The sequence below is a fragment of the Arsukibacterium sp. genome (assembly GCF_033721375.1).
In the GTDB taxonomy this organism is placed as follows: Bacteria; Pseudomonadota; Gammaproteobacteria; order Enterobacterales; family Alteromonadaceae; genus Alishewanella.
This window is the reverse complement of the sequence record NZ_JAWWAP010000001.1, coordinates 230687-461372: the sequence shown is the minus strand read 5'-3', so window position 1 is coordinate 461372 and position 230686 is coordinate 230687. Positions and strand designations below refer to the sequence as shown.

Here is a 230686-nt window from a genome sequence, read left to right as displayed (position 1 = left end):
CAGCTTGAGCAGGCGCTGGCACGAATTTTTGTTTTAAATAGCGTAATTTTAAGTATTGGTGGCCTACCGCTGCTCTACATGGGTGATGAGTTAGGCTTGTTGAATGATTACAGCTACCAGCAAGACCCGGCTAAAAGGGATGATAGTCGTTGGGTGAATCGGGTTAAAATGTCTGAGCAACAGCTGTTAGCAGCAAAAGACGCTGCGAGTTTGTCCGGGCGTATTTATCAGCAGTTACAGCATCTAGTTAAGGTAAGAGCCAGCCTGAAAGTGTTAGGGCAGGGCAGCACAGAAATTTTAGCAAGTGGTAACCCCCATTTGTTTTCCTACCAGCGACAAGCAGACTCGCAACACTTACTTTGTGTAGTGAATTTTAGTGAGAATGAGCAGCTGTATGCTGGCTTAGCAGCCGGAAAATGGCGTGACGAGTTAACGGGGCAGCAGTTTGAAGGCCAAACCATTAATTTAAAGCCTTATCAGGTAGTGTGGCTAAGCTCCATGAATTGAATTTAAACAAGCAGCGAAAGCCGGCATCTGTGAAAACGCGTTGCCGGCTTTTTTTGTTAATAAAATTGCTTTAGCACAAGCAAAAAAAAGCCCCGCGGGGCGGGGCTAAAAAGGAGAAATACAGGTTTATAAAAAACTTTTATACAATAAAATTTTATAAAACAACCTAATGTGACATTATCTGCAGTTGTTGCTCTGCAGGGTTTACCAAGTGATTCCACCACAAACCAACTGTCATAATAAGAGCAAAGCCCGTTGCCAGGTAAAACCCATAGCGCACATCACCAAATATATCACCAACAATTCCCATCATTAGCGGGCCAAGGGCCGCGGCTAGTGCGGTGAACGCTAAAATTAAACCAGCCGCTGCTCCGTGTTGATGTCGGGGGAAACAACTGATGCCTTTAGAATTAAGTGTTGGGTACATCATTGACATAAACAAACCGGAAAGTGGCATCAGCCACAACGCCCAGGCTACACCTTGCCACATACTCAGGACAAAACATAAAGCGATGGCGGTACTAAACCAAGCCAATAAAATAGTCCAGCTAAAAAGGGTTAACAACCACTCTGCTAAAAAACGACCAACGGTGCGTAAGATAAAAAATACTGTGATAGCATGTGCTGCCAGCAATGTGTATTGGCCGTCGTATTGTTGCAGCAAAGTTGGCAGCCACACAAACACCGCGACTTCGGTTGCTACATAGCAGGCTATGGCCAGTGAAAAACCAAGTGCATAAGGATTTTTTGCCAGTTTAAGGCAGTGCCAGATAGACGTTTTTGGCTGGGTAACGTAAGCAGGGTAGTCCATGCGCCAGGCGATAATCAGTAAAATTGCGCAAATTAAGCCTGCAACCAGATACAACTGCTCCCATGCCATATCCAGCATCAGCAGTACTGCAACCAGGGCTGGGCCGACAATAGCGCCCAAGCCAAAAAAACCTTCTACCCGGTTCATCAGGCGGGTATGGCTAAGGGTATTGGGGCTAATGTCGCCAATCAGGGCCAACGCACCTGTTTTAAATAAACCTATGCTTAAACCACATAGGCCGAGCAGCAGCATATAAAAGTAAAAGCTCTGGTTAAGTGCGAAAGCGAAGCAGGCCAGGGTGTAAATAAACAGGCCAAATAAAATGATCTTTTTACGCCCAAGTTGATCCGCCAGCTGCCCCAGAAATAAGCCAGACAATCCAATAAAAATCATTGGCACATAGTGAAAGGCTGCGGCCTGGGTAAGGCTAAGATCAAACTGCTTGACCACTTCCGGTATAATCACACCAACTGCATCGGTGGTCATAGCGAAAACAAAGAACATCAGGCAAGTCATCCACTTTACCTGGGTGTAGGTGTGCTCGGTTACCACAGCCGTGGTAATTACTGGTTTGTGCTGCATGTTGTTACCCTGTCTTGTGCAGGCATGATGCCTGTCAGTTTTATTTTGCCAGTACAGTCATAATTTTCTGGCTACCACTTTATGGTGGTTTTGATGTTATTGGTTATCGCTGGTTTGGCAAAAAACCATGCTTAAAATTACACCTTAAACGTTTAAGTATCAAGCGAGAGTTCGAAAAATGAACACAAAAGTTGCTGGTTAATCAGTTTATGTCGTTAGCAGCTGGTGCGTAGCCTTAATTCACACTCGAGCAATATGTCCTGCTGAACATCTCCAGCCAGTAACATGCGGGCTGCTGTGCGGCCTTTTTCATCGCTATGCTGAGCAATAGTCGTCAGGGCAGGATAAGCTCGCTCAGCTTCTTCAATGCCATCGAAACCAACCAGTTTTAAATCTTCCGGGATCTTTAAACCGAGTTGCCTGGCTACACTCATTGCACCAAGAGCAATCCGGTCGCTCATACACAACAACAATGTTGGCCTCGGGTGTTGCGTCAGTGCTTCTCTTGCAGCAATTTCTGCATAGTGATGGTTGTTAACCGGTATATGCCAGATTTGCTCGGCACTGAGTTCACGGTTTAAATCAGCAGCGGCCGCCAGATAGCCATCGAGTCGACGGCGGGAGATGGCTTCATTTTGATCATACAGCTCGTGGCTTTGCAGCCGGCAAACCCGGTTTGAATCGAGTAAGCGCAGGCCCAGGACAGCAACCTTGCCAGCTTGCTGTTGCAGAGCATACCGGGCAATATCATAGGCATAGCGATAGTTATCGATATTAACTGAGCCAATGCTTGTTAAGTTACAATCGACACTAATAATCGGTTTGCCGCTTTGGATAACGCGTTCCAGTTGCTCGTGATTTTTAGGGCTGCCATAAATAATAAAACCGTCAGGCAGCGCTTCAGCAGTGCTGTGAACCGCTTTGACACCCGACAGCAGTAGCATGTCTTTGCCATGTTGCTGCAGCACTTCAGCAATGCCTTTGATGAGTTGGTTTGCTACCGGATCACTGACTGAATACTCCAGTGAATCAGACAATAAAATAGCGACGATATCTGAGCGACCGGTACGCAGACTTCTTGCTTGGGCATTCGGACCACTGAAGCCCAATTTTTCGCTTTCTTTTAAAATATGGCGTCTCAGATCAGCAGAGAGTTGATCAGGACGATTAAAAGCATTGGAAACGGTGGCTATTGACACGCCAAGGTGTTTTGCCAATGACTTAAGCGTAATGTTCGCCATGTATTAGCTATTCCTTATGCGAAAAGTTCTCATCAATAATTCCATAAGCACTTTAATACAGTTGAACTTAAACGTTAAGGATTATTGTTGTGAGAAGTGAGGTAAGTATTTGTTTAAGAAAAAAGCGGCTGCGTATGCAACCGCTTTCAGATAATGGGTTAACGTAGTTTAGAACTGATAACGCAAACCAACTGAGGCGGTACGACCATTAATAGTGCGCGCCGTGATAATGCCATTTTCAGGAATACTGCCCTGCTCTGCTTCAGTAATACCAATGGTATCAAACAAGTTATTGATGTTCAGAGAAAGTGTCAGGTTTTCTGCCAGTTCATAATTTGCAAAAGCGTTAAGCTGAGTGTAACCACTGAATTTCAGGTCATTATTATCCTGAGCATAAGAATCAGTGGTACCAACCAGGCTGATGCCGACCTGAGCGTTATCCATTGTGTAACGTGCCAGTAAGCTATAAATCATATCTGCCTGGCGCCTTGGGGTATTACCAACGACATCTGGGTTTAACGCATCACTGCTGATTTCAGCGTCAGTAAACGTCACTGAACCACGGAAATCAAAGTCGCCGATACGGTAGCTACTTTCTAACTCGATACCTTTAGCTTTATAAACCCGGTCGAAAAAGAGCTGAGTTGTGGCTTCAAAGTTTTGCTCATCGGTTTCTGCGAAAAACAAGGTCGCAAACAAGTTAAGGTTGCCATGGCGGCTTTTACTACCAATTTCATATTGTTTTACTTCGTCAATGGCATCTTCACGTGCTACTGAACCATCAGCATTAACTTTGCCGAACAACAGGCGGTCAGCATTAGCGCGGGCACCTTTGCTAATCCGGCCAAACATTGCCCAGTCGCGATTGAACTGGTAATTAGCACCGACAGAATATGAATTGTAACCCCAGCTGTAATTGACCAATTGTGGGTTGGCTAAATCAATACCGGATACACTTTGCTCAATTTGACTGATAACGCCATCGCTGTTCATATCGCGACTGCTTTGCGAGGCGCCGGCATAAGTGCCGGTGGCTTTACCATTGTCCCGCCTTACACTGGCATCAAGTGACCAGTCACCAAAGGCCCAGCCAACGTTAATATAGGGTGCTTTTGTACTGTATTGGGTGTCATAGTTACGTTGGCAGCAGTTTCCCCAGAAAGGAACTCCATACGCCAGCTGACCTTGCTCTGAGAATGCTGTTCCATCTGCTGCGTTAACATTTAATAGTTCGGCATTATTTCCTTTCAGGGCCATCAGGTACGAGTTCCATAGCCATGACATGCTGATAGTTTGATCAGCCATGTAATAACCAAAGGTGACATCGACGTCGCCAAAACTTCTTGCTAATTTAAGATCATTTACCATGGAGCCAAAGTCATTGATTTCAACATCAAAGGTATGGATCCGCATGGCATCTGCTGCAGTATAGTTTTGGCCAGCCTGGGGCCCTACAGCATAAGTAAGCGTCGAGTTATTCCCTGCAATACTGTCTGCAATGCCCTGTGCGTTGCCCACTTCAGCAGGGAACAGGGTAATGAAATTGCCACTGACATCACTAATTCTGAAACGATTGTCTAAGGTCCAGTTTTCATCTAAATCAAATTGCGCTTCAATACCAAAACTGTCGACTTTCGGGTTCATACCGTTGCGTACATCACCGCGAGAGATTTGATTGTCACCATTCAGGCGCACGGTTTGGGTTAAATAAACCGATTGCAAGGTGTCTTTTTGTGCATCGTAGCCCGGCACTGAACTGCCATTGGCATACATTGGCATTGGCATATAACTGGCTGCGCGGTCGTTAAGATGTTTTGCATACACTCTGACATAGCCAGCACTGAATTCTTTTGTCACATTCGCTTTGATTTGATACCCACGCTCACCCTGATAGCCCGGATCGCGAACGCCTTCACCCTGACGGACAAAGCCACCAAAATGAAAACGCATGTCGTTGTTAATATCTCCACCGAACTCAAAGTCAGTTCTGAACTGGTCGAAGTTTAAGCCTGAACTGACGGCAATGCTGCCACCCTGGTTTTCACCGGTTTTGCTGATAAAGTTAATGATGCCACCCGGTGAATTACTGGCTGCAGTACTGGCTGAACCGCCACGGATTACATCTAATCTGGCCATGGTGGAATCTGCCCTGACAAAAATGTCTGCATTACCAAAGGCAATATCGCCAAACTGTAACACCGGTAAGCCATCTTCCTGTAAGGTTAAAAACTTGGCACCGCCTGCGGCAACGGGCAGGCCGCGTACCGCAATATTTGCATTACCTTCACCACCTGTAGATTCACTTCGTACACCAGGCAACATCCGGAAAATTTCAGCTGTTGAGCGCGGGCTTGATACATCAATATCTTCAAATGTCAGGGTGCTGACGGAGACACTTGATTGCATAACTGACTGATTTCGTGATACAGCCCCGGTTACTAAAATACGTTCAAAACCAAGGCCTGTACTGGCTGAGGATTCCGTTGTTGCTGTTTCGTTCTCATTTTCAGTTTGTTGTGCAATGGCTGTGGTGCTGCCTATTGCCAGGCTTATGGCTAGTGCCAGGCAGGAACGATTTAAGTTCTGTGTTTTCATCTGTTGTTACCCTCGTCAATCTGAATTAATGTCATTGCAAGTCGCTTAATCGTTTAAGCTTGTAGGTCTGATTAAAGGTCGAATGAACATCGTTAAATTTAATTTTTTTCAGCTAGTCAAAAGCAATTGCGTTGATTGCTCGTTATTTTTGGTTTCGTTTGAACGTATGATCCGAAAGCGCTTAACTTCTGTTGCCCGCTACTGTTGTTAATTTCATCATTCGAATCATCTTAAACGTTTTACCTCTAAAAATAATGAACGTCAAGCCTGGTTAATAACTAAACAGGTTTATTTCTTTCCAAATGCTTAATTCTTGTTGTTTCACTGTGCTGTTTGCTTCTTTGCCGCGTACAATAACTGCCTTTATCAACCAAAGGATGCTGTTTTGACTGTCCGTTTACCTGCAGATTTGCTGCCTGGCCCCAATGATTTATGGTTTCTGCCACTGGGTGGCTGTGGCGAAATTGGTATGAATCTGAACCTGTACGGCCATGACAGCCGCTGGTTGATGGTGGATTGTGGTGTAACCTTTTATAATCCGCTGCAGCCAATCGCCAGCCCGATCACCGCCGAAGTGCAGGCAGCGGATCCGGCGTTTATCGCGCAGCGCAAAGAACTGCTGGCAGGTATTATTATCACCCATGCCCATGAAGATCATATTGGCGCCTTACCATTCTTATGGCCACGTTTGGGCTGCAAGGTGTATTGCACACCTTTTACCGCAGAGGTTTTACGCCGCAAAATTGCCCGCAGTGGTTTATCGCAGAACATGCCAATTATTGAGATCCCACTTGGTGGCACCTGCCAAATTGGCCCGTTTTTAATTAACTGGCTGAATATTACCCATTCTATTCCCGAGCCACAGGCACTGCTTATCAGCACTGTCGCCGGTAAAGTATTCCATACCGCCGACTGGAAAATTGATAAAGCGCCAATGACTGGCCGGCCTTTTAAACCGCAGGTGTTTAAGCGATTGGCCAATCAGAATATTACCGCGATGGTTTGTGATTCTACCAATGCGCTGAAGCCGGGTTTCTCTGAGTCTGAAACCGCCTGTTACCAGGGGCTGTATCAGCTAATTCGCCATGAAAAACAGCGGGTAGTAGTAAGTGGTTTCAGCAGTAATATTGGCCGGTTGATTAGCCTGGGCCATGTGGCACGGCGCACCGGCCGCTATTTAGCCCTGTTTGGCCGGGCGATGGAGAATATGGTGGGGGCTGCCCGGGCCTGTGGTTACTGGCCCGATGATATTCCACTGATAGAGCCCGCCCATGTGGGCTATTTACCGGCGAATGAAGTACTGGTGGTTGCGACCGGCAGTCAGGGTGAGCCCAGAGCGGCCCTCAGCCGGCTGGCCCAGCAGCGCCATCCGCATTTAATCCTGGAAGAAAATGATCTGGTATTGTTTAGCGCTATTCTGATCCCGGGCAATGAAATGCTGGTCAGCCGGCTGATTGAACAACTAAAGGCGCTTAAAGTACGGACCCTGCAAAGTGCTGACAGCCCTGAGCTTATTCACGTATCAGGCCACCCGAACCAGGGCGAGCTCGATGTGATGTATCGCTATGTGCAACCGGCGATAGCGGTGCCGGTGCATGGCGAAGCGGCGCATATTCAGGCCAATGCAAAGGTAGCCCGGGCAGCGGGTATTCCTCAGCAACTAACCGGCCAGAACGGCGATATATTTGTGCTGTCGCCTCAGCCCCGGGTGTGGCCACAAGCGGTGGCAACGGCCAGGATTGCAGTAGAGCATTAGGCTTACCGCTAGCGTCGGCCCGGCCGTCAGGTAACCTTATTCAGTTACTTTCCTACCATGTAACTAATTGTGGTTACATATTTGACATGTAACCAAATTGGGTTACTATTAAAGGCCTGAAGCGCTAACCGGGATTGTTATGCCTGCCAACTATGCCGTATTAACCGGCGACTTTGTTAAATCACGCAGTATTGCTGGTGGCCAGTACGATACGGTGTTGTATCAGTTAGAGCAGCTATTGGTTTCACAGGCAGAATCGCTGGGTTGCAGCTATAACTTTTATCGTGGCGATGCGTTTCAGATTTTGCTGGCGCAGCCTGCTGCAGCGGTAAAACTGGCTATTTATATCCGGCTAACCCTGTTAAGCCTGGGCCGGGATTGCAAAATCAGCATTGGTCTGGGGGAAGTAACTAATTTGCGGGATGATGTCAAAAGCGCCAGCGGCCCGGCTTTTACGTTATCGGGCAATGGCCTGGACAAACTGCCAGCCAGCCAGCGTTTCGCCATTCATAGCCAGCAACCCCTGCTGCAGCAGATACTAGCGGTACCGTTGCAGATGGCAGACAACATGCTGGCAAAACTTACTGCCCGCCAGGCTGAGGCACTGTTACTGTATTTTCTGACCCCAGGCAGTTCCCACGAAAGTATCGCCAGCAAACTGGGAACTTCCCGTGAGAATGTCACCAAATTGCTCAATAATAATCACGCTGACTATCAACTGCTGCAGGCGTTTATTCAGTACTGCGACAGCCATATTACAAGGAGTTTGCAATGACAGACAGCAGCTTACTGCTGGGGTTAGTGCTGGTACATATTCTGGCCGATTTCTTTTTGCAGCCCACCGCCTGGGTACAGGCCCGGGCAGCCCGGCACTGGCGCTGCGCCCAGTTGTATTATCATGGCTTAATTCACTTTGGCCTGAACCTGCTGCTGTTAGCGCTGTGGTATCAGTTCAGCTGGTCGGCCGTCAGCGTTAGCGGCGTGATTGGTTTAGCGCTGCTGATTGCCGCCAGTCATCTGCTGATTGATATTGGCAAGTCGTACTTTAACGGCCTGCGTTATTTTGTGCTGGATCAGCTGTTACATCTGCTGGTTATTGTGCTGGTATGGTTGTGGCTGGCAGAAAGCGGATCCAGCATGCTGGCAAAGCTAGGGCTGGCGTTACTTAATAAAGAGTATCTGCTGGTGTTGCTGGGGTATCTGCTGCTGATGAAACCGGCATCGGTATTGATAGGTCTGGTGCTGACAAAAATATCGGCGCCTGTCAGCAGTGCCAAACAGGGCTCACCGGCGGCAGGCCATTTAATCGGTATTGCTGAGCGCTTGCTGATCCTGACGTTAATTCTGGCCGGCCAGTATTCGGGTGTCGGCCTGGTCGTCGCGGCAAAATCAGTGCTGCGCTATAACGATTTACGCGACTCGCACGACAGGGCATTAACAGAATATATTCTGCTGGGATCACTATTAAGCTTTGGCATTACCTTGCTGGTGGCCATTGCAATGTTGAGTCTGATGACGCAAAGCATCCCGCCGGTAACGGGTTAGGCCTTACTGACAATAAACTAAAAATAATACAGTTAATAATACAGGTAACGCACTGTGCTGCAGATTCCGGCCACTGAACGGTTAAGTTTTAAATTGCTCCATGAGCAGGATGCTGAGCTGTTATTTGAGATAGATCAGGACGAAGAGGTTATGCGCTACCTGAATGGCGGTAAACGTACTTCCATGCAGCAAATTACCGAAATTTTTCTGCCACGAATGGCGCAGTATCGCAACCCTGAGCGCGGCTATGGCATCTGGCAGGTGCGTAGGATTGACGGTAATGCTTATCTGGGTTGGGTATTGATCCGGCCTATGGGCTTTAACACGGCAACACCCAGCAGCGATGATGTTGAATTAGGTTGGCGTTTTAAACGGCAATTCTGGGGCCAGGGTTATGCCAGCGAGGCCGCGGCTGCTATTGCTGCTGCGGTACTGGCGCATAACCCTGCAGTTCACTTTTTATCAGCCATTGCCATGCCGGATAATGCCGGTTCAATCGGGGTAATGCGCAAACTGGGCATGACATTTATTAAGCGCTATCTTCATCAGGATGCATTGGGTGAGGTGGACGCAGTGCTATACAGGAAGCAAATCAATGAAAATAGCTAAATTTTTACCCTGGTGTGGGGCAATAAGTTGTGTGCTGGCACTACAGGTCAGCGCTAATACCATTTATCTGGTGCGCCACGCTGAAAAACAGGATGACGGCAAAGATCCGGTACTATCTGAATGCGGCCAGGCCAGAGCTGCAGCACTGGCCCGATATTTTAGCGATATTGAACTTGAGGCCGTGTATGCCACACCTTTTCAGCGTACCCGGCAAACGGCCGCCGCGGTAGCCAGCAGCAAACAGCTGGCGGTGACCAGTTATGATCCGCGGCAGCCAGAGCAATTGCAACAGCAACTACAGGCCTTTACCCAGCCCGTTTTGGTAGTAGGGCACAGCAATACCGTGCCACAACTGGTTAAACTTCTCAGCGGTATCGAGGTTGCACCGCTGTCTGAACAGCAGTACAACCTGCTGTATAAAGTGCAGCTGGGTCAACAAATCAGTGTCACGCTGCAACTGCAACCTTTTGGCTGTGGCCAGACCGTTAAATCGAAAACCTGACGCAAGCCAGTAAATTTACTGCCGGTTGCTAAGATACCGCGGAATTATCGCTACAGACTCTGGTGCCGTAAACGCAAAACTGGCATCTGCAGCTATATTGCCGCCGGCGCTGTTAAGAATATTGTCAAACCGTAGTACCAGATTGTTCGATTTTTCCGCCACGTACAGATGCTGACCGCTATACATAATATCTACCGGATTACCCAACGCTGAATTATTACCGCTGATATTTATCGCAATATTGGTTAAGCCATTAGCGGTGCTGGCATTATTCAATACATAAATTTTGCCATCAGTAGCATCTGCTGCACTGCCCACATCGGAAACGATTAATGCATCACTGGCAAAGTCGTAGTCAATACCATGCAGGTTAGTCGGTGCAGCGAGAGCAACCCCGCCGGTTGCCGGGGTAATAATACGGTCAGCATTTATCGTACCAGTGCCCGCCAGCCATTTACTTCTAACTTCATTAAATACTGCAACGGTGCCATTGGTCAGGGCAACAAAGGCTTTGTCGCTGGCTGGATCATAATCGACATCCCACGGCTGGGCCGGTGCAGTGTTTAAAGTTATAACAGGGGCGGCATTGCCACTGCTACAGCTGGAAAAAACTAAGATCCCGGGCGTAGCAGGATTATTTTCTGCGACAAATATCAAACCACTGGCCGAGTCGATGTCCAGCCCTTTTGGCGATATTAAGCCGGTGTTACTACCACTTATAATACGATCCTGCGCAGTTGAATATTGCTCAGCACTGCGCTGACTGGCAACCCGGTTAGAAATGACAATGCCACCCCCGTCGGCGTTATCAAAGGTAGTGTAACTATCACCTGCCAGATCAAAGGTAACACTTTCAATCGTTTGTAATGCATTGTACTGACTGAGCTCACTGGTAAGGGCGGCTGTTACCCGACTGATCTGGCCGGTCGTTGGGCCTGCCGCTGCGGGGTTACTGGAAACGACTACTCCCAGCAACACCGACGGAGCACTGGTATCTGAAATATCCGGGTGCTGACGTGGTGATGTAAGCTGCACCAGCGATTCCGGTTTGATAGCTGTGGTGGCTAAATCCGGGGCAATGTCACCACTCTGGCCGGCGAATATGTTGGCATACACTAAAATGGCATCATTGGCTTTTTCTGCTACCCGCAACTCACTGCCAGATAGCACGATATCAACCGGGTTACCCAGCAGGGTTGCCGGACCGCTGATAACCCTGGCCGGAACGACCTCACCATCTGCAACCGAGATATTATTTAATACAAACAGGCTGCCATCAGTGGCATCGCTGGCACTACCAACATCTGATAACACCATTTTGTCAGATACCCGGTCATAGGCTATGCCGTGCAGGTTAACCGATAACGGCATGCCGCTGTCATCGACTGGGGTTATGCTGCGGCTTGGCATCGCAGCATAGTTACCGCTAACGTAGTTATCGTACACCGACAGCACACCATTGGTCAGCGCGACATATAACCGGTCATTGATTTCATCGTAAAACAGATCCCAGGGCATTGCTTCCGTGGTGGTGGTGGCCAGCGGTGCAGCATCGCCAGCAGCGGCTGCCCCGTAAACGGTAACCTGCATGGCTGTTTGATCGGCAATAAATACCAGGCCACGTTGCTGGGAAAATGCGATGCCTTTTGGGTTTACCAGGCCGGTAGTGGCGCCGGTTAACTCCCGGTCAAGCATTGGGTCAAAGGCCGCGCCGTCAGGCCGCATCGCAATCTGGCAAAATGTTTTCAGACTGCCATTGCTGCTATCGCCTGCCTGAACCAGATTACCGAGCGGATCGAGTACGACACCCTGATTATTCAGGCCGGTAAAACGTTTTAGTGCTGCGGCATTCTGGTTAATCAGATCAACGGTACCGCTATTTTCACTGCCGTTATTCGCTACCAGAAAATCAGCCGCAGCAAAACCCGGCGTCCCATCTGCACCAGGCTGGCCGGGAGCACCGTCAGCACCGGGCTGGCCAGCTGCGCCATCGTCACCGTCGCAACCGGTAAGGGCGAGCATCATCGCCAGGGCTACTGCACTTAATGACATCGGCCCGCGAGCCGCTCGAACAAATTTTGAATGTATCATAGTATTTTCCTTGCTTTATCAACTGTGTTTGGCGAACAGCAGGTCGACAGCCTGAACCTGATACAGCATAAAATGCTCACCTCCAATGCAAGCAACGACTGACTAGCGCAACTGGATGCAGCAAAACAGAAACATTTTCGCGGTTTTTTGCAGGGCTATTTAACGTTTTGTGTCAGAACTGGAAAAAAGATTAACTAAATGACAATTCTGCTGGCACTGGCGGCTTACTTTAGCCCAGGATTAGTTATTCCCCGTTTATTCTGGTACTGACCATGTTAAAACTTAATAACTTGCGCGCTGGGTTAATCATTGCTTCCAGCCTGATAGCTGGTCCGGCGCTGGCCGCAAACCCTTTGGATTTTGGTTTACTGATTGACGGTAAACCGATCCGGACAGCTGATCCCTCAGCCCATGTCTGGCAGGATGGCCGGCTGTATTTGTACACCTCGCATGACGAAGAATGTCAGACTGATTTTCATATGCGAGACTGGCACGTATTTTCAACCGATAACCTGACCGACTGGACCGCCCACGGCGCAGCATTGTCGGTAGACGATGTAGCCTGGGCCGACGATTACGCCTGGGCACCGGACGCCGCATTTAAAAATGGTAAATACTATTTAGTGTTTCCGGCGGGTACCGGTGTTAAAGACAGACAAAAGCCACAGAACAGTACCAAATGGATGGGTATCGGCATAGCCGAGAGTGACTCACCGGCCGGACCGTTTAAAGATATGATTGGCGCACCGCTCTGGCGCAGCCCTTATGCCAATGATCCGGCGTTGTTTATTGACGACGACGGCCAGGTTTATCTGTATTTTCATGGCACTGATTTTGATTATCGCGTAGTAAAAATGCGTGATGATATGCGCGGTATAGCCGGCGATTTTATCAAGATGGACATGGGCGGTTACGAGCCGAAAATGGAAGGACCCTGGGTGTTTAAACGCGATGGTCTGTACTACTTTACCATGCCGGAAAATAACCGGGTGCTGAGCTACTACACGGCAACATCACCCATTGGCCCCTGGACTTACCGCGGCGTTTTTATGGAGCAGGAACACCAGAGCAATAACCATCATTCTGTTGTGCAATATAACGGTCAATGGCTGCTGTTCTATCATCGCTGGCTGGACAGCAATAACTCGGGCTGTCAGAAAAGGCAGCGCCATGTCGCCGCTGAATATTTACATTTTACGGCTGACGGTCGCATTGTGCCGGCAGAGCGCAGCACTGCCGGCTTAAGCGCTAAATAGCCAGCTTTAGTCAGCCGCCAGCCCGGTTAGCCGGTAGGCGGCGACAGAGTTGCCGGCAAAAGTGGGCACGTACAGGATCTGGTGTTGTGGATCCCAGCCAATATCAGCGGTGTTACGTTTTTGCTGGCGGGTGTCTAACAATGTTGTCATGCTGCCATCAGCTGTAACATAGTAAATAATGCCGGCCCAGCAGCTGACAATAAAATCACCATTGCCCACCGGTTCCAGGCCATCTGCCCGCTGGGCGAAACCTTTGGCAATTTGCGTTATTTCGCCACTTTTGTTTACTTTTAGCAGCAGATCGGCGGCAGCGATATACAGTTCGTTACCGATTGCTTTTAAGCCGTTAGCGGCTACGATATTTTCCAGCCAGATGCTGATAGCACCATCTTTATACTGATAAACAACGTTTTTGCGGGTATCAGAAATATACACCACGCCGTTATTATCTACCGTGACATCATTCAGAAACACGGCATCGGCTGCCGGAATTTTTGCCGTTACCGTTGCGCTTTCGATATCAATAATAACCAGTTCGGTCAGATCAGCGACATACAGTTTACCGTTATACTCTGCCATGCCTTTTGGCGCGTTTAAGCCGCGTAGCCAGTTCTGCACGCGCATGCTGCCATCGGTGTTCAGCAGCGCTATGCCGCCTTCGCCGTCGGCGGCACTGCCGGCACCGTCAATTTCAGATACAAACAGAAACTTGTCTTGCTGTTGCTGATGAACCAGCACCGACTCCGGCACCCGGAAACCGTCGGTTTGCCAGAGCAACTCTAATTGCGGTGCGGCACTAAGGGGCAGGGCTATCCAAAATAAAAAGGTCAGATACTTGTTCATTGCGATGCGCTCCGTTGCTGCTTATCTTGTTAATCTATGAAAGCATAGAGCATAACGCGCAGGTAATCAGATTGCGAATGATACCAGGCAGCAGCTAAGGCAACAAAAAGAGAATTCCATATTCGAACATGATGTCGCTGCTTTTTCCCGTGAAACAGCGTTTACTCAGCGTTTGATACAGGCAAACAGCGCATTGCCTGCTGTGGTATCCCACGGGGTTATTTTGTCATAATCGTGCGCCAGTATATGCACTTCAAAGTAGGGGCACAGCAGCGCCTGCAGCCCGGCAAAGCTAACGGCTACCATAGGATGCTGGTCCTGCCATAGCTGAGTGCCTGCACTGTCAGTTCTGGCAATACTTAATTTCAATGCCTGTTGCTCACCGCTGCCGCTGTAATGCCAGCCCGACTCAAACACAAACTGGCTGTTATCGTGGCAGGTGCTATGGCGCACGGCCGACTGGTTACAGATTTTTTCTTTATCCACGGCATTAAACACCAATAGCCCGCCTGGGCTCAATGCGGCATAAATGCTGGCAAAGCATTGTTTCAACGCACTGATACTGGCTGTGTAGTGAATGGAATATAAAAAACAGGTAATTAAATCAACCTGCCTGTCCAGGTTAAACTGACACATATTTTGCAACATAAAGCTGGCTTGCGGACAGCGTGCCCTGGCTAATTCAAGCATCGGCTGGTTTAAATCCAGGCCAATGCACTGGTAACCTGAGTCGATAAAATGCCGGATATGCGGGCCGGTACCGCAGGCTAAATCAAGGTGCTGATGACCGCCGTTACCAAGCATCTTATTCAGCCGGTGCACTGCACTGCTTTGCGCCAGATAGTTGATATCACGACACATCAAATCATAGTAGCCCGATAGATCAGTATATAAAGCGTTGGTTGATATCATAGCGGTATGCTGGCGGCACCGGAATTGGGTGGCGCATCATATAGCACTTCAGCGGTTTTGCGTAGCTACTTCTGGCGCGGTTAATCAAGTATGATAAGTCTGCGTCAGATAAAGCTGAAACAGGAAAACCATTTTGCACAATACCCCACAAAGCGACAGTCACTCTCCAGGCAGGACTTCGGCGGTACTGCCCTGGCTGGCCGGCTTCTTAATGCCATATCGCTGGCGGGTGGTGGCGGCTATGCTGTTTTTACTGCTGGGCGCGCTGGCCTGGCTGGTGCTGGGTCAGGGGGTACGCTTACTGGTTGATGAGGGTTTTGCCGGTGGCGACAGCCAGCGGCTTAATAGCATTATGTTGCTGATTTTACTGATCACCGCTGTCAGTGCCAGTGCAGTATTCTGCCGCTTTTATCTGATGACCTGGCTCGGAGAGCGGGTTAGTGCCGATATTCGTAACCATGTGTACCGGCATATGTTGCTGTTGTCCCCGGCGTTTTATGGTGAAACCCGCACCGGCGAAGTTATTTCCCGCTTTACCGCAGATACCACAGTGCTGCAAACCGTGGTCGGTTCCAGTTTGTCGATGGCGCTACGATCAGGTGTGACTGCAGTCGGCGGGTTACTGATGATGGCTTTTACCAGCTTAAAAATGACCGCGCTGGTGTCAATTGCCGTGCCGCTGGTGCTGATACCTATTTTTGTACTTGGCCGCAAAGTACGGCATATGGCGCGGGCCAGTCAGGATCGGCTGGCTGATATTGGTGCCCATGTTGATCAAAGCCTGCATGAAATTCACACCGTGCAGGCGTATGGCCATGAAATACTGGATCAGCAAGTGTTTGCCGGCAAAATTGAGCAGGTGATGGTAGCGGCAAAGCAGCGGATTTTCTACCGTGCTTTATTAATTGGTCTGGTAATGCTGCTTAGTATCAGTGCGGTCACCCTGGTTGGCTGGGCAGGCGCGCTGGATGTGCTGGCAGGACGGATCACGGCGGGTGAGCTTACCGCTTTTTTATTTTATGCCGTGGTGGTGGCCGGTGCGGTTGCTACGATCAGTGAAGTGATAGGTGAGATTCAGCGCGCTGCCGGGGCCACCGAACGGTTAATAGAGTTAGCGGCTACCCCGCTTGAAATAACTGCGCCTGCGATGCCGGCAACATTAACTGAACCGGTAACGGGCAGTCTGGTATTTGACGATGTCAGTTTTTACTATCCGCAGCTGCCTGATCGCCCTGTGTTAAGTCAGCTCAGGCTGCATATTAATCCGGGGGAGCGGGTGGCATTGGTCGGGCCGAGCGGAGCAGGCAAAACCACGATATTTCAGCTGCTGCAGCGTTTTTATAACTTACCGATGGGCAAAATTTTACTAGATGGTATTGATATCAGCACCCTCGATCCTGCCAGGCTGAGGGCACAATTTGCGCTGGTACCGCAGGATGCTGTGATTTTTGCTGACACCGTGCTGGAAAACGTCCGTTATGGCCGGCCAGACGCCAGCGAGCAGGAGGTGATAGCAGCTTGTAAGGCAGCTGAAGCCGATGGCTTTATTCAGCAGTTAGCTGGTGGTTATCATAGTCAGTTGGGTGAGCGCGGGGTGCGCTTATCGGGAGGGCAGAAGCAGCGGATTGCTATTGCCCGGGCTATTCTGGCCGATCGGCCGTTGCTGCTGCTGGATGAAGCCACCAGTGCGCTGGATGCTGCCAGCGAGCATGAGGTTAAGCAAGCGCTGGCGCAGCTGATGCACGGTAAAACTACTTTAATTATTGCCCATCGGCTAAGCACAGTACTGCATGTCGACCGTATTCTGGTACTGGACCAGGGGCAGCTGATTGCTGCGGGTAAGCACAGTGAGCTGATGCAGACATGTCCACTGTATCAGCAGCTGGCAGCGCTGCAGTTTTTAAACGCCGCCAGTGCGGATTAAGCGCTATTGCAGGATGGCTTCATAGATCAGGCTCATAATGGTGCCGTAGCGGCCGGTTTCATAATTATCCCCGGTAAATTCGTAACTGTTGCCGTTGGCGATAACAGGGCTGTGTTTTTTGTTGGTCAGCAATACCACCATTAAATTATGAGCCGGGTCTATTACAGTGGCGGTGCCGGTCCAACCGGTATGACCATAGGCGTAATCACTGGCATAGGCGCCAAAATGCCAGGTTAAGTCGCCGCCGGCGGCAGTGCGCCAGCCCAGACCAAAGCGGTGATCATAGGATGAGGGCCGGGTAAATTGTTGCACGACTGCCGGGCTGAAAAATCGCTGCCAGCCATAGCCACCTTGTTGGGCTACCACACTCATTACCACGGCCAGATCGCGGGCAGTGGCAAATAACCCGGCATGGCCGGCCACGCCCTGCAGGGCATGAAAGGCCTTTTCATCATGAACCTGACCGCGCAACACACCCTGGCGGTTAGCAGGAAAATTAACGCGGCCACCCCGGCTGTTACCATCCAGTTCGGTGGCGGCAATCCTGGCCGCTGCCACGCCTTTTTGCAATGGGCTAAACAGCAGGTTATTTAAACCCAGCGGCTGGTAAAACTGCTGCTCTAAGTATTGATCCAGCGGCATCGCGGTTAATCTTTCAATCAATAAGCCCAGCAGCATAAAGTTAATATCACTGTAGCGTGCGGTTCTCGCCCGTTCACTGACAAACGGCACCTGCGCCAGCAGCAACTGGTCGGTATAGGCTTTATTCAATGAATAAAACAGCGCGCCATTGCTGTTATCCGGCCGGTGAAAATGCACCTCCGGCGCATAGCCACTGGTGTGGTAGAGCAAATCGCTGACCAGACGCTGCTCCCGGCCATCCCCCAGATACTCTGGCAGGTAATCGGTCAGTGGCCGGTTGATATCCAGCATACCGCTGCTGACCAGCTGCATTACGGCATAAGTCGTGGCATACATTTTGGTATTGGAGGCAATATCAAACAAGGTGTTGGTCTGCATCGGCTGTGGAGCGGGCTCTACTGAGCCATCTGCCTGATAACGCAGGGCATAGCCATAGGCGGTTTCTTTAATGATCCGACCGTCTTTCACCACCAGCAACACCGCACCGGGAAAACCGGCGGCCACTTCTTCGTTAATTAACTGGTCAACTTTACTGAAACGCTGCGAATTGGCAATGGGATCGTGCTGCTGCGGAATAAGCTCAGGATAGGGCACGGCAATGGTCAGTTGAGCCGTGGCAGGTTGCAGTGAGAGCAGCTGCAACTGATTGCCACCGTTTCGGGTAAAGGCGGCAATATCTATTTTAAACGGCTGACCATGGTCGGGACGCTGCAACCGCAGGAGCTTGCCATTAACAGCAATAGTTGCCACCTCTGTCTGCTGCATATTTACCAATAGCTCGCCCTGGCCCTGCCAGCTGTTAAAAACACGCCGGTTATTGACACCCTGCCGGCTGCTGCGCTGCTCTGGCCAATGCACAACATGCTGGCCGGCTTGTTCTGCCAGTGCCAGCTGTTCGGCGCCGGACAGAGATTGTATTGGCGGGACAATTACAGCACCCGGCGCCAAAGCGCAGCCTGTCAGCGCCAGTAACATCAGCATAATAATTAACCGCATCTGCTTACCTTCAATACTTATTGCCTGTCAGATAGTGCTTGCTGAGAATGAATTCACTATACCAAGTTAGTACTGAACCTGAAATCTTGTTGCTTAACTTATTCCTGCAATGGTTAATAACGTGTAATATTCGTTACTGGAAGGGAAGAGAGCCTTTGCCAGCAGTATGAGGGATTATGAAAGTTGGAATAGGATACAGTAATTGCGAAAATGCATTTAACGCCGGCAAGCAAGCTGCACTAAATGCTATAACCCAAGCCGCCTTCGGCAATGCTGATCTGGTGCTGGCCTTTTGCAGTGGTGCGCTGGACCATCAGGCTTTCTACCGGGGGTTACGTGCGGTGTTAGGGCAGGATGTAAATATTTTTGGTGGCTCGGCGATAGGGGTAATCACGAACCAGAATTTGTCATACCAGGGGTATCCTGCAGCAGTGGCGGTACTGAAATTTGAAGATAATTATTGCCAGATGGCGGTAGCAACCGGCTTATTTAACAGTCCGTTTAATGCCGGTGAGCAGTTAGCTCAGGCGTTGCCCAACATGCCGGATGCCAGTTTATTGTTACTGCTTTATGATTCCGTTAAGTTTTCCGGTTCAGAAAATGTTGCGCCGGTAATGAACCCTTCAGCACCACTGCTCCGGGGTTTAGAGTTAAACCTGGCTGCGCCTCTGCCAGTGGCAGGTGCCGGCTTACTGGGCGATCATGGTTTTAGTCATACCCTGCAATTCTGTGGCAAAAGTATTGCTCAGCAAAGCGCCAGCGCGCTGGTGTTTGGTGGCAACATGAGTTCCTATATTGGCGTAATGCATGGGTGTCAGCCTCTAAGCAGTCAGCGTTATACCATTACCGGTATTTTTGGTCAGTTTTTATATTCGCTTGATGGTAAACCGGCAGTTGAGGTTATCGACCAGGCCTTTGGCGGCCGTAACTGGCGCAGCCGGTCTCCGGTCAGCCACTTGTGCCTTGGTATTCCGGCTAATTCAGCGCCCGATTTAAATAAAGAAAACGACTATAGCAACCGGCTTATAAGCGGGGTATTACCCAATGATGAAGGCATCATTTTATTCGAGCCAGATATGCATGAAGGTATGGAAATTCAGTTGATGCGCCGCAGCCCGGCACTTAGCCGGGCGTCCGCCCGAACCAGCACCGAGGCTTTGTTGCAGCAAATGAAGCAGGATGGCAGGCAGCCATTAATCGCAATTTATATGGATTGTGCGGGCCGTATTGCCCAGCTTGACCCGGCGGCCGCAACCGGCGCAGAGTGGCCGGCTGCAGGTCAGGAAGATGCCAGAGAAGTACAAAGTCTGCTGAATGAAGCAAGAATCCCGTTACTGGGGTTTTACTGTGGGGTGGAAATCGCACCCCAGGCTGGTAAAAGCCGGGGCCTGGACTGGAGTGGGGTGCTGATTATTTTAGCAAGATAAAATTTATTCTATGGCCGATGCAGCAGCAAATTGCTGGCGCAGGTAGTGAATAATGTCGTCTGACTCATATAGCCACTGCCCATCGTTAATTCGTAAGCAGGGTACTTTTATTTTTCCTCCGGCTGTTGCCAGCTGCTGACGGTGAACCGCATGATGCTGCGCATCGCGTTTCTCAATATTCAGACCCAGCCGGGCAATTTCTTTACGTACTTTGATACAAAACGGACAGGCAGAAAACTGATAAAGTGCCAGTTGTTCGCAAGCTTTATCTACCTTGACTTGTTGTTCCTGGCTGCGACTTATTGCTTTTGGCGTGGTTAACCATTCCGTCAGCAGCATAAATGGCGTAAGAATAAGTCGGACAAAACGGAAAAATAATCGAACAAACAAACGCATTATGCACTCTACAGGTAATTGATTGCGACGGGCATTGTATCATTATCCCGGTACGGTAGCCTAGCTGTGACAGACTGTAATTAACAGCAGGAGGGTTAGTTGAATTATCTGGCGCATGCCGCTTTAGCCAGGCCTGATCAGTATTCACTGGTGGGTAACCTGCTGGGTGATTTTTGTAAAGGTGTTAATATAGACAGCCTACACCCAAAGGTTCTGGCGGGGTTACAAAATCACCGGGCGACAGATCGTTTTACTGATCATCATCCAATAGTAAAGGCTGCCAAAGCTGATTTTTCACCGATGCGCCGGCGGTTTGCTGCGGTAGCGCTGGATGTATTGTTCGATCATTTTCTGATCCGGCACTGGCAACAGTTTTACCCTGAACCCTTTGCACAATACAAAGCCCGTTTATACTTTAAACTAAATGACGCAATGCCGCTGATGCCGGCGACAATGCGCGACACCATGCAGCGGGTGTGTCGGAATGACTGGTTTGCCAGTTATCAGCAGTTACCACGGCTTGGTCAGGCACTGGACCATATTGCCGGCCGGATCCGGTTTGCCAACAAATTCGGTGGTATTATTAACGAAATTACCCCGCGCTACGCCCGGTTAGAGCAGGACTTTTTACAGTTTTATCCGCAACTGCAACAGCATATCCGGCAGTTGGCGCTGGAATAACGATAACAGGGAGTCATTATGCCACAGCAGATTTTAGATTTTTGGTTTAAAGAAATCAGCCCCAGCCAATGGTGGGCGAAAGACAGCCGGTTTGATCAGCTGATCGCCAGCCGCTTTGGTCATGTGCTGCAACAAGCTGCCCGCGGTGAACTGGAACACTGGCGCAAAACTGCCAAAGGCCGGCTGGCCGAAATTATTGTGCTTGATCAGTTTTCCCGCAATATATACCGCAATACCCCAGCGGCATTTTCTCAGGATGCGATGGCCCTGGTGCTGGCGCAGGAAGCTGTAGCTGGCGGGGCGCTGACGGAACTGACAGCCGATGAGCGCAGCTTTTTACTGCTGCCTTATATGCACAGTGAATCAACAGTAATCCATACGCTGGCTGAAGCGCTTTATAAAAAGCACGCGCCGGATACCAATTACCAGTTTGAGCTAAAACATAAAGCCATTATCGACCGCTTTGGTCGCTATCCACATCGCAATGCGATTCTGGGCCGGACTTCAACACCCGAGGAGCTGGAGTTTTTAATACAACCAGGCTCAGGCTTTTAGCGGGCGCCAACTCCTGTTGCTAGCACTAAAGTGTTATGGTTGAAATTTAACCAGCTGTCTATGTTGTCACAGACCCAACCAAGGAGTTTCTGATGATAACAATAAAAAAAACCTTACTATTAGTTACCGCCAGTCTGGCGCTGCTGTTAACCGGCAAGGTGCAAGCCTGTGTTGATGCAGTCGTGCTGGTTCATGGTAATACTGCCAGCCCGGCCAGCTGGGACAATACTTACAATTATTTGCGTAGCAAAGGCTATAAGACCACTGATATTTACCGACCCAACTGGGGCTCCAAAAGCTGTGCAGCCTGCAATGATCATAGCGGCAGTGAGGAAACGCCGGTTCGCAATGCGATAAACTCTGCTTTGAATAACTCCTGCACAGGTAAAATTGATGTTATTGGTCATTCTATGGGTGCGACTCTGGCGGCACAGCAAATAGATAAACTGGGCGTGGCATCACAGGTTGATGCTTTTGTCGGTGTTGCCGGGGCATTTCGGGGCTTGTTAAGCTGCGGTGTTTATCCATTTAATGTCTGGAGCTCTACCTGTGGTAGTGCCGGCCTGTCTGTATCCAGCCCCTTTTTAGACAGTATTTATGGGGTGCGGTTTGGCCAGCGGGTTTATTCGATTAAAAGCAATATTGATCAGGTAGTCTGTGCCACCGGCAGCTGTCTGGTTTACGGTGTGCACAGCAGCCGTATCTGGGGTGAAAATGCCAGTTATACCTATAGCCTGGGACACTTTGGCTTACAAACCGATACTGCCGTTCGCCAATACAATCTGATCAGATAATCTGTTATCTGTTTCAGCTAAGAATGAGCGACATAACTCAGTTTGTTGGCGCGGCAATTTTTGTTTTGCTTGTAGCTTGTGGTGTTTTGTCGCCATTATATTTTTTGATCGCCTGATTTAATTTCTGCATAAAATCCGGGTGGTTGGCAAGAAAGGCTTTGCTGATATAAATGCCATATGGCAGTTTAATGTGCTTATGGATTTTGTATTGTGTTTTGTCACGTTGATGATTATTAATTAATGTGGTTGCAGTTATCTCCGGCAACATTATAGCGTCGACCCGGCCGTGGTCTAACAGGTTAAACAATCCTCTGATATCGCTGGTGCCGGGGGTAATTTGATAGTCCTGCAGCGCTAACCAGCGATAAATGTTGCTGTTCTTCTGCGCTGAAACAATAGCAACCTCTCTAAATTGGTCGCTGTCAGGTTGGATATCGTTGCGTTTTGCCAGCCACACCCAGGCCCAGTCGGCAAAGAACAGTGGTTCAGAGTATTGTGCCAGGGAACTGCGTTCAGGGCTTTCGGTTGCCAGTAACAACGCATCGAGTTGATTATTTTCCATGTCGATTAACGAACGACCAAAGTGTGGTACCGCCTCAGCCCGGTATTTAACGCCCAGTTCAGTCATAATGCTGTCAAACGCCTGAAAACCTTCACCATCAATTTGTTGATCCTGCACATAAGTGTAGGGTGGGTAGTCGGCAACAGCGACCCGCAGGGTCTGGGCCGGCAAGCTGTTGCCGCAGCTAAACAGCAACATGCTGCCAGCCAGCAAATACATTTTCAGGTTACCGGAGCAAATATAACATATGGTGGTTCGCATAAAGCTCCACACTCATCAGTGATCACGCCAAAAAGTATTATTGTCTAAAGTATAGCCACTTCTCTGACACTTATTGATATATTTATCTTCGTCCGGCAAATTTATTAACCATCCCGACCATGCGCTGCCAGATAATCGATGTCCGGGCCAACCGGCACAATCTGGCTTGGGTTAATCATGGTATGGCTGTAATAGTAATGGCGTTTAATATGATAAAAATTAACGGTATCAGCCACTCCCGGCCACTGATAAAGCTCACGGCTAAAGCCAGACAGGTTAGGGTAGTCGGCCAGCCGTTGTTTATTGCACTTAAAGTGGCCATGGTAAACGGCATCAAAGCGGATAAGGGTGGTAAATAAGCGCCAGTCCGCTTCAGTAATCAGCGCTCCGGTTAAATAACGCTGCCGGCTTAGCAGTGCTTCTATTTTATCAAGAGCAGTAAACAACTGCTGGTAGGCTTTTTCATAAGCTTGCTGACTGGTGGCAAAACCACAGCGATACACGCCATTATTGATATTGTTGTAAACCAGTTCATTAATCTCATTAATCTGCGGCTGTAAATCTGCCGGATAAAAGTCGTTGTTATTGCCGGTAAGCGCGTTAAAAGCAGTATTAAGCATCCGGATAATATCAGCTGACTCGTTACTGACAATACGGTTTTGCTGTTTGTCCCAAAGCACTGGCACGGTAACCCGGCCGGTGTAATCAGACTGGTGTCTGGTATAAACCTGATGCAGATAGTCATGATCAAACAGCGTGTCGCCGGTGCTATGATTACTTTTATCAAACTCCCAGCCATGCTCCAGCATATCCGGACTGACAACCGATACGCTGATGTAGTCTGTCAGATCTTTTAATTGCAGAAAAATCAGGGTGCGATGCGCCCACGGACAGGCCAGTGACACATACAGATGGTAACGGTCTTTTTCTGCTTTAAAACCCGCTTCACCAGTCGGCCCGGCGCTGCCGTCACTGGTTACCCAGTTGCGCAGCTGGGCGCTTTCCCGCTTAAATTCGCCATCGTTGCTGTCAGTGTCATACCATTTGTCCTGCCAGTTTCCGTTAACCAGTAACCCCATCTCAGACTCCTGCTTCATAATTGCATCAGGGTTAACTTTAGCCAACTGGGGCGCTGGCGGCTATCTGATAATAGTGGCAGGTTTATTCGACAAATTAGAACATAACAAGTTTTAGCAGGTTGTAAGCACAACGAACTGATAACTGAGCTCAGCGAACAGCTAAACGCGAAGGCTTGGGTACGTACCGACAGTCAATTGCCTGTCGTGGCAAAACACGTTAGCGTAACGGCACAGGTGAACAGGAGAGAACAGCATGACGAATAGCCAGGAATACGATATCGGGGTAGCAGGACAGCCATGGGGGCCGGCAGAAAACGCTCAGTGGCTGGCCCGTCAGCAAATTCAGCGCAGCTATCAGCAACAGGTGCTTGGCCGCCTGGAACAGGTTGCTCCGGGCTTTAGCGCTCAGCAATATGGCGAACTGGATTATCGTCAGTATGGCGCAGACTGTTACCCGCTGTTTGCATTCAGTAATGGCTTAAACGCTGACAAAGTGACGGTACTCGTTACCGGTGGCGTGCACGGCTATGAAACCAGCGGGGTGCAGGGCGCCATTCGTTTTTTACAAACTGAAGCGGCGAATTACAGTGATCATTTTAATATAGTGGTATTGCCCTGCATCAGCCCCTGGGGCTATGAAACAATAAACCGCTGGAACCCGCTGGCGCTTGACCCTAACCGCAATTTTACTGCTGACAGCCCGGTAGCGGAATCGGCCGCAGTGGTTAACTTTTTGCAGCAGTTAAGTTTGCCGGTGCTGGCCCATATTGATTTACACGAAACTACCGATTCCGACAACAGCGAGTTCCGGCCTGCCAAAGCGGCACGGGATGGTGAGGTCAATACTAACTGGGATATCCCTGATGGCTTTTATTTAGTCGGCGACAGCGAAAAGCCGGCTGCTGATTTCCAGCAAGCCATTAACCTGGCGGTAAGCAAGGTGACTCAAATTGCGCCAGCTGATGCTAATAACTGCTTAATCGGTGAGCCGATAAGCCAGCCCGGGGTGGTTAACTACCCGAAAAAATCGCTGGGTTTATGCGGCGGGATAACTGACGCACCTTATGTCACTACCACCGAGGTTTACCCCGACAGCCCCAATGCCAGCCCGGAGCAATGTATTAGTGCCCAGGTTGCTGCGATAGTTGCTGCGCTGAATTTTCTGCAAAGTAAAGGCTATTAGCAAAGCCTGCTATACTAATCTGGTTTTTAAAATGTAGCCAAGATCTGCTGCTAAGCGGGTGATGTCTGGTTTTCCGGTGAGCAACAAGGAAGACGTCATGGACAACCCGGTTATTATTCTGCATGGCTGGAGCGACAACAGTCGCTCTTTTGCCGCGATCAGTAAATTTATCAAACAACTCCCCAATAAAAAAACCGTGCATTTACATCTGGGCGACTGGCTGTCAATGCACGACGATGTTACCTATACCGATTTAGCCACCGCCATGCAACGGGCCTGGCATGAAATGGGCCTGCCGACCGGCGATCGCACTGTTGATCTGGTCGTGCATAGCACCGGCTCCTTAGTCGCAAGGCAATGGCTTACCCAGTTTTACACCGCCAGCCATAATCCGGTCAAACGCTTTGTAATGATGGCGCCGGCTAATTTCGGCTCGCATTTAGCCCATAAAGGTCGTAGCTTTTTTGGCCGGGCGGTAAAAGGCTGGGGTCAGCCGGGCTTTCAAACCGGCACCCAAATTCTTAAAGGCTTGGAGCTGGCTTCGCCCTATACCCAGCAGCTGGCGCTTAACGACCTGTTCGCTAATGAAAACTGGTACGGCGCTGGCAAAATTCTGGCCACGGTAATGATTGGCAATACCGGTTACTCCGGTATCAGCGCCATTGCCAATGAAGCCGGCTCCGATGGCACGGTGCGGATCAGCGGCGCTAATCTCAATTGCAGCCGGATCACCGTGGCACTGGATGAGCAGCAATGTGTCTTGCCCGGCAGCTTGCATTTCAGCCGCAGCAAAGGTGATATCGCACTGGCTATTCTGGATAACGAAAACCACGGTACTCTGGTATTTAAAGATAAAGGTCCTAACAACCCGCTTACCCGAACTGTTCTGGAGAAGGCGCTGCAGGTAGAGGATACCGATTATCAGCCGCTGGCCGACAGTTTTAACTGGCAGCAACAGATCAATGCACTTGACCCGACCGTGATCGGCAAAAGCCCACAGCGCAGTCAGGTGGTGTGTCAGCTGACTGATCATCTTGCCAATAATGTGCAGGACTATTTTGTTGAATTTTACCGTACCGGTAAAAAAGATGAGAAGTTTGAGCAGCAGTTATATCAGCAGTTTTTATGTGGCGTGCATGCATATAGTGATAATGGCGCTAACCGCGCATTGTATTTTAATCTGGCCAGCCTGAACGAGTTGCGCCAGCGCTATCAGCTTAACCAGTTGTATCTTAGTTTTAACGCCGAGCCGCATTATAAGCCACCCCGCCAGCCAGTAGGCTATGCCAGTGTCGCGGCCAGCGCCACTGCCGGCATCAAGTTGCAACCCGATGATATTGACTGGCTGTTTACCGCCCATCAAACCGTGCTGTTGCAGGTGGTTATGCAACGCAGCGTCGATGCTGCCGTGTTTAAACTGCGCCGGTAGTTGCTTAATGCAGGGCGTCTGGGTGCTTACTTTTTCTGCCATCCCAGTGCTTTGATGTCCTGCAGTAGTTGTGGCTCAATATCGCTGAGTAAAGCGTTGTTTTCGATTTGATTCAGTATCGGCGTATCCGTAGAAGCAAAAGTGCTATTTAGCCTGGCCAAACCAAGATATCCCGCTGCTGAGCCTGGAAAATCGGTAATCAGCTGCTGGTATTGCTCTTTAGCGGCGGCAAGCTCGCCGCGTTCAGCCAGTTTCAACGCCAGATTATATTGATGGGTAATCGCTATCGGGTCGAGTTTGTATGCTTGCTGCAATGCCTGCCAGGCATCCTGGCTCCGGCCCAGCTGCTCCAGCGCCGCAAAACGCCATAAATGGGCCTGGGCTAAATTAGGGTTCAGGCTAAGGGCTTTATCCAGCGCCGGCAGTGCAGCATCGTAATTACTTAGCAGATAAAACAGCAACAAGCCTCGTATCGCGTGGGCTTCGGCTAGCTCAGGGGCTCTTACCAATGCTTTTGCCAGATGTTGCTCGGCTAACGTTGCAGCAATATCAGCTTTTAATACGCCAAAACTGGCGCTGCCTTCGGCCAGTAAAATAATGGTGTCTGCCAAAGCAACATAAGCCATAGCATATTCCGGGTCGAGTGCAATGGCCTGTTCAAATAACCGTCGGGCTTCTTTTATAGATTCAGTGGTTTGCAAGCGATACTGCTCGCGGCCGCGCAGGTACATCATATAGGCATCGCTGCTGGCGGTGCTGTTAAGGCTGGTCAGGCTGCCGGCTTCCAGGTAGCGCTGTTGCAGCAAGTTGGCAATGGCCCGGGCAATTTCGGTTTCTACCGCAAAAATATCAGTAAGCTCCCGGGAAAAGCTCTGGCTCCATAAGGTCATGCCGTCTTCGGCATTAATCAGCTCTACCCGCAGCCGGATTTGATTACCAATTTTATGAATGCTGCCACTCAGTAAGGTATCAACCTTCAGCCGTCTGGCAATATCCACCGGCAGCAGGTTCTGCCGGGCCAGGCTGAAGCCAGCGCTGGCCGATGCCACCTGTAAACCCGCGACCTGGCCAAGTAAACTGGCCAGCTCTTCGGTAACGCCGGCCGCCAGATACTGCTGGTCACTTTCAGGGCTTTGATCGCGAAATGGCAAAACAGCTATAGAGCTGGCTTTTACATTGTTTACCAGGCCTTCAGTGCGTTTTACATAGTCGGTGCGGGCGTTGTCGAAATAATGCAGACCCAGCATTAACGAGCCAACTATTACCACGCTTAAACCCAGCCACCATTTAAGCCCCAGTGGCTTGGGGTGTTCGCTGTAATCAACGGCAGTAACTTTAATGCCCTGCGGGGTAATATCAAAATACCAGGCAAGGTAAAACACCACCGGAAAACAGGCAAACAGAAAAATAGTCAGGCTGGTGGCAACAAAGGGGCTTAAATTTAAAAGTGGGGTAACAACGGCGATAATCTGTAGCAGCAGCCAAATCAGGCCCAGAAAAGGTATAAGGGTTTGGATAACTTTACGCCGGCGTAGCTCCGATAAAAACCGCATTACTACTTTCACGCTTGTCTCCCTGACCTTTAATTAATAGTACTGGCTGGCACTTACCCGAACTGAGTTGGATCTATATAAACTAAATATAATTTAGCAGCTTAGCATTGTCTGGCTAAGCGTAGCAGGCAGGTTGGTTTTTAACCAAGTAAAGCGGAATAAAATTTACATTCAGGTGCTGGTACAGGTTCAGTGCGCAGTTTGCCATTGCTGATACAGTTGCAGAGTCTGCTCAGGGGTGGCGGTATACCAGGCGTAGCCCTGACGGCGTTCCAGCGAGACCTGATGCACGTCGTAAAGTATTCTACCGTCGCGATCGGCAAACAGCGCCTTATTACTGCCAATTTCGGCAAACCGTGGCCAGATGCGGTGACTGCCAGGTTTAGCCACTAACACCCGGTCAACCGGGTGCCAGTAAAGATTGGCCAACTGGTTTTGCAGGAACCAGTTAGCCGCCTGGGTTACGGCATTAGCAATCGCTGGTTCGGGTTTGGCTATCCGCATTAGCAGTTCGGTAATAGCGGCACTTTCGGCACTGGCCAGAGCGACCATTTCATAGGCTCGGGCAGCAGCCGGAGCAAGCGTGCGATGATGGTACTGGCCGGCCCATATCGTTAAGCGGTCGCCGGTGTTAACCTGCAGTTGCAGCAGTAACGCCACGCCAGCGGCAAAATGCTGACGAGCCTGTTGCCGGATATTTTCGCTGACAAAAGCAAAATCAGTCGTCTGCTGGCTGATATCCAGCAGCAGGTTCAAAATGTCGGCCATAACGCCATCATTCAGCGTGATATGATCATGATAACCCCCGCGTAGCGGATAGGTTTGCGGCCAGCCCCCATTCGGATACTGTGCCTGGAAAACAAGCTGTAACCCGCGATAAAAAGCCGCGGCATAGTCCGGGTTGCCGGTAGCGGTATACGCCCGGGCCAGCACTTGCAACTGGGTGGTAGTAGCGCTGTTATCAAAGGTTGGAACGTATGCCGGCTCTACGCCGAAATGTTGGCCTGGCTGGCGCGGCTGGCTCATATCGGTGCGCTTTGACCAGCCGCCTGACGGTGTTTGCAGACTAAGCATGCTGCTAAGCAGCGCTTTGCCAGCGGCAGTCTGATACCAGCTTGGCGGCGCATCGGTATCAAAACCAAAACGGCGGCTGGCTGCAGGTTTTGCTGCTGTTTGTTGTTCGAGCTGCACTAGCTCCGCTGCAAGAACGGTATCATCGTGTTGCCGGGTATGTTCTGATTGCCGGTAATAGTGTTGCCAGGCTGCCTCAGCAGTATTTGCAATAGCAGACGCTGGTAACACTATACAGACTATCAGCAGTAACACAGGTAAAGCTGCCATAAGTAAGCTCCGTTCAGAATGTCTCACGCTAAGCGCTGACCGCAGCTGATTCAAGCGCTTTTATAAATAACAGCTGAAACGCTTCGTATATGGAATTAACCGTTGATGGCACCTGTCATCAACCGCTTTGCTGCGCTACTGTAACGCCATACTGCTGTCTGCTATCTGGCTAAGGTTACGCTATGAAATATTTGCTGCTTTTGGTTTTATCGGTGAGTTGGTCAGCTGCAATTGTTGCTGCTGAGAAAACGGCCAGTGTCAGTACACTGCTGCCCGGCACAGCACTGCCTGATTTTTATCTGCAGTTACAGCAGCAACAACCTTATCCGGCGAGTTGGGGCGCAGGCAATTTTGCTGATCCGGCAAAGTGGCGGGCAAACGGCCGCGCTCTATTACGCCAGAGTTTAATGTGGCCGCAGCAAGACGTCGATTTTGCGCCGGTACTTCTTAAAACTGAGCTGCGGGATGGTTATCAGGCTGAACTGTGGTCACTTCAATTAACCACTTACAGCAGAGTCAGTCTGTTGTTGTTACGGCCGGAGCTACCGGCCAAGCCTATCGGGGCGCTGCCCGCCATATTGTTGCTGCATGATCACGGTGCCCGCTTTGATATCGGCAAAGAAAAAATGATCCGGCCCTTTGCCGATGACCCAAAACTTACCAGCGCCAGCCAGTGGAGTGAGCGTTATTTTTCCGGCAACTTTGTGGGCGATGAACTGGCAAAGCAGGGCTATCTGGTGGTGGCGGCCGATACCCTGGGCTGGAGTGATCGTGGGCCAGTAGAGTTTAGTCAGCAACAGGCACTGGCCAGTAACTTCTTGTTGATGGGGCGCTCACTGGCAGGTATGGCGGCATACGAAGATCTGCAATTGGTGCGTTTTATCAGGCAATTGCCAGTCGTCGACAATACGCGGGTTGCGGCACTGGGGTTTTCGATGGGGGCGTTCCGGGCCTGGCAGCTGGCGGCATTAACTGACGATATTAAAGCTGCGGTGGCGGTGGCCTGGCTCAATCGTTATCAGCATTTACTGGTGCCGGGGGGGAATTTAGTAAGCGGTAATTCAGCTTTTTATATGTTGCATCCCGGTCTGGCGGCACAACTGGATATTCCGGATGTCGCCAGCCTGGCTGCACCTAAAGCCATGTTGTTTATTAATGGCGGCAAAGACAAACTGATGCCTGCTGCCGGGGTAACAGAGGCGTACCAGCAGATGGCGCAGGTCTGGCAGGCCTACGCTGCCCCAGAGGCGCTGAGCACAAAACTGTGGCCCCAGCTTGGCCATGAATTTAATGCCGAGCAGCAACAACAGGCCTTTGCCTGGCTGGCACAGCAACTTCAAACCGCAAAATAATGCCATTGGCCGCAAATAGTCGCTAAAGTGTTTCAAAATATTACCAGGCTGATGACTCCGGGGGTTTTAACACTTACCATGCGCTTGTAAATAAAATGACAACAAGAAATCATCTGGAGAATCTGCTTTGAAACTATCTAAAATTGTACTGGCGATGAGCCTGGTCGCCGGTATCAGCGCCTGCAGTCAGCAACCCTCTGCACCTCAGCTGCCACAAGGCGTTAAGCTGATAACTGAACATACCCAGCAAAAAAATGGCGTGTCGGTACCATACAAAAAATACCAGCTGGAAAATGGTTTGACTGTTATCGTGCATGAAGATCATTCCGATCCGCTGGTCCATGTTGACGTGACTTACCATGTCGGTTCTGCCCGCGAAGAGCTGGGTAAATCGGGTTTTGCGCACTTTTTCGAACATATGATGTTTCAGGGATCTGAGAACGTTGGTGATGAAGAGCATTTTCGGATTGTTACCGAAGCCGGTGGTACCTTAAACGGCACCACGAACTCAGACCGTACCAATTATTTCCAGACGGTGCCGTCAAACCAGCTGGAAAAAATGTTGTGGTTAGAAGCAGACCGGATGGGCTTTTTACTGGATGCGGTAACTGAACAAAAATTTGAAGTACAACGCGAGACCGTTAAAAACGAACGTGGTCAGCGGGTAGATAACCGCCCTTATGGCCGGTTAGGCGAGCGGGTTTCTCAGGCATTGTATCCGGTTGGTCATCCTTATTCGTGGCCGGTGATTGGCTACATGGACGATTTAAACCGGGCCAATGTTAATGACGTAAAAGCTTTTTTCCTGCGCTGGTACGGCCCTAATAATGCGACTGTGACCATAGGTGGTGCGGTTACGGCTAATGAAGTACTGCCTTTAGTGCAGCAGTATTTTGGTTCTATTCCGCGCGGCCCGGAAGTTACCGCAGCGCCGAAGCAGCCAGTGTCGCTGGACAGTGACCGTTATATCTCGATGGAAGACAACGTTCATTTACCACTGATTTATATGTCGTACCCCACGGTATACCTGCGTCATGAAGACGAAGCTGCGCTGGATGTACTGGCAGAGATCCTCGGTGGTGGCAAAAACTCAATTTTCTATAAAAACCTGGTAAAAACTCAGATAGCAGTGCAGGCGAATGTTAATCATCCTTGTGCTGAACTGGCTTGTACTTTTAATTTACTGGCGCTGCCGCACCCGGCATCAGGTAAAAACCTGGCTGATATTGAAGCGCTGATCCGGGAAAGTCTGGCTGAGTTTGAACAACGTGGTGTCAATGACGACGACTTATTAAAAGTTAAAGCACAAATGGAAGCTAACACCATTTATGGCCTGCAAAGTGTGTCGGGCAAAGTCAGCCAGTTAGCGATCAATGAAACCCTGACCGGCAACCCGGATAATCTGCAAAATGATTTAAACCGGGTTAACAAGGTAACCAAAGAAGATGTAATGCGGGTTTACAATACTTACCTTAAAGGTAAAGGTTCGGTTGTGATGTCAGTAGTGCCACGTGGCAAACTGGATTTAATTGCCGCCGCTGATAACTTCAGCCCTGAAGTTCTGGATTTTGGTGGTCCATCGCAAACCAGCGCTGATGATTTGCAGGTTCGTCGCGCTACCGATGATTTTGATCGCAGTGTCGAGCCGCAGGCCGGAGTAAACCCTGCTGTTACCGTGCCAGCATACTGGCAAAGCAGCCTGGACAATGGCATTAAAGTATTAGGCGCAGCCAGCGATGAAACGCCAACTACTGCGATGTTGTTAAAGCTGAACAGCGGCCTGTATTACGAAAGCCCGGATAAAACCGGTTTAAGCAGCATGTTAACCGCCATGCTGAATGAAGACACAACTAACTTCAGCGGTGAAGAAATTGCGCTGGAGTTGGAAAAGCTTGGCAGCTATATCAGTATCAGTGCCAGTGATGAACATATTCAGCTGTATGTGTTAAGCCTGAGCAAAAATCTGGATAAAACTATCGACCTGCTGATGGAAAAGATGCTGCGACCGGCGTTTAATGAAGATGACTTTAACCGCCTGAAACAGCAACGGTTGCAGGGCATTCAGCAGTCAGAGAAAAATGCAGGTTACCTGGCGAGTAATGCCTTTCGTAAGCTGATGTATGGCGACAGTATTTTAGGTCAGCCAGGTGGTGGCACTCTGGCCAGCGTTACTAACCTGAGCCTGGAAGATGTCAAAGCCTATTATCAGAGCCACTTTAAGCCTGATGGCGGCCAGTTAATTGTGGTGTCAGACCTTGCCAAAGACACACTACAACAGGCGATTAAACCACTGACCACGTTTACCGGTAAAGCCCCGGCGGTCAATGTCCAGGTGCCCGCTGATACCAGCCGTGGCTCGGTAATTTACCTGGTGCATAAAGATGACTCACCACAGTCTGAAATCCGGATTGGCAAACGCAGTTTATCGGAAGACATTACCGGCGAGTATTTTAAAACCGGTCTGGCTAACTTTACTGTCGGCGGCAACTTTAACAGCCGGATCAACCTGAATCTGCGGGAAGACAAGGGCTACACTTATGGCGCCCGCACCGGTTTTAACGCTGATAGCTATACCGGAGTTTTTGTTGCCTCTGCTGCGGTTCGGGCTGACGCTACTGCCGCGTCGGTAAAAGAATTTATCGATGAGCTGAACCGCTTCAGTGCTGATGGTGTGACAGATCCAGAGCTGGCATTTATGCGCCGGGCACTGAATCAGCGTGATGCGTTAAAATATGAAACGCCCAATGCCAAGCTGGGCTTTTTAGCGCAAATTCTGCAGCATGATTTAGCGCCAACCTTTGTTGATGAGCGTAATGCTATTATTGCCAACATCAGCAAACAGGATATAAATCAGCTGGCAAAACAACACTTTGATCCAAAAAATATGGTGATAGTGGTGGTGGGAGACTCAGCAGTGCTGCGGCCAGAGCTGGAAGCGCTGGGTTATCCGGTAGAAGATTTAACCCTGTAACATAATTGAGTAAGCAAAACGCCACCTGCGGGTGGCGTTTTTATTCGGGCAATTTATTGTGAGCTGTACCGGGGGAACGCTGGCATTTTAGCGGCTAAGCCCCTAAAGTGGCAGAGTATGGTTTTTAACAGGATTTGGTAATGGTATCAGGATTGTGGCTGGCCAGCCTGCTGATTGCAGTATTGACGCTGCTGCCGTTATGGCGGACTGAAATATGGTGGGTGCGTGGGCTGGATTTCCCGCGGCTGCAACTGGCTGCACTGGCATCGGTTATTGCGGTGGCACAGTTGCTGCTGCTGGATTTAAGCCAGTTTAGTCAGTGGTCAATGCTGCTGTTAAGTGGTGGCTGCTTGTTGTTTCAATTGTGGTGGATAGTGCCTTTTACCCCGTTATTTCGCAAAGAAGTCATGACGGCAGCGGCTGACAATACCAACCCCTGCATTGCCATACTTAACGCCAATGTGCTGGCCACTAATCGCAATGCACAGGCATTAATTGATTTAGTCCACCAGCATCAGCCGGATATCCTGGTAACGCTTGAATCGGATGACTGGTGGCAGCAACAGCTGGATCAGCTCAGTAGCGACTATCCCCACAGTGTTAAGTGCCCGCTGGACAATTTATATGGTATGCATGTTTATTCGCGCTTGCCACTGCACAATCCGTCGTTACAGTTTCTGGTGGAGCAGGGGGTGCCTTCGGTGCATGCTGAGGCCGAATTAAGTGATGGCAGTCGGATTGCCGTGCATTTTCTGCATCCGGCACCGCCAAGCCCCACTGAAAATGCCAGTTCAGCAGAGCGGGATGCCGAATTGCTGGTGGTTGCTGCCAGTGTTAAACAGGTTAAAACACCGGTTATTGTCGCTGGCGACTTAAATGATGTCGCCTGGTCTGAAACAACCCGCCTGTTTCGTAAAATCAGTGGCCTGCTTGACCCCAGGGTTGGCCGGGGCATGTATAACAGCTTTCATGCTGATTACCCGTTTATGCGCTGGCCGCTGGATCATTTGTTTCACAGCAGTCATTTTACCCTGCAACAGATAAAGCGCTTGCCATCCATCGGCTCAGACCACTTTCCAATGTTAATCCGTTTATGCTACACCGGTCAGCAACAACCGCAGGATGGGGTCAGCCCCGATCAGGACGATAAAGAACTGGCGCAGGAAAAAATGACGGCGCAGGCGGTTGTGCCCGAACAAGTTCACCGGCCTGAAACCCCGGCAGTAAACGGACAAACAGCATTGTAACCCTGGTCAGCGCGCGGCAAAAGTCGCTTATTTATCGTCTTTATAAAGCTGAACTAAAGAATTAACAACGGATTATTTATGCAATATTCAGTACTTGGCAGCAGTAACATAGAGGTATCCCGGGTGTGTCTGGGCACCATGACCTGGGGCACCCAGAATAGCCAGCAAGATGCCGATGAGCAGCTGGCGTATGCCCTGGCGCAGGGTGTTAATTTTATTGATACTGCTGAGATGTATTCGGTGCCGCCAACAGCTGAGTCGTACGGTGCCACCGAGCAAATAATTGGCAACTGGCTCAGTCGCAATCGCGATAAGCGTCAGAAAATTATTCTGGCCAGCAAAATGGCCGGTAGTGGCTTGTCGTACATTCGCGGCGGCGGTGAAATGACGCCAGCTACTTTACAACAGGCCGTCGATGACTCGTTAAAACGATTGCAAACGGACTATCTGGATTTGTATCAGTTGCACTGGCCTAACCGGGTATCACCGCACTTTGGCAGGCACGCCGTTGGCCATATTGGCTTTTCTGAGGTCAGCGGCGCGCAGCAGACTGAACAAATACTGGGGTTGCTGCAGGCGCTGCAAAACTGCGTTAATGCCGGCAAAATCCGCTTTTGCGGTTTATCAAATGAAACCCCATGGGGGATTAGCCAGTATCTTAAACTCAGTGCTGAGCACAATTTGCCGAAGATGGTGTCAATTCAAAATGAATTCAGCTTGCTCCATACCAAAGACTGGCCGTATTTAATCGAACAATGCCAGCATGAAAATATTGCTTATTTGCCCTGGTCGCCGCTGGCGGGTGGGGCTTTAACGGGCAAATACCTGAATGGCGCGCGGCCAGAAGGTAGCCGCTGGAGCATGTTACAGCGCCACGGCCTGTTTCGTGATACGCCAGAGTCTGAAAGAGCAGTAGCGGCGTTTACCGAGCTGGCAGCCAGCCATCAGCTGGACCCGGCGGCACTGGCTTTAGCCTGGGTCAATCAGGTTGAGGGTGTTACCGCTACTATTATCGGGGCTACCAGCATGGCCCAGCTGCAGCAAAATATTGCGGCCTTTAGTGTAACGCTCAATCAGGCGGTAATTGAAGATATCAGTCGGTATCTCAGGCAATACCCTATGCCGTTTTAACTTCTGGCAATTACCGGCGTCAGATAAAATTAGCGCAATGGCAGCTTGTGAAGTCAGTTTACAGCCATTAAGCTCAGTACAACCGCGCATTTTCTGTTAAGTAGTGGAATTTATATCACCATGAAGCAAATGATAGAGCAGGCAACTAACTTACCCAGTATTCCTGAAGTGCTGCAAAAGCTAATCGCCACTATACACGATGAGGAAACATCGACTGATAAGCTAGCCACTATTATCAGCAATGATCAGGCCATTACCGCTAAGGTACTGCGTTTAGCCAATTCGGTGCACTTTGGTCGTCAGCGCAAGGTTGGCTCGGTTAAAGATGCGTTGGTTGTGCTTGGCCGCGATACTTTACGCACTCTGGTGTTATCTATCGGCTTAGTGTCCAGCTTTAAAGCGCCGGCTACCTTCGATTTAAAAGCGTACTGGCACCGCTCTTTTATGTTGGCGAACCGGGCAAAATGGCTGGCTAAATTAAATAAAGCCGATCCGGAAATTGCCTATACCTGCGGTCTACTGCACGGCATTGGTGAGTATCTTATTCATATAATGGAACCGGAGCTGGCAAAAACCATTGATGAGCAGGTAGAGGGTGGGGCGCCACGGCGTAAAACGCAGCTTGAGCTGTTTGGCTTTGACTACACCATGGCTGGCAGTGAACTGGCAAAATACTGGAAATTTCCCAATGAAATTGCAGATGCCATATTATGGCAACAACAACCGGCCGGTAGCGGCACCCTGCTGCCTTATCCTACGCTGTTATATCTTGCCCGCTATATGATTGTGTACCGGGAGCAGGTGAGTGCTGGCAACTTTGATGAGTTGCCGGTGAAATTAGTTCATGCGGCCCATATGGATCTGGACGATACCTATGCCAGAATGCGCAGCTTTACCGAAGATGAAAGCGATATTTACAGCATGCTTCAGTAACTGAATAACAACGATCTAAGAGTGGATTAGTTCAGTTATTTTTCGACCATCTCAACTCTTCGGTTACTATCCCTGCCACTGTCACTCTTATTTGAAAAAGCCGGTGCCAGCGGCCCTACGCCGTGGGGCTCAAGCCTTTTCGATGCAATGCCGTACCTGTTTATCAGAGCGTCTGCTACGGCCAATGCGCGATCAGCTGATAGCTTAATATTATAACTGTAAGTACCCTTGGAATCGGTATGTCCGACTATGTAAAAAAGTTTATCCGGGTTGGCTTTAAGGTAGGTAACAATTGCCTCAAGAGCAGGTGTTGATTCAGACATCAGCGTTGCCTTATCAAATTCAAAGACAATTCCATCCAACACCACACGGCCATATTCGTCGATGTCAGAACCTATAGCTTCAGCGTCAATTGCCACCAGCCCTGTTTTTGCAGCTTCCACTTCAACGATATCTATCAGCGTGCCTATATAGTTCTTTGAGTGCTGTTCAACATAGACAACAACATAGGCCGTGCCTGCTGCCCGCTCCTTTTTGGCCACAATTACCCCAGCGCCTCCTGATGAAGATGTACCTGATAATAGCGTCGACACCTCGCCAGGTTTGGCGATTGGGTTGGCACGTAAAGTTACCTCCAGCCACTGCCCGGAGCCGATAGCGACACCTTTTCTATCGGCCGACATACCTTCGCCGATGATGTCGAAATTCTCAGACTGCAGTGCATCCAGATAGTTTTTGTAGATCTCAGAATAGGATTTATCTTCGCCCAGGTATTTGTAAAATGTCCTGGTGACCCGGCCCTCTGTTTCAATCCAGTCGCCAATTGCCCGGTAGCCAGTTACAGGGCCTGTTGCTACCTTATAGGGTTGGTAGTTCTCGACATGTTGCCAGGCAATCACCTGCCCGGGATAACGCTCAATCATTGGATGTTCAACTACGCCGTCAATGTCCTGCGCTACAGCAATATCGGAAACAATAACGAGGGTTAAGCCAACTGCCAGAGTGCCAATCCAATTGAACATGTCGGTTTTTCCTTAGAAACGTTGCTTATATTATGGACGACAAAACCAAGTTATGCTTCGTAGATCTGTTCTGTCGAATATCGTTTTTCTGGGGTGGCGGACGAATCAACATCCGCATTAAGCAGTGGCCGATGCACTATAATCATTCGAAGCTTGAATCATTCAAAGCTTGTGAGTCACAAAAGGCTGTAAACCGCTAATGGAGAGCATAAAAATGGTAATGCTAAAGCACATTTTAACCGTAATCGCTGTAGGGCTGGTGTTGATTGGCTATCACCCGCAAAGCCTGGCAGATTCAGCCATCCCGGATAATTTTAATCAGCCTGCTGCCAATCTGATAACTGGTGGCCAGCCGTCGCAGGCCGATCTGAAGAGGCTTAAAGCAGCTGGCGTTAGCAAAGTTATTAATCTGCGCGGCCCTGACGAAGCGGTTGCTTTTGATGAGCAAGCGGCGGCAGAAGCTCTTGGTATGACTTATATTTCGCTGCCTGTTGCCGGGGCCGGCGATGTGACAGTTGATAAAGCCAGAGCGCTGTACCAGCATTTGCAAGGTGATGACAAGATACTGATTCACTGTGCGTCAGGCAACAGAGTAGGTGCCCTGCTGGCAATCGGTGCCCACGACGTTAACGGTAAAGCCGTTACGGAATCGCTGGCATTTGGCCGCGCTGCCGGTTTAAGCTCGCTGGAGCCAAAAGTACAAGCAGTGCTAAGCGGCCAAAGCCAGAACAAATAAGCCAATACAAGGTAATTGTCGCTGACTTTTTACCCTGCATGCAGCTGCAGCAGCGTAAACATCACCAAATGGCTTACGGTAACCACCAGCGTCAGGGCATTACGCAGGCTTTGGTAGCCATTGCTGTAGCGCCGGTTTATTGCGGTGGTGCATTCTGCCAGGCGCAGCAGCACAAACAGCAAAGCCTGCAACAATAAGAAGTAGCCAGGCAGTAATGCCAAACCGATAATACTGACTACCGGGAAACTCACCGCAAGCAGTGCATAGCTGTTGTAGCTATCTGGTGTTCCGCTCTGTTCCTGCTGATGCAGCACCGGCCCCTGCTGATACAGCACTGGCCAGAGCACACCTGCCATAAAGCCCAAAATCAGCGCGCTGTATAGCTGATAAAGCAGCACTAACTGCGCGGAGTCATACCACTGCAGATGATACGCCAGTGGCAGCAGGGCAAACGGCAGCAGGCCGGCATAGCCAAGATATTTGATTAGTTTCATATCTCACTTCATTATTGCTTGTGCAGCTCGCTCAACGACTGCTGTTCAGGATACAGCAGAGCGATACGTTCCTGCTCAGTTAAAATGCCGCTAAGGATGGTGCGCCGGCGCAATTTACGCATTCGTTCACCGTCGTCCAGCAGTTCACGGCGGAACAGTTCCGGCTGATCGATGCAATCAAGGATACTGTGCCAGTGAATATAAGCACTGTGTCTGAGCTGGCCGGCCTGATAGCGTTGCTCCAGCCGCTGATAAATAGCGGGCAGGCCACAGCGGTCGGCCAGCAATTTGTCGACCATCGCCTGATGCAGCCGTAAAATCTGCTGGTCGGCAGCATCAAGTTGTTTACTGACAGGGCGGTTTCGCCCGGTGCGGCGCGGTTTCACAGGTTACAATCACCTTTGGCACAGTTAGTCCGGCTTCGGGCCCAGTAGCTATACGCTTTACTGGCCAGCCAGTAGCAGGGCGCCAGACGCAGTAACGCTACCAGTTTGCGATAGCCTGCCAGCTGCCAGTAGTGCAGACTGGCATCAATACCAACAATAAAATGATCCTGATCCCATAGATGAATTTGCTGCATCATCGAGCCTTTACTGACGCCGGCAAAGCCACTAAAGCCGTTCTGACTGATGTCGACCAGTTGCAGGTGAGGAGTTAGTTTTGGCGCCAGGGCGCTGATTTCGCGCTGGCACAGCTTACAGCTGCCATCATAAAACAATTTTTTCATCATAAGTTACAGTCAGCCACCATGGCTCCGTTTACGGTGGCTGCGTATTTCAGATCATTTTTAATCCTGCTGCTGTAGCAGCTCATCTACGCTACCCTGGGCCAGCGGGTGATAACCCGGCCTTGCCTGCTGATACACTTTTCTGGCAAAAGCCAGCCCGGCCGGCGTCAACGTCAGCTGTTTATATAACGGGATAATCAGTTTGCGCCGGCCAATATTGATCAGATACTGTTCCAGCTGCGGCATAATTTGCTGATAACCGGTCTTCAGCGCCAGTAAATACCAGGCATGGGCAATTTCGCTGTTGGCGGATTCTGTCAGGTTAAACGCGGCGTCCAGGCTGGCCAGTTGAGCCTGGCTGATGCTAAGGGGCAAATTATTAATAAAATACAGCCATTCATGCACCGTCCAGCTGGCGGTGGGCATCGCAGCAAGCTCAATGTTGCCGGCCAGCCAGTTGCTGGCATGCTGGCGTACCTGATTAAACGCATCCGACAGCGGCGCCGGGGTGCCAGTTGGTAAACCACTGTGATAAACCCAGGTTTTTATCTGCTCAAGCGACACAACATCCGGGTATTTCTTTAATAAGTTGTTGTCCAGGTACTGCACAAAGCTGGCAGTATCAATACTTTGAAAGGCATGGTCGGCAAAGTAGCGCCGGACAAAGGGGTCGAATTTATCGCGGCCAAATTGCTGCTCCAGAAACATTAAAAATAACTGACCTTTGGTGTAGGGGACGCCACTGAAGGCATCGTCCGGATCGCGTCCCTGTAAGTCGATATGCAAAATACTGTCGTTGGCGCTAAGTACCGCAAGTTCGTCCTGCAGTGCCTGCACCGATAAAGCTTGTTCCATTACCGCGCGATCAGTACCAAACACCTGCTCCATAATCCGGTTTTCAACATAGGAGGTAAAACCCTCGTTTAACCACAGGTCGCGCCAGGTGGCATTGGTTACCAGATTACCTGACCAGGAATGCGCCAGCTCATGCGCAATCAGGTTAACCAGGCTGCCATCACCAGCCACTACTGTTGGGGTAATAAAGCTCAGCACCGGGTTCTCCATACCGCCAAACGGGAAGCTGGGCGGCAATATCAGTAAGTCGTAACGGCCCCAGCGATAGTCGCCATACAGTTTTTCGGTGGCGTCAATCATTGCCTGGGTACTGGCAAATTCTTTTGCTGCGGCATCCAGAATATAGGGCTCGGCATAAATACCGGTTTGTTCGCTCATCGCTTTAAAATGCAAGTCGCCGGCGGCAATGGCAATTAAATACGCCGGAATAGGCTGGGGCATATAAAACTGGTAATCACCATCCCGGGCGGTGGCCGGGTCATTTGGCGCGCTCATTACTACCAGTACTTTGTCAGTGGTCTGAATACGGGCGCTGTAGCTCATCCGCACGGCTGGCGTGTCCTGAATTGGGATCCAGCTGCGGGCATGGATTGCCTGGTTCTGACTGAACATAAAGGGCGTGGTTTTGCTGGCAGTCTGTTCAGGGCTTAGCCACTGCAAACCTGATGCCTGTGGTGTCGAGCTATAATGAATACGTATTTTTTGTGGCTGAAATTCCGGGCTGATGGTCAGCTTGCTGCCCAGGACTTCATCGCGGGCGGCCAGAATAAACGGTACCTGTTGCCAGTTGCCATTCTGCTGTTTGCCATATACCCGCGAAATGGTTAAATCACGGGTATCCAGATACAGCTCGGTGGCATCGCTGACCAGCCAGTTCAGTTGCAAATCGGCAAAACCGCTTAAGGTTTTCTGTTCAAAATTCATGGCCAGATCAAGATGCAGATGACTGACCGTTACCTGCTGGTAGTTTGCATAGGTGTAACTGTCGTCGCTGGCGACAACAGCGAAGCTGATCAAGCCGGCCCAGAGCAGGCCACAAAGTAATAGCAGACGGTTTAGCATAATTTTCCTCAGCTTGGATAACAGAGCATAGTGATATTCAGTGTAATGCGAATTAGTTATCAGGCATAGTTTCTGATGATTTCAATTGTAACAAACGCAAACCTTGTAAGGCGGCTATGCTTTGGTTATGTTAAAAAGCCACCAAAGCAAAAGGCTGAATTATGTTAACAAAATGGAGTTGGAAGTTACTGCAGTTAAGCCGCAAGCTTTGGGTGCGCACGTCACTGTTTACGGTGCTGGCTTTTTTTACCCCGGTGCTGGGTGTCCTGCTAAGCGATGTCATACCTGACTCGGTTGGCGTGGCCATTGGCAATGATGCTGCCGAAAAAATTCTGACCATTCTGGCGACCAGTATGCTGACCGTCACCACTTTTTCACTGAGTGTGATGGTGGTGGCTTTTAACGCGGCCTCCGCTGGTGTTTCACCGCGGGCAACCCGTCTGCTGATGGCAGACAGCACCACCCAGAATGCTCTGGCTACCTTTATCGGTTCTTTTTTGTTCAGCATCGTCGGCCTCGTGTTACTCAGTGCCGATGTATATGGTCCTAGTGGTCGGGTGGTATTGTTTATTCTTACCATTGCGGTGATTCTGCTGATCGTAGTCACCATTTTAATCTGGATTGAGCATTTATCGAGCCTGGGCCGGGTGGGCGAAACAGCAAACCGGGTGGAAGATCAGGCTTATAAAGCAGTAAAACATAGTGAAAATCATCCCTGGTTTGATGCTAATCAGCTTAGCAGTCTGGATGATATCCCAGAGAATGCCAGTGCAGTCTGTACCAGGGAAATTGGCTACATTGAGCATATTGATGTTAATGCGCTGCAAAGCTGGGCCACTGAGCATAACGCGAATATATATATTGCCAGTCTGCCCGGTGCCTTTATCCACAAAGACCGGCCGCTGATGTGGCTGACAGGCAGCAATGTTCAGCCTGATCAGCTGTTGCTTAAGGCTTTCTCGCTGAGCGATTACCGCAGTTTTGATCAGGACCCCCGGTTTGGGTTGATGGTGCTGGCAGAAATTGCCTCAAAAGCATTGTCGCCGGCAGTAAACGATCCGGGAACCGCTATCGAGATTATTGGCCGCGGTGTCAGAGTGATCAGCAACTGGCCGCCTGAAAATTTTCAGAAGGACGTCATTTACGACCGGGTGTGGGCACCTGATGTCCGGCTGGATGAACTGTTCGGTGACTTTTTTACCGCAATAGCCCGCGACGGTGCCGGGCACATTGAAATTCATATCCGTTTGCAAAAAGCCTTTCTGGCGCTGGCGGGTTATGGTACTGAATTTAAACGCTGTGCCAGAGAACATGCTGCGGCAGCGCTTGCCCGGGCAGAGCTGGCAATCAATCATCAGCCGGATATTGCCTTGCTAAGAAGGCTGAATAAACAGTTGGATGACTAAACCACTAGCGGCATAGTCCGAGCTTTTTCAGATTGTCGAGGGCCGCTTTCAGCCTGTTCAGAGTCGCAGTTTGCGCTGGTGAGCTATCAGCTAGCCAGCCGATAAACACACTGCTGAATAAGCCACTTAGCGCCAGCTCCTGGGCAATCCGGGCGCCACCCGTCGCCTGCAGTCCGGCCAGCTCCCGCAGCCATTGCACGGTGCGGCTTATTCTCAGTAGCGCTGCCGCCTGCAAATGAACATGCCCCGGCTCCAGTTTGTAATACAGCATTTGCCGGGTTAGTTGCTGATAGGGCGCTAACGCATTTAACCAGCTGCGAATAGCCAGCTCCAGCTTTTCGGCTTTATCACTGGCGGTGGCTAGTTCAGTCCTCAGCATGGCGTCATCGGCCCGGTCAAACCAGGCATCTGCCAATTGATCTTTTTGCTTCACTACGGTTGCCAGCTCTGCCACGTCGATATTTAAACTGTTGGCCAGGGCAGTGAGCTGTAAATTCTCCCAGCCGCTGTGCTCTGCCAGTTGCAGCGCCTGATCGAGCACAGTTTGTTTATCCACAGGCATGATTTTTTGCCTCATTGTTTTGCTTAATTGCTGTTTAAGTATAGTGGCTGGCGGCGTTGTACCGCCAAAAGACGGCTTGTTATTGCCTATAGCTTTGGGTATGTTGGCGTTATTACGTTGCTTACAAGTGTTGTTATGACTGATCTGGCCGCTATTAAACTCACTGAATTCAGCCACGGTGCCGGTTGTGGTTGTAAAATTTCTCCGCAAATCCTGGATACCATTCTTAAAACCCATTCTACTTTTACTGACGGTAAATTGCTGGTCGGTAACAGTACGAAGGACGATGCCGCTGCCTATGATCTGGGTGATGGTACGGCCATGTTAAGCACGACCGATTTCTTTATGCCAATTTGTGACGATGCATTTGATTTTGGCCGCATTGCGGCCACCAATGCTATTAGTGATATTTATGCCATGGGTGGCCGGCCGTTAATGGCTATCGCCATTTTAGGCTGGCCGGTCAATAAATTGCCGGCCGAACTGGCACAACAGGTATTGGAAGGTGCCCGGCACAGCTGTAAAGAGGCGGGTATTATGCTGGCCGGCGGCCACAGTATTGATGCGCCGGAGCCAATATTTGGCCTGGCGGTAAGTGGCCGGGTTCAGATCAGCCAGTTAAAACGAAATGATAGCGCGAAGGCGGGTGATCAGCTTTATTTAACCAAGCCGCTTGGGGTAGGTATTTTAACTACTGCCCAGAAGCAGAAAAAACTTAATGCTGAACATGCGATGCTGGCACGGGATAGTATGGTGCAGCTAAACCGGATTGGCACTGAGATAGCCGCGCTATCCGGGGTACATGCCATGACCGACGTGACCGGTTTTGGCCTGCTGGGACATTTACTGGAAATGTGTGAGGGCAGTGGCCTGGATGCACGACTGGATAGTGCGGCGATACCGGTACTACCCTATGTTGCCGAGTATATTGCTAAGGGCTGTATACCGGGCGGTAGTGACCGTAATTTTGCCAGCTATGGTGCTAATGTCTCGCCACTGAGCGCCCGGCAGCGGGCATTGCTTTGTGACCCGCAAACCAGCGGCGGGCTATTGCTGGCGGTCAGTCCGCAAGCCGCACCTGCTTTTCACGATATCGCCTTGGCGTACGATTTAGTATTGCAACCGATAGGCAAGCTGACCCCTCGGGGCAACGGCCACCGTATTCAAGTTAACTAGTAGTTATAGTAATGGCTACTGACTTACCGCTGACAGAAAACTACCGGCAAATACTGTATCAGCAGCTGCCACTGCTGGATTTGCGGGCACCAGCAGAATTCAACCGCGGTGCTTTTAGCTGCAGTGTTAATTTGCCGCTGATGACTGATGACGAACGTGCTGCCGTCGGCACCTGTTATAAGCAACAGGGGCAGCAGGCGGCTATTACACTTGGGCATCAGCTGGTGCAAGCTGAAACGAAAACTGTCAGAGTGCAGGCTTGGCACGATTTTGCCAGGGCTAATCCACAAGGCATGTTGTATTGCGCCCGCGGCGGCCTGCGCTCGCAAATTGCCCAGCAGTGGCTGGCCGAAGCCAGAGTAGATTATCCAAGGGTAAAAGGCGGCTTTAAAGCATTGCGCCAGGCTGCCATTAGTGTCATTACCGAGGCGGCCAACCAACCCATATTGCTACTGGCCGGGCCGACGGGTAGTGGCAAAACCCGCTTACTACAGCAGTTACCGGCGGTAGATTTGGAAGCACTGGCTAATCATCGCGGCTCAGCCTTTGGCCGCAAGCTGGCAGCTCAACCACCGCAAATCCGCTTTGAAAATGATCTGGCCAGTGCGCTGTTACAAGTTCAGGCTGGTCATCCCCCTTATCTATTACTGGAAGATGAAAGCCTGTTAATCGGCCAGCGCAGTATTCCGCACGATTTCTATCAGGCTATGCAGCACAGCCCGATAGTCCTGCTGGACGAACCGCTATCCTCGCGTATTGAGGTGATCCTGCAGGACTATATCGTCGATTTGCTGGATGAAGCCATTACCTTGCACGCTGAGCAGGGTTTTAACCAGTTCAGCAGCATGTTACAGCAGGCGATGGCGCGGATCCGAAAACGGCTGGGGGGGCTGTTATACAGCAGGCTTGACGACATGTTGTTACAGGCTCTGGCTGAACAACGCCGCTCTGGCGACATCAGCCTGCATCGGAGCTGGATAGCGCTGCTGCTGACGGATTACTACGATCCGATGTATCACTATCAGTTACAAAAGCGCGACGCCAGAGTATTAATGCGGGGCAGTGCCTCTGAACTGGCGCAGTGGTGGCAGCAGCTGGCCCGCTAACTGCGGGCAAACCTGCCCAGTTGCTGCTGGGTACGGGCGGTGCCGCTCAGTAAGTCTTTCGCTGCTTTATCAATCGACGTCATTTGCTGGTGAGCATCGCTGGTTACTTTTTCAATTGCACTTAAATGCTGATGCGTCTGCTGGTAGCGCTGCTCCAGTTGCACAACGGTCTGGTTGATATTCTGAATACCATTTTTTGCCTGCTGCAGTTCCTGTTGCAGGTTACTGAATTCGCTGCTGGTGTCAGCAATTTGCTGCTGGGCCTGTTGTGCCTGCTGGTTCAGGCTTTGTGATTCAGTGCGGGTTTCACCGACCAGCTGTTCCATTTCATTTAAAAAACCGGAAATTTGTTTGGTGGCATCGTTTACCTTCGCTGCCAGGGTCCGGACTTCATCGGCAACTACGGCAAAACCACGGCCGGCATCACCGGCCCGGGCCGCTTCAATGGCGGCGTTGAGTGCCAGCAGGTTGGTCTGATCAGAAAAGGTTTCTACCATCACCAGAATTTGCCGCACGTTCTCAGAGTTTTTATGTAAACCATTAATGGTGGTGCCAAAGGTGTCGAGCAACTTAACAATGCCGGACAACTGGCCACTTAACTGCTGCATCTGACCGCTGGCCACTTTGGCTTTATCGACCGCATGACCGGACACCTGGCTGACTTCATCACCGTGCTGAACAATTTCGGCCAGATTATCCAGTACCTGATCGCTGTCGCGGCGAATTTGGCCGCTGCGTTTTTCGGTGTCCTGTAAATGCTGACGGGTACTTTTCACTGCCGTCGAAACCTGCTCGTTAACCTGATGGGTTTCCTGCGCCTGCTGGTGAATATCACCGAGCAGCACGCCAAGCTGACTGACAAACTGGTTATATTCCTCAGACAGGGTTCTGAACTCATCAAAGGTAAAGGCCGGCAGGCGCAGGTTAAGATCGGTACCCTTGCGATTGGTGTCATGCAGCGCACCGACCAGGGTTTTAACCGGCCGGACAAATAAATGATGCATATAACCAATGGTAAACAGAAACGCTCCCAGGCCGACTATCAGTAACGCCCACCAGCGACCAGTTGCACCACCCTCGGGGTAGGCCATATACAATGCCAGTAAGAAAAAAATAGCTAAAAAGCTGATATTGCCTATAATTTTCCGGCTTAAGGTGCCAAAGAATGTCCGCTCAACAAACAGATAAAGTGAGGTAAAGCCGCTCATAAGGTGGTAAACCCTGTCAGGTTAAACTGCGTTAAATCAGCATATCACAGCCTTTCGCCGCCCGCGAGTGTGTGGTTAACAGGCTGTTTGATCTGAAATAAAGGCGTGGCTGAAAGCCGCAAGTCGCTATGGCAGCAAACCTGAAATAACGGAGTTAAGCACAGTATTTGCCGTGTGGTTTAGCATGCACTAAACTGATTAAAATTTAACCGCTGGTGGTTGCTATGCAACGTCGCGAATTTCTGACCAAATCCTCATTAGTGCTCGGTAGCAGCCTGCTGCCATTACCTGCGTTACTGCAAGCCAGTTCAGGGCAAAGTGCTACCGATATGCCGTTAAAACCCGGCGACTGGTCTGGTCTGCGCAAGCAGTTTGCGCTGAGCTATGATTTCATCCACCTGGCCACTTTTTTACTGGCCTCCCATCCCAAACCGGTTGCCGATGCCATTGCCAGGCACCGGCAAGCGTTTGATGTCAATCCGTCGGACTACTGGCATGAACATTTTATGACCATAGATGCTGATATTGCCGCAGCCGCTGCGCGTTACATGGGCGGTAAGGCTGAAAATATTGCCCTGACTGACAGCACCACCATGGGCCTGGCACTGGTATACAGTGGCTTGCAGTTAAGCCCGGGACATGAAATTCTGCAAACGGTACACGACCATTATTCAACCGACTTGTCGCTGCAATTACGTGCTGAGCGCACCGGTACCAGCGTGCGGCAGGTAGCGCTTTATGACAACCCGGCACAGGTCTCGGTGGATCAGGTGGTTAGCAGATTAAAAGCGGCCATCCGTGCTGCAACCAGAGTAGTAGCGGTCACCTGGGTGCACTCATCTACCGGGGTGAAGCTGCCGCTGCATGCCATTGCTGCTATGCTGGCCGACGTTAACCAGCAACGAGATGAAGCTGAGCAAATCCTGTTTTGTGTTGATGGCGTGCATGGCTTTGGTATTGAAGATATTGATGTATCGACCATCGGTTGTGACTTTTTTATTGCCGGCACCCACAAGTGGATATTCGGGCCGCGTGGCACCGGTTTGGTTTGGGGCAGTGATCGCGGCTGGTCGCGCTGCAAGGCCGTGATCCCCAGTTTCAGCCGCTCGTATGATGTCTGGCTGGGTGGCAGTACTCAGGATCAGGTTGCAATAGGCGAGCATATGACGCCAGGCGGCTTTCACTCATTTGAACACCGCTGGGCATTACCCGAAGCGTTTAAACTGCACCTGCAACTGGGTAAAGCGGATGTACAGCAGCGGATTCACCAGCTGAACACCGTTACTAAGCAGGGTTTACAGCAGATAAAAGGCGTAACCTTATATACACCAATGGCAACAGAGCTATCTTCAGGCCTGGTATGTTTTGATTACAAAACTATGGCCCCGGATGACGTGGTAAAAGCGATGCATAGCAAGGGCATTATAATGAGCAGCACGCCGTACCGTCAGTCATACGCCCGCTTTGCCCCCAGCCTGATTAATAATGAGCAGGAAATTGAGCAGACGCTGGCGGCATTGCGCACTGTTTAACATTGGCTTCGGTTCAAACAAGAGCAGTGGCTTTTACAGAAAAAAGCGCTATAGTTCTGCTGTGTCTAACCTAATAAGAACAATACGTTATGCAAAAACATCTGACTGAAATACGCTGGGGCATTATTTTTACCCTGGTGATGTTGTTATGGCTGTGGCTGGAGCATCTGGTCGGGCTGCACGGGCCATATATTGAGCACCATGCCACTTACACTAACCTGTTTGCGATTCCGGCTATTTTGATTTATGTGCTGGCGCTGCGCCAGAAAAAACGGCGTGATTATAACGGGGTGATGAGCTTTAAGCAGGGCATTGTTGCCGGTTTACTGATAACCCTGGTTGTCGTAGTACTAAGCCCGGTATCTCAATGGTTTTTCCATACGGTAATCAGCCCCGATTACTTTGCCAATGTCCAGGCTTATGCCGTGGCAGCGCAGATGATGACACAGGAAGAAGCCGCGGCGTACTTTAATTTACCAAGCTATATCGTCCAAAGCCTGATAGGCGCTGCAATTATGGGCAGTGTTACTTCGGTAATAGTGGCATTTTTCCTGCGCAGTAAAACCTCCTGACGTCAACTGCCCGCCGCACGGGTATCAATCCCCAGACAGTAAACGACAAAAAGCTGATTAAAAAATCAGCTTTTTTCTTGCCTTTTGAAAAATAACTATTAAAGTGATATCAAAATAATATCATATTAATGGGGTTTGATTATGTTGAAGGAACGAATGATTAACAGCAAAGGTGGCTTTGGTATGATTGGCGTGTTGCTGATCTTACAAGTGCTGATGGTGGCTGGCGTTGTAGTAATGCCAGGCGTGTTAAAGGCAGTGTTCGTATTGGGCGCTATAGTGGTACTGGTATGTTGGTTTGGTTTTTATATGGTGCACCCGAATCAGTCGGCGGTGTTGCAACTTTTTGGCCGCTACGTTGGCACTGATTTAAATAATGGCCTGCGCTGGTCTAACCCTCTGTATAGCAAGCAAAAAGTGTCGCTGAGGGTGCGTAACTTTGAAAGCAGCAAAATGAAGGTCAATGACAGCGCCGGTAATCCGGTAGAAATTGCTGCGGTGGTGGTCTGGAAAGTGGTCGACAGCGCCGAAGCGGTGTTTGAAGTCGATAACTATGAGAATTTTGTCAGCATTCAAAGCGAGTCGGCTATCCGGCATTTAGCCTCAAGCTATGCCTATGATGCCGGCAATGATGACGATATCAGTCTGCGCAGCAGCACCGATGATATTACAGAACTTCTAAAAAATGAGATCCAGGCGCGGCTGAACAAAGCCGGGGTGCAGGTGCTGGAGTCACGTATCAGCCACCTGGCTTACGCCCAGGAAATTGCCAGTGCTATGCTGCAGCGCCAGCAGGCAGCCGCTATTGTCGCGGCGCGTCGGCAGATTGTCGAAGGCGCGGTAGGCATGGTGGAGTCGGCGCTGGAACAGTTGTCAGCCCGTAATGTGGTAGAGCTTGATGATGAGCGCAAAGCGGCGATGGTAGGCAACTTACTGGTGGTATTGTGTGGCGATCATCATGTGCAGCCGGTACTGAATACCGGTAGTCTGTACTAGTAACACAAAGGGTGACCAAAGCAGTGGCAAAAAAAGCCTTCGCCTTACGGCTGGATGACAAAATGCTCAGCGCCCTGCAGCGCTGGGCTGATGATGAATTCAGAAGTGTTAACGGCCAGATAGAATATTTGCTGCATGACGCCCTGCGCAAAGCCGGGCGTCTGCCAGCAAAAACGGCAGATGATTCTGCTAGTGATGCTGACGACAACGCAACGTAAGCGACCAGCAAGATACCCAACGATCAACTATGCTTTATGTATTAACAGAGGTTATTGGCAAAGACACCATGTTTTTGGTGTCTGGAAGTTTGGCTGATAGCGTTCTGCTCAGTTAATCATCAGGAGTTGACTATGAGTATCGGACTTAAAATCCCAGTAAGAATGTTCATGCTTGCCGTTGTAATACTTGCCACTGCCGGCATTCTGAGCGGTTGTGACCGGGCAGGTCAGAGATTAGCCCCAGGCCCGGAAGATGCTGCTGCCGGTGATATTACCGGGCCAGATAAGCCGTTAGGGGAGGTCATGGAGTTTGATGGCTACACTATGCGGGCCAGTATCACCCGCGCCAGTGTATTAAACCAGAATATGGCGCAAAAGTATGGCATTGAGCAAAATCCTGATCTTGCGCTGTTGAACCTGGTTATTCAGGATAATAATGAGCCGCGCCAGGATGCCACGGTCAGCGCCAACCTGCTTGTCGAACATGCCAACCTGCTGGGACAGACTCAGGTAGTTGAAATGCGTGCAGCCGAGACAGATGGTTATATTTCCTATTACGGCACGCTGGATGCCAGCTCACAGCGGGTTTTCCAACTGGCGGTAAAGGCACAGCCGGCCGGAACAGAGCAGATGCTGGAAATGAATTTTGAAGTGCGGCTTAACTGGTAATATCTGCTAACTACCGAAGCTTAAGCCGCGCGGTTTACCTGGTTCTCATGATATTTTTACTGCTTTTGCGCCACCTGGCAACGAGTAGCGCATAATGCGCCAGAAAACGCTGCTGTACTGGCTCAGAAAACTACCGGTGTTGTAGCTGATGCCATATTTTTCAGCGATAGCCTGTACCTGCTGTGCCATCGCCGGGTAATGCCTGGCCGGAATATCCGGAAATAAATGATGTTCAATCTGGCAGCTCAGATGGCCGGTCAGGATATGCAGCCAGGTGGGGCCGGTAAAGTTAGAAGAGCCTAACATCTGGCGGTAATACCACTGACCACGGCTTTCGTTCTCGCACTGGGCAACAGTAAAGGTATGCACCTCTTTGGTAAAATGGCCGCAGAAAATAACCGTTGAAGTCCATAAATTACGCAGCAAATTGGCCAGTAAGTTACCACTTAACACCCACAGCCACATTGGTCCGGCAATCAGCGGAAAGAACAGATAGTCTTTTAGCAACTGGCGGGCGCCTTTGCTGAAAAAGGCACGCTTCAGTTCACTGTCAGAGATCTGAGAGTGACGATCTGCTTTTTTGTTACCGGCAAACACCCGTTGTGCTGCCAGCTCGTGATATGACACCCCCCATTGAAATAACATACTCAGCAGCAGGTAAGTACCACCCTGCCACAGATTACGCAGCCGCCAGCGGAAATCGTTACTTAAGCGTAGCAGGCCATAACCAAAATCACGGTCTTTGCCAATAATATTGGTATACGTATGGTGCTCATAATTATGAGTGCGCTGCCACGAGCCGGCATCACAGGCAATATCCCATTCAAAGCGTCTGGAATGCAGTACCGGATCATTCAGCCAGTCATACTGACCGTGCAGCACATTATGGCCAATTTCCATATTGTCGAGAATTTTGGCCAGTGCCAGTAACAGCACACCAATAAGCCATAACCAGGGCGTAATAAAGCCCAGCACCATTAACACCCGGCCGCTAAGGGCGCTCATGCGTTGCACCAGCAGCACCCGGCGGATATAACGCGCATCGGCATCGCCCAGTTGCTGTTGTACCTGTTGTTTTAAACTGTCGAGCTCATGTTCAAGCGCGCTAAATTGTTCTGTAGAAAGTTTCATCACAGCTCCTGTTACAGCTTCTGTTACAGCTTATTTTATAGCTTAACCACGAGTTCAGTTACCGGCTGGCTGACACACAGCTGAATTTGCTCAAAGCCATGGCCACTTAAGGCGCCGCTTCTAATATCGCGCACCTGGCCGGACACCTTGTCGCAGACGCACTGAAAACACACACCCATCCTGCAACCAAAGCGGGCGTTAAGGCCATGCTCTTCAGCGTTTTGCAGCAGGCTTTGCTGAGCGTTTAATAACACCGTTTTACTGATGCCGGCACTGATAAAGTGGCCGCTAAGTGGCTGGTTTCCAGCGGCAGCAGTAACGGCTGCTGGTATGGTTAAGCCAAATTGTTCCTGCTGAATATGGCCGGCAGTAACGCCACTTTTTAAAAGTATGGCGCGAGTCTGCTGCATAAACCCGGCAGGTCCGCACAGGTACAATTGCTTGCTGGCCACATCGCCAGCCAGTTGCTGCTGCCAGCTTCCGGCAGGTTCTGTGCTGCTATCAGACAGATATAAAGTAAACATCGGCTGGCTGGCCGCCAGCTGGTTAAGTTCAGTTAACAGCGCCGCATTTTCGGGGCCGCGGCAGCGGTAATACAGAATTACCGGCGCCAGCCAGTGGCGCTGGCTTAGCAGCATCGCCGCAATCGGGGTAATGCCCGAGCCCGCGGCAATAAACACCGCAGGCAGGGCAGGCTGCTGCCAGTGAAAATCACCCTGGGCCCGGCTGATATTAATGTCGCTGTGTTGGTGTAATGCGGCTAACAGCGGAGTGACTTCACCAGCCGGATTAACTTTGCAGCACAGCTGTATTTGCTGCCGGCTTTGCCACAGTTTCAGCGAAGAGCAGATACTAAAAGGGCGGCTAAGGTAACGGCCATCATGCTTAATGGCTAACATAATATGCTGGCCTGGCACAAAGCCCGGCCAGCGGCCTGAGACATCTAAGGTAAGCTGCAGCATATCCGGCGTTTGCCACTGCCGGCTTAAAAGCCTTGCCCGATACAGCCCGGGTAAAAAACCGGGCCAAAGTCGTTGTAATAACGGTAGCAAGTACAGGGTTAAAGACGGCTGGTTTGCCAGCATTAAACAAAAGGCGCGCCAAAGGCGGGGTAAATTCAGTTTCACTATCGTTATCTACTATACGCTGATATTAAGGGGTATTTTCAGCGCACAGTTGTACACTAAAATATCTGATTTGGCCAGTTTGAATTATTATTTATTTTCATAATTAGTTTTAATTAATTGAATTTAAAGAACTTAAGCTATATTATTAAAATGGCATTTAAAATAAATTCAGTGAACAGTTGTCCATTTTTTTTGAAGGCTAACGGTGTTCACCTGGGGCGGGGTCGTTAAAGTTCAGTCAAACACGGCCCATCACGGCTGGGGTTGTTGTGGAAATCCGGGTTGTTGACTAGGCTTTATATATTCGATGCCTCTAAAGTCTATCCTATTTTGAAAACCTTTCTTAGCGAGCTAAAACGGCGTGCCGTGTTTAAATCAACCCTGGTTTATCTGGCGCTTAGCTGGTTACTACTGCAGGTTATTGCGGTGTTAACCAGTACGCTGGCACTTAACCCTTTGCTGGGTTCGGCTGTTTTTGTGCTGCTGATGTGCTGCCTGCCGCTGGTTATCTATCTGGCCTGGTATTGTGATATTAGTTTTGGCGGCATTAAACGCACGGCCAGTGCTAATCAGCAGGATAAGCCCGCTGCAGCGCCCGGGGCCAGCCAGTGGGCCGGTTTGCTGTTGGTTATGCTGGTCTGTGGCTATGTTGGCATTGAGTACTATGGCGTACTTGAGCAGCAACAGCTGGCAAAGCAACAGGCATTAACTGAAGCGCGCCAGGCCAGTACCAGCACCATTGCGGTATTGCCATTTAGTGATGATAGCGAGGCACAGGATCAGGGCTATTTAGCGCTGGGCTTAGCAGAGGAAATGACCAGCTTACTGGGTAGTGCCGCTAATTTTAAAGTATCGGCCTCGCGCTCCAGCCAGTTTTTAAGCGAACAGGGCTTAACCGCGCAGCAGATTGGTCAGCGCCTGCAGGTTGATACCGTGCTGACCGGCAGCGTTAAGGCAAGCGGCCAGCGACTAAAAGTGCGGGTGCAGTTGCTGGATGTTAAAAGCGGCGGCACCCTGTGGAGCAACAGCTACGCCCGTGAGTTAGCTGACGTGGCGAAGTTGGAGCAGGATATTGGCCGCTCGGTGGTAAACCAGTTACAGGATAAATATGCAGAGGCCGGCAGTTTTAATGCCCTTGCCAGTACCCGTAATGCCGATGCCTATGTGCTGTATTTAAAAGGCCGTGAGCAGTACCGCAAACAAACCACTGAATCTATGCAGCAAGCCCGCCAGTTATTCGAGCAGGCAGTTGCACTCGACCCGGAATATGCCAATGGGTATGTGGGGCTGGCGGATACGTTATTGTTACTGTCAGAAATTCGAGAAGGCTTCGGTATTATTAAAACTGATATTGCAGCAAACCTCGCTCAGCAAAATATTGATAAAGCATTAGCTCGTCAGCCAGAAATGGCTGAGGCGCATCTGGTAAATGGATTTGTTTCATATGTACAAAATGAATTTGATCACGCTATTACTGACTATGATCGAGCGATTGAGCTCAATCCCAGTCTGGCGATTGCCTATATGTGGAAGTTTCTGGCGTTAAATTCTCTGCAGCGCTTTGATGAATCGTTGCAAGCTTTAGAGCAGGCCGAGCAACTTGATCCATTATTTCAGACTAACACTTATAATCTGGGGCGCGCACTAACCCGGGCTGGCCGCTTTGACGAAGCGGCAGCTATTTTTAAACAAATGCAACTGGACTTCCCGCAGTCACCTTTTCCACACCAGGGCTTAGCCGATATCTATTTTAGTCAGGGTAATTTAGTCGGTGCTATTGCTGAAGCACAAAAAGCAATAAAACTCTCGCCTGACAATCATGCTTTGGGCCATAAATTAATCAGCCCAATGGTAAATCTGGGACTCACTAATATTGTTAAAAAAATGGCTAAAGAGCCGGAGTGGGCCAGTACTACTGATTTTTATCAGGAAACACTATTAATTTTTGAACAAGATTTTACCGCATTATTTGCACGAATGGATTTTAAGTTGGCAAGCAATCCAGATGATTATTGGCTGCAGTTTGAGGCAGGCTGGTATCAGGCGATGTTTGGTGATAAACAGCAGGCGCTAAAATTGTTTACCGATAAATTTGACTTGGTTGACGAGGCAGAGCGGTTTGGTATGCCGCATTGCTCACCAGCCATTGAAGTGGCCTGGGCTGAGCTTGAACGGGGTAATAGCGCAGTAGCACAAAGTTTAATTGAGCAGTGCCAAAGCTTATTAGCGCAGCAGCTGCAATCTTCGATAACCTATTTTGAACTGCATTATTTGGCAGCCCGGATTTATGCGTTAGAAGGTAAGCCAACTGAAGCTGTTCAGTCGCTGACCAAGGCGATTGATATTGGCTGGCGGGAATACTGGACCAAATATGACCCATTGCTGGCAAGCCTGGCCAATGAACCTGAATTTCAGCAGTTAATTCACTTTCTAGATCAGGATTTAGCGCGGCAAAAAGCCGAGGCGCTAAAGTTATTTACTGAGTAATATCATTTTAAAAACAAAACAGGCTTGAGCCTGTTTTGTTTTAATAAAAGTTTCAGGGAGAGAATATCAGCTTTGAGTTTTAAACTGCCTTCTTAAGCCCATAGCGAATAAGCCCATCACCAATAGCGCAATAGAGCCTGGCGCATTTACCGGGGTAACCGGGCCGTCAATGGCCGGCAGAATACGCAGCATTTCACCATCAGAGAAAAACGAAAGTGGCGGGTTATTCACTTCTGAATCGTTTCTGTCGACATTGGTATAGCCACAGACCTCAATAAAGGGGTCAATGCCAGCATCCGGATTGTCCGGGTCGAAGTCAGGATTCGGCTTTTCAATACATTTTTGCTCGAATACTATTTCGTCCCCTGGCTGGTTACTGGTCCAGAAAAATCGGCCGGCGCTGGACGATAAGCTGACAGAAACATAAGCCATATAGTCACCCGGGGCAAAAGCCATAGTAGGTGGTGTATTTAAGGTTACCCAACCATTATTAATGGTACCATCCGGCGTCACCAGATCGCCTGCGGTATTAATATCGCCGGGCAGGGAAACGTCATCGATTAACCAGCGTACGTTGTAGCTAACATCTGGCGTATTAAAATACAGACTAAAAAAACCAAACATCGATAGCGCATCACCCTGGTTAAATTCCCAGACGCAGGGCTCGCCGTAAATTGCGAACTCTAATGCGGCGATGCCGACGTTTAATTCGTCTTCAGTGATTAAACCGTTATCAAAGTCTTGGTACAGAAAGTTTATTTCCTGGTCTAAGTTATCTAAATCATCCTGGGTATAACCTTTAATACAGTCATTAGGCACGGCACCCAAACCTCTGCCACCGCCGCCAACGGCCCGCACTATGCTATTGGCTGCTTTCGGGCTATCAAAATCAAAAGCCGACTCAATAATGCCGACCTCGTTTAAATACTGGTTATCAACATAGTAAAAAGCCTGGGAGAAATTGGCGCTGAAATCGCCTCTGCCGCCGGTTCTGACCAGGCCCGCCTCAGCAAACTGGCTAAATAAAAACAGCACCAATAAAGGCAAGGTAAGTAGTTTTAGTTTAGTAGACATAGATATTCCTTAACAGTAACGATACAACGTATGCGTTATTCTCACCACTTACGACATGGCAGGAATGGGTAAGCTACAGGTACTGCATTAGGAGGGTGTTAAGGTAGCTGGTTAACAACTAAGCAAGATTTACACCGGAAAAATAATAGGTTTAGTATACAAGTACCTACTACTTTAGATTGTTTAAATTGGGCTGGATTTGTAAAAGAGCCTGACGGATCTGGCTTAGGTTAACATACTACGCCTGGTGCCGGCTTTATGCCTGATCCAGTAGCACCGGGCCGCTGCCCCTAGCACTTAATACATCTTGCGGATTATACAGCGGGCAGCTGTTCATGCTCAGGCAACCACAGCCAATACAGCCGGTTAGCTGGTCGCGCAGCTTTTGCATATAGCTAATTCGGGCATCGAGCATTTGCTGCCAGTTGGTTGATAGCAATTGCCAGTCTTCGGTGGTGGGGGTGCGGTTATCCGGCAGCGACAAAAAGGCCTGCTTTACTTCTTCCAGGCCGATGCCCAGTTTTTGAGCGGCTTTAATGATTGAAATACGCCGCAGCACTTCAGGTTTATAACGGCGCTGATTGCCGTTATTGCGCCAGCTTTTAATCAGGCCTTTTTGTTCGTAAAAGTGCAGCGTACTGACCTTAACGCCACAACGTTTCGCCACACGGCCGACACTCCAGGTTGCTTCTGCCATATTCTGCTCCGCAATTTTTTTACGCCAACCTTAAAAAAACACTTTACCTCAACTTAGCTTGAGGTTTTAACCTGCCGGTCGAATTAATGCAAGGAGAAATGCAATGACGTACCCGCCAGACCACGAACTGCCGCGCTGCCGCAGTTTTTTATGCCATTTATTCCGGTTGTTTAACCGGGCTATGCAAAATAAATAACGCAAAACAAGTAGCGCAAAACAAATAGTCCGAAACAAGTAATTCAAAACACATAACGAGTAGGAGATAACAATGTATCTGGAACATGTGAATTTAGTGGTAGCGGATATGGACGCCATGCTGCATTTTTACCGCGCGGCTTTCCCGCACTGGCGCATTCGGGATGAAGGCGAGGGCGAGTGGTATGGCAAGCCGCGCAAATGGCTGCATTTTGGCGACGATTATCACTATCTGGCACTGAGCGATCACGGTGAGGGCAGCAATCGCGAGTTGGCGGGGCATAGTGTTGGGTTTGCTCATTTTGCTTATGTGACGACTAACCTGGATGCGGTGATTGCCCGGCTGAAGAATACCGGTTATGCCATTGCCAAAACGGGTGCTGACGAGCCGTATCGGAAAAACATTTACTTTGTCGACCCGGCCGGCTTTGAAGTGGAGTTTATTGAATATTTAAGTGATATTCCGGCCGAGCGGAATTTAAACCAGGAAAAGCTCATTTTAAGGTGATATGAAAAGTCTGGCTTTTCAGGCTAAAAAAAAACCGCTGCATTGCAGCGGTTTTTTTTTAGCCTGAAGGTTACAAACCCAGTTTGGTCGGCATAGCCGGCGCCTTACTGTGATCTTTCGGCGGATTGGCTTTCAGCTCTTTTAACGTATGCTCGATAGCCCGGTTTAACTGGACATCGATGCCTTTATTGACCGCGATAGGGTCGAGCTCGACCACGATATCCGGGGCGACACCTTCGTTTTCTACCCGCCATTCACCATCCGGCGTGTAGAAGCGGAAGAACGGCACCACATGGAAGCCACCGTCAATCATTGGCGGGTTGGCGGAAATACCAATTAAGCCACCCCAGGTGCGGGTGCCGATAGTAGTCCCCAGGTCGAGGCGTTTAAAGGCCCACGGCAGGAAGTCGCCACCTGAGCCGGCATCCTGATCAATCAGCATGGTTTTCGGGCCATAAATACCGGCGCCCGGTGTGGTAAAGATCAGCCCATCGCGGTCTTTCCAGCCGGATAAAAACGGCCGGGCCAGAATTTCGGTAATGTAATTGGCTGCCTGGCCACCCCCGTTTTTGCGCTCATCCAGAATGACCGCCGGTTTATCGGTTTGAGCAAAGAACATCCGGTTAAAGAAGTAAAAGCCACCATCAGCGGTATTGGGCAAATAAACATAGGCTACCTTGCCATCTGTTTTGTCACTAACCAGCTTGCGGTTTTGCTCTACCCAGTGCCACAAACGCAGCTGACTTTCACTGGCTACCGGCTCTACCGTAATATTGCGCTGGTTTTTACCACGGGCATCGTCGGCAATGCGCAGTACCACTTGTTTGCCCTGAGTATTATCTAACAGCGAGTACACATTATCGCTGGCGTTCAATTCCTGGCCATTGATGGCCAGTAAATAATCGCCGGCTTCGGCACTGGCACCCGGCACGCTTAGCGGTGCTTTTAAAAACGGGCTCCAGCGATCGCCGGTATAAACTGTTTTAAACTGATATTTGCCGTTGTTAATTGCAAAATCAGCACCGAGTAAACCGACTTTGCTGCTGCCTTCCTGATGAACATCGCCACCGCCAATCCGGTTATGGCCAACCTGCAGCTCGGCAATCATTTGCACCAGCACGTCGTTTAAGTCTTCCCGGCGCTGGACATGAGCGAGCATGGGCTGGTATTTATCGTAAATGGCCTGCCAGTTAATGCCATGCATATCGGCATCGTAAAAGTATTCCTGCTGCATGCGCCAGGCATCATCAAAAATCTGCTGCCATTCTTCAGCCGGGTCAACGAAGCTACGTACTTCAGCTAACGACACCGCTTTCGCCTCTGGTTTGGCTTTAGCATCACCCACTTCCAGCTTATTAGGCATGCTAACCATTAAGATTTTTTTACCATCGGCACTTAAGGTGTAACTGGCGATATCCTGCTTAACGCTCTCGGCCTTTTTCTCTTCAAAATCAAACCGGTGTAACGTGGCAGTGTTGCGACCATCGCTGCCTGGCAGCTCGTTGCTGCTGCCTGGCTGAGTCCGCTCCAGATAAAACAGCGCACCGTCGCTGGCCACTGATAAGTTATCGTAGTTGCGCTCGGCGACCGGAATGGCAACAATCCGATCCTGCAGGCCATTTAAGTCAAGTTTTACCGGTTTTATTGTCGGTTTATCATCATCTTTACCTTTTTTATCGTCTTTTTTATCGTCTTTGGCGGCAGCGGATTTTGCCGGCTCATCGCCACTTTCCGGCAGCAACGGCGATTTACCGTCACTGGCCAGCACATAAGCATAAATGGCTTTGCGCACCGGCCGCTCGCGGGTCGATAAATCCAGGCCAACCTGTGATGGGCCAGTATTTACCGACGCGGTAAAGTACAGGTAGTCCTGGGTAAATACCGGATCGTCTGCTTCGCTCATACCATCGGTGATCTGGCTGGTTTTATTATTCTGAAAATCAAACAATTTGATCTGACTAAAATAATTGGTACCGGCGACGGTATAGGCCAGGTAGCGGCTGTCTGGTGAGAATGACACGTTAAAATCGGTGCGCCGCAGAGACGTATCGAGTTTCTGGCTGCGCTTGGTTTTCAGGTTGAAGGCATACAGATTTAAATGATTATCATGATAAGCAATCAGGTTGCCATCAGGTGAGAAACTCAGCAGGTTAAAATAGCCGCTGTCGGCCAGAGGATAGACCTCTGGCTCGCTTAAACCATCCTGGTTTTCCAATACCAGCTGATGCTTATTGCCCTTATCGGAAATATAGGCCACCTGCTTGCCATCCGGGCTCCATAAGCCGTCGAATTCCCGCACGCCGCTGGTTTGTGTCAGGTTACGGGTGCTGCCGTCTTTTACCGGTACGGTAAAAACATCGCCGCGGGCACTGACTACCACCCGCTGGCCGGTAGTTGACAGCCGGACGCTGGTTAAGGTTTTACTGGCATCCTTCCACTGCGGCCGTTTCTGAGCTGACTGAGTGCTGATATTGATAGCAATGGGCTTACTCTGGCCGCTGCTGACATCAAACTGATGCAAATAGCCACCGGCTTCATAGACAATGCTGTTGCCATGGCCAGCCGCGCTGCGCAGATCCCAGTCGGTATTATTGGTCAGCTGCTTAACCTGTTTGTCGCGATACTGAAACAAGTTAACTGCCACGTTGTCCCGATCAGATAAAAAATAGACCGTATCACCCAGCCAGAACGGATTAAATTCGTTGGCATTAGGGTGCGGGATTTTCTCCAGCTGCTGTTTTTCTAAATCAATAATCCAGACCGGTGGCGTGCTGCCACCACGATGCAAACGCCAGCCACTGGCGCCGCTGTAGGCCATATTATTAGGGCGATAAGCCAGTTTATTACCGTTATCAGATAGCTGCCCTTCATAAGCGACCGCTTCCATTAACTTAGCCGGGTAACCACCGTCAACACTTATCTGATACAGCTGATTACTGCGGCTGTTAGCAATTTCCCGGTTTGAAGCAAATAGTACTTTTTTGCCATCCGGGCTCCAGCCGTTAACAGTATCGGCAGACGGATGAAAAGTCAGCCGGGTAGCCGGGCCACCAGTTGCCGGCATAACATAGACATCGGTGTTGTTGTTATAGCTGGCAGAGAAGGCAATCCAGTTACCGTCAGGTGAGAACGACGGCGCAAATTCACTGGCCGGATCGCTGGTAAGCTGACGTGGGTTCTGGCCATTGCGGTCGGTTAACCAGATATCGCCGCCATAAACGAAGGCCAGATGATTTGCAGAGATATCAGGTTGTTGCAGCAGACGGCTGCCATCATTTGCGGCGGCTGTGGCTGCAGTCAGACCAAGAGCAATGCAGCAGAGCATCGCCAGTTTTTTGGGTTTAAACATGAGTGTCCCCTGAGTTTTTATTGTGATATTGGCATTTTAATTCCAACAAGTAATAGCACAGGGTAGGGATAGCTGTTGGCAAAAAACTGTAAGCAGAGTTTTCTGTGCGACTAATGTAAGCCACAAGTCGCACAGAAATAGAGGGAGGTATCAGAACGCAGTGCTGATCAAATAACCGGTATAGCCAAAAAATACCGCCAGCAATAAAGCGCCTTCCAGCCGGTTAATCCGGCCCGCTTTTTTGATGCCGATACCCAGCACCAGCAACGCCACTGTTAAGCCGAACATCAGGGTCCAGTCGCGGCTGAGCACCAGTGAATCGACCGCCATCGGCTGTATTAAAGCAGCAATACCCACCACGGCTAAAGTATTGAACAGGTTAGAGCCAATAATATTGCCAAGGGCGATATCATGCTCGCCTTTTTTAATCGCCATTAACGACGAGGCCAGTTCTGGTAACGACGTACCCACGGCCACCACAGTCAGGCCGATGACCAGATCACTGACCCCCAGACCCTGAGCAATATAGACGGCGCCATACACCAGAAAACGTGAGGCCACAATCAGCAGTACCAGGCCGAGCACCAGCCAGAGCAGGGCCTGTTTTAAGGTCATGCTGTTGCTGCTAAGCTCAGTGTTAACGTCGGCTGCCAGCGCATCCTGCGGGTTGCGCATACCCTGCCAGACTGACCAGGCCATGACGAAAGCAAACACTGCCAGTAGACACCAGGCGTCTAACCGGCTTAACTGATGGTCAAACATTTGCCAGCCGGCAAACAGGGTAATGGCCAGCAGCAAAGGCAGTTCTTTTTTCAGTACCTGGGAGTGCACATTGATGGGGCTTATCAGCGCAACTAAACCAATAATCAGCGCAATATTGGTAATATTCGAGCCATAGGCATTACCGAGAGCCAAAGCAGGGTTGCCATCAGCCGCAGCCATGGCGGAAACCACCATTTCCGGTGCCGAGGTACCAAAGCCGACCACCAGCATGCCAATTAATAACGGTGGCATGCCACCAAAACGGGCCGCCGCGGCGGCACCGTCAACAAAACGATCTGCACTCCAGACTAATAACGCCAAGCCGGAAATTAACGCTAACACTGCCAGTAACATAATTTTTCCTGTTTTTCTCCCATACCAATAATGTTGATTAGCATATCAGTTGCCATGCTGTTTACCAGTGGGCAGGCAGCTAGCTGCGAACTATTTTTTTACCGTTATACTAAACTTCAGTTACGTGCCCAGCGTACCGGAATTTGCATGCGTTATTGCTATCGTAAATCAGACAACTGGAAACCAGGAACAAAACTATGAATAACAATAAAAAAGTACAACCTGCCGCAATACCGGAAAAAGCTTATGAATTATATGATAAATACGCTCATGGCATGATAAATCGCCGGGATTTTCTAACCGCTGTTGGCGGCCTGGCAATCGGTACTGCCACAGCGGCCAGTATTCTGGGTGCGCTACTGCCTAATTACGCGCTGGCCGAGCAGGTGTCGTTTAATGATCCTGATATTACCGCAACCTATCAGACATTCCCTTCGCCGGAGGGGCATGGTGAAGGCCGGGGTTATTTAGTCAAGCCGGCAAAGCCAGGCGCAAAGTTGCCTGCGGTGCTGGTAATTCACGAAAACCGCGGTTTAAACCCGTATATTGAAGATGTGGCCCGGCGGTTGGCCAAGGCTGGCTTTATTGCGTTTGCGCCCGATGCGCTTTGGCCACTTGGCGGTTATCCTGGCAATGATGATGATGGCCGGCAAATGCAGCGCAGTATGGATGGCCAGAAAATCATTGCTGATTTAAAAGCCGCAGCGCTGTGGTTGAATAAGCTCGATGGCACCACTGGCAAACTGGGCGTGGTCGGCTTTTGTTTTGGCGGGGCCATGACCAACTTACTGGCAGCCGAATTACCGGATGTGGTGGACGCCGGCGTGCCTTTTTACGGCTCACCGCCACCGGCAGATAAAATCGCGGATATTAAAGCGCCACTGCTGGTGCAGCTGGGCGAGCTGGATGAGCGGGTGAATGCAAGGTGGCCGGAGGCCGAAGCGTTGCTGCAGCAGCATAATGTGCAATTTACTGTGCACCGTTATGCCGATTCGCACCATGGTTTTCATAACGACTCTACTGCCCGCTACAATAAAGAAATGGCCGAACTGGCGTGGCAGCGCACGCTGGCGTTTTTCCGGCAGCATCTTGGCTGAAGGTTGCCGGAGGCTATCCGGTTATACCGGTGTATTGGCGCAGCTGATACACAAGGTGGTGAAGGGCACGGCATTTAACCGCTCCAGGCCAATGTCCTCACCACAGCGACTGCAATACAGATACTCACCATGTTCCATCCGTTGCAGCGCAATATTAATTTGCTTCAGCTCTTCTGCCGCGTTGTATTCCAGCGAGTTCAGCACCTGTTCGTTTTCCCGCTCAGCAGCCTGCTCGGCGGCATCAGCGCTGCGGCCCTGCTGAAAATCGTGATGAATGGCGTTTAGCTGGCGCTCTAACTGCATCTTCTGCACGATTAATTTATGCTTTAATTCCTGTAGTGGCATAGCGCCTCCATTTTCTATTGTTTTGTAAAGCATAGACGCCTTTTGCTGATCAGGGGTTGATCTGGCGCAATCTCAGAGTAGCCGGTAATGAGCGGTTTTCCGGGCGTAAGATTTTGATAAGCAATTCATCCGTTAAACATCAGCTTGCACAGCTGTTGTTATGACTGCCTTTTTCATATCCTGACTTATCACTTCACTAAGTTTGTTGAGCGACTTATGGTACGGTTATCATTTACAAATAGTTTCTTACTGCTGTTATTCTGCTGTGCTGTTGCAGGATGTAAATCAGCCTCGGAGCAAACTGTCGAGCAGCCTGAGGCTGTGGTTTTACCGCCAAAGCCTGCGGTAGAGGGCGCGGGCCAAAGTGTCCCGGATAACCGCACAGTAAATGAGTTTCGGATTGCCTTGTTGGGTAATAGTCATGTCCGGGGTAATAATCTGGCGGAGGTGCTGCAGCAATTACTGCAGGTAGGCAGGCCGCAGGCGTCAGTACAAACTGTGGTCGCAGGTGGTGCTGGCTTTCTGGACGAGCGACTAATGGATTCCGAAACCGAATCGTTACTTGTTACTCAGTACTGGAGTCATGTTATCGTCCAGGGACAGAAATATTCCACCTCAGGTTTAGTGAACTATCCAACAGATGCTGCTAAGTTCTGGCTGGCGTTAATTAAATCCCGTCAAGCGACACCAATACTATTTCCTGAGCATGCCAGATATCAAAATAGTGAGGAAGGAAACCGGGTTTATGCGCTGCACCGGACTATTGCTGAGGAAGAGGCCGCCTGCGTTGCTCCGGTACCATTAGCCTGGTACGCCAGTATCCGGCAGCAGCCAGAACTGCGGTTGCATATGGCTGATGGCAATCATGCAAATGCGGCAGGAACGCTGCTAACCGCCATGTTATTTTACGAAGTAATTACCGGCGATCCGGTCGATCAATTACCCTATATGCCGGCAATATCGGTAAGCCGTAGCAATCAGCAACAACTGAGACAACTGGCCTCGGCAACGTTACAGCAATATCCGGCCTGTCCGTTCTGACTGCTGCTGCAAAGACGCTTTACAGCATCTGTTGTTCAGCGATGCTGTTGTTGCTGTAACTGCCACATGCGGGCGTATTCACCCTGACGGGCTAGCAGCTGCTGATGGTTGCCTTGTTCCGCCAGGATGCCATCTTTTAACACCAGAATAGTATCGGCATCGGTAATGGTAGACAGCCTGTGGGCAATCACCAGGCTGGTATGGTTGCGGGCCACCTCGCGCATTGCCTGTAAAATCGCCTGCTCAGAGCTGGAATCAAGCGCCGAGGTGGCTTCATCGAACACCAGAATGGGTGATTTTTTTAAAATCGCCCGGGCAATGGCAATTCGCTGTTTTTCGCCGCCCGATACTTTCAGGCCGCGCTCACCGACCACGGTAGCATCCCCCTGCGGCAGGCTGTCGATAAAGCTGCGCAAATGAGCCAACGCTATGGCCTGATCAACGTCAGCGGCACTGGCATCGGGGTTGCCGTACTGAATGTTATCGCGAATGCTGCTGTTAAACAGCACGGTATCCTGTGGCACTATCGCAATGGCCCGGCGCAAACTGTCCAGGGTAACGCTGTTGATATCCTGGTCATCAATGGTGATCTGGCCGCCAGTTAGTGAGTAAAAACGGTACAGCAAGCGGGCGAGGGTGCTTTTACCAGCACCACTGGCGCCGACAATAGCCACTTTGCTGCCGGCTGAGACGGTAAAACTCAGGCCTTTAACAATAGGCCGGCTGGCCTGGTAACCAAAACGGACATCAGCAAACTGAATGCGCCCGGCCGTCACGTTAAGTGTTGCTGCATCCGGCGCGTCGCTGATCGCTGGCTGACGTTTTAGCAGGCCAAGCATATTTTCTAAATCGGTCAGCGCCCGGCGAATTTCACGGTAAACAAAGCCTAAAAAATTCAGCGGTAAAAACAGCTGGATCATATAGGCATTTACCATCACCAGTTCACCCAGGCTGATATTACCCTGGGTAACTTCTGCTGCTGCCAGCCACATCAGGCTGGTAATGGCAGCAGCAATAATAAATGCCTGGCCGGAGTTCAGTGCCAGCAAGCTTAAGCGATTTTTCAGGCGGGCCTGTTCCCAGTTGGCCAGAAAGCCATCATAAATTTTTGCTTCATAGGCTTCATTATTAAAGTATTTGACCGTTTCGTAATTCAGCAGGCTGTCGATGGCGCGGCTGTTAGTGGTGTTATCCGCCTGATTGGCTTCACGAATAAACTTATTACGCCACTCGGTGACAAAGACAGTAAAAAAGATATACAAACCAACGGCAATCACGGTAATCACCGCATAAAGCGGAGAAAACAACAGGCTGAAAATAACTGCTACTGCCAGAATCTCAAACAGGGTTGGCACAATGTTAAACATTAAAAAGCGCATTAAAAAGCTTAAACCGTTACTGCCACGCTCGATATCCCGGCTGATCCCGCCGGTTTGCCGGTCCAGATGAAATGCCAGTTCCAGACTATGTAAATGATTAAAGACTTTTAAGCCAATCTGACGCATGGCATGTTCGGTAACCCGGCCGAACAATGCATCCCGCAGCTCGCCGAAAAATACCGATGCAAACCGCAACCCACCATATAGCAGCAACAATGCAGCGGGTAATACCAGTAAGGTACTGACATTGGTGTCGAGCTTATCAATAATTTCTTTTAACGCCCAGGGCATCAGCAAGGTAGCCGCTTTGGCCGCGATAAGCGCTACGACCGCCAGCAATACCCGGCCCTTAAAGGCCATTAAATAAGGCCAGAGCGTCGCCACGGTCTGGCCTAATCGTAGTGCTTCAGGGCGTTTCTGCGGTTCAGGTTGTTTGGCTGTACTTCGCATTCCGCGCATAGGCTACTCGGTAAAAGGTGTTAATGGTTATTATGCATAGGTACAAAGGTAAGCGGTATCCTGGTTTACTTTTACCTGAAATTTAACATTAGCGGCAACTTCAAATTGCTGGCCACTGCTAAAGGTTTGCCAGGCGTTGCTGCCCGGTAACATTACCGTCAGGGCACCACTTATTACGCTCATTACTTCATACTGACTGGTGCCAAACTCATATTCGCCTGGTGCCATCACACCGACGGTGGCCGGCAGCTGCTCACCGGCAAAAGCGATTGACGCAACCTTACCTTCAAAATACTGATTAACGTTAAACATGAACACTCCTTTAAATATGGCCTTCCAGTTAACCTGAAAACGCCGATATTTACTAGTAAAAAAATCTGACAAGTTTATGTAAAATAATAAGTCAAGCATTTGTTAAAAGGTTAATGAAAGTGACATAAATTAGCGTTATGGTAGGGTGCTTTATTTTTTTATAACAATAATCTCAGGGATCCGCGATGAAAAAAACCATCTTAGCTGCCAGTATTGCTCTGCTACTGGCCCCAACTGCTGATGCTGAACTCTTTATTTCAGAATATGTTGAAGGTTCAGGTAATAATAAGGCAGTAGAATTTTATAATCCGACCAGTAACAGCCTTAATCTGGCAGATTACCGGCTTAACGTATTTTTTAATGGCGCTACCAGTGCGGGTGTCAGTGTCGCATTAAATGGTGACCTGGCCCCGGGTGCAACCTATGTCTTTGCCTCTGCCAGTGCGGCGGAAGAGCTACTGCTGCTGGCAGATCAGACAATCGGTGGTGGACTGTGGAATGGTGACGATGCCATTACCCTGACCAAAAATGGTGACGTTGTCGACAGCATTGGCCAGATAGGTTTTGACCCGGGTTCGGCCTGGGGTTCGGGCAGTATTACCACTGCCAATGACACCTTACGCCGCTCTGCAGTAAGTTATGACACTAATCCGTTTGATACCTTTGAGCCTGCAGATCAATGGCTTGGTTTTGCCCAGGACGATTTCAGTGATATTGGTCTGTTTAACGGTGAAGGCGGTGGTCCGGTAGACCCCGAGCCGGATCCGGAGTTGGATTTAAGCTGTGGCGCGCCATTTACAGCCATTCATCAGATTCAGGGCAGTGGTGATGCCAGTCCGTTAGTCGGGCAAACCCTGGTGGTTGAAGCCGTTGTTACCCAAACCCTGCCAGGATTACAGGGCTTTACTATTCAGTCTGTGCCGGGTACAGAAGATAGTGACCCAATGACCTCAGAAGGGGTTTTCGTCTATACAGGTAGTGCAAACCTGACAGTCGCCACCGGCCAGCGGGTAAGGTTACAGGCTAATGTGGCTGAATTCTTTACCATGACTCAGCTTACCGGCATTGCCGCGACCGTTGATTGTGGTAGCGCACCATTGCCTCAGGCTACTGAAATAGCATTACCGGTACCTGATATGGCCTACTTTGAGGCGCATGAAGGCATGCTGGTCAGTTTTTCCGAACCATTGACGGTAAATGATACCTTTACCCTGGGCCGGTTTGGCGAGCTTACCTTAGCAAACGGCCGCCGCTTTACGCCTACTCAGGTGGTCACGCCGGGCGCGGAGGCTATTGCGCTGGCGGCTGCACAGCAGCTAAACCGGATTATTCTGGATGACAACAGTTCGGTGCAAAATCCGGCGCTGGTGCCTTATCCTGCCCCGGCACTAAGTGCCGCTAATCCGGTACGGGGTGGCGATACTGTGGTCGGATTAACCGGTACTTTGTATTACTCCTTTAATGAATACCGGATTATGCCCAACGCGCCGGTCACCATTCTGGCCGATAATCCCAGAAGTTCAAGCCCGGCCCTGCAAGCTGATGGTAACGTAAAAGTCGCCAGCTTTAATGTGCTGAATTACTTTAATGGTGATGGTTTAGGCGGTGGTTTCCCAACTGCGCGGGGTGCGGATTCGACGCTTGAGTTTGAACGGCAGCGGGCGAAAATTCTGGCCGCGATGGCCGGGTTGGATGCCAGTGTTATCGGCTTAATGGAACTGGAAAATGATGGTTTTGCCAGCACCTCGGCAATAGCAGACTTGGTAGCAGGCTTACGTCAGGTAACCGGACAGGCTGACTGGCAGTTTGTCCAACCCGGAACAGGCGTAATTGGTACCGATGAAATCACCGTCGGCTTGCTGTACCGGGCAGATTTACTGGCCCCGGCAGAACCTGCCCGTTTGCTGAACTCTGCAAATTCAGCGCTGGATGGCAGCGGCCAGCCATTGTTTGACGACAGCCGTAACCGGCCGATGTTAGCCCAGCGCTTCCGCTTGCTGGACAATAACGCTGAATTTGCGGTAATGGTTAACCATCTTAAATCGAAAGGCTCGGGTTGTGGAGCAGCAGATGGCGACACCGGCGATGGCCAGGGTAACTGTAACCTGAGCCGGACCCGCGCGGCAGAAGCTATCGGCATCTTTGCCGATAGCCATTTTGCTGATATTCCGGCGCTGGTTATCGGTGATTTAAATGCCTATGCCAAAGAAGATCCGATAACGACTCTGGCGACAGCAGGTTATTACAACGTGTTTGACGTGCTTGGTAAAACAGACAGCTATGGTTATGTATTCCAGGGCCTGGCCGGCTCACTGGATCATGCCCTGCTGAATCAGCATGCTCTGGACGTGGTGGCAGATGCGGCCAAATGGAACATTAATGCTGATGAGCCCATTGCGCTTGATTACAACACTGAGTTTAAATCCGAGCAGCAACTGTTTGATTATTATGCGCCGGATGCTTACCGCTCGTCAGATCACGATCCGGTAATTGTGGCTCTGCAGCTGGCACCGGTATATCCGCCACTGGATATTAATCTGGAGCTAATCCGGGTTAATCGCAGCCGCTCAGGCGCCACTTTGGTGCAATTGCGCTGGAGCAGTGATGCTCAGCAGGCATTAACGCTGTATCGGGATGATGCACCGGTAGCAACGTTAAGCCGGCCTGGTCGTTATAACGATCAGTTTAAAAACCCGGCAATAAACAGCGCGACTTACCGTTTATGTCTTGATAGTACTGCCCAGTGCTCTGCGCCGTTAGTTGTTAACTTCTGACAGCTGGCAAAAAGCTGTGATAGCTTAGCAGTGATAACTCAGTAATAATTTGCTGAATTATCAGACAAAAAAAACCTGCCAGCTGGCAGGTTTTTTTATTAAAGAGGCGACATTAATCAGGCCGCTTTGGTCTTTTTACTTTGCTGCTCATTCAGGGCATCGGCGCCATTTGGCTGCTGGGTCAGGCTGTTATCCGCTGCCAGATACTCCGGCTCGAAGTCATCAACATTAATGACGAATAAGCGACCTTCTTCTGCTAAGCGTAATTTATTAGCTTCATCTTTACTGATCACGCCAAGCTCCAGACCTAAATCAGCAACTTCGTGCAAACGGTAGAATGGCAGGCGCTTATTCGCCGCTTTACTGACTTTATCAAACAGCGGTTCTGCAGCCAGAATATCCAGCAGCACCTGTTCAACCCGGCCTAACTGATTGCCTGGCTCGTTAGTCAGATATAAATGCGAGCCTAAACGTGAACGCGCTTCGCAAGGTGTTTGCATAATACGCGCAACCTGATGCTCTATTTTATCTGACGCTTTACGCAAGGTACGGCCCCATGGGAACACGATGCGTTTTAATACCACACCTACTGCGCGGTTAGGGAAGTTATCGAATAACTCATCCAGCGCCAGTTGTGCTTTAGCCAGATTATCTTCACAGGCCCACTGTACCAGCGGTAAATCCTGCACCTGCCGGCCTTCATCATTAAAGCGTTTTAATACCGCTGAGGTTAAGTACAACATACTTAAAATATCGCCCAGCCGGGCAGAAATCCGCTCACGGCGTTTTAAATCACCGCCCAGGGTCGCCATTGCCACATCTGACATCAGCGCCATCGCCGCACTAAAGCGGTTCATCTGCCGGTAGTATCTGGCCGTAGCGTCATTGTAAGGGGCGTGACTGAACATACCACCGGTTAATGACAACCAGAAGGTGCGGAAGAAGTTACTGATAGCAAAACCGATATGACCAAATACAGCTTTATCAAAAGCAGTCACCGCGGCCAGTTCATCGTCCAGCTGGGCAGCTTGCAGCTCTGCCAGCACATAAGGGTGACAACGGATTGCCCCCTGACCGTAAATAATCATATTACGGGTTAAGATATTGGCGCCTTCCACGGTGATCGCCACCGGGGCACCCTGATAGCCGCGGGCCAGATAGTTGTTCGGGCCCATACAAATACCTTTACCACCGTGCACGTCCATCGCATCGTTAATAGCGGTGCGCATACGTTCGGTCATATGGTATTTGGTAATGGCTGAAATTACTGACGGCTTTTCGCCTAAGTCAATCGCGCCGACCGACATGGTTGTTGACGCATCAGCCATATAGGCATAACCGCCAATCCGTGCCATGGCCTCTTCGACGCCTTCCATTTTACCGATAGGTAACTTGAACTGGCGACGAATCCTGGCGTAAGCGCCGGTAGCCATTGCCGCGGCCTTAATGCCACCGGTACTGTTAGAGGGCAGGGTAATGGCCCGGCCGACCGACAAACACTCGACCAGCATTTTCCAGCCCTGGCCTACCATTGGCGCGCCACCGATGATGTAATCCAGCGGTACAAAAATATCATCGCCCTGGGTAGGACCATTCTGGAACGGTACGTTCAACGGGAAGTGACGGCGACCAATTTTCACCCCCGGCGTATTGGCCGGAATTAACGCACAGGTAATGCCCAGCTCTTCTTTGTCGCCCAGCAGTTTTTCCGGGTCGTACAATTTAAACGCCAGACCTAATACGGTAGCAATAGGGGCCAGGGTAATATAGCGCTTGTTCCAGGTCAGGCGCATGCCCAACACTTCTTTACCCTGCCATTCGCCTTTGCAGACAATACCAAAGTCAGGAATAGCACCGGCATCCGAACCGGCTTCCGGGCTGGTCAGGGCAAAGCAAGGCACGTCCAGGCCTTTGGCCAGCCGTGGTAAATAATAATTTTTCTGCTCATCAGTACCGTAATGCTGTAACAGTTCACCCGGGCCTAATGAGTTTGGTACACCAACAATGCTCGAGAGCATCATGCTCTTGCTGGTCAGTTTTTGCAGCACGCAAGACTGGGCAAAAGCCGAAAATTCCAGACCGCCATATTTTTTGGCAATGATCATGGCAAAGAAGCCTTTGCTCTTCAGATAGTCATAGACCTCAGGCGCCAAATCAGCACGTTCATGGGTACTGTGCCAGTCATCAACCATAGCCAGCAGCTCTTCTACCGGGCCATCGAGAAAAGCCTGCTCTTCGGCACTTAACCGTGGTTTGGGGAAGTTATGCATTTTGTGCCAGTCGGGATTGCCACGGAACAAATCGGCTTCCCACCAGGTGGTACCGGCATCGATCGCTTCTTTTTCAGTAGTCGACATTTCCGGCATGATTTTGCGGTATAACCCCAACACCGGCTTCGTAATGTATTGCTGGCGGACACTGGCAATATTTAATGGCAAGGCCACCACTAAGAATACCAGCCAGGCAAGAATTCCTGAGGTATCTGTCAGGCTGCCGACTACTAACAGCGCTGCTATTGCAGCGGTAAACATCGTTAAGCTGGCGCGGTAATAGGCCAACACGCCAATTGCTACGACGATGGCAACGACTAAAAATAACACATTCATTGTTAACTCCCGATAAGAGGTCTGACCACTAGTGGATAAGCTTAGATTGCTTTGGAAAAAGTTGCAAGCGATATCCGGTTTTTCTCGGTGCTGTTGTTGTAAACAAGTTATAACAACAGTATGTACGCAACGGAGCAGCATACTGGCTCAATCTGCGGTTGAAGCAGCAACAGAAGCAGGGGGCTTAACGGGATAATGTGGCCAGCGTCCGGCATTGTTGCAAGCAACACAATGCCGGCGTAGCCTTGGGAAAGACAGCTGATTAGTTACGGGGTGATAAACTCAAGTTTATGTAATTGCACATCAAATTGTTCAACATTATCTTCGCCGCGCCATAAGCGAACTAACATATAATCCAGTTCCGGCGCTACCCAGGCGTAAACTTGTTTTTCCGGATCGTCCATTCTGGCGATCCGTAACGTGCGCACTGTGCCATAGGGCAGGGCCAGCGGCTCTTCCATTACTACTTTGTAATGATAAGTTTTACTGTTGCCGTTGCGGTTTAACACTTCATAAAAAAACTCGGTTTTACCGGCACGCAGATCTAGTACCAGCTGCTGGTGATAACTTAGCGGGTCCAGCCAGTCATCCTGCCAGCTACCAGCTTTAAGTTCTCTGGATTTACCGACAGTGAGCTTTTGTTTTTCATGGTCTAAATGTAATTCATAATGACGGCTGGGACCGGTTCCCTGACGTTTCATGACGTAATTAAGTGGCTGTATTTTGTTATTGTTGACCACAAACTCACTGGTTTCCTGCCGCTTATCACTGAAAATAAGCCAGCTGATATCACTGCTGTAGCCCATGTTATAGTGGCCATCAGCGTACTTAAGATAGCGATTCGCTTCACCGTGCTTTTTACCTGCCCGGTATACCAGATAATCGGCAGAAAATTGCAGAAACTCGGTTGCTGGTTCAGCTGGCGCGGGATCTGGGGCAGTTTGGGGGTGAGTTATTCCGGAATGAGTAAGCAGGCTGGTCAAAAGTAATGACGCCAGCAGGCGCCATTTAAGAGTCGTCCTCATCGTTCGCATATCCTTGTTCCGACAGTACATTATTATCTAACCATGCCTTATCGCCGCGTTGTTGTAAACGGTTTTGACAGAACCAGCGAATAACCAGTGGGTAAAGCTGATGTTCCTGCTCGTGCACTCTGGCCGCGATGGTCGTGGCATCGTCTCCGGGGAATACCGGCACTTTAGCCTGTAAAATTACCGGCCCACCATCAAGCTGTTCAGTCACAAAATGCACGCTGCAGCCATGTTCGCTGTCGCCGGCATCAATTGCTCGCTGGTGAGTGTTTAATCCCTGGTACTTCGGCAGCAAAGATGGATGAATGTTCAATAATCTTCCACTGTAGTGGCTGACAAAGCCGGACGTCAGGATCCGCATAAAGCCGGCAAGCACCACCAGATCAGGCTGATAGCTATCAATAAGTGTCATTAACTCTTTATCGTAAGCATCACGGCTGGCAAAGTTTTTATGGCTTAACGCATGGTTAGCAATGCCGGCTTCGGCTGCCCGTTGCAAACCATACACTGCCGTTTTATTGGAGATAACTGCGGTTACCCGGCCAGCGATAAAACCGCTGGCACAGGCATCAATTACTGCTTGCAGATTAGAACCGTTTCCTGAAATCAGTACTACTATAGATTTCATCGACAGTCCTATTCGTTAATAATCACGAGTTCTTCGCCGGCAGCCGCACTTTGGATTTCGCCCAGATGCCAGGCTGTCTCACCTGCGGCCTGCAGGTTATCAAGTGCTGCTTGCAGGTGGTCTGCCGGCACTACCAAAAGCATACCCACTCCACAGTTAAAGGTGCGGTACATTTCATGGCGGCTGATGTTACCCTGTTGCTGCAACCAGTTAAAAATAGCTGGCCACTGCCAGCTGTTGCCATTGATCACGGCTTTAGCATCGGCAGGCAACACCCGTGGGATATTTTCCCAGAAGCCACCACCGGTAATATGACAAAGTGCATGTACCGGCATCTGCTTAATTAATGCCAGCAGGTTTTTCACATAAATGCGGGTGGGTTCCAGCAAATGGTCTGCCAGACTTTTGCCTTCCAGCAGAGTATCGGCTGACTGGCCACTGACTTCCAGCACTTTACGGATCAGCGAGAAGCCATTGGAATGAGGGCCAGATGATGCCAGTGCGATAAGCTGATCGCCGGCTTTTACTTTACTGCCATCAATAATGTCAGCTTTTTCCACTACGCCTACACAGAAACCGGCAATATCGTAGTCGTCGCCATGATACATGCCCGGCATTTCAGCGGTTTCACCACCAACCAGCGCACAACCTGACTGCACGCAGCCCTCAGCGATGCCGCCAACGACAGCCGAGGCAGTATCGACATCCAGCTTGCCGGTGGCATAGTAATCAAGAAAAAACAGTGGCTCTGCGCCCTGGACAACTAAATCATTGACACACATGGCAACTAAATCGATACCGACACCATCGTGCCGTTTTAAATCCATCGCCAGCCGTAACTTGGTGCCTACACCGTCGGTGCCTGAAACCAGCACCGGCTCTTTGTAGCCCGCCGGAATCTGACATAAGGCGCCAAACCCCCCTAAGCCTCCCATGACTTCCGGACGGGTAGTGCGTTTTACCGCGCCTTTAATCCGTTCTACCAGGGCATTGCCGGCATCTATATCAACTCCGGCGTCTTTGTAGCTTAAAGATGTGTTGTGCTCGCTCACGGCTTTCCTCGATTGGCTTTGTTAGTTGGCAGAATCGGCGCGTATTTTACCTGTATAATGGCGCCGACAAAAGCATTACTGCATTACTATTGCAGCAGCTTGTTCGACATAGTCGGCAACGCTGATGCTATTGTCCTGCACAATCTTATGATAACAGACTGATGCAAAAGGAAATTCCTTGTCAGATAAATGCACTGAGATATAGGGCGCTGCATTATCTGCGGTATTGCTGTGCCAGTTGCCGCCATAATTATTGATAAAAACTTCTCCGACGTAGGCACCCATGATATTGCTCAGGGTGAAAAGTAACTCGGCGGAATGACTTTGTTGCTGTTGTTGCTGATGCAACGTCGTCAGCACAGTGTCAATGTCCTGCAGGCTGGCGAGGCTGAAGTCGAGCTGCAGTTTATGCTGCTCTGCAACGTAGCCAACGGCATCCCGGGCAGATTCCTGCATCAGTTTGCTTATTTCATTTGTTTGCATAACGATCCTTATTTAAGGTGTTCGGCCAGGATCAACTGGCGTAATTGTTTACTGCCCGGCCCCAGTGTTTCTTCCTGTGGGGTTAACAGCGACATCGGTACCAGTCGTTCTGAACTGTGGTTTAGCTGAATTTGAACCAGCTCGCCGTTTGCCAGCGCCTGGGCTGCAGCAAAATCGGGCAACCAGCAGAATCCCAGCCCCAGCTGTAAAATTTCAATGGCTTCGTTAAAATTATCTACCGTCCAGCGCTGTTCGGCTTTTAACCAGCCCATATTTTCCAGCGGTTTTTGCGCGGTGTCCCGGATAACAATTTGTAAATACTGGCTGAGCTGGTTCTGTTCCAGTGTTGTCAGGCTGGCCAGCTCATGGCTTGCCCCTACCACCGCAATAAAACGGCTGACATATAAGGGTTCACCCAGATAGCCTTTTGGCACCACACCGGCAATGACCAAATCTGCTTTTTTCTGAATAATCACTTCACTGGTACCGGTCAATACGGTATCAATAATCTGCACCCGGCTGCCACGGCTTAGCGGATAAAATTTTTGTAAGGCCCGATATAAATATTGTTTAGGGTAGGCCAGCTCTACCGCAATCCGGATTTCCGGCTCCCAGCCCTGTTCTATATTGTCGGCTAACAGCTCAAGATCTTCAATTTGCTGAGTCAGTACCCGGGAGCGGCGCAACATTACCTCTCCGGCATCGGTAAGCTGCGCTTTGCGGCCAATCACTTCCAGTAGTTCCACCCCTAACTGCGATTGCAATTTGGCAACTGCATGGTTCAGGGATGACTGGCTTTTATTCAGCAACTCAGCTGCCTGAGCATAGCCGCCGGCATCGACCACAGCCTGTAAAATACGCCATTGTTCCAGGGTTGAGCGGGGACGATAGGGCATAACGGGCCGGGTCCTTTATAACTATACGGTGGCAATAATCACAGCACGCAGCGGCGCCGGATACCCTTCAATCGTTTTACTATGGTCAGTCGGGTCAAGAAAATCAATTAAACTTTCATTTTCCATCCACGGCGTTGCCCGTTGCTCTGTCAGACTTGTCGTATTTAAATCAACCACTTTCGGGTTTTTAAAACCAAGCCTGCTAAGCCAGTGGCACAGCGCCAGGGTGCTTGGAATAAACCAGACATTGCGCATTTTGGCATAACGCTCACCCGGCACTAATACCGTGTGTTCGTCTCCTGTCACCACCAGCGTTTCCAGAATAAGTTCACCGCCCGGACGCAGCTGTTGCTTTAGTTGCTGCAGAAAATCAAGCGGCGACCGGCGATGGTACAGCACGCCCATTGAGAACACCGTATCGAACTGCGCCAGCGGCGGCATGTCGTCAATACCTACCGGGATCAGGTGAACATCGGGGTCCGGGTTAAAATGTTTAATGGCCTGGAACTGGCTGTAAAACAGCTGCGACGGGTCAATACCAACGACAAAGTGTGCGCCTGCGCCCCGCATTCGCCACAAATGATAGCCACTGCCACAGCCGACATCGAGCACTGTACGGCCCGTTAACGGGCTGATATGTGGCAACACCCGGTCCCATTTGAAATCTGAGCGCCATTCAGTATCAATCTCGATGCCATGAATGGTAAAAGGGCCTTTACGCCAGGGTTTAAGCTGTTGCAGTAAATAACGGATCCGCTCTGCCTGGCCCTCGCTGATATCTGTTGCTGCACCTAATTGCACGCCATGGGTCAGTTCAACAGTGCTGACATCAGTTGCAGGCAGGTGGCCAATGACTTTTTGCCACTGTTTAAAATCACCATGCAAAGCATGTTGCTGCCAGTCAGCCAATTGCGCCGGCAGGGTTTGCAACCAGCAATGCAGCTTATTTGTGGCCAGCTTGGCGTAAAAAGGGGTGAAGTCGAGCATGGGTTTTCCCTGTAGTTAGCTGGCAGGCTTATTTGATTGCGAGCATTGAGCAGAAGTTAAAACACTGAAACCACAAGCTTTGCTCAGAAAAGCCGGCCTGTTGCAACCGCTGTTGATGCTGCGCCAGCGTATCGGGTTTCATGACATTTTCCAGAGCAGATCGTTTCTGGCTGATTTCCAGCTCGCTGTAGCCGTTGGCCCGTTTAAAATCCAGGTGTAAATCAACCAGTAATTGATTGGTCGTCGTGCTGTGGGCGATAAATTTTTCCGACAAGATCAGCACACCGCCCGGCTTTAAGCCCTGAAATATTTTGTTGATCAGGTCATCCCGGTGTTCTGGTGCCAGAAATTGCAGGGTAAAGTTAATGACCACCACAGCGGCATTGGCAATATTCACATCGCGAATATCTGCCAGCTCCAGACTCACGGGTACCTCAGAGCGAAACGCCAGCAAATGTCGTTCACAGCGTTCCAGCATGGCTTTACTGTTATCCACTGCGATAAGTTGGGCGCCACCGACGTTGATATTGCGGCGCATCGCCAGGCTGGCGGTGCCCAGTGAGCAACCTAAATCATAGTAGTTACTGTCGGCTTGCTGATAACGAGCCGTCAGCTTGCCAATCGTCTGTATGATGGTTTGATAGCCCGGAACAGAGCGTTGAATCATATCCGGAAAAACTTCAGCTACCTGATCATCAAAGCGGAAATCCTGGATCTGAGCTAACGGCTCGGCATAAATGTGATCTTTTTGCATAAATTTAAGCACCGGTGCTGCGCGGTAATGAGTTAAGTGCGCGGTAACAGTCAGGCAGCTAGTTTACCTGATTTGTCGCAACCCGCCAAAAGCAAACTAAATCATCTGATAATACCGTACTGTTCAAACAGAACTGTGCTTAACTTGACCAGGACGAGCAGTGAGGGTACAACAATATGACTTTAACTATCAGTGTAAACACATGATCAGACGTTTATTATGTAATGCTGCATTGTTGTTGTGTTTTGTTTTCTCTGAGCGAATAAATGCCAGCCCGGAGACATTAAAAGTCGCGCTTAGCAACGACACCTATCCATATATGTTTGTCGACGAGCGAGGCCTGCCCAGTGGGCTGCTTGTCGATTACTGGCGCGAGATTGCCCGCCAGCAACAATTTGAAATTGAATTTGTTATGGCGAAGTGGCCGGAAACGGTGGCGCTGTTAAATGCCGGCAAAGTGGACCTGCATGGTGGCATGGCTTATACCGAGCAACGGGCAAGAGACTATACGCTGCAAAGCACTAATATTACCATTTACAGCAATGTATTTGTGCACCGTGATTTATTACGGGTGCAAACCCTGCAGGATTTAACCCCCTATGCCATTGGTGTCGTTGAAAACTCCAGTCATGTTGCAACGCTGAACCGGCATTTGCCTGCAGCGCTGTTGCGACAATATCCCGGGGCGACTCAGATGTATGATGCTGCGCTGGCTGGCGAGCTGAAAGCTTTTGCCGGGCTGGATCGATTGCCGCCGCGCTATTCTGCTTATCAGGTTTTAAATAATCAGTTTCCGTTGTATAAAAAGCTGCCGCTACAGGCAATCGACCTGGTCTTCGGCGTGCCTTTAGCGTCACCGTTAAATGACAGGTTAGCGCATTATGCGGCGGCAGTATCTGTACAAACCTTAAATGAACTGGAGCGAAAATGGCTTGGTATCAGCGTTGATAACGATGATACCCTGTTACTTGGATTATCCGCACTGAATCCGCCATTTATGGATGTAACATCGCAGGGTGAACCCATTGGCCTGCTGGTTGACTTTTGGCGCTTATGGTCAGAGAAAACAGGTAACAGTATTGCTTTTGTGCCGGATAACTCCGGTAACAGTCTGGCAAGCCTGGTTAATCAGCGGATTGATGCGCATGTTGGTTTTCCCGCCGCTGAAAGCCTGAGCCCGCAGCTGAGCAAAGCCTATCATTTATACAGCTTCAGTACGGCATTTTACCGTCTGAAAAACAGTCAGCTACCACCGTTAGACCGCCATTTCAGCGGCAACATTGGTATCTATAACAATGCAAGCTATCTGGCAGAATTACAGCAGTTATATCCTGCAGTTACGTTTAAACGCTATCCGTCACTGGAATCATTAACTCAGGCCACGTTGAATGGTGAAATCGACGGCTTTTTCGGGGCAGAGGTGATAGCGGAAACCCGTCTCGGCCAGCTTAATCTGGCAAACGATTTTGTTGTCACTCCTGCCAGTCGCCTGTTTACCCCGATGTATGCGTTAACTCATGTTGATAATCCAGAACTGGCAGAGAAGATAAGGGAAGGCTTTAATCAGATTACCCTGGCAGAGCTGATTGCTATTGAAAAGAAATGGGTTGGTTTGCCAGAGCAAAGCTACTTCGCTGACTTCAGTAACAAAATACCGCTTACGCCTGAGCAGAGAGACTGGCTGACAGCGAACAGCCCGTTGCGGGTTGGTATTATGAGCAACTGGCCGCCAATGGAGTTTGTCGATGAAAATGGCAACATTGCCGGCTTAACCAACGAAATTCTGCAAATTTTATCGAAGCGGTTGAATATCCGCTTTGAATTTAAGGTATATGATGATTTCGACACTATTCTGACTGACCTGGCGCAACGACAGGTAGATGTCGTCGCCAATGTGTCAGCGAAAGAAGAGCGTAAAGCATATGCTTTATTTACTGAGCCGTTCTATTCGGTGCAATGGGCTGTTATCAGCCCTATCAGCAGTGATAATATTTCAGCCGCGAATCAGCTCAAAGGCAGTCGGGTTGCCATTTTTAAAGACTACGAGTTAGCACAGGATTTAGCGGGTTTAGTGCCCGACGTTGAAGTGATCACCGTTGCTGATTTAAATGATGGTATCCGCCTGCTGCAAAATAACCGGGTAGACTATGTGCTCGATTCGGCAGAGGCCGGTAGTCGCGCCTTAAAACAATCTGCCGCCATTAACTTAAAAATACAACTGATTGATGATCTGCCTGATTACCCGTCGCTGTTTGCCGTGCGCAGTGATTATCAGCCGTTGACGGCTATTATAAATAAAGGCTTGCGTAGCATAGGCGAGGCTGACCGGCAGCAGATCTATGAAAACTGGTTCGATGTTGAAATAACCCAGGGTATTGATCGCAAACAACTGCAGCAAATTATCTGGCAGGTCGCTGCAGTAACCCTGCTGTTTATCATGATATTTATGATCTGGAATCTATTTTTACGCCGTGAGGTCAACCTGCGTCGCAAGGCCGAATATAAGATGCGCTACATGGCTACTCACGACGACTTAACCGGTTTACCAAACCGCAGCTTGTTGAATGAACGTATTGAACAGGCACTGGAGCAACACAGCCGCCACAATGAAATACTGGCGGTACTGTTTCTCGATCTTGATGGTTTTAAAGAAGTTAATGACATTAATGGTCATGATGCCGGCGATGAGCTATTGCTGAAGTTAGCCGGGGTACTGCAAAGTTGTGTCCGTAAAAGCGATACGGTAGCCCGGTTTGGCGGCGATGAATTTGTGGTTTTGCTGACGGCGTTATTGCACCGCGACGATGCGGCTATTGTGGCTGAAAAAATTCTTTATCAGTTAAGTCAGCCTTTGCAACTGTCATTTGGTGAAGTGCGGGCGGAAGCCAGTATTGGTATTGCTGTTTATCCGCATGACGCTACCAGCAGCAGTGGCTTGCTGAAACAAGCTGACAAACAAATGTATCTGGCTAAGCAGCAGGGTAAGAATGGCTATAGTTTTACCGAACAAGAGTTTTCGTGAGCGGGCAGTGACATTAAGCGCTATTTCTATATAATTGGCGGTCATTTTACAGCGGGTGACCAAAGAGATAGAAGGAAGGGTTAATGCGTAGCCATTACTGTGGTTTTTTAACTGCCCAACATGCCGGGCAAAAAGTGTCATTATGTGGCTGGGTTAACCGGCGCCGGGATCTTGGTGGCGTTATTTTTATCGATTTGCGTGACCGTGAAGGCATGGTCCAGGTCATTTGTGACCCGGATTTAACTGAACTGTTTGATCTGGCCTACACCTTAAGAAACGAGTTTTGTATTCAGATAACCGGTGAAGTAAGGTTACGGCCAGCGTCGCAAATCAACGCTGATATGGCAACCGGTGAAGTGGAAGTCTATGCCAGCGGTTTAACCATTTTAAATAAAGCGGCACCGCTGCCACTGGATTTTAATCACGACAACAGCGAAGAGCAGCGCCTGAAATACCGCTATCTGGATTTACGCCGGCCTGTAATGAGCGAGCGTCTTAAATTCCGGGCCCGCGTCACCAGTTTTGTCCGTAATTTTATGGACAGTAACGGTTTCTTAGATGTTGAAACCCCCATTTTAACCAAGGCAACACCGGAAGGCGCCCGGGATTATCTGGTGCCAAGCCGGACCCATAAGGGCCAGTTTTTTGCGCTGCCGCAGTCGCCGCAGTTGTTTAAACAGTTGCTGATGATGTCTGGTTTAGATCGTTATTATCAGATAGTAAAATGCTTCCGGGATGAAGACTTACGTGCTGACCGCCAGCCGGAATTTACTCAGATTGATATCGAAACCTCCTTTATGAGCGCTGAGCAGGTCATGGCGGTGACAGAGCAAATGGTTCGTCAGCTTTTTCTGCAGCAACTTGAAGTTGACCTCGGTGAGTTTCCGCAGATGACCTTCCATGAAGCCATGCGGTTATATGGCTCAGATAAGCCCGATTTACGTAACCCGATGCAATTCGTGGATATTGCAGACCTGGTTAAAGACGTTGAATTTAAAGTGTTTTCCGGCCCGGCTAATGATGGCAAAGGCCGGGTTGTGGCGCTTAAAGTGCCGGCAGCTGCCGATAAGGTATCACGCAAGGACATTGATAATTACACCAGTTTTGTCGGCATTTACGGTGCTAAAGGCCTGGCCTGGATGAAAGTTAATGATGTTACTGCCGGTATCGATGGCGTGCAATCGCCGGTGGCAAAATTTTTAACGGCTGAGATTGTCCAGAGCGTTCTGCAGCGTACCGAAGCCGCTAACGGCGATATGATTTTCTTCGGTGCTGACAGCTATAAAGTGGTTTGCGAAGCAATGGGCGCGCTACGGCTGAAACTGGGTGAAGATCTGGGATTAACGGTACCAGGCTGGAAACCACTGTGGGTGGTTGATTTCCCAATGTTTGAAGAGAACGACGATGGCAGCCATACCGCTGTGCATCATCCGTTTACTTCGCCATTGGATACTGCTGCGTTTTTAGATACGCCGGTTGAGCAACTGGACCATACTAATTTGTTGTCTAATGCCTATGATATGGTACTGAATGGCACTGAATTGGGTGGTGGCTCTGTCCGTATTCACAGTGCTGAGGTGCAGGCCAAGGTATTTAAATTACTGGGTATCAGTGATGAAGAAGCGAGCGAAAAGTTCGGATTCCTGCTTGAAGCATTAAAGTTCGGTGCGCCGCCGCATGCCGGTTTGGCTTTTGGTCTGGACCGGTTGGTGATGCTGATGACCGGCGCTACTTCTATTCGTGATGTGATGGCGTTTCCAAAAACAGCAACGGCTGCCTGCCCACTGACTGATGCACCGGGCGAAGCTAATCCGGCGCAGCTGGCTGAGTTAAGTATTCAGGTTGTTCGTAAAGAGTCATAACCTGGAGTTGTAAACCTGCGGCAGCAGCGCGCTGCCGCATGATGATTAGTGCAAGCGAGGAGTGACAGATGGCCGGCCATAGTAAATGGGCGAACATGAAGCATCGCAAAGCCCGCCAGGATGCCAAAAAAAGTAAAATATTTACTAAAATTATTCGTGAGTTAACCGTTTCAGCCCGCAGTAATCCTGATATCAGTGCCAACCCGCGGCTACGACTGGCAGTGGATAAAGCCCTGTCAGAAAACATGACCCGCGATACCATAGACCGGGCGATTAAACGCGGCGCCGGGGCGACAGAAGGCGAAAATTACGAAGAGCTGGTATATGAAGGTTACGGCCCGAATGGGGTGGCCATTATTGTCGAAACCATGACTGACAATAATAAAAGAACGGTAGCTGATGTGCGCAATGCTTTTACTAAAAATGGCGGCAATTTAGGCACCTCCGGTTCAGTGGCGTACTTATTCGCGCGCCGGGGCGTGCTATTTTTTGCACCGGGCCTGGATGAAGATGCATTGCTGGAAGCGGCGCTGGAGGCTGGCGCTGAAGATGTGCAGAATCATGATGATGGCAGTATTGAAGTCTTTACCAGTGCGGAGCAATACAATGACGTTAAAGACAAATTAGCCGCAGCCGGTTTTATCGCTGATAATGCCGGGATTGATATGATCCCGTCTATCCGGGCGCAGGTGGATGCGGAGAACGTCGGTCGTTTTTTTAAGCTGATTGATATGCTGGAAGATTCTGACGATGTGCAAAATGTCTATCATAACGCCGAAATCAGTGATGAGCTGCTTGGCGAGCATAGCTGACGGTGAGTATTATTCTGGGTATCGACCCTGGTAGCCGTCTTACCGGCTATGGTGTGGTGCGTCAGCAAGGCAACAAATTTGTTTATCTGGCCAGTGGCTGCATTCGTTTGGGCACTGATGAATTGCCCGAGCGCCTGCTGCGTATTTTTAACGGTATTTCAGAAATCATTGCCCAGACCCAGCCAACGGTATTTGCCATTGAACAGGTTTTTATGGCCCGCAATCCCGATTCAGCATTAAAGCTTGGTCAGGCCCGTGGTGCGGCCATCGTTGCGGCAAAGCATGCAGGCCTTGAGGTATTTGAATACTCAGCACGGCAGGTGAAACAGGCTGTAGTGGGTACCGGTGCCGCTGATAAGGCGCAGGTGCAGCATATGGTGCGCTCGTTGTTACAGCTTAGCGCCAGCCCGCAGGCTGATGCCGCCGATGCGCTTGCAGTGGCGTTATGTCACGGGCATACTCAGCAAAGCCTGCTGGCGTTAGCCGGTCAGGCCAGTAAAACGGTGCGTCGCCGCTTGCGCTGAGCCATCCGGGCCAGTTACTACATAACAAACTATTAAAAGAAGAGCCGGCCGATGATAGGACGTTTACAAGGTGTGCTACTGGAAAAACAGGCACCGGATATTTTACTGGACGTGGCCGGTGTAGGCTACGAAGTACAGTTACCGCTTACCAGCTTTTACCAGCTACCAGAGCCGGGCAGCGAGACAACGATTTATACCCACTTTGTCGTGCGGGAAGACGCCCAGTTATTGTACGGTTTTATCAGCCGCACCGAGCGCAGCTTATTCCGCCAGCTGATTAAAGCTAACGGCGTGGGGCCGAAACTGGCCCTGACTATTTTATCCGGCATGACCGCCCAGCAATTTGTGCATTGTGTATTGCATGATGACATCACCACCCTGGTTAAATTGCCGGGGGTTGGTAAAAAAACGGCTGAGCGGTTAGTGATAGAAATGCGTGATCGCTTAAAAGATTGGGGCACAGGTGCTACGCCGGTGACAGACAAACTGACACTGGTTGGTGAAGAAGCGATTTTTGCGCCACCGGCCAGTGCTGAACAAGATGCATTAAGTGCCCTAATGGCGCTGGGTTACAGTCAGGCGCAGGCCGGTAAAGCTGTAAAATTAGTGAAACGTGCCGACATGAGCAGCGAACAGCTGATCATGGCTGCCCTTAAAAGTATGATATAGCCAAGATGATTGAAGCTGATCGAATGATCCAGGGCAGCGCGACCCGGGAAGATGAAGTTATAGACCGGGCTATCCGGCCGAAAACCCTGGCTGATTATACCGGCCAGCAGCATGTGCGCGAGCAAATGGCTATTTTTATTGAGGCAGCCCGGGGCCGGGGCGATCCACTGGACCATCTGCTGATTTTCGGCCCGCCTGGCCTCGGTAAAACCACCCTGGCAATGATAGTTGCCAATGAAATGGGCGTTAATATTAAAAGCACCTCCGGGCCCGTGCTGGAAAAGGCGGGAGACTTAGCCGCTCTGCTGACCAATCTTGAGCAGAACGATGTGCTGTTTATTGATGAAATTCACCGCCTAAGCCCGGTTGTTGAAGAAATCTTGTATCCGGCGATGGAAGATTATCAGCTGGATATCATGATAGGAGAAGGCCCTGCAGCGCGCTCAATAAAACTGGAGCTGCCACCCTTTACCCTGATTGGCGCCACCACCCGCGCCGGAGCCTTAACCTCGCCGCTGCGTGACCGCTTTGGTATAGTGCAGCGGCTGGAGTTTTATAAAGTCGACGAGTTAAGCGATATTATCCAGCGATCAGCGTTATACCTTAATTTGCAGTTAGACAAACTGGCTGCCACTGAAATTGCCAGGCGCTCCCGTGGTACGCCGCGCATTGCCAACCGCTTGCTGCGCCGGGTACGGGATTATGCTCAGGTTAAATCCGATGGTACCGTCTCAGTTGAGATTGCCGGCCAGGCGTTGCAGATGGTCGATGTTGATGCAGAAGGCTTTGATTACATGGACCGTAAGTTGATCCTGGCCATTATTGATAAATTTATGGGCGGTCCGGTCGGCTTAGATAATTTAGCGGCAGCGATAGGCGAAGAAAAAGAAACCATTGAAGATGTGATAGAGCCATTTTTAATTCAGCAGGGCTTTATTCAGCGTACGCCAAGAGGCCGGATAGCCTCACCCCGCGCATACAAACATTTCGGCTTCGACCTGCCAAAATCAGACTAAGTTGAATAAAAGTATCCACTAACTGGCTGGTGCTACAGTTTCAAATAGGACGCATTCTATTCGCTAACTAGTTGGTGCTTAAGCTAGGCGACAAGTAAACGAATTCCCATGAGCATAGTTACCTATGCGATTGGTGATGAGAGAACGCAGCCAACACCGCTGCAGTTTCAAGTAGGACGCATCGGATTCGCTAACTAGTTGGTGCTTCAGCTAGGCGGCAAATGAGTGAGGCCCCATGAGCATAGCTACCTATGCGATTGGTGGCGAGGGAGTGAAGCCAACAACGCTGTAGTGCCAACTAGGACGCGAATAAAAAAAAGCCCGCTCAAAGGAGCGGGCAAAGCAACAAGTTGAAGGAGTGCTTCAATAAATCCAGGGAACATGCTTAAAACAGCAGCAAAACTAATCTTAGCTATCAGTCTCACTGCGCAGTGAACTTTACTAAACAAGATAACCCTCTTACCTTGCCTTTGCGCTAGTTCAGAACACGCAGGCATAATAATAAGTTTGAGTAATTACTTCAAACGAGAAAAATTAGCGCTCAGTCATTAGGAAAACTAATGCGGTGTTGCTGCTGCCCTGCTGATTAATTAGTCAGTTTCTCAGCCTTGGCTGAAAGAATCCCTTTATTCATCTGTGATTAAGTTTCAGTGTGGATGATAGCTCGGATTACTTTTTGTGGTTGGTGCAGGCGTAAAATCAAAAGAGCAGCGTTTTCAGCGGATTGAACTTCAGTGAAGCAGATGAGTCTGTTTCCTGAATACAATGCAATAGCGCAGTGAAAATAAATATAGTTACGTTCTGCTGTGGTTAGCCATTGAGTTTGCTAATCCGGCTATTTATCATACGCACTAAATTAAGATGTGATTATAAATGTCTGAAAAAAACTTCGAATTCCCAATACGGGTTTACTATGAAGACACTGATGCCGGAGGCATCGTTTATTACGCCAATTACCTGAAATTTTTCGAAAGAGCCCGCACCGAATGGTTACGGGCCCTGGGTATTGAGCAGGATGTTTTATTGTCAAATAATGTCGCTTTTGTTGTTACTCAGGTTTTAATGAACAACAAAAAAAGTGCAGGGTTTAATGAATTATTGACGGTGTCGAGTCAAATCAGTACCTTAAAGTCAGCAAGTATCATTTTTACCCAGCAAATTTACAATAGTTCGGCCCAGTTAATTTGCCAGGCTGAAATTAAAGTTGGCTGTGTTGATAAGCAGGCCATGAAAGCCCGGCCAATGCCGGCCGAAATTGCAGAGGTGTTAACACGTGTCAGGTGAAATCTCCATTCTTCATTTATTACTCGATGCAAGTATCGTAGTACAGGCCGTAATGCTTATTTTAGTGGGGATGTCGGTTGCCTCCTGGAGTATGATTTTTAAACGGAAAAAAGTATTGAAAGAAGCGTTGGCCGATGCAAAGAAATTTGAAGACAAATTCTGGTCCGGCGTCGATTTATCAAAGTTATATGCGGAAGTCAGCGCCCGCCAGAGCAATATTGGCTTAGAGTCACTGTTTAAAGCCGGTTTTAAAGAGTTTGCCCGGCTGCATAAAAGTAGCCGGCAACAACCTGCAGCAGTAATGGAAGGCGCACAGCGGGCGATGCGGGTTGGTTTATCACGCGAAGTTGAGCGCTTGGAAACCAACTTACCGTTTCTGGCCACTGTTGGCTCTATCAGTCCGTACATTGGCTTGTTTGGTACCGTCTGGGGCATTATGAATTCTTTCATTGCGTTAGGGGCGGTTCAACAAGCCACACTGGCAATGGTAGCGCCCGGTATTGCCGAAGCATTGATTGCAACAGCAATTGGCCTGTTTGCCGCTATTCCTGCGGTAATTGCCTACAACAAGTTTTCACATCAGGTAGAACTGCTGGAAAGCAGCTACGTTAATTTTGTCGAAGAGTTTTCCAATATATTACACCGCCAGGCGGTTAACAGCGTAGAGGCTGCCTGATGTACGTCCGGAAGAAACGGCGGATGATGGCCGAAATAAACGTAGTACCGTACATAGATGTTATGTTGGTGCTGCTGGTTATTTTTATGGTTACCACACCGCTGATTACCCAGGGAGTTAAAGTAGAGCTGCCAAAGTCAGCTGCCGAGCCGATTGCTCAGATGACTGAAGGTAAGACACCGCTGGTCGCTACGGTAGACAGTGACGGCTTATATTACTTTGAGAAAGACGGTAACCAGCAGGGGCCCTTTACCGCAGCTGAACTGCAGGTGGAAGTAGCCAGCTGGCTGACCATTGAACCCGGAACGCAGGTGATCGTAAAAGGTGATAAAGCGGTAAGCTATGAAGCGGTTATCCGCCTGATTAATGTTTTAAAAAATGCCGGTGCGCCGGCCGTGGGTTTAATGACTGATAATGAAGTTTAATAAGCTTAAACCAGCACTGACAACGCCGTTAGCGAAATCGCTGGCCTTACACGTCACTATTTTGCTGCTGTTAATTTTTGGCGCCAATATCAGTTTTAAACGCAAAACGGTTGAGCTGGCGATCAGCACTGAACAGGCAGTAGAAAGTAACCCTGCGCCGGTTGAAGCAGTGGCTATTGATCGCAAACAGCTGGAGCAGCGGATTGCTGAAATTCAGAAAAACCGCGATGACGCAAAAAAAGCAGAAGAAGAACGAATAGCGGCGTTAGAACGCCGGGCGCAGCAAGCCGAGCGTAACCGGACAGCAGAAGAGCAGCGCTTACAGCGGGTAGCCGAAGAGAAACGCAAGGCCGATGAAGCAGCCCGTAAATCGAAAGCTGCAGCGGCAGAGGCGCAGAAGAAACAACAGGCTGAAGCTGAAAAAGCCAGACAGGCAGAAGAAGCCCGCAAAGCGCGTGAAGCAGAGCAGAAAAAAGCTGAGGCCGCTGCTAAAGCCGCAGAAGAAAAGCGCCGGCAGGCAGAAGAAGCCGCGGCAAAAGCTCAGGCAGAGCAGGAACGAAAAGCACGTGAGGCCAGAGAGCAGGCTGAGCGCGAGCGACAAATTCAGGAGCAACTGGCCAGGGAAGCGGAAGCGCGACGCCAGGCCAGGGCGCAGCAGGCTGTTACTGAGGTACAGCGGTACACGGCGATGATCCGTGACACCATACAACGTAATTTATTGGTGGATGAAAACATGCGCGGTAAAACAGCCCGGATCAATATCAGGCTGGCAACCAGCGGTTTTGTAACTGACGTGCGTTATGTCAGTGGCGACCGGCAGGTAGCAGATGCGGCCATCAGAGCAGTGAACAGAGCAGGAACCCTGCCGGTATCGACTGATCCTGATGTTTATAATCAACTGAAAGATATAACTTTAACGGTGGCACCAGAATTTTGATGATGACTAATTTACTGAAAAAGACCCTAATCCTGACGATATTACTGTTTCCTGTGCTGGCCCGTGCGTCACTGGAAATTGTTATTACTGAAGGGATCGACTCGGCGCGGCCAGTGGCAATTCTGCCTTTCAGTTTTAATGGTACTACCCGGCCAACTGAAAACCTGGCAGAAATTGTGGCTGCTGATTTGATGCGAAGCGGTAAGTTCAGTCCATTAGCCCGGATTAAAATGCCGCAACAGCCGGCCAGCGCCAAAGAAATTAATTTTGAGGCCTGGGCCAGAGAGGGTGTTGAAGCCATCGTCATGGGACAGATTAACGAGATTGGCATTGACCGTTACACGGTAAGTTTTGAACTTATTGATGTGCTGAAAGGAAACACCGGTCCCAGCTCGCAAATGCTTAATGCCGGTAAGCTGGTCACCAGTAACGAACACCTGCTTGATAGCCGCGAAACCACGATTAACGGCAGCCAGTTCCGCCAGTATGCCCATCGGATCAGTGACATTGTCTATGAGAAGCTGACCGGAGAACGTGGCGCCTTTTTAACTAAAATTGCTTATGTGCTGGTACGACCGGCGAATGAATTTCCGTATCAGCTGGTTGTTGCCGATTACGATGGTGTTAATGAGCAGATTTTGCTGCGCTCAAAAGAACCGTTAATGTCACCCAGCTGGTCACCGGATGGCACCAAGCTGGCGTATGTTACCTTTGAACGGCGGCAGGCGCAGGTGTTTATCCAGGATATATATACTGGCCGGCGCACTGTGGTCAGCACCTTCCCTGGTATTAACGGCGCCCCGGTCTGGTCACCCAATGGTGAAAGTCTGGCATTGGTGCTTTCCAAAGATGGCAACCCTGAAATTTATACGTTAAATATTGCCAGCAAGGCATTACGGCGGGTAACTAATAATCGCGCGATTGATACTGAGCCCAACTGGTCGCCGGATGGCAGCGAGCTGGTGTTCAGTTCGGACAGAGGTGGCAATCCCCAGCTATATAGCGTAAATTTAACAACAGGCACTACCAGACGCTTGACTTTTGAAGGTGAGATGAATCTGGCAGGCGCTTACACCCCTGATGGCAGCACTATTGTGATGGTGAACCGGACTCAGGGCCAGTACCATATTGCAAAAATGGATCGGCAAAGCCGTTACCTGCAGGTACTGACGAAAACGAATTTAGATGAGTCACCGAGCATAGCGCCAAATGGGTCGATGATTATTTACAGCACCATGCATGGTTCATCGCAGGTGCTGGCACTGGTTTCAATGGATGGACGCTTTAAAGCCCGACTGCCGGCGATAGATGGACAGGTAAAATCGCCGGCCTGGTCACCTTTTTTATAAAACAAAAACGTGGTTAACTTACTAAGGACAACAAAATGAACTTAAACAAAGTGTTAAAGGCTTTATTAGTCGCAGTACCTGTGATGACATTAGCCGCCTGTAGCTCAACGTCATCAACATCTGCTGACGACGCTAGCACCTCGCAAGCAGAGCAGCAGGTCACCGAAACGGTACAGGTTGAAACTGCAGAACCTGTAGTAAGCCCAGCTGAGCAAATGCGTCAGAAACTGGAAGCATTACGCCAGGAAAACACCATTTATTTCGATTTCGATCGGGCAACGGTTCGTCCTGAGTTCGTTGAAGTGCTGGAAGCGCATGCTGCATTTTTACGTGCTAATCCAAGCGTCCGCGTGACTGTTGAAGGTCATTCAGACGAGCGTGGTACCCCAGAGTACAATATCGCTTTAGGTGAGCGTCGTGCTCAGGCCGTAGTATCTTATTTACAAAACCTGGGTGTGTCTGCCGGCCAGTTATCTACCGTAAGCTACGGTGAAGAAAAGCCAGTTGACAGATCACGTACTGAAACCGGTTTCGCTAAAAACCGTCGTGCGGTGTTAGTATACTAATAAATAACAACGATAAAGAGTGATCATGACAGTAAATAAAACACTGTGGGTTGCTCTGTCCTTAGTGAGTACTGGTGCCTGGGCTAACCCGGCACCAGTTACTGAGCTGGGCAGAATTAACACGCCAAACCAGCAACTGGCCACTCCCGGCGCAGGTACGCTGGAGCAACGTCTGGCAACTTTGGAGCGGGTGGTTGAAGCCCGGGCCCAGGGTCAAATCCGGATGCAGCAGCAATTGAATTTATTGCTGGATGAAGTCAGTCAGTTACGGGGGGTTACTGAAACCCATACCTATCAGCTGGACGAAATGCTGCAACGTCAACGTGATTTATATCAGGAAATTGATCGCAGGGTAGGGGCATTGCAAAGCAGTACTGCTGCTCAGCCGCCGGTTTCCGCTAACCAGAATAACGTGCCAACCGTTTCATATTCTTCCAATATGTCAGAAAACGATGCTTACGATAAAGCCGTGAATATGGTACTGAAGGATCGACGCTACGACGCCGCTATCCCTGAATTTGAAGCCTTTTTGCAAAATTACCCAAATTCTGGCTATGCGCCAAATGCCCATTACTGGCTGGGCCAGCTTTTGTTTAATAACAATGATCTGGCAAAAGCAAAAACCCATTTTGAACGGGTGGTTACCAATTTCCCGGATTCCAGCAAGGTTCCGGATGCTTTATTAAAGCTGGGCCAGGTTGCTGAGCGGGAAAATAATAAAGATGCCGCCTTGCGGTTTTACCGACAGCTCACTGGTGAACATGGGGCTGCAACCTCTGCGCGGTTAGCGCAGGAGCGAATAGACGCCCTTAAATAAGCCAGACAAGCCAACCGACAGGTTGGCTTTGTTGTTTCATATCGCTGGCTTTTTGTGCAGTCAGGCCGGGAAGGGGGCCTTTTTAGCATTTTTCGGTTGCACTAGCGCCGTAAATCAGTAAGATATGCGTCCGCGGTTAGGGTCATTAGCTCAGCTGGTAGAGCAGCGGACTTTTAATCCGTTGGTCGATGGTTCGAATCCATCATGACCCACCAAACCGCGCAAACAAGTATACCGAAGTGGGTCATTAGCTCAGCTGGTAGAGCAGCGGACTTTTAATCCGTTGGTCGATGGTTCGAATCCATCATGACCCACCACTTCGCGTTTATCCTGTTTGGGTCATTAGCTCAGCTGGTAGAGCAGCGGACTTTTAATCCGTTGGTCGATGGTTCGAATCCATCATGACCCACCACTTTACGTTTCTCCTGTTTGGGTCATTAGCTCAGCTGGTAGAGCAGCGGACTTTTAATCCGTTGGTCGATGGTTCGAATCCATCATGACCCACCAAACACCGCACCGTTAAATACTGTTAATGCCAATCTGACCGATGTATAATATGCGCCATTTTATGCAATCTGGCAGGTATTATGACGCAGTCGCTGTATTTTAGTGAGCAGGATTTCAGGTTTCCAAGAAAGCCTGTACCGTTGTCTGCAGATGAAAAGCTGGCATATAAAAGCCGGATTAAAACGTTACTGCAGCAAAAAAATGCGGTATTGGTCGCGCATTACTATACCGATCCGGAAATTCAGGCGCTGGCCGAAGAAACCGGTGGTTGTGTGTCAGACTCCCTGGAAATGGCCCGTTTTGGTAATGAACATCCGGCAGAAACGTTAATTGTTGCCGGTGTGAAGTTTATGGGCGAAACCGCGAAAATCCTGACGCCGAATAAAACGGTATTAATGCCGACACTGGAAGCGACCTGTTCGCTCGATTTAGGCTGCCCGGCAGAACCCTTCTCGGCTTTTTGTGATGCTCACCCTGATCGGGTTGTCGTGGTCTATGCCAATACTTCTGCCGCGGTTAAAGCCCGCGCCGACTGGGTGGTAACCTCATCTATCGCGCTGGACGTGGTCGATTACCTCGATAGCCAGGGTAAAAAAATTCTGTGGGGCCCCGATAAGCACCTGGGCGCTTATGTTCAGAAGCAAACCGGCGCCGATATGCTGCTATGGGACGCTGCCTGTATTGTCCACGACGAGTTTAAAGCCAATGCGTTAGTTGAACTGAAAAAACAGTACCCGGAAGCCGCAGTACTGGTGCACCCCGAGTCACCGGACAGCGTAGTACAGCTGGCCGACGCGGTAGGCTCCACCAGTCAGCTGATTAAAGCCAGCCAGACCCTGCCGAACAGCACCTTTATTGTCGCGACCGACAAAGGCATTTTTTATAAAATGCAGCAACAGATGCCGGATCGCACCTTTATTGAAGCGCCAACCGGCGGTAACGGCGCTACCTGTCGCAGCTGCGCTCACTGCCCCTGGATGGCAATGAACGGCTTAAAAGCGATTGAGGCGGCGTTAACCGATACCACCGGCCATGAGATCTTTGTAGATAGCATACTGCGCGAAAAAGCCTTGGTGCCATTAAACCGGATGCTGAACTTCGCCCGCGATTTAAAAATGCAGGTAAAAGGCAACGCTTAAACATAAACCGAAGGCAAACGAACTACCGGCTGCTTAAAAAGCAGCCATAAAAATCCAGTTACAGATATAACAGTTGCAGCGCGCAGGGAATTTCCCTAGTATAGCCGCGCTTGCAACGCAAGTTCCGGAGAGATGGCTGAGTGGCTGAAGGCGCACGCCTGGAAAGTGTGTTTAGGTTAACCCCTAACGAGGGTTCGAATCCCTCTCTCTCCGCCAATTAAATGAAAAAGGCCCATGCAACTGCATGGGCCTTTTTCATTGTAGCCGCGCGATTAGTTTGAGAATTTGCGCAGGGTAGTTTGAGAATTGAGCCGGGCGTTAAATCGCAGGGTAGTTTGAGAAACAAAGGGCAGGCATTACCTGCCCTTTGCTGTTACGGCTGATAATGAATGGGTTGGCTGCGCTGCTGGGTGGTGCAGGGCAACATGGGCAGCTGCATCGAGCAGAAGGTTAGCCCCACTAAGGTGGTCGATTCCTGTTTCATCTTGGCGATACAGCAGCTCTTTAGCGGATGCAAGAAATGACAGAGCCTGTGGCCGTTCGCTTTCTGGCATGGCGTCTATCATGTCCTGGATCACATCGATACGGTTGTATGCAGCGTTTAAACCGCCAATAAACCAGAAGAAATTAAAACCGTTAAACAGGCTTTTAAACACTCTTTTAATGTTAGCTGATTGCTTCATTACACCACTTTCCATTCCTACCGGTAAAAACAGTACTGCCAGTATTATTGCGTTGTTAACATTGCTTTGGGCTGAGTACCAATACCACAACCACCAACGGTCCTTACTCCAAAGCACATTAGGATCACCCCAGTCGTTTAACCCCATTATATTTTGGTCAATGTGCATAAGTGCATTGCCTAATATGTCTACGGCAAGCACAGCAAATACAACATACGTGACCCAGTAAAGCCGGGTGTTTGTAAGGTAGCGATACGCTATAGCTGCTATGACAATCAGGGTGCATGCACTGCCCCAAAGTACATACTGGAACGTCATGTGCTCCCTGAAAGACTTACCATCAAACAAGTAAGCAGTTACAGAATGATTCAGCGCGTACACTGCTGCCAGTATCGCGGCCAACCATATAAGAGGCTTTAGATCTGCACGCCTGGCGATGTTGTAAATCATCGCCAGGCAGAATGATACGATCCAAATTGTATCCAGCAAAAAAGCTGCAATGTTATCCATTAAAATACCTTTCAACTACTTTGGCTTTTAAACTACTCGGTTAACTTTTTGGGTTCCGGCGGTGGCTCATCGTTACCACCAGTACCACCTGATCCTGGGCCCATAGGTTGCGGCTGAGGCGAGGGAGCCGGAGCAAGCACCAAGCACGAAAGCTTTGCTACCGGGTCGGTAATTTGCTCGCAAACCTCGCTTGCATTTACGTTAAAGTTGACCATAAAACAGGCCAGCAAAGCTAATGTTAGAAAACTGCGTTTAACCATGTTTAACTCCAATTAAGTTGTGTATTAATTACCAGATAATCTATTAGTAAACTACTGACTAGTACCGATTAATCCCTTACAAAAAACTGATATCTAAGCATTTAGTCTATTTCTTATACAATTAAGTTGTTTTAAACCTCAATTTCACTATACGGCAGGTCTGCAGCCTGGCCGACAATTAAACCTCCTTCTATATATGCTTTGCTGGCCACTTCAACGTCTTGGCCAAGTACTGTGATAAATGCCCCGCCCATTAACTGAACTGTGCTGGTGCCATCCGGGTTGTGACTGGTTACGGTGGCCACTGTGCGGGGTTGGTTTTGCGTTAGCGAACGCAAGCGGCGGTAGCTGTTACTCATAGCTGCGTAGTACTCCTACATTCTGCCTAACAGTCAACGTACCGTTTGGGCCGGTCTGCGCTGTTATGGCAATGCTGTCGACCAGCGCTTTATAGGTTTCAGTTTGCCATGTAATGCCAAGCACTTGTCCTGGTATCAGAGGCGGTAGCAAGTCCATTATCACCAGGTTTAACTGCAATGCATCTTTGCGGCCTGAGTTGGCTAGTTCTGCAGTTCCTCGTTGGCGCAGTGCCAGGCTATCGACCATCAAAGGATCAACTACATCGGCAGCTACTTTGTCACCTGCAGTGCCGGTACGCCGTACTTTTGCAGACTGGCCCTGCTGTTCACCACGGACAAACACTGCGTTATACAGTGGAGTGCTGGCAGGGCTGCTACTTAGTGCCTGGATCACATCGTCATGCACGGCAACATCGGGTGTTGCTGTCGGCATGGCCCAAGGTGTGACTGGCCACTGGGGCCGAATATGCAGGGTCTTGGTTTCACCGTCTGGATAGACCATGCCGCCAATGGCTGCGGCAATTTGGGCGATGGCTTCAATTGGGGTCTTATTGACGTATGAGAATATGCCTGCAGGCACGTTGAACTGGGACATTTCAAACTCGTAGTCCCACCCGGTACCAATTAGCTCGTCACTAACTAATGCAGCAACACCCTTTGCGATAGGGTTGGAGTAAGAGCGTGCGGGTGCGTGCGGGCTGGCCAGTATGGCCGAGCTGCTGCGGGCCACCACGGTGTAGCTGTTAGAGCCAAATGCGCCTGAGTAATTAAAAGATTCAGCCAGGCCGTAGAATTCAAAGCCGTTTATAACCAGTTTAAATTCCTGCTCGATACCGTCAGCGAACAGCAGATCCTTGTCACCTTTGCTACCGCACTGCAAGCTGATGGTGGCACCCCATTGGCTGCGCGATATGCTCCAGTTGGCGCTCACAATATTGATTTCAGTGTTATCGCTAACGCGATAGCAGCGTAATTCTGGCTGCATAATGTAGCTCCTGCGCCTTGGTGGCGTAATAGGCTTGGTAGTGTCGATAGTTGGTAAATCTGGCAGTGGCGGTATGAGTCCGCCACCTATGTCGAGTTCGCAAACAATAGGGTTAAGGTGATTGCTGAATTTGAGTGTTATTGCTCCAACCGTCGGGGCGGCTGGCTCTGAAAATTTAAGCTTAAGCGGGCTTCGCTGAGGCCTCCATTTCTGACTGCAAATGTATGATGGTGGGCGAGGCCCGAATGGTAAATGCACGCTTGTAATTATGTCGCCACCGCTGTTGTAAAGCAGGTCCATTGCCAGCGATGTTATAGCAGCATGTTGCCATATAACTTGACTATGTTGCTGCTGCAGCGGTGCAGTTGTCCATAACAGCAAAGTCTGACGATCATGAATAGCCGGGGTCGTCCAATTGGCTTTTGAAATTTTCTGCTGCAGCGCGGTAGCTGACCACGCTACACAATTAAACTGCGAAACGACAGGCAGCGTAGCCCATGAGTTTGCAATCAGTGCCTCGGTAGCTGCTGGCGCTGCCCATACAGTTGAAAATGACTTTGTTGTTGCACGTTCTGCCAACCACTTTGCCTGCCGGGCACCTGTTAGATCACCACCTGAATTCCATTTAGATTTTACTGCATTGATTTGGCTGCCACGCGCCGTATGCCGAGCACAAACTGACATTATCAAGTTGGGTTCCCGTAACGGGACGGGTGGCACAATAACTTCATCGCCAAACTTTAGGGCCAGGGGTAATGATGGGTTAAATGTGCCTGTGAACTTTAGCTGTATCATACAAGCTCAGCGGTAACGTCATTGCCGATTACAGCTCTGTTTAAGCCTGTTTTGTCGTAGCAAATAACAGAATATTTTTTCACACCAAAATCAGGCGCGAAAAAATGAAACTGACCGAGCGCATCTGTCATTGTTGAGCTTTTGTAGGTGAGTCTATCCTCAGCGAGTAAATGCACTCTGCACGCAGCAGCTGGCGTGTCATCAACGTTATCTAAATTGCCGTAAATCGTATAACAAGCTAACTCAACAGACCGGCCAAAAGTTTGGGCTATAGAAATTTCATAAGGTGGCCGCTGATTAGGAAACGGCTCAGTAGCGGGGGTAAATGCGGTTTTATAACGCTCAATGCCTTTAGTTAGTCGGAATTCGTCTACCAAGCCATCAAAGTACCATTGTGTCCCGGCAGAACGTGTCAGTCCCAAATAAAAATTATTATCTGCTGACACTATTACTGAATATAAACCTGAACCTGACGGTTGGCCATTTATCCAAAGTGTGTACTGCTGACCGTTCCGACAAACAGCCACATGGTTCCACTGTCCGATTTGTAGCGCCCCTGGGGGCGATAATGCTACAACCGAGCCCGTACCACCACCTTGCTGGATGTATAAACCGACAGAGCCATCGCTATTCGCTTCGAGCTGGTACCGGCTGTTGTTGCTACCAGGGTCACCATTGAAAAACAGGCCATTTTTACTAAACGAAAGGCTATTGGGTCTAACGAATAGTTCCACTGTCCAAATACTGTCCGGCGCTAAGGCTAAATAAACACTATTACCCAGCAGAGATTTATTTGTGCCCAAACTCATTGATGAGCCAAATAAAGCATTAATTGTCGTCAGATTTACAGGCCCTTGCTTAGCCCATCCTAAACTGCGTTGATCAACGATAGGGTCAGTGTCAAAATGGAGCAAAGATACTACATATGGATAGTGCACATCGTTCATAACAACCACCCAGCCTTCGCTACGGCAAAAGGATATGCCAGCAAATACCCGCCCGTTGCAACATCTTCTGAGAACAGCTCAGGTGCGGCAGATTGTTTGTAAAGGCAAGTCAATAAACCAGGCAACATACATTCAGGACGACCATTTGAACGGCAAATAGGGAACTGTGCATAGTAGCCATCGTTGAAGACGCCGGGGCCCAGAGCAAACACAGATTTTTTGACAGCATCAACACCATTTAGATAAGCGATTCCACCTGCTGCGGATTCGCTGATTGGCATCCGAGTGCCCACTAAGCAAAATCCGTCTGCATCGAGGTAACCCAGCTGGCATGCAGCGCCAGTAATATGATAGGGATTTGCACCCATTAATACCTGTCTAGCCACAGCGCCTAAGTTACTTACTGAGCCAATAACATGCGCTGCAACGTTATAATTTAGATCTGAGTTATTTAATCTGTCGGTAAAAATATATGCTGTTTTGTCGTTCGCAATTATGCACCACTTGCCGGATTCAGGTTTTATCAAACCTTGATTGCTCCCGGCATTTTCGGGTATACGGCTTATCCAGCTGCTGTACGTAAGCGGGCTCGCGTATGTCTCGACATCGGTGTAACTGTCTATGGCAGCCATCAATGCCATTTTATCAGTCACATGAGTATTGCGGTGGTCGTCATAAACCAAATATAGCCATCCACCCAGTACATTGGGCTTGAAAATCGCATTTTGTTGGTTAGCGCTGATAGTTGACATCGACCAGCCCGCAGCAGACTTACTACCGTAACCATCAACCAGCACTTTACGCAAAACATTTACCCAGCTACCGGCAGTTCTGTCGAGCGTTGGGGCACCTACATCTGTTGATTTATAAACTACTGGATCAGACATGATTAACCCCCTAATTACTCTGCATTGCCACGGAAGTGCAAACGGATACTGTCTTGTTCGATAGCGCTATGGCCAGCGGACACTGAGCGCAGTAGCACCGTTGGTGGTGAAGCCGCAATTGTCTTATCGCGAAATACATTGCCTGGCTGCCAGCCACCCCCCCATCCTTGCCAGCGAATAATAAAGTAGGGCATGCCGGTTGCGGGATTAATCGGCGCGAAGTCTGTTTCAACATCTCCAGTACCAACTTGTCCGACTCGTTCACCGATGCAGCGAAACGCAGTTGCTGAGGTAAATATAAAGGCCCAGCGTTCGTTAATCGCTGACTCGTTTGTGACCTCAATCGGAAATGCCACAGCGTTGTAATTAGCCGGTGCCGGGTCACCCTGGATAGTGTCTGACCAAACACCATTCCATGTTGTTTGGTCAAAAATATTGGTTACCCGCGCCTGCAAATCACCCAGCTGGTAAACGCTACTGACGATACTGCCGGCAGGAAAAGCACCTTGCAGTGCTGTGGCTATTTTTAACTTGTTTGACTCTACACCTGTTACCAACGCCAATTCGCTTAAGATGTCGCTAATTTCAAACGGGGGCGTGAAAGCACTGGTATCAATAATGGTGATTTCGCCGGTATCTTTATCATATTCATAGTGTGTGTTTAAGGGGTGCCACAAGCTAGCACCTGTGCTGTCTACTATGTCGATAAAGCTGTTTGGCCTGGCATTGATTACCTGGGCCGCTGGCAGGCTGGCAGCGTCCTGATAAATGTTACTGGCCACGCAGATAACGCCAAATGGCCGATAGAGTTGGACTTTTCCGCCGTTGGGTAGGCGCAAGGGGTTTATGCCATACAGTTCTGCCGGTGGCACTAACTCTACCAGTTCACTGATGTTGTATTGCAGTGTGCTGAGTTTTACCGGCTCGGCAAATGTCAGTGAGACAACACTGCCACTTATGGTACCAGTAACATTTACCCCGCTTATGTCGCCATTGACATCAGCACTTGCAGATAGCAGTCCTCCATCCACTAACTCTACTGACATATAAAATGTGTCTAGCAAAACTTCGTTAAAAGGCATTACGAATTCTGCTGACGTTGACGACTCACCTGATGCAGTGTCGCTTTCGAGCACTGCGACGTACTCCAGCGTACTATGACCGTTATAGTAGGTTGGCGTGCCGTCAATTGGATCAATGATAACAGCAAGTTCAAATAAGTTAGTTGTTGTAGTGTTTATCCAAATACTGAAACGGGTTAGATCTGTATTATCCTGGATAAGTGAATGGCGATTACCTGAGCTGCGTAATACGCTGCCCCTAATGCTTCGTTGCAGCAATGTATAACCAGCAGGCATGTCGCCCGGATAGTTGTAAACTACGTAACGCTCGGAGCTGTAGTACTTTAGCTGTACTTTAGTGCCTTCGTCGGGTATCCGTGGCAATGCAAACTCTACATTGTCGCCATTAATGACTGCATTGGTATAAGTAAGGCTCCAACTGGCACCTCCCCAAACATAACTTACAATAAACGCTGCAGAGTTAGGCAGCTGTATAAAGTCAGGAATGGGTATGCTATAGGCCGCCCCTATGGCCGGTACTTCTATTAAATTGCGGATGGTACCAGTTTCTGAGCGAGCAAACGGGATGTTTTCGGCAACTTCAACAGCCTCTGTTATGCGGGGAGTAACCCTACCGACTGTGTTTTCTACTTGCAACGTGGTGCCAGCTGCAGCATCGGTCAACTGGGTAACACCATGATAAGTCACCCCCGCGCCAGTGGTAATGTCGCGCAATACCGTGCAGCGGTTCTGGCCATTAACCAAACGGCTACGTCCTGGTGCAGGAAATGGCAATGGTGGCTCAAAACGGATTGAAACCGAGTCAATAGATATGATTTTTACAAAGTGCTGAAAGCGAGGCCAATCGCCTGATTCGTCGCCAGTGTATTCAACGCTGATCACGTAAATACCACCTACGCGCAAGGTAATAGTTGGCTGCTCGCCGCCGTCTGCGGCGGCTTGGGTCAAATCCAATGCATTGAGCTGGTCCTGGCCGGCTATCATTTCAGAAAGGCCACGGCGTAGGGTCAGACTAGGCACGACGCTGCTTTCAATCGCGTTGATTATTTCTGCCCGCGTACTGCCGTCATTGATCGTCTCAGACTCAACAATCATCACATCCACCAACCCATCCAGCGGAGGCTCATTAATCAGAATGTGGCCATCTTGCAGCAGGGCTGTGTCGGGAGTGGATACTGCCGGGTAAACTACTACAATATCTACTGCTGATTGGGCGTGGCCGATATCACTAATATTGCCAAACACGTTGTTTAGCTTGCCATTGATAACCTCATTGGCTGTGCGCTGGCCACCGGCATCCGGCTGCTGGGTCATCCGCTCACTTTCAAAAATTTTCAGGTCGGTGCGTAGCATTTAAATACCTTTTAAACAGTTATAAAACGTAAGGTAACGGCCATTAAAAGGCTGTTATTGTCCGGGTCCACTTCATCCAGGAGCGGTGTTGCAGTAACGGGCGCCGCGCTGTAATCCCACATCACGGTAAAGGTGCGAGTATCACCCAGAGTGATATCAAAGCTTCCAGGCGTGGCTTCGCTGTGGGCCAGTAGCTGGTTTACTACTTCGCGGGTAAGTAAGTCTTCTTGCAGCACAATGGGCCGGCCAGCTTGTTTCTGCGCCGGTTCTACCAGCAGCGCGCCACTGCCGGCATACTGTGTGGTGGCTACCCAACTGGACCAGGTGTATTCGTTTGTCCAGGGCATATCTGGCACATTTATAGTGTCAATCATCATAGTGATGTACTCGCTTCACGCTCTAAATGCCGCATCAGGCTTGCGGCTTCGTTACCTTCCATCGTTGCCTGGTAAGTTTTGCCTGGTAGCGCCACTTCCAAACGCACTGTTCTAACACCGCTTGTAGCACTTGTGCCGGTTGTAGCAGGTACCGGGGCGGGCACTTGCTGGCGAGCTGCTGTGCGCCCGGTTGGAGAGCTTGATTGTTGCTGGCCATTGCCTGTCGCTGCCTGAGTGGCTTGCTCTTCTTTAAACTGGGCGGTCTTGATGGCGTAAATCTCTTTGGCCAGGCGCAGCGCTTCCTGGGCAGTGGCAACGGCTTGCTTGTCGCCAGTGGCCTGAGCTTCTTTTAATTTTGCCTGCAGCTCAGCCAGCTGCTGTTGATATTGGCGCTGCTCAATGGCTGCCTGGTCATTGTTCAGGCGGTCCAGCTCGTCACGCAGGCTGTTAACAGTACCCTCTAAGCTATCGCGCATTGACAGGATGCGGCGCTCTGCATCAGTAATGGCGTTACGTAACGGGGCCAGTTCATTGTCGCCAAGCTGCTGGAATTGCGAACTTAACAGCATGCTGATGCGGTTCACGTCCTGCATAGTTGCAGCACTGCTTTCCAGTTGGGCGGTGTACTCTCTTACTTTCAGGGTTTCGCTAATGAACTGCTGCTCGCGGGTAAAGGCAGCGTTGCTGGAGCGGGCAAGTTCGCGCCACCATTCGTTATGGGCCCGGCGGTTCTGATTGATAAAGCCGGTTAGTTCGTCGTAACGCTTGGCTAAGTCCTGGCTGCTGGAGGATGAAAAATCGAATTGCTTACGCAGCCATTCCTGAGCACCTGCATACAGGCTGGTGTATTTGGTAGCTGTGTCGGTATCTTCAGACAGACTTTGCAGCGCAGACGACTGCTCTTTAATCGACTGGTTAGTTCTGTCTACCTGTTGACCAGTATTTTGCTGGGTATCGCCGTGTTGCTCGGTATCGTCTTTAACATCTGGCACCAAACCCTGCAGGATTTGGATCAGCATTATTTGGCGTTGCAGCTGCTGATTATATTGCTCGGTGCTGAGTGTGCCAGCCATGTACGCCTGGGTAATTTGCTCAGCTTTGAGCTTAGCGTCTTCAAGTGCCAGTTGTGCTTCAAAGAAAGTTTTGGTTTTCAGTTGCTCAACTTGCAGCAAAGCCTCAGCCTGGCCTTGCAGCAGCTGCTCGGCTTCCAGTAGACGCAATGTCGCCAGGCGCTTTTCTTCAATGCTGGCGGTGGAGCTTTCAATAGTCTGTTTGTAGAACTCTATTGATAACCGGGTTTTATCGAACGCTTGCTTTAAGGCGTTAAAGCTTTGAGACTGTTTATCAGATAGCTCAAAGGATATGCCTTGCTTGCTGGCTAAATCGTCCAGTGCAGACGTTAAACCCAATGCTGCAGCTTGTGCCCGGATTTGCTGAGGAACGGTATCGCCGGTTGCTTTCGCTGCAGCCAGGGCAGCATCGGCCCATTTTAAAAACGCCTGGCGTTGAATTTCCAGTGGTTCGTTAGCTTCGGTAATAATTTCAAAGGCGGCTTGTGCTTTAGCGGCAGTTTCTTCCAGGGCTTTTGCTGAGGTAATGCCAAGGGCCTTGTAGGCTTCTGCGGTGTTTTTCAGCAGTACTTGCTTCTGCTCGTAAACATCACCTACCTGCTTATTTTTATCTGCTAACAGTTGCAGCTGGTTAATTTGATTGCTGTACTCGCCGTCTGATACGCGTAGCACCTCCAAAACTGCAGTTATCTGCCGGTTCAGGCCTGAAGCAGTGTCGCCAGCCCATTCATGCGCGCCGGCCATTGATAGGATACGCTCAGCCGCAGCTGCTGCCTCAGTGCCGGTTAATCGCAGCTGGCCAATTTGCTCGCGCTCAGCCTCTGCCAGCGCTTGGGCTGCATCTTTCACCGCTCGGTAGGCTTTTAGCTTTTCATCGTAAACAACCAAACCGGCGCGCTCAGCTTCCAGCAGTTGATCAATGCTGGTAATTTGCATACCAACTGCCCGGCTAACTGACGTGTATTCATCCGCTAGCTGGCGTTGGGTAGTCGCTAAATTCCGCTGGGATTCGTCCAGGGCATTTTGTGCAGCCTGCAAATCAAAGATGGCGTTCTTTAGGTCGACTAGTTTACCAACGGCCCATATTACACCCTCGACCAGCAGGCCTATGCCGATGGCTCGGAATACGTTTTTGGCAGTTAAGGCCAGCTTTGACATTTCGCCGCTGGTGGCAGCGGTAACGCCAGTTAACGTGCGTAACTGGATAATAGCGAGCTTTGCACCGTCGACAACATTGCCCAGGAACGAACCCACTTTTAACGCTAGCCAGGCTTTTGCTACAAAGCCGATTTCCTCGCGGAACTCGTAAAGCGCTCCGGCAGTGTCTCGGACAAAAGTACCGGCACTAACAATGGCATCACTGACATTTTGTGCCCACTCCTGCAGACGGCCATCAGCGGCCATTTCTTCGAATTGTGCATTTAACTCTGTTAGTTGGTCTTTTAGCCAGTCCATTGAACCTGAGCTGCTTACCAAGTTGTAGAATTGAGCCAGGTTATCTTTGGCGTTAGAGATAAGGCCCGACAGCAATGTCATATTGGCGGCTGCCGATCCTTTTGCCTGGCGGCCGATTTCTTCCATTAAATCGCGTATTACGTCCCGACCTAATTTACCTTGCTCAGATAACTTTTGTAATTGTTGGGTATTTTTACCGGTAACCTGGGCCAACAAATCCCACACTGGTACGCCACGTTCTATCAGCTGCAGGATCTCTTCGCCCTGCAATTTTTGTTTAGCCCAGGCTTGGCCAAGCGCCAGGCTGATGCCTTCGGCCTCTTGAAAGCCGCCGCCAAGTTTAAATGCCTGGTCGGTAATAGCTTGCAAAGTGCCATTCATCGGATCTAAGCCAAAGGCCTTAAGGCGCACAAATAGCCGGCTTACTTCTTCCAATTGCAGTGGAGTGTTTTTGGTAAACTGTCTTACCCATTCAGTGGCTTTTTCGCCACCAGCAATGCTGCCCATTAAGGCAGTGAATTGCACACCTAGTTTTTCAATGTTGCTACCGGTACTAAATAAACTGGTAAGGGTTTGCCAAAGTCGGTTAATACCAAAATAGGTTCCGGCCACTGCGACCAGGCGGGTGGTAAGATCCTTTGCTCCCTGGGTGAAGTTGCGTTGCTGGCCATTGGCACGCAGATAGTCATTACCGAGCTTTTTAACATCGGTTGAAGCGCGTTTAAATTCGTTTTGAACCCGGCGTTTTTCATCTGAAAGTTTGCGGGTGTCAAGGCCAGTTTCTTTTAGTTCACGCTGCAGCCGGTCATGGTTCGCTGCCTGGCTGGCCAGCTCCTGGCGCATTTCTTCCAGCTGCTGCTCGGCGACATCAATATTTTTCGCTAGCTCAACAAAGGGCTTACCACTGTCTTGGGCTTCAGAACGCAGCTTATCTAACTGAGTAGCAGCGGCATACGCTGCCATCGAATTGGCATCTAGCGCATTACTGCTTTGTTCAAATTGCCGGATCAGGCTTTGCTGGTTACTTAATTTTTTTAGTGACTTAGCCAGCTCGTCAGTTTTTGGATCAGCCTCGGCAGCGCCTTTACCTACGTCCCGCACAGAGTCAGCCATCCGTGCCAGGTCTTTATCGCCTGTTACGGTTGCCGCTATTTTAAGTGCTAGTTCGAGGTTCTTGCTCATGCTGGCTCCGGGGCTTTGAAAAAGTGAGGCCGGACGGCCTCACTTGTGTGGTCGCTCTTTACTTACAGATCGTGGTATTCAAACGGGGCGTCTTTGCCATCCACCAGTTTGATTTTGCCAGCCAGTGTGGTGGTAACGAATTCTGATGCCATAAAGTCAACAGCATTCGTGGGTGCCAATGATGCTTCCGGAATATCCAACTTAGCGTTTTTCCCTGTAGCCAGGTTTTTCATGTCGCCAATAATGCGGGCACGGATTTGCGGCCGCAGACCACCTTTAACGGCCATGCCGCTAATCGCATTGTATTGGTAGGTCAGAGTAACCGCGCCGCCTTCTTCAACAGCACCGCCTTTACGGGCACGAACTAAACCAGCTGCATAGTTAATTTCAATGTCAGTAGCAATGTTCAGCGCACCAGCTGGGGCAACAATCGCACCGGAAATACCTTCAGCTGCCAGATTGCTATGGGCCAACGGTACCCACCGCTGGTTAGCGGGCAGGGTTAAGGCTTCATCGGTGGCAGTGCCGCTGGCCTGGTTAATCACTGACGTGTCGCCTAGTAATGCCATAGCCAATAACTCAGCGGGCTGGTCATCAAAAGCGATGGTCACTTCGGTAGGTTGCGCCGATTTAACAATGTCCAGTGCCTGGCCATGGCTAGCCTTTTTTTTGCTGAGGCGCACGGCCTCATTGCTGGGCGTATTAATAGCCAGCTGCGTGACGTTGATCGGACCAATTAAACCAGTGCTGACACCGGTGTCGGTTAAACGATCAATAAAGATGTTGCCTGATAACATTAAACCGCTCATGGGCGATCTCCTTTTATTTGACTCGGAACCTGACTTCAAAAGCCAGGGGGTAATAACCAAAGCCGCTTTTTAACAGGGGCCTGGCGGGAGCGTTTACTCTGTTCAGCGGGCCAATGCCTTGAACAAAACTGTTTTGTTGAATGCCGCGCAGCGTGCGGGCCAGTAACTTGCCAGCTTCCTTGCTGCTGTCGGGGCTAAGCCTTACGGCCAGCACGACTAACCATGTTTGTGTTACGTGGATCAGGCTGCCGGCCTGAACGCTTTCCGGTACCTTGTCGCCCATGTAGATTACGTGGGCGCATGGGGTTACCTGGGTTTTGTCGGTTACTTCGGCCATATCGGCGCTGCAGTAAACCTTTCGTAACCCTTCAACATTTTCCAGCACTGTCTCCAGGTGCTGCTCGGTGGCCAGATAGTCTTCTGCAATGTCCAACATCAGATAAACCCTTTGCTGTTATTGCGGTTAAATATCTGGCCATCAGACTGGATAATGGCAATGGTGTCGCTGGGCTCAGCGGGGGTGCCTTGCGACAGCCCCAAACTCAACTCGCCTTTGCCAACTTTAACTAGGTAGCTAATGACGCTGTCGTAACGCTTTTGCACCGATTCCGGCACCCGGTCACCACCGAGCAAGTAACGAGCGATGTCACAGCAGTGGCGTACCAAAACATCAGGTACGTGTGCCAGTGGCAGCTCGTAACGTCCGGCGATATAGCCGTTAATTTCGGCAGTGGCGTCGTCTATGGCTTGCTCAACAACAGGCTGGTTAAGCTCGTTATCTGCAACACCTTCGCGCCAGCTCAGCAGGATTAAGTCCTGCTGGCCATAACGGCTTACCATGTCGGTAACAGTGCAGTAGGGCATTACTCAGCGCCTTGCTGGTTGGTAGCGCTTTGCTTGGCAACAAACTCAGCCCAAGCCGGATCACGCTCTGCAGCTTTAACTGGCCGCGCCAACAAGCGCGACAACGCATCCAGTTGCGGCAAACCGTTACCGGTGAAGTGGTCTCTGTTGCTTGGATCTAACAGGGCGAATGCCTGGTCCAGCGTTTCAACTGTTGGCGCATTGCCTTCACCTTTTTGCGCCTGGCCTTTTTCATTCGCTTTACGTGCAGCTGCAGCTTCCAGCAGTCGGGTATCAACTGTTTCTGGAACAGCGCTGGCTTCAACTTCACGCACAGACAAGCGTTTTTCTGCATTGATGGCGTTAAGCTGCTCGGGGCTGAAATGGCCTTCCGGGAAAGCGACGCCCTCAGTGGTAAAGGTAGTGCCGGCCCGGCGAAACGTACCGGCCAGAGCTGCCACCGCATAAATAACTAATACTTTTGACATGGGGTTCTCCTGCTCGCCCTGGCTAATTACTCCAGAGCGGCAAAGTTAGGGTTAAACTGGCTTACAGGAAGTCAGCTACCAGGACGTCGAACTTATTGCGCAGTTCGTTGCTAACGGTGGTGGTGCCGTCGCTGATCTGCTCACGTTCTTTAAGCTGCAGCGCAAGCTGTTCCATGCTAGATGGCACGACCAACAGCAGCTTGCCTTTACCCAGGCCTAACGGGCGGCCACCATCGGCTTTAAAGCCTTTCATCAAACTGATGGCATCCCACAGGCTTTGGTACGCCAGGGTTTTCTTGACGCCAACAGCCATTTGCCAGAAGCCAAAGCCAGCATTACCGCGAACATCAACGCCATAACGGAACATCTTGCGCATAAACACCGCTTCGTCGTTCGGGTTGTCCATAGCCGTAAACACCGGCTTGGTGCGTTCCTGGTAAATAATTGGTTTAAGCGAGCGGCTCACATCCAGCAGGAACCAAGGCTCACCAACATAGGCACCGTCAATGATCACATTCGATACTGAAGTGTCTGCGCCGCTACCATCTACTTCGGCATTTACCGGGTGGTCGGTGTCAAAGTAGTACTGGCCGTCATAACACTCAGTGGTAAAGCCAGCTTTTAACAATGGGAAACATAGTTCGTCCGGGAACACGGCAGAGGCATAACCCATTTCATCCATCATCGGCGCATACACACCTATGTTGTCGTCCTGGATGTCATCGCGATCAACTTCAACTGTTGTTTCATAGCTTTTGTTGGTAATGGTGTAGCCATGTTCTTTCATTGAATTCAGAACACGGTCACCAATCCATTCCCGGAACTTAGGGAATTGGCCTAACCAGCCATAGGTATTGCTCTTTGACGAGCTCTGAACCACCGTAGCAATTTGGCTAACTTGCGGCTCGGCGCGGGAAACGCCTTCCTGAAACTTTTTGCTGAACGACACCCGCAGGGCGTTCAGTACAGCGCTGTTAATTAATGCCATGTGATTAGGCTCCTAAGTCTTTTGCCATTTCGTCGTAGCTGATACCCAGCTGGTCGGCGACAGTTTTCTGGTCAGCTGTTAATGCTGCCACGGTGGGTTTAGTTACATCTTCGGGGGCCTTTCCCTTTGTCTGATTCCCCATTAATGCAGCTACAACCGGGCGCGAATCCAGCGACGCTTTCAGCGCAGCCAGGCTTTGCTTGCCCAGGCTTTTCAGGTAGCTCAGCTCTGCCGGCACAATTAACTTGCCGTCGTTCTGAGCCTGCTCAATTACCTGGTCAACGGTGAGTACATCGTTGTTGGCTTTGAGCGATGCCAGCTCGGCATGCAGCGCGTGGTAAACATCAACCGGCACGTATTTGCTGTGGTCGATGTTGCCGGTGTCAGCTTTTAAGGCTGCAATTTCTGCGGTTAACGCAGCAACCTTATCTTTGCCGGTGTCCATTGCGGTTAAGGCCGCTATGGCGTCGTTGATGTTCTGCTCGGTTGGTTCGGTACCGTCGTCAATGACAATGCCCAGCCGACTAAGCAGCTTTTTAAGCAGCTCATTCATGGCTTTCTCTCTTGGGTTGGTGGTGGTGGGTGAGTCGTTACCAGCGGTACCAAACTGAGCAGCCAGGCTGGCAAGCGCTTGCATGCCGTCCAGTCCTGGATAGTTGGTTAGTGCGGCCATGTTAATGGCCAGGGGTTCGCCGGTGTTTCTGTCGTATGGAAATACAGCAGATAAGTATCGGTATTCTCGGTTGATAATGCGCTGCTTGGCGTCGGCCACCCAGGTGGGTTTAACAAACAGGCCTTTGCCAGCGCGGTACTGCATTTCTTTAAACCAGCCCGCAGCAGGGGCCGGCTTACCGTTATCAGCCGCTTTAAGGGTTTGATGCTCGTAATCAATTGGCAACTCGTTTGCACGCAGCTGCACCTGGCTGATTAAACGCTCGGCAATTTCGGCGTTCATTTTCCACTTGCCACCTGGTACGTCATGCGGGCGGCCATCAATGCTGCTGAAGTCACCATCTGGCAACAGCTGCACCCAGCCATCGGTGGTATCTATTTGCTCGCTAAGCACGGCAACGCCCAGGCCTTGGTTAGCCTGTGCAATAGCTGTCAGTACAGCAAGTGAGGTGGTGGAAGTTTTAAACATTTCAGCCCAGGTAAGTGATTAGCCTGGGCTGATTGTGGGGGATTAGGGTGGCGGTTGTAGATTAAAGCGTTTTGCTAATTTTACCCTTTCCTATCTCTAATTCTTGCGAGCTTGTTTCTATAATCGTCAACTCCATTTTTCGCTTCGAGTATGTTACCTGAGTTCAGATCTATTTTATGATGTAGACCATGTTTTTTAATTAAATATACGAGTTCAATCAGAACACGTAGATACATTAGAACAATTGTTCTTAGATGAAGGTGCTCTATAAAAGGGCGTTTTTCGCTTCTCGAACCAATGAAGTTATCCAAATTGTGATTGTAGGCGTCAAGATTGGCCAGAAAAGTTCGAATATTTACACGTTCATTTTTTGTTAGTAAATGATAAATTTCTCTGTAGTAACTTTCAGTAATCGGAATGTTGAGGTTAGATGGGCGGGTAGTCACTAGCCTATATTCATTGTTCGCGTAGGCTTCACATTCCGTCATAGTAGCTTTTTCTGCAGATTTTAATATGTCGTTCAAATCTTCCAGCTCAAGAGTTATTGTTTTTTTCTTGACATTAAATGCTTTACGCAGCCTCGACCATTCAGTAAGTGAGACCAAAGCCCAGCCTACTATGGTACCTGCCAAAGTTCCAATAACACCAATTAATCCATCACTAAGTTCCATAGCCTTTCCTTTTGACATCAAACAACTTCAAAGCACCTTTAAATCGCTTCACAATCGTTTAAAGGGTTTCCAATGACACGCAGATAGCTTAAACATCTTTGAAAGCCTGACAAGCGATTTGAGACGCTTTTATGAAAGCAGATGATCTGACAAAATATCCAGGATAAAGGCTTCATCATCCCAAGGGCCGGTAGTCAGGCCTAACCATTCGCGGGCGGTTATGCCATCAGCTTCGCGGCCAAACTGGTGGGTGGCTGCATACTCCATGTTGGAACCTACCAGCAGCATGTCGTCGCTGGCATCGTACAGAATGGTATCTACCAAGGTGCTGCTTTGGCGCAGGATACGGGTATCGCCATTCTTGCGTTTGATGGTTTCCGGTGCCAACGGGTCCCACAGCGAACCATCCGGGGCCAGCTCTAACTGGAACCTGTCCTGGGTAGACTCGACTAGGTATTCACCAACTTGTGAAAAGGCAGGTTTAAGATTCCGCCCTTGCTGGACTATCTGATCTAACACATCAGCTATGGGGTTAGCATCGCCCGCATCGATGCTGATATTGCTGCCGGCCATTACAGCAATTCCTCGTCATAAGCCTGGCGAAGTACATCTTCACTGGCAGCAGCATAAGCGGCTTCCCACAGGTCAGCGATGTAGTCATGTTCTTGACCTGTGGCCTGTTTTGCCAGAATGGCCAAGTTGCGAAAAGTTTCAACGGTTATCTCGCCAGCCAGTAAAGCCTGGGCCTTTTGCAGTAACTTCATCGGGTTTTACTCCTGGCCTTAGTGGCCTTCTGTATTTGCTGTTCCAGGTGTTCATAAAGCTCAGGCTGCCATTGCTTTAAGGCTTTCGGTGCCAGCATCCAGGCGGTAAACGCCTCAGCAAAGCTTTCATATTTGTTGGTGGCCGCGTAATAGGTTACCCAGCTGGCACCCGCTGGGTAGTCAGGTGCCCCCGCATAGTAGTGCACCTGGTGACCAAGCTCATGCAACCAGGTAGAAATTAATCTAGCACTTTCGCCCAGCCGTTTCTCTACCAGCTCGCTCACTGTCCAATGCCGTTTAAGCGGGTTGTCTGTAGTGCCAAAGATATGCGGGCCTTTATTGCCTGCTGCGTCCTGGATAACCTCGCTGGCAACTTCACGCACTTTAAGCATATCAACTTTGCTCAGGCTGTCATTGGCTTTCGCTTTAACAACAATATGCTCCCAGCTCATCGCGGTAAAGCCGCCAACACGGGCAGGGGAGCGGCTGGTAAATTTCATCTGTGCATAAAACTCGTCAACACCAAGGTATTCGGCAATCGGCGCAGCCAGAGCCGCGGACTTTTTACCCCTGCTCATTTCGGTTTGTTTAACAAAAATAGTTTTTGTCGCTTTGGCTTTCATAAAATCGTTAAGCGCCGTCAGCTGGGGCGCGTCGAGCTTTACAAGCAGGCCATCAATGCCCTCAGCGGTAACACCCTTAATTGTACTAAACGCACTTGGCACAATTCGCTCTGGTAAACGCTCTGCCAGTTTAGGTTTGGCAGCGACCTGGGCTTTTACCTTGGTGACTTGTGACGTGCTGCCGGGCGCATAGTCAAAACCCGGATCAATACCCACCGGCACCTGTTGTACCTCGCCGGTTTTCTTGTCTACCCAGTCGCGGTATTCGATATCCGGCTCCGCACTTACTGTTAGCCCTTTGCGTTTAACGCTGGCTGCGGTTTCCCCAAACACCTTGCATTTGCAGCCCCAGCCGTTTTGAGGGAACCAGACTTGCCAGAACGGGCTGGCTTTAGGCAGAACCAGACCATCTTTGCTTAAGTGGTTCAGCCTTGGATACTGACTGTCGCCGTGTTTGTAACGCCAGAACTCAAACTGCTGCAGCTGCTGGTACCGGCCTGCATTGTACGACTGGCGCATATTGGTACCGTAGATAACATTGGCGCGCCAGGCAGCTTCGCCAGTGTGGTCCCAGCCATGGCGTTTTACCATGTCTTTAAACTGGCTTTTAAACCAGGTTAAACTTTTGCCATTGGCAATGGCCGCATCTACTGCGCCGCGCATATCGGCCAATAAGTCGGTTTTCATTGCGCCGGCTACGGTAAAGGCAACATCATGTTGCTGCCGCCAGATATCAGTCCAACGCTCGCTTGGCAGGTTTACCTTTTTGCGAAAGTACGCAATAGCTGCATCAAAGGGCAGCGAACCATACTCAGCCGTGGCCATTAGTCGCCTTGCTCCACATCAAACCGGCCAGCCATCTCGGCAGCGGCAAAGGCTTGCTCCATAACTTTGGCCAGTTCTGTTTCGTCCAGGGTATCTTCCAGCGTTAGCAACTGGTCCAGCAATTCTTCCAGGCTATTGGAATTATCAACCATGTCCTGAATGGGCTTTATCAGTTTATCTACTGCTGGCTTGGCTTTGCTCTGCAGCTGTTTAAGCAGCATATCTGCAGTATCTGGTTGCTCTTCGGTTTCCGCTTTAAGGGCTGCAAATCCTTTTAATTGTGCCGGTAGCTGCGGTGCGTTCTCGAGAATCTTAAGCACCGGTTCGCCTTCTTTAGGCTGGGGGATCTTTGTTTTTTCATGCAGCCAGCTGGTACCAATTTGCATTCCCATGCCAACAAAGGCACGCAGAGGATAAGCCAGAGCGCGTAGGTCTTCCGGTTCTGTTGTATCAAACACAATACGAGGTTTGCGCCTTGGGTCGCCGGTATAGCTTTTGCCATTAAGCAAGTGCATAGGCATGATCAGATCACGGTTAAGTGTGCCGGCTAACTGGCGTAAGTCATGGTCCCTAATATCCAGGCGAATACCATCATGCACATTTCCGAGAGCCTGGCTGCCGCTATTACCCACTTCCGCGCTAAGCGTTTGCCCCAGGATCACCTTACTTTGAATACGCTCACACCAGGCAATCATAGTCATAAACGGTTCGCCACCGCCTTTGGCCGCTTCGTGAAAATCCAGCTCCATACCCTTTGGCATAATGCCAGCACCGTTATGGCCAACGCTTAGCACGGCATTCATCAGGCTGTTTTTCTCTGGATCAGTCGCGCCGCTAGGGTACTTACCAACGCGAATAGGAATGCCGTATATTTCCAGAAACTCTGCCAGATCCCTTACTGAGTAATTTTTAAAAATGAATGGCCAGGCTAACTGACGAACTAAGCCAAGCCGGGCAACATAGCCAGACTTAGCCGGATGTTTATGCTGCAGCCAATTAAGCGGCCGCATCTCTTCACCCATAGCGCCGTTACGTAACAGTAGCTTGTCCTGATTATGCTGATCCAGAGTGAACCAGGAAGCAGGCCGGTGCTCAAAACCACAAGGCACCTGAAAGCCACCATAGCGCTGCCACTCGTATTCAATGTTGCTAAAGCCTTTGTGAACACCATCGGCCAGGTTAAATATGATGTCCTCCCAGTCTTCAATATCGCGCAGCATATCAGCGATATTTGCCGCGTCGGCTTTCTCTGCCTCGCTGGCGTTGCGTGGTGGCTCAACGGTAAACGGCACAGTGCTCATTGCCATCTTGCGTTTAAAAAGTTCGGCCGCTATGTGGCCGTCCTTCTCTTCCATGTCTTCAGCCAGCCAGCACTGATGCAACAGGTTGCCTTGTTCAGCCTCACGTAAAATATTGGCGAGTTTGGCCGGGGTTAAACCACTACTGGGATGGTCGGCGAACTCCCGGCGCAGCTGGGCAGCATAGGCCGTTTCTTCCTGGGTTTGTTTAGTGGTTAGCTGCTTTTCGCGGATACGAAAGCGCGTGCCATTTTGCTCGTAAATCATTAGAAACAGCCTCTCTCAAAGGTGGGGTTGTCGTTGTCGCTGTAGCGTTCGTCGAACTGACTGGCCGGGTAAACAGGGGTAAAGGCAATTTCGCTGCCGTCCATCCAACTGGCGCGAATGGCCATGGCCAGCGCTACCGCAAAGTCGCCGTGGCGTTGTTGGCCATCAGTACCTTTGCCGCTGCCTTTCTCAATTTGAGGTATACCATTGCGGATCTGAATTTTGGTCAGGTCGTCCAGGATATCCATATGCCGGGGTATTTCGATGTTGCCATCGTCAAACTCGGCTTTTAGTTTCGGCATCCACTCCCGGTACCAGGCCGCAGTAAGCATTACGGTGTCGACCATCTGGCTGCCATAACGTAACTGGGCGGCTTCGGCCAAGTAGCCACCATTACCGGTAGCGTCAAAGGCGGCAGCAGTAAACCGGGGCAGGCCGGACAGTAAACAAAACAGGATTTGCCGCTGGGCGTCATAGGTTGCGTTAACCAGCTCCAGTACAAACGGCGTGCGCTTGCTCAGGTCGGGTTTAATTTCAAGCGGCACGAATACTGACAAGTCGCCTTTACGGGCAAAGTCTTCACCAAATACATGGCGGTGTTGTGGGTTTAAACTGCTTAAAAGCGGTTTTAAATTGTCTTCACACCATTCTTCAATCTGACGTTTGCGGGCGTATTCTGGTAGCAATTCAAAGTCTTTAGGACTGGTGAAGCGAACAATAGGAATGCTTTTGTCAGATACCATGGCGCGCTCAATTAGTACGCGCTTTAGATAGACACCGCTGCCGGCCTTTGGCACACAGAAGTATTCTTCCAGGGCATCTTCTTCAGTGGCCGTATCTTTTAGCAGGCCATTTTTCCACTCGTCTTCCGCTTCTTGACTCCAGGGCTTCTTGCGAATTTGGCAGATACGCTGATATAGCCCCTCGCGGCAGGCATCGTCCAACGTTATGGTATGAATGCTGTAGCGTTTTTTGCCGGCGCGGCTGTCCTGGATCAGCTGGTTAAACAGGTTATCGATACCGTTGTGGGTGCTGATTAACCGGACCTTGCTGCCCCACATTGTTAAAGCCAGAGCAGCTTTTAACACCTCGGCAAGCCGTTCATGGAATGCCGCTTCGTCAATGGTAACGTTGCCCTGCATACCCCGCAGGTTGGCAGGGTTAGAGCTCAGCGCCTGTATTTTAAAGCCGCTGGCAAAGTGAATAACAAAGGTCAGGATCTCTTTACCTTCTTTGCCATCGTCGACAAAGATTTCCTCCTGAATTTCAGAGCCGGCCTTGTTAAATACCCGCGCCCACATGGCCGCAGCCTCAATAAACTCGCGGGCCATTTCCTTGTTGCTGCCAACATAGAAGTGGTTGCAACCGTTATTGTCGCGGCGCAGGCTGGCACACAACACTGCGTCTGCTGCCTCTGCCCAGGTTAAGCCGGTACGGCGCGACTTCTCGGCAATTTTCAGCGGGCTGTCGTCAGCCACCCAGCGCTTTTGGTAACCCAGCAATACCTCTGCCGCGTCAAATTGCGCCACTTGAGATACGTAGGCATCGACGTTATGGCCAACAGCCTGGGCAATTGCGGTCTGGTTCATCAGGCAATACCTAATATTTCACGCTTAAGGGCAGCAACGCCCTCAGCAGTCAGGCCTTGCTGAGTGGCGACCTTCTCGGCGGTTTCTGCTACTTCAGCAGCAAAAATCTGACGGATTTCTTTTTCACGCCGGTGGGTGTTCATGGCTGCAGCTTCTAAGCGCTGGGCGGCAAGCATGGCGTCTTTAATCATGCCTATGTCCATATCTTCACTGCTGGACTGGCTCATCATCGCCTTAAACAGCTGGGTGCGGCCAATCTCTAAAATCATCCGGCTAACGTCGCCGGTTGGTTTATCGCCCAGCTGCGCCACCAGGGCGTTAGACACCTCGCGCAGTTCGCGCAGGTCTTTGCCTATGGTTTCCATTTGGGTGCTGTAACGGTTAAGGCCGGAGCGGCTTATTTTCAGCTGCTCTTTGTCATGCTCTGGCAGCTGGCTTTGCTCGATAAGCTCGTTAATGTAGTCGAGCACTTCTTGCTGGGTTAGGCGGCCATCGCGCAGTTTTGCATCCAGCTCGCGCCGGATCTCTTCTGGTAGCAGGTCTATTTTACTGCGCCGGCCACGGGTGATTTTATCATTCATGGTGGGCCTCAGTTGGTGGGTGAAGGGCGTTTGATTCCTGGCACTCGGGCGCGGCCAGTAGCGACGTCTAAGCCCCGGCTGGTAAGGTGTGCTAATTGAATGTTGCCAATGGCTGATAAGGTAATTAGCCCTTGTTCAGCTAACCATGCTAACTGGGTACGTAAGCCGTCACGGCTAATATCTAGGCCCATGGCGTTGATACCATCATGTAAAATTGACTCGTTTAAGTCGTAGCCTGAATCCTCTGACAGCAGCCGCAGAATAACCAGGCGTTGGTGTTCTCTCATTAATTCAGCGAGCATGGTTTCCCCTTAATTCATTTTCGATCAGCAAGTCGAGCTTGTTTTCTATTGCTTTCATGCGGCCGGCTGAGCTGTCCAGCTTTGAAGCCAAGCTGCTTAATTCTTTTCCCATCTGGTGCAGTTCCTCCTTAGTGGGAAGGTATTCCAGCCGCACCTGCAGTTTCTCCTGCTCGGCTTCGCTTTTTTTAAGCCGGGTTTCCAGCTCGGCGATGGCCAGTTTGTTTTCGCGCGGGGCCCGGCTAATCCACACCCATAAACCAAGGCCGATGGTGATTAACCACTGCAGCACATCGAACCAGAACTTAAGCTCTGTGTAGTTCCAGTTATCCATATATCTGCCTTTCCTTGTGTTCAGCCAGGCTCTGGCAATCAATGCAGCGCACTGCATGGGGTACTTTCTCCAACCGCAAAGCGGGGATATCAGTGCCGCATGCTATGCAGTAGCGGCCGTGTTCGTCCTGGCGTGGCTTTTCAGCTGGGCGACTTAGTGCGGCTTTGAGCGCTTGGTCGCGTTGGCGCTGCTCTAACTCGGCAGCTCTGTCGATTAAGTCCGGCATGTACTACTTCCGTTTAATGAATGCTGATATCGCGCCGGCCGTTTTATCGCCAGACGATTTTGAATAAGGGGCAAAGCCGTCGATAGTGCGCAGGCCCATGTAAGTAAGAGCAGGGGAAAACAGCCAGAGTAGAACCTCAAAGCTGGCACCATCGCCGATGCCAGCAGCCTTTAGCCCTTCAAATCCAATTGCATACAGCACGCTGGCATACATAGACAGCCGGGCGATTAACGGCCGGGTTTGTCTTACATATTCGTCCTTAGAATTGTCGCCGTTCTGAATAGTGCCCTGGGTGGCCTGGTGGCGCTTGGTTGCCTCTTGCTCCAGGGTGACACGCATGCTCAAAAGTTCGTCAAGCTCGTCGGCGTTAAAGTGCTTTAGGTTTTGCACCAGCGCCACTTGTTGCGCCTCGGGGTTAACGTAGTTATTGCCAACTACTGTTACCACATCGGCAGCAAGGTCGGCCACTTTGCTTTTACCAAGCTTGGTACCAATAAACTTAATGGCGTCAGGCCCCAGGGTTAAAAGTGCGCTGGCTAATAGCGATAAGCTCATGAGTTGATCCTTAGTAGTTCGCGCAGCTTGTGGTTATGTCGCAGCGCATCGCCGATATTTGGCGGGGGTGGGTTAATAGCGCGGTGAATTTCCGCAGGTGTTACAGAATGCCAGCCTTGTTCAAACAGCACCTGCATGGTGCCGTCATGGCTGTGCAGCGGTGGCGGGCTGCATTTGGTACCAGCTTTGTGGGCCAGTACTTCGGCTTCAAGCCGGCGCTGTTTGCCCTGATTTTGTGACCAATCCCAGTTAGCGCCCATAGGTGGCCCCCGCGCCGGCGTAACCAACTTGCCAGCATTCGTTGGTAAGGTCGCGCAGCCGGTTAAACCACCCTTCGATAAACACGCTTTGCGCTGAGTCTTTAGCCTGAATGCGTGCGTATAGCCTGGCCCGGCGAAGAACATAGCGGGCAATAAGCCATTCGGTGTCGGCGAGTCTCGCGGCTTGAATGGTTTTGGAACCGATGATGCCGTCTGTGACAAGGCCGAGTATTTCTTGCAACAACCTGGCGGCGGTGGCGGGGCCATGCTGCACGGCGCTGTCAAATACGGCCAGGGCAATTCCTGTAGGTAATTCGTGGCAGCGGGCAGCTCGCCAATAGTCACGATGGTAAAGGAAAGCAGCGCGCTGCGGAGTAAGTTGGAGGATATCTTCACGCGGGTAAGCCCTCTTCGATATACCGAAATTGGTTTCACCGCCTGGATCATTTACATGACAAACGTAGCCGCCTTCCTTTGCCAGGACAAAAGCAACGGCATGCTGAAAGGCTATTGAATAAGTATTAAGTGATGGTGTTTGCATGAACGCGACACAGACAGCTAAGGTGTGCTGTCAGTATCGCGTGGGGGCTGGGCTAAGCTGGATTAAAGCGTTTTGCTATTATTCGGTAAAGTGTTTAACAATACGATGATCATTTAAATCAAACCTGGTTAACTTAGATATTTCTAAAATTAGTTCTAATATGAACTCTAGCTGTTCAGGGGTGTACACCCATTTTTCCTGTTTTCCTAATTTAACTATCTCAGAATAAGCAACGCAGAGAAACTGCATATCCAGTTTACAGGCCATTACCAAGTATAGATGTTTTTTAATATCCTTATCTTTGTTATACGTTGCCTTTGCAAGCATCATTAACAACACCAACGATTTACCAAATTTATCACTAAATCTCCCCATAATAGTTTTTGGTTTGTCAGCATTCCAATCGAGCGTCCCATCGAATAGGCTTCTTGCAGTTTTTAGAAGGCTTCTACCGGCTGAAATTGTTCTATCACCAAATTGAATGGGAGGATCTTCGTAGTTATATTCTTTCTCAATTTCATTGCAAATATATACTACGGTACGTTCCGCACTTTCGAGTTTCATATGCGATTCCTGCTTCTGCAAAGCATCAGCAGAATAGGATAGTTGTACTCTCGATTGAGCTAATTCCTCTGCGGTCATTCGGAGGGCAATTTGGTTTTGTCTAAGGGTAAACGCTAATAGGAGTATGCCTGCGAGACCAATGATAGGGTTAAGAATACCACCAAAAAAATCACCAAGTTGCCCCCATTTTTCAACACTCTCATAAAACCCTATTCCCCATTTAGCCATATACAGTCCGATCGTGATAAAAACAATCGTTGCAACAGAAATCAAAATAGTGTTTAACGGTACTTCTTCCAATTCAATTTTGTTCATTTAATTTCCTGAGACGGTTTATAAGGCAACTGTTATTAACGACTAACACTGGAGCTTTGGATTACGAGCTGCTTAATCAGTGAATTACAATTCGATGTCAACTATAGTCGTTGAACTTATCTCATTGTTATTAGTTAGATCTAGCTTTGCTGAAAAGCTTGCGAGAGAGGGGGCGAACCGACCCAACCAAGTATAGGTTTCCTCTCCACTCGCCACTAAACGTTTACCATCTGCAACCAATACCACCTTACCGAAGCGGTTGACGTTTAGCTCAAATTTACCGTCTTTGTCAGTAACTACGGTTTCAATTGGGGTGAGGTATTCTGCGGAGGATAAAAAGCTTGCAGTTGAGCAGGCTTCTGTTTGCTTGCGGTACTCTAAAAATTGGTTGATTGCGGCAGGTCCATCCTGTATCGCAGTTAACTCCAGTTGAGTCATTTCATTAGGCGAAGGTAGCTGGCTGCAGTTGGTGATGTAATCCAGCTTTTTGAACTCAAGGGCTTTATTAAACTCGTCGGCGTCAAACACTTTGACTTTGGTCAGCGGCATAGGCACAGTTGCCATCCCGTTGGTAACCACATACACGCTGCCAGTTACTGTGACTGGCACAAAGTAAAAAGCTATTAATACAACTATGACTACCAGCATTATCCGTTTCATTTTTTAATCCTTATGTAAATTGCGGGTAAAATACTAGCCTTTATTTCTGCAAATAAAAAGCCCCGCATAAACGGGGCTTACAACAGCTACAAGTGCTACAACAGGGTTAATGCGTGGGGCTTGTAACGCTGGTAGCAATTGGATCTGGCATTAGCTGGTAGGTGTAAACGCCCTTAACTTTGCTGCTTTGCCAGTGTTTGCCTTCGCCGGCATCCAGCTTGTTGCGGGCGGTTTTGTCGTCTTGCTCAAAGCCAAGCAGCTCCAGCAGGGCCTTTTTGTTGATGCCGGGTTGTTCGGTAATTGCAGCCTGGGCGCGGCTGATAAAGTCTAATTCGTCGGCACTCATGCGGGCGGCTTCGACGTCAATTCCGTTAAGGCTAAAGTCGGCTACCCTGACGCTAAAAGCACACTCTAGGATGCTGGCGCGCTCTTTGGTTGGGGTAAGCACAAAGTCAATTTTACCTGGGGCTTCGTCTACTTTTTTCAGCCGGTACATGTTATCGACGCTGTTTCGGATATTGTTGCTGCCCTGGTAATTCTTGCCGTCTTTGTTGGCATGGGACAGGATCAGGATGGTGGCGCCGGCTTCGCGCAGGTTCATAAACTTGTCCATAATAGCCATGGCTTGGCTGTTGTTCATAACATCGCCGAAGTTGCGTAGGCTATCTACCAGTATCAGGGTGTTAGCGTAGGTGTTGCCACTGGCCCTGGCGTCTAATTCGTCCAGCATTTCAGGTGCCGACATGGTTGTTTTGCTGCGTTGCACATAGAAAATATTGCGCTGGCTTATCAGCTTTTCTTGAACGCCCCGGTCTTTAAGTACGTTTAGTGGGTTATCAAAATCCAGGTAAATCACATTTTGAAAGCCGCTGCAGGCTTTAGCCACCGCAAAGGCCAGCCAGCTTTTGCCCTGGCCACCATCGGCATACACCAGGGTGATCATGCTTTTAGCCAAAAATCCCGGTATTAAAAACTCGGTTTGTTTTTCAAAATCGCCGTGGCGCAGGGTTTGGGTTAGTAAAAAGTCGAACATGGTTATTCCCTTAAAATAGGTTGATCTGGCGGCGGGCGCGCTCGGCCAGGGTTTGTTCTTTGATAATGGTGTAAACCTGAACCTCGGTTAGCCGGTGTTCTTCTGTTAACGCCCTTATGCCCGCGCCACGGTTATGCGCGTTGTAAATGGCAATGTTGCGTAACATGGTTTTTAAACGGTCATTGCGCGGGATGTATGTTTGAATGCCGCCGAAGTAATTAGCCAGCTCAACTACCAGCCGTTGGGCGTGCTGCTCAGGGTTTTTAACGGCACCCTTTAGCTCTGATTCAAACAGCGCCACAAGGCTTTGCAGCATTGCCGGCAAGCGGTTGAAAATTTCTTTGCGCGCCTCTGGCTTTAAGCTGTCCAGCTCTGTTAGCAGTTGTTGTAAGTCTTCGCTTTGGGCAAAAGCATCAAGTTGTTGTTCACTCATTTGGCACCTCATGTACTCTGCCACCGAGTTGGCGCATGCGCTCCTGAAACAGGCGGCGGTCTTCATCAGGGTTGGTAACGGTTTGGGCTTTGTATTCGATTGTGCTGCCTACCGGTGTTTCCTGGGCAATTTGGCCCAGGCGTGCAGTAAGTACTTTACGCAGGTAGTTATGGTTGGTTAGCTGTTTACCGGTACCGTTAATGCGGCTTTGCTGCAAACTGGCAACGGTTTGCTCTAACGCTTCGGCAAGGGCGTTATGGTTGTTAGTTAATGCTAGGGTTTCTGTTACCAGACCAAGCGCTTTAGCGTTGCTTAAGTCTTGTTTGGTGGGACGGAATAGCGCCAAGTAGGCAACCATATTGCCGCCCAGTTTGTAATTCATCCGGGCGAACTGGCCAAGTAACTGGCGGCCAGCTTCGTCGGCAATCAGTTGATCCAGGTGCAGGTTTGAATGGCAAACCGGGCAGCGGCCTAACTTCATAGCGTTTCTCCCATTACAACATAGCTCCGTTGATACGTTCCCAGCGTTGCAGCAACTGGTTGTAACTGTCTCTAGGTTCTGGCTGGTAGCCACGTTTCTTAAGGTCTTCAAACAGGCAGCGCCGGGCCCAGCGTTTAAGGCTGTTCAGTGTCTTGCCAGCATCGTCGCCACGCAGCCAATGCACCTCGGCAATGCCAGGGGTTCCATCAGGTTGGGCTGTCATACGCTTAACCCAGGCGTTTAACGCGGTTTCGCTACCGTCGCCAACAAAGCCGGCGCGGTGCATAAAAATCCACAGCGCACGGATAGCGCTGCGTTCATCCTTCGGGCCTTTAGCAGTGCTGGGGCTTAAACGGCCTTTAACGGCTTTTTTAGCTGGTTTAAAACCGAGCTTTTTAAATGCTTCCAGCACGGTTTCCAGCTCGGGCATAGTCATAGCCGTGCTGCTGGTTTTGCCGTTGGCGTAGTGGGCCAGGTTGGCCCGGTAGCTTTCTTCGTCCATACCCAGCTGAGTGCGGGCGATATGAATCATGGTTACCAGCTGGCGGCGCTGGTTGGGCTTGGTCGCGTTCATTTGCCACCTGCCTGCAGCCTAACGTCTGCAAATACACGTTGAACCCGCGCCATTAATTGCGCCTGGATCTGCTCAGCTGTAAGCATCAAACCATAGCCTGCAGCAAAGTCGCCTATCTCGCTCAGGATCAAGCGTTCTGTTAGGTCTAGCGTGCTCTGAATATTTTTGATGTATGTTCTAAGCGCTGGCACTACAGAATCACCAATTTTGCCTATGCCATGTTGCTGGCACAGTTCGTTAAGCTCAACAGTCAGAGCAGTGTTGCGCTTGTGAGCGTCGGTTGAGATTTCTTTGGCTACCGCTTCGTACTCGTCTTGGAAGCATACAAACTCACCTAAGCAGTAATCCGCTTTTGCAAAGTAGTAACCTTCGATTTTGTTCCAGTGCAGTGCTTCAAACATGCTGCCCCAGTTCGGGCCGAGTTCTTTAATGGCTTGTCTTATCGTTTTCATTGTGTCTCCGGCTGCTCATCAGTACCGGTGAACCACCACCGGCAGACGCCCCGTTATTGGGCGTTTCGCTATGGGTTTAAGGCGTCTTTAAGTTGGGGGGATTGTTTAAACACGGCCTTAACGCAGGCCGGTTGGTGGGTAGGCTGACCGGTAACCGGGTGCTTGCCGGTGCGGGCCGCAGCCTGGCGCGGGCTGAACGTACCAAAGCCCTGAATGGATACGTGGCTGTTAACCTGCAGCTGTAGGGTGATGATGTTTAGCAGGCTGTTTACGGCGCGTTCTGCGCCGGCTTTGGTTAAGCCGGCATCGTTAGCTAACTGCTGGATCAGTTGTGATTTATTCATGGCTTAATCCTCGTCAATGGTTTGGCCAGGCTGCTGGGTTACGACCAGCTGCACCTGGGTTTTAGGTCTGTCAGTGTTAAAGCTGCCCAGCCAGGTGGGCAGGTGGTTGTCTTCTGACGTGTCGAGGTAGTGCAACGAAGAACGCACCATGTCGGCAAAGGTGGGTGACTCTTGGCAGATTTTTAACAACATTTCGTTGTCATACTCGCCGTCAACCAACGGCACATCCCGCCAGTGGTCATACACTTTTTCGGCCTGAACCTGGCCGGCTACCCACTGTTGCAAAATGCTTTCGTCTTTCTGATTCAAATCCATCTGAGTGTCCTCAACTGTGCATGGCTTTTGGCCACCTAATATCCACAGCAAGGCGTCTGCCACGCCTTGCTCGTAGGTTTTACCTGGCTGGTTGGTGCCGTACTGTTCGGCCAGGCTGATTGCCACCGCGATTTCGACACGGATTTGCTCAGCCGTTGGCATAGCTGTTGGTAAGAGAATTGGCTGGTTCATAGCGACACCGCCGCTAAATCTAACGGGATTTGCTGATACTGGTCGGTATCGCCTACACGCTTATAAACGCGAACATAGGCCTTACTGCCAACAACCTGGATGGCCTCGCCAATGGCTGTCATGGCCTTAAGCCAGCGCGGGTCTTTGATGTCTAACCGGCGCAGGGCAAGCACGCGGGTGGTACTGATATTGCCTTGCTTGTCAGCGTCGAATGCGCCATTAACAATGGCTTTAAGCTCTGAGCTCGCGCTCGCCGTCCAATCTTTCAGGCATTCATCAATAAGTGCCTTAGCGGCCTGCAGGCGCTCGTCAAAGCTGATGGTTTCGTTTATGGCTCTGACGATTTTGTACTGGCCATCAAAGCTATACAGCGTAACGTTGCCCTTTTTCCCGCCAATGCTAGCGTCGTACTGCTCTGCAGATAACTGGACAAAGGCAGCAATGTCGGCAAAGGCAACTTGCTTAAATGCTGCCAGCTGGGCGCTAAGCGCTTCTGATTTTGCGATCAGTTCTTTAACTAATGCATCACGCGCCTGGTCTACAGGTTTTACTTTGTCTACCGGAATTAATGAGCCTTTGGCGTCTTGCCAGTAGCCGGCAGGGATAGTTACATGAATAGGATTTTGTGCGTTCATGGTGGTTTCCTTAATTACTGTGCCAGTGGACAAGGCATTCGCCTACACGGGCGGAATAGCGCATGCTGCGCTGGCCGTTGTTGTTTTCGATTAACTGCACTGCTGTGCGCTGCAGTAAGGGGCAAGCAACATCAATACTTATGACCGGACGCTTTTTAGCGTGGTGAACGGTAACCACCTTGCAACCTTGCTGGGCCAGCCACTTGCGGGCACGCTCTACCTGAAAACTAATAGCTTCACTCATTGTTTGTTCGCCTTGTTAAGGGGGCAGGTTTGGCAGGCTTTCCAAAGCTTGACGCGCTGCGGGTTAGTGGCTGCGAAGGGTTTGCTTTGCTCCGTTGCACAGCGCTGCACGGTAATGCTGCCAAGCACCGGGCAGGTTACTTTGTCGCTGCTGTAGGCCTCGGTAACCTTGGCGGCGATGTTTTCCAAGTTGCCTGGGTACTTTTTATTAAGTACCTGGCTCATTGTGGTTTTGCTGATGCCCAGCGCCGCCTCTACCTTGCGGCGTCCTAGCTCAGCGACCTTTTGTTCAAGCAGTTCAAGCCATTTCATGGTTCAGTTCCTTCTGTTTTTTGGCTAGGGGCCGCTTAGGCTTTTCAACCAGCTTTTTCAGGTTTTGGTCGTACAGCCCGCTTGGCCGAATTACCGGATATTTATGCCCTGTGTTCTTCAGCAACCGGTACCGGACTGAAAAGCCTTTACGCTGTGCCATACTGGCGTTGCGGCGCTGTGGGCGGGTGATAAAAACGTACTCGTAGCGCACCAGGTCAGACAGAAAACGCTCTGCACTGGCCCGGCTGCACTCGGCATTGGCCTGCAAGTCGGCGACGGTGAAGTCGCCTAAAAACCGCATGGCCTGCCACAGTTTTTGTCGGATGCTTTTAGGGCGTTCTGCGGTTTGGTTTTTACCCGGCAGATGCGGTTTTGCTCCGGCTACTGCCTGATAAACCACAGGCTTAACGCCGGTGCTTATGGTGGCAATTGCTTTTAGATCCTGCAGATGGGCAATGACCATCTGCGCTGATTTCAAACTCACGTCCATGTGAGCAGCGAGCTCGGCACTGCCAAAGTCTTGCTGCTGCTCTATCCACTCCCAGGCGCGCTGGCTGAGTGTTTTATTTTTCATTACTGCTATTCCGCTACTAATTAACGCTAGGAAAAAATTGCAGGCCGCCCCACTGGGTGGCGTTAATGCTGGCCATGGCGTTGGAACGAGCAAATGCCTCAATGGTGTTTAGCCCGGTATGGATGCGGCGGAAGTTGCCCTTTGATGCCTGCAGCAGCTCAGCCAATAAGTCAGCATGAATGGCGGTGTCTGTTACCAACTCGCTGGCCATGGTGGTTATGTCGTCCAGGTCAGCCGGCTGAAACTCAATGTGCTGGGAAATGCGGCTGTAAAGCTGCTCTAAGCGCTTAACCTTTTTAGGTAGCTGCTTATAGCCGATCAGGATGATTGGCACGTTAGCCAGGTCGTAGATATCGCGGATGGTTTCCAGTACGTCCTGACGCTCGGCGATGTAGTCGCATTCGTCAATGAAAAGTGGCTTTCCGGTAATGGCCAGTTCATGCACGATGAACTTAAGCATGTCTGCTTTGCGCTGACGTTGCTCCAGCCCGAGCTCTTGTGCCAGGCGCTCCAGGAAGGTGCCCAGGGTGTCAGACTTTAAGCAGCGAACCAGAATACCGTCTGCCTGGACAAACAGGTAACTGCCTGCGGTTGTTTTACCCAAGCCCGCCTCGCCAGTGAACATGGCAATTGAAGGCGTGTTGTTTAGTGCTGCCTCACTTAGGTGCTGGTAAGCGTCGAATGCGGCTAACACATTTTTTGTTTTTGCTACTGCTGTTTTCATGGTGTATCTCCGTTACTTAGTGGCTTTTTTGCTCATTAAAATTTCGTCGAGTACGCGCGCAGCGACTTTGCTGCGGCTGCGGTAGGCGTGTAGCCAGGCTTTTTCGACGGGTGGTAACTCGGTGGTAATGCTCATTTCTGTTAGGTAGCGGGCCTTATGGGCGTCGCTGGTGAACACCGGGGCATTGTCTTTGCGCTCTAACGCTTCCAGTTGCTGGCGGCGTTGTTCAAAGACGTTTAGCTGTTGCTCGGTGTAACCGGTAACCGGCGCTTTACTGGCTTCAATTGCGGCTTGCGCAGCTTGGGTTAGGTTTGTTGATACCTGTTCGCTGCGCTTTGGCATGGCTGCCAGATTGCCGTTTTGCTCGGTTTTGGCATTAAGTATGCGCTGGGCGATATCGCCCACTGAGTGCTGTTTAACGGCTTTTTTAATCTCGGCACGGCGTTCGCGCAGCTGCTTGCGCTGGATGGCCCGCGCCTGTAGTGCGATGTCTTGCAGTTCAAGCCCGTTGCCGGCTATTTCAGGGTTAACCGCTTCACAGATAAAGTGATGCTTGAGGCCGTGGAATACATAAATTTTGCCGATGTCTTTCGGGTTCCAGCGGCAATAAACTCGTTCGCCGATGTATGCGCCCAATTCGGGATGTACATAGCTGCCGCCTTCGACGCTGATGCCGTCTGATTTTGTAATGGTGCGGTAGCCTTTGTTGCCAGGCACCGGTGCCAGCAGAATGTCCAGAATGTGTTGATTGTCCAGCCGCTTTATTTGCTGCTGGTGGCTAACAAACTGCTCAAACGGGCTGCAGCCGAGTTTGCTGTGTTTTGCGTGGTGGTAGCTGTCGTTTACCCACTGATTAATGAACGTCTCGAATTGCTCGGCAGTGAGATCCACATTAATGGCTATTTTGTCCTCGCCTTTTTTACGGCGTTCTAACAGCCGATCGGCAAAGGTTAAACGGGCATTAATCTTTTGCCTATCGGCTACATTGTGGCCAATGTAGCCCTGGCACAGCTCGGCGACGCCGTGGCTGAATGTACGGAAAAAGCGCTCAATAAACGGCTTCTCCCAGCCTGAATATGGGTTGGTAATGTCGTGCTCAATACCAAGTGCATTCCATACGCTGCTGATATGGACGCTGGTATAGTCTGAACCGTTATCGGTGCGAGCCACTTCCGGCAGGCCCCAATCCAGTATGGTTTCGCGGATAAGTAAAGAGATAGCGGCAGCGTTTGATGTGGGCCGCAAGATGCATTTAACACGGCGGGTAAATACGTCGATTACGCCGACTATGCTGTAGCGACCATCTTTAAGCATGACGTCGGCTGGCGTTGAATCGAACTCCCACAGCTGGTTTATGCGTGACACAGCAAAGGCTTTGTTACCAAAGGCCACCATTCTTTTGTTCTGCCAGCCGCTCGGGTCGAACAGCGACATAAACAGCTCTTCGTTTTCATCTTTCCAACGCTTTAACCAGACACGGCAGGTTGCAGCTGCAGGCACTGTATATTCGCCGCCGAATTCGGTTTGCAGCGCATCGTGCAGGGCTTCACCTTTAATGTGTGGGTATTCGTGGATCAGTGCCAGGCAGAAGGTTTTTATTTCCGGCGTGGAATCAATAAGGCCGTTGCCTTTGTTTTTGCCGTAATTCCCGGCCAGGGCAGACAAGCCGTTCTTTTCGTAGTCGGCTTCCCAGCGGGTCAATGTGCTAAATCCAATGGAAGGCTTTATTAAATACACTTGCTCTGGTACCGGCGTTAAGCCGTTGTTGTACTGCTCACAGAACAAACGCCAAGCTTTAACTTTGGTTAAGCCCGTTTCTTTTTGGAACTGGCGTGCTGCGGTTAAAATGGCAAAGGCTGTTTCAGCGCGTTCTTTGGCAGGGCCGGTAAGGCCGGCAAAGGTTGTAAGCGATGCTTGTTTGCGTTCCTGGTTAACGGCGTTGGTTAGATCAGCCCGGTTAATCATGTTGGTAGCCACTGCTTTGGCTTTCTGCTCTACGCTGACGGTGGCTGGCTGCACTGATACTGGCTTGGCAATAAGCGCTATTCGCACATCATCAGGTAAGCCTGTGACTAGATAGTGCGGGATTTGGCCGCCCCGACCTGAACGCAATTCGTGCGCCCATTTTTCTTTGTTAGCGCGAATACGTACTGTTCTGTCAGCGACGTTCAGGGCCGCTGCAATTTGTTTTGCAGTGAACGCCTGGATCATTCTTTGTCACCTTCGTATTCTTTTGCTATATCAATTGGATGCTTTTTTGATATGCTTCTCTTGCCTTTACGACGCGAGCTAGTACCGTCGCTGTTGTATCGTGATGGCCAGATAGTTTTTGGATCTACACCAATAGCTGCAGCAATGATGCGTTCAGCATTGGGGTAGGGACGTTGTAAAGCTTGTCCCAGGGTGTTAGGAGATAAGTCGTGCTCTTCGGAAAGTTGCCGAAGTGATTTGTTAGCACGCATCTTAAGTTCTGCGATAATTGTTGCATTGTGCCAGTCCTTATCGGCCATTTTTTTGTCCTTTAAAATGTCGTCATGCATACATATTAAAGACATTAAAGTGTCTTGCGCAAGGGGTTTAGGATACTAAAGTATCCTATTTGATTTATGTAATTGATAAATAAGACATTAAAGTGTCTGATTTTTTTGGTGTTCACATGGATGCAAACGAGTTTGGCAATTACTTAAAGTTGATTCGTGACAAGTCTTTGTCTCGTCCTGCTATGGCTGATAAAGCCGGCGTGCACGTCAACACGATTAAAGCGTACGAAATGGATGGTCGCTTGCCTGATGTCGATTACCTGGCCGCACTAGCAATAGAAACAGGCCATTGCTTTTCGGATTTAATTAATAAGCGGTTGCTGGCTGGCAAGCTGGGCCAGATTGCCCAGGAAAAGCATTTGTTTGTTGAAGAGGTTCGCGGCGAACGCGGCGAATATGAAGTAGTAGATCCGCGTCCTACGGGTGTTGAAGCTATACCGGTACTTGGTAGCAACAATCTAAAACTGATTGATAAAACGCTGTTGCCTAGTGGAATAAACATTAGAGTACTTAAGCTATTCGATGGGCGGCATCAAACAGATTCCACGTCCCAAGTTATGTTGGTAAACACTGAGGACAAAGCTGTCCAGGATGGACAACTATTCGTGATTGATATTGGTAATGGTGCTATTTCGCGGCGTGTTCATCACGGGCTTGCGGGCTCATTAATGCTGGCCACAGACAATCCTGGCATGACTCCGTTAACTGTTCCCGCTGAACAGGTCGACAACATTGTTTTTCTTGGTCGTGTTGTTTGCGCTATTAGCTACTTTTAGATCACACCACACCAGTGGGAACCCTTTAAGCAGTGGGATTGATACAGTATCGTTTGCTGCCATATAGTAGCCAAGTGCCATCGCATTTAAGCCAAAGTAATAAACGTTAATATAGCCATCTGCCGCACTATAGCCCCAAACATTGTCAATTTTTACTTCCTTAATACCTGCCATCGGCAGCAAGACTATAGACTCAGAGTACTCAACAAAGCTTCCAAACTTGGCGAAGTGATGCTCACCGTTGCTTTTAATCAACGGCACATGCTCAACGCTCCGCTCATTGATGAACCTGGTTCCATATCCGTGTCTGATAAGTAGGGTAGGCATTTTTAAACACTGGTTTAATATACAGTGGTTAATTGTAGAAAGTCGGATCACGAAGTACAAGAGGTGATCCGACTTTAATAAATGAGAATGTGAAACGGAATTGGCTGTATGTCATGAACTCACTGGCCTGCATGGAAGTCGGATCGAAATTTGGTTAAGTCGGATCGGTGATCCGACTTTCAGAGATAAAGCCGGATCGGCTTGATATAGTTTCAGCCCGATTTAAACAGTGGACCATCACCCTTTAACCCATATTTAAACAGGCTTTGCGGGGATTTTCGTTTTAACCTGGTTGGCTTGGTGTGATGTTCTCAGGAGTAGGGTGGTTTGGGATGAGTACCCGCAAAATTCTCTAACTGGTAGGTATCGACTACTTTTCGCCGTTTTTTATCAAACCCTTATTTCTATTGGCTTCCCAGTTATTCCCGCCAAATTTCATTTGTTCCCTGTTTCTCACTCTATTAGATCACTTACATTCATTTAACACGGCAGAGATCGAGGACTTGGTTCGAACCCTAAGTTCGACCAATTCTCCGGGAGAGAATTGGAACGCACTTTAGTGCGGCCCGAAGGGCCAGAACCAGGGATGGTTCTGGTAATCCCTCTCTCGGCCTACTGCATGGGCCTTTTGTTTTAACGCGGTCGAGAAGAGGATTTGGTTCGAACCCTCAGGTTCGACCAATTCGCCAGGAGCGAGTTGGAACGCACTTTAGTGCGGCCCGAAGGGCCAGAACCAGGGATGGTTCTGGTAATCCCTCTCTCTCGGCCTACTGCGTGGGCCTTTTGTTTTAACGCGGTCGAGAAGAGGACTTGGTTCAAACCCTGAGTTTTAGCCAATTATCAGCAACCCTATCAAAATAAATACCCCACCCATCCGCCAAAACACCGAAAAATAGCTCTTTAACTGCAAGCTGGCAGGCGAGTGCCGTTGCTGTCATCTACACTAAGATTTTTAATGTACTACCAGTGGGGATATTTATGGCAAACGAAGGTTATCATGAACCTATAGCAGAGCTTACTGCTGAAACACGCGATATGCACCGGGCTATTACCTCATTAATGGAAGAGCTGGAGGCCGTTGATTGGTATAACCAGCGGGTTGATGCCTGTAACGATGAGCAGCTGAAAAAAATACTTATTCATAACCGCGATGAAGAAAAAGAGCATGCCGCCATGGTGCTGGAATGGATTAGAAGAAGAGATCCGCAGTTTGATAAACAGCTAAAAGATTATTTATTTACCGACAAGTCTATCGCACACGAATAGTTGTTTTGCAGCCGTTTGCGCTTATCCGCGCGGCTGCTGATTGATGCTGCAGGCGCTATAACATTGCCAAGCTCCGCTCTGGTGACAAATTAACTTTATTTATCCAAAGTTTTTTTCACAATTCAGCTTAAGCTCAGGTTGCTCAACCTATGCTTAGCCTGTATTTGCGGTGTTGAAGGTTAGAGCCATGGTTAAAACCTTAGCTGATGTCAATAGCCACTGGCCGCGGTTTTGAGTAATGCAGGAGTCTGCTATGAGTGTTTCCAAGCAAAGTGAAGTGCCACAACAACAGTTTTTTTATCAGCAAAACCAGACAGTTGATTTAACCCAACAAGAACGCAAAGCGTTAAGCCTGGTATGGAATGATAATAGTAGTAATGCAACAGCATCCTCTCAGCGAGAGCTGGATACGGCCCACTGCGCGGTGCTCGGTTATAACTGAGTATCAGTAAGATACTTTTTAAACCGTTGTACCCTTGCCTGGTGCTGGCTGGCTGATTAGAATCGGCGTCTTGAAGTTTAACCGCTAGTCAGAGATCAGGCATGAATAAAAATTTAATTACCAACGGCGTGGCCGCAATAATCGTTGCTGCCGGTTGGTTCTGGCCACAGCCAGTGCTGCTGAGTGTAGGTTTGTTTGCGCTATCAGGTGCGCTGACTAACTGGCTTGCAGTACATATGTTGTTTGAAAAAGTACCGCTGTTGTATGGCTCTGGTGTTATTCCGGCGCGGTTTGCTGAGTTTAAGGCAGGCATTTATCAGCTGGTAATGAGCCAGTTTTTCAGCACTGATAACATTGAACGTTTTTTAACTGCCAGACAGCGTAACCAGACCGCCGAGGCAGGGCAGCCGGCGTTCGATTTTGAGCCGGTCATTGCAAAAGCAGATTTATCGCCAGCATTCGATTCGTTGCTAAAAGTAGTAGAGCAGTCATCATTTGGTGGCATGCTTGGTATGTTTGGTGGCAGTGCTGCGCTGCTGCCTTTGAAAGAGCCCTTTATTGACCGGTTAAAAGCCGCCCTGACCGATATCTCCCGCAGTGACGAGTTTAACCAGCTGGTACTGGCCCAGCTTGATCAGCCTGAGCAGTTACAGCATATCCGAGATCAGGTAGAGACGATAGTGCAGCAACGACTGGCTGAGCTAACCCCGGAACTGGTAAAACAGATTATTCAGCAGATGATCCGCCAGCATTTAGGTTGGCTGGTAGTTTGGGGGGGCGTATTTGGTGGTGTTATCGGCCTGCTGGCGGCGTTTATTCAGTAATGCCGTGTGGCTGTTGTGACTTGTGCCCGTGACTTGTGCCCAAAGTGAAGCGGGCAGCCGTTGGCTGTTAACCAGCCAGAACGGCGCCCGTCCCAGATACTTTAGTGTTTTGCAGCGTAAGCTTCTACCTGGCGCCAGACCCGCAGCAGGTTGCCAGACAGAATTTTCTCAATATCGGCTTCGCTGTAACCGCGCTCAAGCAAGCCGGCAATCAGGTTAGGGTAGCTGGCCACATCTTTCAGACCAACCGGTAATGAGTCGCCCACCCCGTCATAGTCAGAGCCAATACCAACGTAGTCAATACCCACCAGCTTTACCACGTGATCAATATGATCAAGCACCGTATCGAGCGTGGCAAACGGATAAGGCTGTTGCTGCCGGAATATTTCAGCAAAGGCGGCATCGTTTGGTACCCCGGCTTTTTCTGCCGCTGCTTTACGCAGGGCACTGTACTGATTAGCCATAGCGGTAACGAAAGAAGAGCCGAAATTGATCTGAATAACGCCGCCATTTCTGGCCAGTGCCTTAATCATTTCATCGTCCATATTGCGCTCAAAGCCTGGCACAAAACTGCGCAGCGAGGAATGAGAGGCAATCACCGGCGCCTTGCTCAATGCGACTGTCTGATAAAAAGCGTCGTCTGAAACATGCGAGATATCAATCATCATGCCGATATTATTCATTGCTACCACCAGCTCCTTACCAAAGGGGCTTAAGCCCTGCCAGCGCCGGCGTAAATCGTAACTGGAGTCAGAAATATGATTGCTTTCAGAATGCGCCAGGGTGATGTAACGAATACCGCGCTGATAAAAATGGTTTAAGTTAGCTAAATCACCGCCGATAGGGGTGCCGTTTTCCATGCCAAGGGCCAGCGAAATTTTACCGCTGCTAAACTGCGCCAGCGCCTGTTCGGTGCTGTCAGCCATGGCAAATTTGTCCGGTGCCCGGCCGACCAAGGCTTCCATACTATCGATAAGCTGATTGGCCAGCTGATAACCCCCGCCGGTTCGCTCATAAGAGGCCGGAATATAAATAGACATAAAAGGCACATTCAAGCCGCCTTTGCGCGCTCGCGGATAATCAAACTCGCCACGCTCAGTCGCTTTAGTAACATCTTCCCAGTCTTTATGTAAGCGGTAGGGCACATCAATATGGGTATCGATAATCATGCTGTTCTGGGCAATTTGCTCAGCCCGCTGTTCGGTGCTCAGTGCACTGGCTGGCTGCTCTGGCGCGCTTTGGCCGTTAAGTTGTCCTGGCGTACTGCAGGCAGTGAGTCCGGCGCTTAGCAGCGCCGTGCATAGTAATGAGAAAGAGGGGCGGGTTGTCATCTGTGAATTCCTTGTGGTTAATACGGCCGGGCATAATATGCTATGCTGCGCCCTGAAAATCCAGCCCGGAGTTGATGTTATGTTACGCCTTATTGCCCTGAGCCTGTTCTTACTATTGCCATTAGCTGTTGTGGCAGACACTAAGGTTGATTTAGAAACGACGATGAAGAACATGGGGTTGGCATTAAAGCAGGCCCGGGAAGCCGCAAGCCCGCAGGCAGCTAAACCCTATATTGACCAGCTTATAACGCTGACAGAGCAGGCAACAACAGCCCGGTTTGCTGAAGATAAAGCACAAACTTTCCTTGAAGGGCTGCGAAAAGTGCAGCTGACGTTACAAAGCGCCCAGGTTGCTGCTTCTGCCGGTGATAACGATAAGCTGCAGCAGGCACTGGCGGAAATAGAGCAGCTGCGCAAGCATTATCATAAGCAGCGTAAAGTGAGTTTCTGGCAGTTGTTATTTGGTTAGCCTGGCTTGCACGATATTTTAACGGCTTGTTTATAAAAAGCTTATATGGCACTTTGTACGCCATAACATAACGGATTGGAGAGATGCATGAAATCGATACCACGCCTGTTGGGAACCGCTCTGGTAACTGCAACCTTATTCGGCTGTAATGATGCGCCGGCACCCGACACCCAAAAAACTGCGACAGCTGCTGCGGTTGCACAAGCAGTAACTGCTAACCAGACTAACCCTTTGCTGCAGCCATGGACCGGACCCTACCAGGGCGTACCGGCATTTGACCAGATGCAGTTGGCTGATTTGAAGCCGGCATTAGAGCAGGGAATGGCAGAGCATTTAGCTGATATTGATAAAATTACCGCTAATCCGGATGCAGCGACGTTTGACAATACTATTGTCGCGCTGGAAGGGATAGGTAAAGCGCTGGATCGGGTATTTACCTATTATGGCATCTGGAGCTCGAACAAATCCTCTGAAGAGTTCCGGGCTATTCAGCGGGAAATGGCACCGAAATTATCGGAGTTTTCCTCCAGGATCACTCAGAACGAAGCATTATTTAAACGGATCGCTGCCGTGTACAACTCTGAGCAAATGGCCGCATTAACCCCGGAGCAGCAGCGTCTGACCAAACTGGTCTATCTGGGCTTTGCCAATAATGGTGCCACCTTAAATGCCGAACAGAAAAAACGTTATGCAGCCATTAACCTGCGTTTATCTGAGCTTTATACCCAGTTTTCGAACAATATTCTGGCAGACGAAGAAAATTACGCCTTATATCTGAGCAAAGAGCAACTGGGCGGGTTGCCCGATTCATTAATCAATGCTGCTGCAGCAGCAGCGGCCAGCCGGGGTAAGGAAGGCATGTATGCTATTACTAACACCCGCTCGTCGATGGACCCGTTTCTGACTTACTCTACCGAGCGTGAACTGCGCCAAAAAGTATGGAGCACCTATTACAGCCGGGGTGATAACGCTGATGCTCAGGATAACAATGCGCTGATCGCTGAAATTCTGGCGCTGCGTGATGAGCGGGTTGGCTTGTTGGGCTTTGATAATTATTCAACGTGGCGCTTGCAGGACAGGATGGCAAAATCGCCTGAGCGCGCAATGGATTTAATGATGTCAGTCTGGCCAGCTGCCATTGCCCGGGTGAAAGAAGAGGTCACTGATATGCAGGCTCTGGCTGATCTGCAGGGGGACAACATTACCATCGAGCCTTGGGATTATCGTTTTTACGCCGAAAAAGTGCGTCAGGCTAAATATGATTTAGACTCGGATGAAGTAAAGCAGTATCTGCAGCTGGATAAATTGCGCGAAGCGATGTTTTATGTAGCAGGCCGTTTGTTTAATTTTAATTTCTCAGCCGTGCCGGCAGATACGGTGCCGGTATTTCATGACGACGTTAAAGTCTGGGAAGTGACTGATAAAACCAGCGGTGAACATATTGGATTGTGGTATCTGGACCCGTTTGCCCGCTCCGGCAAACGCTCGGGTGCCTGGGCTACCAGTTACCGGGGTTACAGTAATTATGACGGCGTGAAAAACGTGCTGTCGTCTAATAACTCTAACTTTATGCAAAGTGCCCCCGGTGAGCCGGTACTGATTTCGTGGGATGATGCTGAAACCTATTTTCATGAATTTGGCCATGCGCTGCATGCGTTATCTTCCAAAGTAACCTATCCGACGTTAAATGGCGGCGTGCGCGACTATACCGAATTTCAGTCGCAGTTACTGGAACGCTGGTTATTAACCGATGAGGTGATCAGTCAGTTTTTAGTTCACCATAAAACCGGTGAATCAATGCCCGCTGAACTGGTGGCTAAAATCAAAAAAGCAGCCACCTTTAACGAGGGTTTTAAAACAACCGAATATCTGGCATCAGCCATTATCGATTTGAAGCTGCATATGCTGGATGACCCTGCAGGCATTGACCCTGACGCATTTGAGCGCGACACATTAACCGCGATGGGAATGCCGGGTGAGTTAGTAATGCGCCACCGCACCCCACAGTTTGGTCATGTGTTCTCAGGCGAGGGCTATGCTGCCGCTTATTATGGTTACATGTGGGCGGAAGTACTGACATCTGATGCGGCCGAAGCCTTTGCAGAGGCGCCGGGCGGCTTTTATGATAAAGACATGGCAGCGCGGCTGGTACAGTATTTATTCAGTGTCCGCAATGCAGTGGACCCGGAAGAGGCTTACCGGGCATTTCGTGGCCGGGATGCAAAAATTGAAGCGCTGATGCGCGATCGGGGCTTCCCGTTACCGCCAGCGAAATAATACGTCAGTAATGCAAAAGGGCACTGAGGTGCCCTTTTTTTCAGCTTTATATCCAGCTTATTCTTGGTTAGCTTCGCTTAGCTTTGCTTAAGCCGGCTTAACCGGCCAGACCAACATAGACGTTCTGCACATCATCATCAGCGTCAATAGCATCCAGAAAGGCTTCAACCTCTGCCCGTTGCTCATCGTCTAAACTAACCGGGTTATTGGCCCGGTACACCAGTTTCGCGGTCAGTACATTGTAGCCAAATTCCGGCAGTGCCTTGGCTACCATATCTAAGTCAGTGGCTTCGGTTAAAAACACCACTTCATTGTCATCGCCATCATCACTCGTTTCAAAATCCTGAGCACCGGCTTCAATGGCTGCCAGTTCAATGTCAGCATCCGCTCTGCTGGCTTCTGCTTCAATCTGGCCCAAATGTTTAAAGTCCCATGATACCGCACCGGAGGTGGCCAGCTGGCCTTTGCGGAATAACTGGCGGATACTCTGGGCGCTACGGTTTTTATTATCGGTTAAACACTCAACAATAACCGGTACCTGATGTGGCGCAAAACCTTCGTACACCACTGTTTCATAGTTAGCCGGGCCATCGAGCAGGCCCGCGCCTTTTTTAATGGCCCGCTCCAGGGTATCTTTAGGCATTGACGCTTTTTTAGCGGTATCAATGGCCGAACGCAATTTGGCGTTCATATCCGGATCGGCACCGTTTCGGGCGGCAACAGCAATTTCTTTTGCCAGCTTGGTAAAAATACGGCCCTTGGCGTTTGCCGCGTCTTGTTTATGTTTGGCTTTCCATTGTGCGCCCATTGTCGCGCTCCTGTATTCTTAAGTATCAAAGCAAAGGTATCAAAACCGACAGGGCGCTAGTCTAGCCAATTGCAGGCTTTTATAGCAAGCTTAAGCAGCCATCTGCCGGGATTTTAATTAAGCGCAGAATTAGTGCAGCAGCTAAAACCAAAGCACGGCAGCTTACGTTTAACCCAACACAGTAAAATATCAGTCTGAAGCGGATAAGTTAATAATGACAGTAACCTCACCAGTTCCGGCAAGGCCAGCAATAAAAGCAGTGGTATTTGATTTAGATGGCACCCTGGTCGACTCACGGCTGGATTTTGCCGCTATTTGCAGCGATATCGGCTGGCCAGTTGGTACGCCGCTGTTAGAGCAGCTGGCAACCGTCAGTTGTCTGACCGAGAAAACGCGGGTCGAGCAGATTATTCATCAGCATGAACTGGCAGGGGCAGAGGCCGCCAGCTGGATCCCGGGGGCCCTGGAAAGCCTGCAGCAGCTCACTGAGCAGGGCTGGCCACTGGCCATTTTAACCCGCAATATGCGCCGGGCCACCGAGCATGTTGTCAATCGTTTGCAAATTCCGATCAGCCTGGTACTGACCCGGGAAGATTGCGCTGCCAAGCCTGATCCGGCCGGCTTGCAGCTGATAGCAAAACAGTTGCAGTTAGCGTGCGCAGAGATATTGTATGTCGGGGACTATTTATTTGATATCCAGGTTGCCGCTAATGCCGGTAGCCTGTCGTGTTTGTATGTAAATGGGGTTAATCAGCAATTTATTGCCCAGGCCGATTTTCATATCAACCACTTTAATCAGTTGCCAGCACTGGTCGCTCAGTTAAGCGGCCGGTACAGTCGTGCAGACACGGTTTAAAAACGTTTGGACGGGGCTGGCAGCAGCTGCGGCAATGACTGTTATTTAAGCCATTTAGTTGCATTCTGGCCCCTAAAACCCCTATATTAGCGACATAATTATAAAAAAATCAGGGTAGACAAATTTGCTGGCACGGTTAAAAAGCAATTTTTATCTGGCGATGTTAAGTCTGGTAGGGCTGATAATCACAGTTTTTGTGACCCCTTACGGTATTTACCGGTTGTTGAGCGGCAATATTGTCGTAGGTATCACAGACCTGGTAATGGTGCTGGTGAGTATCTTGTGTGTCATTTTTGCCTGGCGAAATGATAACACTAAAGGCCCTGGACTGGTGATGGCGTCGGTATTTTGCGTTGGCGTTATTCTGGTCTGCATTAACTTAGGCTTTGATGGCCTGTTCTGGGTTTATCCTTTTATTGTCTTTAGCTTCTTCCTGGTCTCGCCGTTGAAGGCGTTGTTGCTGTTGTTAGGCTCAATTACGGTATTAATTGTTTATTCTTTGCTTAACCCCGGGCAGATTTTTATATCTTTATTTCAGTTGGGATCTTTTACTGTTACCAGTTTTATCACAAGCCTGTTTGCCTGTTTGTTTGCTTATCGTACTCAGACTCAGCGCGAAGCCTTGAAAGTATTGGCGACCACCGATAGCCTGACCGGCGCGGCAAACCGCAGAACCTTAGACGAAGCACTGGTTGCTGCGATTAATCAGCATCGGAAAAATGCCACCGAGTTTGGTTTAATGCTGCTTGATCTCGACTATTTTAAAAATATTAATGACAATTACGGCCATAAAACCGGTGACAATGTACTTACAGAATTGGTGCCGATCCTGAAAAAAATGGTAAGACAGCGTGATACCGTATTCCGGTTTGGCGGCGAAGAATTTGTGGTACTACTGGCTGATATCAAACAGGCGGATCTGCATAAACTGGCTGATAAAATCCGGCTTGGAGTTAACGACCACCTGAGTTTACCTGATGGTAAGAAATTAACGACCTCTATCGGCATAGCGGTATTACAGCAAAACGAGAGCTGGGAGAGCTGGCTGCACCGGGCCGATTTAGCGCTGTATCAGGCGAAAAGTCAGGGCAGAAACCAGGTGGTTGCTGCCACGAATGATAATGACAATTAATCTGCGCTAATTACAACTAACGGCAGCAGGACTAATATCCTTTCGCTGCCGCCAGCTTGCTGGCCCGTTCGGCCCGTTCTGGCTCTTCGGTTACCTGCCAGCCCTGTAAGTTTTGTTTAATCAGCTGATACAGCGCGCTGATATGGGCCGGCCGATCGTTAAGTGCACTGATATACTGATAGTCTGCGCCACCGGCTTCGATAAAGTATTCCCGGTTCTCTTCGCCGATCTCTTCAATGGTTTCCAGACAGTCTGCAGCAAAACCCGGGCAAAATAGCTGTACTGACTTAACGCCCTGGCCCGGCAGCGCTTTTAACGTATGATCAGTATAAGGCTTTAGCCACTCTTCACGACCAAACCGTGACTGAAAGGTGGTCATATAGTCATCTTTGTTCAACTCCAGGGCTTCGGCAATCAGCCGCGATGTTTTGTAGCATTCACAATGATAGGGATCGCCGTTCAGTAAATAACGCTTTGGAATACCATGATAAGAAAACAACAGTTTATCAGCACGGCCATGCTCAGCCCAGTGCTGCTTAATGCGCTCGGCACAGGCTGTAATATAACCGCTGTCATCATGATAATGGGAAATAAAACGGAGATCAGGCAGCCAGCGCCGTTTGCTGAAATTAGCGGCCAGCTCATCAAAAGTAGAAGCCGAGGTCGACGCCGAATACTGCGGATACAGCGGCAGTACCAGAATTTTCCGCACGCCTTTGGCAAACATTGCGTCCAGCACCGAAGCAAAAGAAGGGTTGCCGTAGCGCATGGCAAAATCAACGACCACGTCAGTTCTGCCGTCTTTGGTAAATTCATTAGCAATGGCCTCAGCCTGCGCTCTGGTATGAAATAACAGCGGCGAGCCCTGCTCAGTAAACACCGTGGCATAGGCTTTGGCTGAGCGGCGGGGCCTTATCTGCAAAATAACCCCGTTTAAAATAAACCACCACAACAGCCGCGGTACTTCGACTACTCTGGGATCGGATAAAAACTGTTTCAAATAACGCTTTAATGCCTTGGGGGTAGGGGCATCGGGGGTGCCAAGATTGGTCAGCAACACCCCTATTTTATCGGTGCTGCCATGCTGGTAGTTCGGGTTATTAATAAAGGCCATTATTGTCACTTCAATAAGCTGGAATAAACTGCCTGAGCATACGCCGCCGGCTGCTGATTGGTTTGGTGCTAATGCGACAATGGTAACAGTTTCACCGTACTAACTGCAGCTAAAAATGCTGTGATGATACCGGCTTACTGGAAAAACAGCGACTATGCCAGTAAGCTTGCTGTTAATCCGGTGCAGGCTTAATGGCAAAAATATGCAGACGACTTCCGATGGTAAAAGCATTAGCGATGGTAAAGGCATTAGCAAACTTAAAAAGCTGCTGGCGTTTGCTATTGCTGTGGTATTAGCTGCAGCGCTTGGCAGCATCGTGCAAAGCCAGTTTAATTTGCTGGCCATTGCCGCCCTGGTTGAGCAGGTGCCGCTGCGCGGCTGGTTGTATACTATCTGGTTTGATTTACGCTCCTTTACCCCGACCCTGCTGGTGATTATGGCCCCGGTATTACTGCTGGCGCTGTTCGCCGGCCAGATGCTGCGCCATACTGCCGGGTTAAGCCGGCTCTGGTTAGCGGTGGGGTGCAGTCTGGCCGGGTTTTTACTGGCGTTATGGGCAATTAACAATCTGGCGCCGATGCCAACCCTAATTGCGGCCACGCGCAGTGTCCAGGGCAGTCTGGCACTGGCATTATGTGCGGCAGCCGGTGCCGCTATTTATGTCAGATTAACCCGTATTTCTGATTAAACTGTATTTCAGATGAAAAAGTACTATTAAGGCCTGAGATGAAAAACATAATCAATATAGCATCACTGTTACTGCTGCTGGGCTCGCTTAAGGTACTGGCTGTACCGTATCAGCTGACAACGTTAGCGGAAGATCTGAACTACCCCTGGTCGCTGGCTTTTTTGCCTGATAACAGCATGCTGCTGACCGAGCGCACCGGTAAGCTGAAACACTTATCAGCAGCCGGTGAGCTGCTGGCTGCAGTGGCCCCGGGGTTACCTCAGTTATATGTGGCGGCGCAGGGCGGGCTGCTGGAGGTGTTGCTACCTGATACTTTCGAGCAGAACCAGCAGTTACTGCTCAGTTATGTTTGTGGTGATGCCGATGCTAATACGCTTTGTCTGGCAACGGCGCGCTGGCAGCAGCAACAGCTAACCGACATTAAGCTTATATTTAAAGCCGAACCCTATCGCCAGGGCGCCGCTCATTATGGTGGCCGGATGCTGCAACTGCCTGATGGCAGCATTTTGCTGACGCTGGGGGACGGTTTTGATTATCGTGAGCAGGCTCAAAACCCGGCTAACCATCTGGGTAAAATTGTCAGGCTTAATCCTGATGGCAGTATTCCGGCCGATAACCCTTTTGCGCTGCAAGGGGGCTATGCCCCGCAAATTTACAGCCTGGGCCATCGTAATGTGCAGGGTATTGTGCTGGACCGGGTAACGCAACAGCTCTACAGCCATGAGCATGGTCCGCGCGGCGGCGATGAGCTGAATATTATTGTGCCAGGTCAGAATTATGGCTGGCCGGTCGCGACCCGGGGCATTGATTATACCGGAGCCCGGGTATCGCCTTTCCGACAATACCCGGGGATGGTGGAGCCCATCTGGCACTGGAGCCCGTCAATAGCGCCTGCCGGTATGACCCTGTATCAGGGCGGGCTGTTTTTGGACTGGCAGGGAGATTTGTTTATTACCGCGCTGGCAGGCAAAGCCTTGCACCAGCTGGTAATGGAAAACGGCAAAGTAGTGACAGAGCAGCTGCTGTTAACCGAGCTTAACAGCAGATTACGTGATGTGCGGACCGGGCCGGATGGCGCCTTATATGTGCTGACTGACAGTGCCAGTGGCAAGCTGTTACGCCTGACGCCAGCACAACCGTCCGGCGATTAATCAGTGCTGATGACCGCCTTCGCCATGGGCATGACCATGAGCGATTTCTTCGCTGGTGGCCGGGCGCACCTTTAATATTTCCACGTTAAAGGTCAGGGTTTTGCCCGCCAGCGGATGGTTAATATCAATATCCGCTTTAAACATGCCCACTTTTACCACGGTAACCTGGCGCTGACCTTCTTCGGTCTGGACCCAGGCTTTCATGCCGGGCTTCCATTTTTTGGCACCGTGCAAATATTTTACCTGAATGCTCTGAATGGCATTCTGTTTGATCTCGCCATAGGCATCTTCCGGCGCCAGCGTCAGCTCCAGCGTATCGCCGGCCGCTTTGCCTTCCAGTGCTGCTTCCAGTTTAGGCAGCATTTGTTGCTGGCCATGCATATAAAGTAACGGCGAACTGCCTTTTGAGCTTTCCAGCTCGCCGCTGCTATCGCTTAAGGTATAGTGAAACTGAACAACTGCGTTATTGCTGATATTCATATAATAATTCTTGTTAGTGGCAGGATGAAGCGCGCCAGTATAAACAATAGCGGCGTAAAACCGAAGTCATCTGTTACAAATTATCTCCCCGGGGTAGCCGGGGAGATAGGATAAATGAAAGCGGCTACAGCCGTTAACTTGCCGCTTTCATTTGCTGAATAAAGCTTTTCAGCTCGCTGAGCAGTTTGGCAGGCTGTTCAAGGTTTTGCTCCAGAATTTTGACAATAGCCGAGCCGCAAATAGCGCCAGCGGCGCCGTTGGCGATAGCATCTTTAACATGGGCCGGGGTGGAAATACCAAAACCAAGCAATGGTGGCGCCGGGTTATAGGCGCGGATACGGCCAATCAGCTCGGCGGTCGGCATTGCGGCCTGGGTTTCGGTACCGGTTACGCCAGCCCGGCTTAGCAGATAGGTATAACCGCGGCCGTAGGAGGCAATCGCCCGCAAGTCATCATCATCCACATTCGGTGGCACAATAAAAATCGGCGCAATATCGTGCGCCATCGCCGCCTGGCGGAACATTTTGCTCTCATGCAGCGGGACATCAGCAATCAGTACCGAGTCGACCCCGGCAGCAGCAGCCTGGCTATAGAAGGTATCTAAGCCGCGGGCCATTACCAGGTTAGAGTACAGCAGCAAGCCAATCGGAATATCGGCATTGTACTGACGGATTTTGCGGATAATATCAAAGCACATTGCCGGGGTTACGCCAGCGGCCATCGCCCGCAGGTTGGCGTTCTGAATTGTCGGGCCATCGGCGATGGGATCAGAGAACGGAATGCCCAGCTCCAGCGCATCGGCACCGCCATCTATCAGGGTTTTAATAATCTCAAATGACAGCTCCGGCCCCGGATCACCGACAGTCACAAAAGGAACAAAGGCGCCGCGCTGCTCTGCTTTAAGCCGGTTGAACATCAGTTGATAACGCTGCATTTAGTGGGCTCCCTCTGTTGTGGTACCGGCTTGGTCTTCCGTTTTCTGCTCTGCCAGAATGCTGTGCACATGGCTTAAATCTTTATCGCCACGGCCGGATAGATTAACTAATAACACCATGGCTTCAGTGGCGTCTTTTGCCATTTTCAGGGCATGAGCCAATGCGTGCGAACTTTCCAGCGCCGGGATAATGCCTTCTGCTTTGGCCAGATGCTGAAACGCCGCTAAGGCTTCATCGTCATTAATGGCGACATATTCAGCACGACCGGTTTGCTGTAAATGGGTATGTTGTGGCCCCACTGCCGGGTAATCGAGGCCGGCTGAAACTGAATAAGACTCTTCAATCTGGCCGTCGCTGGTTTGCATAATGGCGGTGTAGGCACCGTGTAAAATGCCATAGCTGCCGGTGCTTAATGCAGCGCCGTGCTGGTGGGTATTAATACCCTTACCACCCGGCTCAACACCGATTAGCCGCACACCCTCTTCTTTAATAAAGTCGGCAAAGATGCCGATGGCATTAGAGCCGCCGCCAACACAGGCAATCACCGCATCAGGCAGCTTGCCTTCGGCTTTTAAAATCTGCTGCTTGGCTTCTTCGCCAATCATTTTCTGAAATTCCCGGACAATGGTCGGGAACGGATGTGGCCCGGCCGCGGTGCCCAGCATATAGTGGCTGGTCGCATAGCTGGCTGACCAGTCGCGCATCGCTTCGTTTACCGCATCTTTTAGCGTGCCCGAGCCGGCAGTAACCGGGATAACGGTAGCGCCCATCAGTTTCATCCGAAATACATTGGGTTGCTGGCGGTCAATATCTTTAGCGCCCATGTAAATGCGGCATTTTAAACCCAGCAGAGCACAAGCAAGCGCCGTTGCCACGCCGTGCTGACCGGCACCGGTTTCAGCAATCACTTCGGTTTTACCCATCCGTTTGGTTAACAGCGCCTGGCCGAGTACCTGATTGGTTTTATGGGCGCCGCCATGCAGTAAATCTTCCCGCTTCATGTAAATTTTCACCAGCGGGTTTGGGGATAAATTACGGCATAATGTCAGCGGCGTCGGCCGGCCGGCGTATTCGGTCAGCAGTTGCTGAAACTCAGCATCAAAGGCCGGATCCTGCAGCGCATCAACAAAGGCTTGCTCCAGTTGCTTTAGCGCAGGCACTAACAGTTGCGGCACAAACATGCCGCCGTACTGGCCAAAATAAGGGTTTAGTTTAAGCTCGCTCATAATACTGCTCTCTGTATTGTCTGCTTAGTTTGCTTTTTTTGCGCAGAAACTAGCGCGTCCCGGTACTGAAACGTGCTGATCCCGGCAAAAGCCGCCTGAATTTTTGTGCTGTCTTTAATGCCCGGTGCGCTTTCCAGGCCTGAGTTCATGTCCAGTCCGGCCACTGGCAGGGCCAGGGCCTGTTGCACGTTGGCTGGGTTAAGCCCGCCTGCCAGCATAATTGGCAACTGGCGGGGGTTGGCCAGCGGTTGTTGCAGCAATTGCCAGTTAAATACCTGGCCACTGCCACCATGGCCGGCAGGATGGTAGGTATCCAGCAGCAGCCGATCTGCCAGTTCAGTAAATACCGGCATTGAATCTGCCACCCGATAAGCCCGCCAGATCTGACAGCCTGCTGGCAAGGCGGCGCGTAAGGCCATAATATCGTCATCGCTTTCGCTGCCGTGTAGCTGCACGGCGGCTAATTTTAATGATTCAGCTGCTTGTACAATTTCACTGAGCGGTGCATCAACAAAAACGCCAACAAAGTTAAGCGGCGCCGCAGTTACCAACTTTGCTGCCTGTTCAATACTGATACAGCGCTTAGATGCCGGCGCGAAAATCAGGCCACCATAAAGGGCTCCGGCCTGATAAGCAGCTTGTACATCTTCATGGCGGGTTAAGCCACAGACTTTATGTTCGCCGACAATCAGCATCCGGGCCGCCTTGGCTAAGTCACTCTGCGCCATCAGCGAGCTACCTACCAGAAACGCATCGGCGACTGGCTGTAACTGTCGCACCTGCTGATTGGTGTAAATACCCGACTCTGATACCACCGTAACCCCGTCCGGGATCAGTTCCGATAGCACAAAACTGGTATTTAAATCGGTGCTCAGATCGCGCAGATTACGGTTATTAATACCAATCAGCCTGGCGCCAAGTGCTACCGCACGGCGGGTTTCCGCTTCATTGCTGATTTCAGTCAGTACTGTCATATTAAGCTCGCTCGCCAGCGCAGCCAGAGGCTGGTACGCTTCATCGCTTAATACCGATAGCATCAGCAGCACCGCATCGGCGCCATGCAGACGGCCCAGGTAGATCTGATAGGGGTCAATAATAAAATCTTTGTGCAGCAGCGGCTTATCGGTGAGCTGACGCATTATTGCCAGATTCTGATAGCTGCCCTGAAAAAAATGCTCATCAGTTAGTACCGAAATGCAATCAGCGTATTGATTATATACCTGACTTATTTCGGTTAAATCAAAATGTTGTCTGATCAGCCCTTTTGATGGAGAGGCTTTTTTGCACTCCAGAATAAAACGGCTACCCGGTTGTTGCAGTGCCGCCAGAAAGTCACGCTTGCTTGGTATTATATCAGCCACAAACTGCTGCAGTGGCTTTTCCAGCTTAAGGCCCGCTACTTCGGCTGTTTTATGCTGAATAATTTTTGCCAGCACGCCGGTCAGCTGATCGCTGCGAAACTCGTTAGCCATGACTCATTTCCTTAAATTGTTGCAAGGTTTGCATCGCCTGACCACTGGCCAGGCATTCCAGCACCGCCCGGGTATTGATAACAAGATTATCGCCACGCCCGGCAATTTTCAGCATGGCAGCAACATTCATCGCCACCGCCTCGTTATGGGCGCGCTGACCGGTGCCGGCCAGGATCGCCAGAGTCGCCGCCGCATTGTCTGCCGGGCTGCCGCCAGCCAGGCTGCTGAGTGGCTGCTCGCTCAAACCAAAATCATTGGGGCTTAAGGTAAACTCGGTTATCTGGCCATCTTTCAGCTGACAAACATAAGTATTGCCATGCAGGGCGACTTCATCACAGCCACTGCCGTGCACCACCCAGGCTGCTTTGGTGCCCAACTGTTGCAAGGCTTCAGCCATTACCCGGCACAGCCCCGGATCATACACGCCCAGTAACTGAAAATCAGGTGCTGCCGGGTTAACCAGCGGTCCCAGCAGGTTAAACAGCGTGCGGCTTTTCAGCGCCTGACGCACCGGCATCGCATGTTTAATGCCGGCATGATACAGCGGTGCGAACAAAAAGCTGCAGTTGCTGGCTTTAAGCGTGGCCAGTGCCTGCGCAGCGCTTAACTGAATATTGACCCCCAGTTGCTCCAGCAGATCGGCCGAGCCAGAGCGGGAAGAGACACTGCGGTTGCCATGTTTAATAACCGGCAGGCCCATGCTGGCGCCGACAATGGCCGCGGTGGTGGAAATATTAATGGTATCGCTGCCATCACCGCCGGTACCACAGCAATCTATGCTGTCAGCAACGGTTTCGGCAAAGGGGGTGGCAGCCTGGCGCAGTGCTTTGGCCGCACCGGCAATTTCTGCCGCGGTTTCGCCGCGCATTTTCAGCGCCACCAGTAAGGCTGTTAACAGCACCGGTGGTACCTGGCCGTTAACCACAGCGGCGAAAAAACTTTCGCTCTGGCGCTGGCTAAGTGGCTCGCCGCTCAGTACCTGTTGGACCAGGCTCTGGATAGGCTCCGGCACCTGTTGTACCGGCTGTGGCGTTGTGATGACGTTGCTCATGCGTCACTCCTTAATAAATAACGGACACTTTGTTGCAGCAAAGGCTTGCCCAGGGTAGTCAGAATAGACTCGGGATGAAACTGAAAGCCCAGCATGCGCTGTTGTTCATGAATAATCGCCATCGGAATATGCCGGTCATTACCAATACAGGTCAGCGCATTGGGTAGCTCTGTTGCCATCAGCGAATGGTAACGGGCTACCGAAAACGGATTAGGCAAGCCATTAAATACCGGGTGCGGCGCAACACTGATACTGGCTGTTTTACCATGTACTGTTTCGCCGGCGCGGCCGACAATGCCACCATAATGCTCGGTAATGGCCTGATGCCCCAGACAAATGCCCAGCACCGGATACTTGCCTGCGACCAATTGCAATAAAGCGGGCATACAACCGGCTTCTGCCGGCGCGCCCGGGCCAGGCGATAATACTAACAGTACCGGGCCGGTTTCCTGTTGCATCTTGTCGAATATATAACGGGCAGGCACGGTATTACGGTACAGTTTAACCGCATAGCCTGACTGGGCGAATTCATCTACCAGGTTGTAGGTGAAAGAGTCGATATTATCTAATAAATACAGGGTGGTCATGATGCTCAATACTCCTTGCGAACCGGTTAATGACCCGCCGCCATAATGGCGCTGATTACGGCTTGTGCTTTATTACGGGTTTCTTCGGTTTCCAGCTCGGCGACTGAGTCAAACACCACGCCGGCACCGGCCTGAATATAGGCGGTATTATTAGCAACATACGCAGAGCGGATCACAATGCAGCTGTCAAAATCGCCATCGCCGGTTAAATAACCGACGGCACCGCCGTAACTGCCGCGGCGCTGGCCTTCTACGTTGCGGATAAGCTCAGCCGCTTTTACTTTGGGCGCACCCACCAGAGTGCCCATATTCATACAGGCCTGATAAGCATGCAGCGCATCGAGCTCTGGTTTTAAGGTGCCGATAACCCGGGATACCAGATGCATGACGTACGAGTAACGGTCTACTTTTAACAGCTCTTTGACATAGCGACTGCCCGGCACGCTTATTCTGGCAACGTCGTTGCGGGCTAAATCGACCAGCATTAAATGTTCGGCTTTTTCCTTGTCATCCTGGCGCAGTTCCAGCTCAATCCGGCTGTCTAAATCGCGGTCAATACTGCCATCGGCTTTAAAGCCACGGCGCCTTGTGCCGGCTATCGGGTAAATTTCCACCTGACGGTTGCTGGCGGTGAATTTCAGCGCAGACTCAGGCGAGGCACCGAATAACTGAAACGCCGGATCTTTTAAATAAAACATGTAGGGGCTTGGATTGAGCTGCTTTAATTTGGCATAGGCCGCCAGCGGATTAGGGCAGGGCAGACTGAAGCAGCGCGAGGGCACAACCTGGAATACATCACCACTGACAATATGCTCTTTTAAGGCTTCAACCTGACGGCTGAATTCGGCGTCACTGATATCGACCTGTAATTTACTGTCATCACCGGCTTTACCTGTGGGCAGCGCGCTAACGTCAGCCAGCCGCTGTTTCAGCTGCTCTAAGCGTTTGCCAATAACAAAGTAATTTGCCGGCGCATGTTCGCCACAGAACACATTGCCAACAAGCTGACTTTGCCCGCGCTGATGATCAAGTATTAGTAAGGTCTCGGCCAGATAAAACAAATAGTCAGGGCATTGATTATCACCATTACCTACTTCGGGCAGTTGCTCAACATTGGCGACCATGTCATAGCCGATGACGCCGGCCAGCATAATGGCAAAATCTGGCTGATTATTGGCGACTGCTGTTTGCTGGCTATGGCTGGTTAGCTGCTGCTGAATAACCCGCAGCACGGAGAACGGATTAGGCTGCATCAGCCGGCTGACTTCATCCAGCAGCGGATCGGGCTGACTAAACAGCAGACTCAGGCTATTGTCCTGACGCGTCAGTTCAGCCACGTCCGCCAGCTTTTCAGCGAGAAAGGGTAATAGGGTGCTGCCGTTCTGGCTAAGGGCAGTGATACTCACCTGCATGCCGTTACACTCGATGCGCAGCGCAGCATCGAGCAGCATCAGGCTTTTCAGGTTATCTTTGCTGTCAATTTCGGCCGACTCAAGCAGCACAGCGCTGTCGCTGTCGCCACTTAAGCCAGCAAAAGTGGCCAACGCATCGGCATGGTACGGCGCTGGCATGGTAATACTGGCAACTTCGCCTTGCTGGTCAGTAATGTGACTGAAAATCATAGTGTTAATCTCTTAAAATAAAAAAGCCCGTTTCTTTTCAGGAAACGGGCTCAGGTAATTAAAGCTAATACAACGCCTACACACGCCCGTTGGGTATGTGCCACCACCAGTTGGTCAGGTTAAAAGCCGTTGTAAAATGCATTGAATTTAATCACTGTTATTACAATAAAGTTGCCACATAAAACCGCGAAATGTGGCGCGCGTCAAGTGCTGTTTTGTTATATCTCAGAATTAAAAGCGTATAAGCGGCCGGATGGCTTTGCTTGTGCCACTTTATTTGACGGTATTGTTATTGGCGCTACGTTTATTGCCGGTATTTTTCTCAAGCTCAGTAAGTTGCTGCCAGATTTGCTCGCTCTGTTCGGTCAGGTCGGCATAAAGCCGCATATCACCATTGCGCTGCGCATGCATTGCTTGCTCTAACTTGCTGTCATAGGCTTTGCGCAATTTTTTTGCCGGGTTGGGCGTAAGGAAACCAAACATGATTTATACCTCAATTCAGAATTGCAGAGTGTTACGTTGGTGAAGCCGCCCTGGTTCAGGCAGTAAGCAGGATGCTTTGCCAAACGGCTACCCTGTGCGACAATAGCCGCCTTATAATGAGGTATTAATGAAATTTGATTTACACAGCCATACATTATGCTCTGACGGCGTATTATCGCCGGCGGAACTGGTCGCGCGTGCTGTAGAACGTGGTGTGGACGCACTGGCTATTACTGACCATGATACGGTGGCCGGTTTGGCGCTGGCCCGTCAGGCCATTGCCGGCCAGCAATTGCCGTTGCGGCTGATTAATGGCGTGGAAATATCCACCCGCTGGCAGCAGCTGGAAATTCATATTGTTGGTCTGAATATCAATCCGGACTGTCCAGAGTTGTTAGCAAGGCTGGAATCACAACAGCAACGTCGGCTGGAACGGGCCGAGGAAATGGCGCGGCGGCTGGAGAAAAGCCAGATCCCCGATGTACTGCCTGCGGTAATGGCACTGGCTAATGGCGCGGCCGTTACCCGTACTCACTTTGCCCGCCATTTGGTTAATATTGGTAAAGCCAGTTCGATTAATGATGTGTTTAAGAAGTATCTGGGGCGGGGTAAAACCGGTTATGTGCCCAGTAACTGGGTAGAGATGGCTGATGCGGTGCAGTGGATCCATGATGCCGGCGGGGTTGCTGTGCTGGCGCACCCGTTAAAGTACAAACTGACAACAAAATGGGTAAAGCGGCTGGCCGAACAGTTTGCTGCAGCCGGTGGCGATGCGATGGAAATTATCTCGCCGCAGCAAACACCAGTGCAAAAGCGTGAGCTATGGGCACTGTGTCAGTTGCATGGCTTAACTGCTTCGGTCGGTTCAGATTTTCATCAGCAAACCAGCTGGAATGATCTTGGAAAAAATCTATATTTAACTGATGATGTTACGCCGGTCTGGCATAACTGGGCCCTTAACTAAGCCGTTAACCGGACCCTTGACAGAGAGCTGAGCCCGGCGCCTGCCGGCTGGCAAATGGACACGCGCTGCCTGACAGCGGACTAATGACAGAAGAACAACAGATGAGCCAATTTTTTAATATTCACCCGGAAAACCCGCAGCAACGTTTGCTGAAACAAGCCGTGCAAATTATTAAGCAAGGTGGTGTCGTGGTATATCCAACCGACAGTGGTTATGCACTGGGTTGCCATGTTGGCGATAAAAGTGCCATGGATAAAATAACCCAAATCCGTCAGATCAGCGGGGATCATCATTTTACCCTGATGTGCCGTGATTTATCTGAGTTGTCGGTCTACGCCAAGGTAGAAAATACCGCCTTCCGGCTGATTAAAAACAACACCCCGGGTGCCTATACCTTTATTTTGCGGGGCACCAAAGAAGTGCCGCGGCGCTTATTAAACGACAAGAAAAAGACCATTGGTCTGCGTATTCCTGAAAATAAAATCGCCCAGGCGCTACTGGCTGAATTAGGCGAGCCGTTGCTGTCAACCAGCTTAATATTGCCTGGCCAGCAGTTTGCTGAGGCTGACCCAGATGATATGCGCGCGCGATTAGAACGCCAGGTTGACTTAATTTTACATGGCGGCGTTATCGGTGAAGATCCGACAACGGTAGTCGACTTGTCAGAAGAAGGTGCCACTGTGCTGCGTGAAGGCCGTGGCGATCCAACCCCCTTTATCTGAAGCCAGATGAGCAACCAGCCTGCTAATCTGACGGTGCAACATCCGTTGCCGCTGGCGTTTGTCCGCGGCGAGGCTGTCCATCAACGTCCGGACGATCTGTATATACCGCCAGATGCGCTGGAAGTGATGCTGGATGCTTTTGAAGGGCCACTCGATTTTCTGCTGTATTTAATTCGTAAGCATAAGTTTGATATCGTCGATTTACCGGTTAACGAAATTACCCTGCAATATATGGAGTATATTGACCTGATGCAGGGGCTTAATTTTGAACTGGCGGCTGAATATCTGGTAATGGCCGCGATGCTGGCCGAAATAAAATCACGTTTATTGCTACCCAAACATACTCAGCATGATGACGAGGAGCAGGATCCACGGGCCGAGCTTATCCGCCGGCTGCAGGAATATGAAGTGTACAAGCAAGCTGCCAGCGAGCTCGATAGCCTGCCGCGCGATGAGCGTGATTATTTTACTGCCCGGGCCGGGCTGGCCGATAATTTCAGCCCGCTGGTTATACTGCCGGATGTGGAGCTGACTGAGCTGGTGATGGCGCTGAAAAGCATTATGCAGCGGGCTAAAGATTTTCAGCACCATCATATTAAGCGCGAGCATTTGTCGACCCGTGAGCGGATGAGCCGGATCCTGGATTTATTGGCGCAGCAGCAGGGCTATCTGGCATTTGAACAGTGTTTTGAACTGGCCGAGGGGCGCGAAGGTGTGGTGGTCAGTTTTCTGGCGATCCTCGAGCTGACCAAGGAAAAACTGGTTGAGCTGACGCAGGTAGAAGCCTATGGCCAAATTCATGTCAAATTAGCCCGGGAGCATGGCTGATGGCCCAGAAAATTAATGATATTCAACTGCTGCAACTGATTGAAGCCGCTATTTTTGCCAGCGAACAGCCGCTGAGTGTGGCTGAGCTGCAAGCCTCGGTGTTGCAACGTTTTACTGTCAGTAAAAGCCGGATAGATGCTACAATCCGCCAGTTACAGGACGATTACAGCGCCCGCGGCATTGTGCTGCAGCAAACGGCGTCTGGTTATCGTTTTCAGACCCGGCCTGAACTCAGTGATGATTTAGCACAGCTCTGGCCCGAGCGCTCTGCCCGTTACTCCCGGGCTGTGCTGGAAACCCTGGCGCTGATAGCCTATAAACAACCGGTGACCCGGGGTGAAATTGAAGAAGTACGTGGCGTGACGGTCAGTAGTCAGATCATCCGCACGTTACTGGATCGCGGCTGGGTAAAAGTGGTTGGCCACAAAGAAGTACCGGGCAGGCCCGGACTGTATGCCACTACGGCATTATTTTTAGATTATTTTGGCTTAAAAAGCCTCAGCGATTTGCCGCCACTGCCGGAATTTACCGCGCTGACGGCCGATCTTCTTCCCACCGTCGAGATGACAGGAGAGTTACACTAATGAGTGATAAAACCAGCAGCGAAAAACTGCAAAAAGTATTAGCCCGCGCCGGTATCGGCTCACGCCGGGAAATGGAAGACTGGATCAGCAATGGCCGGGTTACCGTTGATGGTAAACCCGCGACCCTGGGCGATCGGGTCAGCACCACCCAGGCGGTGCGGGTAGACGGTCATCCGGTGCAACTGGCCAGCGAAGAGCAGCAAATCTGCCGGGTACTGGCCTATCATAAACCCGAGGGTGAAATATGCTCGCGCACCGATCCGGAAGGCCGGCCCACGGTATTTTCCCGCTTACCCAATATTAAAGGCGCCCGCTGGATAGCTATCGGCCGGCTGGATATTAATACCTCAGGTTTACTGCTGTTTACCACCGATGGTGAGCTTGCCAACCGCTTAATGCACCCGAAATTTGAAGTGGAACGGGAATACGCAGTACGGGTATTTGGTGATATTAACGATGCGATGATCCAGCGGCTACGCACCGGGGTGGAGCTGGAAGACGGCAAAGCTAACTTTAAGAAAATTAAAGCGCTGCCGGGCGAGGGTATTAACCGCTGGTTTCATGTGGTGTTAACCGAGGGGCGTAACCGTGAAGTCCGGCGGATGTGGGAGTCGCAGGGCGCTGTAGTCAGCCGGCTTATCCGGGTGCGCTATGGTGATTTGCTGCTGCCTAAACATATTCCAGCCGGTGGCTACGCCGAATACCCGCTGGATGAAGTGAATTACCTGCGTAAGTTAGTTCACTTAGGCCCGGAGCAGCAAACTCTGGTTAAAAGTGAAGATCGCACTGAGCGTCGCCGCCGCCTGGCCAGTATGAAACGGGCTGTGCGTAAGCATCAGATCGCCGAGAAAACCCCGGCTAAAAAAGAGCCAAAGCCCAAACCCGCTGCCAAGCCACAACGCGCACCGGCCAGCAAAGGCAAATCCAGCCAGCGCCAGCCTACCGGCAAAAAGCCGACCCGTCAGGGCCAGAGCTGAAAAAATCTTAACGAAAAGGCGCTGCGGCGCCTTTTTTATTGGCCGTTGCCTGCCTCATTCTGCAAGTGGTGAAATCGCTGTTAACTTTTAATTACAAAAAGACAGTTTTTTTAAGCTACAGTAGGCTTACGGTTAGCCAGAAATGGAGTGAGCAATGACATTCAGACGGTTTTTATTGGCGGGTAGTGCAGGCCTTGGCATGTTGCTGGTCTCGGCTTGTGGGGGGAGCAGTAGCCCGGCAGGACAGGAGCCACCGCCGCCGCCCGTATCGCCTGCGCCGCCGGTAAGCCTGAGTTTTCAGGGGCTGGATGGTTACATTATTAATGAGTTATATCAGCACAGTGGCGTACTGCTGGCAGCCAGTGATGATGGCGTGCATCGCCAGAATAGCAGCGGTAACTGGGTTGCCGCGGGCCTTACGGGCTATGACGTGATGGCCATGAGCCTGCTGACCGAACAACACTGGCTGGCGTCTACTGTTAAAACCAATCAGGACGGTTTTCCGGCATACTTACTGTATGAAAGCTTTAATGGCGGCAGTGACTGGCATGAAATTGATTATCAGTTTGGCCTGGCCGGCGAAAATGAAGCCATTTTTGCCATGCACTATGATGCCGCGGCGCAGCTGGTTTATGCCACCGGCATTGATGTGCTGGCCAGTTCCAGTGACATGGGCCAGACCTGGAAAGCGGTGCATGGTGACTTTGGTGGCTTTGGTCAGCCAAAAACGGCATTAACCCAATCGGCTGATGGCCAGACTATCTGGTATGGCGGCCAGGGGGCAATTGAAAACGGCGTATTTTATCAATATGACGTTGCCAGCAACGAGGCGATAATGCATACCGATTTATTTCCCAACCCCAGCTCGATTAAAGCGATTCGTTACGCACCGGACGACCCGGATACCGTCTATGTCAGCGCCGAGGGGGGCATTATACGCAGTACAGATCATGGCCAAAGCTGGCAAGCCGTGCTCGACAACGTCAACTTCCGCTTTTATTTTGATCTGATAATCGACCCTGCTGCGCCACAGCGGATCTATACCGCGGGCTGGGCCAAAAATTTTACCGAGCCGCAACCGCTTATTATTGAATGGACTGATGATGGCGGTGCCAGCTGGCAGCAATATCAGTACCCTGAGCAGGATTTTTTTGGCGGGGTACGCAGTATGATCCTGGTGGAGGAAAATCGGCAACAGGTTATCTATTTCGGCCTGTTTAAAGGCGGCATAATGCGCATGCCGCTACCATAAAGACCGCGCAGTACGCGGTCTGCCGCTATGATTAATCACTGTAACCATTGGGGTTCTGCCGTTGCCAGCGCCAGCTGTCGCGTACCATATCATCCAGCGTTTTTTCGGCCTGCCAGCCCAGCAGCTTTAACGCTTTATCGGGCCGGGCATAACAACTGGCAATATCGCCAGGGCGGCGAGGCGCAATCTGATAGGGCACCTCGACATTGTTAACTCTACTGAACGCTTTAACCATATCCAGCACGCTGTAGCCGGTGCCGGTACCCAGGTTAATGGCTGCAATACCCTGATTGGCTTCAAGATACTGCAGGGCTTTTAAGTGGCCGGCTGCTAAATCAACTACATGGATATAGTCACGCACGCCGGTACCGTCCGGGGTGGGGTAGTCGTCACCAAAAATACTCAGTTTATCGCGTTTACCCACTGCCACCTGCGAGATAAATGGCATCAGGTTATTTGGAATACCGTTCGGGTCTTCGCCAATCTGGCCACTACTGTCGGCACCGACCGGGTTAAAGTAGCGCAGCAGGGTAATGCCCCAGTCAGGCTCGGCGTTAACCAGATCTTCCAGAATATGCTCTATCATCAGTTTACTCTGGCCATACGGGTTGGTGGCCGAGCGTGGCGCTGTCTCAGCGATAGGGACTGTTTTGGCATCACCATACACGGTGGCAGAGGAGCTGAACACCAGCTTTTTAACATTAAATTCGTGCATAACCCGGCACAGGGTAATAGTACCGCTGACATTATTGTCATAGTAATGCAGCGGCTGCTCTGTTGATTCGCCCACGGCTTTTAAGCCGGCAAAATGCACTACCGCACTTATCTGATACTGCCGGAATACCGCACTAAGTGCCGCTTCATCTCTTATATCGCCGCTGATACTGATAATGTTACTGCCTGCCAACTTTTCCACCCGTTTCAGCGCAGTAGCAGAAGAGTTGCTGTAGTTATCAAAGCTGATAACCTGAAAGCCAGCACGTAGTAATGCCAGAGCGGTATGGCTGCCAATATAGCCAGCACCACCGGTAAGGAGAACATATTTCATTTAAGGCAATACCCGTTTAAATGGCTTGACCGTGGATTTAACATAAACGCCGGCGCTTAAATAAGGATCACTGTCGGCCCAGCTTTGCGCTTCTGCCAACGAGCTAAACTCGGCGACCACTAATGAGCCGGTAAAACCGGCGCCCCCTGGCTCGTTGCTGTCTATCGCAGGCAACGGGCCGGCCAGCAGTAAACGACCTGCTTCATTCAGTGCCTGCAGCCGGGCCAGATGTGCCGGCCGGGTTGCTAACCGGTTTTCCAGACTATTGGCCGCATCTTCAGAGTAAATCATATAGAACATGGTAAAACCCACCTACTGTTTTGTCGCTGCAAGATAGCAGATCTGCCAGGCAAAACCAATTAGCCATGCCTTTGTGTCAGGTCGGGCTAGGATTTGCTGCAGCCTGCTGTTAGCATGCTGAGCGAACATTATAAAAATAGCAAAACAACAATTCTAATAAAAAAGATTCAGGGAGTCCGCAATCCAATGAAACGTGAACAATTCAGCTCCAGCCTGGGGTTTATTCTGGCAGCCGCAGGGTCGGCTGTCGGCATAGGTAACCTGGTGGCTTTTCCGGTCATGGCCAGTAAAAACGGCGGTGCCGCTTTTTTAATTATCTATGCCATCTTTGTGTTTTTTGTCTGTCTGCCGGTAATGCTGGCAGAGATGAGCCTGGGCCGCCATACCCGGCAAAACCCGTTAGGCGCCTATACTGAAATAGGCCAGAACCGGGCCTGGCGCACCGTTGGTTGGTTGTCGGTGATCACCCCTTTTATGATAGGGGTGTTTTATCTGGTTATCACGGTCTGGATTGCCGGCTATCTGGGTAAAGCGATGATGGGTCAATTGGATCTGCTGGCTGATCCGGCTGGCTTTGACATTTTTATTAACAGTGATGAGTTATTTATTTATATGGCGCTGGTGGTAGGCCTGACCTTTTTAATTCTGCAGGGCGGGGTGAAAAAGGGCATTGAAAAAGCCACTACCGTGTTAATGCCTACCTTGTTTGTAATGCTGATAGCGCTGGTGATTTATGTGCTGACCCTGGATAACGCCATGCTCGGCGTGAAGTTTTTCCTGATCCCGGATTTTACTAAAATAAATGGTAATGTATTAAATGGTGCGCTGGCCCAGGCGTTTTTCTCGCTGTCGCTGGCGATGGGTATTTTAATTACCTATGGCTCGTACATTCAGAAAAACAATAATATCGTTTCAGCCGGAAAAATGGTTGCAGCGTTATCCCTGCTGGTGGCCTGTTGTTCGGGTTTATTAATTTTACCTGCTGCGTTCTCATTTAACCCGGATATTGAAATCAGCGAACTGTCTGAATCCAGTATCGGTATGATTTTTATGTTCCTGCCAAAAATCTTTTTAGCACTGCAGGCTGATATTGGTTATTTTGGCGCTTCTTTTGTCGCCTCGTTTTTCTTCCTGTTAGTGTTCTTTGCGGCAATGACATCTCTGGTGTCGATTATTGAAGTGCCGGTAGCCAGTATTATGGATGGTAAAGGGTTAAGCCGGCGCAAGGCGTTGTACTCGCTGGGGGGGGGCATGATTGTGCTGGCCATTATCAGTGCACTGTCGTTTGGCCGTGTTGACTGGCTGAGTAATATCCTTAGTTATGGTGGCAATACCAAGTCGTTTTTTGCCCTGATTTACGACATGTTCTACGAAACGATTCTGCCGTTAAATGGTCTGCTGCTGTGTTTATTTGTCATTTACCGCTGGAAAAAACAGAATCTGGATGCCGAGATGATTGAAGGCAATCCCGGCTTTGCCGGCTCATTTTTACAAAAATACGTTAATTTTTCGCTGGGTACCTTTATTCCGGTGATCCTGGCGATTATTTTTGTTAATACCGTGCTGACCATCTATTTTGGCTATAACATGCTGACGGTGTTCTTCAGCTATATTGGTTTTAATTAACGAAAGCAGAAAACGATAAAAAAAGAACCCGCTGATAGCGGGTTCTTTTTTTTTAGCAATGACTCACTACATTTAATCGTCAGCTTGTACTTTGCGTTCCTGCTCAAATAACTGTTGTCGTACCGTGCTGAACTGGCTTTGACACAGCGCAAAGGTAATGGGGCGGGTAATTAACAGATAAACCGGCGCTACCAGCAGGGCATAACCCAGAATTGCCCAGCCATCCGCCCTGGCGATAAGAATAAACAAACCAAAAATGATAAACAGTTTCAGGGTGTTTAAGCCTACTTTAGTGGGCGCGGGCAATTTATCTGCTGCGGCGCGCACCACCTGCATCCGCTGGGCAAAATTAAGGCCTTGTAACTCGGGAATTTTATGGCTGGAAAAATACAACATGGTGTGTCCTTGTTGGCAAAAAAAGCATGGCAAAAACGTATGGCAAAACGGCCGCTTTGGCAGCAGGCGGCCATTATAACCAGTATTTACAGTCATTGCCTGCTTCGCGATCAGCTGTTTTTTACCTCGTTGATAAGGCCGCGTTTAGTCATGCAGTCAGCAATTTCACTAAGGCTGGCCGGATCGTCAATGGTAGACGGCACTGCATAGTCTTCGCCATCGGCAATTTGCCGCAGTAACTTGCGTAATATTTTACCAGAGCGGGTTTTTGGCAGGCGCGGCACAATCAACGCTTGTTTAAAGCAGGCCAGGGCGCCGATTTGCTCGCGAACCCGTTGTACCAGTTCGCTTTGCAGCTGCTCTTCAGTAATGTCGCTGCCGTTTTTAAGTAAGATAAAGCCCACCGGCTGCTGCCCTTTTAACGGGTCAGCCAGGCCGATAACACAGCACTCGGCCACGGCCGGATGACTGGCAACAATTTCTTCCATTTCGCCGGTCGATAAGCGGTGGCCGGCAACATTGATCACATCGTCGGTACGGCCCATCACATACAAATAGCCTTCATCATCCAGATAACCGCCATCACCGCTGGCATAGTAGCCCGGGAACTGGCGCAAATAACCGCTGACAAAGCGCTGCGGGTTCTGCCAGATAGTGCTCAGGCAACCTGGCGGCAACGGTAGCTTTAGCGCGATATTGCCCTGCTGATTGGCAGGTAGTGGCTGACCATTGTGATCGAGAATCGCCACCTGGAAGCCTGGTACCGGCACTGTGGCTGAGCCGGCTTTGCCAGGCAACAGTTCAATGCCCGCCGGGTTGGCACAAATGGCCCAGCCGGTTTCGGTTTGCCACCAGTGGTCAATAACCGGTTTGCCACTGTGGGTTACTGTCCAGTCATAGGTAGCCGGGTCCAGCCGTTCACCGGCCATATAAATTCGTTCTAAGCCGCTTAAATCATACTGGCTTAACAGTTTTGCCTCCGGATCTTCTTTGCGGATCGCCCGAAAGGCTGTCGGTGCGGCAAACAGCGCTTTGACATTATATTCCGCGCACACCCGCCAAAATGCACCGGCATCCGGGGTGTAAACCGGCTTGCCTTCATATAACACGCTGGTGCAGCCGGCCAGCAAGGGGCCATATACAATGTAGGAGTGGCCAACGACCCAGCCAACATCGGACGCCGCCCAGAACACATCGCCCGGTGCCATGCCATAGATGGCTTGCATACTGTAGTGCAGGGCCACCGCATGGCCACCATTATCGCGTACAACGCCTTTGGGTTTGCCAGTGGTACCGGAGGTATACAAAATATACAGCGGATCGGTGCTTTTAACCGTGACACAGGCTGCCGGCTGTGCCCCATGCAACAACTGTTGCCAGTCATAATCGCGGCCGCTCTGTAACTCGGCGACCAGCTGTGGCCGCTGCCAGATAATGCAGCTGTCGGGCTGATGCGTCGCCAGCTTAAGGGCATTATCTAATAATGGCTTGTAAGCAATAATCCGGTTAACTTCAATGCCGCAGGAGGCTGCAATAATCACTTTCGGGCTGGCATCATCTATCCGTACTGCCAGCTCGTGCGCGGCAAAGCCACCAAACACCACCGAATGTACCGCACCCAGTCGGGCCACGGCCAGCATGGCAATGACTGCCTGCGGGATCATCGGCATATAGATAACCACCCGATCGCCTTTAGTAACGCCGCGGGCTTTTAACACCCCGGCAAACAACGCGACTTCGTTGGTGAGTTGCTGATAGCTGAACTGTTGTTTGCTACCGGTAACCGGTGAGTCGTAAATCAGTGCGGTTTGGTTACCCCGGCCCTGTTCTACGTGATAATCAAGCGCCAGATACGCGGTATTAAGCTCGCCATCGGCAAACCACTGATAATGATCACCCTGACTTTCCAGGATCTGAGCCGGGGTTTTATACCAGGCTAACCTGCTGGCTTTTTCAGCCCAGAACTGCTGGGGTTGCTGGCAAGCTGCCTGATATTCGGTCTGATAAGACATACGCATGATCCTCGTGGCTGCGGTTTGCCCTACCATAGCGAAAAATCAACGCGCTGCCTGTTAGACTTATGGCTAATCGGGTAGCAGATTCAGCCAGTTTACTTGATACAGATCATGCCGGCGGTCTTTTAAGTTAGTGACCGAACCTTCATTACGAATTTGTTTTAACCTGTCCAGATCTAAATCAGAAAACATCATCATTTCGGTATTAGGGGTGGTTTCAGTCATAACTGCATCATGCGGGAAGGCAAAATCAGACGGCGAGAACACTGCCGACTGGGCATATTGCACATCCAGATTGTCAACCTGCGGCAAATTACCACAACTGCCGCATATGACCACATAGCACTCGTTTTCAATTGCCCGCGCCATGGCACAGTGTTTAACCCGTAAAAAACCATTTTTGGTGTCGGTCCAGAACGGCACAAACAGCACGTCCATATCCTGCTGAGCCAGCAGCCTGCTCAACTCAGGAAATTCAACATCGTAACAAATCAGAATACCCACCCGGCCGGCATCGGTGTCAAATACCTGCAGTTTATCGCCGCCTTCAATAACCCAGTCGCGCCGCTCATGCGGCGTTATGTGAATTTTACTCTGGCAATCAATGGTGCCGTCGCGCCGGCATAAAAAGCTGACATTAAACAGGCTGTCACCTTCAAGCACCGGCATTGAACCGGTAATAATATTGATATTGTAACTGACTGCCATATCAGACATCGCCGCTTTAAACTGGTCGGTAAAGCCGGCTAAAAATCGAATGGCCGCCGTCTGGTTTGCCTTGTCCGGACATAAGCCCATTAATGCCGCGTTAAAAAATTCCGGAAACAGCGCAAAATCACTCTGGTAGTCCGCCAGCGCATCGACAAAATATTCAACCTGTTGCAGCACCTGCTCAACCGAGGCGACTTCGCGCATCTGCCATTGCACAGCGCCGACCCTGATCTGGCTTTTGCGGCTGTTTAAGCCGGTTTGCACCGGCTCATAGAAAATATTATTCCACTCCAGTAACGTGGCGTAGCCCTGCGAGCTTTCGTCTTCCGGCAGATATTTTTTCAACAGGCGTTTTAACTGAAAATCATTTGATAACTGAAAGCTTAAAATGGGATCGTAAATTTCCCGGCATTTTACCGCTTCCAGATACTCCGCTGCCGACATCTGTTTGCTGTGCTGCTGATAATTAGGAATACGGCCGCCGGCTAAAATAGCCCGCAGGTTAAGCTGGCGGCACAGATCTTTGCGGGCATCGTACAGGCGGCGGCCCAGCCGGTAACCGCGGTAGTCCGGGTGGATCATTAAATCGAGGCCGTACAACGCATCACCGGTTTTATCGTGCAGAATGGTTTCCCGCTTGCCGATTAGATCATCATAGGTATGGGGGTTGCTGAACCGGTCATACTTTACCTGGACCGTTAATGCCAGACCAATCATCTCGTCATGATCAATCAGGCAAATCTGGCCTTCGGCAAAATCTTTTATCAGTTTATTAATAGTGTGTTCGGGCCAGGCGCCGCCGATGTCATGATATACCCGATCCATTAACACCTGAACCTGAGGGTAGTCGGAGGGGGCTAAGTGGCGGATCTTTAAATGCAGGTCGTCGCGCATAAGTAAGGCTCCTGTTACTTGGGTATTAAAACCATATCACCAAAACCGCGGTGGGTAAAAGCCACTGTAGATTTGAGTTTTTACAGTATCTTCAATAGTATTGGTCAGGTTGCTGCCAAAAAGGAACTTTTGCGTATGCTAATTCAACGACTGGCGGATAGTGTCATACTCAGCGTCCCGGCTGTCCTCGGTTGGGCTGCGTTAACAGAAAATCAGGGCTGGTGGTTTTTTCTGCCGTTATGGTGGGTGATTGTAGCCTGGCTGCACTTTAGCGGGTTCTCGTTGCCCGCGCTGCGCTGGCGGGCTGTGCCAGGATTTCTGCTGTTTTTTCTCAGACAGTTAGTGCTGGGGGCCTTCGATGTAGGATGGCGGGCCCTGGCAGTAACGCCAAACTTCGCCCCCCAATGGCAGCGTTACCCGCTGCGGCTGACAGCACCGGCTAACCAGCGTTTGCTGGCAAGTATGATTAGCTTACTCCCCGGCACCTGCAGCGCTGAGATTGAGCAATATCAGGGTAAGGCCAATCAGTTACTGCTGCATGTTCTGGATCAGCATGCTGACTGGCAGGCCGGCGTTGCCGCGCTGGAGCAGCAACTCGCCCGTCTGCTGCCACAGGAAACGCTGGCGGATCCCTTATGATGATTCTGGCTGTCGCCCTGTTACTGACCATGCTGCTGGGTTTATGGCGGGTTATAAAAGGCCCGGCTTTATTAGACCGCTTACTGGCCGTGCAATTATTTGGCAGCACCGGCGTGGCAATATGTCTGGTGCTGGCACAGGCGCTCCATCAACCCGCACTGCTTGATGTGGCGCTGGTACTGGCGGTGTTGGCCGCTGCAGCACCGGCGGCACTGGTACAACGGTTAAAGCATCACAAAGCCAGTATTAGCGATGACCCGGGAGAACAGCATGAGTAACGGCGAAGAACTCGGTCTGTTTAGCTTGGTCATCAGCAGCGGATTGCTGATTACCGGGCTGTTGTTTTTTATCGCCGGGAGTGTTGGCATGCTGCGTTTCCCGGACAGTTTCAGCCGCTTGCATGCAGTGACAAAAGCCGACTCTCTGGGGCTGGGATCAGTGATTGCCGGGCTGATGTTTTACTGTAACTGGTGGCAGAATCTGTTAATGCTATTGATCTGGTTGCTGGTGCTCGCTTCCGGTACCGTGTCGTGTCAGTTACTGGCCCGCTTTTGCAAAACTAAGCAGGATCAGCCATGAGTTTGCTGCTGTTTGATATATTGCTGTGTGGGTTGTTGCTTGCGCTGGCGCTGGCCAGCATGTTGAGTCGTCAGTTAAGCCATGCCGTTATTTTATATATTGCCTTTGGTTTGCTGATGGCACTGTGCTGGGCGCGGCTGGCAGCGCCTGACTTAGCGCTGGCAGAGGCCGCTATTGGTGCCGGTTTAACCGGTGCCTTATGTTTTACCGCGCTGGCCCGGCAGGGCCAGCTGGCGCTGAGCCCGGTACTGAGCTGGCAGCAACGTTGCTGGCCGGCATTGTTTGTCGTCGTAACATTTTGCGGTTTATTACTGGCGTTATTGCAACTGCCGGCCCAACCGGGGCCGCTGCCGGCATTGGTAGTGCAAAATCTGACCGCTAGTGGAGTTAGCCATCCGGTCACAGCAGTATTGCTTAACTATCGTTCATGGGACACCTTGCTTGAGTTACTGGTGCTACTGCTGGCGTTAATCGGCACGCTGCAAATTTCGCCAGCAGCCGTGCTGCATCGCAGCTGGGGACTTAGTCGCAGTTGGAGCCGGCTGCTGGCGCCACTGATAATTCTGCTTGCCGGTTATTTATTGTGGGCCGGAGCCAGTCAGCCCGGTGGTGCTTTTCAGGCGGGGGCGCTGCTGGCAGCAGGTGCGGTCGTGCTGAAGTTAAACCAGCAGCTGGACTGGCTGGCCTGGCGCAATATATGGGTCAGGTTTTTTGCTGTTGCCGGCCTTACGGTATTTACCCTGTCAGTCCTAACGGTGTTTTTTTTAGCTGAAGCCGGGTCTGAACCATTATGGCTACGCTGGCCACCTGAGCTTGCCAAATACATAATTTTGCTGATTGAAGTTTTCGCCACCCTGGCTATCGCTATTATTCTGACCCTACTGGTGGTTGCGGAGCAACCGCAAACCGCACTCAGTCTGGCCAGAGCGGATAAGACAGAGGATATTGATGGCTGAGCTTAGTCACCCGCTACTGCTGTTTTTAGTTACCGCGGCCACTCTGGTGGCAATTGGGGTATATGGTTTTATCTGTGGCCCCGAACCGTTGCGCCGGGTAGTGGCGCTGAATATCATCAGTGCCGGTGTTTTTATGTTGATGGTGGTGCTGGCTTATCGTAGTAATGGCCCTGGTGCTGCGTATTTCACCGCTGATCCGGTGTTGCACGCATTAGTGCTTACCGGTCTGGTGGTTGCCGTTAGCGCTACAGCTTTTGCATTGGCATTGCTTGCCAGGCTTGGCCAGGCAACAGCACCACTGCCAACAGAGCAGGAAACTGAGCAGGAAACTGAGCAGGAAACTGAACAGGAAACAGGGCAATGATAATATTGCTGCTGGTGCTGCCATTACTTACTGCGCTACTAATGCTGCTCTGGCCGCGGATTGCGCCGCTGCTAACCCTGTTATCTGCTGCCATTTGCAGTATGTTGGCGCTGCAACTGCTGTTGCAGATCAGTGAGCAGGGCAGCCGTTCCTGGTTATTGGCCGGGTGGCCCTCCGGGCTGGCTATCAGCTGGCAGGCTGATACGCTTAGCTGCCTGCTTATTCTGCTGTCCGCCTTACTGCAGCTATTAGTTGGTTTATACGCTTTTGCCACGCGGGTCCGCGATAAGCTGAAGCAGGGGTTCTGGCCATTAAGTAGCTTACTGCAGTTAAGTTTAACGGCGCTATGGTTGTCCCGTGATTTATTTAATCTGTATGTGTGTCTGGAATTGCTGGCGCTGGTGGCAGTGGCATTGGTGAGTTTGTCCGGGCGAATTGCCATTAAAGCCGCGCTTAATTATCTGCTGCTATCCCTGTTTGGCTCTCTGTGTTATCTGCTGGGTGTGGTGCTGCTGTATGGCGTTTACGGCGTGCTGGACATTGCCGGTCTGGCCAGCCAGTGGCAGACCAGCTGGCTTAGCAACAGCGCCTTGTTGCTGATGAGCCTGGGGCTAATGTTAAAAGCCGCGCTCTGGCCATTACATGGCTGGCTGCCAGCGGCTCATGCGGCTGCTCCGGCGCCGGTAAGTGCTTTACTGTCGGCACTGGTGGTAAAAGGGCCACTGTTTATTCTGAGCTTGTTGTGGTTACAACTGGCCAGTACAGAGCAGGCGCAGGCAATGGCGTTACTGTTTGCCGCGGCGGGTCTGGCTGCCTTGTTGTTTGGTGGTTGGTCAGCGTTGCGCACGCCTTACGCTAAAAAAATGGTGGCCTATTCGACGGTGGCGCAGCTGGGCTATGCCACTCTGGCCCTGGGGCTGATGCTGAAGTTTAACCAACCGCTGATCTTCGCCGCGTTATGGTTATTTGTGCTGGCCCACGCGCTGGCAAAAGCAGCCTGTTTTCTGGCTATAGGCGAAATGAGCGCCACCCTGGGCGGCAAGCGTCTGACCATTTTAAAAGGCGCCAGCCAGACCATGCCGCTGGCGATGTTTGCTTTTGCTGTTGCCGGAGGCAGTTTAATCGGCTTGCCGCCCAGTGGCGGCTTTCTGGCCAAGTGGGCCTTATTGCAAGGTATCTGGCTGCAGGGGCAGTCGCTATTCTGGCCGTTAGCCCTGCTACTTGCCACATTGTTATCTGCGGCATACGTATTTCGGGTGGTGGTACTGGCATTTGACCGGGCTGATCCGGTAGCGCCGGATTTTTCGCCACAGCTATTGCCGCAGTGGCTGGCATTATTGCCGGCATTAGCGGTCTGGGCGATGGCATTATTCAGCGAACCCTTGCTGTTGTTGCTGCGGCTGGAGGCATGATGAGCGCATTTTGGTTAAGTTATTTACCACTGGCCATTATTCTCAGTTCGCTGCTGCCCGGCTTAGTTATTTTTACCCTGAAAGAGCACCAGGCAAAGTTACGGATAAGCCTTAACCTGATAGGGGTGACAGTAAAGTTGGTGCTGGTGCTGATTATGTTGCGGGCGGTCAACGCCGGCGCCATTTTTTACTTCAGCGTGCCTTTTTTGCCCGGTGCCGACTTAGTGTTGCAGGGGGATGCATTATCGCTGTTGTTTGTGACGCTTTCATCAGTTCTGTGGCTGGCAACCACGATTTATGCCATTGGCTATCTTGAGAACTCACCGCTGCGCTCGCGCTTTTTCGGCTACTTCAGTTTATGTGTCAGTGCCACGGTAGGGTTGGCATTGTCAGGTAATCTGGTCAGTTTTCTGTTGTTTTATGAGCTGCTGACCCTGGCAACTTTTCCGCTGGTGGTGCATCGTGGCACACCTCAGTCGCTGGCCGCTGGCCGGCGATATCTGAGTTACACCCTGGCGGGTGGTGTGTTGCTGCTGACGGGGGTGGCGTTGATGCATTCACTGGTACAGAGCCCACAATTTACACCTGGTGGCTATATCAGTGCCGTAGTCGCAGAGCACGCTGGCTTATTGCAGCTGGCTTTTGGCCTGATGATCGCAGGGCTCGGGGTAAAAGCGGCGTTATTGCCGTTACATGGCTGGCTGCCACAGGCTATGGTGGCGCCTGCGCCGGTCAGCGCCTTGCTGCATGCGGTAGCCGTGGTAAAGGCCGGGGCGTTTGGCATTATCCGGCTGGTGTATGATGTATTTGGCGCCGACAGTATGCAATTGCTGCAGCTGGCTGAACCGTTAATGTTGCTGGCTGCAGCGACAATTTTGTATGGATCCTGGCGGGCGTTGGCGCAGCAGGACATAAAACGGCGGCTGGCATACTCCACCATCAGTCAGGTTTCCTATATTACCGCCGGCGTGGCGATGCTGGGCCCGTTAGCCGCAGTAGGGGGGCTGGTGCATCTGGTGCATCAGGGAGTAATGAAAATCACCCTGTTTTTTTGTGCCGGTAATTACGCGGAAACACTGGGGGTGCATACCATCCGCCAGTTAAATGGGGCGGGCAGGCGCATGCCACTGACCTCTGTTGCCTTCACTCTGGGCGCGCTGGGGATGATTGGTATTCCGCCGACGGCGGGCTTTATCAGTAAATGGTATTTAGGGCTGGGGGCAGTCGCAACGGGCAATAAGCTTATGTTATTGGTTTTTGTATTTTCCGGCTTATTAAATGCCGCCTATTTTTTACCGATCGTGTATCGGTTGTGGTTTTTACCTCCGGCTGGCAGCTGGCCGCACGAGCAGCGATTGTCAGCGAAATTTGAAACCCACTGGATGCTGTTGCTGCCAGTCCTGTTTACTGCGTTACTTATTGTGTTAATGGGGCTTTTTGCCAGCACGATCATAAGTCCGCTTAGCTGGGCTGAGCTGATTGTCGAGCGGGAGTTCAGATATGATTGATTTATCTGACTGGCTCTGGCCCGGGGCGGGTTTAGGCCTGGTGACTGAATTACAGCAGTTGTGGTGGTATTTCAGTTTAAGTTTATGGTTAGTCGCTGCGGCCTTTAGCCTGGCATTTATGGCCAAGGCCGAGCATAAAGGCCGCTACTGGTTGTTCTTTGGGCTGAGTTTTGCCGGCAATATGTTGTTGATTGCCGCCCTGGATGCTATCAGTTTCTATATTGGTTTTAGCGTTATGAGTTTATCGGCCTATGGTTTGGTGGTGCACAGCGGCAGCAAAGCTGCCCGCCGGGCCGGCCGTCTTTATCTGCAATTGGCGATAATTGGCGAATTGTTACTATTTGCGGCGCTGATCCTGCGGGCCAGTGCTGCTGGCGGCCAGTATGACTGGCTGAGCTGGCAGTTGGTGCCATTGGATCATCTGACGATTTTACTAACTATTGCCGGTCTGGGTTTAAAGGCTGGTTTCTGGCCGTTGCATATCTGGTTACCACAAGCGCATCCTGCGGCGCCGGCACCGGCCAGTGCGGTGCTGTCTGGTGCAATGATCAAAGCCGGCGTGCTCGGTTTAGTGGTGTTTTTACCTGCTGGCGATCCGGTGTTACAACAATGGGTGCCCTACATGGTTTGTCTGGGCTTCTTTTCTGCCGGTTTTGGGGTGCTGGCCGGTTTGTTATACCGCCAACCCAAGGTTATTCTGGCTTACTCCTCGGTCAGTCAGGTGGGTTATCTGATCATTTTGGTGGCGCTGGCCTGGACGTTCAGTTCAGCCGCAGTGCTGCCTGTACTGATGGCGTACGCTGCACATCATGCCATTGCCAAAGGGGCGTTATTTTTATTTGCCGGGGTCAATGCTAAACAGCGCCTGCCGGCATGGTGGCAGTTGTTGTTCTGGTTGCCTGCCCTGGCGTTAATGGCGCTACCGTTTAGTGGTGGGGCGGCCATTAAAACCGGCATGAAAAGTCTGTTTAGCAGCATACCAATGCCGGGCTGGCTGGATGCCGGCTTTATGGCAATGTTATTAAGTGCAGGGGCTTTTTTAACCGCCCTGTTATTTTTGCATCTGGCTGCTGCGCTTCGCCAGCAACAGCGGCAACTGAATGATGATTCTGGCGGGGGCGCAGCCGCTGCGGGGTTGTACTGGCAGGGCGCCTGCCTGCTGTTGCTGACGCTGACCCTTATTCTGTTACCCTGGCTATGGCAGCCCCTGCAGCAACTTAGCCTGCAAACCCTGACATTACCGAAAATATGGGCTGTCAGTTGGCCACTGCTGCTGGCGCTGCTGGTTACAGGGGTTGTTCGTTGGCGCCATTGGCGTCTGCCAGAGCGCTACTATGATCGAAAAAGTGCGGTGTTGCTGTGGTCAATGTGGTTGCAACGGCTTTACCAGCCACGCCGGCAATGGCAGGCACCGCGCTTAACGTTTAACTGGCGGTCGCTGGAGCGGGCATTAAACCGCGCTGCACCAGATAATGTGGTGCGCAGCAGTGCCTTGCTGATACTGCTGTTATTATTGGCCGCGTCTGCTTTCTGGTAGCAGCGACATCAGATTTGCGCGCCTTACTTTGGCAAGGCCGGGCCTTTAATGGTGATATAGTCGACCATATTCTGACGGATAGCGCCCTGCAAATCATCGGTCAGCGCCTGGCGGGCCGCCTCATATTCGGTGCGCAGGCCGGTAATGGCATACACCTGATTGCGGCCATTAACTTTACTTAAATACAGCGCCATATCAGCAATCTGCAATGCCCGTTCCCAGTTAAGATCTGCCTCATCAACATCAGCAAAGGGTAAGTGAATAAAGCCGCCACTGGCACTGACCGGAATGATTTTATCATCACAAAGCACCGGCTCACTGGCAATAACCTCAAGAATACGCTGACAAAAACCGGCCACCTGCTCGGGCTCGATATTATCCAGATACAGCAAAAACTCTTCACCGCCCCAGCGGATCACCAGATCTTCTTCGCGACAGACGCCAGTTAAGCGGGCACTCAGTTGTTTCAGAACTTCGTCACCGGCGCCATGACCATAACTGTCGTTTATTTTTTTAAAATAATCGATATCTAACAGCAGAAAACCATTGGCATGGCTGGTGATGTCGCGCTGGCGCCGGCCGAATTTGCTGCGCCTTTGCATCTGTTCCTGCAGCGCCCGGCGGTTAAATAAACCGGTTAACGGGTCACGCAGCGACTGAAACTCCAGCTGTTTGTTGGCTTCGCGCAACTTGCGGTTGGATTGCCGCACTTTGCGGTATAACTGGAACAGCAAAATGGCGGCAAACACCAGCACCAGTGCAAACAGGCCGGTAAGTTGTTGCTGCAGTTTCCGGTTTGCCAGCAATTGTGCTTTCAGATCGTTTTCCTGCTCCAGGATGGTGATCAGCTGGCTTTTCGCTTTGATGTCATAACGGTTTTGCAATTCAGCGACACTTTTTTCCCGCTCGCTGGTTAAAATTTCGGCTCGCAGTTCCAGTCGTTGTTGCAATATTTGCGCTTGCAGTTGATAGTTGCCAGCCTCCTCATAGGCCTTAGCTACCCATTCCAAGGTGCTTTCATAGCCGGCTTTGCTATCGTTATTTTTAAAATATTCCAGTGCCGTCAGCATTTTAGCCAGGCCACTGTCATGCCGGCCTTCCATTACCTCAATATAAGCCAGATTAAAGGCGATAAGCTGACTACTGAATTCATCATTTAATGATTTCGCTTGTTCAGCTGCGCTTTGTAGAACCTGTTTAGCTGCAGGGTAGTTACCTTGCTCGATATAAATAGAACCAAGATTATTCTGAAATGTCAGCTCAACACCAGGCTGGTTATTTTCCTTGGCTGCTGCCAGGCCAAGTTGATTAATAGCAATAGCGGCATGCAAATCGTTTTGTTCTGCAACGATAAAGCCCAGCATTAAGTACAGCTCAGGTAAGAACTGCCGATACTGATACTTTTTGGCAGTTGCAATCAGCTCTTCAGTCAGAACTTTTGCTTCAGGCCATTTTTTTAAATCGGCATAAACCTGGGCAATAGAAAAGTTTAAATAAGCCCGACGACGTAAGGTAAATTGGTCGTCAGTTTCAATAACGGCATCGAGCGCATCAGTAAAGTGTTGCAGTGCCTGCTCAAGCTGGCTGTCAGCTTTAAACAACCGACCCAGCAGATTGTGAACATAATAACGCACCCGCGGTACGCTGGCACTCTGCACTATCAGCTCCAGCCGGTCGGCTTTTAGTATTGCCGCTAATTGCTGGCGCTGATAAAACATAAACTCTATTTCAGTGGCATAAATTTCACTGAGAATATTCGGATCAGCAGTATCGTCAGCTAATGTCAGCAATTCTGCGAGCACCGCATCTGCCTGCAACTGCTGTTGCTGATACATCAGGGCAGAGGCATAGTAAGACAGCAGCCTTACCTGACTGGCCAGCGCGACGTCGTTGTTCGGGCTCAGATAGTAGCGCTGATATAAATCGGCCACCAATGCATCAGCCGCCGTCGTATCCTCCCAGGCCAGCACCAGATACTGGTTAAGCTGCTGCTCCAATGGCTCTGTGACAGGCTGCTGCGCAGCAGCAGGAGAAAAATATAATGCCATCAGAAGTACACACAGCCACGGCGCGCACTGCAAATTACGAATAGCTGACAACTGGGACATTCGCCACTTCCGGAAGATATTCAACAGCCTTGAAGATAGCGTATTTTACAGACAAATACAGCTGCTACTATCGCACAGCCATTAGTTAGCGCTGAATATTTTCAGGTGCTTAGCGTTTTTAGCAGCTGATTAAAGCTCTGATAACTTGTGCACTCAAACTTAATCAACTTTGTGTTTGAAATCGGTAATTGTCAGGTGGCTAGCGTTGGCCCTTTGATGGTAATGTAATCGACCATATTCTGACCAATTGCCCCTTGTAAGTCATCTGAGAGTAGCTGACGTGCTGCTTCGTATTCGCTGTGCAGCCCGGTAATGGCATAAACCTGATTGCGGCCATTTACTTTACTTAAATACAGCGCCATATCGGCTATTTGCAAGGCCCTCTCCCAATTGAGTTCGGTTTCGTCAATGCCGGCAAAAGGTAAATGGATAAAGCCGCCGCTGGTGCTGACCGGAATAAGTTTACCGTCCCACATTACAGGCTCACTGGCGACGACTTTGAGGATCCTGTCACAGAAGTCCACTACCTGTTCTGAGCTGATATTGTCCAGATAAATTAAAAATTCTTCGCCACCCCATCGCACAACCAGATCCTGCTCGCGGCAAGCTTTTGCCAGGCGGGCACTCAGTTGTGTCAGTACTTGGTCACCAGCAGCGTGGCCATATTCATCGTTAATTCGTTTAAAAAAGTCGATATCGAGCAGCAAAAAACCGTTCGCCGGAGCTCCGCTATCACTTTGGCGTCGACCATAATTGGCTCTGCGTTGCATTTGCTCCTGCAAGGCGCGGCGATTAAATAACCCGGTTAACGGGTCACGCAAAGTCTGGTATTCCAGTTTTTTGTTTGCCTCTTTTAAGCGGCGATTGGCCTGGCGAACTTTCGCCACTAATTGTAGTAGCAGCAGGGCGCCAAATAATATCGCGACGATAAATAACAAGGTAACTTTTTGCTGTAACTGTTTGTTCTGCAGCAGTTGGCGGGTTAAATCGTTATCTTTTTTTAACAGGTTTATCTGTTGGGCTTTGGCCTTGGTGTCATAGCGGCTTTGTAAGTCATGCAATACCTTGTCACGCTCCGTATTCAGAATTTCCTGCTGGAGCGCCATTTGTTCCGCCAGGGTGTCTGCTCGGGCTTCATGCTTACCGGCCAGGCCATAGGCCTTTGCCAGCCAACCCAGGGTGTCCTCAAGCTGGTTTTTCAGGTTGTTCTCGCGAAAATAACCTATAGATTCTTGCATTGCCGCCAATCCCTGCCCATGTTTACCTTGAGCAACGTCAACATATCCCAGATTAAAGCGAATGAGATGGGCATCATCCGGAGTCTGCATGTCGTTGGCTTGTTGTAAGGCATCACTTAAGATTTCACGGGCTTTAGCAAAGCTTCCTTGCTGGATATAGCCAGCACCTAAATTATTTTTGAAGATTAATGCCAGATTGTCTTGCCCTAACCGTTGAGACTCAGCCAGCCCTTGCAAATTAATCTGTTCAGCAAGTTTATCCTGCTGCTGATAACTGACTATAAATCCATACAGTAAATAATATTCCGGTAGTGCCGCCTGTAAATTAAATGCTTTCGCATCTGAAATAAGCTGTTCTACTAACGTACGCGCCTCGCTGAAGTTTTTCAAATCAGCATGAATGCTGGCAATCATTTGGTTCAGAAACATCGTTCTTGGCAAGGTGCGTTGGTCCTCGGTTTCTGTTACCGCCTGCAGCGCTTCAGCAAAATGTTCAAGGGCCAGTTCGTATTGACCATCATCGCGAAATATCCGACCCAACAGATTGTGCGCATAATATCGCACCCGGGGAGCAGCAGCCATTATACCAAGCTGGTGCAGCTGTTCCGCTTTTACCACTGCATCGTTAAACTGCTGACTACTGGCGATTATTTCAATTTCTGTGGCATAGGCTTCGGCAAGCCCGTCCGGATCATTGGTTGTAGTTGCCAGAGTGAGGGCCTGGTCAAGCCAGAATTCAGTTTGTTTGTTATCAGCAGTATCAAAATAATGAATTGCCAGATAGCTATATAAGCGCACCCGGGTAGCGACTGGAAGGCTGCCTGCATCCAGTTCCTTTAACTGCAACAGCAAGGCGGTTGCTTGTTCGTAATCCTTTGCTGCCAGTTGCAGAAAAGTATCAAGCTGCAGCTCAAGCTCATCCTGTTGCGCAACAACCTGCGCGCTTACGAGCACACTGCAGAGTAAAAAAATACCCATTACAACTGCTTGAGCAGTGGTCCGGAGGCAGTAATCAAGAACAGACTTTATCATTGTAGGTTTTTGTCTCGTTGCTGAATTCTACTGTTCGTTGTAATAAAACCAGCCAACGATTACCAGCCTTATTTTAGGGTGTGATAAGTTTTTTTGAGGTATATTCTCTGCAAATAGTTATTTTGGAATGATATTTTCCAATGACTAGCGCTTTTGTCTTACCAGAGCCGCTATAATCAGAGTTGTTAACCTGAACGGAAAAAATATGAGTACCCTAGAATACCTGTTTGTTATGTTACTGCTGGTGGCTGCCAGTTCGTTCTTTTCTGTCTCAGAAATAGCTTTGGCTGCTTCACGAAAAATGCGGTTACGATTAATGGCCAGTGAAGGGGATAGCAAAGCTGAAAAAGTGCTGATGTTGCAGGAGCAACCCGGCAACTTCTTTACCGTGGTGCAGATTGGCTTAAATGCGGTAGCTATTCTCGGCGGTATTTTAGGTGAGTCAGCCTTTACGCCTTACTTTTTATCATTGCTGACCGTCTTTGTCGATGCCAGTTGGGTGCCGGCCGCAGCGTTTGGTTTATCGGTATTTTTTGTCACTTCGTTATTTATCTTATTCGCCGATTTAATGCCAAAACGCTTAGCGATGATTGCGCCGGAAAAAATTGCGGTAAAAATTGTCCAGCCAATGCTATTGCTGATTGTACTGCTGAAACCTTTTGTCTGGTTATTTAACGGCCTGGCCAATTTGTTTTTCAGTCTGTTTAATGTGCCAACCATGCGTAAGGATGATATTACGCCTGACGATATTATGGCGATGATGGATGCCGGCGCTCAGGCCGGGGTGCTGCAGCAGCACGAGCATCAGCTGCTGGAAAATGTGTTTGATATGGAATCACGCACCGTAACCTCGGCGATGACGGCGCGGGAGAGCCTGATTTTTTTCACCAACAACGAGTCACAGGACAATATCAAGGCCAAAATTGCCGAGCATCCGCATGCTAAATTTATCGTCTGTGATGAGGTGCTGGACAGGGTAGTGGGCTATGTCGACACCCGCGATATTTTAATGCAGGTGCTGCATGATCAGCCCATTTCGCTCAAAAAAGAAGGCATAGTGCGCTCGCCGCTGATTATTCCTGATACTTTATCATTGTATGAAGCACTGGAGCACTTTAAGTCCACCGGCGTGGATTTTGCCATTATTATGAATGAATATGCCCTGGTGGTCGGTATTATCACTTTAAAAGATGTAATGAGTATTGTGATGGGCGAGCTGGTCAGCTCTGAAGAAGAGCAGATTGTTAAGCGTGACACCAACTCCTGGCTGGTGGAAGGATTAACTCCGTTGGCTGATGTGATGCGGGTATTGGATATCGATAGCTTTCCCAATCCGGAAAACTACGAAACCATTGCCGGTTTTATGATGTTTACCCTGCGTAAAATACCCAAGCGCACCGACTTTGTGCTGCACGGGGGCTATAAATTTGAAGTGGTTGATATTGACAGTTATAAAATTGACCAGTTGCTGGTTACCCGGATTGATAGCACTGATCACCCCTGATCACCAGATAGCTTGGTAACTGCTAGCCGCAGCAAAAACAGACCACCAGTAGCACTGGCAGTCATCTGCAGAGCGTTATCAGGAACTGACGTTATCTGTATTAACTGTCACGCTTGCTGTCGGTGCGTCGGTGTCAGCAGTCTGCTCGGCCAGTTCCAGCATTTTCTGGCGGAAACTGTCCAGCCCGGCCATCACTTTGGCGTAAGTCTGGTCGACCCCCTCTGATACTTCACCTTCATACACTTTTAAGCCTTTGAGAATATCTTTGGCATCGGCAAAACCTTTTTCAATACCACCGCCGATTACGTTTAAAAAGCTGTCCAGTTGCTCCTGTTCAGTGCGGCCGGGGTTCAGTGCTTTATAGCGGCTGTAAAAGCCGGTGGCAAAGGCAACGATGCGCTCAGCTGTGGCTTCTGGTGAGGTATCAATGCCGGAGTCGTAAATTTTCTGGGCGGCATTTTCACCAAGCACCGGCTCCAGCTCAGCATTTATTCCTTCCAGGGCGGTTTTATACAGCAAACTGAGAGAGTCGTTATTGCTGCTAAGCGACACCTGCTCGTTGGCTTTTAAAATAGCGACATTCTGTGCCTGGCGGGCGTTGCTGGCGGTATCTTCAATGCCTTTATTGCCCGTGTTCCTGCTATCAACACTTTTGTTTTCAACATTTTTGTTTTCAACATTTTTGCCTGCGGTGCTGGCTGAGCTGGGCGTGATAGCCATAATGATGACCTCTTGTTACGAAGCCAGTTTTGCACACTGGCGGTGAGTTAAAGTATAGCGTAACGAGGTTATCGGCTGCAGTGGCTTAATCTTTAGTGTTTTTTGAGTTTTTAAATACTAATCACGATGATGCTGATGACATCTATAGCTGACATCTGCATAATCGATCCAGCTTTACTGAATTGTCACGTAAAGCAGATAATTCTAATAATACTGGGGACCCCATGACTGACATTAGCACTGCCGCAGACGCGCCGGCCAATCAGCCACAGTTTCTCGGCCATCCGGTCGGACTTTATGTGTGTTTTCTCACTGAAATGTGGGAACGCTTTTCTTTTTATGGCATGAAATATCTGCTGTTATTATATTTAACAAAGTACCATTTGTTCAGCGATGCCGGTGGTTTAGATGTACTGGGCAGTTACGCCGGACTGGTTTATGCGATGCCGGTTATTGGCGGTATGCTGGCAGACCGCTACCTGGGAATGCGCAAGGCGGTGACCTTCGGCGCCATTTTGCTATGCCTTGGCCATCTGGGATTGGCCTATGAAGGTTTTCAGGCGTATGTGCAGGATGGGGTTGTGGTGCAGGATACCGGGGCTATTCAGGTATTCTATTTTTCTCTGGCGTTGATCATTATGGGGGTCGGTTTTCTGAAGCCGAATATCTCCACTATTGTTGGTCAGCTTTATGGCCAGGGCGATATCCGGCGTGACTCTGGTTTTACCATTTTTTATATGGGCATTAACACCGGCTCTTTTATCGCCACTTTGCTGGTGACCTATATTGGTGAGGTTTATGGCTGGGGTTGGGGCTTCGGGCTGGCCGGTATCGGTATGGTGCTGGGTCTTATCGTATTTTTAGCCGGCCAGAAATACCTTTACGGGTATGCCGAACCATCAAACCCGGCGTTATTAAAGCAAAAAGTGTTTGCCTTTATTGACCGGGAATGGCTGATTTACCTGGCAACATTGCCGGCATTAGTCGTTGTCTGGCAATTGGTACAATATAACCCTGTGGTGCACAGTGTCTTGCTGGGCCTGTCCTTTATTGTACTGGCCGGCATTATCTGGTTTATGGTTAAGGAATGCACCAAAGAAGAACGTGACCGGATGCTGGTGCTGATCGTATTGACGTTCTCCACTGTCGTGTTCTGGGCGTTGTTTGAGCAGTCAGCTTCCTCGATGACGCTGTATGCAGACCGCGTGATGGACCGCACTGTGTTTGGCTTTGAAACCACGGCTGGCCAGTATGGCGCACTGAATCCAATGTTTATTATTACTCTGGCACCGTTGTTTGCCTGGTTATGGATAGCACTTGGCAGACGCAATCTGGAACCGAGTACCCCGGTTAAATTTGCACTGGGTATTATCCAGGCGGGGCTGGGTTTCGGGGCGCTGGTGCTGGGCGCTCAGTTTCCTAATGAAGCCGGGCTGGTTGGCGCAGGCTGGATGGTGCTGGCGTACATGCTGCATACCATGGGTGAACTCTGTTTATCCCCTGTTGGTTTGTCGGCGGTAACCAAACTGGCTGTGCACAGAGTGGTGGGTGTGATGATGGGAGCCTGGTTCCTGGCGACGGCGTATTCTGAATTGCTGGCAACCCAGCTGGCAAAGCTGGCCGCCGTTGATACCCCAAGTGGTGAAGTGGCAGATGTCAGTGCAGCGCTGGCAGGCTACACTGACCTGTTCAGCTTTTTGATGTATGTCGGGATAGGTATTGGTATTTTCATGTTGCTTATCAGCCCATGGCTGAAAAAACGCATGCATGGTGTGCATTAGCTCTAGCTGCCTGCTCAGAAGGTCAGGCAATCAGTAAGTTAATTTCAGAGGGCGCGCTTAGCGCCCTCTGTTATTTTGCGACATGCAGCAAGGTACTATGTTGCCATTGCCAGCGCAGGATCAGCGCTAAACTAATGCTGCGCAGTGCCATAAATACCGCTAGCGCGGCCCAGAGTGCATGGTTTTGCCAGCTTTGCAGCAGATAAAAACTGCCGGCAAAGCCAAGCAGGGCGATAAGCATGCTGTTTCGCAGTGTTTTGCCCTGGGTAGCACCAATGAAAACCCCATCCAGAAAATATGCCCAGCAGGCCAGCAATGGCAGTAACACCATCCAGCCCAGATAAAGGGCAGCATGCTGGCGTACCCCGGGCAGCGAGGTCAGTAAGCTGACAAAGTTATTGCCAAATAAAGCGTAACCGCCACTAAATACCATCGCCAGCAGTAAGCACCAGATGGCCAGCAGCCCCAGCGTATTGCCAAGCAGATGGTTATCGCGGGCACCAATGGCTTTGCCAACCAGACTTTCGGCGGCATAGGCCAGGCCATCCATAGCATAGGAGACCAGCATTAAAAAGCTCAGTAATACGGCATTGGCGGCGACGGTATTATCACCATAAGCTGCTCCCTGAAAAGCGATAAACACAAACACGCTTTGCAGGCAGAGACTTCGCAGAAAAATATCGCGGTTCAGGGCAAACAGCCGGCGTAAACCAGCGAACCGGCTCAGCTGACTGAGCATGGACCTGACCAGGGCCTTGCCAGTAAGGCTGCGCAGTAGCAAGCCACCGCCCAGCAGCAAGCCGGCGTAATCGGCAACAACAGAAGCGGCAGCAATACCTGCTACCTGCCAGCCAAAGCCCAGTACAAACAGCAGATCCAGCACAATATTGATAAGGTTGGTACAGATCAGCATTGCCATTGGGTAACGGGCATTTTGCTGGCCTAGAAACCAGCCCATCAGCACCAGGTTTATCAGTGTTGCCGGCGCGCTCCAGATCCGGACAGCAAAATACAGCTGCGCCTGCTGATTAACTTCGGTGCTGGCGTCACTGATACTAAACGCCAGATGAGCAAGTGGCGATTGTAATATTAATAACAACATGGCAAGCAACAGCGCCACTAGCAAGCTCTGGCTTAAACACGTCAACTGGCCTGCCTGATCATTGGCACCATAGGCCTGGGCCGTCAGGCCGGTAGTGCTCATTCGTAAAAAGCCGAGTAAAAAGAACAGCAGGCTGATTAAACTGGAGCCCAATGCCACCCCGCCAAGATACCAGGGATGCGCCAAATGGCCACTGACCGCGGTATCAACCAGTGCCAGCAGCGGTACTGACAAATTTGACAGCACCATCGGCAGGGCAATGGCAGCGACTTTTTTCTGCAGTGGGGCATTTAAAAATAACGACAGCAAACCGGGGCCTTTTCGGACTAACACCAGCCGCTATGATACACGGCTTATGGCGTGATGCCACAGGGTGAGTTGCCCTGACTCCAGCTCGTCATCGTTGCCCGAACTCAGTATACTGTCACTTTGCTGCCAGCGGACACTGCGTTTTGATAGAGTATAAATCGGCCGCCTTTTATCAAAGTTGCTTTGCACTGTGCCTGGCCGCGATAGTGGTATTTGCTAATTTGCATTTACTGCAGCCCCTGCTGCCCCAGCTTAGCCGCGATTTTCAGTTAAGCCCGCTTAAGGCCAGTCTCAGTTACACCATTGCCACGCTGGGGCTGGGTTTATCGTTATTAGTTTATGCCTCGCTATCGGATGCCTGGGGCCGTAAATCTTTGCTAGTAGTAACCTTACTGGGTGTTACTGGCAGTACCCTGGCGCTGACTCAGGTAGAGAGCTTCGGTGCATTATTATGCTGGCGGGCAGTGCAGGGCATTTGCCTCGGCGGCTTGCCGGCTATTGCCATTGCCTGGATGGGTGAGGAGTATTCCACGCCGGCGCTGGTAACCGCCGTCGGCTATTATATCAGCGCCAATTCATTGGGCGGTATTGGTGGACGTTTGCTGGCCGGTGGACTTGCTGATCTGGGGCACTGGCAATGGATATTCTGGCCAATGACGGTGCTAAGTGGCGTAAGCTGTTATTTTATCTGGCGTTATCTGCCGCAATCAGCCCGGTTCGAACGTCAGCCGTTCCGGCTATGGCAGGCCATGAAGAATCATGGCTATCACCTGCGCCAACCCTTGTTACTGCTGACTTATCTGGTTGGCGGCCTGAATTTTCTGGTCTTTTTAAATCAATATACCTTTATCAGCTTTGTGCTGGCAGCACCGCCTTATCTGCTTAGCAGTAGCATGCTGGGCCTGTTATTTATTACTTATTTCAGTGGCACCGTCGGCTCGGTGTTATCGGCGAAAATTGCGCGGCGTCTGTCGCCACCGCTGGCGATGGCGCTGGGTATACTGCTGATGATGCTGGGCACCGTGGTTACCCTGCACAGCGCGCTTTGGCTTATTGTTAGTGGCTTTTTTATCAGTGCCTTTGGTTTTTTCCTGTGTCACTCGCTGGCCAGTAGCTGGGTAAATCAGCATGCCCATCGCGCCAAGGCCAGTGCCAGCGCACTTTATCTGGTGTTCTACTATGTTGGTGCCAGTATTGGCAGCCTCTATCTGCAACCATTCTGGCAGTGGCTTGGCTGGCCGGGCGTGGTGCTGGCTTCGCTGCTGATGTATGGCCTGACCCTGGCGCTGGTATTTAGGTTATGGCGGCTCAGTCACCGCTAATGAAAAAAATAATCTGCGTTATTTAAACCTTTGTCGTGGCGCTTACGACTAACCTGACATGATCAAAAATGTGTGGCCCGTTAATCTTCGAAAGGACAATTATGGCATTGGAGCTTGCACAGGCAATAGCCGCCGCGAAACTCGGAGACAAGCAGGCTTTTTATCAGCTGTATCAGCAGTTTGTTGGCCGGGTATATGCAATTTGCTGGCGCTTGCTGGCCAATAGGCAGCAGGCTGAAGATGCCAGTCAGGAGGTTTTTATTAAAGTGTGGCAGCAACTCCCGGCCTTTCGTGGCGACAGCAGTTTTGCGACCTGGTTGCACAGTGTTGCTACCCGCACTGCTATTGACTGCTGGCGTCAGCAAAAATATTTGCGCCTGACTGACAGCAGTGAGCTGCAGGAGTTGACAGAGCCGGACGGGCAGAGCAATCAGCCGGAGCAGAGTGTCAGCTGCAGCAGCGAGATGGCGCAGCTGGAACAGGCTATTTTACGCTTACCGGCGCAGGCCCGGGCCGTTTTTGTGTTATTTGCACTGGAAGGTTATCAGCATCAGGAAATTGCCGGTCTGCTGGGCATAGCCGAGGGCAGCTCCAAAGCCCAGTATCACCGGGCCAGACAATTGTTACAGGAGTGGTTAGCTGATGAATGAACAACAGTTTGCACAGACCCTGAGTCAGCTTGACAGCAATATTCAGCCTGAGCGTGATTTATGGCCGGATATCGCCGCCCGGCTTGACACAACGTGTCAGCAAAAACCTGACAACACTGCTGTAGCCGCCGCCGAAAATGACAAACGCTCTGGCCTCAGACACTGGGCCAGTGCCGCAGCACTGGCACTGGTGACATTAATAGGCTGGCAACTGGTTATTTTGCCAACGTCACCGCAGCAGAGCGCAGCATCACCAAATGCAGAATTACTGCTGTTGCAGCTGTATGAGCAGCAAAAAGCCCAGCAGCTGGCACAAGTCGTGGCGGTGGCGGAAGGCTTTGACAACTGGCAGCAGCAACTCGTTATCTGGGATCAGGCCATCGCTCAGGTGCGCCGTGCCCTGCAGTTTTATCCGGATGAACCGCAGCTGTTAGCACAGCTGCAACAGTTATACCAGCAACAGCTTCGCTTTATTCAGCAGGCCACGTTGCAACAACCCTTAATAACCAGTTAGGAGAAAATCATGCATAACATTAATAAAAAATGGCTTGGCAGAGTGCTAAGTATAGTGCTGTTGACCGCCAGTCAGCTGGCTTTGGCCGACTCACGCGAAGTAGTTAATGAAAGTATCAGCGTCAGTGCTAATGAAAAAATCTTCATAGAAGTAATGAGTGGTGAAATTACCATTAACGCCATATCAGGCAATACTTTCAGTGTTAAAGGTAAGCTGGATGAAAAAGCCACTGGCTTTGAGTTTGATAGTAAGGACGGCTTTAGCCGCTTTGAAATGACGATGCCGCGCCAGGTAAATTACAGCAGCAAAGATAAAAACAACATGGCCGAGCTTAGTATCGAAGTGCCGGTTGGCAGCAGTGTTGAATTTAAAGGCGTTAACGGCAATGTCCAGGTCAGTGGTATCCATGGCAGCAGCGAGATCACCACAGTCAATGGCATGATCAGCGCTGATGATCTGCGCAACACAGTGAAACTGCGCACAGTTAATGGCGACATCAAAGTTAATGGCGCCAGTGGTCAGATAGAGCTGAATTCGGTAAATGGTGAAATTGACGATAAAAATTCCAGTGGCCGGCTGCGTTATGAAGTGGTTAACGGTGAAATTACCGGGCACAGCAGCGCAGCGGAAGTCAGCATCAGTACCGTGAACGGTAATGCTAAACTGAAGCTCGATGGCACCAAACAGTTGAAACTGAGCACAGTAAACGGCGCAATAGAGGCGAAAGTAGCTGGCATTGCCAGCCCGCGGATCAGCGGTAGCAGTGTCAGTGGTGATATTGAATTAGCCCTGGCCGCTAATAGTGATATCCGGGTCGATTTAAGGGCCTCGGCCGGCGGCAGTCTTGACAATACACTTAGCAGCGATAAAGCAACAAAAGCTAAATATGGCCCGGCCCGCAGTTTGCAGTTTACCTTGGGTAACGGCGATGGCAGCGTCGAGCTGACTACAGTCAGCGGCGATATTAAGCTGGAAAAATTGTAAAAACCGTACTGCTGATTTAATAAACAAAGGCCGCATTTGCGGCCTTTGTTGTTATCTGGTGCATCGTTATCCGGCACGTCACTATGCCGCACGTCACTATCCCGCAGGTCACGATCTGACTCATCATTATCGCCAGCGCCTGATTTTTGGCTAAACTAAAACAGTGTTAACCGGGTTTTCACCCTGATAGTGCTTTGACAGCTAAGGAGTGTGAAATGAAATGTCCGATATGTCCTGATGAAAACTTAATGATGACCGAGCGTCAGGGAATTGAAATTGACTACTGCCCCGGTTGTCGTGGCATTTGGTTAGATCGCGGTGAGCTGGATAAAATTATCGAGCGAAGCGCCGCAGCAGCGCCGTCCCGGGCCAAAGAAGCGTATCTTGAGCCCGGCCGGCCCTCCGGCAGTTATGATTATCGTAAGAAAAAAAAAGGTGGCTTATTAGCAGATTTGTTTGATTTTTAAACCGCTGCCGGGTGATTACAGAGTCAGCTGATGCTGCAAAGCATGTCGTTCAACCAGGCTTAGCTCCCGATAATGCCCGACCGCCAGATCACCGAGCGCTATATTGCCAATAGCAATGCGCGTTAACGCTGTTACGCGGTAACCAAGGGCTTTGCACATATAGCGGATTTGCCGGTGCAGGCCCTGGGTCAGAATGATTTCAAATTGCCCGGGGCCTGTGGCGCTAACCTGACAGGGCCTGGATTGGTAATGGTTATTGCCAAGCTGCCAGCAAACCCCTGTCGCCATCTGTTGGATAAAATCAGTAGTTAACGCTTTGTCGGTGTTAACAACATAACATTTACTGTGGTGGTAATCAGGATGCAATAGCCGCTGACAGAGGGCGCCGTCATTGGTTAGCAGCATTAAACCGCTGGAATCTTTATCGAGCCGGCCAACGGCAAATAAGCGGATGGGAAAGGTTTTCAGCAACTGATGCAGGCTAGCCGGGTCATCCGGGCGGTTATTGCAATCTATACCGACGGGTTTGTGATAGAGCAGGTAGCAGGGGGGCGGCAGCTCAGCCAGAATCGTATCGTCAATACAAATGGTGTCGGTATTACAAACCTGATCGGTGTGGCGTCCCGGCTTGTCATTAACGCGTACTCTGTTTTCACTAATCAGCCGCTCAGCAGCGCGGCGTGAGCAATGACCATTTTGCGCTATCCATTTTGCCAGTCGGTGCTTAATGTCAGGTTTATTATCCAAGAGTGTTTGCTTAACTTGATTTACGTAATATGGACCTAACAGCAGGTGGCAGCGCATATTGTCATAATACTGCCATCAAAAACTGGCAAACTATGGCCTGTTACACCTTCCTTCCTGGATATTATTCACTCTGTTAGTGATGATGGGAGCGTTAGCTCCCAGTTTTTTCTGCCATGCTCCAGAGTTAGTTATTTTCTTCGGTTAAGCGGGTAGGGTAGCGCTGATAAATCAGTTGAACGGCGTCATTGATAGCCTGCTCTGGATTTTCCATGGCTTTTTTGGTCAGCCGGCCGTCAACCAGACCCTGCCACACCAGTCGTTGCTCACTGGCATCGATCACATCAATGGTTACCGTACCAATCTTATACTCTTTTTTCTCAAGCCGGTTGCCAAATAACGGTATGCCAAACATAAAACTGCTGTTTCTGCCGTAATAGCCATAGCCGGCGTTAATTGAAAACGGTGAGCTGCGCACATCGCTGCGCGTTTCGACGTTAGTCATATAATTTACCAGCAGATCAGGGTTTTGCTCGCTGTACTGATAGCCAAGTGCCGCCATCTGCTGGTTAATCGCACTTTTAAAATGCTGATCTAATAACGAGGTATAAGCTTTTGCTTCGGTATCTTCAGTTGTTGCTTGTTCTGATTCAGGTTTCGCTGCAGCGGCTTGTTCAGTTGCTGCCAGCTCGTCCTGATCTGGCTGATAAAAGCCATATGTCTGGTACTGCTGAAAATTTACCGTCCGATCATAATCTACCTTTGCCTGCCGTGGGCTGGAGCATGCGCTAAGCCCCATCAGCAGAGCAGCGCTAAGACACCAGATACGGAACAGCGGGTTGTCAATAATAGCCATAATTGCCTCTTAACAGTTTAAAACAGTGAGTTAAGTGTATTGTAGCTAAGACCGGGCGCTTCACAATAAGTTTGTTTTATTTGTAAAGCGCCACTATTACCAGTTAAAACCGGTAATTAAATTGTACTGCCAGCAACTGACCTTTGTTACTGTACTGGCCCTGATAACCACTATTGTACAGTGGCGCATTCTGCACATTGTATTCGCGCTCGTTTACCGTAACATCACCGGTAAATAAATAGCCGTAGGCAACATCCATGGTTAACTGGTTGCTGAGCTGCCAGTTGGCGCCTGCTGTCAGCCATATCCGGTCATCAGTTGGGATCCGTGCTGTTTTGTGTGCGGCTTTAATCGGATTTTGGTCATAAGCTAAGCCTGCTTTCAGCGTCAGCTCAGGCCGGTAAAGATAGGTTGCGCCTAACGCAAATGACCAGCTGTTCTGCCAGTACTGCGGAATATAGCCAATGTAACCTTGCTGGTTCAGATTTGCTGGCCGCTGGGTATTTAACGAAATAGTGGGCGATGGATCGGTGCTGACAATATCAATAGACTTAAAATCGCTCCACTGCGTCCAGGCGGCGCTTAGCTGGATAGCAAGGGTGGTAGTTAATTGCTGATCGAGGCTGAATGCGGCGCTGGCCGGGGTGGTAAGGGCTAATTGACTGGTTTCGGTCAGCCGGCTGTTTGCCGCCAGTTTGCCGGTGGCTAAATCAATTGCCGGCAGATTTGGCGCGACCACCAGATAATCAGGGTTGCCTGCGACGCTGGCACCGGTAATTGGTGTATTAGTAATCACCGAGTCACCTTTAAGCGTGTAACGCACGGCAGAATGCCAGGTTACGGCCAGGCGGGTGCCTGCAACCGGTTCACCATGAATACCAAGGGTGTAACCCAGGGCCATGTCATCGCCGGCCACTTCGTATTGGCTGTTACAATACGCATCATTATATACAGCTGCGCCAAACATGGCATTGGTCACGGTTTCGCCAAGTTCACATAAGCCGCTGTGATCTTTATATTTTGATAAAGTACCTTCTGCATGGTTAAGTGATAAGCCAGCGCCGACTGACCATCGCTCATTCAGTTTAAAACCGAAAGCAGGTTGCAGGCTTAACACCTGAATAGCCGTTTCATCAGCAAAATAGCGGCCAACAAAATCGTTGTCATAATCTGATGACAGACCAAAAGGCACAAAGAAACCAATACCCCAGCTTAATTGATCCGTTACTTTGTCGGCATAAAACACAAAAGGGATCAGTTCATTTAAACTATTTGCCCCTTCAGTCCGTCCAATTACAGATTGGCCATTAGCGCTCTGGGCACTGGCGTTGCGATAATTCGTTTTGGCGTTAATCAGGTTTACACCGGCTGACAGCTCAGCGTTGTTAAGTCTGGTCAGGGCTGCCGGATTAGAATACACCAGGCTGGCGTCAGTAATTTGCGCGCCGCGGCCAGCATAGGCATTGCCCATGCTACTGACCGATTGTTCAAACAGCTTGTAGCCTTCGGCAGCAACACTGCTGCTGCCGATAGTAAGAAATATGGCGAGACTAAGGCGGGTTTTTGAAAATGACATGTGCTTACTCCGAAAATAACCTGGCGTCATTATAGAGAGGTCAGACCTTAGAGTATATGCACTATTTCCTGCTATTCGGCCCATTTAACGCAAGAAATTGCATTTTTTAACTAAATTTTAGTGTAACTGGCCAACTGAGCAGGGCCAATAATATTTGATTACAGTTTAAAGTTATTTAACCTATTGAAATTAAATAATAAAAATATAAAATTCAGGCTGGCACAGGCTCTGCATCGGTCGCTATCAGAAGTAACCACAAAATTGAAAGACCGTTAGCCACTTAGCTGGCGGTAAGTGCAAAACAAGGATTGAATAAAATGAAAAAGTTATCTCTGGTTGTGGCGGTATTTAGCTCTGCAGTTTTTTTAACTGGCTGTAACCAGGCCAATAGCAGCAGCAATAGTGATACCGCAGAAGTTGTGGCTATTCCGGTGGAAGCCGCGCTGGCCCGTCACGGTGAAATCAGCAGCAGTTACCATACTAATGCTACGCTGGCAGCGCGGGCTGAAACTGACGTGATCAGTAAAAGCAGCGGTATTGTTGAGCAGGTACTGGTTGAAGAAGGTGATTATGTCAAAGCCGGTCAGTTGCTGGCAGTGCTGGAAAATGAGCGGCAGCGGTTTATGCTGGCGAAAGAGCAGGCCGAACTTAGCCGGCTGGACAGTGAACTTAAGCGGATGGCTGAAATGTATCAGCGTAAGTTAATCAGCACCGATGTTTACGAAAAACTGCAGTGGCAATATGACGCTGTCAAAGCCTCTGTTGATCTGGCCGAGTTAACTGTCCGCGAAACTGAAATTCGGGCGCCTATCAGCGGTGTGGTGTCACGTCGTTATGTCAAAACCGGTCAGCTGATCAGTCAGATGGCGCCACAGTCTTTATTTCATCTGGTCGCCAACGCTGAACTTGAAGCCGTAGTCCATATTCCGGAGCAGCAGCTGGCGCAGGCTAAAGCCGGTCAGGCCGCTATCTTACGTTTTACCGGTATGTTACCGGTAGAAGCCAGTGTCAGTCGTATATCGCCGGTGGTTGATGCCCAGTCAGGCACCGTACGCACTACCTTAATTATTGATAACAGCGATGGCAAGCTGCGTCCGGGCATGTTCGCCCAGGTAGAGCTGAAATTTGATGTAAAACCAGCAGCGTTACTGGTGCCGAAGCGGGCTGTAATCACCGTCGATAATCAACATAGTGTGTTTGTGGTCGATGCTGAAGATAAAGTAAGCCGCAAACCGGTGCACCTGGGGTACAGTTCAGATACCACCGTTGAAATTTTAGATGGTGTGGCCACCGGCGAAAAAGTGGTGATTGCCGGCCAGGGGGCACTGAAAGATCAAAGCCTGGTGACGATAGTAACCACCCGCGAATTTTAATCACAAGGATCTCAAGGCCCGGCTTAGCCGGGCTGAAAACTCCAGTAACCAACAAATATAAAAAATGCTGAAAAGGAACCGATTATGAAACTGGTTGATGTCGCGGTAGCGCGCCCGGTCACAATATGGATGTTTACCCTGGGAATACTGTTGTTTGGCTTAGTGTCTGCCGGCCGGCTGGCGGTAAATTTATTGCCCGATTTATCTTATCCCAGTTTAACCATCCGCACTGAATACCTCGGCGCAGCGCCGGTTGAAGTTGAGCAACTGGTCAGCAAACCCATTGAAGAAGCCCTGGGTATTGTTAAAGGCGTGCATAAGGTGCAATCCGTTTCACGCTCTGGCCGCTCTGATGTGGTACTGGAGTTTGACTGGGGCACCGACATGGATCTGGCGATGCTGGAAGTGCGGGAAAAGCTCGATGTGCTGATGCTGCCTCTGGATATCGAAAAACCGTTATTGCTGCGGTTTAACCCTAATTTAGACCCGGTAGTCAGGTTGGCGTTAAGCCGCGAGGGCGGCATCAGTAACGAGCGCGAACTGGTCTCACTGCGCACTTACGCCGAGGAAGATTTACGCCGTAAACTGGAAGCGATGCCGGGTATCGCAGCCGTGCGGCCGGATGGTGGTTTAAATCAGGAAATTCAGGTTCTGGTGGATCCGAACAAGCTAAGCCAGCTGCAACTGGATATCGGTTTAATCAGCAGCCGCCTGGCTGAGGAGAATATCAATTTAGCCGGTGGCCGGCTGGAAACACCGGGTTATGATTTTCTGGTCAGAACCATTAACCAGTTTGCCGATCTATCTGCCATTGAAAACCTGTATCTGGCGACAGTCGGTACCTCGCAAATCCGCTTAAAAGATGTGGCCACCGTTGTTGATGCGTTTGCAGATCGGAAAAGCGTCACCTATGTAAATGGTGCTGAAGCCATTGAAGTGGCCATTTACAAAGAAGGCGACGCCAACACGGTAAAAGTCGCAGAATCGCTGCTGGCGCAGCTGGCTAATATCCGTAAAGGGCTGCCCCAGGATTACACGCTGACCCTGGTATATGACCAATCAGCCTTTATCAAACAAGCAATTAGCGAAGTTAAATCTGCCGGCATTATCGGTGGTTTACTGGCGATGCTGGTACTGTATTTATTTCTGCGCAACGTCTGGGCCACGGTGATTATCTCGGTTTCCATTCCCGTTTCCATTATTGCTACTTTTAATCTGATGTACGGTCAGGGTATTACCCTGAATATGATGAGCCTGGGCGGCATTGCGCTGGCCGTCGGCCTGCTGGTCGATAACGCTATCGTGGTGCTGGAAAACATTGCCCGTCACAAAGAGCAGGGCAAATCTGCACCGGAGGCAGCCAGAACCGGCACCGGCGAAGTTGCGATGGCAATCACCGCGTCCACCCTGACCACGGTCGCGGTGTTTTTCCCGCTGGTGTTTGTTGAAGGCATTGCCGGTCAGTTGTTTAAAGATCAGGCGCTGACGGTAACCTTCGCGCTGCTGGTGTCACTGGTGGTGGCACTGACCCTGATCCCAACCATGGCAGCCCGCCAGCATCGTGCGGTCGCTGCAGAAGGTGCTGAGCCGGCGCCGGCCAGAGTAAAAGGAACCCGCTGGTATCATAAACTGGGCCGGATCTTATGGTGGCTTCCCGCTATGATTTTCAAAGGCCTGTATTTTATTATGCTGGGTCTGTTAAGCCTGCTTACCCTGGTATGGCGTGCGGTCAGCCGGCTACTTGGGCTGGTTTTCAAACCCCTGTTGTTTGTAGTAAAAGCCAGCCTGGACGGGCTGACCCGCGCTTACCGCCGCTTTTTAGGCGCTGCATTGCAGGCCAAATGGTTAACGGTTGGCAGCACCTTGCTGGTGGCCGGTTTATGTTACAGCCTGCTGCCACGCTTAGGTGCCGATGTGATACCACAGCTTAGTCAGGGTGAATTTTATGTCGAAGTGCAATTGCCGATTGGCAGTGCTATTGAACAAACCGATGCCGTGGTAAAAGAACTGGCCGCGGTAGCCGCGCCGTTAGCAGGCGTTGCCCGCAGCTACGGTCAGGTGGGTACCGGTGCGCAGATGACAGTTGACCCGGCCATTGGCGGCAGCCACTGGGGCAGGCTGAATATCGTGATGCAGCCTGGTACTGATGAGCAAGCCGAACAACAGGTAACAGAGCAGCTGCGCCAGCATATTGCCGGTATGGCCGGGGTTAAAGCGCGCTTTGACCGGCCGGAATTGTTCAGCTTTGCCACGCCTTTAGAAATTGAATTAACCGGTTTTGAGCTGACCGAGCTGAAGCAGGCGGCGGATCAGCTGCTGGTAAGCCTGGCAGCAGAGCCACGTTTTACTGACGTGAAAACCAGCCTGCGGCCGGGCCAGCCGGAAATAACCCTGTACTTTGATCATGCCCGGCTGGCGCAACTTGGTATGACAGCACAGCAGGTGGCTAAACGGGTGGCGGTATATGTCGGTGGCGAGGTTGCTGGTCAGTATTCGGTTAACGATCGGAAAATCGATATCCGGGTTCGCCTGGCAGAAGCGTACCGGCAAAATGAGCAACAACTAGCCGCGCTGATTATTAATCCAGGCAGTGCCCAGCCGTTGCCATTATCCGCTGTGGCCGAAATCCGCCGGGAATTGGGCCCCAGTGAAATTACCCGGGTAGCCCAGCAAAGGGTAGCCATTGTCAGCGCTAACCTGGCGTTTGGTGATTTAGAACAGGCCACGGCCATTGCCCGCGACATTGTGGCAAAACAAAGCCTGCCATTTGGGATCAGTGCCAATGTTGCCGGCCAGAGTGAGGAAATGCAGCGGGCCTACAGCTCGTTAACAATGGCGTTGTTGCTGGCAGTATTTCTGGTGTACCTGGTAATGGCCTCGCAGTTTGAAAATCTGCTGCAACCGCTGTTAATTCTGTTTACCGTGCCGTTAGCTGGCGCCGGCGCCATTCTTGGCTTATGGCTGACCGATACCCGGTTATCAGTCATCGTCTTTATCGGGTTGATCATGCTCGCCGGTATCGTGGTAAACAATGCCATTGTTTTAATCGATCGGATTAACCAGTTGCGCCAAAGCGGAACGGCCTTAACGGAAGCCATTATTGAAGGCGGTGCCAGCCGCCTGCGGCCGGTGCTGATGACGACCCTTACCACGGTGCTTGGCTTACTGCCAATGGCTCTGGGCGGCGGCGATGGCAGTGAAATCCGGGCGCCGATGGCGATAACCGTTATTTTTGGTTTATTGTTATCAACCTTGCTGACCCTGGTCTTTATCCCGGTGCTGTATGCCTTGTTTAGCCGCCAGCGCCAGCCGGACCAACACCCGGTGACAACGGCCGATGTGCAGGAGGCACTATGACTGAGAAGCCACTAGCCATTACCCGGTTGGCCTTAAGCCGGCCGGTAACTGTCACCATGTTGTTTATATCGCTGTTGTTGTTCGGCAGCCTGGCCAGCCGGCTGCTGCCATTGGAGATGTTTCCGGGCATTGATATTCCACAGCTGTATGTCAACGTGCCCTATAACAATGCCAGCCCGGCGGAAGTAGAGCGGTTGATCACCCGGCCCTTGGAAGAAGCGCTGGCTACGGTCAGTGGTATTAAACAAATGCGCAGCTTTTCCAATGAAAACAGCGGTGAGGTATCACTGGAATTTAACTGGAGTGAGAACATCGGCAGCAAAAGTCTGGAAGTACGCGAACGGATAGATACCGTGCGTCATTTACTGCCGGACGATGTGGAACGGGTACTGGTATTTCAGTTTAATACCGACGATATGCCGATATTTCAGTTGCGGATTTCCTCTGAACGCGATTTAGCAATGGCTTACGATTTGCTGGAGCAGCAGATAAAACGGCCGCTGGAACGGGTACAGGGCGTATCGAAAGTCGAGTTGTATGGGGTCGAAAAACGCCAGGTGATTATCCGGCTTGACCCGGACAAGCTGAAAGCCCTGAATGTCGATGCCAATGCTTTGCTGGCGCAGCTTCGGGGTAGTAATTTTGCGCTGACCGCCGGCGAGTTGCGTAACGCTGAGCAAAGTGTGCTGGTGAAGCCGTTAGGGGAGTACCGGCAACTGGCAGAAATTGAACGCTTACCGGTGCGCCCGGGTTTAATGCTGCGCGATGTGGCGCAAATTTCGCTGGAGTTGCCAAAACGCGAAGATGGCCGTCATTTAGATCAGACTTATGCCGTGGGCATGAATGTATTTAAAGAGTCAGGTGCGAATCTGGTTGAAGTTGCCAAAGCGGCAATGGCGGTGGTGGAAGCGGCCGATAATAACCCGGCATTTAATGGTATCAGTCTTTATATAATGGACGATGTCGCCGATGGCGTTACCACATCACTGAAAGACTTGCTGCAGGCGGGAGCTATTGGTGCGCTGTTATCTTTTGTAGTGCTGTATTTATTCCTACGGCATTTAACCACAACACTGGTGGTGGTGCTGTCGGTACCCAGCGCCATTATTATTGCCCTGGGCGCCATGTATTTTATGGGTTACAGCCTGAACATCCTCAGTATGATGGGTTTAATGCTGGCAATAGGGATGCTGGTCGACAATGCCGTGGTGGTAACCGAGAGTATTTTTCGTGAGCGCGCTGCCGGTGGGGATGTCCGCGCCGCCACCGAACGCGGTGTGCGCCGGGTTAGCCTTGCTGTGCTGGCGGGTACTGCCACCACCGCCATTGTGTTTTTACCCAATATTATTGGTCAGAAAATGCAGCTGACGATTTTTCTGGAGCACGTGGCAATTGCTATTTGTCTGTGTCTGGCTATTTCGCTGGTCATGGCGCTTAGCCTGATCCCATTGTTAACCACTAAATTAAAAGTATTGCCGGCCAGTGACGTCACTGGCAGCAAGCTTGACCGGATCTACAAACGCAGCCTGCAAAAGGTAATGCAATGGCCGAAACTGTCCGCGCTGGCAGCGATAGTCGCGTTAGCGAGCATTGTGGTGCCAATGGGCTCAATGGGTTCTGACGAAGGCGATGAAGGTGACAATGGCCGGTTGTTTTTAAATTATCAGGTGCAGGGTAATTACAGTCTGGAGGAAGTCCGGGCTGAGGTAACTCAGATGGAAGCTTATCTGTATAGCCGCCAGGACGAGTTACATATTGAGTCAGTGTACAGTTACTACACTGCGGGCTACGCCATGTCGACCATTATTTTTAAAGACGAGCAACCGCTGGCGCTTGATAAGGTAAAAGAGTTGATCCGCAGTGACTGGCCAACGCTGGTAAGATCCCGTCCAATTTTTGGTTGGGGTGGCGGTGGCGGCATGCAACTGCATTTGCTTGGGAATTCGACCGAAGTATTGATGGAATTATCAGAAATGCTGGTGCCGATGCTGCAAGGGCTGCCGAGCCTGGAAGATGTCAGCTCTGATCTGGCGCAGGGCCAGCAGGAAGTGCAAATTATCCTCAATCATCAGCAACTGGAACGCTACAACATCAGTGCGCAACAGGTGGCCCAGAGCGTATCGCTGGCACTGCGGGGGGTAAACTTGCGTACCTTTCGCTCTCCCGAGCAGGGCGAGTTACTGCTGCGGCTGATTTATGATGAGAAAATAAGCCACTCATTAGCTGAACTGCGGCAATTGCCGGTTACCCAGGCCGATGGCGTGGCTATTACTTTAGCTCAGCTTGCTGAGCTGAACACTGTGCCACGTTTAACCAGTATTCGCCGCTTTGACCGCGCCACCGGTATTGCCATCCGGATGAATCCGGCTAAAGACATCGGTATGGATAAAGCGCGGGCCGATATTGAACAGTTAATGAAAAGTGTTGCACTGCCCGATGGCTATCGCTGGTCGTTTCGTGGCAGTTTCCAGCGGCAGGATGAAGAGCAGCAGGTAATGATGGTGAACATGCTGCTGGCGGTAGCAATGATTTATATCGTTATGGCGGCGTTATTTGAATCGCTGTTGCTGCCCACTGCGGTGATTGGCTCGCTGCTGTTCTCGCTGGTTGGGGTATTCTGGACTTTCCTGCTGACGGGCACCGGCATGGGCGTAATGGGCATGATTGGGATGCTGGTGCTGATGGGCATTGTGGTTAACAATGGCATAGTACTGGTTGACCGGATTAATCAGGACCGGGAATTATTGCCATTACAGGATCTGAAAACCACCATTATTCATGCCTGTGAAGCGCGCTTAAAGCCGATATTAATGACAGTGTCGACCACAGTATTGGGCTTGCTGCCACTGGCGATGGGGGGTACTCAGATTGGTGGCGGTGGGCCAAGCTATGCACCGATGGCGATTGCCATTATCGGCGGCTTATTGTTCTCGACCCTGACCAGTTTACTGCTGGTGCCGTTAACCTATTACGGTTTAGTTAAACTGCGTGGCGCCTGCGGCCGCCTGGTAAGCCGTAGCAGAACAATCAGCGACAAAGTGCTGCTGGCAGCAAAACCCAGGCAACTACCGCCAGGCTAATTTAACGTTGCGGCCGGCGGGCAGAGTTCATACAATGCCTGCCGCCCTGCATAAGTTTGCCACCGAGAGTTGTAATGGACGCCTTATTTTCCTCGTTTTCTGCTGTCGCTATCGCTGAAATTGGCGATAAAACCCAGCTATTATCGTTATTTCTGGCCGCCCGGTTCAGAGCCAAAGGCGCTATTATCGCCGGCATTCTGCTTGCTACCTTGCTAAATCATGCCGCTTCGGCCTGGCTGGGTGTCTGGTTGGCCCAGTTTATTGCCCCGGCCATTGGCCCCTGGTTACTGGGTGGCTCTTTTATCGTGGTCGGACTCTGGTTGCTGATTCCTGATAAAGATGACAGCAATGAAACCGGCGTATTGAAATACGGTGCCTTTGCGGCCAGTTGTATTCTATTTTTTCTGGCTGAAATTGGTGATAAAACCCAGATTGCTACGGTCATTCTGGCTGCAACCTTTGATGATGCTGTCTGGATGGTGGTCTGGGGCACTACCCTTGGCATGCTGGCCGCCAACGTGCCGGTTGTATATGCCGGCAGCTGGCTACTGCAAAAAGTGTCGCTGGACTGGGCCAGACGTATCGCCTGCGCGGTGTTTATCTTACTGGGTGTCGCTACTATTATTGCCGGCTGAGCGCGTTACCGGCAATGCGAGCGTCCAGGGTTGATTCCAGATAAAAACCGGCGCTGGCTGCGCTACATATCAGTAGTAGTGGTGTTGCCACAAAGTGGATCACTAACGGCAACTCAGCACTAAAGTTTATCCAGAAAATCAGTAGCCAGCTGACTATCCACATTGCAATCACCAGCCATTTATAATTATTGCTGTTCATTTTGCCTCCTGCATTAGCTCTTGAAATGTCAGGTTCAGTTTAGTGCTTGCCAATCGCTATCGGTAGTGTCACTATTGATAAAAATAAGGTGAATAGTGACAATTAAAGCGTCACAGGATAAAGCAATGAAACAGGTAGCCATACTGGCAAATCACAACAGTATCAGTAGCGATTTGTTTGCGTTACTGGATTACTTTGAGTACTGCAACGTGTTATGGGCCCTGCAGCAGCCTGAGGTGAAGTCGCCATTGTTTCACTGTTATCTGGTATCGCCGGACGGCAAGCCATTAAATTTGAAACAGGGTGTCAGTTTGCAAACCCATTCACACCAGTGGCAAGATGCAGATGCGCTTGTTCTACCGGCAGCTTATGCTTATCACAGGAGTGAGCTGGAGCAGCTGACACGGCAATCCTCTGCTTATTATCCGGGACTAAGGCAGGCAGCAGCCAGTGGGGGGTATATTGCTGCCAGTTGCACAGGTACTTACATTCTGGCTGGCAGTGGTTTGCTGGATCATCGTAACGCGACCAGCAGCTGGTTTTTTAAAGATGTATTTCAGGCATTGTTTCCTCAGGTGCACTTGCAACTTAATAAATTGCTGGTGCAGGATGGCAACCTGCTGACGGCGGGAGCGACGACCTCGTATATTAACCTATGCCTGGCTTTAACAGAGTTGCTGGCCGGTGAACATTTTGCCAGGCAAATGGCCAAAATCATGCTGACCGATCCTAACCGGACCTCGCAGGTTCCTTATATGGATTTGTCTGTCGGTTTACACCACAACGATCCGCTTATTGCCCAGGTTCAGGCTTACCTGTCAGGCAACCTGGCTGCGCCTTTTGCGCTTGAGCAGCTGGCTGCTCAGTTTCATCTGACTAAGCGAACCTTACTTCGTCGTTTTAAAACGGCACTGAATGACACACCGCTGAATTATTTACAACGGCTGAGAGTGGAGCAAGCGAAACGTCTGTTAGAGACCACTAATCAGGCTATTGAACAGATAGTACAGCAGGTAGGATATGAAGATGTCAGTTCATTCAGAAAGTTGTTTATTCAGTATGCCGAGCTGACACCAAGCCAATACCGGCAGAAATTTATGCTGGGAGAGACATTTCAGTGCTGCGCTGCCGATAAGATGACCGGCAGTTAAACTTCAAATGAATTATCTTGCTATAAAATCAGCCAGTTTGCGCATTATCAGCCAGGGTTCAGCCGGATTAGGGTGTTATAGGGTTCGCTTATTTGCAACATTTGCCATAGTTGGCAGGAGAAACACCATGATCACATTACGCTTGCTCTTCGCAGGGCTGTTGGCGCTTAGTGCTGCACAGGCTTATGCTGCCACGGTGCTGACTGAGCAAAACCTGAGTGCGCTGGAGGCGGCTTTACCAAAGCTGGCCAGAATTCAGCAGGATGATGTGAGTTCACTGCACAATGTAAGATTGCAGCGCCATTGTGACTGGCCCCGTCACGCCAGAGAAGTGCGGGCGCAGCAGCAGGGGCAAAGCTATCTGGCCGAGGTCGATAACATACTGGCTGAGCATCAGTTAACGCCGCCGCTCTTTATTGAACTGACAGCCAAAGGCAGCTGGCCACTATTACAAACCTTGCAACCGGCCCTGGCCATAACCCGGCAAACCATACCGTTTTTGCCCCAAACCCAGCGCCAGCAAGCACAGCAATTGCTGGCGCAAACCGATAATATGTACCAGGTAGTGCAGCCCTGCTTAACTGAAGCTGATAAGGTGGCACTGCGGCAGCATCAGCAACGGTTAATTAATCTGGCCAGCAGGTTGCCGGGCAGTATTCTGCCTGCAGCAGCAGATGTCGTGGCGACACCTGAATAACAGCAATTAAGGAGCGGCATGCAAAGCGTTACTATTTTGGTTGATGTGCAGAATATCTACTACACCAGTCGTCAGGCGTATGGCAAAAGCTTTGACTACAATGCGTTCTGGGCAGCGATCACGGCAGGGCGTAAGGTAGATAAAGCCATTGCTTATGCCATTGACCGGGGCGATGACAAGCAGCGCCAGTTTCAGAATATTCTGCGGGCGATAGGTTTTGAAGTAAAACTGAAACCCTTTATCCAGCGCGCCGATGGTTCAGCCAAAGGCGACTGGGATGTTGGTATTACCCTGGATGCCATTGAATATGGCCAGCACAGTGATGTGTTGGTGCTGGCGTCGGGCGATGGGGATTTCGCCCTGCTGGCCGAGCGCTTAATCAGCAAATACCAGACCGAAGTTGAGGTGTACGGCGTGCCCAGTCTGACGGCTCAGGCGCTGGTTAATGCCGCCAGCCGCTTTATTGCCATCGACCAGCAATTGTTGCTGGGCTAAACCTGATATCTATGTATTACCGTTGTAATCTGCCTGCGGTTTTAACTGTTTGCCGCCTTAAGCTATGCTTTAAAGCTGAATCCTAATCGCAGCAACGACAACGGAGGTGATTTTGATTGAGGGTACACATAAACTATTGGGCAGCTTACCGCAATGGTGTGCAGTATCGTTAGAATTACTGGGCATTGGTATTATCACCGTTATTGCTATTTATTCGCTGTTACATGGCTGCATTCGTTTAGTAAAAGGTGATTCTCCCCGCTCATGTCAGCAGGAAATCCGGCAGCGGCTGGGCCGCGGTATTTTGCTGGGGCTGGAATTTCTAATTGCTGCCGATATTATCTATACCGTTGCGGTAGAGCTGACATTATCTAATGTGGGTGTGCTGGCACTGGTTGTGTTAATCCGCAGCTTTTTAAGCTTTACCCTCGAAGTCGAGCTTTCGGGCAAATGGCCATGGCAACTGGACAAATCAGAGACGGCTGAATAATGCGCAGTGCCAGGCACTGCGGTATTTTATATTATGCTATTTACCGCATCGCGGGCGCTGCTGCTCTTTACAATATGCTATCTACCGCATCGCGGGCGCTGCGGTAGAGGGCCGTCAGGGTTTTATCAAATACCCAGCGAATAAATTTAAAGCTCAGTTCAGTGACAGACGTTATGGCCTGGCGGGCGAATACCAGCATATGGCCCAGCAGTCCTCTGGCTTGCTCTGCATATTTTGCGGAGGCTTTGGCGATATTCTCCAACGAGCGTGCCAGTAAATCATAGAAGGTTAAACTGGTGCCAATCGCGGCCTGGGCCATGACTGCTGTATAGTATCCGGCGTCTTTTAACAGGGTTATCAGAGCGCCGCTGATTTTATCGGCCCAGTAGGTAGAGAATGTGGCCTGATTCCGGTTTTCATATTTAAGCCGGACCTGTTCCAGATTAACCGCCGCCCGTTTATTCAGGGTTTGCCAGTTGCGGCTGTTGGCGGTATTCAGATAACCAGGCGCTTTGTTTTCGGCCATGCCATGGGCTTGCACACTGATACCTGAGCCACTGTCCAGCCGGTACTCGGTGCCGGCATAAGGGGCATGGACAAAAGGCCATAACGGGATCATCGGCACCGGATCTGCGCCATGAGTGCAACGGTAAATGGCGTTAAGGCTGCCGGTATGTTTCTTTGCAAAGGCATGCATACCTACCCGGGGGGCACCGAAGGTATATAAATTAACGTTGCAATTGTAGCTACTCTTCAGCCAGTCAGCGGTCAGTGATGCCAGTGCACCCCCCAGACTGTGGCCAACACAATGCACTGTTGCATCAGGCTGTCCGGCCAGTAACGGCGCTAAAATCTTTTGCAGCGCCGCTTTCATAGAGAAAAAAGCTTTATTAAAACCGGCGTGCACCATAGTGTTATTGTCGCCGCCGCTCAGCCCGACATTGGCATTTGTCAGCCAGTCGCGGTTAATTTTGGTGCCGCGGATGGTCACAACATAGTCTTTGGCAAATTGATTAATGCCTTTACCAACTAAGGCAAAGCCGGTGGTTTTATTGAACAGGCTGAATAAGCTGCCGCCGGATACTCCTCTGACCGGGCCTGCTGATAAATCAAAATTAAAGCAATTGCGCAGTTCATAGTTACCCATATTCAGCCGGTAAATACCAGACGATGAAGGGCGTTCAATCTGATAAACAATATCTGCCAGTTCGGCAGCAACACGGGGGGTAAGTGCAGGCACAAATCATATCCTTATTCAGTGAAGTGAGTAACTGGTTCGTCGTTCCAGCGACAAATACTAAATGTGCTGTGGGGAAAATCGGGTTTTTCAAAATTAGTAAATACCTGCTCCAGCTCTTCATTAGTCAGATCACATTGTAATGAAGCAAGCTTCTGCACTATCGCCTGTTGTGGTGTGATGCTGGACGTAGTCAGATACCACAGCAGGTATTGTTTGTCATGATGACGCAGGCTGATAACCTGCCGGGTCCGCATTTCCTGCAGGCTACCGGGTTTACGCGAGCGAATATGTTTCTCTGGAAAACGAAAGCTGCCATCTGCAGCGGTTACCGTGTTGTCGATGTAATCTTTATCGTAAGTGAGTTCGCGCAGTACCTCTGCGCCGGCGACAGGTTTGCCGTTAAGTGTCACCATTCCGTGAACAGCCGGCGATAAATAAACGTCGTATTTTTTCAACCAACTAAACATATCTGCCATAACCTGTTGTGAGAAAATCATCAGCACTGCCACGCTCAACCCCAGCCGCAGTAACGACATCGGTTTGCGCGTGCATCTTAAATCAGCCATTTGCTATCCGGCTTAAACAACGTTGCCAAAATATATCAAATAATAAATTATTGTAAACTTTTTATTTGTGAAATTCAGATGACAACAGCAGCGTGAAGCTAACAACTCGACATGATAATAAGCAATGGCCTGAATAAGCCGGGTTGGTAGCCCGGCTGTTCAATCTCCGGTTAAGCTGACGCTGTCAGTAACGCATCGTCCAGCATAGTAGCCCTGACGGCAGCTTCTCTGGCATAGAGCCGCTGCACATACTCAGTAAACACCGGGCGGGCTTCGATTGTTTTAAACTGGATGCCCCAGCCAATATGGCTGCCAACATACACATCGGCTGCGGTAAACTGTTCACCACAAAGATAGGGGCCAGGTTGCAGTGCTGCTTCCAGGGTATTTAATGTGTCCTGATAGAAGCCACAGCCGACTGCCTGCACATTATCGTTATCAATTCGCCAGTCGTATGCTTTTGCCGTGGTAGCCATTTCCAGCGGTCCTGCGGCGAAAAACAGCCAACGGTAATAGCTGCCGCGCTGCGGGCTGTCTGTTGCTGGTGCCAGCTGTTTGTCAGCAAAATGGTCAGCCAGATAAGCACATATAGCCGCGGTTTCAGTAACCACTATATCGCCATGAGTAATTACAGGTACTTTACCCATAGGATTAAGCGCCAGAAATTCGGCTGATTTTATCTCGCTTCCATACTCCAGAACTTTAACGGTATAAGGCACACTCAGCTCTTCCAGCAGCCAGCGGATAATCCGGCCGCGTGAATGGGGGTTAGTGTATAAGGTAAGTTGAGACATTTTTCTGTTCCTTGTTTAGGATAACTTCAGATGTTTGCTACTTAGTAAAGTGATAGCAAATGGTACGGACTTTTTCCGCTTGCGGTTAATTTAAAATCGATATAGGACAGATCACGTCCTAATTGTCAGCTATATTTACTGGCAGGTTTAAATCAATGAGTAATCGAATGAATAAAAGGAAGCGCAGATGAGTGTGCCAGCGCTCAGAGTACTAAGCTTACTTGAGTTGTTACAGTCAAACAGTCAGCTTAGTGGCAGCGAGCTGGCCAGTAGGTTAGGGGTTGATAAGCGCACAGTAAGGCGCTATATCCGGCTGCTGGAAGATTTGGGGATACCGGTAACGTCTGAACAGGGCTGTACCGGCGGCTATATGCTGGTGGCCGGATATAAATTGCCGCCTATGATGTTTACCAATGAAGAAACACTGGCACTGTCGCTGGGGCTGTTAGCAGCAAAAAACTTTAGGCTGACGGATACCGAAGCGGCTATCAGCAGCGCTCAGGCCAAACTGGAACGGGTAATGCCAGCCAGACTAAAATCGTGGGCCAGAGCCATCGCCGACACCATTAACATTATGCTGCCTACTACCACTGCTGATACCTCATGTCAGCAGCTGGAGCCTTTGTTAACGGCTATTGAGCAGCAACGCTCAGTCAATATCAGTTATGCGTCTAATCAGCAGCAGCCGGTTTCCCGCCAGGTAGACCCCTATGGTTTATTATTTCGTCAGGGGCGTTGGTATATGTCGGGCTACTGCCATTTGCGTCAAGCGCTGCGTACCTTCCGGCTTGACCGGATACGGCATATTGAGCCGCTTGACCATCGCTTTACCCGCCCGGCTAATTTTAACAGTGCTGAGCATTTTCAGCAGAGTCTGAATAATATGGCAGGTAATCTGGACGTACAGGTATTGCTGCATACTGATAAAACCAGCGCCGCCGAGGTGTTAGGTGCCATGGCGGCGTTGCTGAAACCTCAGACTGGCGGATTACTGCTTAGCAGCCGCACCGACAGTTGCGATTGTTTTGCCCTTTGGTTGAGCCAGTTACCTTTTGCTTTCAGCATTATTCAGCCACCAGAGCTGAAACAGGCGCTTAAACGCCATGCATCAAGACTAATGCAGATTGCAGTGCTTTAATTTATCCAGCCGCAGCACTGTAGCGCCCGATAATAGCTTGTCCGATATGGAGCAGGCTGCAGACCACGGCGAATCACATCTACATCAGGCCAGACAAATTTGGTTTCTGCCGGATTTTTTGGCCTGATACAGTGCTTTATCAGCACGTTCGAAGCACTGCAGCAGATCTTCTTGCGGTGTTTGTTCAGCAACGCCGAAACTGCAACTTAACCTGATGTTATTGGTAAATGTATGTTGGCCAATTGCCACGGTAATCCGCTGACATAAGGCTTTGGCTTCTGCGGTGGTGGTATGCTGACACAGAATAACAAACTCTTCGCCACCCCAGCGGGTTACCTGATCATGCTCACGCACCTCTGCCAGTAAAATCGCTGCCAGTTCACGTAATATCGCATCGCCGACACTGTGCCCGTGCTTGTCGTTGATATCTTTAAAATAATCAATATCTATAACGACCAGGCTAAGCGTCTCTTGTGATTGAGGTGAACGACGCTGCACCCGTTGCATCGTTCGGTCAAAGTGATTGCGGTTATAAAGCCGGGTCAGCGGATCGTGATTCGATAAAAACTCCAGCTCAGTGACGGCTTTTTCCAGTTCACGCTGTGATTGCTCCAGTCGTTGATTCTGTTCATGTAACCGTTGATTATAATAACGGCTGCGATAATTCCAGACACTGAGTAACAGGATAATAGCCAGGGCAATAGCGCCAAGCTGCCATAACAGCTGATAATTGGTGACAGTAATGACGTCTATTTGAGTCCACTTTCGGTATATATCAATTTTTTCCTGCTCACTGATAGCAAGCAGTGCCTGATTAATCATTGGAATAAGTGCTTTATAATCTTCAGCTATACCAAACCTCAGTTCATCTTCCAAACCTACCCAGCCGGCGACCTTCAGCTGATACAGCGATTTTCGCTGGATCTGACTATTGATTGAATATAACGAACCAATAAATAAGTCCGCTTCGCCGGCGGCAACAGCTTCCAGTCCGGCCGGCTCGTTATCAACTAACACCAGTGGCGTTTGCGGATAATAACGTTTGATATATTCCAGTAACCGATAGCCGCGCGGCACTGCCAAAGAGCGGTCGCCGATATTTTCAATACTTTGTAAAAAGGGTTGCTGGCGCAGTGATACCAGCACATTTGGTGAGCGGAAGTAGACTTCTGAAAATTGCAGATAGTTATCACGGGTAGCGGAACGGTTCAGCATCGGCGATAACTGACACTGACCACTTTGCAGCAGTTGCAAAGACTCCTGCCAGGATGAGGTCCGGATCAGCTGAAACTGAATACCGGTTCGCTGAGTAATAAGCTGCAGATAATCAGCTGAAATGCCAACATGCACGCCGTCCCGGATCGCTTCGTAGGGCAACCAGTCCGGATCGACACAATAGGGTATCGGTTGTTCAAGCGACAGTGGGGCTGTGTTGTCTGCCCGGCCAGACATTGGCTGGATGGCGGCCATCAGCAGTAAAAATGGCAGCCATAAGGCGGCCAGCTTCACGGCGACAGCAGAAACCGCCTGAACCGGTAATTTTCTATAACTCAACGTCATTCGTATGCCATCAGGTAAAGTCAGTATGCCTGAACGCTAACTGCGTATTAGTCAACATTAATGTTCAGTATTGATAGTAGTGCCTGACCACTGAAAGCGCGAATGCTATTTCTTTTTCGGAGTATTTAACAGTGCTTTTAAATCGGCGAACGGATTGTGGGTAGCGGCAGCGACTTTTTGCTCGGTGGTGCCGCCATACATCACGTATTCATGAAATTTATTATGTTCGTTGTCGTGACAATAAATACATAATAATTCCCAGTTGCTGCCATCGCTGGGGTTATTGCTGTGATTGTGATCAATATGATGCACGGTCAGTTCGCGCAAATTGGAGTGGACAAATTCGCGGGCACAGCGGCCGCATACCCACGGATACATTTTTAATGCTTTATCACGATAGCCCTGTTCCTGCTGCTGATAGGCCGCTGCGCCATTATTGTTTTTACTCATTACTGTCTGCTCTGTGCCATTATTTTGTTGCTTAAGCTAAGCATACCTCAGCTGCCATCCGGCGACACCCGTTTTCAGCGTCAATTCTGCCGGTAATCCTGAATAATAGTGCCATATAAGCCCATTTCCGCCTCATGCCCCGGCTCGCGCCAACTTTCCTTTAATGCTGCGTGATACCAGGCCTGCATTGCCGGCAACTCAAGCAATAGCTGAACATAGCTCATGGCATTGGCACTGAGCTTAAGATCAAAACTTTGCACCCGAAAGGCCACCGGGGCAAAAAAGGCATCCACTGCGGTAAAAGAGGTGCCGGTCAGAAAAGGCCCGCCAAACTGGCTCAAACCCTGCAACCATAGCTCATCCAGCCGTGCTAAATCCTTTGCCAACTGCTCGGGTGGGTTATTTAACTGCACTCTGGCACCACAGTTCATGGTGCAGACATTACGCAGCGTACTAAAACCAGCATGCATTTCGCTGGCAGCACAACGGGCATAATTGCGTGCTTTAGCATCTGCCGGCCAGACCCCGACATGCCGCTCGGCCAGATATTCAACTATTGCCAACGATTCCCATACCACCGTATCGCCATCATGCAGGCAGGGTACTTTCGCCGTTGGCGAGAACTGGCGGAAATTGTCATAGTTGTCGAGCTGAAACTGCTGCAATTTTTCATCAAACGGAATACTCAGTTGCTGCAGCAACAGCCAGGGCCGAAGCGACCAGGACGAGTAATTTTTATTGGCAATAAACAGTTGATACACCGGAACCTCCCTGGTTAATTAACTAAAGATTACGCCGGTTATAATTTACCATCAAGTACAACATTATGTTCATCCGGCTATTATTGCCTCCTGCTGAGCAGGAACGGTCGGATCTTAAAGTCAGGCCCGGGATTAAAAAGTCAGACAATTAACTTGCAGCAATGGATTACATCTGTAATAGTAAATGTATTACAGGTGTAATCAATGAGGCAGGTCATGATAGAAATAAGCAATGCTGAGCTTTGTGTCATGCAGATTTTGTGGCAACAGCAGCCACTTAGCGCCAACGAGGTGGTAACAGCCCTTGGCAATGCAAAAGACTGGCATGAAAAGACCGTAAAAACCCTGTTAAACCGGCTGGTAAGCAAGGGCGCATTGGGTTTCGATAAAGATGGCCGGGCATATTTGTATTATCCGCTAGTCACCGAGCAGGACTACCAACTGCAACAAAGCCGGACTTTTGTTGAGCGCCTGTTTGCCGGACGGGTAGCGCCGCTGGTTGCTGGTTTTGCCAGCCAGAATAAGCTCAATGCCGATGATGTTCAGCAGTTAAAGCAACTGATTGCCGACTGGGAGCAGGAGCAACATCATGACTGATTATCTGTTACAACTTACCCCGCTGTTATCGCTGCTACTGCTGTTATTGCTGATCGCCCAGTCTCTGCTGCTTAACCCTCTTGGCGCCCGCACCATTTATGCATTGTGGTCGGCCGTGCCAGTGTTATTAATGTTTAGTGTGTTGTCCCCGCTGTTACCGGTAAATAGTGCCCCGCAAGCACTGCAGCGCTATCAGGTTGGCCTGCAACAATTGGCGACATCGGCAGCGACGGTTAACTGGTTGTTCTGGCTATGGCTGGCTGGCGTTGTGGTATGTATCAGTTTTCTGCTACTGGGTTATCTTAGCAACCGCGCCCTGTTTAAGCGGGCGACGCCAGTGCACCATACTTTTGCACCTGTTAACTGCCGGCTCGCCAGCGATAATGCCGGGCCTTATATCACCGGCTTTTTATCACCGGCTATTGTGTTGCCGCATGACTTTTTCAGCCGGTACGATGCCCTGCAGCAAAAGCTAATTTTGCAACATGAACTGACTCACTGGCAGCGGGGCGATTTGCATCTGAATTATCTGGCGCTTTTTGTCGTCAGTGTGTTCTGGTTTAACCCACTGGTTTGGCTGGCGTATCAGCAATACCGTCAGGCACAGGAGCTCGCCTGCGATGCGTTAGTCACTAAATATGCCGGCAAGGCAGAAAAAATTGCTTATGGTTATGCCTTACTAAGCATTACTCAGCAGACACCGCAATACGGGTGGCCGCTTACTCATCACTATGGAGATTTTAACACTATGAAACAACGCATTATGCAGCTGCAAAACCAGCACGGTTTAAGTAAAACAGTTGTGGCAGGCACCTTAGCGCTGGTCATTGCGACCACCTTATTGCTGCAGCAGCCGGTTTTGGCCGGTAGCAATAAAACACAGCCATTAGCACCAGTTATGCGGATTGAGCCTGGCTATCCGGTTAGCGCGGTAAAACAGGGGGTTACAGGTTTTGTCCGGATGACTTTTGATGTAAGCGCTGATGGTACAGTAAAGAATGTCAATGTGGTTAAATCCAGCCCGCAGGGCGTTTTTGATAAAGAAGCGGTAAAAGCCCTGCAGCAATGGCGATATACGGCAACTGGCGCAGAGCATAAAGGCCAGCAAGTACAACTCGATTTTGAACTGGACGTCGTTAAAGCCGAAGTAGAGCGGATCAGCGTTACACCGCCACCACCGCAGAAAGGTTAGTCTTAGGCTGAGTTAAAAAAGTGCAATAAAGCAGCGTAAATGTCGCAGTGCCTGAAAATGGCGCTGCTTTATTGCATTTTAATGGGCGTAACTCAGCCTGTTCCAGACTATCAAAGATATGCGTATACTAATCCGGAGCAATATGGATAAAAACAATAATCAGCTCTCTGCTTAGCTGGCAATGGATGCTACCGCGATCCTGGTTTACTTTGCTTTCTGGCAAGTGCTAGCCCAATTAAGCAAAGCGGCAACAAAAAGTGAAATGCACCGCCCGAATAGCCGGCAGAACGAACAATTTGGATATCATCCGGGCGCTGCTTCAGGCGCTCGGTAAAACCATTCAGTTCGTTTTCCAGATTAGCAATCATGTCGTCGCTGGCCTGCATAAAACCTTGCAGGCTGTCATGGCGCAATGTTTGCTGCAGATTAACTACGGTTGAGCTGCCTTTTATCTGGCTGGTGCCAGGTGCCCGGAACAGCAACTTGCGACTGTCTATGGCGTATACCGCCGTATCCATTAAGGTATTACTGTCATTTTTCTGGCCGTTAATTAAATAAGCGCCAACCAGGGTCCAGTAACTGAGTGACAGTTTACTATCATCAGTAAATTGCACCTGATCGTATGAAACCAGGGCGATGACATCTATGCCAAACATTGCCTTCAGCTGGTCCAGGTTAGCAAAGCTACCGCCGCTACTGAGATAAGCAGAAGGAATTATCTCTATATGTTCAACATAGGACTGCTGGCTAAAGTGAGCGGCAATTTTGTCCAATATCGCCATTTTATGGTTTTCTGTCAGGGTAGTTGCCTGAACCTCAACCCAGGGCATCGCGTTGCTGCTGCGACTATTATGGTTTGCAGGCACAAAGGCAATACCCATCCGCAGTGGCAAGGTCAGTCTAGGCGCACTGGTTGTCACTTGCGGCGCTGCAGAGTCAGGATACAAGTAACTGACCACACTGCTGCGGCTGCCGGTTTGTTGGGTGGCACAAGCGCTAAGTACAAGGGTGATAAAACACAGTAATACTATTCGGCTATAGAAAAACATGCTGCACTTCCTTAATTGAGTGATTAAACGCCGCCAGCATAGGCTTGCTTAGTAAAAAGTAATACCTTATTTGTATAAGTAGCGTATAAATAGGCTTTGGGTATCACTATGTAATACTTTGAGGTGCTATGTCACAAATTGACCTAATGCTGGATTGCTTAAAAAAAGCCCTGAAACAGCGGGGGATCAGTTATGCCCGGGTCGCTTCGCATTTGCAGCTAACGGAGGCCAGTGTCAAGCGCATGTTCTCTTTAAAACAATTCAGCGTGCAGCGGATAGAGCAGGTGTGTCAGTTGATTCAGTTGGATCTGGTAGATTTATTGCAGTTAATGACCGAGCAACAGCAGCGAACAGAACGGCTTAGCTATGAGCAGGAGCTGCAGTTAACTGAGGACCTGACGTTATTACTGGTAGCGGTATCGGTGCTTAATCGCTGGAGTATGCAGGATATTCTGGACTGGTATAAAATCTCTGAGCATGAGTGTATTCAAAAGCTCGCGCAATTGGATCGGCTTAAGCTGATAGAACTGCTGCCAGCTAATAAAATTCGTCTGCGGGTATCAGCAAATTTTGGCTGGCTTGAGAATGGGCCTATTCAGCGCTTTTTTCAGCAAAAAATTGCTTATGAGTTTTTTAACGCCAGCTTTAATAGCAAGGCGGAAAGCTTGCTGGTACTTAATGGCATGCTCTCAGCGCAAGGTAATGCTGAATTTCAAAAAAAATTAAAGCGTTTGGCCAATGACTTTAACGAATTAAACCGGCAGGATGAAAAGTTACCATTGGCCCAGCGCAATGGGGTCAGTGTGGTACTGGCGCTACGCGACTGGCGCTTTGGCTTATTTAAACCGTTGTTGAAATCTGATAAAAGGTAACAGCTGGCTGGTGGCTACTCGCATTTGGCAACGTGTATATTACGCTAAGCGTCAGATCGTGCAGTTTCACAGCTTCTTAAGCTCATTTCCGGTAAATAACAGTTCTAACAGCCAGGTTTTAAGTGTGCTGTTAATAATTAATGTAGGAAAAAACGATGCTTGCCAGATTAGTATTTTTAGCTCTGCTGTTAGTAGGTAGTTATTTGCTGCTATCGGCATTTGCCGGCATTAAGCAGTCATCGCCGCAAGTGCTGCAACAGCGGGCAGAGCAGGCACTGCAGCAGCAATTATGTCAAACACCGGTTTTATGGCGAATTGGCCAGCTCGATCCGGCATTTGCCCTGACGGCAGAGCAGGCTGAACAGACAGCACATAATGCTGCTGCGCAGTGGAACGCTGCTTTTGAGCAAGAGTTGTTTCGGTATGACAGCGTAAATGGCTTTCCGATTAATTTTCGCTATGACGAGCGGCAGCAGAATTTGCTGCAACAAGCGCTGCTCGAGCGCAATATTTCGCGCTACGACACTAATATTGACCAGCGCGCGGCGACGTTAAAGCAACAAGGCGAGCAATTACAGCAGCGCCAGCGCGAGTTTGAGCAATTAAACCAACAGTTGGCCGCCGAGATTGCTCAGTTCCAGCAGCTGGCTGCCAATGCTAACCAGAGTAACGTGGCAGCGCTTAGGCAACAACAGCAGGTGTTACAACAGCGTCAGCAGCAATTACAGCGACAGGCTGAAGATTTAAACCAGCAGCAAGCTCAATTGCAGCGTGAGCATCAGTATCTGAACGAAACTGTGGCCGATCGCAACGCCTTACTGGCGGATCAGCAGCCACTCCGGGTATCAGAGGTGGGTATAATGGAAATAACCTCGACGCAGCGCAAGATGACTATTTTCGCGTACAGCACGCCAGCAGCGCTGCAACTGACCTTAGCGCATGAATTTGGCCATGCCCTGGGCCTTGGCCACACCGACAGCAGTAGCTCGGTAATGCATTTTGCCCTGAATCCACAGCAACGAAACCTGACAGCGGAAGATATTGACGCGCTTAAACAGCAGTGCGGGTTGTAATAGCAGACACTTGACAGCGCAGGCAGATGCCGTGAAGCTGAAACTGTTTTTTTATAACACAGAGGATGCTATGCCACGTCAACGCGCCGCCAGATCAGTAATCTGGCATGTGGTTATTATCATATTGGCAGGTGAGCTGATTTTTGCGTTACCTTTTCATCTGGCGCGTTTTTTTCGTCCTACTTTTCTACAGGCGTTTGAGCTCAGTAATGCTCAGCTTGGCGATATTTTTGCCGTTTACGGTGTGGTGGCCATGCTGTGTTATTTTCCCGGTGGCATTATTGCCGACAAAGTAGCACCGAATCGCTTAATGAGCATGTCATTGCTGGCAACTGCGCTGGGCGGCGCTTATATGTGGACCGGCCCCGGAGTAACCGGTTTGGCTCTGCTGTTTGGCTACTGGGGTTGCACTACCATTTTATTGTTCTGGGCGGCGATGATAAAAGCAACCCGGATATCGGCACCGGCTACCCGCCAGGGCCTGGCATTTGGTGTGCTTGATGGCGGCCGGGGGCTGGTTGCCAGTGTGTTTGCCAGTGGTGCAGTGCTGTTACTGGGGCGTTATACGGTAATGGCGGACGGTAACTTTGCCAGTGCGGCCGAGGCGCTGACATCGCTGCGCAGCCTGATAGTTTATTACAGTGTGCTGACCGTGATAGCGGCCGCTCTGGCCTGGTTTTTTATCAGCAGTATCAGGGCGCAGCCTGAGGCCGGGCAACCAGCACCCACGTCAGCTGTACTGAGCGAAACCCTGACAAACCCATTGCTCTGGTTGCAGGCCGGCGTGGTGATCTGTGCTTATTGCGGCTATAAATCGCTGGATAATTATGGCCTGTTTGTGGTGCAAACCTTTAGCTGGTCACAGCTGGAAGCTGCCCAATTTACCACCGCGGCCAGCTATCTGCGGCCGGTCGTGGCGGTGGCGGCCGGGTTACTGGCAGACCGCGTCCGCGCCAGTCGTCTGACACTGGGGTTATTTAGTATGCTGGCGCTCAGCTTTATCAGTATAGCGGTACTGACTGATCTTTATCCGGCAGTGATGCTGCTAATAATAATGTTAGCGCTAACCTTTGCCGGGGTATTTGCCCTGCGGGCCGTGTATTTTGCGTTAATTGATGAAAGCCGGCTGCGCCTTGGTGCGACAGGTACTGCTGTGGGAGTTATCTCGTTGCTGGGCTTTACCCCGGATGTATTTTTCGCCCCACTAACCGGCCGGATGTTAGATAATGCAGAAAGCGGTTTTGCCGGGTATTTTTTATTTATGGCGCTGATTATGTTGCTTGGTACCCTCAGCGCGTGGTTGCTGGTTAAGAAAATGAACCACAGCCAGGCGCTGGCATCGGCAAAGCCTGTTTAGCAACTGGATTAACTGATCAGAAATAAAAAAAGCTATCCTGAATTGGATAGCTTTAATGAGCGAAGGCCAGCTTACTTAGCGGCTTTAAATTTGCGCCGGCCAAAGGCTGCGCCCGCTAATACCAGACCAAACAGCGCCAGAGTAGATGGTTCAGGCACGGAGGTAACACTGATACTGGCATCAGAGATAAATAACTGATGACCACCGCCACCACCTACGGTGTAGTAAAGACGCAGCGAGCTTCCAGCTGGCGCCATAATATCCTGAACAGAGAACGTTTCAGTGGCCCAGCGGTGTGAGGCAAGATCTAAGTAAACCGGGTCAAGGTTATTAATCTGATAAAAAATTCGACCTTTCTGATTACCCCAGCCCTGATCTTTCCAGGTCATAAGTAAATCAAAAGACAGCATTTTGCCCTGAATATCATCAAGCATATCCCACAATATCAGTTCATCAGACTGTGTAGCGTCATTAACCCTTGGTAAGTCAAAATTATTGATAATGCCCGCTTTCGCGTTAAACATCGTCAAACCAATTATTACCAGCAGCACATTTATTATTTTTTTCATGTTTTTTCCTTAACTACATGTATAAAACATAAGTCCCAAATTTGGGACGTGTTTTCTAGCAAACATTGCGCCATATTTATATGATTATGATATTTATAGATTTTATTATTTAAAATAGAGCTGGGATTTATATTGTGTAAAATAAACGGACGGTTAAAACAATTATTTATCAAATTTTAGTGCATTTAGTTACAAAAACTGAGCTTAGTGCTTAAAATCAGATATTGACCAGCTTCAGATTTTCATTAAAGGTATCTGTTAGTTTCAGACTAATTAAGCTGCTGATCCAGTACTAAAGGAATACTATGCGATTAACACTGGCCGCCTTCGTGCTGTTAATATCGTTTAACAGCATGGCGAAAGACTGTGTGGTGCTGTTGCATGGCCTGGCCCGTAGTGCCAGCGCCATGGAGACAATGCAGCAGGCACTTGATGCTGCGGGGTACCATACGGTAAATGTGGATTATCCGTCCCGTAAGCATGCCATCGAAGCACTGGTAACAATGGCTATTCCACCGGCATTGGCGCAGTGTCGCGAGCAGCAAAGCAAGCAGAGCGACGTTATTCACTTTGTCACCCATTCGATGGGCGGCATTTTACTGCGCCAGTATTTGCAGGGTAACGTGATTGCCAATTTAGGCCGGGTAGTAATGATGGGGCCGCCTAATCAGGGCAGTCAGGTGGTCGATAATATAAAAGATATACCGGGGTTTAAGGCATTTAACGGCCCGGCTGGCATGCAGCTGGGCACCGGCGAGCAGGACGTACCCAAACAGCTGGGGCCGGTAAACTTTGAACTGGGCATCATTGCCGGTACCAGCTCTATTAATCTTATATTATCGAACTTTCTGCCTAATCCGGATGACGGCAAGGTGTCGGTAGAAAACACCAAAGTGCAGGGTATGTGCGCCCTGGTTACCGTTAATGTATCGCACCCGTTTCTGATGAAACGGCAAAAAGTAATTAAGCAGGTACTGCATTTTTTAGCAGCAGGTAAATTCAGTGGTGACAATGCCCAGCAGTTTGATTGCCCGGCGCAAAAAAGTCCGGAAGCTGAAACGATTTAACGCATTCAACACGTTTTGCCGGGGGAAACTCTCAGAGTGTGAATTTATTGTTTAAATAATGTTTGATATTTGGTTTTTATTTTGGCAGTATCTACCTCATTCCAATTTAGTGGAGTAAAGAATGGAAAATTATAACGAAACAGAAATCACTGACTTAGAAGCTATTAAGAGCTTTGTTGATGCTCTGGGCTCTCAGAGAAGCGAACTGGTTCTTACCAAGAATGGAAAAACCTTAGGCGCTATTCTTACCGCTGAGCAATACGAATGGTTTCTTGATCAATTAGACAATAACGCTGATGTCAGCTTTGTTGACGAGCGAAGTAAAGATTTAAGTGGTTCTCAAAGTCTGCAAGATTTTAAGAAGGATTTAGGCCTGTGACTAAGCCAAATGATAAACATCTTAGTTCAGAACAGCGTGCAGAGCTTGCAAAGCGAACGCTCGAAATGAGTCAGCAGAAAGCATCTAAGCAAACTTCATCGTTATCGGATTTAAAACAAGAACTTGCTGCCGCTAAAAAAGGAGCATAAATGAGTTACAATGTCATACTTCACAGGGAAGCGAAAAAAGACATTAAAAAGCTTCATCCTCATATCCGTGACCGGGTCATCTCCGCTTTAGAACAGATTGCAGAAAATCCTAAATTGCATGGTGCTATTTTATTAACCGGTTATGTTGATACATACAGATATCGTGTCGGTCATCACCGCATTGTTTACCGAATAAATGATACAGAATTAGAAGTTCTTATCCTCGACGCTAAACCAAGAGGCGAGGTGTACAAGAAGTACTAAGGCATTTTCTAGACTGTCAGTACAAGCTATTACCATTTGTAATAACGTTTCACCAAATTAGGGGCGCATCACTGCGCCCTCAGTTTTCTGGCCTCTAGTATATACTTGGACAATTAACTCAAAAGGTGTACTATGTACATCATCAATGGCTTACAAGGAGGTAAGTTTTGACATGGCATGCCATCGAGTTTATCGAAACATCGCTGTTTACCAAGCAGATCAAGCAAATTGCTACTGACGACGACTTAAGGGTACTGCAGCAAGAGCTTATTGCCCAGCCGATGAAGGGCGATCTGATCTCAGGTACTGGTGGGCTACGCAAGGTGCGTATGGCAACTGATGGGCAGGGTAAAAGCGGCAGCGCCAGAGTTATCTATTGTCTGGCAACGGCAGAAGTTATCTATATGCTGTTGGCCTATGCTAAAAACGAAAAAGACAGCCTGACTGCAGCTGAAAAAGCTGAATTAAAACAGTTAACCAAGTTACTTAAAGGCGAGGTGTAGTGTGAGTATCTTTAACGATTTAAAGGATTCTCTGACCGAAGCGGTGGATATTAAGCAGGGCCGCAAACAAGCAAGCCGGGTAACCCGCTATGAACTGGCAGACGTTAAAGCGCTGCGTGAAAGCTTAGCCATTACTCAGGCGCAATTAGCCCATGCACTCGGTACCAGTGTTGATACCATTAAAAGTTGGGAAAGCAAGCGCCGCAACCCAACCGGCCTCGCCGCCAAAGTGCTGGCTACTATTCAGGACAACCCCGAGTTCTACCATCAACTGGCCGCGCATTAAATAGGCGAGAATACCAAAACATCGTAAGGGTGCGCTATTGCGCACTTAGTTTTTGCAGCAAATAAAGCCTTGACCAAGCTTGGCTTTTCGGCAAATGTAATCGGCAATTTAAGCGTGAAAAGAAAAAATAATGAAATTAGAAGCGTTAATCTTACTGGCAACAACTTTACTACTGACAGGTTGTGCACCGGAAGTGGGCTCGAAAAAATGGTGTGAGCAGTTAGAAAATAAACCCAAAGGCGACTGGAGCGCCAATGAAGTGAAAGACTTTGCGAAACATTGCATATTTAGCTCTGATGAATAAGCCATGTTAGTGCTGGTATAGCGCACAGCACTGAAAAATATTAAGTAGCCTGAAATGATGATAACAACTTCTCATTTAAAGATGGTTCCACTCACCGCATCTGACTGGCCGTTGTTTCAGGCTTTGCACACTGAGTCTGATGTGATTGCTTTATGTTTTGATCCGCCCACTGAAGCTGAGCTGCAACAAAAGTTTCAGCATCGGCTAACGCCGTGGCACAACGCCGCTGAACATTGGCTGTGCCTTACCATTACCTTGCGCGAAACAGGGCAAGCGATAGGAGTAACCGGCTTGTGCTTAACCAGCGGCGTAGCAGAGGTAGGTTATCTGCTGTTGCCGCAGTTTTATGGCAAGGGTTTTGGCTCTGAATCGCTAGCGGCGTTAGTGGACTGGGCGAAAACAACTCAGGGAATTATAAAATTTAAAGCGGTAGTTACAGAGGGCAATGTTGGTTCAGAGCGGGTGCTGGAGAAAGTTGGTTTTAGTCTGGCAGCAATAGTACCGGATGCCCATACTATCGCCGGTAAGCGCTATGCCGATCATATTTATCAGTTGGAAGCATTCTGATGGCAGACGGAACGCTTTGCCGATTATAGTAGGGTCGCAATATGCGCGTCAGCTTTTGCAGCAAATAAAGCCTTAACCAAGTTTGGTTTTTCTTTAAATGTAAATCCCCAACCCCACCATTCGCCTTTCCCGATTACTCCCTGTATAATACGCGCCCTTGCTTCACTCAGGTGCTTAATTTATGTCCACTGCTGCTATCGTTTCCCGCAAATCTGCCCCTGTAGCACGGATGGCGCCTGAGCGTGATTTATTCTCTTACCCTAAATACTGGGCCGAGTGCTATGGCACGGCGCCGTTTTTACCGATGTCGCGCGCCGAGATGGACCAGCTTGGCTGGGACAGCTGCGATGTAATTCTGGTCGTCGGCGATGCCTATGTTGACCACCCCAGCTTTGGGATGGCAGTCGTCGGGCGGATGTTAGAAGCGCAGGGTTACCGGGTTGGCCTTATTTGTCAGCCGGACTGGCATAGCAAAGATGACTTTATGCGTCTGGGTAAACCAAACCTGTTTTTTGGCGTGTCGGCCGGCAATATGGACTCGATGATTAACCGTTACACCGCCGATAAAAAGCTGCGCCATGACGATGCCTATACCGCTGGCGATATTGGCGGCAAGCGGCCGGATCGCGCTGTTACTGTGTATACCCAGCGTTGTAAAGAAGCCTATAAAGAAGTGCCGGTGATTATTGGTGGCATCGAGGCAAGCCTGCGCCGGATTGCCCATTACGATTACTGGTCTGAAAAAATTCGCCGCTCGGTGATATTTGACGCCAAGGCCGATATTTTAATTTACGGTAATGCCGAGCGGCCATTAATTGAAGTGGCATACCGGATTGCCTCGGGTGTGCCGATCAGCGAGATTCAGGATGTGCGCGGCACCGCGGTTATCCGCAAAGAGCCGCTGCCGGGCTGGCGTGGCGTCGATTCCACCGCTATTGATAAAATTGGCAAGATAGACCCGATTTCTAACCCTTACGGCGCCGATGATGTGGGCTGCAGTAGCTATTCTGAGTTTGCCAAAGCCGGTATTGATTTAAGTAAGCCTCAAGAGGTTGAAGCAAAGCCAATAATGGTGCAGCCGGCGCGGCAAAAGCCGTGGGAGCAAACCTACGTTAAGCTGCCGGCGTTTGAGCAGGTAAGCGTAAATAAGCCGTTATATGCCCACGCCTCACGCATTTTACACCAGGAAACCAACCCGGGTTGTGCCCGCGCTATCATGCAGCGCCATGGCGACCGCCATTTGTGGGTAAACCCACCGGCGTTTCCGCTTAGCACCGAAGAGATGGACCTGGTATTTGGCCTGCCGTATCAGCGGGTACCGCATCCGGTATATGGCAAGGAAAAAATCCCGGCTTACGAGATGATTAAAACCTCGGTCAATATTATGCGCGGCTGCTTTGGTGGTTGCTCGTTCTGCTCGATTACCGAACACGAAGGCCGCGTTATTCAAAGTCGCTCGAAAGAGTCGATAATGCAGGAGATCAAGGATATTCGCGACAAAGTACCCGGATTTACCGGTGTTATCTCCGATTTGGGCGGCCCAACCGCCAATATGTATCGCTTAAACTGTAAAAACCCGAAAGCCGAGCAAACCTGTCGCCGGCCCTCTTGTGTGTACCCGACCATCTGCGAGCATATGGACACCGACCAAAGCCCAACGGTTGAGCTTTATCGCGAAGCGCGTAATTTACCCGGCATTAAAAAAGTGCTGATTGCCTCGGGCGTGCGCTATGACCTGGCAGTCGAAGACCCGAACTATGTGCGCGAACTGGTGCAGCATCATGTCGGCGGCTATTTAAAAATAGCGCCCGAGCACACCGAAGAAGGCCCGTTATCAAAAATGATGAAGCCGGGCATGGGCGCTTATGACAAATTTAAAGAAATGTTTGACCGTTTCAGTAAAGAAGCCGGCAAAGAGCAGTATTTAATTCCGTATTTTATCGCTGCCCACCCCGGTACAACTGATATGGATATGGTGAATTTAGCGCTGTGGTTAAAAGAGCGCGATTTTAAACTGGATCAGGTACAGAATTTTTACCCCAGCCCGATGGCGAACGCGACCACCATTTACCACACCGAAATGAACTCGCTGAAAAACATTAACAAAGCCAATGACGAAGTGGTGCCAGTGCCAAAAGGTGAGCGGCAGCGCCGGCTGCATAAAGCCATATTGCGGTATCACGACCCCAAAGGCTGGCCGCAAATTCGCGAAGCCTTAATTAAAATGGGTCTGAGTCATTTAATTGGTCGCAGCAAAGGCTGTTTAGTGCCGGAAGAGAGCAAAGACGAGCAGTTTAAAAAGCCTGGTAAAGGCGGTAAGCCGGCGCTTAGCCGTCATACCGGCTTAAACCCGGCGGCAAAGGCCATTGCCGGCCAACGCAAGCAGCAGCCTAAAAAGCCGTTTGCCAAGGGAGCTGACAACTTATCTGGCAAGCAGTCCGGCACAGCTGGCAAGCCGGCGAACAGCGGCAGCGGCAAACCGAAAGCCAGCCGGCGGGCCAAAGGCTGATGGCGCGGCTGTTTTTCAGCCTTAAATTCTCAGAGACGCAGCAACAACAGTTGCTGGCGTATCAGCAACAGGCGCTTAGCTTATGTCCGCAAGCCAAAGCCGTCGCCAGCGATAACCTGCACCTGACCCTGTTTTTCTTAGGCGAGGTCGATGCACAGCAGCAACAGCGGCTGGTTGCTGCTGCCAGCCAGATTGACCGGCCGGCCTTTGTGCTGACGCTGGATCATCTGGCCTGCTTTGCTAAACCGGAAATTCTTTATCTGGCCCCGTCGCAAATACCAGCACCGCTTACTGCTTTGCAACAGCAGGTTGCGGCGCTTTGTAAAGCAGAGGGTTTTAACGATATCCATGACAAATACCGGCCGCATGTTACCCTGGCGCGCCATGCCAAATGCCCGCCAGCATTACACCGGCCGTTGGCACCTCTTACCCTGCAGATTAACCAGTATGCCCTGTATTGCTCTGCCCGCCAGGATGACCGGTTACAGTATCGGCCACTGCATTGCTTTTCACTGGGTTAAGCCAGTTTTGCCGGGCCATTTTCAGCGCTATATTTCGTTACATTTTATTTAGTTACAATTTAACCAAAGCGCCACTTTACACCTCTGCAACACTTCTATAGTTTAGCCTGGTTAACCTGACGAAAATGTCAGGCTGAAAAGCGAGGAGCGCTTATGAAACAGTTTATCAGCAAAGGCTGGCTAACCTTGTGGTTAAGCCTGGCCGTTGCAGCAAATACAGCATCGGCAAACACTGCAGCAAAAGATGTCCAGCAATTTACCTTAGACAATGGCATGCAAATTCTGGTGCTGGAAGATCATTCTATTCCCAATGCCAATATGTACTTATTCTGGAAAGTAGGCTCGCGCAATGAAGCGCCGGGCATTACCGGTATCTCTCACTTTTTTGAACATATGATGTTCAACGGTGCTGAAAAATACGGCCCTAAAATGTTCGATCAGGTAATGGAAGCATCCGGTGGCGCCAATAACGCCTACACCACCGAGAACCTGACCGTTTACACCAACTGGTTTCCGCAGTCAGCAATGGAAGTCATCTTCGATCTGGAAGCCGACCGGATAGCCAATCTGGCGATCGATCCGGCCATGGTGGAAAGCGAGCGAGGGGTGGTGACCTCTGAGCGCAGTACCGGCCTGGAAAACTCTAATTACCGGACATTAAATGAAGCGCTGAAAAGTGTGGCATTTCAGGCCCACCCTTACAGCTGGTCGATCATTGGCCATGAGTCTGATATTCAGGCCTGGACCCTTGACGATTTAGTGCAATACCATAAAACCTATTATGCGCCAAACAACGCGGTGGTGGTTATTGCCGGTGCCGTTACTCTGGAGCAGGTTAAGCAATTAGCAGAGCAGTACTTTGCGCCGATACCGGCCCAGCCGGCGCCACGCGACGTCAGAACCGTTGAGCCGGAGCAAAAAGGCCAGCGCCGGGTATTTGTCCAGAAAACATCAGCAACCTCGCCGAATATTATGCTGGGCTATCATGTGCCGGCTACCTCAGATCCCGATTACTATGCGTTAGAGCTGATGAGTACCATTTTAAGCAATGGCAAAAGCTCCCGTTTGTATCAGGCATTGGTAGAGCAGCAATTGGCCACCAACGTGTTTACCAACCTGCCGTTGTCGTTTGATCCCAATTTGTTTTATGTCTATGCCATTGCCCGGCCGGGCGTTGCCGCCAGCACGCTGGAGCAGGCAATGTTAAAAGCCCTGCGGGCGGTAGCAGAAGAGGGCGTAACAGCCCGTGAGCTGGAAAAAGCAAAAAATATTCAGCTGATGGATTTTTACCGCAATATGCAAACCATTAATGGCAAAGCCAATAATATTGGTACCTACCAGCTGTACTTTGGTGACTACCGTAAGCTTTATCAAACCGCTGAACTGTTTAATAACGTCACCGCAGCTGATATTCAGCGGGTTGCCGGTAAGTATCTTACCCGGGCTAACCGCACTGTCGGTGTGCTGGATGCAACTGAGGAGACAGACGAATGAGCCATTATGTTAGTAAGAAACCAGTGCTTAGCGCACTGCTAGCCTGTTGCTTTACGCTGGCAGGTTGCAGCAGCGTCTCCGACCAGCCCGCAACCGCAGTGGCGGCAGTGCCTGCGGGTGCAGACGCAGCAGTAAGCGGTTTTCAGTTGCCGGCTTATCAGACAATCGTGCTGGATAACGGCCTGACCTTATATTTAATGCCGCAGCATGAAGTGCCGCTACTCAGTGTTGAAGTTATTATCGGTGCTGGTGCGGTGGCCGATAAGCAGGGAGGTGAGGCGTTTTTAACCTCACAAAGCCTGTTGCTGGGCGCCGGCGGTAAAAGCAAACAGCAACTGGAGCAGGAAACTGATTTTATTGGAGCCAGCCTGGTTACCAGTAATGGCAAAGAGGTCAGCTACCTGAGCATGACCTTTATGCAAAAAGACACTGCCGCTATGCTGGATTTACTGGCGGCGGTGCTGATGCAGCCAGAGTTTAATGCCGATGAGTTTAGCAAGCTGCATGCCCGGTTAGTGGCGCAGCAACAGCAGGCAAAAGAAAGCCCGCGCAATGTGATCAGCCGTTATTTCGACAGTTTACTTTATGGCCAGCATCCGTATGCCAAACCCAATACCGGCAGCGAGCAGTCGCTTGCGGCGCTGGATCTTTCGAGCGTTACCGGTTTTTACCAGCGCTATTATCAGCCCGATAATGTCGCTATTGCCGTGGCCGGAGAGTTTAACCCTGCAGATTTAAGCCGGCAATTAACCAGCCGTTTTGCCAGCTGGCAGGGCAAGAGTGCAGCAAAACCGATATTGCCCGATGTCACTGCGCCTGCAGCAGCCCGGGTATTGCTGGTAGATAAAGCCGATGCCACCGAAACCACCCTGATGATTGGGGGCGTGGGTGTCAGCCAGAATAATCCGGACTATGTCGGTCTGGAGGTTATCAATACCATCCTCGGCGGCCGGTTTACCTCATGGCTGAATGATGAACTGCGGGTCAACAGCGGGCTGACCTATGGCGCGCGCTCCGGCTTTAGTTCGTTAAGCAGCGCCGGCGCTTTTCAGATAAGTACGTTTACCAAAACCGAAACCAGCCGGCAGACCATTGAGCTGGCTCTGGCAACCTATCGCAGGTTATGGCAACAAGGCATTGATCAGCCGACCCTCGATTCGGCCAAAGCCTATGTTAAAGGCCAGTTTCCACCGAACTACGAAACTAACAGCCAGCTGGCTGACTTGCTCGGTAGTATGCATCTGTACCAGCTTGATAAAGGTTATATTAACGACTTTGAGCAAAAGGTTGACAGCCTGACCCTGGCTGACACTGAGCGTTTGATTAATCAGTATTTTCCGCAGCAACAGTTGCAGTTTGTCCTTATTGGTAAAGCCAGTGAGCTTAATGAACTGGCGCAAAGCCTGGGGGAAGTAAGCACCGTTGCGATTAAAGACAATGGTTTCAGCCCACTGTAAACATCAGGCCGCTTAGTAAAAATAGCAAAGCCGCTGTCACCCAGCGGCTTTATTTATTCGATATAACAACTCTTTACCAGCAAGCGGTTAAGTGTTTCAGCGCTTGCTGCTATAGTTCATCAGTGATTAATTTTCGCCGGTTATACTCGGCGTTATCTGTGGTTGTAATGCCCCTGCAATAACAAGGATTGGTTATGCCTGCCTCCGGTTCCTCTGCTACTAACATTTTTCACGCTATCTTTGGCTCTGTCCGCTGGACCGCACCGCACTGGCTGGCAGATTTAACCCAAACTGCTAAAGCGCGGCCCGGCCGTTTCTGGGGCACGGTAACGTTGTTGCTGATAGTCGTTCTGGCGATGGCGGCGGGCTATTACTACTACCAGCAATTACCTAAACCTCTGCTGGTAAAAGCAGAGGTTATTGCGCCTGAGCTGGGTCACTATCAGGATGATATTGAGCAGCCCACCGCGCTGCAGCTGCAATTTAAATATGATTTTTCGACAGCAGACCATGAAGAAAGCCTTTTGCCGCAGCCGCGAAGGGAAGGCAGCCCCACTAACACATCAATGCCGGCACCGATGCTCTCCGCCGCCCGGCTTGATTTAATTGGCGAAGTGCTGAGTGACGGTGCCGCCATCAGCCCGGCTATTGCCGGCAAGTGGCTGTGGCAGGATGACAATACCCTGACTTTCACCCCCGACAAAGCCTGGCCCGCTGGTCAGCAATACAGCATCAGGCTGGAAAAGCGCATTTTTAACCCGCAAATTACCCTGGCCAGCAGGCAATATCGCTTCAGCACTGTGCCATTAACGGCAGAGATTAACCGGCTGCGTTTTTATCAGGATCCGACCGAGCCGGCCAAACGGCAGGTGGTGGCCACTATTAACTTCAGTCATCCGGTGCAGCTGGAAAGTGTCCGGCAGAAACTGACTATGCTGATGCGTGAGGATGGTGCCAAACGCAGCGACAAGCCACAGACCATTGCCTTTAGCCTGACTGCTGATAACAGCGGCCGTCAGCTGTATCTGCAGTCGGAAGCTATCAGCCTGCCGGCCCATGAGCAGTATTTAACAGTGCAACTGGCCGCCGGGGTAAGCGCAGTGCACGGCGATGGTAAAACTGCTGAGGCGACCGAGGCACAAATGCTGGTGCCGGACAAAAGCAGTTTTTTAAAAGTCAGTGAGCTGCGCACCGACATTGTCAGAAATCCGGAGCAGCAACCCGAACAAATGTTGCTGTTAAGCTTTACCGACCGCCTGAGCCGCACTGAGCTGCAAAATAAGCTAAAGCTGTTTCTGTTGCCGGAAAACCCGCGGCGTAACTCGAATTACTGGGCGCCCGGTGAAGTAAACAGTACCGTATTACAGCAGGCCAGCCTGGTTAGTTTTCAGTTGATGCCGGGCGAGCTGGCGCATGATAACGCCTTTAGTATTAAGCTGGATTTACCGCCCGGTAAGCACCTGTTTGTCAGCGTGCCTGCCGGCCTGCAGTCTGTCAGCGACTTTACCCTGGCTAATGAATACCGGGCCGTGGTGCAGGCACCAGTTTACCCGAAAGAAGCACGGATAGTCGGTGAGGGCGCTGTGCTTACCCTCAGTGGCGAGCAGAAACTACAGTTACTCAGCCGCGGTGTTAAAGGGGTCAGAGTAAAATTACATAAGCTGCTGCCAGAGCAACTGAACCATTTAATTACCCAGACCGGTGGCGACATCAGCCAGCCTTCATTTCATAACTACAGCTTTAATCAGAGTAATATAACCAGTTTACAGCAGCATACCTATACAGTGAGCCAGGACTCACCGCAGCAGGCAAGTTATCAGGCGCTGACGTTAACACCCTACCTGCAGCAAGCCGGCATGGGCGTGTTTTTTATTGAGCTAAGCGAGTTTGACCCGGCCCGCCCGGATGTGGAAGGCCAGCAGCTGGATAAACGACTGGTGCTGGTAACCGATTTGGGCCTGCTGGTAAAGCATAACAACGACAGCAGTCAGCAGCTGTTTGTGTTGTCGCTGGTCGATGGCAAGCCGGTTGCAGGTGCTGAGGTTGCGTTACTTGGCCGCAATGGCGTCGCCCTGTTTCAGGCGAAGACCGATGCGCGCGGTACCGTAAGCTTTGCCAGCACAAGTCAGTTTAACCGCGAGCAGCAACCTACCGTATACCGGGTAAACCGCAGCCGCAGTGGCGTAGTCGATACCAGTTTTATTCCGTATGATCGCTACAGCCGGCAGCTGGATTACTCTAAGTTTAATACCAGTGGCCAGTACCAGAGCCCGGACGATGCGAAAAGCTTAACGGCCTATCTGTTCAGCGACCGCGGTATTTACCGGCCGGGTGAGCAGGTGCAGCTGGCGGCTATTATCCGCCATGGCGATCTGAGTGCGGCAGCGCAGGCGTTACCATTAAAAATACAGGTGCAGGGACCGCGCGGTAATACCTTCTGGCAACAGAACTTCAGCTTAAGCGGCCGCGGCATGCATAATTTTACCCTGGATACTCAGGCGCACAGCGATACCGGTAACTATCACGCCAGTGTCAGTTTGCTCGACAGTAAGGGCAATACTGAGCGTCATCTGGGTACGGTCAGTTTCAGTGTGGAAGAGTTCCAGCCCGATACAATGAAGATCAGCAGCCGCCTGGTGCAGGACGATACCACTGGCAACAATAAAGGCTGGTTACACCCGGCCGGTTTAGCGGTAGCGGTGCAGCTGGATAATTTGTTTGGTACCCCGGCGCAGCAGCGCCGGGTGGAGGCGCGGCTGGAACTTATTCCGCGCAATTTCAGTTTCAGTGAGTATCCGGATTATCAGATATTAAGCCCGCAGCAGGATAATGTTAACGCCGAGCGGGTAGCACAGAGCCTCGAGCCGCAACAAACTGATGCTGATGGCAGCGCCACCTTTGCCCTGGGTCTGGAGCAGTATAGCGGCGGTACCTATCAGCTTATTGTTACCACTGAAGGGTTTGATGCCGGCGGCGGGCGCAGCGTGCAGCAACGGCTCAGCAGTTTAGTGTCGCCGTTAAAGCAGGTTGTGGCCGTAAAAGCCGATGGTGAGCTTGGGTACCTGAAAAAACAGCAACAGCGCAGTGTTAACTTTATTGCTATTGATAATGCGCTTAACCAGATTGCCCTAAGCAACCTTAAGCTGCAGCTGATTGAAAAACGGCCGGTAACCAGTCTGGTCAAACAGGACGATGGCACTTATCAGTACCAGAGTATTGTCCAGGATATTGCCCTGAGTGAAATGCCTTTTGCTATTGGGGCAGATGGCACCGATTATTCGCTGCCAACCGCCACGCCCGGAGATTTTGAGTTAAAGCTTACTGACAGCAGTGGCACTTTGCTTGGCAGCCTGGCCTTTAGTGTGGTGGGCGAGGGTAATTTCGCTGCCATGCTGGAAAAAAATGCCGCATTAACAGTAAAGCTGAATAAAACGGATTATAAGGCAGGCGAGTGGATTGAGCTTAACATTACCGCACCTTATACCGGTAGCGGCTTAATCAGTATTGAAAGTGATAAGGTACATGCCTTCAGCTGGTTTAGCGCTAATACCACCAGCAGTATTCAGCGCATTCAACTCCCTGACGGTCTGGAAGGCAATGCTTATATTAACGTCAGCTTTGTCCGCGCCGCCGATTCTGACGCGCTGTTTGTCAGTCCGTTAAGTTATGCCGTGGTGCCTTTTAATATTGATCGCAGCCGGCGCCAGCTTGATATCAGCCTTAACGCGCCTGCTGAAGTGCGACCCGGTAAACCCTTTACTATCGAATATCAGGCAGCTGAAGCTGCCGATATGCTGATTTACGGCGTAGATGAGGGTATTTTGCAGGTGGCTGGTTATCAGCTGCCCGATCCGTTAGGTCACTTTTTACAAAAACGGGCGCTGCAGGTACGTAGCCTGCAAATGCTCGATTTAATTTTGCCGGAGTTCAGTTTGCTGCAACGCCAGCTGGCCGGGGTGGGCGGTGATGATCGGGAGCGGATGGCGATGTCAGCAGATATGATGCTGCAGAAAAACCTGAATCCGTTCGCCCGCCGGGCCGAACAACCCGGGGTGTTCTGGTTAGGCATGGTTAAAGCCGGGCCCGATATGCAACAGGTGCAGGTGCCGGCCAGTTTCAGCGGTAATTTAAAACTGATGGCCGTGGCACTTAGCGATACGGCGCTGGGCGCGCACAGCGTTGATGTTCAGGTGCGCGGGCCCTTTGTATTAACGCCGCAAGTGTTACATAGCGCTGCGCCGGGCGATGAGTTCGAGGTAAGTGTCTCTGTTGCCAATGGTGTGCAGGGCTCCGGCGATAATGCTGCTATCAGGATCAGTCTGACACTGCCTGATGGAGTAACCGCCGTCGGTCCGCTGCAGCAAAACCTGCAAATCAGTGAGGGCAGTGAGCAAAGTGCCCGTTTTCGCTTAAAAGCCGGCGAAAATCCCGGCGAGTATAGCCTTAGCTTCAGCGCCCGTTATCAGCAGGGCGAGTTGCAGGAGGAATCAAACCGGCAGGTTAGTTTCAGTATCCGGCCGGCCAGTCATTATCAGACAACGCTGCAGGTTGGCTATAGCGACAAGCTGCCACTGACGTTAACCACCCGCTACCCGCTGCACAGCGAGTTGGCCAGGCTTAATGTCGCCGCATCGGCTAATCCGCTGGTACTGGCTGAGAGCTTTACTGATTATCTGGCCAGTTATCCGCATGGCTGTACCGAGCAGGTGGTGTCGCAGGTATTCCCTTGGCTGGGGCTGGTGCAGCAACCGGGATATCAGGCGCGTCTGCCGTTGGTGCAACAACAATTTGCCGTGTTAATTCAGAAACTCGCTGAGCGTCAGCAAAGCGATGGCGGCTTCAGTTTCTGGCCGGGCGGCTACAACACAGCAGATTTCCCCAGTATTTATGTGATGCACTTTTTAATGGCGGCCCGCGAACAGGGGCTGGCGGTGCCGGATTATCTGTACCGGCAGGGCCTGAGCTATCTGCATGAAGTGGCAAGGCAAAGTGGCGGCAATTTATATCAGGCCCGGCTGCGGGCCAATGCCATCTATCTGTTAACCCGCAGTGGCATAGTTACCAGCAATTATCTGGTCGAATTACATGAGCGGCTGCAACAGCAACACCAGCAAGCCTGGCAAACCGATATTACCGCTATTTATATGGCGGCCAGCTATCAGCTGATGCAGCAACCGGCGGTGGCCCTGGGCTTAATTGGTGATTACCGGCTGGGAGAAAGCTCTGCCATGCAACAGGCATATTTGCAGCGCCGGCAAGCACAACGGCTTGCTAACCCGCTGCCGCCTTTCGCTAACCCGGTATTTCAGCCGCAGCTGAGCCTGGATGCGCAGTATGTGTACCTGCTGGCGCGGCATTTTCCTGAGCAGGCCAGAGCGCTGAATAAACAACATATCATAAGCTTGCTGCAACCGGTTTTTGACGAGCAGTACAACACCATTGGCTCATCGTATGCGGTACTGGCGTTAGCAGCTTACAGCCAGCTGCAGAATGTGGTTAATGCCGCTGTGCCGCAGCTTTATCAGCTGAGTGCGGCAGGGACGCGCACCGAACTGACCGCTGCCGATAACCGCAGCAGCCTGGCGCGGTTTGCCTTTAGCAGCGATGCTGAAAAGATACTGATTGAGCGCGCTGACGGCGATAATAACGCACCGTTGTTTTATGCGTTAAGTGAAAGCGGCTTTGCCAAAACGCCGCCTGCCATCGCCCGTTCTGAGCAACTGGAAATCGTCCGGGATTATTTAAACAGCGCCGGCGATGTGGTCAGCGAAGCGCGCCAGGGCGATGAACTCACCGTAAGGCTGCGGGTACGCAGTACCGGCAACAACTGGCACAACAATGTTGCGGTAATTGATTTACTGCCGGCCGGTTTTAGTATTATCCGCAGCTCCGTTGCCAGAGAGCAGGGGCCGTGGCGTGCTGATTATGTTGATATCCGCGAAGACAGGCTGGTGTATTATGCCGGTTTCGGGCCAAAAATGACCGAACTGCGCTATCAGGTAAAAGTGACGGCAGCCGGTGACTTTACCGTGCCAGCGGCCGCTGCCGAGGCGATGTACGACAGCAGGGTTTACGCCAACACGGCTGCCGGTCGCTTCGTCGTGACAGCGGCCCGTTAAGGCCGCTGGCAGATGGCAGTGCAACAGCGACAGCCTGGCTGGCAGCCCCGCCTTAAGTGGCTGCTGCACTGGTTGCTGTTACCCGCTGGCATAGTGTTACTATTGGCGGCATTGCTGTTGGCTGTATCGGCCAAACCGGATTTATATGCCGTTTATCAGCAGGGCAGCGCCTATTTTGCCGGCAATGGCGAGCTGCTAAGCCTGCAACTGGCAGACGATCAGCGCTACCGGTTAAAACTACCGCTTAAGGATATTGCACCGGTTATCCAGCGTGCCACTTTGTTGTACGAAGATCGCAACTTTTACCAGCATTTTGGTCTGGATTTCACCGCTATTGCCCGGGCTTTCTGGCAGGGCGTGCTTAGAGATGGCCGGCGTCAGGGCGCCTCGACTATCAGTATGCAGCTGGCGCGGCTGCGGTTTAAGCTGAACACCAGCCATATGGCAGGCAAACTGCAGCAGGTCGCTTATGCGCTGTATCTGGAGCGCCATTTCAGTAAAGCCGAGTTGCTGGAAGCCTATTTTAACTATGCTCCCTATGGCGGCAATATTGAAGGCGTGGCGGCCGCCAGCCTGATTTACTTTGGTAAAGAAGCCAGTGAGCTGACCTTACCCGAAGCCATCGCCCTTAGTGTTATTCCGCAAAATCCTAATCAGCGGAGTCCGCTTAGCAGCAGCGGTCAGCAGCAGCTGGAGCTGGCCCGGCAGCGGCTGACTGCTATCTGGCAACAGCAACCTGACCGACAAACTGAAACGACCGCTGAACTGACAGCCCAGTCATTACCGTTAACTTTGCCGTTGCAGTATTTAAACCGGGCCGATATCCCGCAGCAGGCCCCGCATTTTATTAATCAGCTGCGCGCGCAGGGCCAGCAGCAGGGCCGGTTTTATACCAGCCTGCAGTTACCGCTGCAGCAACGTTTTGAGCAGCAGCTAGGTCGCTATTTGCAGCGACAGCAGGCAACAGGTATCAACAATGGCAGCGTGTTACTGATCAAGCGCAGTACCATGCAGGTGCAGGCCTGGCTGGGTTCGGCTGATTTTAATAATCAGGTGATTGCCGGCCAGGTTGATGGGGTCACTGCTGCGCGCTCACCCGGCTCGGCCTTAAAGCCTTTTGTTTACGCCCTGGCGCTGCAGCAGGGGCTTATTCATCCGAACACCTTGCTGACTGACTTACCGCGCCGTTATGGCAGCTTTAACCCGGAGAATTTTGACCGCCAGTTTGCCGGGCCGGTATCAGCGACAACGGCGCTGATTAACAGTCGCAATTTGCCAGCGGTGCAGCTGCAGGCTCAGCTGCAGCAACCTGACTTTTACCAGTGGCTAAATGCCGCCGGGGTGCCGTTAGCCGAGCCGGCCAGCCACTATGGCTTAGCTTTGGTGCTGGGCGGCATGGAGCTGAGCATGGCGCAGTTGGTGCAGCTGTATGCGATGCTGGGCAATGGCGGCCAGTGGCAACCGCTTGTCTGGCAACAGCAAAAAAATGAGGCAGAGCAAAGCCAGCCATTGTTAAGCCCGGAGGCGGCATTTTTAACTCTCGATATGCTGCGCCAGCACCCGGGGCTGCAAAGTGGCTTATTAAGTGAGCTGACAGAGTCTGGTCCGGTTGCGTGGAAAACCGGGACGTCTTACGCCTTTCGCGATGCCTGGGCGGTAGGGTTAAGCGGGGATTATGTGCTGGCGGTCTGGCTGGGGAATTTCGATGGCAGCAGTAACCCGAATTTAGTCGGGCGCAGCGCGGCCGGCCCGTTATTTTTTGAATTACTCGAATTATTACCACAACAGCCAGAAGTTAATCAGCGGCTGTTCAGCCCGGCAGCCAGTTTAAACCTGACAAAAGTGGCGCTGTGTAGCCGCAGTGGTGATCTGCCGAATAAATATTGTCCGCAGACAGCGCCCGGCTGGTTTATTCCCGGGGTATCGCCGATTAACGTCTCTGATGTGCACCGGGCGATACCGGTTGATATCAGCAGTGGGCTGCGCGCCTGCTCGCACCAGCCTGGAGTGACAGAGCTTAAGGTGTTTGAGTTTTGGCCATCTGAAATCAGCAATGCCATGCGCCAGGCCGGTATTATACTGGCGCAACCCCCCCGTTATTTAACACCTTGTCCGGATAATTTGCTGCTAAGCGGTCAGCCGCCGCAGATCCGCTCGCCTCAGTCCGGGCTAAGTTATCAGTTGGGGCAGCAGAGTGAACAGCAGAAAATTGCGTTG

General features: G+C 50.3%; 218 protein-coding genes, 5 tRNA genes and 1 other RNA gene (2 of these 224 cut by a window edge). 112 read left to right on the top strand and 112 right to left on the bottom strand.

Features of this window, described 5'->3' with window-relative positions:
• Positions 1-507, top strand: the end of a protein-coding gene (locus R3187_RS02125) for an alpha-amylase family glycosyl hydrolase (RefSeq protein ID WP_318965046.1). The gene continues 1434 nt to the left of window position 1, outside the view; the window shows 507 of its 1941 coding nt (coding positions 1435-1941); its start codon lies beyond the left edge, outside the window; the stop codon is at positions 505-507.
• 166 nt (positions 508-673) lie between these two features.
• Here the strand turns inward: R3187_RS02125 and R3187_RS02120 are convergent, their stop codons facing one another.
• The 3 genes from R3187_RS02120 to R3187_RS02110 form a co-directional block, all read right to left on the bottom strand.
• Complete coding sequence (locus tag R3187_RS02120) at positions 674-1900, bottom strand: MFS transporter (protein WP_318965045.1); 1227 nt, start codon at positions 1898-1900, stop codon at positions 674-676.
• A gap of 215 nt (positions 1901-2115) precedes the next feature.
• Positions 2116-3141 (bottom strand): LacI family DNA-binding transcriptional regulator, encoded by a 1026-nt coding sequence (locus R3187_RS02115; RefSeq protein ID WP_318965044.1) that lies wholly within the window; start codon positions 3139-3141, stop codon positions 2116-2118.
• Positions 3142-3309: 168 nt separating this feature from the next.
• The gene (locus tag R3187_RS02110) at positions 3310-5736 is read right to left on the bottom strand and encodes a TonB-dependent receptor domain-containing protein (protein WP_318965043.1); all 2427 of its coding nucleotides are present in this window, start codon (positions 5734-5736) and stop codon (positions 3310-3312) included.
• 385 nt (positions 5737-6121) lie between these two features.
• Here R3187_RS02110 and R3187_RS02105 point away from each other — a divergent pair, with 385 nt between their 5' ends.
• From R3187_RS02105 to R3187_RS02085, 5 genes are all read left to right on the top strand, one after another.
• Positions 6122-7492, top strand: a complete 1371-nt coding sequence (locus R3187_RS02105; RefSeq protein WP_318965042.1) for a ribonuclease J — start codon at positions 6122-6124, stop codon at positions 7490-7492.
• Between the two features lie 139 nt (positions 7493-7631).
• Positions 7632-8267: a sigma factor-like helix-turn-helix DNA-binding protein gene (locus R3187_RS02100; protein ID WP_318965041.1), complete on the top strand. Its 636-nt coding sequence runs from the start codon at positions 7632-7634 to the stop codon at positions 8265-8267.
• Entirely contained in the window at positions 8264-9037 is a 774-nt protein-coding gene (locus tag R3187_RS02095) for a DUF3307 domain-containing protein (RefSeq protein ID WP_318965040.1), read from the top strand. The genes R3187_RS02100 and R3187_RS02095 overlap by 4 nt, the downstream gene beginning before the upstream one ends.
• A 54-nt stretch (positions 9038-9091) precedes the next feature.
• Positions 9092-9646 carry a GNAT family N-acetyltransferase gene (locus tag R3187_RS02090; RefSeq protein ID WP_318965039.1) on the top strand — a complete coding sequence of 185 codons (555 nt, stop codon included), beginning with the start codon at positions 9092-9094 and terminating at the stop codon, positions 9644-9646.
• Positions 9633-10148, top strand: a complete 516-nt coding sequence (locus R3187_RS02085) for a phosphoglycerate mutase family protein (protein WP_318965038.1) — start codon at positions 9633-9635, stop codon at positions 10146-10148. The genes R3187_RS02090 and R3187_RS02085 overlap by 14 nt, the downstream gene beginning before the upstream one ends.
• A 15-nt stretch (positions 10149-10163) precedes the next feature.
• Here R3187_RS02085 and R3187_RS02080 read toward each other — a convergent pair whose 3' ends face one another.
• On the bottom strand, positions 10164-12239 hold the full coding sequence (locus R3187_RS02080; RefSeq protein WP_318965037.1) for a collagen-like protein: 2076 nt from the start codon (positions 12237-12239) through the stop codon (positions 10164-10166).
• 272 nt (positions 12240-12511) lie between these two features.
• On the opposite strand from R3187_RS02080, the gene R3187_RS02075 reads away from it, so the two are divergent.
• Positions 12512-13495 carry a family 43 glycosylhydrolase gene (locus R3187_RS02075; RefSeq protein ID WP_318965036.1) on the top strand — a complete coding sequence of 328 codons (984 nt, stop codon included), beginning with the start codon at positions 12512-12514 and terminating at the stop codon, positions 13493-13495.
• Between the two features lie 6 nt (positions 13496-13501).
• On the opposite strand, the gene R3187_RS02070 is transcribed toward R3187_RS02075, so the two are convergent.
• Together R3187_RS02070 and R3187_RS02065 are read right to left on the bottom strand one after the other, a co-directional pair.
• Positions 13502-14338 (bottom strand): hypothetical protein, encoded by an 837-nt coding sequence (locus R3187_RS02070; RefSeq protein WP_318965035.1) that lies wholly within the window; start codon positions 14336-14338, stop codon positions 13502-13504.
• A gap of 165 nt (positions 14339-14503) precedes the next feature.
• On the bottom strand, positions 14504-15250 hold the full coding sequence (locus R3187_RS02065; RefSeq protein ID WP_318965034.1) for a class I SAM-dependent methyltransferase: 747 nt from the start codon (positions 15248-15250) through the stop codon (positions 14504-14506).
• A 133-nt stretch (positions 15251-15383) separates the two neighbouring features.
• On the opposite strand from R3187_RS02065, the gene R3187_RS02060 reads away from it, so the two are divergent.
• Positions 15384-17174: an ABC transporter transmembrane domain-containing protein gene (locus R3187_RS02060; protein ID WP_318965033.1), complete on the top strand. Its 1791-nt coding sequence runs from the start codon at positions 15384-15386 to the stop codon at positions 17172-17174.
• Positions 17175-17177: 3 nt separating this feature from the next.
• Here R3187_RS02060 and pbp4b read toward each other — a convergent pair whose 3' ends face one another.
• The gene (pbp4b, locus tag R3187_RS02055) at positions 17178-18812 is read right to left on the bottom strand and encodes a penicillin binding protein PBP4B (RefSeq protein ID WP_318965032.1); all 1635 of its coding nucleotides are present in this window, start codon (positions 18810-18812) and stop codon (positions 17178-17180) included.
• Positions 18813-18988: 176 nt separating this feature from the next.
• Here pbp4b and R3187_RS02050 point away from each other — a divergent pair, with 176 nt between their 5' ends.
• On the top strand, positions 18989-20239 hold the full coding sequence (locus R3187_RS02050; protein ID WP_318965031.1) for an FIST signal transduction protein: 1251 nt from the start codon (positions 18989-18991) through the stop codon (positions 20237-20239).
• Between the two features lie 3 nt (positions 20240-20242).
• Here R3187_RS02050 and R3187_RS02045 read toward each other — a convergent pair whose 3' ends face one another.
• On the bottom strand, positions 20243-20635 hold the full coding sequence (locus R3187_RS02045; protein ID WP_318965030.1) for a glutathione S-transferase N-terminal domain-containing protein: 393 nt from the start codon (positions 20633-20635) through the stop codon (positions 20243-20245).
• Between the two features lie 99 nt (positions 20636-20734).
• Here R3187_RS02045 and R3187_RS02040 point away from each other — a divergent pair, with 99 nt between their 5' ends.
• From R3187_RS02040 to R3187_RS02030, 3 genes are all read left to right on the top strand, one after another.
• A complete protein-coding gene (locus R3187_RS02040; RefSeq protein ID WP_318965029.1) occupies positions 20735-21316 on the top strand; it encodes an ACP phosphodiesterase in 582 nt (193 codons plus the stop codon).
• An 18-nt stretch (positions 21317-21334) separates the two neighbouring features.
• Positions 21335-21871 (top strand): DUF924 family protein, encoded by a 537-nt coding sequence (locus tag R3187_RS02035; RefSeq protein ID WP_318965028.1) that lies wholly within the window; start codon positions 21335-21337, stop codon positions 21869-21871.
• A gap of 92 nt (positions 21872-21963) precedes the next feature.
• Positions 21964-22665, top strand: coding sequence for an alpha/beta fold hydrolase (locus R3187_RS02030; RefSeq protein ID WP_318965027.1), 702 nt, complete (start codon positions 21964-21966; stop codon positions 22663-22665).
• Between the two features lie 37 nt (positions 22666-22702).
• Here R3187_RS02030 and R3187_RS02025 read toward each other — a convergent pair whose 3' ends face one another.
• A complete protein-coding gene (locus R3187_RS02025) occupies positions 22703-23488 on the bottom strand; it encodes a substrate-binding periplasmic protein (RefSeq protein ID WP_318965026.1) in 786 nt (261 codons plus the stop codon).
• Positions 23489-23592: 104 nt separating this feature from the next.
• On the bottom strand, positions 23593-24567 hold the full coding sequence (locus tag R3187_RS02020; RefSeq protein ID WP_318965025.1) for a glutathione S-transferase family protein: 975 nt from the start codon (positions 24565-24567) through the stop codon (positions 23593-23595).
• Positions 24568-24820: 253 nt separating this feature from the next.
• Between R3187_RS02020 and R3187_RS02015 the strand changes: the two genes are divergently transcribed.
• Both R3187_RS02015 and R3187_RS02010 read left to right on the top strand, forming a co-directional pair.
• Positions 24821-25750 carry a M14 family metallocarboxypeptidase gene (locus R3187_RS02015; RefSeq protein ID WP_318965024.1) on the top strand — a complete coding sequence of 310 codons (930 nt, stop codon included), beginning with the start codon at positions 24821-24823 and terminating at the stop codon, positions 25748-25750.
• Between the two features lie 97 nt (positions 25751-25847).
• Positions 25848-27179, top strand: coding sequence for an esterase/lipase family protein (locus R3187_RS02010; RefSeq protein WP_318965023.1), 1332 nt, complete (start codon positions 25848-25850; stop codon positions 27177-27179).
• A gap of 26 nt (positions 27180-27205) precedes the next feature.
• Here the strand turns inward: R3187_RS02010 and R3187_RS02005 are convergent, their stop codons facing one another.
• Together R3187_RS02005 and pelA are read right to left on the bottom strand one after the other, a co-directional pair.
• Entirely contained in the window at positions 27206-28744 is a 1539-nt protein-coding gene (locus R3187_RS02005) for a tetratricopeptide repeat protein (RefSeq protein ID WP_318965022.1), read from the bottom strand.
• A gap of 177 nt (positions 28745-28921) precedes the next feature.
• Entirely contained in the window at positions 28922-30073 is a 1152-nt protein-coding gene (pelA, locus tag R3187_RS02000; protein WP_318965021.1) for a pectate lyase, read from the bottom strand.
• Positions 30074-30285: 212 nt separating this feature from the next.
• On the opposite strand from pelA, the gene R3187_RS01995 reads away from it, so the two are divergent.
• The 5 genes from R3187_RS01995 to R3187_RS01975 all read left to right on the top strand — a co-directional run bounded on the left by R3187_RS01995 (position 30286) and on the right by R3187_RS01975 (position 37707).
• Positions 30286-31425: a dienelactone hydrolase family protein gene (locus R3187_RS01995; protein ID WP_318965020.1), complete on the top strand. Its 1140-nt coding sequence runs from the start codon at positions 30286-30288 to the stop codon at positions 31423-31425.
• Positions 31426-31552: 127 nt separating this feature from the next.
• A complete protein-coding gene (locus R3187_RS01990; protein ID WP_318965019.1) occupies positions 31553-34396 on the top strand; it encodes a pitrilysin family protein in 2844 nt (947 codons plus the stop codon).
• Positions 34397-34536: 140 nt separating this feature from the next.
• Positions 34537-35643 carry an endonuclease/exonuclease/phosphatase family protein gene (locus R3187_RS01985; RefSeq protein WP_318965018.1) on the top strand — a complete coding sequence of 369 codons (1107 nt, stop codon included), beginning with the start codon at positions 34537-34539 and terminating at the stop codon, positions 35641-35643.
• A 78-nt stretch (positions 35644-35721) separates the two neighbouring features.
• The gene (locus tag R3187_RS01980; RefSeq protein ID WP_318965017.1) at positions 35722-36774 is read left to right on the top strand and encodes an aldo/keto reductase; all 1053 of its coding nucleotides are present in this window, start codon (positions 35722-35724) and stop codon (positions 36772-36774) included.
• A gap of 120 nt (positions 36775-36894) precedes the next feature.
• The gene (locus tag R3187_RS01975; protein WP_318965016.1) at positions 36895-37707 is read left to right on the top strand and encodes an HDOD domain-containing protein; all 813 of its coding nucleotides are present in this window, start codon (positions 36895-36897) and stop codon (positions 37705-37707) included.
• A gap of 35 nt (positions 37708-37742) precedes the next feature.
• On the opposite strand, the gene R3187_RS01970 is transcribed toward R3187_RS01975, so the two are convergent.
• Entirely contained in the window at positions 37743-38729 is a 987-nt protein-coding gene (locus R3187_RS01970) for an OmpA family protein (RefSeq protein ID WP_318965015.1), read from the bottom strand.
• 214 nt (positions 38730-38943) lie between these two features.
• Between R3187_RS01970 and R3187_RS01965 the strand changes: the two genes are divergently transcribed.
• Positions 38944-39465: a beta-lactamase hydrolase domain-containing protein gene (locus tag R3187_RS01965; RefSeq protein ID WP_318965014.1), complete on the top strand. Its 522-nt coding sequence runs from the start codon at positions 38944-38946 to the stop codon at positions 39463-39465.
• 29 nt (positions 39466-39494) lie between these two features.
• Here R3187_RS01965 and R3187_RS01960 read toward each other — a convergent pair whose 3' ends face one another.
• Genes R3187_RS01960 through R3187_RS01945 form a run of 4 tightly spaced genes read right to left on the bottom strand, consistent with a single transcriptional unit; the run spans position 39495 to position 42603 of the window.
• On the bottom strand, positions 39495-39959 hold the full coding sequence (locus R3187_RS01960) for a DUF3429 family protein (RefSeq protein ID WP_318965013.1): 465 nt from the start codon (positions 39957-39959) through the stop codon (positions 39495-39497).
• An 11-nt stretch (positions 39960-39970) separates the two neighbouring features.
• Positions 39971-40345, bottom strand: coding sequence for a hypothetical protein (locus tag R3187_RS01955; protein WP_318965012.1), 375 nt, complete (start codon positions 40343-40345; stop codon positions 39971-39973).
• The gene (locus R3187_RS01950) at positions 40342-40689 is read right to left on the bottom strand and encodes a DUF393 domain-containing protein (RefSeq protein WP_318965011.1); all 348 of its coding nucleotides are present in this window, start codon (positions 40687-40689) and stop codon (positions 40342-40344) included. Before R3187_RS01950 ends, R3187_RS01955 begins: the two co-directional genes overlap by 4 nt.
• 57 nt (positions 40690-40746) lie before the next feature.
• Positions 40747-42603, bottom strand: coding sequence for a M1 family metallopeptidase (locus R3187_RS01945; protein ID WP_318965010.1), 1857 nt, complete (start codon positions 42601-42603; stop codon positions 40747-40749).
• Positions 42604-42764: 161 nt separating this feature from the next.
• Here R3187_RS01945 and R3187_RS01940 point away from each other — a divergent pair, with 161 nt between their 5' ends.
• Positions 42765-44009: a DUF2254 domain-containing protein gene (locus tag R3187_RS01940; protein ID WP_318965009.1), complete on the top strand. Its 1245-nt coding sequence runs from the start codon at positions 42765-42767 to the stop codon at positions 44007-44009.
• A gap of 4 nt (positions 44010-44013) precedes the next feature.
• On the opposite strand, the gene R3187_RS01935 is transcribed toward R3187_RS01940, so the two are convergent.
• Positions 44014-44571, bottom strand: coding sequence for a TetR/AcrR family transcriptional regulator (locus R3187_RS01935; RefSeq protein ID WP_318965008.1), 558 nt, complete (start codon positions 44569-44571; stop codon positions 44014-44016).
• 135 nt (positions 44572-44706) lie between these two features.
• Between R3187_RS01935 and selD the strand changes: the two genes are divergently transcribed.
• On the top strand, positions 44707-45747 hold the full coding sequence (gene selD / locus R3187_RS01930; RefSeq protein ID WP_318965007.1) for a selenide, water dikinase SelD: 1041 nt from the start codon (positions 44707-44709) through the stop codon (positions 45745-45747).
• Between the two features lie 11 nt (positions 45748-45758).
• Complete coding sequence (gene mnmH, locus R3187_RS01925) at positions 45759-46853, top strand: tRNA 2-selenouridine(34) synthase MnmH (RefSeq protein ID WP_318965006.1); 1095 nt, start codon at positions 45759-45761, stop codon at positions 46851-46853.
• Here mnmH and R3187_RS01920 read toward each other — a convergent pair.
• Complete coding sequence (locus tag R3187_RS01920; RefSeq protein WP_318965005.1) at positions 46850-48061, bottom strand: methyl-accepting chemotaxis protein; 1212 nt, start codon at positions 48059-48061, stop codon at positions 46850-46852. The genes mnmH and R3187_RS01920 overlap by 4 nt on opposite strands.
• 224 nt (positions 48062-48285) lie before the next feature.
• Here R3187_RS01920 and R3187_RS01915 point away from each other — a divergent pair, with 224 nt between their 5' ends.
• The 5 genes from R3187_RS01915 (at position 48286) to R3187_RS01895 (ending at position 52048) form a co-directional block, all read left to right on the top strand.
• Positions 48286-49593, top strand: coding sequence for an aminotransferase class V-fold PLP-dependent enzyme (locus R3187_RS01915; RefSeq protein WP_318965004.1), 1308 nt, complete (start codon positions 48286-48288; stop codon positions 49591-49593).
• An 89-nt stretch (positions 49594-49682) separates the two neighbouring features.
• Positions 49683-50165 carry a DUF4199 domain-containing protein gene (locus tag R3187_RS01910; RefSeq protein ID WP_318965003.1) on the top strand — a complete coding sequence of 161 codons (483 nt, stop codon included), beginning with the start codon at positions 49683-49685 and terminating at the stop codon, positions 50163-50165.
• A 141-nt stretch (positions 50166-50306) separates the two neighbouring features.
• Positions 50307-51161 (top strand): SPFH domain-containing protein, encoded by an 855-nt coding sequence (locus R3187_RS01905; RefSeq protein ID WP_318965002.1) that lies wholly within the window; start codon positions 50307-50309, stop codon positions 51159-51161.
• Between the two features lie 23 nt (positions 51162-51184).
• Positions 51185-51379 carry an Arc family DNA-binding protein gene (locus R3187_RS01900; RefSeq protein WP_318965001.1) on the top strand — a complete coding sequence of 65 codons (195 nt, stop codon included), beginning with the start codon at positions 51185-51187 and terminating at the stop codon, positions 51377-51379.
• A gap of 132 nt (positions 51380-51511) precedes the next feature.
• A complete protein-coding gene (locus R3187_RS01895; RefSeq protein ID WP_318965000.1) occupies positions 51512-52048 on the top strand; it encodes a DUF4426 domain-containing protein in 537 nt (178 codons plus the stop codon).
• 45 nt (positions 52049-52093) lie between these two features.
• On the opposite strand, the gene R3187_RS01890 is transcribed toward R3187_RS01895, so the two are convergent.
• Positions 52094-53179, bottom strand: coding sequence for an acyl-CoA desaturase (locus tag R3187_RS01890; protein WP_318964999.1), 1086 nt, complete (start codon positions 53177-53179; stop codon positions 52094-52096).
• 35 nt (positions 53180-53214) lie between these two features.
• Complete coding sequence (locus tag R3187_RS01885; RefSeq protein WP_318964998.1) at positions 53215-54306, bottom strand: iron-sulfur cluster-binding domain-containing protein; 1092 nt, start codon at positions 54304-54306, stop codon at positions 53215-53217.
• A gap of 330 nt (positions 54307-54636) precedes the next feature.
• Here R3187_RS01885 and R3187_RS01880 point away from each other — a divergent pair, with 330 nt between their 5' ends.
• The gene (locus R3187_RS01880) at positions 54637-56793 is read left to right on the top strand and encodes a tetratricopeptide repeat protein (RefSeq protein WP_318964997.1); all 2157 of its coding nucleotides are present in this window, start codon (positions 54637-54639) and stop codon (positions 56791-56793) included.
• Between the two features lie 66 nt (positions 56794-56859).
• Here R3187_RS01880 and R3187_RS01875 read toward each other — a convergent pair whose 3' ends face one another.
• Entirely contained in the window at positions 56860-57867 is a 1008-nt protein-coding gene (locus tag R3187_RS01875; protein WP_318964996.1) for a hypothetical protein, read from the bottom strand.
• Between the two features lie 256 nt (positions 57868-58123).
• On the bottom strand, positions 58124-58564 hold the full coding sequence (gene soxR / locus R3187_RS01870; protein WP_318964995.1) for a redox-sensitive transcriptional activator SoxR: 441 nt from the start codon (positions 58562-58564) through the stop codon (positions 58124-58126).
• Between the two features lie 268 nt (positions 58565-58832).
• Between soxR and R3187_RS01865 the strand changes: the two genes are divergently transcribed.
• Entirely contained in the window at positions 58833-59267 is a 435-nt protein-coding gene (locus R3187_RS01865) for a VOC family protein (RefSeq protein WP_318964994.1), read from the top strand.
• A 70-nt stretch (positions 59268-59337) separates the two neighbouring features.
• On the opposite strand, the gene R3187_RS01860 is transcribed toward R3187_RS01865, so the two are convergent.
• Positions 59338-62616 carry a PDZ domain-containing protein gene (locus R3187_RS01860; protein WP_318964993.1) on the bottom strand — a complete coding sequence of 1093 codons (3279 nt, stop codon included), beginning with the start codon at positions 62614-62616 and terminating at the stop codon, positions 59338-59340.
• A 150-nt stretch (positions 62617-62766) separates the two neighbouring features.
• Positions 62767-63732 carry a calcium/sodium antiporter gene (locus R3187_RS01855; RefSeq protein WP_318964992.1) on the bottom strand — a complete coding sequence of 322 codons (966 nt, stop codon included), beginning with the start codon at positions 63730-63732 and terminating at the stop codon, positions 62767-62769.
• 197 nt (positions 63733-63929) lie between these two features.
• On the opposite strand from R3187_RS01855, the gene R3187_RS01850 reads away from it, so the two are divergent.
• Positions 63930-64829: a dienelactone hydrolase family protein gene (locus R3187_RS01850; protein ID WP_318964991.1), complete on the top strand. Its 900-nt coding sequence runs from the start codon at positions 63930-63932 to the stop codon at positions 64827-64829.
• A gap of 21 nt (positions 64830-64850) precedes the next feature.
• Here R3187_RS01850 and R3187_RS01845 read toward each other — a convergent pair whose 3' ends face one another.
• Positions 64851-65174: a TraR/DksA family transcriptional regulator gene (locus tag R3187_RS01845; protein ID WP_318964990.1), complete on the bottom strand. Its 324-nt coding sequence runs from the start codon at positions 65172-65174 to the stop codon at positions 64851-64853.
• Positions 65175-65495: 321 nt separating this feature from the next.
• Here R3187_RS01845 and R3187_RS01840 point away from each other — a divergent pair, with 321 nt between their 5' ends.
• The gene (locus tag R3187_RS01840) at positions 65496-66215 is read left to right on the top strand and encodes a hypothetical protein (RefSeq protein ID WP_318964989.1); all 720 of its coding nucleotides are present in this window, start codon (positions 65496-65498) and stop codon (positions 66213-66215) included.
• Between the two features lie 35 nt (positions 66216-66250).
• On the opposite strand, the gene R3187_RS01835 is transcribed toward R3187_RS01840, so the two are convergent.
• Both R3187_RS01835 and R3187_RS01830 read right to left on the bottom strand, forming a co-directional pair.
• The gene (locus R3187_RS01835; RefSeq protein ID WP_413229007.1) at positions 66251-68053 is read right to left on the bottom strand and encodes an ABCB family ABC transporter ATP-binding protein/permease; all 1803 of its coding nucleotides are present in this window, start codon (positions 68051-68053) and stop codon (positions 66251-66253) included.
• Positions 68054-68083: 30 nt separating this feature from the next.
• A complete protein-coding gene (locus R3187_RS01830; protein WP_318964987.1) occupies positions 68084-68365 on the bottom strand; it encodes a pyrimidine/purine nucleoside phosphorylase in 282 nt (93 codons plus the stop codon).
• A 185-nt stretch (positions 68366-68550) separates the two neighbouring features.
• Between R3187_RS01830 and R3187_RS01825 the strand changes: the two genes are divergently transcribed.
• Positions 68551-71139, top strand: coding sequence for an ExeM/NucH family extracellular endonuclease (locus tag R3187_RS01825; protein WP_318964986.1), 2589 nt, complete (start codon positions 68551-68553; stop codon positions 71137-71139).
• A 116-nt stretch (positions 71140-71255) separates the two neighbouring features.
• On the opposite strand, the gene fadE is transcribed toward R3187_RS01825, so the two are convergent.
• From fadE to cmoA, 8 genes are all read right to left on the bottom strand, one after another.
• Positions 71256-73745, bottom strand: a complete 2490-nt coding sequence (gene fadE, locus R3187_RS01820) for an acyl-CoA dehydrogenase FadE (RefSeq protein ID WP_318964985.1) — start codon at positions 73743-73745, stop codon at positions 71256-71258.
• A gap of 266 nt (positions 73746-74011) precedes the next feature.
• On the bottom strand, positions 74012-74770 hold the full coding sequence (locus tag R3187_RS01815) for a DUF3108 domain-containing protein (protein WP_318964984.1): 759 nt from the start codon (positions 74768-74770) through the stop codon (positions 74012-74014).
• Positions 74754-75404 carry a phosphoribosylglycinamide formyltransferase gene (purN, locus tag R3187_RS01810; protein ID WP_318964983.1) on the bottom strand — a complete coding sequence of 217 codons (651 nt, stop codon included), beginning with the start codon at positions 75402-75404 and terminating at the stop codon, positions 74754-74756. Before purN ends, R3187_RS01815 begins: the two co-directional genes overlap by 17 nt.
• Before the next feature lie 8 nt (positions 75405-75412).
• Positions 75413-76456 (bottom strand): phosphoribosylformylglycinamidine cyclo-ligase, encoded by a 1044-nt coding sequence (purM, locus tag R3187_RS01805; RefSeq protein WP_318964982.1) that lies wholly within the window; start codon positions 76454-76456, stop codon positions 75413-75415.
• Between the two features lie 75 nt (positions 76457-76531).
• Positions 76532-76939, bottom strand: a complete 408-nt coding sequence (locus R3187_RS01800) for a hypothetical protein (RefSeq protein ID WP_318964981.1) — start codon at positions 76937-76939, stop codon at positions 76532-76534.
• A gap of 8 nt (positions 76940-76947) precedes the next feature.
• Entirely contained in the window at positions 76948-77835 is an 888-nt protein-coding gene (locus tag R3187_RS01795) for a LysR family transcriptional regulator (RefSeq protein ID WP_318964980.1), read from the bottom strand.
• A gap of 21 nt (positions 77836-77856) precedes the next feature.
• Positions 77857-78822 carry a tRNA 5-methoxyuridine(34)/uridine 5-oxyacetic acid(34) synthase CmoB gene (cmoB, locus tag R3187_RS01790; RefSeq protein ID WP_318964979.1) on the bottom strand — a complete coding sequence of 322 codons (966 nt, stop codon included), beginning with the start codon at positions 78820-78822 and terminating at the stop codon, positions 77857-77859.
• Positions 78823-78850: 28 nt separating this feature from the next.
• Positions 78851-79576, bottom strand: a complete 726-nt coding sequence (gene cmoA, locus R3187_RS01785; RefSeq protein ID WP_318964978.1) for a carboxy-S-adenosyl-L-methionine synthase CmoA — start codon at positions 79574-79576, stop codon at positions 78851-78853.
• A gap of 202 nt (positions 79577-79778) precedes the next feature.
• Between cmoA and R3187_RS01780 the strand changes: the two genes are divergently transcribed.
• The 19 genes from R3187_RS01780 to R3187_RS01690 all read left to right on the top strand — a co-directional run bounded on the left by R3187_RS01780 (position 79779) and on the right by R3187_RS01690 (position 95397).
• Positions 79779-82598, top strand: coding sequence for a transporter substrate-binding domain-containing protein (locus R3187_RS01780; RefSeq protein ID WP_318964977.1), 2820 nt, complete (start codon positions 79779-79781; stop codon positions 82596-82598).
• 83 nt (positions 82599-82681) lie between these two features.
• The gene (gene aspS / locus R3187_RS01775) at positions 82682-84460 is read left to right on the top strand and encodes an aspartate--tRNA ligase (protein WP_318964976.1); all 1779 of its coding nucleotides are present in this window, start codon (positions 82682-82684) and stop codon (positions 84458-84460) included.
• Positions 84461-84528: 68 nt separating this feature from the next.
• Positions 84529-85272, top strand: a complete 744-nt coding sequence (locus R3187_RS01770; protein ID WP_318964975.1) for a YebC/PmpR family DNA-binding transcriptional regulator — start codon at positions 84529-84531, stop codon at positions 85270-85272.
• A 2-nt stretch (positions 85273-85274) separates the two neighbouring features.
• On the top strand, positions 85275-85796 hold the full coding sequence (ruvC, locus tag R3187_RS01765) for a crossover junction endodeoxyribonuclease RuvC (protein ID WP_318964974.1): 522 nt from the start codon (positions 85275-85277) through the stop codon (positions 85794-85796).
• A 51-nt stretch (positions 85797-85847) separates the two neighbouring features.
• Positions 85848-86465, top strand: a complete 618-nt coding sequence (gene ruvA, locus R3187_RS01760; RefSeq protein ID WP_318964973.1) for a Holliday junction branch migration protein RuvA — start codon at positions 85848-85850, stop codon at positions 86463-86465.
• Between the two features lie 5 nt (positions 86466-86470).
• Positions 86471-87481, top strand: coding sequence for a Holliday junction branch migration DNA helicase RuvB (ruvB, locus tag R3187_RS01755; RefSeq protein WP_318964972.1), 1011 nt, complete (start codon positions 86471-86473; stop codon positions 87479-87481).
• Between the two features lie 873 nt (positions 87482-88354).
• Positions 88355-88765, top strand: coding sequence for a tol-pal system-associated acyl-CoA thioesterase (ybgC, locus tag R3187_RS01750; RefSeq protein WP_318964971.1), 411 nt, complete (start codon positions 88355-88357; stop codon positions 88763-88765).
• Position 88766: 1 nt separating this feature from the next.
• Entirely contained in the window at positions 88767-89441 is a 675-nt protein-coding gene (gene tolQ, locus R3187_RS01745; RefSeq protein ID WP_318965242.1) for a protein TolQ, read from the top strand.
• Complete coding sequence (tolR, locus tag R3187_RS01740; RefSeq protein WP_214001024.1) at positions 89441-89866, top strand: protein TolR; 426 nt, start codon at positions 89441-89443, stop codon at positions 89864-89866. The genes tolQ and tolR overlap by 1 nt, the downstream gene beginning before the upstream one ends.
• Positions 89856-90803, top strand: coding sequence for a cell envelope integrity protein TolA (gene tolA / locus R3187_RS01735; RefSeq protein ID WP_318964970.1), 948 nt, complete (start codon positions 89856-89858; stop codon positions 90801-90803). Before tolR ends, tolA begins: the two co-directional genes overlap by 11 nt.
• A complete protein-coding gene (gene tolB / locus R3187_RS01730; protein WP_318964969.1) occupies positions 90803-92152 on the top strand; it encodes a Tol-Pal system beta propeller repeat protein TolB in 1350 nt (449 codons plus the stop codon). The genes tolA and tolB overlap by 1 nt, the downstream gene beginning before the upstream one ends.
• A gap of 35 nt (positions 92153-92187) precedes the next feature.
• On the top strand, positions 92188-92718 hold the full coding sequence (gene pal / locus R3187_RS01725) for a peptidoglycan-associated lipoprotein Pal (protein WP_318964968.1): 531 nt from the start codon (positions 92188-92190) through the stop codon (positions 92716-92718).
• A gap of 25 nt (positions 92719-92743) precedes the next feature.
• Positions 92744-93535 carry a tol-pal system protein YbgF gene (gene ybgF / locus R3187_RS01720; RefSeq protein ID WP_318964967.1) on the top strand — a complete coding sequence of 264 codons (792 nt, stop codon included), beginning with the start codon at positions 92744-92746 and terminating at the stop codon, positions 93533-93535.
• A gap of 139 nt (positions 93536-93674) precedes the next feature.
• Positions 93675-93750, top strand: a tRNA-Lys gene (locus tag R3187_RS01715).
• 26 nt (positions 93751-93776) lie between these two features.
• Positions 93777-93852: transfer RNA gene (locus R3187_RS01710), tRNA-Lys, on the top strand.
• Between the two features lie 19 nt (positions 93853-93871).
• Positions 93872-93947 (top strand) — tRNA-Lys (locus R3187_RS01705).
• Positions 93948-93966: 19 nt separating this feature from the next.
• Positions 93967-94042 (top strand) — tRNA-Lys (locus R3187_RS01700).
• 80 nt (positions 94043-94122) lie between these two features.
• The gene (gene nadA, locus R3187_RS01695; RefSeq protein WP_318964966.1) at positions 94123-95181 is read left to right on the top strand and encodes a quinolinate synthase NadA; all 1059 of its coding nucleotides are present in this window, start codon (positions 94123-94125) and stop codon (positions 95179-95181) included.
• A 126-nt stretch (positions 95182-95307) separates the two neighbouring features.
• Positions 95308-95397, top strand: a tRNA-Ser gene (locus tag R3187_RS01690).
• A gap of 140 nt (positions 95398-95537) precedes the next feature.
• Here the strand turns inward: R3187_RS01690 and R3187_RS01685 are convergent.
• From R3187_RS01685 to R3187_RS01475, 44 genes are all read right to left on the bottom strand, one after another.
• The gene (locus R3187_RS01685; RefSeq protein WP_318964965.1) at positions 95538-96374 is read right to left on the bottom strand and encodes a hypothetical protein; all 837 of its coding nucleotides are present in this window, start codon (positions 96372-96374) and stop codon (positions 95538-95540) included.
• A 391-nt stretch (positions 96375-96765) separates the two neighbouring features.
• Positions 96766-96993, bottom strand: a complete 228-nt coding sequence (locus R3187_RS01680; protein WP_318964964.1) for a hypothetical protein — start codon at positions 96991-96993, stop codon at positions 96766-96768.
• On the bottom strand, positions 96986-97978 hold the full coding sequence (locus R3187_RS01675; RefSeq protein WP_318964963.1) for a hypothetical protein: 993 nt from the start codon (positions 97976-97978) through the stop codon (positions 96986-96988). The genes R3187_RS01680 and R3187_RS01675 overlap by 8 nt, the downstream gene beginning before the upstream one ends.
• A gap of 791 nt (positions 97979-98769) precedes the next feature.
• Complete coding sequence (locus R3187_RS01670; protein WP_318964962.1) at positions 98770-99720, bottom strand: LamG domain-containing protein; 951 nt, start codon at positions 99718-99720, stop codon at positions 98770-98772.
• Positions 99717-100607 (bottom strand): hypothetical protein, encoded by an 891-nt coding sequence (locus R3187_RS01665; RefSeq protein WP_318964961.1) that lies wholly within the window; start codon positions 100605-100607, stop codon positions 99717-99719. Before R3187_RS01665 ends, R3187_RS01670 begins: the two co-directional genes overlap by 4 nt.
• A gap of 14 nt (positions 100608-100621) precedes the next feature.
• Positions 100622-103042, bottom strand: coding sequence for a hypothetical protein (locus tag R3187_RS01660; protein WP_318964960.1), 2421 nt, complete (start codon positions 103040-103042; stop codon positions 100622-100624).
• A gap of 11 nt (positions 103043-103053) precedes the next feature.
• Complete coding sequence (locus R3187_RS01655) at positions 103054-103419, bottom strand: hypothetical protein (protein WP_318964959.1); 366 nt, start codon at positions 103417-103419, stop codon at positions 103054-103056.
• A complete protein-coding gene (locus R3187_RS01650; protein ID WP_318964958.1) occupies positions 103416-107126 on the bottom strand; it encodes a tape measure protein in 3711 nt (1236 codons plus the stop codon). Before R3187_RS01650 ends, R3187_RS01655 begins: the two co-directional genes overlap by 4 nt.
• Positions 107127-107188: 62 nt before the next feature.
• Positions 107189-107935, bottom strand: a complete 747-nt coding sequence (locus tag R3187_RS01645; protein ID WP_318964957.1) for a hypothetical protein — start codon at positions 107933-107935, stop codon at positions 107189-107191.
• A 13-nt stretch (positions 107936-107948) separates the two neighbouring features.
• Positions 107949-108371, bottom strand: a complete 423-nt coding sequence (locus R3187_RS01640; protein WP_318964956.1) for a hypothetical protein — start codon at positions 108369-108371, stop codon at positions 107949-107951.
• Complete coding sequence (locus R3187_RS01635) at positions 108371-108799, bottom strand: DUF1320 domain-containing protein (RefSeq protein WP_318964955.1); 429 nt, start codon at positions 108797-108799, stop codon at positions 108371-108373. The genes R3187_RS01640 and R3187_RS01635 overlap by 1 nt, the downstream gene beginning before the upstream one ends.
• Positions 108799-109266 carry an HI1506-related protein gene (locus R3187_RS01630; protein ID WP_318964954.1) on the bottom strand — a complete coding sequence of 156 codons (468 nt, stop codon included), beginning with the start codon at positions 109264-109266 and terminating at the stop codon, positions 108799-108801. The genes R3187_RS01635 and R3187_RS01630 overlap by 1 nt, the downstream gene beginning before the upstream one ends.
• 61 nt (positions 109267-109327) lie before the next feature.
• The gene (locus R3187_RS01625; RefSeq protein ID WP_318964953.1) at positions 109328-110254 is read right to left on the bottom strand and encodes a Mu-like prophage major head subunit gpT family protein; all 927 of its coding nucleotides are present in this window, start codon (positions 110252-110254) and stop codon (positions 109328-109330) included.
• Positions 110255-110258: 4 nt separating this feature from the next.
• The gene (locus R3187_RS01620) at positions 110259-111395 is read right to left on the bottom strand and encodes a phage protease (protein ID WP_318964952.1); all 1137 of its coding nucleotides are present in this window, start codon (positions 111393-111395) and stop codon (positions 110259-110261) included.
• A gap of 80 nt (positions 111396-111475) precedes the next feature.
• Positions 111476-112066 carry a hypothetical protein gene (locus R3187_RS01615; protein ID WP_318964951.1) on the bottom strand — a complete coding sequence of 197 codons (591 nt, stop codon included), beginning with the start codon at positions 112064-112066 and terminating at the stop codon, positions 111476-111478.
• Positions 112067-112195: 129 nt separating this feature from the next.
• The gene (locus R3187_RS01610) at positions 112196-112639 is read right to left on the bottom strand and encodes a phage virion morphogenesis protein (protein WP_318964950.1); all 444 of its coding nucleotides are present in this window, start codon (positions 112637-112639) and stop codon (positions 112196-112198) included.
• Positions 112639-112830: a hypothetical protein gene (locus R3187_RS01605; protein WP_318964949.1), complete on the bottom strand. Its 192-nt coding sequence runs from the start codon at positions 112828-112830 to the stop codon at positions 112639-112641. The genes R3187_RS01610 and R3187_RS01605 overlap by 1 nt, the downstream gene beginning before the upstream one ends.
• Positions 112827-114278 (bottom strand): phage minor head protein, encoded by a 1452-nt coding sequence (locus R3187_RS01600; protein ID WP_318964948.1) that lies wholly within the window; start codon positions 114276-114278, stop codon positions 112827-112829. The genes R3187_RS01605 and R3187_RS01600 overlap by 4 nt, the downstream gene beginning before the upstream one ends.
• Entirely contained in the window at positions 114278-115843 is a 1566-nt protein-coding gene (locus R3187_RS01595) for a DUF935 domain-containing protein (RefSeq protein WP_318964947.1), read from the bottom strand. Before R3187_RS01595 ends, R3187_RS01600 begins: the two co-directional genes overlap by 1 nt.
• Positions 115843-117432 (bottom strand): terminase large subunit domain-containing protein, encoded by a 1590-nt coding sequence (locus tag R3187_RS01590; RefSeq protein WP_318964946.1) that lies wholly within the window; start codon positions 117430-117432, stop codon positions 115843-115845. Before R3187_RS01590 ends, R3187_RS01595 begins: the two co-directional genes overlap by 1 nt.
• Entirely contained in the window at positions 117432-118013 is a 582-nt protein-coding gene (locus tag R3187_RS01585; RefSeq protein ID WP_318964945.1) for a DUF3486 family protein, read from the bottom strand. The genes R3187_RS01590 and R3187_RS01585 overlap by 1 nt, the downstream gene beginning before the upstream one ends.
• Before the next feature lie 8 nt (positions 118014-118021).
• Positions 118022-118300, bottom strand: a complete 279-nt coding sequence (locus R3187_RS01580) for a hypothetical protein (RefSeq protein WP_318964944.1) — start codon at positions 118298-118300, stop codon at positions 118022-118024.
• A 4-nt stretch (positions 118301-118304) separates the two neighbouring features.
• On the bottom strand, positions 118305-118646 hold the full coding sequence (locus R3187_RS01575; RefSeq protein ID WP_318964943.1) for a DUF2730 family protein: 342 nt from the start codon (positions 118644-118646) through the stop codon (positions 118305-118307).
• Complete coding sequence (locus R3187_RS18785; RefSeq protein ID WP_413229006.1) at positions 118639-118872, bottom strand: TraR/DksA C4-type zinc finger protein; 234 nt, start codon at positions 118870-118872, stop codon at positions 118639-118641. The genes R3187_RS01575 and R3187_RS18785 overlap by 8 nt, the downstream gene beginning before the upstream one ends.
• 3 nt (positions 118873-118875) lie before the next feature.
• On the bottom strand, positions 118876-119427 hold the full coding sequence (locus R3187_RS01570) for a hypothetical protein (protein WP_318964942.1): 552 nt from the start codon (positions 119425-119427) through the stop codon (positions 118876-118878).
• Positions 119424-119687 carry a hypothetical protein gene (locus R3187_RS01565; protein ID WP_318964941.1) on the bottom strand — a complete coding sequence of 88 codons (264 nt, stop codon included), beginning with the start codon at positions 119685-119687 and terminating at the stop codon, positions 119424-119426. The genes R3187_RS01570 and R3187_RS01565 overlap by 4 nt, the downstream gene beginning before the upstream one ends.
• Positions 119677-120228: a glycoside hydrolase family 108 protein gene (locus R3187_RS01560; protein ID WP_318964940.1), complete on the bottom strand. Its 552-nt coding sequence runs from the start codon at positions 120226-120228 to the stop codon at positions 119677-119679. Before R3187_RS01560 ends, R3187_RS01565 begins: the two co-directional genes overlap by 11 nt.
• Positions 120229-120306: 78 nt before the next feature.
• Positions 120307-121107: a hypothetical protein gene (locus R3187_RS01555; protein ID WP_318964939.1), complete on the bottom strand. Its 801-nt coding sequence runs from the start codon at positions 121105-121107 to the stop codon at positions 120307-120309.
• An 84-nt stretch (positions 121108-121191) separates the two neighbouring features.
• On the bottom strand, positions 121192-121767 hold the full coding sequence (locus R3187_RS01550; RefSeq protein WP_318964938.1) for a hypothetical protein: 576 nt from the start codon (positions 121765-121767) through the stop codon (positions 121192-121194).
• Positions 121768-121873: 106 nt separating this feature from the next.
• The gene (locus tag R3187_RS01545; RefSeq protein ID WP_318964937.1) at positions 121874-122800 is read right to left on the bottom strand and encodes an AAA family ATPase; all 927 of its coding nucleotides are present in this window, start codon (positions 122798-122800) and stop codon (positions 121874-121876) included.
• A gap of 10 nt (positions 122801-122810) precedes the next feature.
• On the bottom strand, positions 122811-123233 hold the full coding sequence (locus tag R3187_RS01540; protein WP_318964936.1) for a Mor transcription activator family protein: 423 nt from the start codon (positions 123231-123233) through the stop codon (positions 122811-122813).
• Entirely contained in the window at positions 123226-123714 is a 489-nt protein-coding gene (locus R3187_RS01535) for a hypothetical protein (protein WP_318964935.1), read from the bottom strand. The genes R3187_RS01540 and R3187_RS01535 overlap by 8 nt, the downstream gene beginning before the upstream one ends.
• A 13-nt stretch (positions 123715-123727) precedes the next feature.
• Positions 123728-124288, bottom strand: a complete 561-nt coding sequence (locus tag R3187_RS01530) for a regulatory protein GemA (RefSeq protein ID WP_318964934.1) — start codon at positions 124286-124288, stop codon at positions 123728-123730.
• On the bottom strand, positions 124285-124740 hold the full coding sequence (locus R3187_RS01525) for a hypothetical protein (protein WP_318964933.1): 456 nt from the start codon (positions 124738-124740) through the stop codon (positions 124285-124287). Before R3187_RS01525 ends, R3187_RS01530 begins: the two co-directional genes overlap by 4 nt.
• A gap of 5 nt (positions 124741-124745) precedes the next feature.
• An RNA gene (locus R3187_RS01520) (hammerhead ribozyme type II) lies at positions 124746-124811 on the bottom strand.
• A complete protein-coding gene (locus R3187_RS01515; RefSeq protein WP_318964932.1) occupies positions 124809-125084 on the bottom strand; it encodes an HU family DNA-binding protein in 276 nt (91 codons plus the stop codon). The genes R3187_RS01520 and R3187_RS01515 overlap by 3 nt, the downstream gene beginning before the upstream one ends.
• Before the next feature lie 3 nt (positions 125085-125087).
• Entirely contained in the window at positions 125088-125591 is a 504-nt protein-coding gene (locus tag R3187_RS01510; protein WP_318964931.1) for a hypothetical protein, read from the bottom strand.
• Positions 125588-126226, bottom strand: coding sequence for a DUF3164 family protein (locus R3187_RS01505; protein ID WP_318964930.1), 639 nt, complete (start codon positions 126224-126226; stop codon positions 125588-125590). Before R3187_RS01505 ends, R3187_RS01510 begins: the two co-directional genes overlap by 4 nt.
• A 10-nt stretch (positions 126227-126236) precedes the next feature.
• The gene (locus R3187_RS01500) at positions 126237-126470 is read right to left on the bottom strand and encodes a hypothetical protein (protein WP_318964929.1); all 234 of its coding nucleotides are present in this window, start codon (positions 126468-126470) and stop codon (positions 126237-126239) included.
• The gene (locus tag R3187_RS01495) at positions 126467-126781 is read right to left on the bottom strand and encodes a hypothetical protein (RefSeq protein WP_318964928.1); all 315 of its coding nucleotides are present in this window, start codon (positions 126779-126781) and stop codon (positions 126467-126469) included. The genes R3187_RS01500 and R3187_RS01495 overlap by 4 nt, the downstream gene beginning before the upstream one ends.
• Positions 126768-127355 (bottom strand): hypothetical protein, encoded by a 588-nt coding sequence (locus R3187_RS01490; RefSeq protein ID WP_318964927.1) that lies wholly within the window; start codon positions 127353-127355, stop codon positions 126768-126770. Before R3187_RS01490 ends, R3187_RS01495 begins: the two co-directional genes overlap by 14 nt.
• A gap of 16 nt (positions 127356-127371) precedes the next feature.
• Positions 127372-128079 carry an ATP-binding protein gene (locus R3187_RS01485; protein WP_318964926.1) on the bottom strand — a complete coding sequence of 236 codons (708 nt, stop codon included), beginning with the start codon at positions 128077-128079 and terminating at the stop codon, positions 127372-127374.
• Between the two features lie 12 nt (positions 128080-128091).
• Positions 128092-130290: a Mu transposase C-terminal domain-containing protein gene (locus tag R3187_RS01480; protein ID WP_318964925.1), complete on the bottom strand. Its 2199-nt coding sequence runs from the start codon at positions 130288-130290 to the stop codon at positions 128092-128094.
• A complete protein-coding gene (locus R3187_RS01475) occupies positions 130287-130589 on the bottom strand; it encodes a helix-turn-helix transcriptional regulator (protein WP_318964924.1) in 303 nt (100 codons plus the stop codon). Before R3187_RS01475 ends, R3187_RS01480 begins: the two co-directional genes overlap by 4 nt.
• 122 nt (positions 130590-130711) lie before the next feature.
• Between R3187_RS01475 and R3187_RS01470 the strand changes: the two genes are divergently transcribed.
• The 4 genes from R3187_RS01470 to R3187_RS01455 all read left to right on the top strand — a co-directional run bounded on the left by R3187_RS01470 (position 130712) and on the right by R3187_RS01455 (position 134254).
• Positions 130712-131395, top strand: a complete 684-nt coding sequence (locus R3187_RS01470; protein ID WP_318964923.1) for an XRE family transcriptional regulator — start codon at positions 130712-130714, stop codon at positions 131393-131395.
• 1305 nt (positions 131396-132700) lie between these two features.
• On the top strand, positions 132701-132988 hold the full coding sequence (locus tag R3187_RS01465; RefSeq protein WP_318964922.1) for a ferritin-like domain-containing protein: 288 nt from the start codon (positions 132701-132703) through the stop codon (positions 132986-132988).
• Positions 132989-133241: 253 nt separating this feature from the next.
• Positions 133242-133430, top strand: a complete 189-nt coding sequence (locus tag R3187_RS01460; RefSeq protein ID WP_318964921.1) for a hypothetical protein — start codon at positions 133242-133244, stop codon at positions 133428-133430.
• Between the two features lie 101 nt (positions 133431-133531).
• A complete protein-coding gene (locus R3187_RS01455; protein WP_318964920.1) occupies positions 133532-134254 on the top strand; it encodes a DUF445 domain-containing protein in 723 nt (240 codons plus the stop codon).
• Positions 134255-134355: 101 nt separating this feature from the next.
• On the opposite strand, the gene R3187_RS01450 is transcribed toward R3187_RS01455, so the two are convergent.
• Positions 134356-135585 carry a dipeptidase gene (locus R3187_RS01450; RefSeq protein WP_318964919.1) on the bottom strand — a complete coding sequence of 410 codons (1230 nt, stop codon included), beginning with the start codon at positions 135583-135585 and terminating at the stop codon, positions 134356-134358.
• A gap of 79 nt (positions 135586-135664) precedes the next feature.
• Between R3187_RS01450 and R3187_RS01445 the strand changes: the two genes are divergently transcribed.
• Positions 135665-136054 (top strand): cytochrome b562, encoded by a 390-nt coding sequence (locus R3187_RS01445; protein ID WP_318964918.1) that lies wholly within the window; start codon positions 135665-135667, stop codon positions 136052-136054.
• A gap of 87 nt (positions 136055-136141) precedes the next feature.
• Complete coding sequence (locus R3187_RS01440) at positions 136142-138331, top strand: M3 family metallopeptidase (RefSeq protein ID WP_318964917.1); 2190 nt, start codon at positions 136142-136144, stop codon at positions 138329-138331.
• A 97-nt stretch (positions 138332-138428) separates the two neighbouring features.
• On the opposite strand, the gene R3187_RS01435 is transcribed toward R3187_RS01440, so the two are convergent.
• Positions 138429-139139, bottom strand: coding sequence for a YebC/PmpR family DNA-binding transcriptional regulator (locus tag R3187_RS01435; RefSeq protein ID WP_318964916.1), 711 nt, complete (start codon positions 139137-139139; stop codon positions 138429-138431).
• 214 nt (positions 139140-139353) lie between these two features.
• Between R3187_RS01435 and R3187_RS01430 the strand changes: the two genes are divergently transcribed.
• Together R3187_RS01430 and R3187_RS01425 are read left to right on the top strand one after the other, a co-directional pair.
• On the top strand, positions 139354-139995 hold the full coding sequence (locus R3187_RS01430; protein ID WP_318964915.1) for an HAD family hydrolase: 642 nt from the start codon (positions 139354-139356) through the stop codon (positions 139993-139995).
• Positions 139996-140119: 124 nt separating this feature from the next.
• Positions 140120-141127, top strand: a complete 1008-nt coding sequence (locus R3187_RS01425; protein WP_318964914.1) for a GGDEF domain-containing protein — start codon at positions 140120-140122, stop codon at positions 141125-141127.
• 31 nt (positions 141128-141158) lie between these two features.
• On the opposite strand, the gene hemH is transcribed toward R3187_RS01425, so the two are convergent.
• Positions 141159-142241 (bottom strand): ferrochelatase, encoded by a 1083-nt coding sequence (gene hemH / locus R3187_RS01420; RefSeq protein WP_318964913.1) that lies wholly within the window; start codon positions 142239-142241, stop codon positions 141159-141161.
• A 202-nt stretch (positions 142242-142443) separates the two neighbouring features.
• Between hemH and R3187_RS01415 the strand changes: the two genes are divergently transcribed.
• Both R3187_RS01415 and R3187_RS01410 read left to right on the top strand, forming a co-directional pair.
• Positions 142444-142929, top strand: coding sequence for a hypothetical protein (locus R3187_RS01415; RefSeq protein ID WP_318964912.1), 486 nt, complete (start codon positions 142444-142446; stop codon positions 142927-142929).
• A 38-nt stretch (positions 142930-142967) separates the two neighbouring features.
• Entirely contained in the window at positions 142968-144080 is a 1113-nt protein-coding gene (locus R3187_RS01410) for a PQQ-dependent sugar dehydrogenase (RefSeq protein WP_318964911.1), read from the top strand.
• Here the strand turns inward: R3187_RS01410 and R3187_RS01405 are convergent, their stop codons facing one another.
• The 8 genes from R3187_RS01405 to R3187_RS01370 all read right to left on the bottom strand — a co-directional run bounded on the left by R3187_RS01405 (position 144081) and on the right by R3187_RS01370 (position 151936).
• Positions 144081-144560, bottom strand: a complete 480-nt coding sequence (locus R3187_RS01405; RefSeq protein WP_318964910.1) for a peptidylprolyl isomerase — start codon at positions 144558-144560, stop codon at positions 144081-144083.
• 133 nt (positions 144561-144693) lie between these two features.
• A complete protein-coding gene (gene trpA, locus R3187_RS01400; RefSeq protein WP_318964909.1) occupies positions 144694-145494 on the bottom strand; it encodes a tryptophan synthase subunit alpha in 801 nt (266 codons plus the stop codon).
• Entirely contained in the window at positions 145495-146721 is a 1227-nt protein-coding gene (trpB, locus tag R3187_RS01395; RefSeq protein ID WP_318964908.1) for a tryptophan synthase subunit beta, read from the bottom strand.
• Entirely contained in the window at positions 146718-148193 is a 1476-nt protein-coding gene (trpCF, locus tag R3187_RS01390) for a bifunctional indole-3-glycerol-phosphate synthase TrpC/phosphoribosylanthranilate isomerase TrpF (protein ID WP_318964907.1), read from the bottom strand. The genes trpB and trpCF overlap by 4 nt, the downstream gene beginning before the upstream one ends.
• Positions 148186-149244: an anthranilate phosphoribosyltransferase gene (gene trpD / locus R3187_RS01385; protein WP_318964906.1), complete on the bottom strand. Its 1059-nt coding sequence runs from the start codon at positions 149242-149244 to the stop codon at positions 148186-148188. The genes trpCF and trpD overlap by 8 nt, the downstream gene beginning before the upstream one ends.
• Positions 149241-149831 carry an aminodeoxychorismate/anthranilate synthase component II gene (locus tag R3187_RS01380; protein ID WP_318964905.1) on the bottom strand — a complete coding sequence of 197 codons (591 nt, stop codon included), beginning with the start codon at positions 149829-149831 and terminating at the stop codon, positions 149241-149243. Before R3187_RS01380 ends, trpD begins: the two co-directional genes overlap by 4 nt.
• Positions 149832-149857: 26 nt before the next feature.
• A complete protein-coding gene (locus R3187_RS01375; protein ID WP_318964904.1) occupies positions 149858-151453 on the bottom strand; it encodes an anthranilate synthase component 1 in 1596 nt (531 codons plus the stop codon).
• 273 nt (positions 151454-151726) lie between these two features.
• Positions 151727-151936, bottom strand: a complete 210-nt coding sequence (locus tag R3187_RS01370) for a DUF6435 family protein (RefSeq protein ID WP_318964903.1) — start codon at positions 151934-151936, stop codon at positions 151727-151729.
• Between the two features lie 127 nt (positions 151937-152063).
• On the opposite strand from R3187_RS01370, the gene rnm reads away from it, so the two are divergent.
• The 6 genes from rnm to R3187_RS01340 all read left to right on the top strand — a co-directional run bounded on the left by rnm (position 152064) and on the right by R3187_RS01340 (position 157263).
• Complete coding sequence (gene rnm, locus R3187_RS01365) at positions 152064-152900, top strand: RNase RNM (protein WP_318964902.1); 837 nt, start codon at positions 152064-152066, stop codon at positions 152898-152900.
• Between the two features lie 101 nt (positions 152901-153001).
• The gene (locus R3187_RS01360; RefSeq protein WP_318964901.1) at positions 153002-153622 is read left to right on the top strand and encodes an L-threonylcarbamoyladenylate synthase; all 621 of its coding nucleotides are present in this window, start codon (positions 153002-153004) and stop codon (positions 153620-153622) included.
• Between the two features lie 6 nt (positions 153623-153628).
• A complete protein-coding gene (locus R3187_RS01355) occupies positions 153629-154450 on the top strand; it encodes a ScpA family protein (protein WP_318964900.1) in 822 nt (273 codons plus the stop codon).
• Positions 154450-155034 carry an SMC-Scp complex subunit ScpB gene (scpB, locus tag R3187_RS01350; RefSeq protein ID WP_318964899.1) on the top strand — a complete coding sequence of 195 codons (585 nt, stop codon included), beginning with the start codon at positions 154450-154452 and terminating at the stop codon, positions 155032-155034. Before R3187_RS01355 ends, scpB begins: the two co-directional genes overlap by 1 nt.
• On the top strand, positions 155034-156011 hold the full coding sequence (gene rluB, locus R3187_RS01345; protein ID WP_318964898.1) for a 23S rRNA pseudouridine(2605) synthase RluB: 978 nt from the start codon (positions 155034-155036) through the stop codon (positions 156009-156011). The genes scpB and rluB overlap by 1 nt, the downstream gene beginning before the upstream one ends.
• A 154-nt stretch (positions 156012-156165) precedes the next feature.
• Positions 156166-157263 (top strand): hypothetical protein, encoded by a 1098-nt coding sequence (locus R3187_RS01340; RefSeq protein WP_318964897.1) that lies wholly within the window; start codon positions 156166-156168, stop codon positions 157261-157263.
• Between the two features lie 31 nt (positions 157264-157294).
• On the opposite strand, the gene galE is transcribed toward R3187_RS01340, so the two are convergent.
• Together galE and R3187_RS01330 are read right to left on the bottom strand one after the other, a co-directional pair.
• A complete protein-coding gene (galE, locus tag R3187_RS01335; protein ID WP_318964896.1) occupies positions 157295-158311 on the bottom strand; it encodes a UDP-glucose 4-epimerase GalE in 1017 nt (338 codons plus the stop codon).
• Positions 158312-158611, bottom strand: coding sequence for a YciI family protein (locus R3187_RS01330; RefSeq protein WP_318964895.1), 300 nt, complete (start codon positions 158609-158611; stop codon positions 158312-158314).
• A 186-nt stretch (positions 158612-158797) separates the two neighbouring features.
• Between R3187_RS01330 and R3187_RS01325 the strand changes: the two genes are divergently transcribed.
• Positions 158798-160237, top strand: coding sequence for a sodium-dependent transporter (locus R3187_RS01325; protein WP_318964894.1), 1440 nt, complete (start codon positions 158798-158800; stop codon positions 160235-160237).
• A gap of 72 nt (positions 160238-160309) precedes the next feature.
• Here the strand turns inward: R3187_RS01325 and R3187_RS01320 are convergent, their stop codons facing one another.
• From R3187_RS01320 to R3187_RS01310, 3 genes are all read right to left on the bottom strand, one after another.
• Positions 160310-160633 (bottom strand): DUF6170 family protein, encoded by a 324-nt coding sequence (locus tag R3187_RS01320; protein ID WP_318964893.1) that lies wholly within the window; start codon positions 160631-160633, stop codon positions 160310-160312.
• 110 nt (positions 160634-160743) lie between these two features.
• A complete protein-coding gene (locus R3187_RS01315; RefSeq protein ID WP_413229003.1) occupies positions 160744-162645 on the bottom strand; it encodes a propionyl-CoA synthetase in 1902 nt (633 codons plus the stop codon).
• A gap of 72 nt (positions 162646-162717) precedes the next feature.
• Positions 162718-164253, bottom strand: a complete 1536-nt coding sequence (locus R3187_RS01310; RefSeq protein WP_318964891.1) for a carbon-nitrogen hydrolase family protein — start codon at positions 164251-164253, stop codon at positions 162718-162720.
• A 135-nt stretch (positions 164254-164388) separates the two neighbouring features.
• Between R3187_RS01310 and R3187_RS01305 the strand changes: the two genes are divergently transcribed.
• The 8 genes from R3187_RS01305 to R3187_RS01270 are packed head-to-tail and all read left to right on the top strand — an operon-like array spanning position 164389 to position 171248.
• Positions 164389-164892: a Na+/H+ antiporter subunit E gene (locus R3187_RS01305; protein WP_318964890.1), complete on the top strand. Its 504-nt coding sequence runs from the start codon at positions 164389-164391 to the stop codon at positions 164890-164892.
• Positions 164889-165170 (top strand): monovalent cation/H+ antiporter complex subunit F, encoded by a 282-nt coding sequence (locus R3187_RS01300; RefSeq protein WP_318964889.1) that lies wholly within the window; start codon positions 164889-164891, stop codon positions 165168-165170. The genes R3187_RS01305 and R3187_RS01300 overlap by 4 nt, the downstream gene beginning before the upstream one ends.
• Positions 165163-165471 (top strand): cation:proton antiporter, encoded by a 309-nt coding sequence (locus R3187_RS01295; protein WP_413229002.1) that lies wholly within the window; start codon positions 165163-165165, stop codon positions 165469-165471. The genes R3187_RS01300 and R3187_RS01295 overlap by 8 nt, the downstream gene beginning before the upstream one ends.
• Positions 165468-166427: a hydrogenase subunit MbhD domain-containing protein gene (locus tag R3187_RS01290; RefSeq protein WP_318964888.1), complete on the top strand. Its 960-nt coding sequence runs from the start codon at positions 165468-165470 to the stop codon at positions 166425-166427. Before R3187_RS01295 ends, R3187_RS01290 begins: the two co-directional genes overlap by 4 nt.
• Positions 166420-166791, top strand: coding sequence for an NADH-quinone oxidoreductase subunit K (locus R3187_RS01285; RefSeq protein WP_318964887.1), 372 nt, complete (start codon positions 166420-166422; stop codon positions 166789-166791). Before R3187_RS01290 ends, R3187_RS01285 begins: the two co-directional genes overlap by 8 nt.
• A complete protein-coding gene (locus R3187_RS01280) occupies positions 166788-168203 on the top strand; it encodes a complex I subunit 5 family protein (RefSeq protein WP_318964886.1) in 1416 nt (471 codons plus the stop codon). Before R3187_RS01285 ends, R3187_RS01280 begins: the two co-directional genes overlap by 4 nt.
• On the top strand, positions 168203-169711 hold the full coding sequence (locus R3187_RS01275; protein ID WP_318965240.1) for a complex I subunit 5 family protein: 1509 nt from the start codon (positions 168203-168205) through the stop codon (positions 169709-169711). Before R3187_RS01280 ends, R3187_RS01275 begins: the two co-directional genes overlap by 1 nt.
• The gene (locus tag R3187_RS01270; protein WP_318964885.1) at positions 169704-171248 is read left to right on the top strand and encodes a complex I subunit 5 family protein; all 1545 of its coding nucleotides are present in this window, start codon (positions 169704-169706) and stop codon (positions 171246-171248) included. Before R3187_RS01275 ends, R3187_RS01270 begins: the two co-directional genes overlap by 8 nt.
• A gap of 23 nt (positions 171249-171271) precedes the next feature.
• On the opposite strand, the gene R3187_RS01265 is transcribed toward R3187_RS01270, so the two are convergent.
• Entirely contained in the window at positions 171272-173356 is a 2085-nt protein-coding gene (locus R3187_RS01265; RefSeq protein WP_318964884.1) for a GGDEF domain-containing protein, read from the bottom strand.
• Between the two features lie 191 nt (positions 173357-173547).
• Positions 173548-175572: a GGDEF domain-containing protein gene (locus tag R3187_RS01260; protein ID WP_318964883.1), complete on the bottom strand. Its 2025-nt coding sequence runs from the start codon at positions 175570-175572 to the stop codon at positions 173548-173550.
• Positions 175573-175831: 259 nt separating this feature from the next.
• On the opposite strand from R3187_RS01260, the gene R3187_RS01255 reads away from it, so the two are divergent.
• Positions 175832-177130 carry a hemolysin family protein gene (locus tag R3187_RS01255; RefSeq protein WP_318964882.1) on the top strand — a complete coding sequence of 433 codons (1299 nt, stop codon included), beginning with the start codon at positions 175832-175834 and terminating at the stop codon, positions 177128-177130.
• Between the two features lie 78 nt (positions 177131-177208).
• Here the strand turns inward: R3187_RS01255 and R3187_RS01250 are convergent, their stop codons facing one another.
• The gene (locus tag R3187_RS01250; protein WP_318964881.1) at positions 177209-177850 is read right to left on the bottom strand and encodes a DUF5610 domain-containing protein; all 642 of its coding nucleotides are present in this window, start codon (positions 177848-177850) and stop codon (positions 177209-177211) included.
• A gap of 224 nt (positions 177851-178074) precedes the next feature.
• Between R3187_RS01250 and R3187_RS01245 the strand changes: the two genes are divergently transcribed.
• On the top strand, positions 178075-179631 hold the full coding sequence (locus R3187_RS01245; RefSeq protein WP_318964880.1) for an oligopeptide:H+ symporter: 1557 nt from the start codon (positions 178075-178077) through the stop codon (positions 179629-179631).
• A gap of 70 nt (positions 179632-179701) precedes the next feature.
• Here the strand turns inward: R3187_RS01245 and dinF are convergent, their stop codons facing one another.
• Entirely contained in the window at positions 179702-181042 is a 1341-nt protein-coding gene (gene dinF / locus R3187_RS01240) for an MATE family efflux transporter DinF (RefSeq protein WP_318964879.1), read from the bottom strand.
• Positions 181043-181185: 143 nt separating this feature from the next.
• On the opposite strand from dinF, the gene R3187_RS01235 reads away from it, so the two are divergent.
• The 5 genes from R3187_RS01235 to R3187_RS01215 all read left to right on the top strand — a co-directional run bounded on the left by R3187_RS01235 (position 181186) and on the right by R3187_RS01215 (position 184979).
• Positions 181186-182364 carry an MFS transporter gene (locus tag R3187_RS01235; protein ID WP_318964878.1) on the top strand — a complete coding sequence of 393 codons (1179 nt, stop codon included), beginning with the start codon at positions 181186-181188 and terminating at the stop codon, positions 182362-182364.
• Positions 182365-182465: 101 nt separating this feature from the next.
• On the top strand, positions 182466-183014 hold the full coding sequence (locus R3187_RS01230; RefSeq protein WP_318964877.1) for an RNA polymerase sigma factor: 549 nt from the start codon (positions 182466-182468) through the stop codon (positions 183012-183014).
• A complete protein-coding gene (locus tag R3187_RS01225; RefSeq protein ID WP_318964876.1) occupies positions 183007-183528 on the top strand; it encodes a hypothetical protein in 522 nt (173 codons plus the stop codon). Before R3187_RS01230 ends, R3187_RS01225 begins: the two co-directional genes overlap by 8 nt.
• A 9-nt stretch (positions 183529-183537) precedes the next feature.
• Positions 183538-184512: a DUF4097 family beta strand repeat-containing protein gene (locus R3187_RS01220; protein WP_318964875.1), complete on the top strand. Its 975-nt coding sequence runs from the start codon at positions 183538-183540 to the stop codon at positions 184510-184512.
• A 215-nt stretch (positions 184513-184727) separates the two neighbouring features.
• Positions 184728-184979, top strand: coding sequence for a zf-TFIIB domain-containing protein (locus R3187_RS01215; protein WP_318964874.1), 252 nt, complete (start codon positions 184728-184730; stop codon positions 184977-184979).
• A 15-nt stretch (positions 184980-184994) separates the two neighbouring features.
• On the opposite strand, the gene R3187_RS01210 is transcribed toward R3187_RS01215, so the two are convergent.
• The 3 genes from R3187_RS01210 to R3187_RS01200 all read right to left on the bottom strand — a co-directional run bounded on the left by R3187_RS01210 (position 184995) and on the right by R3187_RS01200 (position 188155).
• Positions 184995-185726 carry a pseudouridine synthase gene (locus tag R3187_RS01210; RefSeq protein WP_318964873.1) on the bottom strand — a complete coding sequence of 244 codons (732 nt, stop codon included), beginning with the start codon at positions 185724-185726 and terminating at the stop codon, positions 184995-184997.
• Positions 185727-185910: 184 nt separating this feature from the next.
• On the bottom strand, positions 185911-186579 hold the full coding sequence (locus R3187_RS01205) for a DUF4136 domain-containing protein (RefSeq protein WP_318964872.1): 669 nt from the start codon (positions 186577-186579) through the stop codon (positions 185911-185913).
• Between the two features lie 103 nt (positions 186580-186682).
• On the bottom strand, positions 186683-188155 hold the full coding sequence (locus tag R3187_RS01200; protein WP_318964871.1) for an OmpP1/FadL family transporter: 1473 nt from the start codon (positions 188153-188155) through the stop codon (positions 186683-186685).
• Between the two features lie 317 nt (positions 188156-188472).
• On the opposite strand from R3187_RS01200, the gene R3187_RS01195 reads away from it, so the two are divergent.
• The 4 genes from R3187_RS01195 to R3187_RS01180 all read left to right on the top strand — a co-directional run bounded on the left by R3187_RS01195 (position 188473) and on the right by R3187_RS01180 (position 196600).
• Positions 188473-189528, top strand: coding sequence for an efflux RND transporter periplasmic adaptor subunit (locus R3187_RS01195; protein WP_318964870.1), 1056 nt, complete (start codon positions 188473-188475; stop codon positions 189526-189528).
• An 84-nt stretch (positions 189529-189612) separates the two neighbouring features.
• Positions 189613-192885 (top strand): efflux RND transporter permease subunit, encoded by a 3273-nt coding sequence (locus tag R3187_RS01190; protein ID WP_318964869.1) that lies wholly within the window; start codon positions 189613-189615, stop codon positions 192883-192885.
• Entirely contained in the window at positions 192882-195965 is a 3084-nt protein-coding gene (locus R3187_RS01185) for an efflux RND transporter permease subunit (protein WP_318964868.1), read from the top strand. Before R3187_RS01190 ends, R3187_RS01185 begins: the two co-directional genes overlap by 4 nt.
• Before the next feature lie 74 nt (positions 195966-196039).
• Positions 196040-196600 (top strand): TMEM165/GDT1 family protein, encoded by a 561-nt coding sequence (locus R3187_RS01180; RefSeq protein WP_318964867.1) that lies wholly within the window; start codon positions 196040-196042, stop codon positions 196598-196600.
• Here the strand turns inward: R3187_RS01180 and R3187_RS01175 are convergent.
• Positions 196587-196799, bottom strand: a complete 213-nt coding sequence (locus R3187_RS01175) for a hypothetical protein (protein ID WP_318964866.1) — start codon at positions 196797-196799, stop codon at positions 196587-196589. The genes R3187_RS01180 and R3187_RS01175 overlap by 14 nt on opposite strands.
• Before the next feature lie 125 nt (positions 196800-196924).
• Between R3187_RS01175 and R3187_RS01170 the strand changes: the two genes are divergently transcribed.
• The 4 genes from R3187_RS01170 to R3187_RS01155 all read left to right on the top strand — a co-directional run bounded on the left by R3187_RS01170 (position 196925) and on the right by R3187_RS01155 (position 199632).
• On the top strand, positions 196925-197950 hold the full coding sequence (locus R3187_RS01170; protein ID WP_318964865.1) for a GlxA family transcriptional regulator: 1026 nt from the start codon (positions 196925-196927) through the stop codon (positions 197948-197950).
• A 127-nt stretch (positions 197951-198077) separates the two neighbouring features.
• On the top strand, positions 198078-198647 hold the full coding sequence (locus R3187_RS01165) for a hypothetical protein (RefSeq protein WP_318964864.1): 570 nt from the start codon (positions 198078-198080) through the stop codon (positions 198645-198647).
• A gap of 18 nt (positions 198648-198665) precedes the next feature.
• A complete protein-coding gene (locus tag R3187_RS01160; RefSeq protein WP_318964863.1) occupies positions 198666-199142 on the top strand; it encodes an NYN domain-containing protein in 477 nt (158 codons plus the stop codon).
• A 112-nt stretch (positions 199143-199254) separates the two neighbouring features.
• On the top strand, positions 199255-199632 hold the full coding sequence (locus R3187_RS01155) for a DUF1622 domain-containing protein (RefSeq protein WP_318964862.1): 378 nt from the start codon (positions 199255-199257) through the stop codon (positions 199630-199632).
• Positions 199633-199699: 67 nt separating this feature from the next.
• Here the strand turns inward: R3187_RS01155 and R3187_RS01150 are convergent, their stop codons facing one another.
• The 3 genes from R3187_RS01150 to R3187_RS01140 all read right to left on the bottom strand — a co-directional run bounded on the left by R3187_RS01150 (position 199700) and on the right by R3187_RS01140 (position 202232).
• On the bottom strand, positions 199700-200872 hold the full coding sequence (locus R3187_RS01150; protein ID WP_318964861.1) for a lipase family protein: 1173 nt from the start codon (positions 200870-200872) through the stop codon (positions 199700-199702).
• Between the two features lie 11 nt (positions 200873-200883).
• Positions 200884-201438: a DUF6795 domain-containing protein gene (locus tag R3187_RS01145; RefSeq protein ID WP_318964860.1), complete on the bottom strand. Its 555-nt coding sequence runs from the start codon at positions 201436-201438 to the stop codon at positions 200884-200886.
• A 170-nt stretch (positions 201439-201608) separates the two neighbouring features.
• Positions 201609-202232, bottom strand: coding sequence for a glutathione S-transferase family protein (locus R3187_RS01140; RefSeq protein WP_318964859.1), 624 nt, complete (start codon positions 202230-202232; stop codon positions 201609-201611).
• A 187-nt stretch (positions 202233-202419) separates the two neighbouring features.
• On the opposite strand from R3187_RS01140, the gene R3187_RS01135 reads away from it, so the two are divergent.
• Positions 202420-203370, top strand: a complete 951-nt coding sequence (locus R3187_RS01135) for a YafY family protein (RefSeq protein ID WP_318964858.1) — start codon at positions 202420-202422, stop codon at positions 203368-203370.
• 84 nt (positions 203371-203454) lie between these two features.
• Here R3187_RS01135 and R3187_RS01130 read toward each other — a convergent pair whose 3' ends face one another.
• The 3 genes from R3187_RS01130 to R3187_RS01120 all read right to left on the bottom strand — a co-directional run bounded on the left by R3187_RS01130 (position 203455) and on the right by R3187_RS01120 (position 206141).
• Positions 203455-204930: a diguanylate cyclase gene (locus R3187_RS01130; RefSeq protein ID WP_318964857.1), complete on the bottom strand. Its 1476-nt coding sequence runs from the start codon at positions 204928-204930 to the stop codon at positions 203455-203457.
• A 105-nt stretch (positions 204931-205035) separates the two neighbouring features.
• Positions 205036-205380 (bottom strand): YajD family HNH nuclease, encoded by a 345-nt coding sequence (locus R3187_RS01125; protein WP_318964856.1) that lies wholly within the window; start codon positions 205378-205380, stop codon positions 205036-205038.
• 80 nt (positions 205381-205460) lie between these two features.
• Positions 205461-206141 carry a glutathione S-transferase family protein gene (locus tag R3187_RS01120; protein WP_318964855.1) on the bottom strand — a complete coding sequence of 227 codons (681 nt, stop codon included), beginning with the start codon at positions 206139-206141 and terminating at the stop codon, positions 205461-205463.
• Positions 206142-206345: 204 nt separating this feature from the next.
• On the opposite strand from R3187_RS01120, the gene R3187_RS01115 reads away from it, so the two are divergent.
• Together R3187_RS01115 and R3187_RS01110 are read left to right on the top strand one after the other, a co-directional pair.
• Entirely contained in the window at positions 206346-206738 is a 393-nt protein-coding gene (locus tag R3187_RS01115) for a BlaI/MecI/CopY family transcriptional regulator (protein WP_318964854.1), read from the top strand.
• A complete protein-coding gene (locus R3187_RS01110; RefSeq protein ID WP_318964853.1) occupies positions 206731-207930 on the top strand; it encodes a M56 family metallopeptidase in 1200 nt (399 codons plus the stop codon). The genes R3187_RS01115 and R3187_RS01110 overlap by 8 nt, the downstream gene beginning before the upstream one ends.
• A 188-nt stretch (positions 207931-208118) precedes the next feature.
• Here R3187_RS01110 and rhlP read toward each other — a convergent pair whose 3' ends face one another.
• On the bottom strand, positions 208119-208979 hold the full coding sequence (gene rhlP, locus R3187_RS01105) for a rhombotarget lipoprotein (protein WP_318964852.1): 861 nt from the start codon (positions 208977-208979) through the stop codon (positions 208119-208121).
• A 128-nt stretch (positions 208980-209107) separates the two neighbouring features.
• Between rhlP and R3187_RS01100 the strand changes: the two genes are divergently transcribed.
• The 3 genes from R3187_RS01100 to R3187_RS01090 all read left to right on the top strand — a co-directional run bounded on the left by R3187_RS01100 (position 209108) and on the right by R3187_RS01090 (position 212281).
• The gene (locus R3187_RS01100) at positions 209108-209851 is read left to right on the top strand and encodes a helix-turn-helix domain-containing protein (RefSeq protein ID WP_318964851.1); all 744 of its coding nucleotides are present in this window, start codon (positions 209108-209110) and stop codon (positions 209849-209851) included.
• A 155-nt stretch (positions 209852-210006) separates the two neighbouring features.
• Positions 210007-210924 carry a matrixin family metalloprotease gene (locus R3187_RS01095; RefSeq protein WP_318964850.1) on the top strand — a complete coding sequence of 306 codons (918 nt, stop codon included), beginning with the start codon at positions 210007-210009 and terminating at the stop codon, positions 210922-210924.
• Positions 210925-210994: 70 nt separating this feature from the next.
• Positions 210995-212281: an MFS transporter gene (locus tag R3187_RS01090; protein ID WP_318964849.1), complete on the top strand. Its 1287-nt coding sequence runs from the start codon at positions 210995-210997 to the stop codon at positions 212279-212281.
• A gap of 71 nt (positions 212282-212352) precedes the next feature.
• Here the strand turns inward: R3187_RS01090 and R3187_RS01085 are convergent, their stop codons facing one another.
• The gene (locus tag R3187_RS01085; RefSeq protein WP_318964848.1) at positions 212353-212850 is read right to left on the bottom strand and encodes a PEP-CTERM sorting domain-containing protein; all 498 of its coding nucleotides are present in this window, start codon (positions 212848-212850) and stop codon (positions 212353-212355) included.
• A gap of 305 nt (positions 212851-213155) precedes the next feature.
• On the opposite strand from R3187_RS01085, the gene R3187_RS01080 reads away from it, so the two are divergent.
• From R3187_RS01080 to pbpC, 14 genes are all read left to right on the top strand, one after another.
• Complete coding sequence (locus R3187_RS01080; RefSeq protein WP_318964847.1) at positions 213156-213917, top strand: esterase/lipase family protein; 762 nt, start codon at positions 213156-213158, stop codon at positions 213915-213917.
• Positions 213918-214038: 121 nt separating this feature from the next.
• Positions 214039-214296, top strand: a complete 258-nt coding sequence (locus tag R3187_RS01075; protein ID WP_318964846.1) for a hypothetical protein — start codon at positions 214039-214041, stop codon at positions 214294-214296.
• Complete coding sequence (locus R3187_RS01070) at positions 214293-214445, top strand: hypothetical protein (RefSeq protein WP_318964845.1); 153 nt, start codon at positions 214293-214295, stop codon at positions 214443-214445. Before R3187_RS01075 ends, R3187_RS01070 begins: the two co-directional genes overlap by 4 nt.
• A complete protein-coding gene (locus R3187_RS01065; RefSeq protein WP_217668026.1) occupies positions 214446-214709 on the top strand; it encodes a type II toxin-antitoxin system RelE family toxin in 264 nt (87 codons plus the stop codon). It begins immediately after the preceding gene.
• 167 nt (positions 214710-214876) lie between these two features.
• Positions 214877-215212 carry a type II toxin-antitoxin system RelE/ParE family toxin gene (locus R3187_RS01060; RefSeq protein ID WP_413229001.1) on the top strand — a complete coding sequence of 112 codons (336 nt, stop codon included), beginning with the start codon at positions 214877-214879 and terminating at the stop codon, positions 215210-215212.
• 1 nt (position 215213) lies between these two features.
• Positions 215214-215498 (top strand): NadS family protein, encoded by a 285-nt coding sequence (gene nadS / locus R3187_RS01055; RefSeq protein ID WP_318964844.1) that lies wholly within the window; start codon positions 215214-215216, stop codon positions 215496-215498.
• Positions 215499-215628: 130 nt separating this feature from the next.
• Positions 215629-215802: a DUF3012 domain-containing protein gene (locus R3187_RS01050; RefSeq protein ID WP_318964843.1), complete on the top strand. Its 174-nt coding sequence runs from the start codon at positions 215629-215631 to the stop codon at positions 215800-215802.
• 54 nt (positions 215803-215856) lie between these two features.
• Complete coding sequence (locus R3187_RS01045) at positions 215857-216369, top strand: GNAT family N-acetyltransferase (RefSeq protein WP_318964842.1); 513 nt, start codon at positions 215857-215859, stop codon at positions 216367-216369.
• Positions 216370-216598: 229 nt separating this feature from the next.
• Positions 216599-218878, top strand: a complete 2280-nt coding sequence (locus R3187_RS01040) for a YgiQ family radical SAM protein (RefSeq protein ID WP_318965238.1) — start codon at positions 216599-216601, stop codon at positions 218876-218878.
• Positions 218878-219399 carry an RNA 2',3'-cyclic phosphodiesterase gene (gene thpR / locus R3187_RS01035; protein ID WP_318964841.1) on the top strand — a complete coding sequence of 174 codons (522 nt, stop codon included), beginning with the start codon at positions 218878-218880 and terminating at the stop codon, positions 219397-219399. Before R3187_RS01040 ends, thpR begins: the two co-directional genes overlap by 1 nt.
• 153 nt (positions 219400-219552) lie before the next feature.
• The gene (locus tag R3187_RS01030) at positions 219553-220893 is read left to right on the top strand and encodes a pitrilysin family protein (protein WP_318964840.1); all 1341 of its coding nucleotides are present in this window, start codon (positions 219553-219555) and stop codon (positions 220891-220893) included.
• Positions 220890-222350, top strand: coding sequence for a pitrilysin family protein (locus R3187_RS01025; RefSeq protein ID WP_318964839.1), 1461 nt, complete (start codon positions 220890-220892; stop codon positions 222348-222350). The genes R3187_RS01030 and R3187_RS01025 overlap by 4 nt, the downstream gene beginning before the upstream one ends.
• 194 nt (positions 222351-222544) lie before the next feature.
• Positions 222545-228469: an alpha-2-macroglobulin gene (locus tag R3187_RS01020; protein ID WP_318964838.1), complete on the top strand. Its 5925-nt coding sequence runs from the start codon at positions 222545-222547 to the stop codon at positions 228467-228469.
• 12 nt (positions 228470-228481) lie between these two features.
• Positions 228482-230686, top strand: the 5' portion of a protein-coding gene (gene pbpC, locus R3187_RS01015) for a penicillin-binding protein 1C (protein WP_318964837.1). It continues 186 nt past the right edge of the window; 2205 of the gene's 2391 nt are visible here — the first part of the coding sequence; it begins with the start codon at positions 228482-228484; its stop codon lies beyond the right edge, outside the window.

Bases quoted from the DNA above. Each gene is read 5' to 3' on its own strand.
- R3187_RS02120 (WP_318965045.1), bottom strand. From the start codon at position 1,900: ATGCAGCACAAACCAGTAATTACCACGGCTGTGGTAACCGAGCACACC.
- R3187_RS02115 (WP_318965044.1), bottom strand. From the start codon at position 3,141: ATGGCGAACATTACGCTTAAGTCATTGGCAAAACACCTTGGCGTGTCA.
- R3187_RS02110 (WP_318965043.1), bottom strand. From the start codon at position 5,736: ATGAAAACACAGAACTTAAATCGTTCCTGCCTGGCACTAGCCATAAGC.
- R3187_RS02100 (WP_318965041.1), top strand. From the start codon at position 7,632: ATGCCTGCCAACTATGCCGTATTAACCGGCGACTTTGTTAAATCACGC.
- R3187_RS02095 (WP_318965040.1), top strand. From the start codon at position 8,264: ATGACAGACAGCAGCTTACTGCTGGGGTTAGTGCTGGTACATATTCTG.
- R3187_RS02085 (WP_318965038.1), top strand. From the start codon at position 9,633: ATGAAAATAGCTAAATTTTTACCCTGGTGTGGGGCAATAAGTTGTGTG.
- R3187_RS02080 (WP_318965037.1), bottom strand. From the start codon at position 12,239: ATGATACATTCAAAATTTGTTCGAGCGGCTCGCGGGCCGATGTCATTA.
- R3187_RS02075 (WP_318965036.1), top strand. From the start codon at position 12,512: ATGTTAAAACTTAATAACTTGCGCGCTGGGTTAATCATTGCTTCCAGC.
- R3187_RS02070 (WP_318965035.1), bottom strand. From the start codon at position 14,338: ATGAACAAGTATCTGACCTTTTTATTTTGGATAGCCCTGCCCCTTAGT.
- R3187_RS02065 (WP_318965034.1), bottom strand. From the start codon at position 15,250: ATGATATCAACCAACGCTTTATATACTGATCTATCGGGCTACTATGAT.
- pbp4b (WP_318965032.1), bottom strand. From the start codon at position 18,812: ATGCGGTTAATTATTATGCTGATGTTACTGGCGCTGACAGGCTGCGCT.
- R3187_RS02050 (WP_318965031.1), top strand. From the start codon at position 18,989: ATGAAAGTTGGAATAGGATACAGTAATTGCGAAAATGCATTTAACGCC.
- R3187_RS02045 (WP_318965030.1), bottom strand. From the start codon at position 20,635: ATGCGTTTGTTTGTTCGATTATTTTTCCGTTTTGTCCGACTTATTCTT.
- R3187_RS02035 (WP_318965028.1), top strand. From the start codon at position 21,335: ATGCCACAGCAGATTTTAGATTTTTGGTTTAAAGAAATCAGCCCCAGC.
- R3187_RS02030 (WP_318965027.1), top strand. From the start codon at position 21,964: ATGATAACAATAAAAAAAACCTTACTATTAGTTACCGCCAGTCTGGCG.
- R3187_RS02025 (WP_318965026.1), bottom strand. From the start codon at position 23,488: ATGCGAACCACCATATGTTATATTTGCTCCGGTAACCTGAAAATGTAT.
- R3187_RS02020 (WP_318965025.1), bottom strand. From the start codon at position 24,567: ATGGGGTTACTGGTTAACGGAAACTGGCAGGACAAATGGTATGACACT.
- R3187_RS02015 (WP_318965024.1), top strand. From the start codon at position 24,821: ATGACGAATAGCCAGGAATACGATATCGGGGTAGCAGGACAGCCATGG.
- R3187_RS02010 (WP_318965023.1), top strand. From the start codon at position 25,848: ATGGACAACCCGGTTATTATTCTGCATGGCTGGAGCGACAACAGTCGC.
- pelA (WP_318965021.1), bottom strand. From the start codon at position 30,073: ATGGCAGCTTTACCTGTGTTACTGCTGATAGTCTGTATAGTGTTACCA.
- R3187_RS01985 (WP_318965018.1), top strand. From the start codon at position 34,537: ATGGTATCAGGATTGTGGCTGGCCAGCCTGCTGATTGCAGTATTGACG.
- R3187_RS01980 (WP_318965017.1), top strand. From the start codon at position 35,722: ATGCAATATTCAGTACTTGGCAGCAGTAACATAGAGGTATCCCGGGTG.
- R3187_RS01975 (WP_318965016.1), top strand. From the start codon at position 36,895: ATGAAGCAAATGATAGAGCAGGCAACTAACTTACCCAGTATTCCTGAA.
- R3187_RS01970 (WP_318965015.1), bottom strand. From the start codon at position 38,729: ATGTTCAATTGGATTGGCACTCTGGCAGTTGGCTTAACCCTCGTTATT.
- R3187_RS01965 (WP_318965014.1), top strand. From the start codon at position 38,944: ATGGTAATGCTAAAGCACATTTTAACCGTAATCGCTGTAGGGCTGGTG.
- R3187_RS01960 (WP_318965013.1), bottom strand. From the start codon at position 39,959: ATGAAACTAATCAAATATCTTGGCTATGCCGGCCTGCTGCCGTTTGCC.
- R3187_RS01950 (WP_318965011.1), bottom strand. From the start codon at position 40,689: ATGATGAAAAAATTGTTTTATGATGGCAGCTGTAAGCTGTGCCAGCGC.
- R3187_RS01945 (WP_318965010.1), bottom strand. From the start codon at position 42,603: ATGCTAAACCGTCTGCTATTACTTTGTGGCCTGCTCTGGGCCGGCTTG.
- R3187_RS01940 (WP_318965009.1), top strand. From the start codon at position 42,765: ATGTTAACAAAATGGAGTTGGAAGTTACTGCAGTTAAGCCGCAAGCTT.
- R3187_RS01935 (WP_318965008.1), bottom strand. From the start codon at position 44,571: ATGCCTGTGGATAAACAAACTGTGCTCGATCAGGCGCTGCAACTGGCA.
- selD (WP_318965007.1), top strand. From the start codon at position 44,707: ATGACTGATCTGGCCGCTATTAAACTCACTGAATTCAGCCACGGTGCC.
- mnmH (WP_318965006.1), top strand. From the start codon at position 45,759: ATGGCTACTGACTTACCGCTGACAGAAAACTACCGGCAAATACTGTAT.
- R3187_RS01920 (WP_318965005.1), bottom strand. From the start codon at position 48,061: ATGAGCGGCTTTACCTCACTTTATCTGTTTGTTGAGCGGACATTCTTT.
- R3187_RS01915 (WP_318965004.1), top strand. From the start codon at position 48,286: ATGCAACGTCGCGAATTTCTGACCAAATCCTCATTAGTGCTCGGTAGC.
- R3187_RS01910 (WP_318965003.1), top strand. From the start codon at position 49,683: ATGCAAAAACATCTGACTGAAATACGCTGGGGCATTATTTTTACCCTG.
- R3187_RS01905 (WP_318965002.1), top strand. From the start codon at position 50,307: ATGTTGAAGGAACGAATGATTAACAGCAAAGGTGGCTTTGGTATGATT.
- R3187_RS01895 (WP_318965000.1), top strand. From the start codon at position 51,512: ATGAGTATCGGACTTAAAATCCCAGTAAGAATGTTCATGCTTGCCGTT.
- R3187_RS01890 (WP_318964999.1), bottom strand. From the start codon at position 53,179: ATGAAACTTTCTACAGAACAATTTAGCGCGCTTGAACATGAGCTCGAC.
- R3187_RS01875 (WP_318964996.1), bottom strand. From the start codon at position 57,867: ATGTCTACTAAACTAAAACTACTTACCTTGCCTTTATTGGTGCTGTTT.
- soxR (WP_318964995.1), bottom strand. From the start codon at position 58,564: ATGGCAGAAGCAACCTGGAGTGTCGGCCGTGTGGCGAAACGTTGTGGC.
- R3187_RS01865 (WP_318964994.1), top strand. From the start codon at position 58,833: ATGTATCTGGAACATGTGAATTTAGTGGTAGCGGATATGGACGCCATG.
- R3187_RS01860 (WP_318964993.1), bottom strand. From the start codon at position 62,616: ATGTTTAAACCCAAAAAACTGGCGATGCTCTGCTGCATTGCTCTTGGT.
- R3187_RS01855 (WP_318964992.1), bottom strand. From the start codon at position 63,732: ATGTTACTGGCAGTGTTAGCGTTAATTTCCGGCTTGGCGTTATTAGTC.
- R3187_RS01850 (WP_318964991.1), top strand. From the start codon at position 63,930: ATGAATAACAATAAAAAAGTACAACCTGCCGCAATACCGGAAAAAGCT.
- R3187_RS01845 (WP_318964990.1), bottom strand. From the start codon at position 65,174: ATGCCACTACAGGAATTAAAGCATAAATTAATCGTGCAGAAGATGCAG.
- R3187_RS01835 (WP_413229007.1), bottom strand. From the start codon at position 68,053: ATGCGCGGAATGCGAAGTACAGCCAAACAACCTGAACCGCAGAAACGC.
- R3187_RS01830 (WP_318964987.1), bottom strand. From the start codon at position 68,365: ATGTTTAACGTTAATCAGTATTTTGAAGGTAAGGTTGCGTCAATCGCT.
- R3187_RS01825 (WP_318964986.1), top strand. From the start codon at position 68,551: ATGAAAAAAACCATCTTAGCTGCCAGTATTGCTCTGCTACTGGCCCCA.
- fadE (WP_318964985.1), bottom strand. From the start codon at position 73,745: ATGAATGTGTTATTTTTAGTCGTTGCCATCGTCGTAGCAATTGGCGTG.
- R3187_RS01815 (WP_318964984.1), bottom strand. From the start codon at position 74,770: ATGAGGACGACTCTTAAATGGCGCCTGCTGGCGTCATTACTTTTGACC.
- purN (WP_318964983.1), bottom strand. From the start codon at position 75,404: ATGAAATCTATAGTAGTACTGATTTCAGGAAACGGTTCTAATCTGCAA.
- R3187_RS01800 (WP_318964981.1), bottom strand. From the start codon at position 76,939: ATGCAAACAAATGAAATAAGCAAACTGATGCAGGAATCTGCCCGGGAT.
- R3187_RS01795 (WP_318964980.1), bottom strand. From the start codon at position 77,835: ATGCCCTATCGTCCCCGCTCAACCCTGGAACAATGGCGTATTTTACAG.
- cmoB (WP_318964979.1), bottom strand. From the start codon at position 78,822: ATGCTCGACTTCACCCCTTTTTACGCCAAGCTGGCCACAAATAAGCTG.
- cmoA (WP_318964978.1), bottom strand. From the start codon at position 79,576: ATGCAAAAAGATCACATTTATGCCGAGCCGTTAGCTCAGATCCAGGAT.
- R3187_RS01780 (WP_318964977.1), top strand. From the start codon at position 79,779: ATGATCAGACGTTTATTATGTAATGCTGCATTGTTGTTGTGTTTTGTT.
- aspS (WP_318964976.1), top strand. From the start codon at position 82,682: ATGCGTAGCCATTACTGTGGTTTTTTAACTGCCCAACATGCCGGGCAA.
- R3187_RS01770 (WP_318964975.1), top strand. From the start codon at position 84,529: ATGGCCGGCCATAGTAAATGGGCGAACATGAAGCATCGCAAAGCCCGC.
- ruvA (WP_318964973.1), top strand. From the start codon at position 85,848: ATGATAGGACGTTTACAAGGTGTGCTACTGGAAAAACAGGCACCGGAT.
- ruvB (WP_318964972.1), top strand. From the start codon at position 86,471: ATGATTGAAGCTGATCGAATGATCCAGGGCAGCGCGACCCGGGAAGAT.
- ybgC (WP_318964971.1), top strand. From the start codon at position 88,355: ATGTCTGAAAAAAACTTCGAATTCCCAATACGGGTTTACTATGAAGAC.
- tolR (WP_214001024.1), top strand. From the start codon at position 89,441: ATGTACGTCCGGAAGAAACGGCGGATGATGGCCGAAATAAACGTAGTA.
- tolA (WP_318964970.1), top strand. From the start codon at position 89,856: ATGAAGTTTAATAAGCTTAAACCAGCACTGACAACGCCGTTAGCGAAA.
- tolB (WP_318964969.1), top strand. From the start codon at position 90,803: ATGATGACTAATTTACTGAAAAAGACCCTAATCCTGACGATATTACTG.
- pal (WP_318964968.1), top strand. From the start codon at position 92,188: ATGAACTTAAACAAAGTGTTAAAGGCTTTATTAGTCGCAGTACCTGTG.
- ybgF (WP_318964967.1), top strand. From the start codon at position 92,744: ATGACAGTAAATAAAACACTGTGGGTTGCTCTGTCCTTAGTGAGTACT.
- nadA (WP_318964966.1), top strand. From the start codon at position 94,123: ATGACGCAGTCGCTGTATTTTAGTGAGCAGGATTTCAGGTTTCCAAGA.
- R3187_RS01685 (WP_318964965.1), bottom strand. From the start codon at position 96,374: ATGGATAACATTGCAGCTTTTTTGCTGGATACAATTTGGATCGTATCA.
- R3187_RS01680 (WP_318964964.1), bottom strand. From the start codon at position 96,993: ATGAGTAACAGCTACCGCCGCTTGCGTTCGCTAACGCAAAACCAACCC.
- R3187_RS01675 (WP_318964963.1), bottom strand. From the start codon at position 97,978: ATGCAGCCAGAATTACGCTGCTATCGCGTTAGCGATAACACTGAAATC.
- R3187_RS01670 (WP_318964962.1), bottom strand. From the start codon at position 99,720: ATGAACGATGTGCACTATCCATATGTAGTATCTTTGCTCCATTTTGAC.
- R3187_RS01665 (WP_318964961.1), bottom strand. From the start codon at position 100,607: ATGTCTGATCCAGTAGTTTATAAATCAACAGATGTAGGTGCCCCAACG.
- R3187_RS01660 (WP_318964960.1), bottom strand. From the start codon at position 103,042: ATGCTACGCACCGACCTGAAAATTTTTGAAAGTGAGCGGATGACCCAG.
- R3187_RS01655 (WP_318964959.1), bottom strand. From the start codon at position 103,419: ATGATGATTGACACTATAAATGTGCCAGATATGCCCTGGACAAACGAA.
- R3187_RS01650 (WP_318964958.1), bottom strand. From the start codon at position 107,126: ATGAGCAAGAACCTCGAACTAGCACTTAAAATAGCGGCAACCGTAACA.
- R3187_RS01645 (WP_318964957.1), bottom strand. From the start codon at position 107,935: ATGAGCGGTTTAATGTTATCAGGCAACATCTTTATTGATCGTTTAACC.
- R3187_RS01640 (WP_318964956.1), bottom strand. From the start codon at position 108,371: ATGTTGGACATTGCAGAAGACTATCTGGCCACCGAGCAGCACCTGGAG.
- R3187_RS01635 (WP_318964955.1), bottom strand. From the start codon at position 108,799: ATGCCCTACTGCACTGTTACCGACATGGTAAGCCGTTATGGCCAGCAG.
- R3187_RS01630 (WP_318964954.1), bottom strand. From the start codon at position 109,266: ATGTCAAAAGTATTAGTTATTTATGCGGTGGCAGCTCTGGCCGGTACG.
- R3187_RS01625 (WP_318964953.1), bottom strand. From the start codon at position 110,254: ATGGCATTAATTAACAGCGCTGTACTGAACGCCCTGCGGGTGTCGTTC.
- R3187_RS01620 (WP_318964952.1), bottom strand. From the start codon at position 111,395: ATGTTTAAAACTTCCACCACCTCACTTGCTGTACTGACAGCTATTGCA.
- R3187_RS01615 (WP_318964951.1), bottom strand. From the start codon at position 112,066: ATGGAACTTAGTGATGGATTAATTGGTGTTATTGGAACTTTGGCAGGT.
- R3187_RS01610 (WP_318964950.1), bottom strand. From the start codon at position 112,639: ATGGCCGGCAGCAATATCAGCATCGATGCGGGCGATGCTAACCCCATA.
- R3187_RS01605 (WP_318964949.1), bottom strand. From the start codon at position 112,830: ATGAAGTTACTGCAAAAGGCCCAGGCTTTACTGGCTGGCGAGATAACC.
- R3187_RS01600 (WP_318964948.1), bottom strand. From the start codon at position 114,278: ATGGCCACGGCTGAGTATGGTTCGCTGCCCTTTGATGCAGCTATTGCG.
- R3187_RS01595 (WP_318964947.1), bottom strand. From the start codon at position 115,843: ATGATTTACGAGCAAAATGGCACGCGCTTTCGTATCCGCGAAAAGCAG.
- R3187_RS01590 (WP_318964946.1), bottom strand. From the start codon at position 117,432: ATGAACCAGACCGCAATTGCCCAGGCTGTTGGCCATAACGTCGATGCC.
- R3187_RS01585 (WP_318964945.1), bottom strand. From the start codon at position 118,013: ATGAATGATAAAATCACCCGTGGCCGGCGCAGTAAAATAGACCTGCTA.
- R3187_RS01580 (WP_318964944.1), bottom strand. From the start codon at position 118,300: ATGAGAGAACACCAACGCCTGGTTATTCTGCGGCTGCTGTCAGAGGAT.
- R3187_RS01575 (WP_318964943.1), bottom strand. From the start codon at position 118,646: ATGGATAACTGGAACTACACAGAGCTTAAGTTCTGGTTCGATGTGCTG.
- R3187_RS18785 (WP_413229006.1), bottom strand. From the start codon at position 118,872: ATGCCGGACTTAATCGACAGAGCTGCCGAGTTAGAGCAGCGCCAACGC.
- R3187_RS01570 (WP_318964942.1), bottom strand. From the start codon at position 119,427: ATGAGCTTATCGCTATTAGCCAGCGCACTTTTAACCCTGGGGCCTGAC.
- R3187_RS01565 (WP_318964941.1), bottom strand. From the start codon at position 119,687: ATGGGCGCTAACTGGGATTGGTCACAAAATCAGGGCAAACAGCGCCGG.
- R3187_RS01560 (WP_318964940.1), bottom strand. From the start codon at position 120,228: ATGCAAACACCATCACTTAATACTTATTCAATAGCCTTTCAGCATGCC.
- R3187_RS01555 (WP_318964939.1), bottom strand. From the start codon at position 121,107: ATGAACAAAATTGAATTGGAAGAAGTACCGTTAAACACTATTTTGATT.
- R3187_RS01550 (WP_318964938.1), bottom strand. From the start codon at position 121,767: ATGAAACGGATAATGCTGGTAGTCATAGTTGTATTAATAGCTTTTTAC.
- R3187_RS01545 (WP_318964937.1), bottom strand. From the start codon at position 122,800: ATGTTCGACTTTTTACTAACCCAAACCCTGCGCCACGGCGATTTTGAA.
- R3187_RS01540 (WP_318964936.1), bottom strand. From the start codon at position 123,233: ATGAGTGAACAACAACTTGATGCTTTTGCCCAAAGCGAAGACTTACAA.
- R3187_RS01535 (WP_318964935.1), bottom strand. From the start codon at position 123,714: ATGAAGTTAGGCCGCTGCCCGGTTTGCCATTCAAACCTGCACCTGGAT.
- R3187_RS01530 (WP_318964934.1), bottom strand. From the start codon at position 124,288: ATGAACGCGACCAAGCCCAACCAGCGCCGCCAGCTGGTAACCATGATT.
- R3187_RS01525 (WP_318964933.1), bottom strand. From the start codon at position 124,740: ATGAAAACGATAAGACAAGCCATTAAAGAACTCGGCCCGAACTGGGGC.
- R3187_RS01515 (WP_318964932.1), bottom strand. From the start codon at position 125,084: ATGAATAAATCACAACTGATCCAGCAGTTAGCTAACGATGCCGGCTTA.
- R3187_RS01510 (WP_318964931.1), bottom strand. From the start codon at position 125,591: ATGAACCAGCCAATTCTCTTACCAACAGCTATGCCAACGGCTGAGCAA.
- R3187_RS01505 (WP_318964930.1), bottom strand. From the start codon at position 126,226: ATGAACGCACAAAATCCTATTCATGTAACTATCCCTGCCGGCTACTGG.
- R3187_RS01500 (WP_318964929.1), bottom strand. From the start codon at position 126,470: ATGAGTGAAGCTATTAGTTTTCAGGTAGAGCGTGCCCGCAAGTGGCTG.
- R3187_RS01495 (WP_318964928.1), bottom strand. From the start codon at position 126,781: ATGAAATGGCTTGAACTGCTTGAACAAAAGGTCGCTGAGCTAGGACGC.
- R3187_RS01490 (WP_318964927.1), bottom strand. From the start codon at position 127,355: ATGAAAAATAAAACACTCAGCCAGCGCGCCTGGGAGTGGATAGAGCAG.
- R3187_RS01485 (WP_318964926.1), bottom strand. From the start codon at position 128,079: ATGAAAACAGCAGTAGCAAAAACAAAAAATGTGTTAGCCGCATTCGAC.
- R3187_RS01480 (WP_318964925.1), bottom strand. From the start codon at position 130,290: ATGATCCAGGCGTTCACTGCAAAACAAATTGCAGCGGCCCTGAACGTC.
- R3187_RS01475 (WP_318964924.1), bottom strand. From the start codon at position 130,589: ATGGCCGATAAGGACTGGCACAATGCAACAATTATCGCAGAACTTAAG.
- R3187_RS01465 (WP_318964922.1), top strand. From the start codon at position 132,701: ATGGCAAACGAAGGTTATCATGAACCTATAGCAGAGCTTACTGCTGAA.
- R3187_RS01460 (WP_318964921.1), top strand. From the start codon at position 133,242: ATGAGTGTTTCCAAGCAAAGTGAAGTGCCACAACAACAGTTTTTTTAT.
- R3187_RS01455 (WP_318964920.1), top strand. From the start codon at position 133,532: ATGAATAAAAATTTAATTACCAACGGCGTGGCCGCAATAATCGTTGCT.
- R3187_RS01450 (WP_318964919.1), bottom strand. From the start codon at position 135,585: ATGACAACCCGCCCCTCTTTCTCATTACTATGCACGGCGCTGCTAAGC.
- R3187_RS01445 (WP_318964918.1), top strand. From the start codon at position 135,665: ATGTTACGCCTTATTGCCCTGAGCCTGTTCTTACTATTGCCATTAGCT.
- R3187_RS01440 (WP_318964917.1), top strand. From the start codon at position 136,142: ATGAAATCGATACCACGCCTGTTGGGAACCGCTCTGGTAACTGCAACC.
- R3187_RS01435 (WP_318964916.1), bottom strand. From the start codon at position 139,139: ATGGGCGCACAATGGAAAGCCAAACATAAACAAGACGCGGCAAACGCC.
- R3187_RS01430 (WP_318964915.1), top strand. From the start codon at position 139,354: ATGACAGTAACCTCACCAGTTCCGGCAAGGCCAGCAATAAAAGCAGTG.
- hemH (WP_318964913.1), bottom strand. From the start codon at position 142,241: ATGGCCTTTATTAATAACCCGAACTACCAGCATGGCAGCACCGATAAA.
- R3187_RS01415 (WP_318964912.1), top strand. From the start codon at position 142,444: ATGCAGACGACTTCCGATGGTAAAAGCATTAGCGATGGTAAAGGCATT.
- R3187_RS01410 (WP_318964911.1), top strand. From the start codon at position 142,968: ATGAAAAACATAATCAATATAGCATCACTGTTACTGCTGCTGGGCTCG.
- R3187_RS01405 (WP_318964910.1), bottom strand. From the start codon at position 144,560: ATGAATATCAGCAATAACGCAGTTGTTCAGTTTCACTATACCTTAAGC.
- trpA (WP_318964909.1), bottom strand. From the start codon at position 145,494: ATGCAGCGTTATCAACTGATGTTCAACCGGCTTAAAGCAGAGCAGCGC.
- trpB (WP_318964908.1), bottom strand. From the start codon at position 146,721: ATGAGCGAGCTTAAACTAAACCCTTATTTTGGCCAGTACGGCGGCATG.
- trpCF (WP_318964907.1), bottom strand. From the start codon at position 148,193: ATGGCTAACGAGTTTCGCAGCGATCAGCTGACCGGCGTGCTGGCAAAA.
- trpD (WP_318964906.1), bottom strand. From the start codon at position 149,244: ATGAGCAACGTCATCACAACGCCACAGCCGGTACAACAGGTGCCGGAG.
- R3187_RS01380 (WP_318964905.1), bottom strand. From the start codon at position 149,831: ATGACCACCCTGTATTTATTAGATAATATCGACTCTTTCACCTACAAC.
- R3187_RS01375 (WP_318964904.1), bottom strand. From the start codon at position 151,453: ATGATTTTCAGTCACATTACTGACCAGCAAGGCGAAGTTGCCAGTATT.
- R3187_RS01370 (WP_318964903.1), bottom strand. From the start codon at position 151,936: ATGTTTGGTTTCCTTACGCCCAACCCGGCAAAAAAATTGCGCAAAGCC.
- rnm (WP_318964902.1), top strand. From the start codon at position 152,064: ATGAAATTTGATTTACACAGCCATACATTATGCTCTGACGGCGTATTA.
- R3187_RS01360 (WP_318964901.1), top strand. From the start codon at position 153,002: ATGAGCCAATTTTTTAATATTCACCCGGAAAACCCGCAGCAACGTTTG.
- R3187_RS01355 (WP_318964900.1), top strand. From the start codon at position 153,629: ATGAGCAACCAGCCTGCTAATCTGACGGTGCAACATCCGTTGCCGCTG.
- scpB (WP_318964899.1), top strand. From the start codon at position 154,450: ATGGCCCAGAAAATTAATGATATTCAACTGCTGCAACTGATTGAAGCC.
- rluB (WP_318964898.1), top strand. From the start codon at position 155,034: ATGAGTGATAAAACCAGCAGCGAAAAACTGCAAAAAGTATTAGCCCGC.
- R3187_RS01340 (WP_318964897.1), top strand. From the start codon at position 156,166: ATGACATTCAGACGGTTTTTATTGGCGGGTAGTGCAGGCCTTGGCATG.
- galE (WP_318964896.1), bottom strand. From the start codon at position 158,311: ATGAAATATGTTCTCCTTACCGGTGGTGCTGGCTATATTGGCAGCCAT.
- R3187_RS01330 (WP_318964895.1), bottom strand. From the start codon at position 158,611: ATGTTCTATATGATTTACTCTGAAGATGCGGCCAATAGTCTGGAAAAC.
- R3187_RS01325 (WP_318964894.1), top strand. From the start codon at position 158,798: ATGAAACGTGAACAATTCAGCTCCAGCCTGGGGTTTATTCTGGCAGCC.
- R3187_RS01320 (WP_318964893.1), bottom strand. From the start codon at position 160,633: ATGTTGTATTTTTCCAGCCATAAAATTCCCGAGTTACAAGGCCTTAAT.
- R3187_RS01315 (WP_413229003.1), bottom strand. From the start codon at position 162,645: ATGTCTTATCAGACCGAATATCAGGCAGCTTGCCAGCAACCCCAGCAG.
- R3187_RS01310 (WP_318964891.1), bottom strand. From the start codon at position 164,253: ATGCGCGACGACCTGCATTTAAAGATCCGCCACTTAGCCCCCTCCGAC.
- R3187_RS01305 (WP_318964890.1), top strand. From the start codon at position 164,389: ATGCTAATTCAACGACTGGCGGATAGTGTCATACTCAGCGTCCCGGCT.
- R3187_RS01300 (WP_318964889.1), top strand. From the start codon at position 164,889: ATGATGATTCTGGCTGTCGCCCTGTTACTGACCATGCTGCTGGGTTTA.
- R3187_RS01295 (WP_413229002.1), top strand. From the start codon at position 165,163: ATGAGTAACGGCGAAGAACTCGGTCTGTTTAGCTTGGTCATCAGCAGC.
- R3187_RS01290 (WP_318964888.1), top strand. From the start codon at position 165,468: ATGAGTTTGCTGCTGTTTGATATATTGCTGTGTGGGTTGTTGCTTGCG.
- R3187_RS01285 (WP_318964887.1), top strand. From the start codon at position 166,420: ATGGCTGAGCTTAGTCACCCGCTACTGCTGTTTTTAGTTACCGCGGCC.
- R3187_RS01280 (WP_318964886.1), top strand. From the start codon at position 166,788: ATGATAATATTGCTGCTGGTGCTGCCATTACTTACTGCGCTACTAATG.
- R3187_RS01275 (WP_318965240.1), top strand. From the start codon at position 168,203: ATGAGCGCATTTTGGTTAAGTTATTTACCACTGGCCATTATTCTCAGT.
- R3187_RS01270 (WP_318964885.1), top strand. From the start codon at position 169,704: ATGATTGATTTATCTGACTGGCTCTGGCCCGGGGCGGGTTTAGGCCTG.
- R3187_RS01265 (WP_318964884.1), bottom strand. From the start codon at position 173,356: ATGTCCCAGTTGTCAGCTATTCGTAATTTGCAGTGCGCGCCGTGGCTG.
- R3187_RS01260 (WP_318964883.1), bottom strand. From the start codon at position 175,572: ATGGGTATTTTTTTACTCTGCAGTGTGCTCGTAAGCGCGCAGGTTGTT.
- R3187_RS01255 (WP_318964882.1), top strand. From the start codon at position 175,832: ATGAGTACCCTAGAATACCTGTTTGTTATGTTACTGCTGGTGGCTGCC.
- R3187_RS01250 (WP_318964881.1), bottom strand. From the start codon at position 177,850: ATGGCTATCACGCCCAGCTCAGCCAGCACCGCAGGCAAAAATGTTGAA.
- R3187_RS01245 (WP_318964880.1), top strand. From the start codon at position 178,075: ATGACTGACATTAGCACTGCCGCAGACGCGCCGGCCAATCAGCCACAG.
- R3187_RS01230 (WP_318964877.1), top strand. From the start codon at position 182,466: ATGGCATTGGAGCTTGCACAGGCAATAGCCGCCGCGAAACTCGGAGAC.
- R3187_RS01225 (WP_318964876.1), top strand. From the start codon at position 183,007: ATGAATGAACAACAGTTTGCACAGACCCTGAGTCAGCTTGACAGCAAT.
- R3187_RS01220 (WP_318964875.1), top strand. From the start codon at position 183,538: ATGCATAACATTAATAAAAAATGGCTTGGCAGAGTGCTAAGTATAGTG.
- R3187_RS01215 (WP_318964874.1), top strand. From the start codon at position 184,728: ATGAAATGTCCGATATGTCCTGATGAAAACTTAATGATGACCGAGCGT.
- R3187_RS01205 (WP_318964872.1), bottom strand. From the start codon at position 186,579: ATGGCTATTATTGACAACCCGCTGTTCCGTATCTGGTGTCTTAGCGCT.
- R3187_RS01200 (WP_318964871.1), bottom strand. From the start codon at position 188,155: ATGTCATTTTCAAAAACCCGCCTTAGTCTCGCCATATTTCTTACTATC.
- R3187_RS01195 (WP_318964870.1), top strand. From the start codon at position 188,473: ATGAAAAAGTTATCTCTGGTTGTGGCGGTATTTAGCTCTGCAGTTTTT.
- R3187_RS01190 (WP_318964869.1), top strand. From the start codon at position 189,613: ATGAAACTGGTTGATGTCGCGGTAGCGCGCCCGGTCACAATATGGATG.
- R3187_RS01185 (WP_318964868.1), top strand. From the start codon at position 192,882: ATGACTGAGAAGCCACTAGCCATTACCCGGTTGGCCTTAAGCCGGCCG.
- R3187_RS01180 (WP_318964867.1), top strand. From the start codon at position 196,040: ATGGACGCCTTATTTTCCTCGTTTTCTGCTGTCGCTATCGCTGAAATT.
- R3187_RS01175 (WP_318964866.1), bottom strand. From the start codon at position 196,799: ATGAACAGCAATAATTATAAATGGCTGGTGATTGCAATGTGGATAGTC.
- R3187_RS01170 (WP_318964865.1), top strand. From the start codon at position 196,925: ATGAAACAGGTAGCCATACTGGCAAATCACAACAGTATCAGTAGCGAT.
- R3187_RS01165 (WP_318964864.1), top strand. From the start codon at position 198,078: ATGATCACATTACGCTTGCTCTTCGCAGGGCTGTTGGCGCTTAGTGCT.
- R3187_RS01160 (WP_318964863.1), top strand. From the start codon at position 198,666: ATGCAAAGCGTTACTATTTTGGTTGATGTGCAGAATATCTACTACACC.
- R3187_RS01145 (WP_318964860.1), bottom strand. From the start codon at position 201,438: ATGGCTGATTTAAGATGCACGCGCAAACCGATGTCGTTACTGCGGCTG.
- R3187_RS01140 (WP_318964859.1), bottom strand. From the start codon at position 202,232: ATGTCTCAACTTACCTTATACACTAACCCCCATTCACGCGGCCGGATT.
- R3187_RS01135 (WP_318964858.1), top strand. From the start codon at position 202,420: ATGAGTGTGCCAGCGCTCAGAGTACTAAGCTTACTTGAGTTGTTACAG.
- R3187_RS01130 (WP_318964857.1), bottom strand. From the start codon at position 204,930: ATGACGTTGAGTTATAGAAAATTACCGGTTCAGGCGGTTTCTGCTGTC.
- R3187_RS01125 (WP_318964856.1), bottom strand. From the start codon at position 205,380: ATGAGTAAAAACAATAATGGCGCAGCGGCCTATCAGCAGCAGGAACAG.
- R3187_RS01115 (WP_318964854.1), top strand. From the start codon at position 206,346: ATGAGGCAGGTCATGATAGAAATAAGCAATGCTGAGCTTTGTGTCATG.
- R3187_RS01110 (WP_318964853.1), top strand. From the start codon at position 206,731: ATGACTGATTATCTGTTACAACTTACCCCGCTGTTATCGCTGCTACTG.
- rhlP (WP_318964852.1), bottom strand. From the start codon at position 208,979: ATGTTTTTCTATAGCCGAATAGTATTACTGTGTTTTATCACCCTTGTA.
- R3187_RS01100 (WP_318964851.1), top strand. From the start codon at position 209,108: ATGTCACAAATTGACCTAATGCTGGATTGCTTAAAAAAAGCCCTGAAA.
- R3187_RS01095 (WP_318964850.1), top strand. From the start codon at position 210,007: ATGCTTGCCAGATTAGTATTTTTAGCTCTGCTGTTAGTAGGTAGTTAT.
- R3187_RS01090 (WP_318964849.1), top strand. From the start codon at position 210,995: ATGCCACGTCAACGCGCCGCCAGATCAGTAATCTGGCATGTGGTTATT.
- R3187_RS01085 (WP_318964848.1), bottom strand. From the start codon at position 212,850: ATGAAAAAAATAATAAATGTGCTGCTGGTAATAATTGGTTTGACGATG.
- R3187_RS01080 (WP_318964847.1), top strand. From the start codon at position 213,156: ATGCGATTAACACTGGCCGCCTTCGTGCTGTTAATATCGTTTAACAGC.
- R3187_RS01075 (WP_318964846.1), top strand. From the start codon at position 214,039: ATGGAAAATTATAACGAAACAGAAATCACTGACTTAGAAGCTATTAAG.
- R3187_RS01065 (WP_217668026.1), top strand. From the start codon at position 214,446: ATGAGTTACAATGTCATACTTCACAGGGAAGCGAAAAAAGACATTAAA.
- R3187_RS01050 (WP_318964843.1), top strand. From the start codon at position 215,629: ATGAAATTAGAAGCGTTAATCTTACTGGCAACAACTTTACTACTGACA.
- R3187_RS01045 (WP_318964842.1), top strand. From the start codon at position 215,857: ATGATGATAACAACTTCTCATTTAAAGATGGTTCCACTCACCGCATCT.
- R3187_RS01040 (WP_318965238.1), top strand. From the start codon at position 216,599: ATGGCGCCTGAGCGTGATTTATTCTCTTACCCTAAATACTGGGCCGAG.
- thpR (WP_318964841.1), top strand. From the start codon at position 218,878: ATGGCGCGGCTGTTTTTCAGCCTTAAATTCTCAGAGACGCAGCAACAA.
- R3187_RS01030 (WP_318964840.1), top strand. From the start codon at position 219,553: ATGAAACAGTTTATCAGCAAAGGCTGGCTAACCTTGTGGTTAAGCCTG.
- R3187_RS01025 (WP_318964839.1), top strand. From the start codon at position 220,890: ATGAGCCATTATGTTAGTAAGAAACCAGTGCTTAGCGCACTGCTAGCC.
- R3187_RS01020 (WP_318964838.1), top strand. From the start codon at position 222,545: ATGCCTGCCTCCGGTTCCTCTGCTACTAACATTTTTCACGCTATCTTT.